The organism is Chitinophaga rupis (assembly GCF_900109685.1).
Classification (GTDB): domain Bacteria; phylum Bacteroidota; class Bacteroidia; order Chitinophagales; family Chitinophagaceae; genus Chitinophaga; species Chitinophaga rupis.
On the sequence record NZ_FOBB01000003.1, the window covers coordinates 692,060 to 922,745 of the forward strand.

General features: G+C 47.7%; 191 protein-coding genes and 2 riboswitches (2 of these 193 cut by a window edge). Of the genes, 60 read left to right on the plus strand and 131 right to left on the minus strand.

Annotated elements, in window-relative coordinates:
- A protein-coding gene (locus BMZ54_RS15885; protein WP_089914239.1) for a DUF4954 family protein crosses the window boundary here: on the plus strand, positions 1 to 885 show its final stretch. It extends 1,311 nt beyond the left edge of the window; the window shows 885 of its 2,196 coding nt (coding positions 1,312-2,196); the start codon falls outside the window, past its left edge; it ends in the stop codon at positions 883 to 885.
- A gap of 108 nt (positions 886 to 993) precedes the next feature.
- On the opposite strand, the gene BMZ54_RS15890 is transcribed toward BMZ54_RS15885, so the two are convergent.
- A complete protein-coding gene (locus BMZ54_RS15890) occupies positions 994 to 2,499 on the minus strand; it encodes a serine hydrolase domain-containing protein (protein WP_162277558.1) in 1,506 nt (501 codons plus the stop codon).
- Positions 2,500 to 2,721: 222 nt separating this feature from the next.
- Between BMZ54_RS15890 and BMZ54_RS15895 the strand changes: the two genes are divergently transcribed.
- On the plus strand, positions 2,722 to 3,291 hold the full coding sequence (locus tag BMZ54_RS15895) for a DNA-3-methyladenine glycosylase I (protein ID WP_089913547.1): 570 nt from the start codon (positions 2,722 to 2,724) through the stop codon (positions 3,289 to 3,291).
- Between the two features lie 52 nt (positions 3,292 to 3,343).
- On the opposite strand, the gene BMZ54_RS15900 is transcribed toward BMZ54_RS15895, so the two are convergent.
- From BMZ54_RS15900 to BMZ54_RS15945, 10 genes are all read right to left on the minus strand, one after another.
- Positions 3,344 to 3,745, minus strand: coding sequence for a septal ring lytic transglycosylase RlpA family protein (locus BMZ54_RS15900; protein WP_089913550.1), 402 nt, complete (start codon positions 3,743 to 3,745; stop codon positions 3,344 to 3,346).
- A gap of 91 nt (positions 3,746 to 3,836) precedes the next feature.
- Positions 3,837 to 4,895, minus strand: a complete 1,059-nt coding sequence (locus BMZ54_RS15905) for a cytochrome-c peroxidase (RefSeq protein ID WP_089913553.1) — start codon at positions 4,893 to 4,895, stop codon at positions 3,837 to 3,839.
- A complete protein-coding gene (locus BMZ54_RS15910; RefSeq protein WP_202909260.1) occupies positions 4,895 to 5,635 on the minus strand; it encodes an MbnP family protein in 741 nt (246 codons plus the stop codon). Before BMZ54_RS15910 ends, BMZ54_RS15905 begins: the two co-directional genes overlap by 1 nt.
- A 63-nt stretch (positions 5,636 to 5,698) precedes the next feature.
- Complete coding sequence (fucP, locus tag BMZ54_RS15915; protein ID WP_089913558.1) at positions 5,699 to 6,949, minus strand: L-fucose:H+ symporter permease; 1,251 nt, start codon at positions 6,947 to 6,949, stop codon at positions 5,699 to 5,701.
- 77 nt (positions 6,950 to 7,026) lie between these two features.
- A complete protein-coding gene (locus BMZ54_RS15920; RefSeq protein WP_089913560.1) occupies positions 7,027 to 7,806 on the minus strand; it encodes an L-fucose dehydrogenase in 780 nt (259 codons plus the stop codon).
- Positions 7,807 to 7,853: 47 nt separating this feature from the next.
- Positions 7,854 to 8,684: an amidohydrolase family protein gene (locus BMZ54_RS15925; protein WP_089913563.1), complete on the minus strand. Its 831-nt coding sequence runs from the start codon at positions 8,682 to 8,684 to the stop codon at positions 7,854 to 7,856.
- 79 nt (positions 8,685 to 8,763) lie between these two features.
- The gene (locus BMZ54_RS15930; protein ID WP_089914242.1) at positions 8,764 to 9,099 is read right to left on the minus strand and encodes an L-rhamnose mutarotase; all 336 of its coding nucleotides are present in this window, start codon (positions 9,097 to 9,099) and stop codon (positions 8,764 to 8,766) included.
- A 35-nt stretch (positions 9,100 to 9,134) separates the two neighbouring features.
- Positions 9,135 to 9,986: a fumarylacetoacetate hydrolase family protein gene (locus BMZ54_RS15935; protein WP_089913566.1), complete on the minus strand. Its 852-nt coding sequence runs from the start codon at positions 9,984 to 9,986 to the stop codon at positions 9,135 to 9,137.
- A 112-nt stretch (positions 9,987 to 10,098) separates the two neighbouring features.
- Positions 10,099 to 10,851, minus strand: coding sequence for a hypothetical protein (locus BMZ54_RS15940; RefSeq protein ID WP_089913569.1), 753 nt, complete (start codon positions 10,849 to 10,851; stop codon positions 10,099 to 10,101).
- 34 nt (positions 10,852 to 10,885) lie between these two features.
- Positions 10,886 to 11,668: an SDR family NAD(P)-dependent oxidoreductase gene (locus tag BMZ54_RS15945; protein WP_089913571.1), complete on the minus strand. Its 783-nt coding sequence runs from the start codon at positions 11,666 to 11,668 to the stop codon at positions 10,886 to 10,888.
- Between the two features lie 112 nt (positions 11,669 to 11,780).
- On the opposite strand from BMZ54_RS15945, the gene BMZ54_RS15950 reads away from it, so the two are divergent.
- Positions 11,781 to 12,485, plus strand: coding sequence for a M15 family metallopeptidase (locus tag BMZ54_RS15950; RefSeq protein WP_089913576.1), 705 nt, complete (start codon positions 11,781 to 11,783; stop codon positions 12,483 to 12,485).
- A 524-nt stretch (positions 12,486 to 13,009) separates the two neighbouring features.
- Positions 13,010 to 14,743 (plus strand): thiamine pyrophosphate-dependent enzyme, encoded by a 1,734-nt coding sequence (locus tag BMZ54_RS15955; protein WP_202909261.1) that lies wholly within the window; start codon positions 13,010 to 13,012, stop codon positions 14,741 to 14,743.
- A gap of 109 nt (positions 14,744 to 14,852) precedes the next feature.
- On the opposite strand, the gene BMZ54_RS15960 is transcribed toward BMZ54_RS15955, so the two are convergent.
- From BMZ54_RS15960 to leuC, 5 genes are all read right to left on the minus strand, one after another.
- Positions 14,853 to 16,361: a 2-isopropylmalate synthase gene (locus BMZ54_RS15960; RefSeq protein ID WP_089913581.1), complete on the minus strand. Its 1,509-nt coding sequence runs from the start codon at positions 16,359 to 16,361 to the stop codon at positions 14,853 to 14,855.
- A gap of 213 nt (positions 16,362 to 16,574) precedes the next feature.
- Positions 16,575 to 17,654 (minus strand): 3-isopropylmalate dehydrogenase, encoded by a 1,080-nt coding sequence (leuB, locus tag BMZ54_RS15965; RefSeq protein ID WP_089913584.1) that lies wholly within the window; start codon positions 17,652 to 17,654, stop codon positions 16,575 to 16,577.
- Between the two features lie 83 nt (positions 17,655 to 17,737).
- Positions 17,738 to 18,337, minus strand: a complete 600-nt coding sequence (gene leuD, locus BMZ54_RS15970) for a 3-isopropylmalate dehydratase small subunit (RefSeq protein WP_089913588.1) — start codon at positions 18,335 to 18,337, stop codon at positions 17,738 to 17,740.
- Between the two features lie 4 nt (positions 18,338 to 18,341).
- Positions 18,342 to 19,088, minus strand: coding sequence for a class I SAM-dependent methyltransferase (locus BMZ54_RS15975; protein ID WP_089913592.1), 747 nt, complete (start codon positions 19,086 to 19,088; stop codon positions 18,342 to 18,344).
- A gap of 19 nt (positions 19,089 to 19,107) precedes the next feature.
- Complete coding sequence (gene leuC / locus BMZ54_RS15980) at positions 19,108 to 20,505, minus strand: 3-isopropylmalate dehydratase large subunit (protein WP_089913594.1); 1,398 nt, start codon at positions 20,503 to 20,505, stop codon at positions 19,108 to 19,110.
- Between the two features lie 391 nt (positions 20,506 to 20,896).
- Between leuC and BMZ54_RS15985 the strand changes: the two genes are divergently transcribed.
- The gene (locus BMZ54_RS15985) at positions 20,897 to 22,306 is read left to right on the plus strand and encodes a hypothetical protein (protein WP_238386594.1); all 1,410 of its coding nucleotides are present in this window, start codon (positions 20,897 to 20,899) and stop codon (positions 22,304 to 22,306) included.
- Between the two features lie 53 nt (positions 22,307 to 22,359).
- Entirely contained in the window at positions 22,360 to 22,923 is a 564-nt protein-coding gene (locus BMZ54_RS15990; RefSeq protein WP_089913600.1) for an NADPH-dependent FMN reductase, read from the plus strand.
- A 176-nt stretch (positions 22,924 to 23,099) separates the two neighbouring features.
- On the opposite strand, the gene BMZ54_RS15995 is transcribed toward BMZ54_RS15990, so the two are convergent.
- Entirely contained in the window at positions 23,100 to 24,209 is a 1,110-nt protein-coding gene (locus tag BMZ54_RS15995) for a hypothetical protein (protein ID WP_089913602.1), read from the minus strand.
- A 162-nt stretch (positions 24,210 to 24,371) separates the two neighbouring features.
- On the minus strand, positions 24,372 to 25,013 hold the full coding sequence (locus BMZ54_RS16000; RefSeq protein ID WP_089913604.1) for an ABC transporter ATP-binding protein: 642 nt from the start codon (positions 25,011 to 25,013) through the stop codon (positions 24,372 to 24,374).
- A gap of 175 nt (positions 25,014 to 25,188) precedes the next feature.
- Positions 25,189 to 25,346, plus strand: a riboswitch (cobalamin riboswitch).
- 118 nt (positions 25,347 to 25,464) lie between these two features.
- Between BMZ54_RS16000 and BMZ54_RS16005 the strand changes: the two genes are divergently transcribed.
- The gene (locus BMZ54_RS16005) at positions 25,465 to 26,436 is read left to right on the plus strand and encodes a ribonucleoside-diphosphate reductase small subunit (RefSeq protein WP_089913607.1); all 972 of its coding nucleotides are present in this window, start codon (positions 25,465 to 25,467) and stop codon (positions 26,434 to 26,436) included.
- A 78-nt stretch (positions 26,437 to 26,514) separates the two neighbouring features.
- Positions 26,515 to 28,896: a ribonucleoside-diphosphate reductase subunit alpha gene (locus BMZ54_RS16010; RefSeq protein WP_089913610.1), complete on the plus strand. Its 2,382-nt coding sequence runs from the start codon at positions 26,515 to 26,517 to the stop codon at positions 28,894 to 28,896.
- Between the two features lie 73 nt (positions 28,897 to 28,969).
- On the opposite strand, the gene BMZ54_RS16015 is transcribed toward BMZ54_RS16010, so the two are convergent.
- The 7 genes from BMZ54_RS16015 to BMZ54_RS16050 all read right to left on the minus strand — a co-directional run bounded on the left by BMZ54_RS16015 (position 28,970) and on the right by BMZ54_RS16050 (position 34,403).
- Positions 28,970 to 29,359 carry a RidA family protein gene (locus tag BMZ54_RS16015; RefSeq protein ID WP_089913613.1) on the minus strand — a complete coding sequence of 130 codons (390 nt, stop codon included), beginning with the start codon at positions 29,357 to 29,359 and terminating at the stop codon, positions 28,970 to 28,972.
- A gap of 134 nt (positions 29,360 to 29,493) precedes the next feature.
- On the minus strand, positions 29,494 to 30,057 hold the full coding sequence (locus BMZ54_RS16020; RefSeq protein ID WP_089913616.1) for a Crp/Fnr family transcriptional regulator: 564 nt from the start codon (positions 30,055 to 30,057) through the stop codon (positions 29,494 to 29,496).
- A 61-nt stretch (positions 30,058 to 30,118) separates the two neighbouring features.
- A complete protein-coding gene (locus tag BMZ54_RS16025) occupies positions 30,119 to 30,694 on the minus strand; it encodes an isochorismatase family protein (protein ID WP_089913620.1) in 576 nt (191 codons plus the stop codon).
- Positions 30,695 to 30,726: 32 nt separating this feature from the next.
- Positions 30,727 to 31,980 carry an MFS transporter gene (locus BMZ54_RS16030; protein WP_089914245.1) on the minus strand — a complete coding sequence of 418 codons (1,254 nt, stop codon included), beginning with the start codon at positions 31,978 to 31,980 and terminating at the stop codon, positions 30,727 to 30,729.
- A gap of 329 nt (positions 31,981 to 32,309) precedes the next feature.
- Complete coding sequence (locus BMZ54_RS16035; protein ID WP_089913623.1) at positions 32,310 to 32,756, minus strand: MarR family winged helix-turn-helix transcriptional regulator; 447 nt, start codon at positions 32,754 to 32,756, stop codon at positions 32,310 to 32,312.
- 399 nt (positions 32,757 to 33,155) lie between these two features.
- A complete protein-coding gene (locus BMZ54_RS16045) occupies positions 33,156 to 33,770 on the minus strand; it encodes a TrmH family RNA methyltransferase (RefSeq protein ID WP_089913631.1) in 615 nt (204 codons plus the stop codon).
- Between the two features lie 54 nt (positions 33,771 to 33,824).
- Positions 33,825 to 34,403 carry a Crp/Fnr family transcriptional regulator gene (locus BMZ54_RS16050; protein ID WP_089913634.1) on the minus strand — a complete coding sequence of 193 codons (579 nt, stop codon included), beginning with the start codon at positions 34,401 to 34,403 and terminating at the stop codon, positions 33,825 to 33,827.
- A gap of 167 nt (positions 34,404 to 34,570) precedes the next feature.
- Between BMZ54_RS16050 and BMZ54_RS16055 the strand changes: the two genes are divergently transcribed.
- From BMZ54_RS16055 to BMZ54_RS16070, 4 genes are all read left to right on the plus strand, one after another.
- A complete protein-coding gene (locus BMZ54_RS16055) occupies positions 34,571 to 35,518 on the plus strand; it encodes a heme-binding domain-containing protein (protein WP_089913637.1) in 948 nt (315 codons plus the stop codon).
- Between the two features lie 13 nt (positions 35,519 to 35,531).
- Positions 35,532 to 36,017 carry a cytochrome P460 family protein gene (locus tag BMZ54_RS16060; protein ID WP_162277559.1) on the plus strand — a complete coding sequence of 162 codons (486 nt, stop codon included), beginning with the start codon at positions 35,532 to 35,534 and terminating at the stop codon, positions 36,015 to 36,017.
- A gap of 129 nt (positions 36,018 to 36,146) precedes the next feature.
- A complete protein-coding gene (locus tag BMZ54_RS16065) occupies positions 36,147 to 38,819 on the plus strand; it encodes an AsmA-like C-terminal region-containing protein (protein WP_143081031.1) in 2,673 nt (890 codons plus the stop codon).
- A 158-nt stretch (positions 38,820 to 38,977) separates the two neighbouring features.
- Entirely contained in the window at positions 38,978 to 39,385 is a 408-nt protein-coding gene (locus BMZ54_RS16070) for an SdpI family protein (protein ID WP_089913647.1), read from the plus strand.
- 68 nt (positions 39,386 to 39,453) lie between these two features.
- On the opposite strand, the gene BMZ54_RS16075 is transcribed toward BMZ54_RS16070, so the two are convergent.
- From BMZ54_RS16075 to BMZ54_RS16095, 5 genes are all read right to left on the minus strand, one after another.
- Positions 39,454 to 42,633 (minus strand): efflux RND transporter permease subunit, encoded by a 3,180-nt coding sequence (locus BMZ54_RS16075; RefSeq protein WP_089913650.1) that lies wholly within the window; start codon positions 42,631 to 42,633, stop codon positions 39,454 to 39,456.
- Positions 42,634 to 42,686: 53 nt separating this feature from the next.
- Positions 42,687 to 43,814 (minus strand): efflux RND transporter periplasmic adaptor subunit, encoded by a 1,128-nt coding sequence (locus tag BMZ54_RS16080; protein ID WP_089913651.1) that lies wholly within the window; start codon positions 43,812 to 43,814, stop codon positions 42,687 to 42,689.
- Between the two features lie 68 nt (positions 43,815 to 43,882).
- Entirely contained in the window at positions 43,883 to 45,211 is a 1,329-nt protein-coding gene (locus tag BMZ54_RS16085; protein ID WP_089913656.1) for a TolC family protein, read from the minus strand.
- 287 nt (positions 45,212 to 45,498) lie between these two features.
- Positions 45,499 to 46,395, minus strand: a complete 897-nt coding sequence (lipA, locus tag BMZ54_RS16090; protein WP_089913659.1) for a lipoyl synthase — start codon at positions 46,393 to 46,395, stop codon at positions 45,499 to 45,501.
- A 120-nt stretch (positions 46,396 to 46,515) separates the two neighbouring features.
- Positions 46,516 to 47,325, minus strand: a complete 810-nt coding sequence (locus tag BMZ54_RS16095) for a hypothetical protein (RefSeq protein WP_089913662.1) — start codon at positions 47,323 to 47,325, stop codon at positions 46,516 to 46,518.
- A 221-nt stretch (positions 47,326 to 47,546) separates the two neighbouring features.
- On the opposite strand from BMZ54_RS16095, the gene BMZ54_RS16100 reads away from it, so the two are divergent.
- Positions 47,547 to 47,954: an OsmC family protein gene (locus BMZ54_RS16100; protein ID WP_089913665.1), complete on the plus strand. Its 408-nt coding sequence runs from the start codon at positions 47,547 to 47,549 to the stop codon at positions 47,952 to 47,954.
- Between the two features lie 263 nt (positions 47,955 to 48,217).
- On the opposite strand, the gene BMZ54_RS16105 is transcribed toward BMZ54_RS16100, so the two are convergent.
- On the minus strand, positions 48,218 to 49,516 hold the full coding sequence (locus BMZ54_RS16105; protein WP_089913669.1) for a DUF2851 family protein: 1,299 nt from the start codon (positions 49,514 to 49,516) through the stop codon (positions 48,218 to 48,220).
- A 138-nt stretch (positions 49,517 to 49,654) separates the two neighbouring features.
- Positions 49,655 to 49,773, plus strand: a riboswitch (SAM riboswitch).
- A 117-nt stretch (positions 49,774 to 49,890) separates the two neighbouring features.
- Here BMZ54_RS16105 and BMZ54_RS16110 point away from each other — a divergent pair.
- Both BMZ54_RS16110 and BMZ54_RS16115 read left to right on the plus strand, forming a co-directional pair.
- Positions 49,891 to 51,069, plus strand: coding sequence for a trans-sulfuration enzyme family protein (locus BMZ54_RS16110; RefSeq protein ID WP_089913672.1), 1,179 nt, complete (start codon positions 49,891 to 49,893; stop codon positions 51,067 to 51,069).
- Between the two features lie 94 nt (positions 51,070 to 51,163).
- A complete protein-coding gene (locus BMZ54_RS16115; RefSeq protein WP_089913675.1) occupies positions 51,164 to 52,345 on the plus strand; it encodes a homoserine dehydrogenase in 1,182 nt (393 codons plus the stop codon).
- 60 nt (positions 52,346 to 52,405) lie between these two features.
- Here the strand turns inward: BMZ54_RS16115 and BMZ54_RS16120 are convergent, their stop codons facing one another.
- From BMZ54_RS16120 to BMZ54_RS16135, 4 genes are all read right to left on the minus strand, one after another.
- Positions 52,406 to 52,999 carry a Maf family protein gene (locus BMZ54_RS16120; RefSeq protein WP_089913677.1) on the minus strand — a complete coding sequence of 198 codons (594 nt, stop codon included), beginning with the start codon at positions 52,997 to 52,999 and terminating at the stop codon, positions 52,406 to 52,408.
- Entirely contained in the window at positions 52,999 to 53,940 is a 942-nt protein-coding gene (locus BMZ54_RS16125) for a geranylgeranylglycerol-phosphate geranylgeranyltransferase (protein WP_089913680.1), read from the minus strand. The genes BMZ54_RS16120 and BMZ54_RS16125 overlap by 1 nt, the downstream gene beginning before the upstream one ends.
- Before the next feature lie 92 nt (positions 53,941 to 54,032).
- Positions 54,033 to 54,554, minus strand: a complete 522-nt coding sequence (locus tag BMZ54_RS16130) for a KdsC family phosphatase (RefSeq protein ID WP_089913683.1) — start codon at positions 54,552 to 54,554, stop codon at positions 54,033 to 54,035.
- Between the two features lie 151 nt (positions 54,555 to 54,705).
- Positions 54,706 to 55,476: a Rossmann-like and DUF2520 domain-containing protein gene (locus tag BMZ54_RS16135; RefSeq protein ID WP_089913686.1), complete on the minus strand. Its 771-nt coding sequence runs from the start codon at positions 55,474 to 55,476 to the stop codon at positions 54,706 to 54,708.
- 227 nt (positions 55,477 to 55,703) lie between these two features.
- Between BMZ54_RS16135 and topA the strand changes: the two genes are divergently transcribed.
- Together topA and BMZ54_RS16145 are read left to right on the plus strand one after the other, a co-directional pair.
- Positions 55,704 to 58,055: a type I DNA topoisomerase gene (topA, locus tag BMZ54_RS16140; RefSeq protein WP_089913689.1), complete on the plus strand. Its 2,352-nt coding sequence runs from the start codon at positions 55,704 to 55,706 to the stop codon at positions 58,053 to 58,055.
- Between the two features lie 88 nt (positions 58,056 to 58,143).
- The gene (locus tag BMZ54_RS16145) at positions 58,144 to 59,016 is read left to right on the plus strand and encodes a transglutaminase-like domain-containing protein (protein ID WP_089913692.1); all 873 of its coding nucleotides are present in this window, start codon (positions 58,144 to 58,146) and stop codon (positions 59,014 to 59,016) included.
- A 71-nt stretch (positions 59,017 to 59,087) separates the two neighbouring features.
- Here BMZ54_RS16145 and BMZ54_RS16150 read toward each other — a convergent pair whose 3' ends face one another.
- The 3 genes from BMZ54_RS16150 to BMZ54_RS16160 all read right to left on the minus strand — a co-directional run bounded on the left by BMZ54_RS16150 (position 59,088) and on the right by BMZ54_RS16160 (position 63,134).
- Positions 59,088 to 59,606 (minus strand): GNAT family N-acetyltransferase, encoded by a 519-nt coding sequence (locus BMZ54_RS16150; RefSeq protein WP_089913695.1) that lies wholly within the window; start codon positions 59,604 to 59,606, stop codon positions 59,088 to 59,090.
- Between the two features lie 87 nt (positions 59,607 to 59,693).
- On the minus strand, positions 59,694 to 61,820 hold the full coding sequence (locus tag BMZ54_RS16155) for a carboxy terminal-processing peptidase (protein ID WP_089913698.1): 2,127 nt from the start codon (positions 61,818 to 61,820) through the stop codon (positions 59,694 to 59,696).
- Positions 61,821 to 61,904: 84 nt separating this feature from the next.
- A complete protein-coding gene (locus BMZ54_RS16160; protein ID WP_202909262.1) occupies positions 61,905 to 63,134 on the minus strand; it encodes a PQQ-dependent sugar dehydrogenase in 1,230 nt (409 codons plus the stop codon).
- 211 nt (positions 63,135 to 63,345) lie between these two features.
- On the opposite strand from BMZ54_RS16160, the gene BMZ54_RS16165 reads away from it, so the two are divergent.
- A complete protein-coding gene (locus BMZ54_RS16165) occupies positions 63,346 to 64,602 on the plus strand; it encodes an MFS transporter (protein WP_089913701.1) in 1,257 nt (418 codons plus the stop codon).
- A gap of 165 nt (positions 64,603 to 64,767) precedes the next feature.
- Here BMZ54_RS16165 and BMZ54_RS16170 read toward each other — a convergent pair whose 3' ends face one another.
- The gene (locus BMZ54_RS16170; protein ID WP_089913704.1) at positions 64,768 to 65,259 is read right to left on the minus strand and encodes a YkgJ family cysteine cluster protein; all 492 of its coding nucleotides are present in this window, start codon (positions 65,257 to 65,259) and stop codon (positions 64,768 to 64,770) included.
- 340 nt (positions 65,260 to 65,599) lie between these two features.
- On the opposite strand from BMZ54_RS16170, the gene gcvP reads away from it, so the two are divergent.
- Both gcvP and BMZ54_RS16180 read left to right on the plus strand, forming a co-directional pair.
- A complete protein-coding gene (gcvP, locus tag BMZ54_RS16175; protein ID WP_089913707.1) occupies positions 65,600 to 68,464 on the plus strand; it encodes an aminomethyl-transferring glycine dehydrogenase in 2,865 nt (954 codons plus the stop codon).
- Between the two features lie 216 nt (positions 68,465 to 68,680).
- Positions 68,681 to 69,196, plus strand: coding sequence for a hypothetical protein (locus BMZ54_RS16180; protein WP_089913711.1), 516 nt, complete (start codon positions 68,681 to 68,683; stop codon positions 69,194 to 69,196).
- A 179-nt stretch (positions 69,197 to 69,375) separates the two neighbouring features.
- On the opposite strand, the gene BMZ54_RS16185 is transcribed toward BMZ54_RS16180, so the two are convergent.
- The 5 genes from BMZ54_RS16185 to BMZ54_RS16205 all read right to left on the minus strand — a co-directional run bounded on the left by BMZ54_RS16185 (position 69,376) and on the right by BMZ54_RS16205 (position 76,855).
- Positions 69,376 to 70,941, minus strand: coding sequence for a RagB/SusD family nutrient uptake outer membrane protein (locus BMZ54_RS16185; protein ID WP_089913713.1), 1,566 nt, complete (start codon positions 70,939 to 70,941; stop codon positions 69,376 to 69,378).
- A gap of 27 nt (positions 70,942 to 70,968) precedes the next feature.
- Positions 70,969 to 74,340, minus strand: coding sequence for a TonB-dependent receptor (locus tag BMZ54_RS16190; protein WP_238386596.1), 3,372 nt, complete (start codon positions 74,338 to 74,340; stop codon positions 70,969 to 70,971).
- Positions 74,341 to 74,689: 349 nt separating this feature from the next.
- Entirely contained in the window at positions 74,690 to 75,793 is a 1,104-nt protein-coding gene (locus BMZ54_RS16195; RefSeq protein WP_089913719.1) for a FecR family protein, read from the minus strand.
- Between the two features lie 66 nt (positions 75,794 to 75,859).
- A complete protein-coding gene (locus tag BMZ54_RS16200) occupies positions 75,860 to 76,435 on the minus strand; it encodes an RNA polymerase sigma factor (RefSeq protein WP_089913721.1) in 576 nt (191 codons plus the stop codon).
- Between the two features lie 72 nt (positions 76,436 to 76,507).
- Positions 76,508 to 76,855 carry an MmcQ/YjbR family DNA-binding protein gene (locus BMZ54_RS16205; protein WP_089913723.1) on the minus strand — a complete coding sequence of 116 codons (348 nt, stop codon included), beginning with the start codon at positions 76,853 to 76,855 and terminating at the stop codon, positions 76,508 to 76,510.
- 121 nt (positions 76,856 to 76,976) lie between these two features.
- On the opposite strand from BMZ54_RS16205, the gene BMZ54_RS16210 reads away from it, so the two are divergent.
- On the plus strand, positions 76,977 to 78,869 hold the full coding sequence (locus BMZ54_RS16210) for a CocE/NonD family hydrolase (protein WP_089913726.1): 1,893 nt from the start codon (positions 76,977 to 76,979) through the stop codon (positions 78,867 to 78,869).
- A gap of 74 nt (positions 78,870 to 78,943) precedes the next feature.
- On the opposite strand, the gene BMZ54_RS16215 is transcribed toward BMZ54_RS16210, so the two are convergent.
- Positions 78,944 to 79,732: a bestrophin-like domain gene (locus tag BMZ54_RS16215; RefSeq protein ID WP_089913730.1), complete on the minus strand. Its 789-nt coding sequence runs from the start codon at positions 79,730 to 79,732 to the stop codon at positions 78,944 to 78,946.
- A 211-nt stretch (positions 79,733 to 79,943) separates the two neighbouring features.
- Here BMZ54_RS16215 and BMZ54_RS16220 point away from each other — a divergent pair, with 211 nt between their 5' ends.
- Complete coding sequence (locus BMZ54_RS16220) at positions 79,944 to 80,663, plus strand: BamJ family beta-barrel-assembly machinery protein (RefSeq protein ID WP_089913733.1); 720 nt, start codon at positions 79,944 to 79,946, stop codon at positions 80,661 to 80,663.
- Positions 80,664 to 80,747: 84 nt separating this feature from the next.
- On the opposite strand, the gene BMZ54_RS16225 is transcribed toward BMZ54_RS16220, so the two are convergent.
- From BMZ54_RS16225 to BMZ54_RS16260, 8 genes are all read right to left on the minus strand, one after another.
- Entirely contained in the window at positions 80,748 to 81,740 is a 993-nt protein-coding gene (locus tag BMZ54_RS16225) for a chorismate synthase (RefSeq protein WP_089913736.1), read from the minus strand.
- Positions 81,741 to 81,801: 61 nt separating this feature from the next.
- Positions 81,802 to 83,079, minus strand: a complete 1,278-nt coding sequence (gene aroA / locus BMZ54_RS16230; RefSeq protein WP_089913738.1) for a 3-phosphoshikimate 1-carboxyvinyltransferase — start codon at positions 83,077 to 83,079, stop codon at positions 81,802 to 81,804.
- Positions 83,080 to 83,123: 44 nt separating this feature from the next.
- A complete protein-coding gene (aroB, locus tag BMZ54_RS16235) occupies positions 83,124 to 84,149 on the minus strand; it encodes a 3-dehydroquinate synthase (RefSeq protein ID WP_089913741.1) in 1,026 nt (341 codons plus the stop codon).
- A 78-nt stretch (positions 84,150 to 84,227) separates the two neighbouring features.
- Positions 84,228 to 85,325 (minus strand): chorismate mutase, encoded by a 1,098-nt coding sequence (locus tag BMZ54_RS16240; protein ID WP_089913743.1) that lies wholly within the window; start codon positions 85,323 to 85,325, stop codon positions 84,228 to 84,230.
- A 147-nt stretch (positions 85,326 to 85,472) separates the two neighbouring features.
- Positions 85,473 to 86,315, minus strand: coding sequence for a prephenate dehydrogenase (locus BMZ54_RS16245; RefSeq protein ID WP_089913746.1), 843 nt, complete (start codon positions 86,313 to 86,315; stop codon positions 85,473 to 85,475).
- Between the two features lie 17 nt (positions 86,316 to 86,332).
- Positions 86,333 to 87,499 (minus strand): pyridoxal phosphate-dependent aminotransferase, encoded by a 1,167-nt coding sequence (locus BMZ54_RS16250; RefSeq protein ID WP_089913749.1) that lies wholly within the window; start codon positions 87,497 to 87,499, stop codon positions 86,333 to 86,335.
- 3 nt (positions 87,500 to 87,502) lie between these two features.
- On the minus strand, positions 87,503 to 88,327 hold the full coding sequence (locus tag BMZ54_RS16255) for a prephenate dehydratase (RefSeq protein WP_089913752.1): 825 nt from the start codon (positions 88,325 to 88,327) through the stop codon (positions 87,503 to 87,505).
- A gap of 1,082 nt (positions 88,328 to 89,409) precedes the next feature.
- Positions 89,410 to 89,634, minus strand: a complete 225-nt coding sequence (locus tag BMZ54_RS16260) for a hypothetical protein (protein WP_089913755.1) — start codon at positions 89,632 to 89,634, stop codon at positions 89,410 to 89,412.
- Positions 89,635 to 89,763: 129 nt separating this feature from the next.
- On the opposite strand from BMZ54_RS16260, the gene BMZ54_RS16265 reads away from it, so the two are divergent.
- Positions 89,764 to 90,336 (plus strand): RNA polymerase sigma factor, encoded by a 573-nt coding sequence (locus tag BMZ54_RS16265; RefSeq protein WP_089913758.1) that lies wholly within the window; start codon positions 89,764 to 89,766, stop codon positions 90,334 to 90,336.
- A 43-nt stretch (positions 90,337 to 90,379) separates the two neighbouring features.
- Positions 90,380 to 91,471 carry a S1 family peptidase gene (locus BMZ54_RS16270; RefSeq protein WP_089913761.1) on the plus strand — a complete coding sequence of 364 codons (1,092 nt, stop codon included), beginning with the start codon at positions 90,380 to 90,382 and terminating at the stop codon, positions 91,469 to 91,471.
- 111 nt (positions 91,472 to 91,582) lie between these two features.
- Here the strand turns inward: BMZ54_RS16270 and BMZ54_RS16275 are convergent, their stop codons facing one another.
- The 3 genes from BMZ54_RS16275 to BMZ54_RS16285 form a co-directional block, all read right to left on the minus strand.
- Complete coding sequence (locus BMZ54_RS16275; RefSeq protein ID WP_162277560.1) at positions 91,583 to 92,311, minus strand: carboxypeptidase-like regulatory domain-containing protein; 729 nt, start codon at positions 92,309 to 92,311, stop codon at positions 91,583 to 91,585.
- 146 nt (positions 92,312 to 92,457) lie between these two features.
- Positions 92,458 to 92,637, minus strand: coding sequence for a CsbD family protein (locus BMZ54_RS16280; protein ID WP_089913767.1), 180 nt, complete (start codon positions 92,635 to 92,637; stop codon positions 92,458 to 92,460).
- Between the two features lie 53 nt (positions 92,638 to 92,690).
- On the minus strand, positions 92,691 to 93,644 hold the full coding sequence (locus tag BMZ54_RS16285) for an aldose 1-epimerase (RefSeq protein WP_143081032.1): 954 nt from the start codon (positions 93,642 to 93,644) through the stop codon (positions 92,691 to 92,693).
- A 73-nt stretch (positions 93,645 to 93,717) separates the two neighbouring features.
- On the opposite strand from BMZ54_RS16285, the gene BMZ54_RS16290 reads away from it, so the two are divergent.
- Entirely contained in the window at positions 93,718 to 94,224 is a 507-nt protein-coding gene (locus BMZ54_RS16290; RefSeq protein ID WP_089913773.1) for a DinB family protein, read from the plus strand.
- Here the strand turns inward: BMZ54_RS16290 and BMZ54_RS16295 are convergent.
- From BMZ54_RS16295 to BMZ54_RS16355, 13 genes are all read right to left on the minus strand, one after another.
- Positions 94,219 to 95,211, minus strand: a complete 993-nt coding sequence (locus BMZ54_RS16295; protein WP_162277561.1) for an MBL fold metallo-hydrolase — start codon at positions 95,209 to 95,211, stop codon at positions 94,219 to 94,221. The two genes, BMZ54_RS16290 and BMZ54_RS16295, sit on opposite strands and share 6 nt — an antisense overlap.
- 10 nt (positions 95,212 to 95,221) lie before the next feature.
- Positions 95,222 to 96,685 (minus strand): xylulokinase, encoded by a 1,464-nt coding sequence (locus tag BMZ54_RS16300; RefSeq protein ID WP_089913779.1) that lies wholly within the window; start codon positions 96,683 to 96,685, stop codon positions 95,222 to 95,224.
- Between the two features lie 99 nt (positions 96,686 to 96,784).
- Complete coding sequence (locus BMZ54_RS16305; protein WP_089913783.1) at positions 96,785 to 98,395, minus strand: sodium/sugar symporter; 1,611 nt, start codon at positions 98,393 to 98,395, stop codon at positions 96,785 to 96,787.
- 192 nt (positions 98,396 to 98,587) lie between these two features.
- Positions 98,588 to 99,748 (minus strand): NAD(P)/FAD-dependent oxidoreductase, encoded by a 1,161-nt coding sequence (locus tag BMZ54_RS16310; protein WP_238386597.1) that lies wholly within the window; start codon positions 99,746 to 99,748, stop codon positions 98,588 to 98,590.
- 75 nt (positions 99,749 to 99,823) lie between these two features.
- Entirely contained in the window at positions 99,824 to 100,765 is a 942-nt protein-coding gene (locus tag BMZ54_RS16315) for an NADP-dependent oxidoreductase (protein ID WP_089913786.1), read from the minus strand.
- A gap of 224 nt (positions 100,766 to 100,989) precedes the next feature.
- On the minus strand, positions 100,990 to 102,240 hold the full coding sequence (gene ilvA, locus BMZ54_RS16320; RefSeq protein ID WP_089913789.1) for a threonine ammonia-lyase: 1,251 nt from the start codon (positions 102,238 to 102,240) through the stop codon (positions 100,990 to 100,992).
- A gap of 199 nt (positions 102,241 to 102,439) precedes the next feature.
- Complete coding sequence (gene ilvC / locus BMZ54_RS16325) at positions 102,440 to 103,486, minus strand: ketol-acid reductoisomerase (protein WP_089913792.1); 1,047 nt, start codon at positions 103,484 to 103,486, stop codon at positions 102,440 to 102,442.
- Positions 103,487 to 103,538: 52 nt separating this feature from the next.
- Positions 103,539 to 104,090: an acetolactate synthase small subunit gene (ilvN, locus tag BMZ54_RS16330; RefSeq protein ID WP_089913795.1), complete on the minus strand. Its 552-nt coding sequence runs from the start codon at positions 104,088 to 104,090 to the stop codon at positions 103,539 to 103,541.
- A 44-nt stretch (positions 104,091 to 104,134) separates the two neighbouring features.
- Positions 104,135 to 105,895 carry a biosynthetic-type acetolactate synthase large subunit gene (gene ilvB / locus BMZ54_RS16335; RefSeq protein ID WP_317043251.1) on the minus strand — a complete coding sequence of 587 codons (1,761 nt, stop codon included), beginning with the start codon at positions 105,893 to 105,895 and terminating at the stop codon, positions 104,135 to 104,137.
- A complete protein-coding gene (ilvD, locus tag BMZ54_RS16340) occupies positions 105,861 to 107,540 on the minus strand; it encodes a dihydroxy-acid dehydratase (RefSeq protein ID WP_089913800.1) in 1,680 nt (559 codons plus the stop codon). The genes ilvB and ilvD overlap by 35 nt, the downstream gene beginning before the upstream one ends.
- A 262-nt stretch (positions 107,541 to 107,802) precedes the next feature.
- Positions 107,803 to 108,705 (minus strand): branched-chain amino acid transaminase, encoded by a 903-nt coding sequence (locus BMZ54_RS16345; RefSeq protein WP_089913803.1) that lies wholly within the window; start codon positions 108,703 to 108,705, stop codon positions 107,803 to 107,805.
- Positions 108,706 to 109,109: 404 nt separating this feature from the next.
- On the minus strand, positions 109,110 to 110,201 hold the full coding sequence (locus BMZ54_RS16350) for a phosphotransferase enzyme family protein (RefSeq protein ID WP_089913806.1): 1,092 nt from the start codon (positions 110,199 to 110,201) through the stop codon (positions 109,110 to 109,112).
- Positions 110,192 to 111,094: a sugar phosphate nucleotidyltransferase gene (locus tag BMZ54_RS16355; protein ID WP_089913809.1), complete on the minus strand. Its 903-nt coding sequence runs from the start codon at positions 111,092 to 111,094 to the stop codon at positions 110,192 to 110,194. Before BMZ54_RS16355 ends, BMZ54_RS16350 begins: the two co-directional genes overlap by 10 nt.
- A 636-nt stretch (positions 111,095 to 111,730) precedes the next feature.
- On the opposite strand from BMZ54_RS16355, the gene BMZ54_RS16360 reads away from it, so the two are divergent.
- The 4 genes from BMZ54_RS16360 to BMZ54_RS16375 all read left to right on the plus strand — a co-directional run bounded on the left by BMZ54_RS16360 (position 111,731) and on the right by BMZ54_RS16375 (position 116,598).
- A complete protein-coding gene (locus BMZ54_RS16360; protein ID WP_089913810.1) occupies positions 111,731 to 113,992 on the plus strand; it encodes a family 20 glycosylhydrolase in 2,262 nt (753 codons plus the stop codon).
- A gap of 116 nt (positions 113,993 to 114,108) precedes the next feature.
- On the plus strand, positions 114,109 to 115,023 hold the full coding sequence (locus BMZ54_RS16365) for a 1-aminocyclopropane-1-carboxylate deaminase/D-cysteine desulfhydrase (protein WP_202909263.1): 915 nt from the start codon (positions 114,109 to 114,111) through the stop codon (positions 115,021 to 115,023).
- 177 nt (positions 115,024 to 115,200) lie between these two features.
- Positions 115,201 to 115,932: a hypothetical protein gene (locus BMZ54_RS16370; protein WP_089913816.1), complete on the plus strand. Its 732-nt coding sequence runs from the start codon at positions 115,201 to 115,203 to the stop codon at positions 115,930 to 115,932.
- A gap of 135 nt (positions 115,933 to 116,067) precedes the next feature.
- A complete protein-coding gene (locus tag BMZ54_RS16375) occupies positions 116,068 to 116,598 on the plus strand; it encodes a hypothetical protein (protein ID WP_089913819.1) in 531 nt (176 codons plus the stop codon).
- Positions 116,599 to 116,608: 10 nt separating this feature from the next.
- Here the strand turns inward: BMZ54_RS16375 and lipB are convergent, their stop codons facing one another.
- Positions 116,609 to 117,322: a lipoyl(octanoyl) transferase LipB gene (lipB, locus tag BMZ54_RS16380; protein WP_089913823.1), complete on the minus strand. Its 714-nt coding sequence runs from the start codon at positions 117,320 to 117,322 to the stop codon at positions 116,609 to 116,611.
- Between the two features lie 154 nt (positions 117,323 to 117,476).
- Between lipB and BMZ54_RS16385 the strand changes: the two genes are divergently transcribed.
- Positions 117,477 to 118,547 (plus strand): RluA family pseudouridine synthase, encoded by a 1,071-nt coding sequence (locus BMZ54_RS16385; protein WP_089913826.1) that lies wholly within the window; start codon positions 117,477 to 117,479, stop codon positions 118,545 to 118,547.
- Between the two features lie 442 nt (positions 118,548 to 118,989).
- On the opposite strand, the gene mutS is transcribed toward BMZ54_RS16385, so the two are convergent.
- Positions 118,990 to 121,593: a DNA mismatch repair protein MutS gene (mutS, locus tag BMZ54_RS16390; RefSeq protein ID WP_089913828.1), complete on the minus strand. Its 2,604-nt coding sequence runs from the start codon at positions 121,591 to 121,593 to the stop codon at positions 118,990 to 118,992.
- A gap of 246 nt (positions 121,594 to 121,839) precedes the next feature.
- Between mutS and BMZ54_RS16395 the strand changes: the two genes are divergently transcribed.
- The 9 genes from BMZ54_RS16395 (at position 121,840) to BMZ54_RS16435 (ending at position 128,315) form a co-directional block, all read left to right on the plus strand.
- Positions 121,840 to 122,370, plus strand: coding sequence for an RNA methyltransferase (locus tag BMZ54_RS16395; protein WP_238386598.1), 531 nt, complete (start codon positions 121,840 to 121,842; stop codon positions 122,368 to 122,370).
- Between the two features lie 61 nt (positions 122,371 to 122,431).
- A complete protein-coding gene (locus tag BMZ54_RS16400; protein WP_089913834.1) occupies positions 122,432 to 123,298 on the plus strand; it encodes a UbiA-like polyprenyltransferase in 867 nt (288 codons plus the stop codon).
- A 36-nt stretch (positions 123,299 to 123,334) separates the two neighbouring features.
- Positions 123,335 to 123,745, plus strand: coding sequence for a Holliday junction resolvase RuvX (ruvX, locus tag BMZ54_RS16405; RefSeq protein WP_089913837.1), 411 nt, complete (start codon positions 123,335 to 123,337; stop codon positions 123,743 to 123,745).
- Between the two features lie 299 nt (positions 123,746 to 124,044).
- The gene (gene def, locus BMZ54_RS16410; protein WP_089913840.1) at positions 124,045 to 124,623 is read left to right on the plus strand and encodes a peptide deformylase; all 579 of its coding nucleotides are present in this window, start codon (positions 124,045 to 124,047) and stop codon (positions 124,621 to 124,623) included.
- 68 nt (positions 124,624 to 124,691) lie between these two features.
- Positions 124,692 to 125,249: an RNA polymerase sigma factor gene (locus BMZ54_RS16415; protein ID WP_238386599.1), complete on the plus strand. Its 558-nt coding sequence runs from the start codon at positions 124,692 to 124,694 to the stop codon at positions 125,247 to 125,249.
- Between the two features lie 5 nt (positions 125,250 to 125,254).
- Complete coding sequence (locus tag BMZ54_RS16420) at positions 125,255 to 126,115, plus strand: anti-sigma factor (protein ID WP_089913845.1); 861 nt, start codon at positions 125,255 to 125,257, stop codon at positions 126,113 to 126,115.
- 264 nt (positions 126,116 to 126,379) lie between these two features.
- Positions 126,380 to 126,931, plus strand: coding sequence for an RNA polymerase sigma factor (locus tag BMZ54_RS16425; RefSeq protein WP_089913848.1), 552 nt, complete (start codon positions 126,380 to 126,382; stop codon positions 126,929 to 126,931).
- 4 nt (positions 126,932 to 126,935) lie between these two features.
- Positions 126,936 to 127,184, plus strand: a complete 249-nt coding sequence (locus BMZ54_RS16430) for a hypothetical protein (RefSeq protein WP_089913851.1) — start codon at positions 126,936 to 126,938, stop codon at positions 127,182 to 127,184.
- A gap of 195 nt (positions 127,185 to 127,379) precedes the next feature.
- Entirely contained in the window at positions 127,380 to 128,315 is a 936-nt protein-coding gene (locus BMZ54_RS16435; protein WP_089913855.1) for a hypothetical protein, read from the plus strand.
- A 73-nt stretch (positions 128,316 to 128,388) separates the two neighbouring features.
- On the opposite strand, the gene BMZ54_RS16440 is transcribed toward BMZ54_RS16435, so the two are convergent.
- Both BMZ54_RS16440 and BMZ54_RS16450 read right to left on the minus strand, forming a co-directional pair.
- A complete protein-coding gene (locus tag BMZ54_RS16440; RefSeq protein WP_089913858.1) occupies positions 128,389 to 130,104 on the minus strand; it encodes a T9SS type B sorting domain-containing protein in 1,716 nt (571 codons plus the stop codon).
- 1,703 nt (positions 130,105 to 131,807) lie between these two features.
- Positions 131,808 to 132,029, minus strand: coding sequence for a hypothetical protein (locus tag BMZ54_RS16450; protein WP_089913864.1), 222 nt, complete (start codon positions 132,027 to 132,029; stop codon positions 131,808 to 131,810).
- Between the two features lie 277 nt (positions 132,030 to 132,306).
- On the opposite strand from BMZ54_RS16450, the gene BMZ54_RS16455 reads away from it, so the two are divergent.
- Positions 132,307 to 132,699 (plus strand): hypothetical protein, encoded by a 393-nt coding sequence (locus BMZ54_RS16455; protein ID WP_089913866.1) that lies wholly within the window; start codon positions 132,307 to 132,309, stop codon positions 132,697 to 132,699.
- 106 nt (positions 132,700 to 132,805) lie between these two features.
- Here the strand turns inward: BMZ54_RS16455 and BMZ54_RS16460 are convergent, their stop codons facing one another.
- The 4 genes from BMZ54_RS16460 to BMZ54_RS16475 all read right to left on the minus strand — a co-directional run bounded on the left by BMZ54_RS16460 (position 132,806) and on the right by BMZ54_RS16475 (position 141,089).
- The gene (locus tag BMZ54_RS16460; RefSeq protein WP_089913868.1) at positions 132,806 to 134,209 is read right to left on the minus strand and encodes a sialate O-acetylesterase; all 1,404 of its coding nucleotides are present in this window, start codon (positions 134,207 to 134,209) and stop codon (positions 132,806 to 132,808) included.
- A gap of 134 nt (positions 134,210 to 134,343) precedes the next feature.
- Entirely contained in the window at positions 134,344 to 135,927 is a 1,584-nt protein-coding gene (locus tag BMZ54_RS16465; RefSeq protein ID WP_089913869.1) for a SusD/RagB family nutrient-binding outer membrane lipoprotein, read from the minus strand.
- A 25-nt stretch (positions 135,928 to 135,952) separates the two neighbouring features.
- On the minus strand, positions 135,953 to 139,273 hold the full coding sequence (locus BMZ54_RS16470; protein WP_089913872.1) for a SusC/RagA family TonB-linked outer membrane protein: 3,321 nt from the start codon (positions 139,271 to 139,273) through the stop codon (positions 135,953 to 135,955).
- Positions 139,274 to 140,057: 784 nt separating this feature from the next.
- Positions 140,058 to 141,089 carry a LacI family DNA-binding transcriptional regulator gene (locus BMZ54_RS16475; RefSeq protein WP_089913874.1) on the minus strand — a complete coding sequence of 344 codons (1,032 nt, stop codon included), beginning with the start codon at positions 141,087 to 141,089 and terminating at the stop codon, positions 140,058 to 140,060.
- 289 nt (positions 141,090 to 141,378) lie between these two features.
- Between BMZ54_RS16475 and BMZ54_RS16480 the strand changes: the two genes are divergently transcribed.
- The 8 genes from BMZ54_RS16480 (at position 141,379) to BMZ54_RS16515 (ending at position 156,194) form a co-directional block, all read left to right on the plus strand.
- Positions 141,379 to 142,254, plus strand: a complete 876-nt coding sequence (locus tag BMZ54_RS16480; RefSeq protein ID WP_089913877.1) for an AraC family transcriptional regulator — start codon at positions 141,379 to 141,381, stop codon at positions 142,252 to 142,254.
- A gap of 631 nt (positions 142,255 to 142,885) precedes the next feature.
- A complete protein-coding gene (locus BMZ54_RS16485; protein WP_162277562.1) occupies positions 142,886 to 143,398 on the plus strand; it encodes an RNA polymerase sigma factor in 513 nt (170 codons plus the stop codon).
- 318 nt (positions 143,399 to 143,716) lie between these two features.
- Positions 143,717 to 144,730, plus strand: a complete 1,014-nt coding sequence (locus tag BMZ54_RS16490) for a FecR family protein (RefSeq protein ID WP_089913883.1) — start codon at positions 143,717 to 143,719, stop codon at positions 144,728 to 144,730.
- A 57-nt stretch (positions 144,731 to 144,787) separates the two neighbouring features.
- Positions 144,788 to 148,219, plus strand: a complete 3,432-nt coding sequence (locus tag BMZ54_RS16495) for a SusC/RagA family TonB-linked outer membrane protein (protein ID WP_162277563.1) — start codon at positions 144,788 to 144,790, stop codon at positions 148,217 to 148,219.
- Positions 148,220 to 148,291: 72 nt separating this feature from the next.
- Positions 148,292 to 149,881: a RagB/SusD family nutrient uptake outer membrane protein gene (locus BMZ54_RS16500; RefSeq protein WP_089913888.1), complete on the plus strand. Its 1,590-nt coding sequence runs from the start codon at positions 148,292 to 148,294 to the stop codon at positions 149,879 to 149,881.
- A 45-nt stretch (positions 149,882 to 149,926) separates the two neighbouring features.
- Positions 149,927 to 151,234 (plus strand): cryptochrome/photolyase family protein, encoded by a 1,308-nt coding sequence (locus BMZ54_RS16505; RefSeq protein ID WP_089913891.1) that lies wholly within the window; start codon positions 149,927 to 149,929, stop codon positions 151,232 to 151,234.
- A gap of 216 nt (positions 151,235 to 151,450) precedes the next feature.
- A complete protein-coding gene (locus tag BMZ54_RS16510) occupies positions 151,451 to 154,552 on the plus strand; it encodes a SusC/RagA family TonB-linked outer membrane protein (protein ID WP_089913894.1) in 3,102 nt (1,033 codons plus the stop codon).
- 25 nt (positions 154,553 to 154,577) lie between these two features.
- Positions 154,578 to 156,194, plus strand: coding sequence for a RagB/SusD family nutrient uptake outer membrane protein (locus tag BMZ54_RS16515; RefSeq protein WP_089913897.1), 1,617 nt, complete (start codon positions 154,578 to 154,580; stop codon positions 156,192 to 156,194).
- A 330-nt stretch (positions 156,195 to 156,524) separates the two neighbouring features.
- Here the strand turns inward: BMZ54_RS16515 and BMZ54_RS16520 are convergent, their stop codons facing one another.
- Together BMZ54_RS16520 and BMZ54_RS16525 are read right to left on the minus strand one after the other, a co-directional pair.
- Positions 156,525 to 158,900, minus strand: a complete 2,376-nt coding sequence (locus BMZ54_RS16520) for a M1 family metallopeptidase (protein ID WP_238386600.1) — start codon at positions 158,898 to 158,900, stop codon at positions 156,525 to 156,527.
- 114 nt (positions 158,901 to 159,014) lie between these two features.
- On the minus strand, positions 159,015 to 159,608 hold the full coding sequence (locus tag BMZ54_RS16525; protein WP_089913900.1) for a HupE/UreJ family protein: 594 nt from the start codon (positions 159,606 to 159,608) through the stop codon (positions 159,015 to 159,017).
- A 68-nt stretch (positions 159,609 to 159,676) separates the two neighbouring features.
- On the opposite strand from BMZ54_RS16525, the gene BMZ54_RS16530 reads away from it, so the two are divergent.
- The gene (locus tag BMZ54_RS16530; RefSeq protein WP_089913903.1) at positions 159,677 to 160,165 is read left to right on the plus strand and encodes a DUF6702 family protein; all 489 of its coding nucleotides are present in this window, start codon (positions 159,677 to 159,679) and stop codon (positions 160,163 to 160,165) included.
- Here BMZ54_RS16530 and BMZ54_RS16535 read toward each other — a convergent pair.
- The 30 genes from BMZ54_RS16535 to BMZ54_RS16680 form a co-directional block, all read right to left on the minus strand.
- Positions 160,162 to 161,457 carry a flexirubin biosynthesis putative acyl-CoA ligase FlxY gene (locus BMZ54_RS16535; protein ID WP_089913906.1) on the minus strand — a complete coding sequence of 432 codons (1,296 nt, stop codon included), beginning with the start codon at positions 161,455 to 161,457 and terminating at the stop codon, positions 160,162 to 160,164. The genes BMZ54_RS16530 and BMZ54_RS16535 overlap by 4 nt on opposite strands.
- Positions 161,458 to 161,459: 2 nt before the next feature.
- Positions 161,460 to 161,843, minus strand: a complete 384-nt coding sequence (acpS, locus tag BMZ54_RS16540; RefSeq protein ID WP_089913909.1) for a holo-ACP synthase — start codon at positions 161,841 to 161,843, stop codon at positions 161,460 to 161,462.
- Entirely contained in the window at positions 161,840 to 163,504 is a 1,665-nt protein-coding gene (locus tag BMZ54_RS16545; protein ID WP_089913912.1) for a C45 family peptidase, read from the minus strand. The genes acpS and BMZ54_RS16545 overlap by 4 nt, the downstream gene beginning before the upstream one ends.
- 63 nt (positions 163,505 to 163,567) lie before the next feature.
- Positions 163,568 to 165,073, minus strand: a complete 1,506-nt coding sequence (locus tag BMZ54_RS16550) for a phytoene desaturase family protein (RefSeq protein ID WP_089913915.1) — start codon at positions 165,071 to 165,073, stop codon at positions 163,568 to 163,570.
- Positions 165,074 to 165,126: 53 nt separating this feature from the next.
- On the minus strand, positions 165,127 to 168,975 hold the full coding sequence (locus BMZ54_RS16555; RefSeq protein ID WP_089913919.1) for a trifunctional MMPL family transporter/lysophospholipid acyltransferase/class I SAM-dependent methyltransferase: 3,849 nt from the start codon (positions 168,973 to 168,975) through the stop codon (positions 165,127 to 165,129).
- Complete coding sequence (locus tag BMZ54_RS16560) at positions 168,968 to 170,134, minus strand: DUF2062 domain-containing protein (RefSeq protein WP_089913923.1); 1,167 nt, start codon at positions 170,132 to 170,134, stop codon at positions 168,968 to 168,970. Before BMZ54_RS16560 ends, BMZ54_RS16555 begins: the two co-directional genes overlap by 8 nt.
- Positions 170,131 to 170,505, minus strand: a complete 375-nt coding sequence (locus BMZ54_RS16565; protein WP_089913926.1) for an ApeI family dehydratase — start codon at positions 170,503 to 170,505, stop codon at positions 170,131 to 170,133. The genes BMZ54_RS16560 and BMZ54_RS16565 overlap by 4 nt, the downstream gene beginning before the upstream one ends.
- Positions 170,505 to 171,254 (minus strand): flexirubin biosynthesis protein LolB2, encoded by a 750-nt coding sequence (locus BMZ54_RS16570; protein ID WP_089913929.1) that lies wholly within the window; start codon positions 171,252 to 171,254, stop codon positions 170,505 to 170,507. The genes BMZ54_RS16565 and BMZ54_RS16570 overlap by 1 nt, the downstream gene beginning before the upstream one ends.
- Positions 171,232 to 171,864: a flexirubin biosynthesis/transport protein LolA2 gene (locus tag BMZ54_RS16575; protein WP_089913932.1), complete on the minus strand. Its 633-nt coding sequence runs from the start codon at positions 171,862 to 171,864 to the stop codon at positions 171,232 to 171,234. The genes BMZ54_RS16570 and BMZ54_RS16575 overlap by 23 nt, the downstream gene beginning before the upstream one ends.
- A complete protein-coding gene (locus BMZ54_RS16580; protein WP_089913935.1) occupies positions 171,857 to 172,630 on the minus strand; it encodes a polysaccharide deacetylase family protein in 774 nt (257 codons plus the stop codon). The genes BMZ54_RS16575 and BMZ54_RS16580 overlap by 8 nt, the downstream gene beginning before the upstream one ends.
- Positions 172,631 to 172,636: 6 nt before the next feature.
- Positions 172,637 to 173,695, minus strand: coding sequence for a beta-ketoacyl synthase N-terminal-like domain-containing protein (locus tag BMZ54_RS16585; RefSeq protein WP_238386601.1), 1,059 nt, complete (start codon positions 173,693 to 173,695; stop codon positions 172,637 to 172,639).
- A gap of 89 nt (positions 173,696 to 173,784) precedes the next feature.
- Positions 173,785 to 174,984 carry a beta-ketoacyl-[acyl-carrier-protein] synthase family protein gene (locus BMZ54_RS16590; RefSeq protein ID WP_089913937.1) on the minus strand — a complete coding sequence of 400 codons (1,200 nt, stop codon included), beginning with the start codon at positions 174,982 to 174,984 and terminating at the stop codon, positions 173,785 to 173,787.
- On the minus strand, positions 174,981 to 175,244 hold the full coding sequence (locus BMZ54_RS16595; RefSeq protein ID WP_089913940.1) for a phosphopantetheine-binding protein: 264 nt from the start codon (positions 175,242 to 175,244) through the stop codon (positions 174,981 to 174,983). The genes BMZ54_RS16590 and BMZ54_RS16595 overlap by 4 nt, the downstream gene beginning before the upstream one ends.
- A gap of 151 nt (positions 175,245 to 175,395) precedes the next feature.
- On the minus strand, positions 175,396 to 175,986 hold the full coding sequence (locus tag BMZ54_RS16600) for a hypothetical protein (protein WP_143081034.1): 591 nt from the start codon (positions 175,984 to 175,986) through the stop codon (positions 175,396 to 175,398).
- A gap of 32 nt (positions 175,987 to 176,018) precedes the next feature.
- The gene (locus BMZ54_RS16605; RefSeq protein WP_089913947.1) at positions 176,019 to 177,275 is read right to left on the minus strand and encodes an NAD(P)/FAD-dependent oxidoreductase; all 1,257 of its coding nucleotides are present in this window, start codon (positions 177,273 to 177,275) and stop codon (positions 176,019 to 176,021) included.
- A gap of 35 nt (positions 177,276 to 177,310) precedes the next feature.
- Entirely contained in the window at positions 177,311 to 178,378 is a 1,068-nt protein-coding gene (locus BMZ54_RS16610; RefSeq protein ID WP_089913951.1) for a class I SAM-dependent methyltransferase, read from the minus strand.
- Between the two features lie 76 nt (positions 178,379 to 178,454).
- Positions 178,455 to 179,603, minus strand: a complete 1,149-nt coding sequence (locus BMZ54_RS16615; RefSeq protein WP_089913954.1) for a beta-ketoacyl-[acyl-carrier-protein] synthase family protein — start codon at positions 179,601 to 179,603, stop codon at positions 178,455 to 178,457.
- The gene (locus BMZ54_RS16620) at positions 179,600 to 180,019 is read right to left on the minus strand and encodes an acyl-CoA thioesterase (RefSeq protein ID WP_089913957.1); all 420 of its coding nucleotides are present in this window, start codon (positions 180,017 to 180,019) and stop codon (positions 179,600 to 179,602) included. Before BMZ54_RS16620 ends, BMZ54_RS16615 begins: the two co-directional genes overlap by 4 nt.
- Before the next feature lie 57 nt (positions 180,020 to 180,076).
- Positions 180,077 to 180,700, minus strand: a complete 624-nt coding sequence (locus BMZ54_RS16625; protein ID WP_089913960.1) for a hypothetical protein — start codon at positions 180,698 to 180,700, stop codon at positions 180,077 to 180,079.
- Positions 180,701 to 180,714: 14 nt separating this feature from the next.
- Positions 180,715 to 181,134 carry a hotdog family protein gene (locus BMZ54_RS16630; RefSeq protein ID WP_202909264.1) on the minus strand — a complete coding sequence of 140 codons (420 nt, stop codon included), beginning with the start codon at positions 181,132 to 181,134 and terminating at the stop codon, positions 180,715 to 180,717.
- A 23-nt stretch (positions 181,135 to 181,157) separates the two neighbouring features.
- Entirely contained in the window at positions 181,158 to 181,907 is a 750-nt protein-coding gene (locus tag BMZ54_RS16635; protein WP_238386602.1) for an LpxL/LpxP family acyltransferase, read from the minus strand.
- 125 nt (positions 181,908 to 182,032) lie between these two features.
- Positions 182,033 to 182,290, minus strand: a complete 258-nt coding sequence (locus BMZ54_RS16640) for an acyl carrier protein (protein WP_089913967.1) — start codon at positions 182,288 to 182,290, stop codon at positions 182,033 to 182,035.
- Positions 182,291 to 182,484: 194 nt separating this feature from the next.
- Positions 182,485 to 183,711 (minus strand): beta-ketoacyl-[acyl-carrier-protein] synthase family protein, encoded by a 1,227-nt coding sequence (locus tag BMZ54_RS16645; protein WP_089913971.1) that lies wholly within the window; start codon positions 183,709 to 183,711, stop codon positions 182,485 to 182,487.
- A gap of 68 nt (positions 183,712 to 183,779) precedes the next feature.
- Positions 183,780 to 184,508: a flexirubin biosynthesis SDR family reductase FlxB gene (gene fabG / locus BMZ54_RS16650; RefSeq protein WP_089913974.1), complete on the minus strand. Its 729-nt coding sequence runs from the start codon at positions 184,506 to 184,508 to the stop codon at positions 183,780 to 183,782.
- 108 nt (positions 184,509 to 184,616) lie between these two features.
- On the minus strand, positions 184,617 to 186,152 hold the full coding sequence (locus BMZ54_RS16655; RefSeq protein WP_202909265.1) for a flexirubin biosynthesis tyrosine ammonia-lyase FlxA: 1,536 nt from the start codon (positions 186,150 to 186,152) through the stop codon (positions 184,617 to 184,619).
- A gap of 257 nt (positions 186,153 to 186,409) precedes the next feature.
- A complete protein-coding gene (locus BMZ54_RS16660; protein WP_089913977.1) occupies positions 186,410 to 187,708 on the minus strand; it encodes a hemolysin family protein in 1,299 nt (432 codons plus the stop codon).
- Positions 187,709 to 187,732: 24 nt separating this feature from the next.
- The gene (locus tag BMZ54_RS16665; protein WP_089913980.1) at positions 187,733 to 188,470 is read right to left on the minus strand and encodes a ZIP family metal transporter; all 738 of its coding nucleotides are present in this window, start codon (positions 188,468 to 188,470) and stop codon (positions 187,733 to 187,735) included.
- Complete coding sequence (locus BMZ54_RS16670) at positions 188,467 to 189,045, minus strand: phosphatase PAP2 family protein (protein ID WP_089913983.1); 579 nt, start codon at positions 189,043 to 189,045, stop codon at positions 188,467 to 188,469. The genes BMZ54_RS16665 and BMZ54_RS16670 overlap by 4 nt, the downstream gene beginning before the upstream one ends.
- 85 nt (positions 189,046 to 189,130) lie before the next feature.
- Positions 189,131 to 189,874: a class I SAM-dependent methyltransferase gene (locus BMZ54_RS16675; protein ID WP_089913986.1), complete on the minus strand. Its 744-nt coding sequence runs from the start codon at positions 189,872 to 189,874 to the stop codon at positions 189,131 to 189,133.
- 77 nt (positions 189,875 to 189,951) lie between these two features.
- On the minus strand, positions 189,952 to 191,964 hold the full coding sequence (locus tag BMZ54_RS16680; RefSeq protein ID WP_089913989.1) for an LTA synthase family protein: 2,013 nt from the start codon (positions 191,962 to 191,964) through the stop codon (positions 189,952 to 189,954).
- Between the two features lie 265 nt (positions 191,965 to 192,229).
- On the opposite strand from BMZ54_RS16680, the gene glmM reads away from it, so the two are divergent.
- Together glmM and BMZ54_RS16690 are read left to right on the plus strand one after the other, a co-directional pair.
- Entirely contained in the window at positions 192,230 to 193,615 is a 1,386-nt protein-coding gene (glmM, locus tag BMZ54_RS16685) for a phosphoglucosamine mutase (RefSeq protein ID WP_089914266.1), read from the plus strand.
- A gap of 173 nt (positions 193,616 to 193,788) precedes the next feature.
- Positions 193,789 to 194,916 carry a cysteine desulfurase family protein gene (locus BMZ54_RS16690; RefSeq protein ID WP_089913992.1) on the plus strand — a complete coding sequence of 376 codons (1,128 nt, stop codon included), beginning with the start codon at positions 193,789 to 193,791 and terminating at the stop codon, positions 194,914 to 194,916.
- Between the two features lie 126 nt (positions 194,917 to 195,042).
- On the opposite strand, the gene BMZ54_RS16695 is transcribed toward BMZ54_RS16690, so the two are convergent.
- A complete protein-coding gene (locus BMZ54_RS16695) occupies positions 195,043 to 195,876 on the minus strand; it encodes a DUF3800 domain-containing protein (protein ID WP_089913995.1) in 834 nt (277 codons plus the stop codon).
- A gap of 131 nt (positions 195,877 to 196,007) precedes the next feature.
- Here BMZ54_RS16695 and BMZ54_RS16700 point away from each other — a divergent pair, with 131 nt between their 5' ends.
- The gene (locus BMZ54_RS16700) at positions 196,008 to 197,234 is read left to right on the plus strand and encodes a parallel beta-helix domain-containing protein (RefSeq protein ID WP_089913998.1); all 1,227 of its coding nucleotides are present in this window, start codon (positions 196,008 to 196,010) and stop codon (positions 197,232 to 197,234) included.
- Positions 197,234 to 198,271 carry an SO2930 family diheme c-type cytochrome gene (locus BMZ54_RS16705; RefSeq protein ID WP_089914001.1) on the plus strand — a complete coding sequence of 346 codons (1,038 nt, stop codon included), beginning with the start codon at positions 197,234 to 197,236 and terminating at the stop codon, positions 198,269 to 198,271. Before BMZ54_RS16700 ends, BMZ54_RS16705 begins: the two co-directional genes overlap by 1 nt.
- 1 nt (position 198,272) lies before the next feature.
- Here the strand turns inward: BMZ54_RS16705 and BMZ54_RS16710 are convergent, their stop codons facing one another.
- The 4 genes from BMZ54_RS16710 to BMZ54_RS16725 form a co-directional block, all read right to left on the minus strand.
- Complete coding sequence (locus BMZ54_RS16710) at positions 198,273 to 198,977, minus strand: LytR/AlgR family response regulator transcription factor (protein WP_089914004.1); 705 nt, start codon at positions 198,975 to 198,977, stop codon at positions 198,273 to 198,275.
- Positions 198,970 to 200,259, minus strand: a complete 1,290-nt coding sequence (locus tag BMZ54_RS16715) for a sensor histidine kinase (protein WP_162277564.1) — start codon at positions 200,257 to 200,259, stop codon at positions 198,970 to 198,972. Before BMZ54_RS16715 ends, BMZ54_RS16710 begins: the two co-directional genes overlap by 8 nt.
- Before the next feature lie 221 nt (positions 200,260 to 200,480).
- Entirely contained in the window at positions 200,481 to 200,720 is a 240-nt protein-coding gene (locus tag BMZ54_RS16720) for a DUF4907 domain-containing protein (protein WP_162277565.1), read from the minus strand.
- Between the two features lie 109 nt (positions 200,721 to 200,829).
- Positions 200,830 to 201,753 (minus strand): Kelch repeat-containing protein, encoded by a 924-nt coding sequence (locus BMZ54_RS16725; RefSeq protein ID WP_202909266.1) that lies wholly within the window; start codon positions 201,751 to 201,753, stop codon positions 200,830 to 200,832.
- 332 nt (positions 201,754 to 202,085) lie between these two features.
- Here BMZ54_RS16725 and BMZ54_RS16730 point away from each other — a divergent pair, with 332 nt between their 5' ends.
- The 6 genes from BMZ54_RS16730 to BMZ54_RS16755 all read left to right on the plus strand — a co-directional run bounded on the left by BMZ54_RS16730 (position 202,086) and on the right by BMZ54_RS16755 (position 211,550).
- Positions 202,086 to 203,444, plus strand: coding sequence for a DUF4270 family protein (locus BMZ54_RS16730; protein ID WP_089914017.1), 1,359 nt, complete (start codon positions 202,086 to 202,088; stop codon positions 203,442 to 203,444).
- A gap of 42 nt (positions 203,445 to 203,486) precedes the next feature.
- Entirely contained in the window at positions 203,487 to 204,725 is a 1,239-nt protein-coding gene (locus BMZ54_RS16735; protein ID WP_089914020.1) for a BamG family beta-barrel-assembly machinery protein, read from the plus strand.
- Between the two features lie 173 nt (positions 204,726 to 204,898).
- Positions 204,899 to 205,450 carry an RNA polymerase sigma factor gene (locus BMZ54_RS16740; protein WP_089914023.1) on the plus strand — a complete coding sequence of 184 codons (552 nt, stop codon included), beginning with the start codon at positions 204,899 to 204,901 and terminating at the stop codon, positions 205,448 to 205,450.
- A gap of 80 nt (positions 205,451 to 205,530) precedes the next feature.
- Positions 205,531 to 206,517 (plus strand): FecR family protein, encoded by a 987-nt coding sequence (locus BMZ54_RS16745; RefSeq protein ID WP_162277567.1) that lies wholly within the window; start codon positions 205,531 to 205,533, stop codon positions 206,515 to 206,517.
- Between the two features lie 29 nt (positions 206,518 to 206,546).
- Positions 206,547 to 209,957, plus strand: coding sequence for a SusC/RagA family TonB-linked outer membrane protein (locus BMZ54_RS16750; protein ID WP_089914032.1), 3,411 nt, complete (start codon positions 206,547 to 206,549; stop codon positions 209,955 to 209,957).
- Between the two features lie 12 nt (positions 209,958 to 209,969).
- A complete protein-coding gene (locus BMZ54_RS16755) occupies positions 209,970 to 211,550 on the plus strand; it encodes a RagB/SusD family nutrient uptake outer membrane protein (RefSeq protein WP_089914035.1) in 1,581 nt (526 codons plus the stop codon).
- Positions 211,551 to 211,650: 100 nt separating this feature from the next.
- On the opposite strand, the gene BMZ54_RS16760 is transcribed toward BMZ54_RS16755, so the two are convergent.
- Complete coding sequence (locus BMZ54_RS16760) at positions 211,651 to 213,012, minus strand: GH1 family beta-glucosidase (protein ID WP_089914038.1); 1,362 nt, start codon at positions 213,010 to 213,012, stop codon at positions 211,651 to 211,653.
- Positions 213,013 to 213,088: 76 nt separating this feature from the next.
- On the opposite strand from BMZ54_RS16760, the gene BMZ54_RS16765 reads away from it, so the two are divergent.
- Positions 213,089 to 214,144: a formylglycine-generating enzyme family protein gene (locus tag BMZ54_RS16765; protein WP_089914042.1), complete on the plus strand. Its 1,056-nt coding sequence runs from the start codon at positions 213,089 to 213,091 to the stop codon at positions 214,142 to 214,144.
- A gap of 44 nt (positions 214,145 to 214,188) precedes the next feature.
- Here BMZ54_RS16765 and BMZ54_RS16770 read toward each other — a convergent pair whose 3' ends face one another.
- From BMZ54_RS16770 to hisB, 16 genes are all read right to left on the minus strand, one after another.
- Entirely contained in the window at positions 214,189 to 215,934 is a 1,746-nt protein-coding gene (locus BMZ54_RS16770; RefSeq protein ID WP_089914046.1) for a M56 family metallopeptidase, read from the minus strand.
- 6 nt (positions 215,935 to 215,940) lie between these two features.
- Positions 215,941 to 216,306: a BlaI/MecI/CopY family transcriptional regulator gene (locus BMZ54_RS16775; RefSeq protein ID WP_089914049.1), complete on the minus strand. Its 366-nt coding sequence runs from the start codon at positions 216,304 to 216,306 to the stop codon at positions 215,941 to 215,943.
- A gap of 361 nt (positions 216,307 to 216,667) precedes the next feature.
- Positions 216,668 to 217,795, minus strand: a complete 1,128-nt coding sequence (locus tag BMZ54_RS16780; RefSeq protein ID WP_162277568.1) for a TlpA disulfide reductase family protein — start codon at positions 217,793 to 217,795, stop codon at positions 216,668 to 216,670.
- A gap of 197 nt (positions 217,796 to 217,992) precedes the next feature.
- Positions 217,993 to 219,078 carry a TlpA disulfide reductase family protein gene (locus BMZ54_RS16785; RefSeq protein WP_089914071.1) on the minus strand — a complete coding sequence of 362 codons (1,086 nt, stop codon included), beginning with the start codon at positions 219,076 to 219,078 and terminating at the stop codon, positions 217,993 to 217,995.
- Between the two features lie 23 nt (positions 219,079 to 219,101).
- Positions 219,102 to 219,767, minus strand: coding sequence for a bifunctional phosphoribosyl-AMP cyclohydrolase/phosphoribosyl-ATP diphosphatase HisIE (hisIE, locus tag BMZ54_RS16790; protein ID WP_394332715.1), 666 nt, complete (start codon positions 219,765 to 219,767; stop codon positions 219,102 to 219,104).
- 30 nt (positions 219,768 to 219,797) lie between these two features.
- Entirely contained in the window at positions 219,798 to 220,553 is a 756-nt protein-coding gene (gene hisF, locus BMZ54_RS16795) for an imidazole glycerol phosphate synthase subunit HisF (protein WP_089914077.1), read from the minus strand.
- A gap of 163 nt (positions 220,554 to 220,716) precedes the next feature.
- Complete coding sequence (gene hisA, locus BMZ54_RS16800) at positions 220,717 to 221,868, minus strand: 1-(5-phosphoribosyl)-5-[(5-phosphoribosylamino)methylideneamino]imidazole-4-carboxamide isomerase (protein WP_089914080.1); 1,152 nt, start codon at positions 221,866 to 221,868, stop codon at positions 220,717 to 220,719.
- Between the two features lie 3 nt (positions 221,869 to 221,871).
- Positions 221,872 to 222,465: an imidazole glycerol phosphate synthase subunit HisH gene (gene hisH, locus BMZ54_RS16805; RefSeq protein WP_089914082.1), complete on the minus strand. Its 594-nt coding sequence runs from the start codon at positions 222,463 to 222,465 to the stop codon at positions 221,872 to 221,874.
- Between the two features lie 7 nt (positions 222,466 to 222,472).
- Positions 222,473 to 223,240 (minus strand): tryptophan synthase subunit alpha, encoded by a 768-nt coding sequence (gene trpA / locus BMZ54_RS16810; RefSeq protein ID WP_089914085.1) that lies wholly within the window; start codon positions 223,238 to 223,240, stop codon positions 222,473 to 222,475.
- Positions 223,241 to 223,333: 93 nt separating this feature from the next.
- Positions 223,334 to 224,542, minus strand: coding sequence for a tryptophan synthase subunit beta (gene trpB, locus BMZ54_RS16815; RefSeq protein WP_089914088.1), 1,209 nt, complete (start codon positions 224,540 to 224,542; stop codon positions 223,334 to 223,336).
- Positions 224,543 to 224,638: 96 nt separating this feature from the next.
- Positions 224,639 to 225,304 (minus strand): phosphoribosylanthranilate isomerase, encoded by a 666-nt coding sequence (locus tag BMZ54_RS16820; RefSeq protein WP_089914092.1) that lies wholly within the window; start codon positions 225,302 to 225,304, stop codon positions 224,639 to 224,641.
- 3 nt (positions 225,305 to 225,307) lie between these two features.
- On the minus strand, positions 225,308 to 226,114 hold the full coding sequence (gene trpC, locus BMZ54_RS16825; protein WP_089914096.1) for an indole-3-glycerol phosphate synthase TrpC: 807 nt from the start codon (positions 226,112 to 226,114) through the stop codon (positions 225,308 to 225,310).
- A 103-nt stretch (positions 226,115 to 226,217) separates the two neighbouring features.
- Positions 226,218 to 227,210, minus strand: a complete 993-nt coding sequence (gene trpD, locus BMZ54_RS16830) for an anthranilate phosphoribosyltransferase (RefSeq protein ID WP_089914099.1) — start codon at positions 227,208 to 227,210, stop codon at positions 226,218 to 226,220.
- 53 nt (positions 227,211 to 227,263) lie between these two features.
- Positions 227,264 to 227,833, minus strand: a complete 570-nt coding sequence (locus tag BMZ54_RS16835) for an anthranilate synthase component II (protein ID WP_089914269.1) — start codon at positions 227,831 to 227,833, stop codon at positions 227,264 to 227,266.
- Between the two features lie 5 nt (positions 227,834 to 227,838).
- Complete coding sequence (locus BMZ54_RS16840) at positions 227,839 to 229,248, minus strand: anthranilate synthase component I family protein (RefSeq protein WP_089914102.1); 1,410 nt, start codon at positions 229,246 to 229,248, stop codon at positions 227,839 to 227,841.
- Between the two features lie 395 nt (positions 229,249 to 229,643).
- Positions 229,644 to 230,686 carry the 3' portion of a bifunctional histidinol-phosphatase/imidazoleglycerol-phosphate dehydratase HisB gene (gene hisB, locus BMZ54_RS16850; protein ID WP_089914108.1) on the minus strand. 94 nt of this gene lie beyond the right edge of the window, so the window shows 1,043 of its 1,137 coding nt (coding positions 95-1,137); the start codon falls outside the window, past its right edge; it ends in the stop codon at positions 229,644 to 229,646.

Genomic DNA, 230,686 nt, shown 5'->3' on the forward strand with positions numbered 1-230,686 from the left:
CATAATATGTATGCGCTGGCCCGTAACTCCTGGAAATATGTGGACCGCGACAAACGTACCGACAAAACCCAGCTCATAGAATATGATTACCTGGCGCCGGATAGTGTAGAAGAAATACTGACCTCCCTGCCCATTATGGAAATGGCTACAGCACAGGCCTGGTATGCCGCGCAAGGACAAACAACAGAACAGCTCAGCGAAAATGAGCTGCTGCAAAAAGGTAAAGAGCTGCTGTTGCAACAGCCGGAAGAAGTAGCCAGGCTCACCATACTGGTACACGGAATGGAGAACAGCCAGCGCAAAGCACAGCTGCTGAAAGTACACAAGGCCTATCCCCTGTTCCGCGCACTGGTAGTGTTATACGGCATCAGGAATATACTGGCGCAGGGCATAGATTCTTTTGCCGCACTGCAATCACTTGCCAAAACTGCCAAACGCGGTCCCTGGATCAATGTTGGCGGACAGCTGATGAAAGCCTCCACGGTAGACGATCTGAAAACAAAGATCAAAAAAGGGAAGATCAGCAGCTGGGCACAGCTGCATGAAACCTATGAACAGCTGGGACAACAATATGCACAGGAAAAACTGGAGCATGCAGTAGCCAGCCTCTTATACGTACAGGGCCTCAACGCCAGAACATTTACCGCTGAACGTTTTCAGCAAAACCTGGAACAATCCGTTACCACCATGAGCTGGATCACAGAAGGTATTTACCGCTCCCGTGAAAAAGATTACCAGAACCCCTACCGCAGCATGACCTACGAAAACAAAGCCGACATGGAAGCCGTAGTAGGCAAGCTGGAAGACAATAGCTTTATACAACAAACCATCACGGAGTTAAAGCAGTACAAGAAACAAGTGAAAGCGCTGGCAACGAAGTTGTAATTACGAATTAATAGAACGTGTACATATGCATAGCGCAGGAAGGAGCTATTAACCTTTCATCAATAACACCTCCCTGCGCTCTCTTTTTAATTTTTACTTTTTGCTTTTTTACTTTTTACTTATCCTCCTCAGCGCCTCTCTCCCGCCCTGGTTATCAGGGTTCATGGCAATTGATTTTTTATACATGGTAATGGCCGACTGCTCTTTACCATTCAGCAACAAGGCTTCTGCAAAACTATCATACGCATTCCAGCTGTTGGGAAATAACACAGTGTTCAGCTGCAAGGCGTCCAGCCCCTCTTCCAGGTAGCCATCAAAAAGCAGCTGCAGTCCGCAGATATTCAGGGCCTGCTCATCCAGGAAATAATGTACAGTATCTGCCTGCAGCGTATTAAAAAGTGCGGAAGCAGCTGCCGGCCCCTGTTCATACAACTTGCGTGCATAGATATGCGCCAGCGATCTTTTGCCAACAAACACCGGCTGATCATTCAGCATACACAGCGCATTAATGCCAGCTGTATGTAAGCCGCGGTGAGTAACATTATCCAGCGCAATCACTGTTTGGTGGCGGGTAATGTTCCTGATAAAAGCAGTTACTATGCCCGGTGCGCCGCCGGAATGCCATACCACTTTACCCATGGTGCTGTCGCACAGGATCATCCATCCTAAGCCGTAATAAGAGCGGCCATTGGCCCAGCCGGTAGTAGCCAGTGTGCCATTGGTTAATTTTACCGGGGTAAACGCTTCTTCCAGGGTAGCCGGCTGCAGCAGCGTTCCGTTGTATAAAGCTTCATCAAACTGTAACAGATCGCCGGTGGTGCTTACTACATGGCCGGGGCCTACAATGTTGCCCAGTATAAGCGTGGGGATCTTATTTCTCTGAAAGCTGTATACCTGCTTCAGTTTGCCGGGGGCGTACTCCTGGAAATCATAGTTCCTGGTACGGTTCTTATTATTCAGGAACATGAGCGATGTTTCTATGTACGTATACTTCATATGCGCCGGCTTAAAAACATACTGTTTCAGATAGTCCTGGAATTTTTCACCGCTTATCTTCTCAACGATCAATGCCAGCAATCCATAGCCGGTATTGGAATAGCTCCAGCTTTCACCAGGTTGGGAACGTAGTGGCTGCTTAGCTGCTTTGAGCGCAGGAATAATATCTTCATTGTTAAAAATGCGGGTAGTATCTTCCCGGTTCGGCTGTTCAAAGATCTGGTAATCGGGCAGGCCGGAGGTATGCGACAGCAAATGCCGGATGGTAATATTTTCGTAGGGGAAAGCGGGCAAATACTTTACCACGGCATCATCCAGCTGTAGCTGCCCTTTTTCTTTCAGCTGCAGCACGGCTACTGATGTAAATATTTTTGATACAGAGGCCAGCTGAAAAGCAGATACAGAGCAGTTCAGGGTCTTGTGCTCCAGGTCTGCATACCCGAAAGATCTTTCATAAACCACTTTACCTTTTTCCGCTACCAGCACATTGCCGGAAAATTCGTGCTCCTTGTATTGAGCGCTAAAGCTGCTGTCTATATGTTTAACAAGATCCTGTGCATGGGCGGTGTACACGAAAAGCACAAGGGCTATGAATAATAAATGCTTAAACCTTTTCATGATTATTTGAACATTGAATGGTGAATAATGTGATGCCAACAGGATTACCAACGGCATGCCGCTGTCAATATTCATTGATTATTAATCATTTATAGTATTGCATCATGTCCGCTTCCGGTACAGGCTTGTCCGTTTTTGATCATTTTAAAAGCAGAGAATGGCGTAGTAAGCTATGCAAACCTTACATTCGTAATTAGTAATTGAATAATCGTAATTAATTCTATGGAGGATAATAAATCACGCTGCGGCTGGTCCCTGAAAGATCAGCTTTACAAAGACTACCACGACAACGAATGGGGCATTCCCCTGCACGATGATACCCGCCTGTTTGAGATGCTGAACCTGGAAGGGGCGCAGGCCGGCCTAAGCTGGTATACGGTGCTCACTAAACGGGAAAATTACCGTAAAGCATTTGACAACTGGGATGCGCAAAAGATTGCGCGTTATACCGACAAAAAAGTAGAAAAACTATTACAGGATCCCGGCATTATCCGCAACCGGTTAAAGGTAGCCGCCACCATCGGCAATGCCAAAGCCTTTCTAGCTGTACAAAAAGAGTTCGGCAGCTTTGATAAATACATCTGGCAATTCGTAGATCACAAACCGGTTATCAATCACTTTAAAACATTGAGTGAAATACCGCCTAAATCGCCTATATCAGATGCTATGAGCAAAGACCTGCTGAAGCGGGGATTTAAATTTGTGGGCTCTACTATCTGTTACGCCTATATGCAGGCAACAGGTATGGTAAACGATCATTTAACCACCTGCTTTACACGCAGCAAAAAATAAAAAATGCGCAGCATAAACTGCTGCGCATTTAACCATAAAAAAGAACTATTCCCTACACCCTTTCTACTCTCACACGTGCAAGACCTCTTGTTAAAAAGCCTAATTCACGCGCGGCAGTTTGTGTAAGGTCAATGATGCGGGAATTAGTGGCATGCAGGCGGTCTGTGATCTTAACGATCACGGAGCGGCCGTTACTCAGGTTGGTTACTTTAACCAACGTACCTAATGGCAAGGTGTTATGGGCGGCGGTCATGCTGTCATTATCGAAAACTTCTCCATTGGCCGTTTTGCGGCCCTCGAACTTATCCGCATAATAACTGGCCGTACCCATGTCTGACTTTGACTTTTTCGCCACTACCACAGGTCGCTTTTTTTCCCGGCCCAGCCATAAAGGCGGGGTCAGTATGGCAATTACCACTAAAATTTTGAACCCTGTTTTAATGTGTTTCATCATACCCCTGCAAAGGCAAAAACCATGCTTGGAAAACAGGTATAAATTACCGCCATTTACAGTTTATTGGTTTCAAGCAAGTTAAATATGTAGGCTATTGTATAAGAATTTCGCTGAATGACGAATTGGCAATAAAACCGGGATCGGTGAGCGTATTCAGGAACATATACAGCTCCCGCTGCTCTTTGTCGGACAGGGGGATGCCATTTTTCACCAGGGGGTCTATAGTTGGGCTGGCATTGGGTTTTATGCCATGGGCATATTGGTTAAATACCTGGTAAATGTCGAAAAAGCGCCCATCATGCATGTAGGGCGAGCTTTTCAGGATATTGCGCAATGTAGGCACCTTAAACTTCAGGTAATCACCGGTGCTGCTGGTAATACGCATACGGCCTACATCATTTAAATTAGGCAGGTAAGGCAGGCCATTGTTGCGATAGCTGTAATCCGTAAAAAAAGGCTCCTTATGGCAGGCTGCACACTTTTGCTTAAAGATCACATACCCCTCCTGTTCTTCGGGCGTAAAAGCCACGCCAGGGGCCTTACGCATTACACTGTCATATTTGGACTGAAAGGAGATCATAGTGGCCAGGAACTGCGTAATAGCCCTGAATAAGCGCTGGCTGTTCACCTCCTCTGTACCATAAGCGGCCTTGAACATTTTACGGTAACCGGCATCGGCCTGCAGGCGTTTTACCAATACACCCAGGTCCATACCCATTTCATTTTCATCAGTAAGGGGTGTAAGCGGCTGTATTTCCAGGTTGTTCACGCCCCCATCCCACATAAAATTCTTTTGCCAGATCAGGTTGAACAAAGTAGGTACAGAGCGGGTGCCAATGCGCCCTTCTACCCCATGCGCCAGGGCATGATCAAAATGCCCGAAGGCTGCAAACTGCTGATGGCAAAACCCGCAGGAGATGCTGCTGTCGCGGGAAAGCCTGGGATCGTAAAACAGATGCCGGCCCAGCGCAATACCCTGTTTGGTAAGCGGGTTCTGTGAAAGATCATACACAGGGGCGGGCAAGCCCGGTGGAAGCTCCAGGTGGTAAGGTTCAGGAACCGCAATGGCGGCAGCTTTCCGGTTGTTAGCTTCGGAAGCAGCCAGCAAAAGCAGCAGGCAAAAAAATGTTATGAAATAAACAGCCTTCACTAATCCCTCTTTATACTGAACATGTGCTGGTAATTATCTGCAATGCGCATAGCCTGCGCGCCCGGCGTAGTGCAGGATGATACGTGCTGAAAGCTAACCGTATTCGGCTGGCCGAACCAGGTATAGGCATCGGCTACTATGGGCATTACCACCGGTTCTGCCTGCGGTAATGCAAATGGTTTGGCAAAAGTAAGCGTTACCCTGCGCAGCGTATTACGCGTGCCCTGGAAACCGCCAATATGAAATTCTATCAGCTTATTGGGTTGTTTGGATACCGGCGACAGCCCTTCCAGCTTGGCCATAATGTAACCGCTGTTCCAGGTCCAGAACATACCGTTCACAGGGTCTAAAGCGCCGGTTTGCGCACCGCTCATATTACGGATGCTATCTACCCCTATCAAAAAAGAAATGCTGCTGTAAATGCCTTCCGGTATAGGTGGCAGCGTAATGGTCTTGGAAGCCGTATCGCTTTCATTTACCAGGAAATAGGCCGGTGGCAGGCTTACCTCCTGCCCGTTGCTGCTGGTGAGCGAAAAGTTACTCACGTAATATTTGAACATAGTAATGTTAAAAGAATCACCTACCGCATTCGTATAAATGCCCGTTTGCAGCGCCATGGGTTTCCCATTCACTACATGGGTGAACTGCAGTTGCATAGGACCGCTATGAAAGGTATTGGCTCCGCTGAAAAGAAGCAGGCAAAGGCAGGCAGCAGGCAGGTATAAATGAAAGTTCCGCAAATTCATCGTATGTTTTACTACAGTAAATTACAATGAATTTGCGGAACCGGGAAAAATGATGTGTTAAGCTCTCTTGTATCCTTTCCAGCCGTAATAGAACACTACGGCAAAACATACCAGCGGCACAGCATAGGATATGGCGATGGATTGGCTTTCCACTACCACCCCCATCACATATGGCATAAGCGCCCCGCCCACAATAGACATGATGACGAACGCGCCACCCTTTTTGGTATGTACGCCCAGGTCCTTTACGCCTAATGCAAAAATGGTTGGGAACATAATAGACATGAAGAAGAAAACGGCCATTAACGCATATACGGAAAGCGCCCCTTTACCCATCATCACTAATAAACACAATGCAATGTTGATAAGCGCATACAGGGATAACAGTTTGTTGGGCGCCATTTTTTTCATAATAGCAGTGCCTATAAAACGGCCTCCGGTAAATAATCCCAGGCTAATAGCCAGTAAAAGGGCCGCCTGGCCATTACTGGTACCGGCCCAATATTGGGTAACATAATTGATGAAAAGCGCACCCACACCTACCTGTGCGGCTACATAAAAGAACTGTGCAATTACCCCCCATACAAAATGGCGGTGTGCAAACAGCGGTTTTGCTGTTTGTATATTATCTGCACCTTCTTCCGTGCTGGCTTCTTTTATTTCAGGCAATGGCGTTCTGTAAAAGATAAAAGCAATAACCAGCACTACCACCCCTATTACCACGTAGGTGATCTGTACAGAATCCAGGTTATTGATCACACCCGCGCTGCCTTCCCCATCGCTGAAAAATAATGCCTTACCTATCATAGGCCCCACAAAAGACCCCAGCCCGTTGAAACATTGCGACAGGTTCAAACGGAACTCCGATGTTTCCGGGCTGCCCAGTACTGTTACATATGGGTTGGCCGCTGTTTCCAGGAAAGTAAGCCCACTGGCTAATATGAACAGTGATAACAGGAAGGAGTTAAAGTTTGCATAATGTGCAGAAGGATAAAATAAAAAGGCGCCGGCAGTATACAACAGCAATCCGAAGATGATGCCTTTCTTGTAACCATATTTACCCATAAACAAACCTGCCGGTAAAGCCATCAGGAAGTAGGCGCCAAAATAGGCAAACTGCAATAGGGTAGATCGCTTAACCGTAATATTCAATACCTCCTGGAAATGTTTGTTCAGCACATCCAGCAGGCCGTAAGCGAGTCCCCACAGGAAGAACAGGCTGGTAACCAGTATGAACGGGAATAAGTAGCTTTTCTTACTGTCTGTAACCGCAGTTACAGAGCTCGTGGAAACAGTGGCTCCAGCCATAGGGAAAATGATTTAGTAATAGTTAAATATAAGCTTTTAGCTCTTAGCCTTTAGCTTTTAGCCAGCTAACAGCTGCATTAGATCGATCTGTCCAGGTGTGTGTATCCGCCATCTACATAAATGATCTGGCCTGTGGTGTGTGATGATTGTGGTGACAACAGGAATACCGTCATACCGGCAATTTCTTCAGAGGTGGTCATACGCTGTTCCAAAGGAATTTTAGCAACAATAGAGGCCAGCTTTTCCTTAGGATTGGGTAAAGAGCTGATCCAGGTTTCATACAGCGGGGTCCATACTTCTGCGGGTATTACGGTATTTACACGAATGGAAAATGGCAGCAGCTCTACCGCCCACTCCCTTGTTAAGGCGTTAATAGCGCCTTTGGAAGCAGCGTAGCCGGAAGTATTACCCTGCCCGGTGGTAGCTACTTTAGAGCCAATATTCACTATGCTGCCCTTGTTCTGTTTCAGGTAAGGCAATGCATAATGCGCCAGGTTATAGTAGTGCGATACATTTTTTTGCAGTGATGCCATGAACTTTTCCGGGTTACCGCTTTCCAGTCCTACGCCGTCATTTACACCGGCATTGTTCACCAGGGCGTGCAGAGTACCAAATTCTTTAACAGTGGCATCAATCACTTTTTTGCAGGCAGCGGGGTCGCCCAGCTCTGCTTCAATGCCAAAAGCCTTACCACCGGCCGCTTTGATGGCAGCTATTGTTTTTTCATTATCTACCGCGCTGCGGCCGGCAATTACGGCAATAGCGCCTTCTGCTGCTACCAGCTTGGAAATAGCTTCTCCAATACCTTTGGCGCCGCCGGTTACAATGATCACTTTATCTTTTAATCCCAGATCCATAAGTTGTTATTTGAAAACGTTTTCAATAATAATAAATGAATGTATTGTTAAACCAGGTCGTAGAACGCAGCGGCATTACCACCCATAATGGCGGCCTGCTCTGTTTTGCTTAACCTGCTGATGTAGTCCGTTACCAGGCCTTTTACCTCTGCATACTGCCCTGCCACTAAACATACCGGCCAGTCGGATCCATACATCAGGCGCTGGGGGCCATAGGCTTCCAGCACTACATCCAGGTAAGGTTTAAACGTGTCGGCAGTCCAGTTTTGCCAGTCAGCTTCCGTTACCAGCCCGCTGATCTTACAATATACGTTGGAGGATGCTGCAATGGTGCGCATGCTTTCTTCCCATACAGCTATATCGCCCGTTTTGCAATAAGGCTTGGCCATATGATCTATGACCAGCTTTTGCTGCGGGAACAGCTGCACGAATTTTTCTACTGCAGGTAACTGTATGGGATATACGAGAATATCGTACGTAAAATTATAAGGCTGTAATGCGCGGATGCCTTTACAAAACCCCTCCTTTAACAAAAAGGCCGGATCAGGCTCTCCCTGTACAATATGGCGGAAACCTTTCAGCGTTTTGAATTGTGTATAGTGCTGCAGGCGTTCTTCCAGGTTCTCTGCACGCAGGTCTACCCAGCCTACCACGCCTTTCACAAAAGGGTGCGCAGCGGCCAGGTCCAGCAGGAATTGTGTTTCCTCTTCCGACTGATCGGCCTGTACGGCCACACAGGCATCCACACCGTTCTGTTGTAATACAGGCAGCAGGTTATGCGGCAAAAAATCATCCTGTATCACTTTCATATCGTCCGTGATCCAGGCATCTTTCACCGGGTGGTATTTCCAGAAATGTTGATGGGAATCGATGATCATAATTGGAATTTTAGCAGAGAGCGCAAAGCATAAAGCAAAAAGCGATCTGCATTAAGTTTTCTGCTTTCTGCTTTCAGCTTTACGCATTTAAAGAAAATATCTTATCCATCACTATCCACTTCTCTCCGGGTTTTGCAATGGGCAATGCCTGCTGGTATTTCCACATGAGCGCTTCCCATTCCTGTACCTTAGGATTGGCGGCATCTGCAGCCGCTTTCTTTTCAGCGGAGAAGGTATCATTCACTTCCATGATCATGAACAAACGGTTCATAACCCGGTAGATCTCCATGTTTTCAATACCGCTGCCGCTAATGCTTTGCCTGATCTCCGGCCATACTTCCTGGTGATATTTTTCATACTCCGCTATCAGCTGCGGATCATTCTTAAGGTCCAGTGCCAGGCAATATCTTTTCATAACTATCTGCATTAACACATTGAGTGGAATAATTATTATTTCCAGGCAAAGGCCGTTTGTTTGGAGGTACCCAAACCATCAATGCCCAGCTCTATTACATCGCCTTCTTTTATATATACCTGCGGGTTCATTCCCAGGCCTACGCCTGCGGGTGTACCGGTAGAGATCACATCACCCGGCAACAGGCTCATAAACTGGCTCAGGTAAGACACCAGGAAAGGCACGCTGAATATCAGGTTGGCAGTAGTGCCATTCTGCACCTTTTTACCGTTCAGGCTTAACCAGATGCCCAGGTTATTTACATCCTTAACTTCATCTTTGGTAACCAGCCAGGGGCCCAGCGGCGCAAAGGTATCGGCACTTTTGCCTTTTACCCACTGCCCGTTACGTTCCAGCTGGAACTCGCGCTCACTATAATCATTATGCAGCGCATAACCGGCTACATAATCCATTGCATCCTTTTCTTCCACATAAGTGGCTTTTTTGTCGATCACTACGGCCAGCTCCACTTCCCAATCTGTTTTTTTACTGTTCTTGGGAATGATCAGGTTATCGTTGGGGCCTACCAGTGAGGAGGTACTTTTGAAGAACACGATCGGTTCCGTGGGGATCTGCATATTGCTTTCCTTCGCATGATCCGCATAGTTCAGGCCAATGCAAATGATCTTGGAAGGACGCTGTATGGGCGCTCCCAGGCGTGTATTATCCGGTATGCGGGGCGCTGTACCAGCATTGGCAGCCCACCATTGTGCCAGGCGTTCCAGCCCGTTGGTCGCAAAAAATTTCTCGCCGTAATCTTCTCCGAAAGCGCTTACATCAAAGCTGCCATCTGCTGTAACTACACCTGGTTTCTCCTCACCCGGTTGTCCGAATCGTATCAGTTTCATTTGTAAATATTTTCCTGTTAAATATGCTGAATGCTTAGGGTTGAATGCTGAACGCTCAATGCAGCGTAGGGTAGCTATTTTGCGTTAAGCATTCAGCGTTTAGCATTAAGCGTCACTGCACTCTTCCCAGCTCCTTCAATATCAGCTTCGCGTTCTCCACCTTTATATCCAGCACCGGATCAAATCCATCATCACGCTGCAAACCAAATATGCAATGGTCGGGGTCTTCCGTGGGTTGTATCTTAGGTGCATAACCACCCGGCACCTGCAGCGTTTTCCTTTCATTTAAACCGCCAAACTCTGTGTACAGCTGTACAGAATCTTTACTGGCAGCCGGCTCCAGCCGCACAATAAAATCAGCAATGATCTTACCGGAGGTTACATTCTTTTTGTAATGATCTGTTAGTTTTGATTTATTGGTAGCCTTGCCTAAGCCCAGCTCACCTTCTGCATAATGCCATACAGCTTCCGGCGGCGTACCTACCTGGAAAATTTTCAGCCCGCCGTCTTCGCCCTGGCTGGCATGGTAGTAACGGGTGCCGCGGTTATTTTTTAATACACCGATGTAGCAGCTGGTAGGCTGGTCCCATACGGTGCGGTATAGGTCTTCTGAATCCATGTCCTGCGCCAGCGGCAGCTCAAAAGATTTGTCTATTGTTTTATCGGCAATGGCAAAATGGATCTTTACTTTCGGCGTATCTGTATCCTGTTCAAAAGATACCTGTACGGTGCCGGCAGGTTTTGCCGGTGTAAAAGCTGTAGCGGTGCTATCCTGGCTGTTGCCGGATTGTGTGCCGGCGCCACCGCAGGCCCACAGGCTGGTGGAAAGCGCCGTTATTAAAATTACTTTGCTGAAATGTTGCATACTGTGATTGATATATCCTGCAATATAAGGGCTATCAGTTATTCAATTTTATAAAACCGCCATCTATCGGGTAATCACAGCCGGTAATAAAACCAGCCTGCTCAGAGCACAGGTACAGCGCCAGCCAGCCTACTTCTTCCGGTTTAGCCATACGGCCAATAGGCTGTGTTTTGGATAATTTTTCAAACATCTCCTGTACATTATCCGGGTAGTTCTTTTGCAGGAACCCATCTACAAACGGAGTATGCACCCTGGCAGGTGATACGCAGTTGCAGCGGATATTATCATGTATATAATCTTTAGCTACGGAAAGGGTCATGGTTAATACGGCGCCTTTGCTCATGGAGTAGGCAAAACGGTCGGGGATACCTACGGTAGAGGCGATGGAAGCAATGTTAAGGATAACGCCCCCGCCCTGCTGCTTCATGTGTTTAATAGCAGCATACATACAGTTATAGGTGCCTTTAACATTTACGCTGAACACGCGGTCAAAATCTGCTTCAGCAGTGGTTTCCAGCTTACCTATGTGAGCAATGCCCGCACAGTTCACCAGTATATCTATACGGCCTGCATCGGCCTGTATGTTGTCAATGGTTTTGATCACATCGGCCTGCTGCGCTACGTTACAGCCATGTGCCTTTGCTTTGCCGCCGGCAGCTATAATATCGGCTACTGTGCCTTTACCGCCGTCTTCATTCAGCTCTATAATGTGCACAAAAGCACCCTGCTCCGCAAAACATTTGGCAATAGCCTGGCCTATACCGCTACCGGCGCCGGTTACTACCGCCACCTTGTTATCTAACCGAAATAAACTCATCTTCCCTTAGTTTTTTAAGGGTTCTAAAATACCTAATTTCAGCCGGGGTTTACAATTGTTTTTTACCTGTAATGTATACTTTCTTGACTAATTTTAAGAAAACCATATAACGATGAGGGTATTTTTCTACAACTGGATTAGCTTATTACTGTTAATGATACCAGGCTGGCACAGCTCATTTGCACAGCAGATACCCTTGAACCATTATGGTTTGCCGGTAGTGACCAGCGCTGCCCTGTACCAGCAGCAGGTGGCGGCAGACAGTAACCAGCAGCTGGTAGATGTGCCCCGTTATATTCCCGGCATCCGTACAGATGTACGTTATGCCACCACGCATAACTTTACACAACAGGTATTGTACCCGCATCCCAGGGTTTTATTGCGCCTGCCGGCGGCCAAAGCCTTAAAGGCCGTACAGCAGCAGCTAAGCGCCCAGGGACTCGCCTTAAAAATATTCGATGCTTACCGGCCCTATGCCATCACTGAAAAAATGTGGACCATTGTACCCGATGACCGCTATGCTGCCGACCCACGCAAAGGCAGCGGGCATAACCGGGGTGTGGCAGTGGATCTTACCCTTATACAGATATCCAGCGGGGATACCATTCCCATGCCTACCGGCTACGATGATTTTACAGAAAAAGCACATTATAGCTATCATCCCACTGATATCGCTGTGCTGGCCAACCGTGCCCTGCTACGCCGCATAATGGAGCAGCATGGCTTTACTGCCCTGGAAACGGAATGGTGGCACTTTTACCTCTCTGACTATCAAAAATACCCTTTACTGGATCTGGGCTTTGATACCTTCCGTTAACCCATAAACTTTCCAAGCTTATTGTTCCTGCCTGCTGGCGTGCTTAACATTGCGCCCCGGCAGTCTCATGTCCGTTATAACCGGCTGGCAGCTGGAGATATGAACTGTTCTGTAAACCGTAAGCAGGATCACTACCGCCTGCTGTAAACCTTAAACCGGATTATCTGGTTCAGGTGTAAACTATTCCAGGACAAGACAAGGACAAGACAATATCTTATAAGGGATGGCTTATAGATAGCTTAGATATAGCTTACATATGGCTTATATATAGCTTATCCATTCTATGCAACCGGATGCAAGACCTACCGGACACGGTACATGAACGGCATTTTTATAGCCTTCAGCTATACGAAAAACATCTGTTTTTAGGATTTTTTTCTAAGGACCGGACAAAGCAGGAACAAGATTTGTAACTGAGCTTATAAGAGTTACGGGTAGCGGACCGGGCTGTAAAACACTAACTTTACCATTCGAATACGCCCATTCAGGAAACCATATTCTTTTCATTTTAAAACCAAGGAATCATGAGAAAAGTAGCAGACCAGGTAGTGGACATGCTGATAGCAAACGGCGTAAAAAGGATCTACGCTGTGGCCGGAGACAGTTTAAATGAGCTGAATGATGCTGTAAGAAGGAATGGCCAGATCAAATGGATCCATGTACGGCACGAGGAAGCGGGCGCTTACGCAGCGGCCGCGGAAGCCGAGCTGGAAGGGCTGGCGTGTTGCGCAGGCAGCTGCGGGCCGGGTCATGTGCACCTGATAAATGGTTTATATGATGCGCACCGTACAGGCGTACCTGTTATAGCCATTGCCTCCACCATTAACACCCCGGAATTTGGTACAGATTATTTCCAGGGCACCAATACTATTAAATTATTTGACGATTGCAGCTGCTATAACCAGGTGGCCAGCACCCCTGCACAAGCCGCGCGTATGCTGCAAAGCGCCATACAGCATGCCATTCACCATAAAGGGGTAGCGGTATTCGGGTTGCCGGGCGATGTATCTGCCATGGCAGCGGAAGAAAGCATTACAGCTATGCAGAATTATAAAAGCGATACCGTGCTGCGGCCAGCAGACCATGAGCTGGAAAACCTGGCCGGCCTTTTAAATGAAAGCAGCAAAGTGACTATCTTTTGCGGGGTAGGCGCAGCTGCTGCACATAAAGAGGTGGTGGAGCTGGCCGGCAGGTTACAGGCGCCGGTAGGCTACTCTTTCCGCGGTAAAATGGGCATACAATATAACAACCCCTATGAGGTAGGTATGACCGGTTTGCTGGGGCTTCCCTCGGCCTACCACAGCATGCACGAAGCAGATGTGGTATTGCTGCTGGGGACCGATTTCCCCTACACGCCGTTTATGCCAGTGAAGAACAAGATCGTACAGATCGATGAAAAGCCGGAAAGGCTGGGCCGGCGCGCAAAGCTGGCAATGGGCCTGTGCGGCAATATTAAAGATACCCTGCGTGCGCTGATGCCCCTTCTTACGCCTAAAACGGATGATCACTTTTTAAAGGTGCAGCTGGAGCTGTATGATAAGGTAAAGGAGCACCTGCAGAAATTTGTACAGGAAACCGGCACCAATAATAATATACAACCTGAGTTTGTAGCAGCTACGCTGAACGAGCTGGCTGCCGGCGATGCCATTTTTACCATGGATACCGGTATGTGCTGCGTATGGGGTGCCCGTTATATAACAGCTACGGGTAAACGCAAAATGCTGGGATCTTTTAACCACGGCTCTATGGCCAATGCCATGCCTATGGCCATTGGCGCAGCGCTTACGTATCCCGGCCGGCAGGTATTTGCCATGTGCGGCGACGGTGGTTTATCCATGCTGCTGGGCGACCTGGCCACCATACGCCAGTATGACCTGCCCATTAAGCTGATCGTGTTCAACAACCGCGCATTGGGTATGGTAAAGCTGGAAATGGAAGTACAGGGCCTACCGGATAATGAAACGGATATGGTGAACCCGGATTTTGGCGTAATAGCCAGGGCCATGGGTTTCAAAGGTATTACCGTACACTCCCCGGAAGGCGTGAAAGGTGCGCTGCAAGCCGCTATTGGTGATGAGGGGCCAGTGCTGGTGAATATTATGACCAATCCCGCGGCGCTGGCCATGCCCCCTAAAGTGGAATGGGAGCAGGTGAAGGGTTATGCCCTATCCATGAGCAAACTGATATTGGGCGGGCGTATGGACGAAGTGCTGGACACCGTAAAATCCAATTACAAACATTTAACGGAACTGCTGTAAAGCACAAAGCGTAAAGCTGAAAGCATAAAGCCTGTTTATAAAAAAGCGGAGCCGGCGCACCTAATATGCACCGGCTCTGCTCTTTTGCTTTCTGCTTTATGCTTTCAGCTTAATAGATCTTATTCAGCGCATCCACATATGCATTCACGGAGGCGCTCACAATATCTGTAGAGTAGCCGAAACCGTAGTACGACTGCCCGTTGTGCTTAACGCGCATATTCACCTTGCTCACATCTTCACTACCGCCGTGCATAGCCTGTATGCTAAATTCATCCAGGTCAATATCATCTTTAATGATCTCATGAATGGCATTAATGGTAGCATTTACCGGACCGTTGCCCGCAGCGCTGGCCTCTTTTTCCGTACCATTGATCTTCAGCTTCACGGTAGCCATGGGGCGCAGCGGATCGCCGCATACTACCTGCAGCAGGGTTACTTTAATAGCCTGGTCATCATCATAATTCTTCGCGTCCCCATCTCCCATCAGCTGCTGCAGATCGGCATCGCTGATCTCTTTTTTCTGATCGGCCATAATGAGGAAGCGCTGGTATACTTCATCCAGGTTGATCTTATCCAGCTTATAATCCAGGCGTTGCAGGTGATGTTTTAATGCATGGCGGCCACTGCGCGCGGTAAGGATGATGGAGTTGGTAGCCAGCCCCACATCTTCCGGGTTCAGGATCTCGTAGTTCTCGCGGTGTTTCAGCACACCATCCTGGTGAATGCCGGAGCTATGCGCAAAAGCATTGCGGCCTACGACGGCTTTGTTCGGCTGTACCGGCATACGCATCATAGTAGATACCAGGTTGCTGATGCCGTAGATCTGTTTGGAATTAATACCGGTATGGTATCCCAGGGCATGATGCGTTTTCAGGATCATGGCCACTTCTTCCAGCGAAGTATTACCAGCACGTTCGCCAATACCGTTAATAGTACACTCTACCTGGCGGGCGCCGTTCATTACACCAGCAATGGTATTGGCAGTTGCCAGGCCAAGATCGTTGTGGCAGTGTACGGAAATAATGGCTTTATCTATGTTGGATACATGATCCATCAGGTACTTGATCTTAGCGCCATACTGGTCGGGCAGGCAATAGCCGTTAGTGTCCGGTATGTTCACAACCGTAGCGCCTGCAGCTATCACTGCTTCTATCATGCGGGCCAGGTATTCATTATCTGCACGGCCGGCATCTTCTGCATAAAATTCAATATCGTCCACAAATTTGCGGGCGTACTTCACCGCATCTACTGCACGTTTCAATATATCTTCGCGGGTGCTGTTGAATTTATATTTAATGTGCATGTCAGATGAACCGATACCCGTATGGATGCGTTTGCGTTTGGCAAAACGCAGGGCCTCTGCTGCAGCATCAATGTCCATGGTATTGGCACGGGTAAGCGCGCAGATCACAGGCTCTGATACGGCTTTGGAGATCTCTACCACGCTCTGGAAATCGCCGGGGCTTGAAATGGGAAAACCTGCTTCAATAACATCTACGCCCAATGCCTCCAGCTCTTTTGCCACTTCTATCTTTTCTACGGTGGTTAACTGGCAGCCTGGCACCTGTTCCCCATCCCGAAGGGTAGTATCGAAAACGTATACACGATTTTTATCCATTTTATATGTAGGTTTAATTTAATTACGAATTATTCAATTACGAATTACGAATTAGATACATCAATTTTTAGTGCTCATCAACGTATTAAATGTTTACTGATTTGATAACGAGTTACGAATTGTGTACATCAAATTTTTAGTGTTCATCATTGAAGGCGATATACCTGTCTTACGAACTCCTTAATTCGTAATTGAACAATTCGTAATTCGTAATTAATTCAGGTTCTCCAGCACCTTTCCTCCCATCGCATCCGTACCCATGATCAGGGCATTTTCCGTATGCTTATTGGCAATATCCATAGTGCGGTAACCCTGGCGCAGCGTAGCTTCTACAGCTTTGATCACACGCTGGGATTCCGTTTTTAATCCAAAAGAAATGTCCAGCATCAGCGCTGCAGATAATATGGAGGCCAGCGGGTTAGCAAGCCCTTTGCCGGCAATGTCATGTGCAGAACCATGTATAGGCTCATAGAACCCGGTGCTGTCGCCTATAGAGGCAGAGGCCAGCATACCCATGGAGCCGGCTATCTGTGAGGCTTCATCAGTCAGTATATCACCAAACAGGTTGCCGGTTACTACCACATCAAACCGTTTCGGGTCTTTGATCAGCTGCATGGCGGCATTGTCAATGAACATATGTTCTGTTTCCACATCCGGGTATTCTTTGGCTACTTCCTGTACTACCTCGCGCCACAGGCGGCTGGCTTCCAGTACGTTTGCCTTATCTACAGAACATACCTTGCTGCGGCGGGTGCGGGCAGCTTCATATGCTTTGCGGGCTATACGCTCTACTTCATAACGGTGATAGATCATCAGGTCAGAAGCGGTATTGCGGTCTGCCGTACGGTTCTTTTCTCCAAAGTATACGTCGCCCGTAAGCTCACGAAAGAACAGGATATCGGAGCCGCGCAGTATTTCCGGCTTAATGCTGGATGCTTCCAGCAGCTCGTCAAACAGCTTTATGGGGCGCAGGTTGGCATACAGGCCCAGCTCCTTGCGGATCTTTAGCAGGCCCTGTTCCGGACGCACCTTCAGCGTGGGGTCGTTATCGTATTTAGCATGACCGATAGCGCCAAACAGGATGGCATCGCTTTTCCTGGCTTTTTCCAGTGTTTCGTCGGGCAGCGGGTTGCCGGTGGCTTCTATAGCCACATGGCCCATAATGCCTTCTTCAAAAGTGAATTCGTGTTTGAAGTTTTCTGCAATAGCCGACAGTACTTTCTGTCCCCAGGCGGTTACTTCCTGTCCTATGCCATCTCCCGGAATTACCAGTATCTTTTTAGCGACACCCATGTGGTTTTGTTAGGTTATTGAATTTGGTTTGTAATTATATGCAAATGTCCTGCTCCATAACGGTGCAGGACATTTGATTAGTATCAAAAGTTAAATTCCCTGCTGACCTCATACGCCTCTATATTGCTGCGCAGGCTCAGGAGATAGTCAATATCATCGTACCCGTTGATCAGGCAGGCCTTTTTGTAGGGGTTAATGTCAAACCCCTCCTGCTCGCCCGTGGCAAGGATCTTAATGAACTGCGCTTCCAGGTCCACTTCCAGCCGGGCCTGCGCATCGGCCTCAATGGCTTTGAATATTTTTTGCAGGAACGCATCACTCACCTGGATGGGTAAAATGAAATTGTTCAGCGCATTGTTCTTAAAAATATCCGCAAAGAAGCTGCTCACAACTACTTTAAAACCATAATCGCCCAGCGACCAGGCAGCATGCTCGCGGGAGGAGCCGCAGCCAAAATTCTTACCGGCCACCAGGATCTCACCTTTATATAAAGGATTGTTCAGCACAAAATCCGGCTTGGGCTGGTTATTGGCATCAAAGCGCCAGTCCCGGAACAAATTCTCTCCAAAACCTTCCCGGGTGGTGGCTTTCAGGAAGCGTGCCGGAATGATCTGGTCTGTATCAATATTTTCGATCGGTAAGGGTACCGCTGTGGAAATAAGATGTTGAAAATTCTTCTTCATGCTATTAATGTTTTACCGCTGCTATTCTTAACCGCACATAATCCGCCACCCATTTGCCTCCCCGGAAGTGGGTGGGCCGCAGGCTTTCCTGCGCCTGCTGTAAAATGGCCGTACGCGTTGCAGCCGGTATATTTTCAAAAAAGTGATCGCCAAACATATCAAACCAATCAATAATACCATTCTCCGGGTCGGCCAATTCCGTGGCACGGTCAAAATAAAGCGCCTGCCGTACGCTGAAACCGTATTTCTCTAATATGGAGGTATACTCGCCTACAGAAGGGAAATACCAGAACGGTGTGTAACTATACCCATGCTGCTGCATGGCCTGTTCCAGCGCCTGTAGCAGGCTGGCTACATTGCCCTGCGCGCCCATTTCCAGTATCAGGCGGCCACCGGGTTTTAGGTGCTGGTACATGCGGGCAGCTACGGCTTCTTTGTCCAGCATCCAGTGCAGGGCTGCATTTGAAAAAATAGCGTCGTATTGTTTGGGCAGGGAAAAGGAAGCGGCATTGGCCACTACAAAATCCAGCTGCGGAAAGTTGCGTTGTGCGCTTTCTATCATGGAAGCGGAAGCATCCAGCCCGGTTACCTGTGCGCCGCTTTCCGCCAGCTTAGCGGTAAGCTCGCCGGTGCCGCAGCCCAGGTCCAGGATCTGTTCGCCGGCCTGCGGTTGCAGCCATTCAATGAGGCTGTTGCCGTATTGAAAAACAAAGGCGTAGTTGCTTTTATATAAGTTTGCGTTCCAGGACATTTCATTTTAGATTTTAGATTTACACCATCTCCCTTACATCCATCACCTTCCCGGTAATAGCTGCTGCTGCTGCCGTTAAGGGGCTGGCTAAAAAGGTGCGGGCATTAGGGCCCTGCCGGCCTTCAAAGTTGCGGTTAGAGGTGGAGATGCAGTACATGCCTGCCGGCACCTTATCCTCATTCATGCCCAAACAGGCGCTGCAACCCGGCTCCCGTAAGTGGAACCCCGCTTCTTCAAAGATCTTATCAATCCCTTCTTTCTTAGCCTGCGCCTCTACCTGCTTGGAGCCCGGCACTATCCATACCACTACCCCGCTGGCCTTGTGCTTGCCTTTCACAAAATCGGCCACCATACGCAGGTCCTCAATGCGGGAGTTGGTACAGCTGCCAATAAATACATAATCCACCTTTTTACCCAGCAGCGCGCTGCCCGGCTCCAGGGCCATATAATCCAGTGATTTTTTGAAGGAGGGTCTTTCCTGTGCTTCCAGCTGTTCCAGTGCGGGAATATGCTGGGTAACGCCCATACCCATACCGGGATTGGTGCCGTAGGTGATCATAGGCTCAATATCCGCTGCATCAAAGGTGAGGGTGGTATCAAACACCGCATCCGCATCGGATTGCAGGGTTTTCCAGTACGCCAGGGCTTTATCCCAGTCAGCCCCTTTGGGTGCAAACTCACGGCCTTTCAGGTAGCTGAATGTAGTATCGTCCGGGGCTATAAGGCCGCCACGGGCGCCCATTTCAATGCTCATGTTGCAGATGGTCATACGCGCTTCCATGCTCAGGCTGCGGATGGCCTCCCCGCAATACTCCACAAAATACCCGGTAGCGCCGGATGCGGAGATCTTAGAGATGATATACAGGATAATATCTTTGGATACCACGCCTTTTTTCAGCTGGCCGTTGATCTCGATCTTCATGCGTTTGGGGCGGTACTGCAAAATGCACTGGGTGGCCAGCACCTGCTCTACCTCCGAAGTGCCAATGCCAAAGGCAATAGCGCCAAAAGCGCCGTGGGTGCTGGTATGGCTATCCCCGCATACAATGGTCATACCCGGCAGGGTAATACCCAGCTCAGGTCCTATTACATGCACAATACCCTGGTAAGGGTGGCCCAGGCCGTACAGCTCTACGCCAAATTCAGTAGTATTTTTGGTCAGCATCTCCACCTGGTGGCGGCTCAGCGCTTCCTTAATAGGCAAATGCTGGTCAATGGTAGGTACATTATGATCTGCTGTAGCCCTCGTCTTTTGCGGGCGGAACACCGGGATACCTCTCTTACGCAGCCCGTCAAAAGCCTGGGGGCTGGTTACCTCGTGAATAAAGTGCGTGTTTATATACACGGCATCCGGAAATCCCGGCTTACTCACCACCACATGGGCATCCCATATCTTATCAACCAATGTTTTTCCCATCCGTAATTACTTTACAACCCATTCCCGTGTATAGCTGCCCGTTATTTTCCTGCCGGAAAGCCGGTTCTCTTAACGCGTAAATTGGTCTTTGTTGAGTATTTTTATGCTTCCTGATAGTTTATATCTCCAAATCTAATGGTCAATAGCTAATTGCCATATCGTTAAATTTGGTATAATTACGATCTTTAAGGTGAAATGAAAACCATTATTTGATTGAAAAACAATTACTTACAAGACTTTAATAACGATGCCCAACAGTCAGCATGACGCGCTATTCATACTCATAAAAACGCTTACAAAAGCAGAAAAAAGGAATTTCCAACTGGCTTTTAATAAAAACAACACTAAAGAGGATGTACTCTTCATCCAGCTATTTAACACCCTGGACAAAATGAAGGACTACGATGAAGAGCAGATCCTGAAGAAGATACCGGCCATCAAGAAACAACAGCTCAGTAATGTAAAAGCCCACCTGTACAAACAATTGCTTACCAGCCTGCGCCTGCTGTATAAACAAAAAGATCCGCTGATAGACCTGCGCGAGCAGCTGGATTATGCCCGGGTACTGTATAACAAAGGGCTGTATACCCAGAGCCTAAAGCTGCTTTCCCGCGCCAAAAGCATGGCGCTGGAGCAGGAAGAGGTAATGCTTACCTACGAAATTGTGGAGTTTGAGAAGCTGATAGAGTCCCGCCATATTACCCGCAGCCTGGAAAACCGGGCAGAGGAGCTGAGTGAGGAATCCCGGGTAATAGAGCAGCAGCTGTCCAGCATTAACCGCCTCAGTACCCTGTCGCTCCGCCTGTATGGCCTGTACCTGAAGCTGGGCCATGCCCGTAATGAGAAAGACGCGGAAATGGTAAAGCGCTTTTTTGAAGAAAATGCGCCCCAGCTCGCTAAAACGCACATGAGCTTTTATGAGAAGATCTACCTGTACCAGGCTTACTGCTGGTATTACTATATTCTGCAGGACTTTGTAATGTACTACCGTTATACGCAGAAGTGGGTGAACCTGTTCAAGGAATACCCCTCCCTGCTAAAAACGGATGTGGACATGTACATTAAAGCCATGCACAACCTGCTCACCGCGCACTTTTACACCATGAACGATGAGAAGTTCACCGCTGTGCTGCAGGAAATGGAAAATTTTATTGACGAGAACCAGGAGAATTTTAGCGAGAACACCCGTACCAATGCCTTTGTGTACCTGTACACCGCCAAAATAAACCGGCATTTCCTGGAAGGCACTTTCAGCGAAGGGCTTTGCCTGGTGCCGGAGCTGGAAGAACGTATTGCCGAGCACCAGCTGAAGGTAGACCAGCACCGCGTACTGGTATTTTACTACAAAATAGCCTGCCTGTACTTTGGCAGCGGGGATAATAACAAGGCCATTGTGTACCTGAATAAGATCATTCATTTACGCATAGGCGCCCTGCGGGCGGATATACAGTGCTTTGCCCGCATTCTGCATCTGATAGCGCATTATGAGCTGGAGAACTATGGGCTGGTGGAATACCTGATAAAATCCGTGTACCACTTTATTGCCAAGAATAAAGATCTGGGGCAAACGATGGAAGAGATCCTGAAGTTCCTGCGCAAGAATATTTATGCCCATCCCAAGGCCTTACGCAGCGCGTTTGCCGACCTGAAGGAAAGGCTGGTGCAGATATCCAGGAACCCATATGAACGCCGCTCTTTCCTGTACCTGGATATTATCAGCTGGCTGGAGAGTAAGATAGAAGGCGTACCGGTGCAGGAGATAATTAAGCGGAAATTCCTGAAAAAGGAGCCCAGGATCTAGAGAAGATTACCGGCTTTCATTATCTTTAGCGCATTGAAAAACCAAACCTGATCATGTCTGAAAAACAATTTCACATTATTGCCATTTCCGGCAGTTTACGTCACGGATCCTACAACACAATGGCCCTGAAAGCCGCACAAAAATTAGCCCCTGAAAATATTACCATTGAACAGGAAAGCATCAGCGATATTCCCTTTTACAATGCCGACCTGCATTCAGATGGATTTCCGGATAGTGTGGAACGCCTGGTAGCAAAGATCAAAGCGGCCGACGGTGTGCTGTTCGTATCCCCGGAGTACAATTATTCTATTCCCGGTGCATTGAAAAATGCCATAGACATACTCTCCCGCCATCCCAACAAGCCGTTTGATAACAAGGCAGTGGCCATTATGGGCGCCAGCATGGGGCCCCTGGGTACGGCGCGCATGCAATATCATTTAAGGCAGGTAATGGTGTATTTAAATGCTTATGCCGTAAACCGGCCGGAAGTAATGATCGCTGCTGCGCAAACCAAGTTTGATGAAGACGGTAACCTAACGGATGAAACAGCGAAGAAGTTGATACCTCAGTTGCTTACAGCGCTCACAGAACTAAGTAAGAAGTTGAGCACAGTGTGAATTTTTTAGTCCATGGTCGATGGTCCATGGTCCATAGCCTACTCCACGGTTGAAGGTATACGCGATATTGCTAACGAATGAATTTCACTTCCACTTACGCTATTTACTTTCACGCACCACTAGCTAAACGCAGCAGGCAATGGACCATGGACCATCGACCATGGACTGCGGCAGCGCTACTGCACCTGTTCATACACCGGCTCATACTTATAATACCTTCCTGCAAATAACACAAAGGCTGCTACCTGCATACCAACAATAGCCCAGCTATATAAATACCCCAGGGTCATAAACAACAGCACGCAAAATACCAGGAACACCCAGCGCAGGTATCTATCCTGGTCCAGCCGGGGAAAGTAAAGCAAACAGCGGAACAGCGGCAGTAAAGATGCGCCAAAAGCTACCAGCAGCAGCCAGTGCCAGCTATTATACGGTAACGTATGTACGATGAGCAGGCCAAACTCCGGCAGCAATAAACAGCTGTAGGTAATACACAACATGCCATACCGTTTCCAGAGCGGTATAGGCAAATGACGGGTAAATGCTAAATACTGATCATCAAAATGCCGGTGCTCAAATACCAGTATGCTATGCAGCAGCAGGGAAACCAATAAACCGGTTAATACTACCCGTATATCATACCCATCTTCCATAAAACTAAAAGTTGCGATCAGTATTACACACGACAATACTTTTACGATCAGCAGCGTGCGGGTACGGCTGGTAGCCAGCTCATAAATGTAGTACAGTGACAAAGGCTTATGCACCCTACGGTTGAACCATTGAATCCAGCGGTGATAAAAAAATACAGCGCCGGGTTGTTGTATCAAACGGTGATATACAAACACGGGCAATAAACACATCAGCACATTAAACCCTAACAACACCGCCACCACTCCGTAATATCCTTTAAAGCCAGCCACTACTGCGGCTATTGAGCTGTACACCAATACCGGCGCATAAATACCCAGGTGCACCATACACCAGTTACGCCGTTGCCGCGGGGCTGCTACAGTACCTATTGTCTGATATAAAAAACTATATTCCTTTGCGCTCATCGTACTCAGCACATGGCCTATACATTTTAAATTGTACAGCAGCCACAAACCCAGCGCCAGCAACAGGAAACCGGTAGTGCTCACAATGCCCGTTATTAACCCGTAATGATAGGATACCAGCTGCCCGCCCGGTACAATCCCGAACAATAAATAAAAAAGTAAAAAGAAAAAGCCCGTATTACGCGCGTAAAAACGTTGAATGAATATTTTACTGAGGATTGCAATCATAATTAATAATGAAGAATTAATAATTGATAATCATTGTGCAGTTTTAGCGTAGTACTGGATAATACTTCATATGGCAAATTTGTTTTTTTATTGTTATGCTATTCCGGTATTAATACTTCAATGATGCAGTTATTTTTCAGCGTTGTGCTATTCCCGTTATTATTAATTATTCATGCTTATTATTAATTGCCCATCGCTCAGCGCCAGTGTGGCGCGCACCGGCAGTGCGCCATCTAACAGTGGCTGATGGGAAGTGATCAGGAAAGAAACGTTATGCTGCGTATGAAAGCGGTGGATCCAGGTGTACAGCTCCTGTATAGCTGCAGTATCCAGCGTTATCAGCGGCTCATCCAGCAATATAAAAGAGGGCTTGCCGGTAAAGGCCAGCAGCAGGGATAATTTCTTTAACATACCACTGGAATAGCTGCTTACCGGGTTATTAATAAAATCAGGTATGCCCAACGATGTGGATAGCGCGTGGATATCTTCATGCCCTGCACCCTTGGTAGTAATGTGCAGCTGCACCAGGTCGCGCCCAGTAAGGAAAGCAGGATATAAAGGTTCTGCCTCCGCATAGTTCACCAGCTGCCGGTACCGCACGGGATGCTGCTTACTACTTATATCAGTATTGATCCTCACCTCTCCATCAAAAGGAATTAAGCCCGACATAATTTTCAGGCAGGTAGTTTTGCCCGCGCCATTGCCGCCCTGCATCCAGTAAATACCGGCCGGCAGCTCCAGCTGCGGGATGTTGATTATCAGCCTATCATAGTACCTTTTTTGTATATGTTGTAGTGTGAGCATATGTTAATATTAGAAAATAAATCTTGTATTAAAAACGCATCTAATGCTTAATGATTACTTTTTCACACCCTCTCTCAATAGGGCGCTGCGTTTCCAAAAATAGCAGCTTCTTTTTCCACACGTGTTAAAAACTTTAAAATTGGCGGCATGTGTTTCGTACTACATTTGTGTCAGTTCTTGACTTAGTTGCAATGGTTTCCGGAATAAACCCGGAATTAATAGGGAATCGTGTTAGAATCACGAGCAGACGCGCTACTGTGATTCCTGATCCCCCCAACATGTGATGTTCTTGATCAGGGAAGCCAGATACCTGCCAGGCGCAACAATTTGTCAGCAACCTTCGCGTATAAGGTATTGACGCAAGTGACACCTTCCTCACTCTATGGATAGGTATCTCCCGTCAACCCCCCTTATCCATTTTAGAGTACAGTTAATAAAAAATATTTGGCGTATGAACCATGAAAATGAGATCTTGTTAAAAGAGAACAAAGATCGCTTCGTATTGCTGCCCATTAATTATCCGAAAGTGTGGGAAGTGTATAAACGGCATGAGGCCAGCTTCTGGACAGCAGAAGAAATTGACCTTAGCGGAGACCTGAAAGACTGGGGCACCCTGAACGATGGTGAGCGCCATTTTATTACCCATGTGTTAGCCTTTTTTGCAGCCAGCGATGGTATTGTGAATGAGAACCTGGCCGTAAACTTCATGAGTGAAGTACAGATCCCGGAAGCCCGCTGTTTCTATGGCTTCCAGATCATGATGGAGAATATACATTCAGAAACCTATGCTTTATTGATCGATACCTACGTAAAAGATCCTGCTGAAAAAGATCGCTTATTCCATGCCATTGATACGGTGCCTGCTGTGAAGAAAAAAGCAGAATGGGCACTGCGCTGGATTGAGAATGGCAACTTTGCACAACGCCTGGTAGCCTTTGCGGCCGTGGAAGGCATTTTCTTCAGCGGGAGTTTCTGCTCTATTTTCTGGTTAAAGAAAAGAGGCTTAATGCCCGGCCTTACTTTCTCCAATGAGCTGATCAGCCGTGATGAAGGACTACACTGCGAATTTGCCTGCCTGTTATATAGCATGCTGCAGCAAAAGCTTACGCAGGAAGAAGTACACCAGATCATTGGCGACGCAGTAACCATCGAAAAAGAATTTATTACCAATGCGCTGCCGGTAGACCTGATAGGCATGAACAGCCGCCTGATGGCCCAGTACATTGAGTTTGTAGCAGACCGCTGGTTATCTGAGCTGGGATACGCCAAAATGTTCAATGCCGCTAACCCGTTTGATTTTATGGAAATGATCTCCCTGCAGGGTAAGACCAACTTCTTTGAAAAACGTGTGGGCGATTACCAGAAATCAGGCGTAATGTCCGGCAAAGACACACAAACATTCAGCTTAGACGAAGACTTTTAATAAAAAGCTGTTAGCTAGCTAAGAGCTAACGGCTAACAGCTAATAGCTACTTTACTAACCTCTTAAATTTCAATACACATGTTTGTAATAAAAAGAGATGGCCGCAAAGAAGCGGTAAAGTTTGATAAGATCACCGCACGTATTGAAAAGCTGTGTTATGGACTTGCATCAGAGTATGTGGATTCTATTGACGTAGCTAAAAAAGTGATCCAGGGTTTGTATGATGGCGTAACCACTACAGAGCTGGATAACCTGGCAGCAGAAACCGCTGCCTCTTTGACCACCAAACACCCGGACTACGCGCTGCTGGCATCCCGCATAGCGGTTAGCAATCTGCATAAAAATACCGTGAAATCGTTTTCCACAACGATGAAGAAGCTGTACGAATATGTGGACCCGAAAATAGGTAAACCTGCTCCGCTGTTATCTGACGACGTGTGGGAGATCATTAAGAAGAATGCGGAGATCCTGGATTCCAATATTATATATGACCGCGACTTTGCTTTTGACTATTTCGGTTTTAAAACACTGGAACGTTCTTACCTGCTGAAGGTAGACGGTAAGATTGCAGAGCGCCCGCAACATATGTTCATGCGTGTAGCAGTAGGCATCCACAAAGAGGATATTGATGCGGCCATTAAAACGTATAACCTTATGAGTGAGCGCTGGTTCACACACGCCACTCCTACCCTGTTCAACGCAGGTACGCCCAAACCGCAAATGTCATCCTGCTTCCTGCTCACTATGAAAGGCGATAGCATTGATGGTATTTACGATACGCTGAAACAAACCGCCAAGATCTCCCAGAGCGCCGGTGGTATTGGTTTAAGCATTCACAATATCCGCGCTACAGGTTCTTACATCAGCGGTACCAACGGTACTTCCAATGGTATCATACCCATGCTGCGCGTGTTTAACGATACTGCCCGTTATGTGGACCAGGGCGGTGGCAAGCGTAAAGGCGCCTTTGCCGTATACCTGGAGCCCTGGCATGCCGATGTATTTGAATTCCTGGACCTGCGTAAGAACCATGGTAAGGAAGAAATGCGCGCCCGCGACCTATTCTATGCCCTGTGGGTACCGGACCTGTTCATGAAACGTGTAGAATCCAATGGTGACTGGAGCCTGTTTTGCCCGCACGAAGCACCAGGACTGGCTGACAGCTGGGGTACTGAGTTTGAAGCGCTGTATGCAAAATACGAGCAGGAAGGCCGCGCACGTAAAACCGTGAAAGCGCAGGACCTTTGGTTTGCCATCCTGGATGCACAGATAGAAACCGGTACACCTTACCTGCTGTATAAAGATTCTGCCAACCGCAAATCCAACCAGCAGAACCTGGGTACTATTAAAAGCTCTAACCTTTGCACAGAGATCATTGAATATACAGATGCCAATGAAGTAGCCGTGTGTAACCTGGCTTCCCTGGCCCTGCCCCGCTTTGTAATAGATGGTAAGTTTGATCATGAGAAGCTGTACGAGGTAACCTACCAGGCTACCCTGAACCTGAACAAGATCATTGACAATAACTATTACCCGGTAGAAGAAGCCCGCCGCAGCAACCTGCGCCACCGCCCCATTGGCTTAGGCGTACAGGGCCTGGCAGATGCGTTTATACTGCTCCGTTATCCCTTTGAAAGCGAAGCCGCGCGCAAGCTGAACGCAGAGATCTTTGAAACTATTTATTTTGCAGCGTTAACCGCCTCTAACGATATGGCCAAAATACATGGCGCATATGAAACGTTCCCCGGCTCACCTGCATCCAAAGGCATCCTGCAGTTTGATATGTGGGATGTAAAACCCTCTGACCGCTGGGACTGGGCTTCACTGAAAGCAAGCGTGGTGGAGCACGGTATCCGTAACTCCCTGCTGCTGGCGCCCATGCCTACAGCATCTACCTCCCAGATACTGGGCAACAATGAGTGTTTTGAGCCTTACACTTCCAACATTTACACCCGCCGTGTACTGAGCGGTGAGTTTGTGGTAGTGAACAAACACCTGCTGAAAGACCTGGTAGAGCTGGGCCTGTGGGATAACGACATGAAGAACAAGATCATTGCTGCCAATGGCTCTATACAACAGATAAATGAGATCCCTTCTAACGTGAAGGAATTGTATAAAACCGTTTGGGAGATCAAACAACGCACCATCATTGATATGGCGGCAGAACGCGGCGCGTTCATCTGCCAGTCACAATCCCTGAACCTGTTTGTAGATACACCGTCTGCCGCCAAGCTCACCTCCATGCACTTCTATGCCTGGAAGAAAGGTTTAAAGACCGGAATGTACTACCTGCGTACACAGGCAGCCACACAAGCCGTACAGTTTACGGTAGAAAAACAGGGCGGCCAGCAAATGGAGCCTGTGGTAGCCGCAGCGCAAGCAGGACAAACCATGCTGGAAGATATTCCGGAAGGCGCGGTTTGCACCATGGAAGAAGGTTGCGTAACCTGTAGTGCGTAAAAGTGTAACTATATAGAAGCGAAAGGGGCCGACGATTGTCGGCCCTTTTTTTGTGAATGTAAGATCTCAAAGATTATTTCACCACAGTAGCTTCCAGCTCAACTTTTAATGTTTCAAAAAGGGTTTTCACTTCAAACAGAGTCGTGGCCTGCTTAATGCCATGCTTAGCTATCCAATCCTGCAAAACATCAAAACAGGTGAAAAACTCTTCTGATGAAGTGGTAAGTATATTTAACCGTACAATACCCTTGCATTCATACCCAGCCTCACTGATAACCTTTTCCAGGTTTTGTATGGCCAGGATTAATTGTGTTTTCATATCGGCCGTGCTTGATTGTCCATCTGCATGCACCGCAGCCTGCCCTGAACAATAAAGTGTGCCTGCTGCCTGCTTTACTTCAACGGCTTGCACATAGCTGCGCTCATCCTGCCATTGCCAGGGATTAATGATCCGTTTTTCCATGAGTTTACCTTTTTAGTTTGCACCCCTGCAGCAGGCACAAACAATTAATAAAAAATTGTACCCTGCAAAGATGGGCACAACGGGCCATTCCCCTGCGTGACAAACATCACAATTTAAAACGGATGGAAATAAAATCAGCGGGCAAGCCGGCTCAGGGTTTCTCGCGAAACACCTAAATAAGAAGCCAGCAGGGATTTAGGTACTCTTTGAAACAGGGAAGGATATCGTTTAAGCAGCTGCTCATAACGCTCCTTTGCATTGGAAGTAAGGAAAGACAATATACGCTGCTGCGATCCAATGTGGCCGGCATTTGCTTTTCTAAGAAAAAAATGTTCCATCTTTTGAAGGCCTGCACATAGCTTTTGGTAATCTTCCAGCGAAAGGCAGAACACATCCGTATCCTCAAGGCATTGTAATGACATAGTGGCCTTCGTTTGCGTATGATAAGCCAGGAAATCACTTTCCCACCAGTCTTCCATTGCAAAGGAAACAATATGCTGCTTTCCCGATTCGTTGTTATATACCAGCATTAAAAGCCCTGAGACTACGAAATAAGCATACTTTACACTTTTACCTTCCTGTATAAGGAACTCGCGCTTTTTATAACTTTTAATAGTGAAATGAGAGCGCACAAACGCAAACTCATCATCCGTGAGCGGTACTATTTTTTCTATATGTTCCCTGAGTTTTTGCTGCATGTATGATAAATATAAAACTTAAACGGCTCCTCCTTTTACATTTATCATTCAAAATTTTACATTACTTCAGCGCCTTCAGCTGCTCAATGATCTCCATGGTAGTTCCGGTTTCCCCTATTCTTGGAAAAATAACCTGTAAGCTGTGCTCATGCGCAGGCAGGGAACGGTCGCTCATGGCGTCTTTGGCAAACGTGATGTTATAAGCTCTTTCATGCGCACTGCGTGCAGTACCTTCCACGCCAATGCTGGTAGCAATGCCCGCCAGCACAATATTGGTAATACCGCGGCGCCGCAGCTGCAGATCCAGGTCAGTACCGTAAAAGGCATTCCAGTTGTGCTTAGTGATGTAAATATCGTCCGGCTGCAGCGGCAGCTCCGGCAACAGCTGATCCCAGTCACCGCTAAACGCGCGGCTGCCTTTTTCCTCTGTGCGGGTTTTCAGCCCGTCTCCGAAATCTTTTGCAAAGCTCACATTCACCGCTACAATGGGTAATCTGGCAGCCCGGAAAGCCGTTATTAAACTGATGGCATTTGTAATTACACTTGCTGCCGGTGGTACGGTAGTTTGGCCGGCAACACCTTTCTGCAGGTCAATTAATACCAGTGCGGTCCGTTGGTCTAATGTGGTAATAGCCATAGCATGTTTTTTAGTGCTCTGAAAAATATGTGTTACGCAATATCACTATACTCAAGAGTGGGCTTTTGCGCCTGTGCCTGCCGGCGCCGGCGTATACCCCAGATAAATAATCCCGCACAAATAATACCAGCAGTACCCTGCAAACATACCGTAAGCGGCGCACCCAGGTGGTGTGCTACCAAACCGGTCAGCAAACTGCCTATTGGCAGCGTACCCTGGAAAGCCATTGCGTAATAGCTGATCATACGGCCACGCATATACCCGGGTACATTGGTTTGTACATAGGTGTTGGTAGCTGCGATCTGCCCCATCATGCCGGCTCCAGAAAGCATAATAAAGAACAACGCCAGCGGCAGCGATGTAACGCGCGAAAAAAGGACCACGCTTATTCCAAATACTACCGCTGCAATGCCAATGAACTTTAACAGGTCTTTACCCGGTTTAAGCCCTGCCATATAAATGGCGCTTATGAGCGCGCCCAGGCCGGTAACACTAGCAAACCAGCTATACGTTTCCGCATCGCCGCCAAATACCTCTTTTGCAAAAACAGGCGTTAACGTACTGAACGACATCAGGAAAAGGCCCGAAGCCCCCAGCATCATAATAGCAGCTCCTATATTGGGTGATTGTTTTAAATAAACATATCCCTCCCTTAGCCCTTCCCAGATATTGGCATCTGTTTTAGGGGGCGCCAGTAGCTGTAAGCGCATCATCAGCAGCGAAATAATTACGGCGATGAATGTGAGGAAGTCTATCAGAAAACAAATACCTTCCCCAAACACGCTCAATATCACCCCCGCAATAGCAGGACCTAAAAGCCGCGCCAGGTTCACCATTGAGGAGTTGAGCGCAATAGCATTGGGCAGGTCTTCCTTGTTATCGATCAGGTCTATCATCAGGGATTGACGGGAAGTAGTATCAAATGCATTAATAATACCCTGCGCAATGGCTAATAATATAATGGCTGTGATATTATAGAACTTAAACAATACCAGCCCCGCCAGCACGCCGGACTGTATCATGGAAGCAATTTGCGAGATGAGCAGTATCTTATAACGGCTATGCCGGTCAGAGAGTGTACCGGCATAAGGCGAGAACAGCATGGAAGGGATAAGTCCTGCAAACCCTACAATACCCAGCATCAGCGAGGAATGTGTAAGCCGGTATACCAGCCAGCTTACTGCCATGCGCTGCATCCAGGTACCAATAAGGGAAATGGATTGCCCGGTGAAGTATAACCGGTAGTTACGAGATCTTAGTGAACGGAATAGTTGAGATGGTTTCAAATTAGTTTTTTTTAGCTGAAAGCAGAAAGCTGTTGAAAGCGGAAAGCATAAAGCTGCTTGTGTTATGCTGCTGAAGGCGAAAAGCGGAAAGCCGCTTATGTTATGCTGTTGAACGCGAAAAGTGGAAGGCAGGTTTATGCTAAACACGCCCTTTGTTATGTTGCAAATTGCCGGACACAGAACACATTTGCATTACAAGCTTTGAGCAATGCTGAAAGGCATCTGTACCTCTTAATTGGTTTAAGCATTAAATACTTTACACCAGGCTTCCAGCCTCACATTCTACTTTCTACGTAAAGCATTAAGCTTTATGCTTTATGCCTTCTGCTTTACGCTTTATGCTCCTCATAATCCGCCAGCCGCTGTATAATCCCAGCAGCTTGCTTCAACACTTTCTTTTCATCTGCATTTAAAAGCGCACTCATAGCCTTGGCCAGCCATTCGGCCCGGATATTCCTCATTTCAGTCAGCACCCTGGCGCCTTCTTTACTGAGCGATACCTGTACCTTACGCTTATCATCTTCCAGGGGTGTTCTTTTAATATAACCCTGCGCCTCCAGGTTATTTAGCATCTGCGACATAGCCTGGGCCGTTACTTTTTCCATAGCAGCCAGCTCAGAAGGCAATAGCTGCTTATGCAGGTCAAGTAAAGCCAGGGTAGTATGTTCTGTTACAGAAACCTGGTAAGGTACCGGCTGCTTGCGAAGCTGGCGCAGCAAACGTGACAAGGCAGCCCGCATATCCGAGGCCAGTGTTATATCCTGGGCATGATTCATAATAATAAAGTAAATTAATAAAGTAACTTTACAAATCTAGTGAATTATCTCGTTTTGGCCAAAGGGTAAATTGGCTGGTAACGGAAAGGTAATAATTGCATGAGGAAGCCATATGCACCGGCCGGTACACAGCTTTACCGGGGATATTAAGACAATATATTTGCCTTGTTTTTCTACAATGGCCGGGGCCCACATGGCGCGTTTGGCCAATTTAAAAATGCGCTGAATAAGCGCAATGGAAAAACAAAGTTTAGAATAAAGAGGGCTGCAAGCAGTGATAAGGTTTACACTAAATAAAAAGTACCAGGCAATGGGTAACAAAATTTAATTCATGCAAATGGAGTAAATGCGTCAAATAAAAATACTACACGCAGCCATAAGGTTTACTAATGCAGCTCCTCACTCCCCGCCTTCCAGTGGCTCAGCATCCGCATGCGGGCTGCTCCATTGTTTCCATAGCTCATTATACTGCTCATCCGGCAAGCGGCGCTTTTCATAATGTCCGGCCGCTGTTTTTTGCCGCAGCCCTTCATAAATGCTCACAGCGCAAGCCACAGAAATATTCAGGGAACGGATAATGCCCATTTGCGGAATAATGAAATTCCCATCTGCCTGTGCACGGATCTCCTCACTTACACCCATATGCTCATTACCAAACACAAGGGCTACAGAACCGGTAAAATCTATTTCATATAAGCTAATGGAATCAGCTGCCAGGTGGGTGGTGTAGATCTTATCATATTTTTTACGCAGGGCAGCCATACACTCCGCAGCATCTTCAAACTGGTGGATAGTAAGCCACTTAGCCGCGCTGGACGAGCTTTTGGCGCCCCATTTCTTATGCCGCGGTATTTTATTGGTAAGCACATATATTTCCTGTATGCCCACAGCATCACAGGTACGCATTACGGCAGAAATGTTATGCGGGTCCTGTACATTTTCCAGTACAACAGTAAGGTCGGGCTGGCGCTTGTTTAACACGCCTGTTAGTCGTTCCCTGCGTTCAGGTGTCATAATCCGGTTTTGCTGGCAGCAAAAGTAATAAATACCGCGGGGTTTACGTGTGTATTACTTCTTATACATATTACTCCTTACTTTACTCAAAAACTCCGGCGATACGCCTATATACCGTGCTATCTGGTGCTGCGGCACCCGCTGTACAATATGCGGGTACTTTTCCATAAAGGCCAGGTAGCGTTCCTCTGCCGTTTGTGAAACAGATGCATAAAAACGTTTCTGCAGCACACCCAAAGAGCGTTGCACCAGCAGGCGGTAGAATTTTTCAAACTTAGGCACCTGCTCAAACAGCTGCATTTTATTGGCGTAGTTGATCAGCAGCATCTCGCAATCTTCTACCGTTTCTATAAACATATTGGAAGGCGTTTGCTCTGAAAAGCTGGACAGGTCACTCACCCACCAGTCCTCCACCGCAAACAGCAAAATAGTTTCCGTACCTTCTTTATCCAGGTAATAGGAGCGGCAGCAGCCTTTTAACAGGTAAGCCTCAAAATCGCACACCTCTCCTTCCTGTAACAGGAACTGCTTTTTCTTTACTTTTTTAAATTGCAGCAGAGAATGGAACAGTTCCAGCTCTTCGGCTGTTAATTGAATAAAACGGGCTACAGATGCATCTAACTGGTTGAACATAAAGTACCTTTACTCCATAAAAATAAACAGAAGCTACCTCATTTACAATGCTACGGCGCTTTCACCTGTACTTATGCCCGGTTCATCCCCTATTCTGCCTTATTCACGGCCGGCATCTTTACAGGTAAGGCAGTATAGCTTTTCTTTGTACAATAAAAGTTAATTCCATGCAAACAACTACCCGGAAAAGAATATTACAGGTGATCGTATTGCTGGCCGCTGTGTTTATACTGCTGCAGTTCATAAGGCCGGAAGTACCGCACCCACCTGTTACCGGCGACCTGCAGGCCCCGCCGGAAGTAAAAAGCATACTGCAAAGAGCTTGTTACGACTGCCACTCCAATCAAACGCAGCTGCGCTGGTACGACCGGGTGGCGCCGGCCTACTGGCGGGTGGCCCAACATATAAAAGATGGCAGAAAGGGATTAAACTTTTCCGAATGGCAAAGCCTGTCCCCGGCTGATCAGAAGGGCAAGCTGTTTGAATCCTTTAACCAGGTGCAGGCAGGCGCCATGCCGCTAAAAGATTATGCATTTGTACACCGGGATGCCATGCTCTCTGAAAACGATATAGCTGTTTTAAAGAACTATGTAGCCGGCATGGTGTCCATTAAACCGGCGGATACTGCCCTGATAAACACGGCGGACAAGCAGTATAATAAATGGAAAACAGCCGCAGCTGCAAACAGCAAAGTACAGCCCACGCCCAATGGCATTGATTATTTGCCCGACTATAAGAACTGGCAGGTAGTAAGCACTACACACCGTTTTGATAACAGCACCATGCGCGTGATCTATGGTAACGATGTGGCCATTAAAGCTATACAGGAAAACCATATTAACCCCTGGCCCAACGGTACCATCTTTGCAAAAGTAGCCTGGGATCAGCTGCAGGATGCGGATGGCAATGTGCGCACCGGCGCGTTTAAGCAGGTGGAATACATGATCAAAGACGATAAAAAATATGCTGATACCAAAGGCTGGGGCTGGGCGCGCTGGAAAACACCGGAGCTGAAACCTTACGGGAAAGATAAAATGTTCACCATGGAATGTATCAATTGCCACCGCCCCGTAAAAGACAATGACTTTGTTTTTACTATGCCTGTTAAATTTTAAAACCCTGTCAACAATGAAGTATACATATATCTTACTGGCTGCACTCTTCATAGTTAGCTGCACCAACAAAATGGAAGATGCCGGAACGCTTAATAAAACCGCATCGTTACCGGCTGCCTTTGACTTTAATAAGCGGGGCTGGAAGGTGATCACCTCTTTTATTAACCGGCAGCAGGCTACGATGTCTACCCTTTACGGAAATGAGGCAGCTTTCAAATACGCCACCACCAGTACCTCCGGCAGCTACCCACCCGGTGCTGCTTTAGCGCTGGTAACCTGGAAACAGCAGGAAGATAAACGCTGGTACGGCGCCAGCATACCCGGCCAGCTGCAAACACTGGAGCTGGTAAGCACAATAGCAGCAAACGGCAGCGACACAACAGCCACCTACCATCAATATAAAGGGGCTGACCTTACGCCGGTTCCCCCAACAGATAGCCTGCAGGATAACACCAGGATTAAGTACATTTTAGGCCAAAAGGCGTCGGTACTTCCATGAGGTTTGTGAGCATTTAACGGTGACCTCCGCGATAAACGATTGGTTAGCAATGATAAAGTAACCGGTTTGGTAATTACAATTACCTCCTTATCTTCACCGTTCTATACACTATACAAACACAACATTCCTATGTTAAAAAAAGTACTAAAAGTCGTACTCGTATTATTACTGGTGCTGATCGTAGCCGCCTTTGCCATCCCTTATTTCTTTAAAGATAAGATCATGGCCCTGGTAAAAACAGAGCTTAACAAAAACCTGGTAGCCAAAGTAGATTTTAAGGATGTGGATATTAGCCTGTTCCGCCATTTTCCGCGCCTGGCCGTGGGGTTAGAGGAGCTGCAGGTGATTAACGTAGCTCCCTTTGAGGGCGATACGCTGGTATCCGTAAAACAGATTGATGCCGCCCTGAACCTCATGAGCGTAATAAAGGGCGATAAAATGGAGATCTATAATGTAACGCTGGACCAGCCCCGCATACATGCGATTGTACACAGTAACGGGGAAGTGAACTGGAACATTACAAAACCGGATACCACTCAGGCCAGCGCAGATACCACTGCCAGCAAGTTTTCCATGAGCCTGCAAAGCTATAAGATCGCAGATGCCTATGTAAATTATGATGATCAGCAGGGCAATATGCAGGCCATTATAGAACACCTGGACCACGAAGGTAAAGGTGATTTTACCCAGGACCTGTTTACCCTGGAAACCAGCACCACCGCGCAGGCAGTAACTTACCGCTACGGTCTGGTGCCTTACCTCTCCAACACAGCCGCTAAAATAGATGCAGATATTAGCGTAGATAATAAAACCAGCACCTATACTTTCAAGGATGGCAATGTATTGCTCAATAACCTGAAAGTAGCCGTACAAGGCTTTTTCAGGCTGGTGAATGATAGTACCTATGGCATGGACCTGAGCTTTAAAGCACCCTCTACCAACTTCAAAGACTTATTATCCCTGGTGCCTATTATGTACCAGCAGGATTTTAATAAGATCAAAACAGAGGGTACAGCTGCATTTGACGGTTTTGTAAAAGGTACCTACAGCAGCACACAAATGCCGGCCTTTGGCTTGCACCTGGCCGTGAAGAATGGTTTCTTCCAATACCCCGACCTGCCTAAACCGGTAAAAAATATTCAATTAGCCGTTAACGTAAGCAATCCGGATGGAGTGCCCGATCATACTGTGGTAGACATGCCTTCCGCGCATCTTGAAATGGACAATACCCCGCTGGACCTGCGCCTGCTGGTAAAAACACCGGTATCTGACATGTATGTGGATGGTGCTGCAAAAGGCCGCTTAGACCTTTCCAAAGTAACCCAGTTTGTAAAACTGGAATCCGGCACACAGCTTACCGGTTTGCTGGATGCAGACATCAGCGCCAAAGGCAACATGAGCGCTATTGAAAAACAGCAGTACGATCGTTTTTATGCAGCCGGCAGCCTGCTGGTAAATAACCTGCTGTACCGCAGTAAAGATTACCCGGATGGCGTAAAGGTGAATAACCTTTCCCTGAAATTTAACCCGCGTAATGTAACCGTGGAGAAGTTTGACGGGCAGTATATGGGCACCAACTTTCAGGCAAATGGCGAGGTTAATAACCTGCTGGCATATATGTTTAAAAATGCCCCGCTGGATGGTAAGCTGAATATGAAAGCAGACCAGGTAGATCTTGACAAATGGATGGGCACTACCACTGCCACTACTACCACCACCGCAGATACCGCCGCTACAGCGCCTTTTGCCGTACCAGGCAACCTGGATCTGAACTTACAGGCACAGGTAGGCAAAGTGCATTATGATAAGCTGGACATGACCAACTTAACCGGCAGCCTGCAGATAAAAGATGAAACAGTTACCCTGCAACAAATAAAAGGTAATGCCTTACAGGGCAGCATGGAAGTGAATGGCAGCTACAGCACTAAGAACAGTAAGCAAAACCCGGACATTAACCTGGCTTATAATGTGCAGGACCTGGATGTACAGCAAACCTTTAATGCATTTAATACCGTACAAAAACTAATGCCTATCGGGCAGTTCCTTTCCGGTAAGATCACCAGCCAGCTAAAGCTGGCAGGCAAGCTGGGTAAGGATATGATGCCGCAATTAAGCTCCCTGAACGGCGATGGTAACCTGCTGCTGATAGAAGGTTTCCTGAAAAAATTTGCACCGGTAGATCAGCTGGCCAATCAGTTAAATGTAAGCCAGCTGAAAGATATTTCCCTGCGTGATGTTAAAACCTATTTTGCATTTGAGAACGGCCGCGTAAAAGTAAATCCGTTCAAAATAAAAGTGAGCAACATTAATATGGCCGTAGCCGGCTCCCACGGCTTTGATCAGTCGCTGGACTATACGCTGCAGCTGGCCCTGCCCCGCAGTGTTATGGGCGCACAGGCTAACTCACTTATTAATAACCTGGTTACACAGGCCGCCAATAAGGGTGTACCCGTTAACGTGAGCGATAGTGTGCACCTGCAGGTATTGCTGGGTGGTAACATTACCAAACCCACTTATAAAACCGATCTGCAGGAAACAGCTTCCAGCATGGCTGCCGGCCTGAAAGACCAGGCCGCTACTTTGGTGAAGAATAAAGTAGACACCATAAAGAACACGGTAAAAGATTCACTGAACCAGATAAAGAACAATGCCACCAATGCCATCAAAGACCAGCTGGCAAAACAGCTGAGCGGGCAAAAAGATACCGCCAACAAGCAACCGGCGCAGAATGCTGGCAAACAGGCAGAACAAACTTTAAAGAATACGTTGAATGGCCTGTTTAAAAAGAAGAAAGAACAATAAGATTTACGATTTTAGATTTGGATCAAGCGGTTTCAAAAAACCGCACCATGAAATCTAAAATCGTAAATCTAAAATCATCAACGATATAATCACCCGTCCCGGCCAACCACCGGGACGGTTTTTTTTCGTATCTTATACTAACCTTAAATGCCACGTTCATGACAACATTGCTGCATAGCACCTATTGCAATGCCAGTCTGCTGGCAGGTTTGCTGTTCCTCTCCATGGGTTATTTCATTGGCCGGTACCCTCCTAAAAGTTTAAAAACCTGGTATGGCTACCGCAGCTTTTACTCCACCCAAAATATTGAAACCTGGCGTGCCGCCAATACCTATGCCTCGCATATCTCCCGCCGTATAGGCATATTGCTGTTTGTATTTGGTATTGCCAGCGCACTGTTCTTTGAAAAGCAAACGGAACTTTTCTTTTATGTAACTATTGGCCCGGTGGTAATTGGCGCCTTATACATGGTAGGCTATACGGAATGGATGCTTGGACAGGAGTTTGACGAAGAAGGCAACAAGCGTGATCCTGCAGATACGGAAGCAGATACAGAACCGGAATAACCCACAAAAAAAGGCGCCCCAAAAAGGAGCGCCCTTACTTAAAACACTGTACTTAAATCTATCGAGTTTTAACCACCCTGCACATCGTGATCAGGGATAGCTGTATAATTCTCTCTCATTTTTTCCAGCTTGGCTTTACCATATGCCAGCCGTGTAATTAACACAAACAGCACGGGCACAATAAAGATGGCCAGGAAGGTAGCAGTGAACATACCACCTAATACCGTCCATCCCATGGTTTTACGTGCTTCCGCACCAGCGCCGGAGGAAAGTACCAGCGGCAATATACCCAGCAGGAATGCCATGGAGGTCATGATAATGGGACGTAAGCGCAGCTTGGCTGCCTCTACGCTGGCTGTTACCAGCTCCATGCCCCTATCCACACGCTCTTTGGCATATTCCACGATCAGGATGGCGTTCTTGGCCGCCAAACCTATCAGCGTGATCATACCTATCTGTGCATATACGTTGTTACTTAAATTAGGCAGGAAAGTAAGCACCAGAATGGCGCCAAACATACCTATTGGTACCGCCAGCAGTACGGAGAATGGTACGGCCCAGCTTTCATACAAAGCTGCCAGGAACAGGAACACGAAAACAATAGATAACGCGAATATATATACGGTTTTGGAACCGGATAATAATTCCTCACGGCTTAGGCCGGAGAACTCGTACCCATACCCATCCGGCAGTACCTGCGCTGCTACTTCCTGCAGCGCTCTGATTGCATCGCCGCTACTGTAACCCGGCGCGGGGCTACCGTTTATTTCCGCAGAGCGGAACAGGTTGTAGTGGGAAATTACCGGTGCGCTTTCTATTACCTTATAGCTGGTTAAGGTGCTTAATGGCACCATACCACCGGCCTGGTTACGTACATAGTATTGTCCCAGGTTCTTAATATCGCCGCGGTATATGGAATCTGCCTGCGTTACCACGCGGAAGTTACGTCCGTATATCGTAAAGTCATTGATATAAGCGCTCCCCATATAGGTTTGCAGCGCAGTAGCTATGTCTGATACCTGTACGCCCAGCTTCTTGGCTTTTTCACGGTCTATCTCCAGCAGGTAGCCGGGTGTGCGCGCTGTGAAGAAAGAGAAGGCGCGGAGTATTTCCGGCCGCTGGTTAATAGCGGCAGTGAATTTCTGCAGCACCCCTTCAAACTGTTTAATATCTGTACCACTCCTTTGCTGTAAAATGAAGGAGAAACCGGCTGTTTGACCCAGACCCGGAATAGCCGGCGGCGGAATTACCACCACGTTGGCTTCCTTGAAACGGGAAAGCTTTTGTTGTATTTGCGCTACCAGGCCAAAGATCTGTTCAGATTTTTTCTTACGCTGATCCCAGGGTTTCAGCTGGCAGAAGATGGTAGCACTGTTTGATTTGGTAGCAAAGTTCACCACGTTCAAACCACCTAATGCAGCATAGTGGCCAATGGCAGGTACGCTATCCAGTATCTTCATCATCTGGCTCATTACCGATACGGTACGTTCTGTAGAAGAAGATTCCGGCAGATCGAAGGTAATATACATACGGCCGTCATCTTCCGTAGGAATAAAGCCGGAAGGCTTGTTCTTGAACAGTAATACCGCACCTATGCATATGCACAGCAGCAATATCATTACATACCGCGACCAGCGGATACTTTTCTTCACCCCTACAGAGTAGCGGGAGGTAGTATGTCCGAACCAGCGGTTAAACCGGAAGAAGAACTGGTTCAAACCTTTGGAATCCTTATCCAGGTGCATGGGGCGTAATATCAAAATACACAGCGCCGGTGTAAGTGATAAGGCCACAAAAGCGGAGATCAGCACGGAGATAGCGATGGTGATGGCAAACTGCTGGTACAAACGGCCTACAATACCGGGTATAAAACCTACCGGCACAAACACCGCTGCCAATATTAATGCAATGGCAATTACCGGCCCGGATATTTCCTTCATCGCCTGCGTTGTAGCTTCTTTAGGCGTCATATGCCCGTGGTCAATATTATGCTGCACCGCTTCCACCACCACAATGGCATCATCCACCACAATACCAATGGCCAGCACAAACCCGAACAGGGTAAGGGTGTTAATGGTAAAACCTAATGGTATAAAGAAGATGAATGTTGCAATAATAGATACAGGGATAGCCAGTACGGGGATCAGCGTAGCACGCCAGCTCTGTAAGAACAGGAATACCACCACTACCACCAGGGCCAGGGCTTCCAGCAGCGTTTCTACCACTTCGTGTATGGATACCTGGATTACGGTAACAGATTCAAACGGTACTACATAATCCACATCAGCCGGAAAACTTTTCTTCAGCTGCTCCATAGTGGCATATACATTCTCGGCAGTTGAGATAGCGTTACTACCCGGCGCCTGGTATACCAGCAGGTAGGATGCGCGTTTGCCATCCACATAAGAGTTACTGGCGTAGTTGAACTTACCCAGCTCTACGCGGGCTACATCTTTCAGGTACACCAGGTTACCATTATCCGGTTTGGTTTTAACAATGATATTGCCAAATTCCTCCGCGGTAACCAAACGGCCTTTTACCTGTATAGTATATTCAAATGTTTGGCCGGTTTGTGCAGGCGGTGCACCTACGGTACCTGCAGTGATCTGCGCATTTTGTTCTGTGATGGCAGCTCTTACCTCATTGGCTGTAACCCCCATTTCGGCCAGCTTATCAGGCTTTAACCACACGCGCATACTAAAATCATCTGCACGGGTAAAGATATCACCCACCCCTTTTGCACGCAGCAACGCATCTTTTGCAAATACGTTGGTATAGTTATCCAGGAAAGTAATGTCATGTGTGCCTTTTGGTGAGTACAAGGCCACCAGCATCAGAATGCTGGGATTACGCTTTCTCACTATCAGGCCTAAACGTTGTACTTCCTGTGGCAGCGTAGGTTGTGCAATACCTACACGGTTCTGCACGTCCAGCGCCGCAATATTAATGTCTGTTCCTACTTCAAAGTTGGCTGTTAAGCTTACCGCACCGTTACTAGTACTGTTACTTTGCAGGTAGGTCATGCCCGGTGTACCATTCACCTGTACTTCTACCGGTGTGGCCACGGTTTGTTCCACCGTTTGTGCATCAGCGCCGGTATAGGTACCGGTGATCTGCACCGTGGGTGGTGTAATATCCGGATACTGCCCTACCGGCAGGGTGGTCATCGCCAGTAAGCCCACCAGCACCAATACAATAGCAATTACTATAGCGGTAACTGGTCTGCGTATAAAAGTATCTGCAATCATGATCGTTGTCTTCTATTGATTCAATCTGTTTTACTTCACTTTCACCTTTCACATTATGGCTTGCCGCCCTGTTGCGGGGGTGCGCCTAACTGTATTTTACCGCTATCGCGTAAACGCTGGAACCCTTCTGTGATCACCTTGTCACCGGCCTGTACCCCATCCAGGATCACGATCTGGTCTTTTAGCTTGGGGCCCAGGTGCACTTTACGTTGCAGGGCAATAGAATCTTTAGCTACATACACAAAGAATTCGCCCATTTGCTCTGTTACGGCTTTGTAAGGGATGATCAGCCTTTGACCTGAAAGATCATTGAGTACGTTCAGTACACAGCTCATACCGTCTTTCAGCTCATCGTCCGGGTTTTCAAACTCTATCCTTACTTTAATGGTACCGGTTTGGTTATCTACCCCGCGATCAATAGTAGTGATACGGCCGGTATGTTTATAAATACCACCGCCGGGCAGCTGCAGGCGGAAAGTGCTGTCTGCCGGGTTAATGGTTTTACCACGCATATTTGCAAAACGGCCTATTTCTGTTTCATTCACCACAAAATCCACCATAATGGGGTTTTCGCTGGAAATAGTGTTCAGCAACGTAGTGCCGGGGCTTACCTGTGCGCCCAGCTTTACCTGTGATATACCAATGCGGCCGGTGAACGGGGCTTTGATAATGGAATAATCCAGGTCTGTACGGGCGGCGAGCAGGCTGGCTTCGCCGGCGGCTACCTGGCTACGGTTAGCTTCCAGCGTGGCCGTAGCATTGTCCAGCGTTTGGCGGGCAATGGCGTCCTGTTCTGCAAGGCGCTGGTAACGGTCCATATCTTTCTGGGCCCTGATAAAATTAGCTTTGGCGCTCAGGATATTGGCCTCTGCCTGGCGAACAGCAGCTTCATATTTGCGGCGGTCAATTTCATATAAGGCTTTACCTTTTTGTACTACATCCCCTTCTTTGAAGAAGATGCCGGTAATAAAACCGGATACCTGCGCACGCAACTCTACACTGTTCACAGCTACCACCGTGGCAGGATATTTATCATAATAAATGGCGGGGGCTTCCTGTGCCTCCACTGTACTCACAGGGGTAGGCGGCATAACAGGGGCTCCTTTTTGAGCCGGACCTTTACAGGCGGTCCAGGAAAGCATGCCGAAAGCGCAAATAATAACTACGAATTCATTTTTCATCTGATAATCGTTTGTCTTGCATTGGCCGGAAAAGCTGTGTGAAGGCCCATCCGGACAGGTTATCTTTTTTAATTATTAGCTGTTAACGTTCCTAATGATCTCTGCAGATCTATTTTGCTGGACAGTACATCGTACAGTGAATTGAAATAATTCAGCTGGGCGCTGCGCAGGTCTGTTTCAGAGGTGATCACTTCCAGGTAGGTTTTTACACCTTCCTTGTATTGCAGGGCAATCAGGTCATACACCTCTTTGGCTTCCTGCATATTCTGCCGCTGCAACGTATAGTTGTAGAAGTTACTTTTATAAGCGGCCATGGCCTGTGTATACTCTGTATTGATCTGGCTTCTCAGCGATGCAAAATCCCAGTCGGTACGTTTCAGCTGCAGCTCTGCCGCACGTATGTTCTGCGTACGTTTGGTGCCCTGGAAAATAGGTACAGACAATTTTAACCCAAAGAACGAGTTAGGGAAATTATTGTTGTACAGTTTGGAGAACTCATTATTCAGGTATGCGGCGTTATAGTTGGCAAAGGCCGATACAGTGGGCAAAAAGCTCCATTTATTATAGGTCAGCTCTGCCTGCAGCAAACGTTGCTGTGTTTGCAGCAGCTGGTATTCTATACGGTTCTCGTAAGTAACGGTAACGGATGTATCCAGCAATACTTCGCTTTCCATTTGCAGCGTATCATCTATCAGCTTCAGGTCGCCGGTAGTGGGGTAACCCATTAGCTGGCGCAGCTGTGCATAGGCGCTGTTCAGCTGTTCCTCCGCGGTTTTGCGCTGGCCTTTGGCATTGTTCAGGGAAATGTTGGCGCGCTTGTAATCTGTTTTATCTACAATGCCACCCTGGTATTGGTTATACGCATCTTTCTGGCTGCGCTCCAGGCGAATAATATCCTCTTCCAGCACGGAGATCTGCCGTTTGGTAAGCAGCACATTATAATAAGCCTTGCTTACATTAGTGATCACATCGATCTGGCTGCTGGCAGTGTTTTGCTTAGCCTGGTTACGTACATCCCTTGCCGTGCGGCTGGCCAGTAATACATCGCGGTTAAAGAGGTTTTGATTCAGGGAAAAGCCTACTGTGGAGGTATTCTCCACCCCTGCCCTAATAGGGCTGCCGTTAAAGTAGCTGGTAGGCACCTGCAGGTAATGCTGGATATTATAATCCAGGTTGATCTGCGGATACCAGTCTGCCAGCTTACTTTTGATCGTAGCTTCCGTAATCGCTTCATCTATCATTGACTGCCTTACTACCGGTTGGTGAGTTAATGCATACTTGATACAATCGCGTAAATTGGCATCGGGCAATAATGAATCAGGTAATTGCTGTGCGTATGTATAACTGGTATGGAAAGCCATACCTATTATCACCGCCAGGAAAAGTGTTTTTTTCATATTTAACGATCAATTCATCTTATACCAATCAGAATATAACAACGGGCACCCGCAAATAGTTATAAGTACGACGCTTGTAATAATCTATACAATTATTACAAAGAGTTTGTTATTAACGGAATATCAAATCCGCTAATAGCCCGCTATTAAGGTTGCTAAGCCGTTGGGCGATGTCCCAACCGCGTATCAGGTAGGTTTTAGGTGTTAAATGCTACGCAAAGATAGCAATGCAATCCAAATTTGTATGGATATCTGGTTAAGTGGTTAAATACCTATTTAACCATGCATTATTTATTACGTCCGCTATGAATATGTTTTTCCGCATGGTAAGAGGAGCGTACCAGCGGGCCTGATTCTACATAATCAATGCCCATGGCATAGCCAATTTCACGATATTCTGCAAACTCATCGGGATGTACAAAGCGTACTACCGGTAAATGTTTGGGGGTGGGCTGCAGGTACTGACCCAGGGTTATTACATCTACTCCATTATCATACAGGTCCTGCATAGCCTGTATCACTTCTTCCTTGGTTTCACCCAGGCCCAGCATAATACCGCTTTTGGTACGCATGCCGCCTTCTTTTAACCGGCGGATGACTTCCAGGCTGCGGTGGTATTTGGCCTGGATACGCACCTGCTTAGTAAGCCTTTCCACTGTTTCCAGGTTGTGGGATACTACTTCAGGCGCTACTTCTATAATGCGCTGCAGGTTTTCCCACTGGCCTCTGAAATCGGGGATCAGGGTTTCCAGGGTGGTATCAGGGTTCAGGGCACGAATGGCTTTGATGGTATTGGCCCAGATGATGGAGCCGCCATCTTTCAGCTCATCCCTGTCCACAGAGGTTAACACAGCATGTTTCACCTTCATTAAATAAATAGCTTCTGCCACACGTTGGGGTTCATCCCAGTCAACTGCTTCAGGGCGGCCGGTGGCTACAGCACAAAAACCGCAGCTACGGGTGCAAATGTTGCCCAGTATCATAAAGGTAGCAGTGCCTGCGCCCCAACATTCTCCCATGTTAGGACAGTTACCGCTTTCGCAAATAGTATGTAATTTATGGGTATCAACCAGGTTACGCACCTGTTTGTAGCTTTCTCCTATCGGTAATTTCACACGCAGCCAATCTGGTTTTTTGGTCCTGGGGGCTGCTGCCGGTGTTCCACATACGGTTTGTTCTTGCATCGCTAACTCCTTTCTTTAAGAGCAACAAAGTTACCTATTATTCACTAAAAATGGTTATACCGTTGCAGGGCTATTATCCATCAGATAATCAACCATTTAACAATATAACCATCCAATAATTTACTTCTTATCCCAGCGCTTGCCGAACTGCAGGCTCAGGTAAGCATTGAAAAAGAACTTCTTATCATCCTGGTATACCAGTATGGGTACACTTTTAGTATAGTATTCCGCATTTATACCTATTTCCAGGGCGCTTACCACTTCATTGAACTTGGCCCAGTCAAACCGCAGGCCGGCTTTGGCATGCAGCCCGGGTACCACGGTCAGCTCGCCCCAGCCTTTGCCAAAGCCGCCGCCGGCAATGATCTTGGAAGGGGTAATAAAGGCGGTGTCCAGGTCAGGGTCCGTACCATATTTAATATCCTTTACTTCTCCGCTGGGGGTTTCTACTTTCAGGTAATAGGGTTTCTGCAGACCGATAGAAATACCGCCATAATAAATGGCATTTACCTCTACCCCGTTCTTATTGCCTTTGCCGCCTATCAGGTAGCGCTGGCCTATACCCAGTTTGGCCTGGTAAAAATTATTTTGTTTGCCGTAGATGTAAGGCTTTTCTGAATAAGCGAAGTCGCCTACCGGTACAAAAGCGCCCGGTTTTTTATCTTCCTTGGGGTCTTTCTTTTCTGCAAATTCAAACTGGAAGTAGTTCACTATTTTCCGGTTCTTGCGGTAGCCCAGCTCAAAAAAGCCGCTCCAACCGTCTGTGTTTAACCGGCCCCCTATAGAAAACTCCCGGTCATAATTATTCTCCCCTTCTTCCAGTTCCCTGAACAGGGAAATACGTTTCAGCTTTCTTTGTTCCCGCTCCTGTTTTTTGGTTTCTTTATCAGACTGGGCCTGCAAGCTGCCGGCCACTAATAATAAGAACAAGAATAAGTGTAATTTTTTCACAGTAATTGGGCTATTTGTATCAAATGTAATGAAAATCCCAAACTCTCCTCTTCAAACGCCTCCTATAATAAACGCCGGTTTTCATTTATTGTTACAAACTTACCCGATTTTCTGTGCATATATAAATTGGCCTGGGCCATTATAAAAAATGCTTTTAATTTACATTTTAATTAAACCGCAGCTAATAAAACTCTTATCATATGCAAACCTCCAAGATCGTATATAACGGCGAATTACGGACTTCCGCCACACACCTGCAAAGCAGCACTACCATAGAAACAGATGCTCCTGTAGACAATAACGGCAAGGGGGAACGTTTTTCCCCAACTGACCTGGTAGCTACTGCCCTGGGATCCTGCATGCTTACTATTATGGGTATTAAAGCCCGCGAAAATGGCTGGTCTATAGAGGGTACCCAGGTAGGTATTCAAAAGATCATGGGCACAGAGCCCCGCCGTATTACCGGCGTAAAGGTGGTGTTTGACTTTCCGCCTAACCATACATTAGGCGATAAGGAAAAGACTATTCTGGAAAGAGCGGCCCTTACCTGCCCGGTAGCTAAAAGCGTACACCCGGATATATTACAGGATGTAACTTTTAACTGGTAATTACTAGTGTGCTGGCATGCTAATGTGCTGGTTTTTGTTGCCTGATCTTTCATCAGTAAATAAATATCCGCACATTAGCAGATAAGCATGTAGGTACACAAGCACATAACTACGTTCACACAATTGCCAGCCACAGATCACTATCCACGCATCAACAAATACCAATACCCAGGCATACCAACCGTTTCAATCATCAATCTACCACCTCACAAATACACCGCACCAACAAACATCAGCCTCCCCGCACATCTCCCATCTGCACATCAGATTATTCCCTGCCGCAGCAGCTTAGCTCCTATTGCGCATTCGAGGCAGCGCTTTTTATCACAGTAGTTTTGTTTTAGCTGTAACAGCGCCTGGGAATCCAGCGCACTTTTTTGGCAAACGCCAATATCATCCCAGCCCTGGGTAATGCGGTTTTCTTCTGCAGGCAGCTGCTCTATCAGGTCTAACGCACGATCCTGGTAATAGCTCAATCCTTTCTCACGCCCATACAGGAAGAACAGGGGCAGTATAGTATTGATCAATATGTTATGCACGGCCAGCTTGCCGGGGCAATAAGTTTGCGTAAGCGGCCCATCCAAATGATAATGCTCATGCCAATAGGCGGAGAGCTGTACGGAAAACAGCTGCTCAAACCCGGTAATAGTTTCCGTTTCCAGTATTTTAGAGAACAGGTGAGGCGTTTTATGCAGCAAAGCCGCCAGGGAAGCTATACGTAAGGTAGGGAATGAGGCCGGGCGCATGCGCAGCCACTTCCACAAATGTGTGGGTATAGGCTGCAGCTTATATTTATGCCGCAGGTAATTATATTCCTGTTGCAGTTCCAGCGGGTATTCATCTTCAAAGGCTTCCTGCAGCATACCGGCCTGGCCAAATAACAAAGCCTCCAGCTGTAAAAGGCTGGGCCGGTGCCTGGTCAGCAAATTATGGGGTAAGCTTTGCGCCAGCTGTAAGAACGCCGGTGCATTTACCGGCACGCCAAAACTTTGGGCAATGGCCCGGTAACAAACCTCTTCCCAGTTATATTTAGTTTGCAGCAGCCAGGTATGTAAGGTAGTGGTTTTACGCTCCCAGCGTTCTATCAGTAAGCGCTCTTTCCAGTTATTCCAGATCAGGTCCGGCACCTGACTGGCACTGTATTCACAGGGTACAAACGCGGATGCTTGCCGGAAATCCTCATAGCGGCTCAGCAACATTTTTGGTATTTGCTGTTCCAGGGCTATACAGGGAGGCATATGATCAGTATCATAAAAAGCTACATCATGCTCAAATACCACATGCAGGATCACATTGCTGTACTGCTGGTTATGCTGGTGCCCGTGGCGGTACCAGTCAGATGTGCGCACATGCAGCTCTACATTGCCAGCCCACAGGGTATTGCCGATCTTTATTTTGGCTGCCGTAAAATCAGGCCCCGCATCATGGTTATGTACGCCGGTATACTGCACCTCTACCGGAACCCCATCGATCGTTGTTAAACCGGTAGTATTAAATAAACGGCATTTCCAGATATGCTGAAAAAGATCTTCGGTCAATAAAGGGCTAACGCTTGCGATCATTGGTTTTGGTGTTTAAAGGTCAACAATAAAAGTACTCTCTTTGCTAAAATTATTAGCAATTTACATCCCTCCCTCCGGTTTTCCAAATTTGGAAAATTCATAAAAGTACTATTACCTTTGCACCCAGTTCTTAAACATCACTTATCCAGAAAGGCGGAGGGACTTGGCCCTGCGATGCCTTAGCAACCATTTCTGCTGATAACAGCAGAAAAAAGGTGCTAATTCCTGCCCCGGTACATACCGGGGAAAGATAAGTTGGCAGAGGTAATTCTTCCCGCATAATATTTAAAAGGGGCTCTTCCAACTACAGGAAGGGCCCTTTTTTATTTCCACCCCTTTCAGGATACACCATTAAAAAGAACTTTTTTATTTGCATGAAAACAGCCACCCAACTCATTCATAGCATCCCGGTAGATGAGCTTACAGGCGCTATCTCAGTGCCCATCTATCAAACCTCCACCTTTGTGCAGGAATCGCCCGGCATTAATAAAGGTTTTGAGTTTTCCCGTGCCAACAACCCTACCCGCAAAGTATTGGAAAACCTCATCTGCACCCTGGAAGAAGGGTATGCTGGTTTTGCCTTTGCCAGCGGCATGGCCGCTATAGATGCGGTATTAAAGCTGCTAAAAACCGGCGACGAAATACTGGCGGTAGAAGATACCTACGGCGGCATTTTCCAGATGTTCAACCACATGATTGAGCGCTTTGGCATTAAAGTGAACTTTACAGATACCAGCAATATTGATAACGTATCGGCGGCCATTACGCCTAAAACAAAGTTCATATGGCTGGAATCTCCCACCAACCCTACGCTCAAGATCTCCGACATTAAATCCATCAGTAAAATAGCCAAGCAGCATAATACCCTGCTGGTAGTAGATAATACCCTGTGTACGCCCTTGCTGCAGCAACCCATACCAATGGGGGCCGACATTGTAATACACAGCGCCACCAAATACCTGGCCGGCCATACAGACGTAATTGCAGGCCTGGTAGTGGTGAACAACAAATCACTGGCCGACCAGCTGCGTTTTAACCAGAACATTTCGGGCAGCATCCTGAGCCCGTTTGAAGCCTGGCTTACCATACGGGGTATTGAAACCCTGTACCTGCGCCTGGAAAAGCAGTGCAGCAATGCACAGGCCATAGCCAGCTGGCTGGCTACCCATCCCGCAATAGATAAAGTATTTTACCCTGGCCTGGCCACGCATAAAAACCATCACATAGCCCGCAAGCAGCAAAAGCTGTATGGCGGCCTGGTGAGCTTTTCCCTTAAAAGCGACAATATCAAAAACGCAATACGCATTGTAAATGCAACGCGCCTGTTTAAGCTGGCAGAAAGTTTTGGCGGCGTAAAAAGTATGCTGGATCACCCGGCTACCATGACGCACCGTAACATACCGGAAGACTTCCGTAAGCGTGCCGGCCTGCAGGATAGCTGTATACGCCTGTCTGTAGGTATTGAAGATGCAGATGACCTGATCAGCGACCTGAAACAGGCTTTAGATAAATTAAACCAACCATCTGGCAAACAAACCACCGTTTTACAATAGCAAGCTAAACGCCAAACGCTTAACGCAAAACGCCTTTAAGCATGGCAGGAAGCGTTCAGCATTAAGTGTTAAGCACTAAGCATTAAATTAAATTATGGAAAGTAAGATCATTAACCTTGGCATTTTCGGATTTGGATGCGTAGGACAGGGACTTTACGAAGTATTGAACAGAACAAAAGGCATTAATGCCCGCATCAAAAAAATATGCATTAAAGACCCTAACAAAGCTCGTCCGATAGACATGAGCTATTTTACCACCGACAAGAACGAGATACTGGAAGACCCTACCATTGATGTAGTGGTAGAGCTGATCAACGAAACTGAAGCAGCTTTTGAGATCGTAAGCACCGCCCTGCGTAATGGCAAAGCCGTAGTAAGCGCCAGCAAGCGTATGATTGCGGAAAACCTGCCAGCGCTATACCAGCTGCAGGTTGAGAACAGGGTACCCTTCCTGTACGAAGCTTCCAGCTGCGCCAGTATTCCCATTATCCGCAACCTGGAGGAGTATTATGACAACGACCTGCTGAATGCGGTAGAAGGCATCTGCAACGGATCCACCAACTATATACTCACCAAAATATTTGAAGAAGGCCTGAGCTTTCAAACCGCCCTGCAACAGGCGCAGGAGCTGGGTTTTGCAGAAACGGATCCTACGCTGGACATTGAAGGTTATGACCCCAAGTTTAAAATAGTGATCCTGCTGCTGCATGCTTTTGGCACTTTTGTAAAACCGGAAGAAGTGTTCAACTTCGGCATTCATCACCTCAATGATTTTGATATACAGTTTGCCCGCCAGCGCGACTCTACCATTAAGCTCATTGGTAACTGCCGGCGGCAGAACGGGCATGTAAATGCCTATGTGCTGCCACACCTTATTAAAGAGCATAACCTGCTGTATGATGTATATAACGAGTATAACGGCATTTTGCTGGAAAGCGCATTTACCGATAAGCAGTTCTTTGTAGGCAAGGGCGCAGGTGGTACGGCTACCGGCAGCGCAGTACTGTCTGATATTTCAGCGCTGCTGTATAACTACCGCTACGAGTATAAAAAGATCAAGCAGAACAACCAGCCCACCTTCACAAACGATGTGCAGCTGAAAGTATACCTGCGTTATAAAACACCTGACCAGGTAGACCTGACCGCGTTCTACAACATTTCAGAGAAATACGAATCTCCTACCTACCGCTATGTAGTGGGTATTATTAACCTGCAAAAGTTGAAAGAAAATAATTGGCTGAAGAATAAAGATGTGAACTTACTGGTGCTGGAATAAGTGTCCACAGCTCACAGTCCGCGGTCCACGGCCTTTTAGGTGGTGGACCGTTTTTTTTTATTATTGCACTGCTGCTTCTGCAGCCAACCGTGTTAGCTGCTCTACAACCTTGCTTACCGGCAGCCCCATTACATTGTAAAAGCAGCCGTTAATACGGTCAATACCAACAGCGCCGATCCAGTCCTGCACGCCATAGGCGCCTGCTTTATCATAGGGTTTGTAATGATCTATATAATAATTGATCTGTTCCTGTGTAAGGGCTTTAAAATGCACCTCTGTAATATCTACAAAACTAACTTCATGGGCAGGACCCTGTTTAATAACTACACCGGTCATTACCTGGTGAATGCGGCCGCTCAGGGTGCTGAGAATGTTAACAGCATCTTCCCGGTCCCTGGGTTTGCCGATGATAACATCATCCAGCACTACTACGGTGTCTGCCGCAATTATAATATCGTTACTATCGCACAGCACCGTTACGGCAGCTGCCTTTTGGCGGGCTATATGTACGGGCACATCCGGTATATGCATATCCGGCGGAAAGGTTTCCGCTGTTTCCACCACCTTCACTTCAAAAGGAATGCCTGCCTGCTCCAGCAATTGCTTACGCCGGGGCGATTGCGATGCCAACACCACACGTTGTCCCTTATACATTAATGATAGATTTTAAAGAATATCATGGATAAAATGCCGCTAAGCATTACCCATTTAATGAGCGAGCTTACTTTATGATAATGTTCCGGCAAATGCGCCTTCTTTAATAAGAACCATATATAAATAGCCGGCGCCTGCACCAGCAGCAGCAAATAGGCAATGGCCAGGTACCAGCCGGGTATAGCTACCCTGACCTCTACCAGCAGCAGCAATACCTGCAATACAAGCAGCAGGCCATAACATAAGCGCTTGGCCGGCAGCACACCCCATACAATAGGAATAGTACGGCAGCCGTCTTTACTGTCGCCGATCATATCCTCCAGGTCTTTCACCACTTCCCGCACCATTGATATTACAAAGGCAAAGGTTGCATATACCCCAATGATCTGTATCAGCTTACGCCCGGCCGTGGACATAATGGCTTCCAGGCTTTCGTAGATCTGTTTTTCATAAAAGCCCACCACCACTACAGACAGGGCCGTTAATAAAGAGATCACCACATTGCCTATCAGCACCTGCCGTTTAAAAGAGGTGGAGTAAAACCATAATAAAAGGGAGCACAGCACCTGGGTAAAACCCAGGTAGATCTGCCCTATTTTCCAGGCCACTATAAACCCGATGGATACACCGGCCATATTAAACAGGGTATGCCAGGCCATGGCCCAGCGGCGGCTGATGATCTTGTCCAGCACCATTTTGTCCGGCTTATTAACGATATCTATATTAATATCAAAATAATCGTTAATGATGTAACCGCCGGCAGCTACCAGCACCGTGGAAATACATAATAGCACAAAACACAGCACAGAAAGGGAAGGCCGTTCCCCGCTGTTTGCCAGTACCGGCGCTACTACGCAGAATTGCAGTAAAAACTGCGTTAACCCGATATAGATCAGGTTGGGGTAGCGTATCAGCTTTAAAAATGCAGCCAGTAGTTTCATAAAAGTTCTTCACAATTTAAAACAAGTTAGCAGTTGCCAGTTGGCAGTATGAAGTACTACAAGACTGCCCACTGCCAACTAAAGACTGCCAACTATTTCGACGCAATGGTTTCATCAATTTCCCAATGCCCGTTCAGCTTCAATACCTTTTCCAGTATATCCCGCACACAGCCATTGCCGCCGTTAAGAGGTGATATATAGCGGCAAATGCCTTTGATCTCCGGCACCGCATCAGCCGGGCACACTGCCAGCCCTACCATTTGCATACAGCGGTAGTCCGGTATATCATCGCCCATATATAACATTTCTTCCCAGCGCAGGTCATGCTCTATTACATAATCCTGCAGGCGTTCTTCTTTATGGGTAACGTTGAGGTATATATCTTTTATACCCAGCCCCTGCAGGCGGCTCACCGTACTTTCGGACCTGCCACCGGAAATGATCACGATCCGGTAGCCTTTTTTCACAGCCAGCTGCAGCGCATAACCATCCTTCACACTCATTTTCCGGGACATTTCCCCGCCGGGCAGCAATTGCACCGTACCGTCTGTAAGCACACCGTCCACATCCAATACAAACGTGGTGATAGGCTTGAAAAGTGATAAAACGTTCATTCTTTGATTTAATGATTGGAAGCGGGAAATCAGTGTGTCTTTTTAATGATACCTGAGTAACCTGTGGTACGCGCGTGACCATATTATATATATGGTGTGGCATTCGCGTAATACAGGTTACTCAGCAGATCGCAAAAATATGTTTTATTGGCTAAAGTTTATTTGCCTGGAATTGGTAAATACTGTCAGACAGTACTTTGTATAGCTGCTGGAACAGGGCATCACTACCCAATAGCTGCTGGTGCAGCTGCATGGTAGCCGTATCGCCCCGCATAGCCGGCCCTGTTTGTACCGCCTCCGGCGGATATTTATCCAGGCGCTCAAAAGTTTCCTTTATAATAGGCTGCAGCAGGCTAAAGTCAAGCCCCTCCTGCTCACAATATACCTTTGCCCTGGCAATCAGGTGGTTGGTAAAGTTATTACACAGCACCGCGGCCAGGTGTAATTGCAGGCGCTGGTGCGAGTCTATAATCTCAATGCGGGAAGCAATGCTTTGCGCAAGGGACTGTAAGCGGCGCAGGCTCTCATCATTACCGGCCTCCAGCATAATAGGAATGGGTGGCGGGGTCTTAATTTCCTTCCGCAAGGATTGCAGGGGATATAATACCCCTGTGTGGGTGGATATACGGCTGATGGCGCTCAGGGGTACAGCCCCTGCCGTGTGCGCTACTATGCGCCGGCCCAGGCGCAGCTCATCATTCAACGCCGGTATGGCCGCATCATTTACCGCCAGTATATACACATCCGCCTCCATATAAATATCCAGCAGGTCGTTGGTAGCAGGCGCATTTAATACCTCGCCCAGCTCTGTAGCGCTCTCTGCGCTGCGACTGATGACTTGCTTGATCTGGTGCCCGTTGATCTTTAATAATTGTCCGAAAGCATGTGCTACATTACCGGCACCTATAATTACAATCTCCATAGAATTGGTCCTTTTTATCCGTTTTTGATCTTCTGCGACGCCGAATATATGAATATACGGCCATATGTAACCTTCCCCCTGCCATTATTCACATTAAAACAACCTATAACGCAATAAAACAAAGCCTTATTTTTTATTTTCACCCTTAATTTCTATACTTGCAAAAATCGTATTGTTATTTTTTATATTAAATTTTGCATATTTAGCTCGCAATAAAGAAGGCATTCATGGCAAAAAATCTAGTTATAGTTGAGTCCCCGGCCAAGGCTAAGACCATAGAAAAGATATTAGGAAATGACTTTGAGGTAAAATCTTGTTTTGGGCACATACGCGACCTGGAAAAGGACGATATGGGTATCGACATTAATAATAACTTCAAACCTAAATATGCTGTTCCCGAAGATAAGGAAAAGATAGTGAAGGAGTTAAAGAAGTTAGCCAAGGATACCGACGAGGTATGGCTGGCAACGGATGAGGACCGTGAGGGGGAGGCCATATCCTGGCATTTATGTGAAGTATTGGGGCTGGATCCCCAAACCACCAAACGCATAGTTTTCCATGAAATTACCAAACCTGCCATAGAAAGAGCCGTACAACAGCCCCGTTTGCTGGATATGAACCTGGTGAATGCCCAGCAGGCCCGCCGTATACTGGACCGTATTGTTGGTTTTGAGCTGTCTCCGGTGCTGTGGCGCAAAATGAGCATGCGCAACTCCCTCTCTGCCGGCCGCGTGCAATCAGTAGCCGTAAGGCTCATCGTAGAGCGGGAGCGGGAGATCAATACCTTTAACTCAGTAAGCAGCTTTAAGGTAGAAGCCTTTTTTACCGCTAAGGATAGCCAGGGTAAAACCCTGAGCTTTAAGGCCGATGGCCCTTCCCGGTTCAAAACGGCGGAAGATGCTGAAAAGTTCCTGCAACAGTGCATAGGCGCTACCTATACTGTAAAGGATATACAGGTAAAACCGGCCAAAAAATCGCCGGCAGCGCCTTTTACCACTTCCACCCTGCAGCAGGAGGCCAGCCGTAAGCTGGGCTACAGCGTTTCCAAAACCATGCTGCTGGCCCAAAAATTGTACGAAAGCGGTAAGATCACGTATATGCGTACGGATTCCGTAAACCTGTCCGATACCGCACTTACTGATATTAAACAAGCCATTGAAAAGAGCTATGGCCAGCGTTATCACCAGCACCGTAAGTTCAAGAACAAGAACGAATCGGCCCAGGAAGCGCACGAAGCCATCCGTCCTACCTACATGGACAATGCTACTATTGATGATAGCGATACCCGCCGTTTATATGAGCTGATCTGGAAGCGTACCATTGCCAGCCAGATGGCCGATGCAGAACTGGAAAAAACCATCGCTAAAATTGATATCTCCACCAATCACGAGGAGCTGACCGCCAGCGGTGAAGTGCTGAAATTTGACGGCTTCCTGAAAATATATATGGAAGGCCGCGATGATGAAGATGCGGATGAAGAAGACCAGGAAGGCGTGCTGCCTCCCCTGGCCGTAAAACAGGTGGTGGACCTGAAAGAAATGAAGGCTACCGAACGCTTTACCCGCCCGGCCCCCCGTTATACGGAGGCCAGCCTGGTTAAAAAGCTGGAGGAGCTGGGCATAGGCCGTCCCTCTACCTACGCGCCTACGATTACCACCATCCAGAAACGGAGCTATGTGGAAAAGCGCGATAAAGAAGGCATAAAGCGTGAGTTCCGTATCATGACGCTGAAAGCGGATAAGATCACTAAAACCGCCGATACGGAAAATACCGGCGCCGAAAAAGCTAAGCTGTTCCCTACAGACCTGGGTATGATCGTTACCGACTTTCTGAACCAGTACTTTGATTCTGTAATGGACTACGGCTTTACCGCCAAAATTGAAGAGGAGTTTGACGAAATAGCCAATGGCAAAAAGGTTTGGAATAAAATGCTCAACGAGTTCTATGAACCCTTTCACCAGGATGTAGCCAACACCCTGGAAAAGGCAGAACGGGTGAAAGGTGAGCGTTTACTGGGTGAGGATCCTGAAACCGGCAAGCCAGTAGTAGCCCGCATGGGACGCTACGGCCCCATGATACAGATAGGCAAGGCTGAAGATGAGGAAAAGCCCCGTTTTGCCAAGCTGAAAGCCACCCAGAGCATTGAAACCATTAGCATGGCAGATGCTATGGAGCTGTTCCGCCTGCCCCGTAACCTGGGCATGTTCGAAGGCCAGGAAGTAACGGTGAACATAGGCCGCTTTGGCCCCTATGCACAACACGATAAGAAGTTCTACTCCCTTAAAAAGGAAATGGACCCTTACACCGTAGAGCTGGAAGAAATAGGGCCCCTGATCGTGGAAAAACGCACGGCCAAAGATGAACGTACCATTAAGGTATTTGAAAAAGAAAAGATCCAGATCTTAAAAGGCCCTTACGGCCCATATATAAAACAAGGGTTGAAGAACTATAAGATACCGAAGGAAAGGATTGATCACGCTGCGGATATTACTGTAGAAGAAGCCAAAGCCATTATTGAAGATGTAAAGGCCAACCCGCCCAAGAAAAAGGCACCGCCTAGAAAGAAGAAGACTGAATAATTTGCAGGTGTGCAAATATATGCTGTTGCAGTACTTTCCGCCACATCAGCACATTAGCATATCAGCACATTAGCACATTGTGACGCGTATGAATGAAACTAAAGAAATTAATGCTCTGTTCCATTTGCTGGACGACCCGGATCAGGAAGTATTTGATACCGTAGCCAGTAAAATATTGCTGTTTGGGAAAGAAATTATACCCAACCTGGAGAATTTGTGGGAGAATACAATTGATGAATCTATCCAGGAACGGATAGAACAGCTTATACACCGCGTACACTACCAGGACCTGCAGATAGCTATACAACACTGGACCCGCGCAGAAACCCCGGACCTGCTGCAGGGCGCCATGCTGGTAGCCCGCTACCAGTTCCCGGATATGCAGCCCAACCCGGTAATGACGGAGATTGAGCGTATTAAGCGCAACATCTGGTTAGAGCTGAACAACTATCTTACCCCGCTGGAGCAGATCAATGTGCTCAACAGCATGATCTATAACTACTTTGGGTTAAAGGGTGAGGAAGTGGCTTACATGCGTAAGAACCAGTTCTTCATTAACCAGGTAATGGAGGCCAAAAGGGGTAATCCCATCACCAACGGCATTATTTACCAAAGCCTGTGCGCCATGCTGGACCTGCCGGTATATGCCGTAAACATTCCCCGGCAGTTTATACTGGCTTACTTTGATTCATTTTACGATTTTGCGGAACCACCCAAGCCGGATGATTACCGCATCCTGTTCTTTATAGATCCCATGCAGGGGCAGATCTACTCCCACCAGGATGTAGAAACCTACCTGAAAAGGGTATCTGTACCGCCAGTACCGGCCTACTACCGCCCGCAGTCCAATAAACAGATCATCCGCTTTTTGCTGGAGGAGCTGGCCAAATGTTTCCAGGAAGATAAAGAACGGTACAGGTATGATGAGCTGGTGAACCTGATCAATATGCTGGCGGATTAACGCTGAATGCTAAAAGCTTAACGCCAAACGCTGATTGGTGCATATAACAATGCCGCAATCAGCGTTTGTGTTTATAAACGTTTCCAGTAAATAATAGTGCCGGTAAGCCCGCCGTGCGGCTTTAATGCGAAATCCGGGATAACCCCGGTACGCTGGTATCCCATTTTATCATACAGCCCTGCCGCACCTTCATCTTCCGCAGTATCCAGTGTAAGCAGGGTTTTACCCCGTTCAACAGCAATATGCTCTGCTGCCTGCAGCAACATACGGGCCGCACCCTGGCCACGGTATTCCACTCGGGTCATCATTTTGGCTATTTCCGCGCGGTGTGGCTGGTTGGGCGGGCAATCCAGCAACAAGGTTACAGTACTGATTAACAAGTTGCCATCATAGGCACCCAGTATTACCCGTTCTCCACGGCCGGCAGCTGCCAGTGAGGCCTCCCAGAAAGCGGTAGCTTTTTCAGGCGCTAAGGGGTGCATAAAGCTAACGGAGCCGCCATTGGCAACCGTGTCAATGATCAGGTTTGCCAGGGCGGCAATGGTTTCCGGCTGGCTGCTAAGGGTGGCAATAGTGAATTTGGTATTCATATACGCTGGTGGTTGATAATATAAAAAGCAAAACGCCGATCCCTACGTGGTGATCAGCGTTCTGCATTATGCGTTTTGCGTTAAGCGTTAATTGCTTTCCTGTTTTCCTTTCATTTTGGGATAAGACATTACGATCAGGTCATTCATCACATTCACAGCCTCATCCAGGTAAGGATCTTTTGCGCGGAACTTTAACCAATCCTTGTTACGGGCCACTTTGCCGGTATCGTTACCCAGCTTGTCGAGGTCTGTTTTCAGGCTGGCAATATTCAGCTCCTTCACCTTGTCGTTTACAGAATCGTATTTCTTCAACGCTGCGGTATTGTTCTTTTGCTCGGTCTTATACGTTTGTATATTCAGCGGGTAAGATTCCTGTTTGTCTATGTTCTTAATAGCGTTGATATTCTCCGTCATGGTCTTAAATGCTTCGCTGCTGCCTACCCTTAAGGCGCTTTTCTTTTTCAGCGCTTCTACATTCACGGGATCAATCCAGGTGTTGAAGTTAGCTTTGGGTATTTCGTCCCAGGCCAGCGCATCTTCATCTTTCTTCTCTCCTACTTCAGCATACGGATCGGGTAATACAATGTCAGAGCTTACGCCTCTTAACTGGGTTGATCCGCCGTTTGCACGGTAAAACTTCTGCACGGTAAGCTTCAAAGCGCCCAGCGCACCAATTTCAGGTTTGCTGGGGAAAAAGTCGTCCAGGTTATACATACGCTGCACGGTACCTTTACCAAAGGTAGATCCACTGCCTATGATCACTGCACGTTTATAATCCTGCATGGCAGCTGCCATAATTTCGGAGGCAGAGGCGCTGTATTCGTTCACCATAATAGCCAGCGGGCCATCATACTGTACATTCTTATCACGATCGGGCAGCACCACCTTATCACCACCGCGGGAGCGTACCTGTACTATCGGGCCATCCGGAATAAACAGGCCGGCCATCTGTACCACATCCTGCAGGGAACCGCCACCATTGTAGCGCAGATCCAGGATAATGCCTTCTACATTTTCCGCTTTCAGCTTCTGTACTTCCTTAGCTACATCTACTGCGGAGCGTGCGCCGTTCCTGTCCTGGAAGTCAGCGTAAAATTCCGGTAAGTAAATGTATCCTATTTTATGCTGACCATTGATAATGGCAGATTTTGCAAAGGTGTCATCCAGCACGATCTCATCCCGCACAATGGCTATTTCTTTTACTGTGCCATCGGTGCTTTTTACGGTTAGCTTAACGGTAGATCCTTTAGCTCCGCGGATGATCTTTACAGCATCTTCTACGGTATAACCGGTAATGTCTACCGGTTCCTTATCGCCCTGCGCTACTTTCAGGATCACATCATTTGCTTTCAGTTGACCTTGTTTCCAGCTGGGGCTACCGGTTACTACGCTTGCGATCTTGATCTTATCATCTTCTTCCCGCAGCTGCGCGCCTATGCCAAAGAACTTGCCGGCCATCTGCTCTTCAAAATACCTTTTCTCTGCAGGCGGCATAAAGTCCGTGTGCGGATCCATGGTAGTAGTAATGGCATTTACATACAGGCTAAAACGGTCGTTATCATCCTGCTTGTTCTTCAGGCGGTCAAAATAACGGTCGTACAGCTGCTTTACCTTGGCCCGGGCCTCTACTTCCAGTTCAGCGTCGGTTTTGGGTTTAGCATTGGTTTTATCTTTTGCCTGCATTTCCTGCAGATCGGTTAATTTTTCCAGGGTGCGGTATTTCAGCACTTTGCGCCATGCTTCTTTGCGGGCTGCTTCGTCGGCCGGGTAATCTATTTTGTCGGGGTCCAGCACTACCTTTTCATCTTTGGTAAAATCAAAAGGCTGGGCCAGAATGGCAGGGTATAACAAAGCGGCTTCGCTTACCCGTTGTTTAATGATGGCATTTACACTGTTAAAGCAATCCAGCGGGGCGCCCTGCAGCTCGTCATCAATGTGGGTTGATAAAGTGCTCAGCTTCTGTATATCGCTTTTCAGGAGGAATTTCTTTTCACTGTCCAGATCTTTCAAATACTTGGTAAATACCTCTTTAGAAAATGCATCGTCCAGTGCTTTGGGCTGGTAATGACCCTCTTTTAATATTTGCCCTACCAGGTTCATGATAATCTCATAGCGCCCGGGAGGATCGTCTGTTTTGCCTAACTTATTGAAAGCCAGTACGCCGCCGGAGATAACTATTAGCAACACCGGAATAATCACTTTCATTCTTCTCATATGGAACAATTGAACTTTATCAAATTTAAACTAAAATTGGCTCCCGTCAGAGCGGGTTAGCGTTGGTTTAACAAAACATTACCGCTAAAATCCTACCAATTTATATACGGATCCTTTAAAACCCTCACTTGTAGAAGAACTGCAAAGCATATATAGCTCACCTGCTTCATCTTCGCCCCAACTTAATATTTGTAAGCCTTCGGCGGGGCGCCCTTCCAGCTCCAGGTCGGCCCGTTCCCATTTACTGCCATTTTGTACCAGCACCCAGGATTTACCATTATAATCGCCAAATACATAGTTGCCTTTCAGGGCCGGCAGGGCCTTTCCCCGGTACACATACCCGCCTGTAACACTAATCCCCAGGTCGTGGCTATATTCATCAATGGGGTCTATGGGCTTGTGCTTAAGGGCAGCACCATAAGCTTCTTCAGGGAAATCATCCGGTGTATTGAAGCCATGCAAACCTTCCCTGATACGCCAACCGTAATTACCGCCTTTGGTGATAATATCCACCTCCTCGTACTTATTCTGTCCTACATCACCGGCAAACAGCCGTTTGGTAGCCCGGTCAAAGGATATACGCCAGGGGTTGCGCAGGCCAAAGGCCCATATTTCAGGCCGTGCCTTTGATTCGCCTACAAAGGGATTATCTTTTGGTACATTGTACGGATTACCGTTAACGTCTATACGTAAAATTTTACCCAGCAAAGTATTCAGGTTCTGGCCATTGCCAATGCTACCGTGTTTATCGCCACCGCCGCCGCCATCGCCCAGGCCTATGTATAAATAGCCATCGGGCCCAAATACCAGGTCGCCGCCATTGTGGTTGGATTCCGGCTGCTCTATTTCCATTACCACCCGCTTACTGGCCGGGTCAGCTACATTGGGATTACTGGCTGATACGGTAAATTCTGAAATACGGCTTTTATGGTTGCTGCCGGCCGTATTGGATGGCACGCTGTAATACACATAAAACTTCTTGTTTTGTTTAAAGCGCGGATGAAAAGCTATGCCCAGCAACCCACGTTCATCATAACCCGGGTTGATCTTCACCATTTCACTGCTTACATCCAGGAAAGGTTGTGCGGCAAGCTGCCCGTTCTGTATGAGCCATACTTTCCCTTCTTTCTGGCAAATGAATAAACGTCCGCTGCCATCACCCGGTACGCCTAATGCTACTGGAGAAATGAATTTATTGGTTATCAGTTGTAAACGGGCTTTACGGGCGGGAGGTTCTTTCAATAAAGGGGCAGCCTGGCTGGCAATGGAAAATGCCAGCACAGGCACGGCCATCAATAAACGAAATGCATTCATAAACAGAGCTTCTTTACTATAAAAATAATCATCTTAAAGTGATAGCTGCTACCGTTCAACATTTAATATATTCCGTTCAGGTTATTCCCATCCGGATATAATACGGCTACGCTGCAGCCCGCTGCTGTAGGGCATCTCCATAATTCGCTCTAAACTTTTCAGCAATTATTTTAAATTTGTATCACCTTATCACTCAATAAAACGCATCAGCTTGGACACGGCGACTCCTGTAAAGAATGATCCATATGCCTCCCTACGCATACAGGAATTTAACTTTTACCTCGTTATCCGTTTTGCAATTGTATTTGCCCTTAGCATGCAGTTCACCATTATTGAATGGAAGGTGTATGCCCTTTCACATGATCCGTTCACATTAGGCTTAATAGGTTTGGCAGAGGTGATACCCGCCGTGCTGCTGGCGCCTTTTGCCGGCCATATGGTGGATAAGCGGGAAAAAAGAGGTATGCTGCTGGCTTGTATTATTTCTTACATTGTTATAGGCACCGGTTTGTTCCTGCTTACCTGGGACCGTGCTGTGCAGGGCTTCTCTACCCAATTGGTGCTGAACCTTATTTACGCGCTGGTGTTCCTGGGTGGTATTGTACGGGCGTTTACCAGCCCTTCCAACTTTTCTATGCTGGCGTTACTGGTACCGCGTTCATTATACGCCAATGCCTCTACGTGGAGCAGCAGCGCCTGGCAAATAGGCGGCATGACGGGCCCTGCACTGGGCGGGCTTTTCATACACCTGTTTGGCGTACACTGGTCTATGCTGGTAGTAGTGGCTTTTTTTGTACTGTCTATGTTTTGCCTGTTGCAGATAAAGCCCAAACCCATTTACTATAAATCACAGGGCGAAAGTTTTATAGAGGGGCTTACCAAAGGCATGCGCTTTGTCTGGAATACCAAGGTAGTGCTGAACGCCATGGCGCTGGATATGTTTGCCGTATTATTTGGCGGCGCCACCGCTATGCTGCCGGCTTTTGCTACCGATGTGCTGCATGTGGGCTCACTGGAATTTGGCTTTTTACGGGCTGCAGTAGCTGTAGGGTCACTGGTTACCATGTTTATACTGGCTTACCGTCCCCTGGTGAATAAGCCCGGCATTAAGCTGCTGGCGGCAGTTTTCGGCTTTGGGTTGTGTATTATTATTTTCGGTTTGTCCACAAGCTTTTACCTGTCGTTTTTTGCGCTGCTGCTAAGTGGTATGCTGGATGGTATTAGTGTGATCATCCGTCAAACTATTCTGCAGCTGAAAACACCAGATGATATGCGGGGCCGCGTGGCTTCTGTAAGCTCTATGTTTGTAGGATCTTCCAATGAGCTGGGCGCTTTTGAAAGCGGGTTTATGGCGCGGGCGCTGGGATTGGTGCCCTCTGTAGTGTTTGGCGGATGTGTAACCCTGGGAGTGGTGATCACTACTTACATTATTTCACCGGCTATGCGCAAGCTGGATCTGAAGGCGTAAAATTCAAACAGGATATTTGTTTTAGGCCAGCATCATGTTTTTCCCATGTGTTTCTCATGTTCTTCTCATGTGCTTCCCTGCTAAATCCCATGTTTTTCCCTGGTCCTTCCCTGGTGAAGTCCATGTCAGGACCTCCAGTTTACCCCTTAGCTCCTGCTTCTCCGGTCATTTCATGATGGTCTTTAACCGCTCCAGCACATAATATACTGCCGGGCAAATAGTACTGTTCAGAAAAGTGGTATTAGGCCGTTTAAAGAAATCGTAGCTATCAGTATAAGGGTAATTCTCACAATCACCGGGACGCACATCGTAAATGCCGCAGTAATTATCTGCTCCCAGGAAAGGGCAGGGCGTTCTTTTCACTACATAATCGCCATCTTCATCCAGGCGCAGGTAAGTTTCAATGAATACGGATTCTTTCAGGCCCAGGTGTTTGGAAATGCGTTTAATATCCGGCGTTTTAAACCGGGGGCTAATAGTTTTACAGCAACCGGCACACTGCAGGCAGTCAATATGGCTAAAAGCTTCCTCATGCAGCTCCGGCAACAGCTTTTCTACGCCCTTGCCTCTTTTGGTTTGCAGCTTTTGCAGGAATTGCTTATTAGCCTTCTGCTTTTCTTTTGCCTTCAGCTCCCAGTTCTCTAGTAAGTGGTTCATTTGAGCGCAAAGGTAAGTTTAAAAAGTCGATGGTCCATAGTCCATGGTCCATTGCATAGAACGTGGGAACGGGCCCTTCGGGAATGGAGGTATTAATCCCTGCACACCTGCCCTGATTACCGCATTCACTCGCTGTACCTTCACATTGAAGTAGGCTATGGACTATGGACCATCGACCATGGACTTGCGTAGCGACAGCAAAGCAACAAATCCATGACAATAGCACAGCTTCCAATCACTCATTTATCACCACAGTTTCCACAACCCTGCCGCCCGTTTGGCAGTTGCTTAAAATCGTTATAGCTTTGCACATTCTATTCAAACTACCTGCTTTTATATCATGAATCTTTTTGATATTCAACAAAATGAGTTCGTGTCCCGTCACATCGGACCAAATGAATCTGAAACCAACCAGATGCTGGACACCATCGGCGTTCCCTCCCTGGAAGCTTTAGTGGATAAAACCGTACCCGGCAACATCCGCATGCAGCAGCCGCTGGCTATTCCGGCTTCCATGAGTGAAAGCGACTACCTGCGCCACCTGAAAGAGGTTTCACTTAAGAACAAAGTGTTCCGTAACTATATTGGCCAGGGTTATTACGATACCATTACCCCCAGCGTGATATTGCGTAACATTTTTGAAAACCCGGGATGGTATACCCAGTATACCCCTTACCAGGCAGAAATTTCACAGGGCCGTTTGGAAAGCCTGCTGAACTTCCAGACCATGGTAAGCGACCTTACCGGCCTGCCTATTGCTAATGCTTCCCTGCTGGATGAGGCAACCGCTGCAGCAGAAGCCATGACCATGTTCTTCAACGCGCTGAACCGCGATCATGATCACCTGACCCGGCCTAAATTTTTTGTAGATAACAACGTATTCCCGCAAACCAAAGATGTAGTGCTTACCCGCGCCACCCCATTGGATATTGAAGTGGTGTACGGCGATTATAAAACCGCCCAGCCGGATGATTCCTATTTTGGCGCCCTGCTGCAATATCCCAATGACCTGGGTGCAGTAGAGGATTACCGCTCCTTTATTGAAAAGGTACATGCTGCCGGCGCTTATGTAGCCATGGCTACCGACCTGCTGGCGCTTACCCTGCTTACCCCTCCCGGTGAGCTGGGTGCGGATGCAGCCCTGGGATCGGCCCAGCGTTTTGGCGTACCCTTAGGCTTTGGCGGCCCGCACGCTGCTTTTTTTGCCGTGAAGGATGATTTTAAACGCGCTATTCCCGGCCGTATCATTGGCGTAAGTATTGACGCCCAGGGCAACCGCGCGCTGCGCATGGCCCTGCAAACCCGCGAGCAGCACATTAAACGCGAAAAAGCTACTTCCAATATCTGTACCGCCCAGGCATTGCTGGCCAATATGGCCGCCATGTATGCAGTGTTCCATGGCCCGCAGGGCTTAGAGCGCATTGCTACCCGCACAGCGCTGCTGGCCAATACCATAGCAGAAAAGCTGCAGGCCAAAGGCATAATCGTACAGCACAAACACTTCTTTGATACCCTGGTAGTAAAAGCACCTGCTGAAAGCATTAAACCAAAAGCAGAACAGGCAGGCATTAACTTCCGCTACTTTGGCGCTGATACCGTTGGTATTGCGCTGGATGAAACAACTACCATCCAGGATGTGAACGACATTCTGCAGCTATTTGATGCCGGCCAGGTAACTGCTAAGAGCATTACAGCAAAAGCAGCGGCTATACCGGCTTCCCTGGCACGTACCTCTCCTTACCTGCTGCACCCGGTGTTTAACACGCACCACAGCGAAACAGAGATGATGCGTTACATCAAAATGCTGGAGAACAAAGATCTTTCTTTGAACACCTCCATGATCTCCCTGGGGTCCTGCACCATGAAGCTGAATGCTGCTACGGAAATGATGCCCCTTAGCTGGGCACACTGGAGTAAGATCCATCCTTTTGCACCGAAGGATCAAACCGGCGGTTATAAACAGATCACAGAGGAGCTGAGCGAATACCTTTGCCAGATCACTGGTTTTGACGCCTGCAGCCTGCAGCCCAACAGTGGCGCCCAGGGCGAGTATGCCGGCTTGCTGGTGATACGCGCTTACCACGAAAGCCGTAATGAAGGCCATCGCAACATTATGCTCATTCCCATTTCTGCGCACGGTACCAACCCCGCATCTGCAGTAATGGCGGGCTTTAAGGTAGTAGTAGTAAAAGCGCTGGAAAACGGATATATAGATGTAGATGATCTGAAAGCCAAAGCACAGGCGCATGCCAATGACCTCGCAGGTATCATGATCACCTATCCTTCAACCTACGGCGTGTATGAAGAAAGTGTAAAAGACATTTGCAGCACCATTCACGAATACGGCGGACAGGTATATATGGACGGCGCCAACATGAACGCACAGGTAGGCTTAACAGCACCGGGCTTAATTGGCGCAGATGTATGCCACCTGAACCTGCACAAAACCTTCGCCATTCCGCATGGCGGTGGTGGTCCCGGTATGGGCCCCATTTGCGTGGGTGAGCACCTGGCAGCTTTCCTGCCCGGCCACGTATCGCTGAATAAAGGCACCGCACAGGCAGTATCTGCAGCTCCTTATGGCTCTGCAAGTATTTTGCTTATCTCTTATGCCTACATCCGTTTGCTGGGCACAGCAGGCGTAAAACAGGCATCTGAATACGCCATCCTCAATGCCAACTACATGAAGGCAAGGCTGGAAAAAGCATATGACATCCTGTATAACGGTAAGAACGGCACCTGCGCGCATGAGTTTATTGTGGACCTGCGTCCCTTTAAAACCAGCGCCGGTATTGAAGCGGAAGATGTGGCCAAACGCCTGATGGACTATGGTTTCCACGCCCCTACCCTGAGCTTCCCTGTGGCTGGTACTATTATGATCGAGCCTACGGAAAGTGAAGATAAAGCTGAGCTGGACCGCTTCTGTGATGCCATGCTGGCCATCCGCGAAGAGATCCGCGCAGTGGAAGAAGGCAAGGCCGACAAACAACATAACATACTGAAAAATGCACCGCATACGCAGTTTGTAATTACTGCCGATGAATGGTCATTTGCCTATAGCCGCCAGCAGGCAGCTTATCCGCTGGAATATGTGAAGGCTAACAAATTCTGGCCTTCCATTAGCCGCGTAAATAACACCTATGGCGACCGTAACCTCATTTGCACCTGCGAGCCGGTGAGCGCTTATGCAGAAGCAGAAGCATAGCTTAATAACGAATTACGGAATTACGAATGATTGCCGCGGTCCTGGATCGCGGCAATCTTTTTTTAGGCATATAAGTAGCTCATAACTAATCAAAAGAGACACGATTAGCCCTAATCCTCACCAGATCAATATCCGGTAGTTATAGATTACATATATTAAATTCTAACAATTAATCGTTATTGATTATATTAGTAACAGAAAAACCTTATTTTATCTATGCAGGATTTCTCTTTTATGACCACAGAAGAGCATTTTCTACTACAGGATGCCCTCAAAAAGAACAAAAAACAGGTAACTAAATTCGTACTGATTGGCCTTGGATTAATGATTGTAGCCGCTGTAGTACCGCAAGTTTATCTTTACACGCACAGCACAGCAGAAGATGCGGATCAATCCCTGTTTTCCTACACCAATGGCTGGTTCTGGCTTTGGATGTTATCTTTTATTGTAGTATTAGTATTTGCATTGATCAAGGTAACAGAGGTGCGTTATTTCACTATTAAACGCGATCTGATGGCTTTACAGAAAGGTACCATGCAGGCGCCGCTGGAAGCCGTGTACCATGAGAACGACGACACGCAAACCAACTTCATGGTAATGCTGCCCAATTCAAAAAGAAAAAGGCTGTTCTACTGGACCCGCGGCGCTTTGAGCGATTACCGCGCAGGCAATGAGGTGGAGATCAGCTACGCCCGGTATTCAAGGGTGATACTGGCGATCAATAAAGTTTAGAAAGGAACGTATTTACAAGGGATGAGACCTGACAGTTTTCAAAAGCTGTCAGGTCTTTAATTATAAAGCCACTCTCCTTTTCCGGTTACATCTTTTAACTGCTATTGTCCCTTATTAAAATAATGCCGGCAACACATCTGGTTGCCGGCAAAAAAATATCCTTTAATCCATCCTGTTTATTAGTAGCCCTGGTTCTGCTTGGGAATACCACCTGCGCCGAGTTCCGGGTTGTTATCTATTTCTGCCTGCGGTATAGGCAGCAGCTCATCGCGGTTAGCACGGAAATATGGTAACGGATCTGTAGTATAATATCCCTTTTTACGCCAGCGTAAAATATCGCGGTTGCGCACTTCTTCATCACCCAGCTCCACTGTTCTTTCATGCATAATAGCTTTTATTACTTCGCTTTTATTGCTGCAGGGGTACTGCGTGGTTGGGTAATGCGGCATTTGTACGCCTGCCCGGTCCCGTACCTGGTTCAGGTAGCCCAGGGCTACTGCCGGTGCGCTGCCCAGCTCTGTTTCACATTCAGCCATCATCAGCAATACATCTGCATAGCGGATAATGCGCTGGTTAATACCTCCGGGCCTGTAGCTGCTGTTGTCTTTATAGATCAGCGTAAACTTGCGCCAGCTGATCTTTTTAGTAACACCGTTCACGACAGAGGAATTCCCGTTCTGCGCAGCGTCTGTTAAAGTGAGGGTGTTGTTAAAGTATTTATCGCCGGTTTGATACACTGTCATTCCAAAGCGCGGATCTGTTTTAGCAGCGCCGGTAGCGGTATTTTCAAATTCGTTTAAAAAACGATTGGAGGGGATCAGGTTACGCCAGGCGATAGGTGAATATTCCTGGTTACGCACAGTGCTTTGCGGTTGCGCATTGGGCTGGTCATCTCCCGTGCCGGCCCAGTTAAAGTTATTATCGCCCCGGTCAAAGAATACGGCTTCAAAAATAGATTCTTTGTTGAACTCATGTTCTTCATCAAAGTTGTAGCTATAGTTTTCTACCAGGCTATAAATGCCTGCGTTCACTACTGCCTGCAAGGCCGTTTTAGCGCTGGCATAATCGCCCTTTTGCATATATACCCTGCCTAACAGTGCATTGGCCGCACCTTTGGTAGCCCGGCCCTGATCCGCTATGGTAGCGGGTAAGGCAGCAGCTGCTTCTGTAAGGTCTTTAATGATCTGTATATATACACTATCTACCGGTTTCCTGGCCTGGAACTGGTCCGCCGCCGTTACCTGTGTGGTATACACCGGCACCGGGCCCCACATAGTCACCAGCTCAAAATAAGCCCAGCCGCGGAGGAACTTTGCTTCTCCTACACAACGGTCGCGCAGCGCTGTATTGTCGGTAATATTGGGGCCATTGTCAATGACCGTATTGGAGCGGTGTATCACGGTGTATAAACCATTCCATACGCTGTTCATCACCGCATTATCTGCCGTGGTGGCTCCATTCAGGATCTGTGCCCTTGGTACTTCCAGCTGCCCACCACCGGAGCTTACATCATCGCTACGCAGGTCATTCAGGAAAAACCATTCCCGGCCAACCAGTGAACCGGAGTGAAAAATAGCATAAATGGCATTGGTACCGCTTAACAGTTCTGCACTGTTCTTAAAATAGGTATCCAGCGTAGGGTGGCTGGGGTCTGTTTTTTCCAGCTGTTTGTTACAGGCCAGGATCGTCATACCTCCCACCAGCATCACACCCACTAATAATTTATGAAGATTTGAATATTGCATACTGATACTTTTAAAATTCAGGTAACATTAAAAACCTACTTGCACACCCACCTGGAATGATCTTGCTGCAGGATATTGCCCGTAGTCAATACCATTGGTAAGCGTATTATTCTTGGAACCTATTTCAGGATCCCAACCCTTATAACCCGTAAACGTTAACAGGTTTTGTGATGACACATACACTCTGAAGCTGCTGATAGCGCCCCTGGTTAAGGATTGCAGGCGGGTGCCGGGAAGAGTGTAGCCCAGTATTACATTCTTTAACCGTAAATAAGAGCCATTTTCCACCCAGCGGGTAGATGGGCGTACATTCTGGTTAGGATCACCACTAATGGCACGCGGCACATCCGTATTGGTATGTGCAGGCGTCCACGCATCCAGTACGGTAGTGCTGGAGTTAAACAGGCGCGCCATCCCTTCTGTGATCACTCTGGCGGCATTGAATATTTTGTTACCCTGCACTCCCTGGAAAAAGAATGACAGGTCAAAATTCTTATAGTTAGCGCCCAGGTTCAGCGCATAGGTAAAATCAGGAATGTAGCTGCCCAGGAAGGTGCGGTCTGCATCTGTGATCTTACCATCGCCGTTCAGGTCTTTGAATTTCAGGTCGCCGGCAGCTGTACCCGGGTTTTGTACGGGGCTGCGCCGAACCTCATCGGCACTCTGGAAAATACCTTCCACCACATAACCATAATAGGATTGAATAGGCTGCCCCGCCGCGGTGCGGGTAATGGCCGCACCACCGCCAAAATCGCCATCACCGCCATTATCAATGGTAGCATTGGGAGTATTTAGCTTTAACACTTTATTGGTAATAAAAGTAATATTACCGGTAGCGTTCCAGTTAAAGTCGCCTTTGGTTTTGTTGTAGCTGGCCTGCAGCTCCACTCCTTTATTTTCCATGGAGGCGGCATTAAGGTATACGCCCGTACCATTAAAACCAAAGGAGGCCGGCGTGGGAATATTTAATATCAGGTTATCAGTTTTACGCCTGAAATATTCTGCAGATAATGTAATACGGTTATCCAGCAAACCCAGGTCCAGTCCTATGTTGGTTTGTTTAGTTTTTTCCCAGTTCAGGTTTATATTGCTTAACGTGTTGTAATAAGTGGCATTACCTGTAGTGTTGTTATTATTGAAAGGGTAAGTAGCGCCATTGGCAAACACCACTACCTGCCAGGGATAATATTTGCTGGCAGAATAGAATGCATTGCTGGCATCCAGCCCGGTTTCCCCATAACCGGCCCTTAATTTTAATTCAGAAATAGCGGGTATACCTTTCATAAAAGACTCCTGATCTATACGCCAGCCTACGGATACTGCAGGGAAGGTGGCATACTTTTTACCAGGCGCCCAAATGGACAATCCGTCCCGGCGGATGGCCGCGCTTAACAGGTATTTTTCCGCATACTCGTAGCTCACACGGCCAATGTAAGATACCAGCAGGTTCTCTGCCCGTATGGATTTAAAGCTAACGTTACTGGCCCCGTCAAAGGTTTCTACATCGTTAGAGGACTGGTTGCCGGAGCTGTTCTCCTGGTAGTATTTAGTGCCCTGTGTTTCAAACACGCCTACGGCATTCAGGTGATGTTTATTGAATGTTTTATCAAAGGTTAGCTGCTGTGTGTACAATGTAGTGGCGGTACTGCTGCGCAGGTCCGTGATAGTAGCTACTGCAGTACTTCTTCCCTTATCATTAAAGAGCGGTGCAAACTGATGCTGCGCCAGGTTGGCATAATCCACTCCAAAAGTGGAACGGAATTTTAACCACTTGGCCAGGTTAATTTCCAGGTAGGCAGTACCTAATAGCTTAAAGGTTTTGTTATGCGCATTACCCAGCAGCAGCGCATCTTCTACCGGATTGGTAGGGTCTGCGCCGTCCACACTGTTCTCTGCCCCGCGGAAACCGCCCAGCGTGGTGGGGTCATATACAGGCAGGTAAGGCGGGCTGCGTACCACATTTACCAGGCGGGTACGGTTACCGGAGGTATTGTCATAACGTTGATCGGAGTACGAAAAATACAGGTTCTCACCAAATGTGAATAGCTTGCTGATGTTGTGATCAGAATTAATGCGGAAGTTACCGCGCTCATAATTCACACCCTGTGCAATACCATCCTGCTTAAAGTAACCGGCAGAAGAATAAAAGCGCGATCTTTCATTACCACCGCCTACGGATATATTGTGCTGGGTAATAATACCGCTCTTAAAATAGGCATCCTGCCAATCTGTATTGGTTTGCGCAAAGGTTTGACTGGCGCCGTCGTAAATAGGCTGACTAAAGTTGGCATCCTCCAGACGGGGTGGTTTGGCAATGCCCGCAGCACCGTTCAGCGCTCTTTCATATTGCAGGTATTGCTGCGTGTTCAGCAGGTCTATTTTTTTCCAGGGGCTTTGTGTGCCTACGTAAGAATCCAGCGCTACCCGCAGGCGGTTGTCGCGTTTCCCTTTTTTGGTAGAGATCATAATCACACCATTGGTAGCGCGGGAGCCATAAATAGCGGCGGCACTGGCATCTTTCAACACTTCTATAGACTCAATATCACGGCTGTCAAAATTGGAAAGGTTACCGGTAGGAAAACCATCTATTACATATAAAGGATCAGAGTTAAAGCTGATAGAGCTGATACCACGTATGCGCACAATAGGCGAAGTACCCGGTGTGCCGTTATTGGTTACCGCCAGGCCTGATACCCTTCCCTGCAAGGCCTGTTCCACACTGGCTACCGGCAGCTCTGCAATAGTTTTGGAATTTACAGAAGCAATAGCGCCTGTGAGCGTGCTTCTTTTTTGTGTGCCGTAGCCAACTACCACTACTTGTTCTAACAGAGCAACATCGGGCTGTAGCTGTATATTAAGTGTACGTTCAACACCTATTTTTATAGCGTGCACTTTATAGCCTATCATGGTGAACTCTAAAGTTTCACCGACATCCACGCTAATAGAAAAGCTGCCATTAGGCCCGGTGGTAGTGCCGCGGGAAGTGCCTTTTACCTGTATGGAAACGCCTCCCAATGGTACGCCCGTTTCATCCGTTACCTTACCCGTTATCACTTTAGCCATGTACAAATCAGGCAATACTTTATTGGCATCCAGGTTCAGAGCCAGCATTTGCCCGGCCCCCTCTCCTTTCTGCGAAAGCACTATCTGCTCACCGGATACATGGTAACTAATGTTAAGGGGATCCAGTAACTGGTCCAGCACCTCTCCCAGCCGCTGGTTGTGGGCCGTGAGCGATACTCTTTTATTTGCGGGTACCTTTTGTGCGCTGTACACAAATTTTATTTCCGCCAGCTTGCTGATCTGGCTTAATATGGTTTTAACCGGCTGCTGTTCTGCAACCAGGTTAATCTTCCTGTCCAGCACCTCCTGGCCACTGGTAGTTTTTGCATATAACACTCCTGTAAGACAGTTTACAAGTAGTAATGGAAGTAGCCCTATCTTCATCAAATAGCGGGTTGTCAAGGAAACGGGAGCCCTTTTTTTCATAACTTTGGAATGTTTAATTAAAGCAATCAGTTTTAATGAACACCTGCCCTGGATGTTAGCGCAGCAGGGCAATTCGGGGAGCCGGCATTGTTTACAGCAATACCGGTTCCTTATTTTAAAACAGGTCAGATCTTATAGGGCTTGTTGGATCCCGGACAATGTTTATTTCAGACCGGAATGGCATGAGCGGTTTAAAACGTACTGAAGAACGTTGTTGGATAACAAGCCTGTAATATCTTATGGTTTAGTTGACTTTATTTTAATTACACCCACTGGCCTGTACCACTACCTGCCCATCAATTACCTCATATGTAGCGCCTATGGCCCGGCATACAAGCTCCAGTTTGCGGTAGAATGTTTCATTCCGCAGGTCGGCCGTTACGGTGCAGTGTTTCAGCAGCTCATTGTCGTACACAATGCTAATGTCATACGCTTTGGCAATGGTGCTGAAAACCTTTTCCAGCGGCGCATCTTCATACACCATATTTCTATCCGCAGCAGCAGGCACTATCATTACAGGATTATCCAGCAGCACCTTTTGGAATTTCTGTGCTGCTTTTGCATATACCAGCCGCTGGTTAGAGGCCAGTATCACCTCACCGGGCTGGTTTGCCGCCGTCCTGGTAGCGGGCGATCCATCGGCCATGGTGTACACGCTTACCTTACCGGTCCTCACTATTACCTGTATCGTCGTATCGCTTTCAAAAGAGCGGATGTTAAAGCTGGTACCCAGTACCTTGGTCACAATATCATTGGAGAATACACGGAAGGGCCGGTTGGGCATACGTGTTACACTAAAAAATGCTTCTCCGCTTAGGTAAATATCGCGCGTACCTGCGCTGTCAAAGTTCCGGGCATAGCCAATACGGCTGTCCGGCGCCAGTTCAATGCTGCTGCCATCCGGCAGTGTAAGGTGCATAGGCATGTCAGAATTATTCTTTTTCTCTACCAGCTTCCTGTCGGCCGTAAGGGCGGCATAGGAATAAGGTGAGATAGATGCCCCGGGTAAGAACATCTTATAAGAAAAGCCTGCTACAGCCAGTAATACTAATATAACCGCCGCTGCATACCACCCTATCTTATAGGTACGGGTGATCGATGCGGGTTGTTCATGTTGCTCCCGTATGGTTTGCATCAGCCGTTCAACCTCATGGGTTACCACAGGCGCCGGTACCGCTGTTTGTGTGGTTTTTAAAGATTCCAGTATACGCCGGGCTTCTGCTATTACCAGGTGCTTGCCGGGGTGCTGCTGCAGCCACTGGTCCCAGAAAGCCTCGTCCTCCTCACGCTTTTCGTATACCCAGCGTATGAAATCTTCGTCCAGCACAAAATCAGTAATATCATACAACCGGAAGTCTTTCATATCTATAAAGTTCCCGGAACCTGGCCGTTCTACTGTAAAAAAGGAAAATATTTTTTTGAAGAGGGATTAACGGGCTACAAACTCAGTATGCCACAGGTTACGCAGCTTCTGAATGGTTTCGTGCAGCAGGTTATATACTGACTGGCGGCTGATGCCCATTAGCTCTGCAATCTGCTCATGGTCCAGGTGCTGATAAAACTTCAGGTAGATCACCTCCTGCTGGCGTTTGGATAGCTGGGAAAGGGTACGTTTCAGCTTAGCAGCTTTTTCTTCAGATACCTGCTGATCTATGATCAGCTTTTCAATAGAAAACTCGTAAGAGAAATTATAAGCGGCCTGCAGATGTACCGGGCTGGCTTTTCGGTTATTATAATAAAGCGCCTTCAGCACCTTGTTCTTTACCGCCCGCAACAGGTAATACCTGATTGACAGGATAGCTGTAGCGCTATCACGCCTTTGCCACAGGCTGATAAACACTTCCTGGATACAATCCTTGATCATGGATTCATCGGGCGACAAACGGGCTGCATAATTATAAAGGTCCGTATAATACTGCTTCATGAGCAAGGCAAGCACCTGTTCATTGTTGCATTGCAGTTGTTGCAGCCAATAACTCTCTACCTGCGAAAGATCTTCTTTCATTGGCTAATTGTTCATAACGTAATAACCAAATTTAAGCATATTATGCAAATTATGACTGGATGCTACATTTTTCTATAGGCTTTCCCTTACCTTCTTAGGCAGGCTGGCCACTACCAGGTTATAAGAATCTTTAATCCACTCATACAGCAGCTTGTCTGAAATACCACCGCCATGGGTAACCACCGTGTTCCAGTGCTTTTTATTCATATGGTAGCCGGGTGTTACGCCATCATAGCGCTCCCGCAGCTCTACGGCATTTTCAGGATCGCACTTCAGGTTCACACTTTCAAATGCATTAATATCCGTTAAGGCAAACAGCTTTCCCATTACCTTATACACCAGGGTATCCGGGCCAAATGGAAATTCTTCTGTTACACCTTTCAGGCTAAGACAATATTCGCGGAACTGTTCAATATGCATATTACTAATTTACGATTTTAGAGCTGATGGAAAAATAGATCCACCCATCAATTAACAGGAAAACCAAAGGTCAAAAATTGTAAATTCAGCGCTTTAATCAAAATCTAAACCTTTTACACTTATGAGCAGACAGCTGTGGCTGGCCCTTGCCATCCTCCTTTTATTTCCGGCTTTTGCAAAAGCTATCAATGAAGACTCCCTGTGGGTGTATGAACATTATACCAAAAAAGAGGTGTACATCCCCATGCGGGACGGTAAGCGACTGTTCGCTTCCGTTTATCTTCCGAAAGATAACAGTGAAAAACACCCGGTGCTTATGACCCGCACGCCTTACAGCTGCGCACCTTATGGTGAGGATAAGTTCCGGCCCTTCTGGAAAAGCTATGTGCTGCAATACATGAAAGAGGGTTATATTTTTGTGATAGAGGACGTGAGAGGCCGGTGGATGAGTGAAGGCACTTTTATGGATGTACGCCCCTTTAACCCAAACAAAAAAGGTAAAAATGATATTGATGAAGCCAGCGATACCTATGACACCATAGACTGGCTTGTAAAGAACCTGGCCAATAATAACGGCAAGGTGGGCGTGTTCGGCATCTCTTACCCCGGGTTTTATAGTACCATGGCAGCTTTGAGCGGCCACCCTGCCTTAAAGGCGGTAAGCCCCCAAGCCCCGGTAACAGACTGGTTCCAGGGCGATGACTTTCATCATAACGGCGCTTTTTTTGTAATGGATGGATTCTCTTTTTACACTTCCTTTGGCAAACCACGCCCCCAGCCTACTACCGTGGAGCCAACCGATTTTGATTATTACACGCATGACAACTATAAATTCTATTTAGAGACAGGCTCCCTTAAGAACCTGGCCCGCTTGATGGGCGATAGCATTGCTTTCTGGAAAGACCTGTACGCACATCCAAACCTGGATGAATGGTGGAAAGCCCGTAATATACGCACGCACCTCAAAAACGTACAGCCGGCCATGTTAGAAGTAGGCGGTGTATTTGATGCAGAAGATTGTTTCGGCGCATGGAACACTTATAAAGCCATTGAAAAACAAAGCACCGGCACTAACAACCGTATTGTAATGGGACCCTGGTACCACGGGCAATGGGCGTCTAAAGACGGTACACATTTAGGCAATGTGCAGTTTGACAGCAATACCGCCGAATGGTACCAGCAGAACGTGGAGATACCCTTTTTTAATTATTACCTGAAAAACAAAGGCGCTGAGCCAAAGATTGCAGAAGCCACCATTTTTTTCACCGGCGAAAATCAATGGAAGCAATTACCGCAATGGCCGCCGGCCGGTATGCAGGCCCAACCCATTTTCCTGCAGGCCAATGGCAGGCTGGCTTTCACCAAACCCGCCAGCGCTAATAGCTTCAGTGAATACGTGAGCGATCCTGCTAAACCGGTACCTTATACAGAGGATGTACATTTTTCCCGCACCATTAATTACATGACGGACGATCAGCGTTTTGCCGCACGCCGCCCGGATGTGCTGGTGTTTGAAACGGATTCTTTAACGGAAGATGTTACCCTTGCCGGCCCGCTGCAGGCAGACCTGGTAGTAAGCACCACCGGTACAGATGCGGATTTTGTAGTAAAGCTGATCGATGTATTCCCGGATGATTTTAAATACGAAGAATCAGCAGCCAGCGAACATCGCCGGGTGCCCTCTTCCACCTATCCCATGGGTGGTTACCAGATGCTGGTACGTGGAGAAATTATGCGGGGCAAGTTCCGCAACAGCTTTGAAAAACCGGAACCTTTTGAACCCGGTAAACCTACTCCGGTAAAATTCAGCATGCCGGATGTAGCGCATACTTTTAAGAAAGGCCACAAGATCATGGTGCAGGTGCAAAGCAGCTGGTTCCCGCTGGTAGACCGTAACCCGCAAAAGTTTACAAATATTTACACCTGTGACGATAAAGATTTTCAGAAGGCTACCATTCGTATTTACCATGACGCGGAACATGCTTCCAGTGTGCAGCTGCCCGTAGTAAAATGAATAATTAAGAATGAATAATTAATAGAAAAGCGCTGGTGTAGCCAATAGCACCAGCGCTTTTCTAATTATCTGCCTTATTTTTCCCAGTGCAGCATTTCTACATACCCGGTAGGCTGCACGCTCATGTAGCCTGAAAAAGGATAGTCCAGGATAACGATCAGGTACATCACAATACCAATAAAAGACCCCAGCAGGGCGCCCAGCAGCACATGCAGCCTGATGTTCTCTATGTCCAGCATCATAGTGAATATCATTACAATTAAACCGCCTAACAATAAAGGGATCCACATTTCAATTGGTATGCCGGAACCGGCATCCAGCTGGCGTAAGCTGCGGTTGGTAGCCAGCTCATTTAAATGACGGAAGATCTCTGCAGAACGGGTATTTAAAGCCGGTGTTTGCGGGTTCATTTGCTCAATTACCTGGAACAGGTCGTCAAAGGCTTTTCTACTGCTGGCCGGCATCGGCTCCAGGCGGGCCATAGCAGGATATTCATCCTGTATTACAGTTTCAATAAAGTGCCGGTATACCTTTTTTACTTTGCGGGCGTCCAGCGTATCAGGATAATATTGAATATCACGGTACAGGCCTTTAGCTACACTAAACTCCATGTTGGCATGCTGGCCGGCATCATTAAAGCCATCCCACACCAAAAAAACCACAAAGGCCAGTAAAAGGCTGTATAAACCGCCGGCACAGGAAAATACATTACCGGTAACTTCATTGTGCGATTGCAATATGCGCATACGTACATATTTGCGGAAAAGATAAGTGCTGCCGGCCCCGGTAGCGGCAAAGAAAACGATCATGAGTACCAGCAATAAAAGCGGTGGAACGCCCAGCAGGGTATAGGACAATTGCATACGATAGTTAGATTAAGAGGGATAAAATAATTAATGATCAATTTGGCTATTTCGAGACCGGTAAATTACGAAAAAAGGGGGTAGGAGCACTTTTTTTAACAACCACACGTTATAGGTACTGAGCGGTACCGTAAGTAGCTATACGGCCGCTACCGCAGCTTATTCATTATTAATTCATTATTCCTTATCTTACTGCCTATATTTTAAAATTATGATCAGAAAATTCCTATTCCTGGGGGCGCTGGGCCTGGTAAGCTTCCAGGGCTTTGCACAAACAACCGCAAAGGCGAAACCTAAACCTAAAATGGCAACAGCCGCACCTGCTGCCTTAAAAACCAAACTGGATTCTGTGAGTTATGCCATTGGACAGGATATTGGCAACAGCCTGAAAGCACAGGGCCTGGATAACCTGAACACCACTTTGCTGATGAAGGCTATACAGGATGCCACCAAGAATCAAAAGCCATTATTAACAAAAGAACAATGTGATATGAGTATCAGTGATTATTTACAGAAACTGAAAGGCGAGAAATCTGCCAAGAATAAAGAAGCCGGCGAGCAATTCCTGGCTGCTAATAAAACCAAACCCGGCGTGGTAACCCTGCCCGATGGTTTGCAATACCAGATCTTAAAAGAAGGTACCGGCCCTAAGCCTACGGCTGCAGATAAGGTAAAAACGCATTACCACGGCACCCTGATAGACGGTACTGTATTTGACAGCTCTGTGGAAAGAGGACAGCCGGTGAGCTTCCCCGTAGGTGGGGTAATTAAAGGCTGGACAGAGGCACTGCAGCTGATGCCTGTAGGCTCTAAATGGCGCTTATTCATCCCCGCCGATCTGGCCTATGGCGACCGCCAGGCAGGCCCTAAAATTGGCCCCGGCAGCACGTTGATATTTGATGTGGAGCTGCTGGAGATAGAACAGAATTAATGTGCAGATATGCTAAAATGCAAATGTGCAGATGAGTTGAATAACTTATCTGCACATTTTATTTAAGGGCAATACAATTGCATATTAAAAGATCCGCTTCACCCGCTGTTCCAGCAGCATCAGATCTGCCAGTACCATAGCGGTTACGGATTCCAGCACTACGGGTACGCGCAAGGCAATACACAGGTCATGACGGCCTTTTACGCTAAAGCTCTCTACTTCCCCGCTTTTAATATTTAAGGTGTGCTGCTCTTTAGGTGTGCTGCTGGTAGGTTTTACCGCTACGCGGAATACCAGGGGATTACCATTGGTAATACCGCCTACTACGCCCCCAGCATGGTTGGTGGCTGTTTTGCCGGTAGCATCTAAAATGGGATCGTTATGTTCCAGGCCTTTCATGCGGGCAGCGGCAAAGCCGGCGCCAAACTCAATACCTTTAATAGCCGGTATAGAAAAAGCTGCATGTGCAATGCAGGATTCTACAGAGTCAAAAAAGGGTTCGCCCAGGCCAATAGGCAGGCCATCCACCACACACTCCACAATGCCGCCTACAGAATCTTTGGCGGCAATGGCAGCTTCCAGACCTTCTTCCGGATCAGCATACCCGCCTACTTCTTTTAAAGCAGCTGTTACCGTAATGTTGCTGCCTAAGATCTTTTTAGCAATAACACCGGCCGCTACCAGATTCAGGGTTAAACGGCCGCTGAAATGCCCACCACCGCGGTAATCTTCAAAGCCACCGAATTTCTGCGTAGCCACAAAATCGGCATGGCCCGGGCGGGGAAACTCGCGCAGCTTTTCATAATCTGCGCTGCGGGTATTATTGTTCTCAAATAAAATGGTAATGGGTGCGCCGGTAGTACGGTCGTTGAACACACCGGATTTAATGAATGGCAGGTCTTCCTCTTTCCGTGGAGTAGTGCCCCGGGCGCCGCCTTTACGCCGCTCCAGGTCCGGCAAAAAATCTTCCTGCTGTAAGGGAATACCTGCCGGCACTCCATCAATATTTACGCCCACACTGGCGCCATGTGATTCGCCAAAAACATTTACCCGGAATATTCGTCCAAAACCATTCATTACAATCTGATTTATAAGCGTAAGGAAAACATGCCTTCCCTGTTCAACCGCCCCTTAATTATTAATTCTTAATTTTTAATTCTTCGCTACGAACTGCTGCGCCGATCTTCTGCAAATGTTCGAAAAATTCAGGATAGGATTTGTTAATCGCTTCTGCATTTTCAATGCTTACCGGCTTATCGGCTGTTAAAGCAGCTACTGCACAGGCCATAGCAATACGGTGATCGTTATGGGAATGTACGTGTGCACCTTTAATGCCGGTACCGCCATAGACCAGCATATCATCGCCCTGCAGGTCAATACGGATGCCCATTTTGCCAAACTCCTGCTGCAGAGTAATACCACGGTCGCTTTCTTTATGCGCCAAGCGGCTTACGCCTTTTATTTTCGTAGTGCCTTTACAGTTAGCAGCCAAAGCTACCAGCGGCGGAAACAGATCCGGGCAATCTGTGGCATCAAATTCAAATGCTTCCAGCTTACCTTTTTCTACTATGATGGTAAAAACGCCCGGCAGCATGTGTGCGCCTGCTTTTTCCAGCGCTTCCAGGATGGCTTTATCGGATTGTGCAGACTGTGTGTTCAGGTGGTGTACTTCTGCCTTACCGGCTACTGCTGCTGCTACCAGTAAAAAGGCGGCGCCGCTCCAATCCCCCTCTACGGTATATTCACCGGCGCGGTAAGTTTGTTTCTTTCCAAAATGAAAAGTTTCAAAGTTGTGCTGCTCCACCTTTACGCCAAACTGCTCCATCAGCTGCAGCGTAAGCGCAATGTAAGGTTTGCTTTTCAGGTCTGTTACGGTAATCGTGGCATCTTCTGCTACTGCACCAAAGGCCATTAACAGGCCGGTGAGGAACTGTGAGCTGAGTGAGCCATCAATCGTAATATTCTTTGGCTGTAAAGGGCCTTTGATGTGTAAAGGCAGCTTACCCTGGCGGGTGCTGCATTCCACGCCCAGCTGCGGCAGCACGGCTTCAAAGAAATCCATAGGCCGCGTGGTGAGGCTGCCATGCCCTTCAATGGTAATGGCAATATCTGCCAGCGCTGCAATGGGTGTAAACATGCGGATGCCTAAACCGGATTCCCCGCAGTTAATGCTGTCATAAAAAGGTTTTACGCCATTGCTGGTGATCTCTATATCTTCTGCTTCGCGCTTTATTTTGGCGCCCAGGTTTTCGGCTACTTCCAGTGCTGCCAGGCAATCATTGCTTAAGCCGGGGTTATGGATAACCGTTTTCCCCTTGCTTAGCAAAGCCGCTGCCACAGCACGCTGCATAGCGCTTTTTGATGGGTTGGCAGTAACGGTGCCTTTTATTTCACCTGGTGATACGATGACTTGCATATTTTTCCTTTTTGATGGCGGAAGCAACAGCGGCTGCTTCCTGTTTACAGTTCTTGCAACAATTGTTTCAGCTGCTCAATAGGTACCGGTTTTGTTACGGCTTTGCCAAGGGATTCCAGCAGCACAAAGTGGATCACATCTTTCTCGCGTTTTTTATCCAGCTTAAAAATGTCAAATACTTTATCCTTGTTGGAGGTAAGCGTTACCGGCAGCTGGTAGTCGTTCACTAAGCGCATCAGGCGGTTGGTTTCCTCTGCCGGCAGGCCGCTTAGCTTTTCCGATATTTTGGCAGCAGCTATCATTCCAATGGCTACTGCTTTGCCATGCGCTATGTTCTCAATCTTTTCCACGGCATGTCCCAGCGTATGGCCAAAGTTAAGGAAGCGGCGTATCCCTGTTTCAAACTCATCTTCCTGCACCACTTTGGTTTTCAGCTCGACAGAACGTTCTACCAGGTGTTCAAGAATATCTACGTTGCGCTCCAAGGCTTTATCACGGTTCTCTTCCAGGAAGTTGAACAGGTCTGCATCCAGTATGCAGGCATACTTAATGATCTCTGCAAAACCATTATGCCACTCCTCATCCGGCATGGTGGCCGGCAAGGTGTAATCAAACAAAATGAATTGCGGCTGGTTAATGGTGCCCAGCAGGTTCTTGTGGTGGCCATGGCTAATGCCGTTCTTACCACCCAAAGAAGCATCTACCTGCGCTAACAGCGTAGAAGGCACAAAACCAAACGGAATGCCCCGCATGTAAATGCTGGCAGCAAACCCCGTAAGGTCTGTGAGCATCCCCCCGCCAATACCTACCAGCATAGTTTTGCGATCGGCTTCCAGCTCTATGAGCCCGTTCACGATCTGCTGCACTACCTCCATGCTCTTGTTCTCTTCCCCATCGGGTATCACCAGCTTTTTCCAGCCGGGTAACCGTTGTCCATGAAATTGATCTACGTTTTCGTCCATCACCAAAATGGTCCTGGACATATCCACATAATTACCCAGTTGTGTAAGTTGCTCACCCAGGTAATAGGTGGTAGTGCTTTGCTGGAATTGGTATTTGAGTGTTTTCATATGTTTGATTGAGCGGAAAGCAGAAAGCCAAAAGCAGAAAGCCGATCGCTTTATGCTTTATGCTTTGCGCTTTTAGCTTTACGCCTTGTGATCGTCATTCATTACACGGTTCTGGCGGTTAATGGATTCCAGGTGCACGGCATCAAAGTATTTCAGGATGAAATCTTTGGTAAGGCCCAGCTTATCACCCTTTTTGATGCTGCGGTCCAGGATCTCGTTCCAGCGGTTGGTTTGCAGAATGGTGATGTTGTTCTCTTTCTTGTACATCCCTATTTTCTCTGCTACCTTCATACGGTTGCCTAACAGCAGCATGATCTCATCATCTATCTGGTTGATCTGCGCACGCAGTTTTTCCAGGGCAGTATTGAAATCCTTCTGGTCGGTACGCTCATGACGCCATACAATACCATCCAGTATTTCAGCCAGTCTTTCCGGTGTTACCTGCTGTTTGGCATCGCTCCATGCATTATCAGGATCCACGTGTGTTTCCAGCATCAGACCATCGTAATCCAGGTCCACTGCTTCCTGCGCAATTTCCTGCAGAATATCGCGGCGGCCGCCAATGTGGCTGGGATCACAGATCATGGGCAAACCGGGCATACGGCGTTTCAGCTCAATAGGCAGATGCCACATGGGTGCGTTACGGTATTCAGTATTGCCATAGCTGGAGAAACCACGGTGTATTAAACCTACTTTGGTAATACCTGCTTTCTGGATACGTTCTACTGCACCAATCCACAGCTCCAGGTCAGGGTTAATGGGATTTTTGATCAGCACTGTAGTATCCACACCTTTCAACGCATCAGCTACTTCCTGCACAGAGAAAGGATTTACAGTGGTACGGGCGCCTACCCACAGAATGTCTACCCCGAAATGCAGCGCATCTTCCACCTGTTTACCGGTAGCTACTTCTATAGCAACCGGCATGCCGGTTAGCTCCTTGGCTTTTTGTAACCAGGGCAACCCCTTGGTGCCAATACCTTCAAAAGAACCGGGACGTGTACGCGGTTTCCAGATACCGGCGCGTAATACATCTACCTTACCGGTTTTAGCCAGCGCCAGCGCAGTGGCCAGCGTTTGTTCTTCTGTTTCTGCGCTGCAGGGCCCTGAAATGATCAGCGGCTTTTTGTCAGATGACGGGTCAGCGAATTTCGTTTTTGCTAAGATCTGTTCCATGTGTGTGTTTTTGGCTAAACGCTGAAGGCTTAATGCTGAACGCTGTTTGTGTTATTTGCCAAGCCTTTGCGCTTACGGATTTTTTAATTTTTGTTTATGTTAGTGCCACTTGCTTTTGCGTGAAGCGTTCAGCATGCAGCGTTTTGCTTATTTTAAAATCTTTCTGATCTTATTTGATTTCTGGATCAGCTTATAAAAGGCATCGTAATCTTCTTCTTCCAGCAGCTGTTTCATTTGCTGCAGCTGATGAATATGTTCATCCAGCACATCCAGCACATTATTACGGTTATGTTTGAAGATAGGCACCCACATATCCGGTGAGCTTTTTGCCAAACGTACGGTTGATTCAAAACCACCGCTGGCCAGCTCAAAGATCCGCCCCTGCTCTTTTTCCTTCTTTAACACTGTAAGCGCCAAAGCAAAGGAGGTGATGTGGGAGATATGGGATACATAGGCCGTGTGCAGGTCGTGCTCCTCAGCATTCATATACACCAGGCGCATTTGTAAAGCATCTACCAGCGTTTCTATTATTTCCAGCGCATCTTCATCACTGTTCTTTACATCACACAACACCATAGTGCGGTTAGTAAACAAATTGGGTATAGCTGCTTCCGGCCCGGAATACTCCGTGCCGGCCATGGGATGGGCCGCTACAAAACGACCTCTGTTGGGATGACCGGCAACGAGTTCTAAGATTTTTTTCTTGGTAGATCCCACATCCATGATCACATGTTGTGGCTGTACTTTATCCAGCATGGCGGGCAGCAGCTGCATTAATGCATCTACCGGTATGGCCAGTATAATTAACTGCGCCTGCTGCATAGCTTCATCCAGGGTGGCCGCTGCATCAATAAGCTTTAAGTCCAGCGCTTTTTTTATGTTCTGCTCCTGCTGGTCCACGCCGATCACCCGGCTGGCCATACCCTTCTCTTTCAGGCTAATTGCCAGTGATCCTCCGATTAATCCTACACCTATTATAGCTACGACCATGTTTTACCTTTTGCTTTTTACTTTTTTACTTTTTCCTTGATCCGGTCAATGGCTTCCTGGAACACGGCTTCGTCTTTGCACAGGCTTACGCGGATGTAGTTGTTACCGTTACTGCCAAAGATGCCGCCGGGAGTGATGAATACATGTGCCTTTTGCAGTATTTCATCTGTAATGGTATAACCGTCTTTTGCACCAGCTGGTATCTTAGCCCATACAAACAGGCCTACCTGTTTGGTATCGAAAGTGCAGCCCAGCAGCTCCAGCAGCTCAAATACTTTTTTGCGGCGGCCGCGGTAAATGGTGTTCAGCTCATTATACCAGTCCTGCCCCAGCTCCAGCGCTTTTACAGCAGCCATTTGCACAGGCTGGAACATACCGGAATCCATATTGCTTTTAAAACGCAGCACTTCATTGATCCAGGCAGCCTTACCAACCAGCATGCCTACACGCCAGCCGGCCATATTGGATGATTTGCTGAGTGAATTCAGCTCCAGCACCACATCTCTGGCCCCTTCTACCTGCAACAGGCTTTCGGGTTTATCGTTCAGGATAAAGCTGTACGGGTTATCATGGCAAATGAGGATGTTATGCTTTTTTGCAAACGCTATTAATGCTTTTGCAAAGTTAGTATTAGTAACTGCGCCGGTAGGCATATGCGGGTAGTTCACCCACATCAGCTTTACCTTGCTCAGGTCTTTTTTGGATAAAGCATCCAGGTCAGGCAGCCAGCTATTTTTTTCTTCCAGGTCGTAATCCACTACGGTAGCGCCACTCAGCTGCACGGCAGAGCGGTAGGTGGGATAACCGGGATTAGGCACCAGGGCTTCATCCCCTTCCTGCAGATAGGTCATGCAAATATGCATGATACCTTCTTTGGAACCTATCAGCGGCAGCACTTCCGTATCTGCATCCAGGCTTACGCCGTAAAAACGGTTATACCAGTTAGCCATGGCTGTGCGCAGGGCCGGTATGCCTTTGTAACCCTGGTAGGCATGGGTATTAGGCTTTTGCGCATACTCATTTAAAGCGGCAATTACAGAAGCATGCGGCGGCAGGTCCGGGCTGCCAATGCCCAGGTTAATAACGCTGGCGCCGGCCTTGTTCATCTCGTCTATTTCGCGCAGCTTTTTTGAAAAGTAATACTCTTCTGTATGCTGTAATCTTTTGGCTACCTGTATGTTCATAAATTAATGCGTTATTCCTTTTTTATAAACACCTAACACCTTCAGGTGTTCGGTTAATGGCGTAATGTGTTCCAGGCCTTTGTTAAACAGGTCCAGGCTTTCAAATTCCATATCCGCGTGAAAGTAGTAGGTCCACTCTTTGGCTGGTATGGGAAAAGACTGCAGCTTGGACAGGTTAATGCCGGCATCTGCAATTTTAGTAAGCACCTTTGCCAGGCTTCCCCTGTCATGGGAGGTTTGGAAGTATACTGATGCTTTGTTGGCATCCGGCTCCGGGGCAGTACCATTGCGGGAAATAGCCAGGAAACGGGTATAATTATTTTTAGCAGTATGAATGTTGGGAGCAATAATATCCAGCCCAAACAGGTCGGCAGCCAGCTTACCTGCAATGGCAGCGGTGCTTTTCAGCTTTTTCTGTGCTACGTGTTTGGCGCTGAGGGCTGTATCTTCTGTTTCCACCAGCTTAATATGCGGGTACTTTTCCAGGAAATCCATGCATTGCAGCAATGCCATAGGATGGGAATGTACTTCGCGTATATCCTCCAGCGTTTGGCCGGGCAATACCATCAGCTGTTGTTTGATCTGCAGGTATACTTCCCCGTTAATGTGCAGGCCTGAGTTCTTCAGCAGGCTGTAATTCGGTAAAATGCTGCCTGCAATAGAGTTCTCGATGGCCATTACACCTGCATCTACACCGGGTTGTTGTTTTACTTTTCTTACCAGCTCCGCAAAGGAAGCGCAGCACTCCACCGTTGTTTGCTTACCGTAATAACTCTGTGCCGCTATCTGGTGAAAAGATCCTTCAAAACCCTGTATTGCTATATTCATCGTTGTATAATTGCTGTTGTTATGTTGTTTTGTATATGGCCATAAAAAAAGGGCCCCGGAGGAGCCGGGACCCTTTTTTTGTAACTGGTTTATATTTTTTTAGTTATTACAAAAGAGTCCCGGCCTTCTCCACGTAAAAGAAGAAAAAGAAAAAGTAGTAAAAGTAAAAACCGGAACGACGCTGTAACATTGCTATTATTTTAAATAAGAAAGGCCTCCATTTTCAGGAGGCCCTTTTGCTAGTTTCTTTTATATTTTGATACTTACAAACGACCTCCTATTTCCGGAACCAGAAATAATAAAAACCATAAAAGTATCCAAAGGTCGCAGTGCGTATCATATTGTATGATTGTTTGCCCGACAAAAATACACCGTGCTTTTTATTATCCAAGCACCGGCACTAAAAATTACATTTTATTCAATAAAAGAGAGCAAAAGGCAGTTTTCATTCAAAAAAACAAGCAGAAAAGGGCATGGTTTAGGAGGAAATGGCTTTTATAAGTGCGTAGAAAACAGATAGTTGTATTAGCAATTATTTTTGAATGGGGGTTGTTGGTCCATGGTCCATAGTCGATGGTCCATTGCCTGCTGCAAGAAGATGGGTCGTAAATGGAAGGTAAGTTTCCAGCTGTCTTGCCCTGTAAATACTTAAAGGCTATGGACTATGAACCATCGACCACGGACTACTGCGTGGAGGTGGGTCTTAAATGGAAAGGCAGGCTTCTCAGCTGCCTTATCCCGTAATACTTTAATGTGTTAAAGAAATGGACTATGAACCATCGACCATTGCCTACTACATGGAGGCTGTTAATAAAGGGAAGGCATGCTTTCCAGCGGCCGGCCCAATTACGCAGCACTTATAATGCGCCAATGCTATGGGTATGGGCCCTGGACCAGGGCGCGGTACTAAATAGAAAAGCAGGCTTCCCATCCACCTGCCTTATCCCGTAATACCTATAAATGCGCTAAAGGCCACGGACTATGGACCATCGACTATGGACTATCAACCAACAATCCACAAAAAAAACCGTCCCGCGGTTAGCGGAACGGCCTTTTTATAGAAACCTTTTTTGCTTACTTAATTATTTCATTTTGCTAGTGTCAGCAGCAACTGAATCAACAGCTTGTTTAGCTGAATCAGCAACAGCGTTAACAGCAGAATCAGCAGAAGCAGCAGTAGAATCGATAGATTCAGTTGCAGCGTTTGCAGTAGAATCAGTAGTTTCAGAACCGGTACCGGAACCGCAAGCTGTTACAAATAAACCGAAAGCCAGTGCTAAGAAGCTAATTTTCAGAATGTTTTTCATCGTACAATGATTTTAAGGTTTTGGAAATATTTCTTCTTTATACCCGGTTCGGAAAAAGGTAACCCATCTTTTAAAAAAAATTTTTTTTGCTACTTTGGGTTACCAAAAGCACATAATAGTATTAAATAAGTGAGTGACCATCTAAACATAGCAAGGGACAGAGAATTACTGCAAGGATTGGCCCGTAATGACGACAAATCGCTGGAAATCATTTATTTGGAGAATTTTCCGGTGATCCTGAGAATGGTGCAGCAGAATAACGGGTCAGATGATGACGCCAAAGATCTTTTCCAGGAGGCAATGATCATATTATATGAAAAGGTGCAGCAGGGCGATTTTGACCTGTACAGCAAGCTAAAAACCTTTTTATATGCCGTATGCCGGCGCCTGTGGCTGAAAAAATTACAGGGTAATACCTGGATCGGGCTTTCCGACCACATCGAGGAAACCCTGCCGCTGGAAGATACCATGGAGGAACATGAAAAAAGGGACGAGCAGTTCCGCATCATGCAAAAATCCATGGGCAGCCTTGGAGAGCCCTGTAAAACCCTGTTAGCTGATTACTACCTGCATAAACGATCCATGCAGGACATTGCAGAAAAGTTTGGCTACACCAACGCGGAAAACGCCAAGAACCAGAAGTATAAATGCCTCATGCGGCTTAAAAAGCTGTTCTTTGACCAATATAACGATACCAAGTAACCAATTAATACATCCACATCATTAAAACTATAAAGGAGCGGTGATGAAAGATCAGATACAATTATTACAGGAAATAGAAAGCTACCTGGAAGGGCAGCTCAGCGATGCTGAAAGGGCATCTTTTGAGGCGCGCCGCCAGGCCGACCCTGTGCTGAACGCACAGGTAGAGGAGCAGCAGCTATTCCTGCAAACTTTACAACAATACGGCCGCCGCACAGAGCTGCAGCAGCAAATGGACCGTATCCACGAACATATAGCCACCCCAAAGCCTGCTAACGTAGTGCCTATACGTAAAAGCACCTCGTACCCCCGCAGGCGTACCATCACCAATCTGGCTGCAGCAGCCTGTATAGCGCTGGTAACCTCCCTGAGCACCATTGCCATTATGCAAAGGGCTGCCAAACAAAAAACTACCGCACAATATGAGGATGTAAGAAGGGTGCTGAATAATATTCAACGCTCCCAGAATGCGCTGATCAATAATATGAACAGCACCAGCAAAAAAGCACCGGCTAACCCCGGCACTTACGGCGGTACCGGTTTTGCCATCTCAACCAACGGTTATATTATTACCAACTATCACGTAGTACAGGGCGCCGATTCATTATACGTACAGAATAACAAAGGCGAGGCTTACAAAGCCACCAGCATTTTTGAAGATATATCCAGCGACCTGGCCATTCTTAAAATAGCTGACAGCACTTTTAAGAGCCAGCCCCTGCCCTACCAGCTGAAACCGCAGCCGGTGAACCTGGGTGAAGAAGTATTTACCATGGGCTACCCGCGGGATGAAATTGTGTATGGTAAAGGTTACATCAGCGCACAAACAGGCTTTAACGGGGATACGGTAGCCTACCAGGTATCCATTCCGGTGAACCCCGGTAACAGCGGCGCTCCGCTGATGGATAGCGAAGGCAACATAGTAGGTATTATTACCGGCAAACAAACTACCTCAGACGGAATTGCCTTTGCAGTGAAATCAGCCCATCTGAAACGCCTGCTGGATGAAATGCCAAAGGAAAAGCTACCCCGCCGGGAATGGACCCGCAAAAGCGCTCACCTGGAAAGCATGAGCCGTATAGACCAGATCAAGAAGCTGGAAGATTTTGTGTATATGGTGAAGGTGTATAATTAATGTGCCGCTGAGCTTAAAATGACAATTGGCCTTAGATTAAATACAAAGGCTACACTCTTAAAATAGTGTAGCCTTTTTTTATTGTTTATGTGTGCCACATGTGGCACACTTTTATTTCTTCCATCCCCGGTACTTATCCGTGATCCAGTAGATCAGGTCTTCCTGGCGCATCATACGCATGGCGTCATAGCTGGGGTAATTATCGTGCATAAAGTGCTGCAGGGAATCGCCTTTAAGGCCGGTAACCTGGCTTACCAGCAGCGGTGTATAACGGGAATCTATATACTTTTCTTCCTCTGCCTTTGCATATATTTCCTTGAACTTTCTTTTTTGTTTTTCCTTACGGGAATAGCGGGTAAAAGGACTAAAGGTGAGTCCAAAACCTTGCGGGGTATTACCGCCGGCCAGAGGTTTATTTGCTTTATCCAGTATGAACCCGTATTGCTCGCGGCGGGCTATGGAATCCGCCTGGTAAGGCGTGTACTTGGCGGTTACTTCTACGCTGTGCAACATCTTGTTCTCTACCTCCAGCTGTATATTCTGTGTAACCGTAGCGTTAGTAGATGCTTCTACCACCAAACTATCTGTTCTGTAACCAATAAAAGTAAAAAGGATCAGGTCATGGGGTTTAACGTTTATGCGGTAAAAGCCGCCCTGGTCTGTAGTAGCTCTTTTGCCCGTAGTTTTGTTGATAATGGAGGCATAGGGTAATACCAGGTTGTTATCCTTGTCCGTTAACTGACCGGTAAGGGTGATCTGGGACTGGGCCCTCACCTGCTGCACCGCCAGCAGCATAACACTACAAAGTAATAATGCGCTGAGGTATTTGATTGTATACATATTAATTGGTTTCAGAAAGGTCATATTAAGAGGCAAGTATATGCTAAACAAAGTAAGTAACAAGTTGTTAAAAAAAATAAAAAATCCTCCCGGGTACAGGAGGATTTTTTATTACCGGGAAAATAATCCCTTAAATAAGGCCGGTATTATCTTAACAGGTCTATTACTTCTTCACGGGTTTTACCCAGCTTCTTCTGCAGGTTACCTATTAACCGGTCTTCCTGGCCTTCTTCATATAACAGGTCATCATCTGTAAGATCTGCATATTGCTGTTTTAAACGGCCTTTAATATCATTCCATGTTCCTTTGATCTGTAACGTATCCATAACATTCTGATTTATGTGAACAATTAGGTTATACAGGAATGAAAATCCAAAGACTATGCCAGCCGTACCTGTATGCGGGTAGTAAAGGTTTGCTCCCCGCCCGGCGGCAGCTGCTGCAAATGCATGCCGTTATTAAAGGTATTGGGTGGAGCACTGAGGTTTTCTATGGCAATACTGTGGCGGTGCGGCGGTATGTACACCTGCAGAACGGGATAATTGTGATCCGGGTAAAAGTCAATGGCTATGCGCTGCTGCGGATCAAATAAGGTACATAATGGGCCGGGTTGTGTGAAATGCAGCAGAAAGGAATTATCCAGCTGCACACCTTTCAGCAGTTGAGGCCGCAAATAATCTTTACAGGGTAATAATTGACCAGTGGGTACCAGCTGCTCATTAAATTCCACTATTTGTTGCGATGCAAACTGTAGCTCCAATGCATCCACCGGGGTGCCGGTAGTAAAATAGGGATGCCAGCCGTCCATTACAGGTATGGCCGTGCCCGCATGATTAATGAGCGTAGTACTAATAGATAAGGTATAGTTAGACTGCAGGCTGTACCGCACCCGGCAGTCATATGCAAAGGGATAACCGGGATCTGTGCCTTTATAGCTATACTGCAGTACCAGGGCGGCTTCCCGCTCATTGGTAATGGTTTCCAATACGGTAAATGCTGCATCATATAACAAACCATGAATGGCATGGCCGGAAGGCGCTAAGCGGCTAAGCTGGTAAGCCTCATCCTGCCATTTATATTGCCCGTATGGAATGCGGCAGGCATAAGGGCTGAGCTTTACGCCTTTGAAACTTTTGGTAAGCTGTTGCTGCTGCTCTTCCAGGTTTTTATAATTATCTATTATGTTCAGGGGTTGCCCGTTATGCGGAATGGTAAAGGCATGCAGGGCGGCGCCCAGGGAAGGGATTATTTCTACCTGTGTATTATTTGCGGTATCCTGCAGGGCAACAATGTCAAAACCATTTTGCTGAAAAGTGTGAATATGAAATGCCATGTAATTCAAAATGTAGCCGAATTTACCCAAACTGGTACATATCTTTATATATTGTTAAAAATTTGCTGAATCTATGTCCGAAACAAAACCTGAAGTTTGGTTACGCGGCCCGATAGATGGGGTACCGGCATTATTACAACCGGTAGCGCATGCCTTGTTACAGGCACAGGAAGAGATACATGTACTGCTGCAGGACTTCCCTGCTGATAAGCTGTGGGAGCGGCCTGCAGGTGTAGCTTCTGTAGGTTTTCACCTGCAGCACCTTACCGGTATGCTGGACCGCCTGTTTACCTACGCCAACGGGCAAACGCTTTCCAAACAACAGCTGCAATACTTAATAGCAGAAGGCGCTGCCAATGAAAATATAACAGCCGCACATTTACTGCATGCATTTGATATGCAGGTAACCCATGTGCTCACCATCTTAAAAAATACAGACGAAAAAACTTTAACAGAAGCAAGAACGGTTGGGCGCAGCCAGCTGCCCTCTACCCTGCTGGGCTTAATGTTCCATGCGGCAGAGCATACCATGCGGCATACCGGCCAGCTGCTGGTAACGGTAAGGGTTATACTATCATAAATAAACGGGTTCGCCCAGCGCGGGTATTAACATGGCTGCTGCAAGCCCATTGGCCCCGGCGGCCTGCTGCAGCTGCTGCACCGGGTAGTACAACGGTTCATCAGACAGGTCAAAGGTGCCATAGTGCATGGGAATAAGCCGTGCAGCCTGCAGGTCTTTAAAAGCCAGTAAGGCATCTGTGGGAGATTGATGATTTACATGCATGAACCATTCCGGCTCATAAGCGCCAATGCCTAATAACGCATAACTGAATGGGCCAAAAACCTGCGAAGCCAGCTTGTAGTGCCCGTTATAACCACTATCCCCGCCAAAGTAAATACTGGTTTGCCCACTCTTAATCACAAAGCCACCCCATAAATGTTTGTTGGTATCAAATGCGCCCCGCTTAGCCCAATGCCGGGCAGGTACAAAATATACAGCCAGGCCGCTTTCATTGGTTTGGTATTGCTGGTACCAGCCGGCGGTTTGCATACGTACATTTTGGCCCCATCCTTTTAGCAAGGCATCCATATGTAAACCGGTAAGCACCTGTATCTGCGGGTTATTGGCGAATACTGTTCCCAAACTTTGTTTATCACAATGGTCCCTGTGATCGTGGGACAAGAGCAGATAATGAATACCTTTTAACAGCTGCGGATCAAGCGGGAAAGGAGACACCCGTTTGTTGAACAAAATGTTGCCAAAAACAGGATCTGTAAGAAAAACAGTTTTATGTAAACGGATGTAAAACGTGCAGTGCCCCAGCCATACAATGCAATCCTGCTCATTATTGAGCCAGGAAAGATCCGTACTGATGTTGGGCTGATAGCGGGTACGTTTCTCCTGCTTAAAAGGATTTTTTTGCAGCTGCCATTTAAGCACTTCCCACAGCGTTGTTATGTAAGGGTGCTCTATGTTCCGGAACCTGCCGCGATCATCTACCGGCGTGCCCTGCCAGTCCGGCGAGGGCGGTATTGTATTTAAAAGCGGGTTACTCAGGTAAGGCATGTTATTAAAATTACTGCATTCCCTGCAGCCATTCCGCATAAATTTCCTGGTACTGTGCCTGCCCTGCGTCCGGCTCTACGGTTGCAATACATTCCATTCCCTTAAACGCATCTTCCAGGGAATAACAACCGGCGCCTACACCGGCTGCACGGGCAGCACCCTGCGCACCATCAGTATTATACAACTCTATTACTACGTTTAATGTGTTGGCAAATACCTGGCGGAACAAGGGGCTCAGGAACATATTGGCATGGCCTGCCCTTACGCGCTGAATGTTCATTTGCATCTGCGTCATAATATCCACTCCGTAACGCAGCGCAAACACAATACCTTCCTGTGCGGCACGCAGCAGGTGCTCTTTATGGTGAATATTAAACTGCAGGTTCTTAACAGATGCACCGCTATCAACATTAGCCAGGATACGTTCTGCACCATTACCAAAAGGATAAATGCGCAGTCCGTCTGCACCTACAGGGGCTTTGCCGGCCAGGATATTCATTTCGTTATACGGCAGGTTGCCGGTCATGCTTCTGAGCCAGCTGTTTAAAATGCCGGTACCGTTCAGGCACATGAGCACACCATTACGTATATCTGTTTCCGTATTATTCACATGTACAAAAGTATTCACGCGGCTTTGCTCATCATACGCGATCTGGTCATGCACGGCGTACACTACACCGGATGTACCGGCTGTGGTGGCGGCTTCCCCGGGTTGTAACACATTCAGGGAAAATGCATTGTTGGGCTGATCGCCGGCGCGGTAAGTAACCGGTATACCAGGCGCCAGGCCCAGTAGTTTGGCAGCAGCTTCCGTAAGCTTGCCCTGCAAACCAAATGTGGGTACAATGTTGGACAACAGGGAGCGGTCTATTTTATAATAGTCCAGCAGTGACTGTGCTATACCATTCCCCGCAAAATCCCAGAAAATACCTTCTGAAAGGCCGGATACGGTGGTGCAGGCTTCGCCGGTGAGACGCATGGCTATGAAATCGCCGGGCAGCATGATCTTGTGAATGCGCTCATACAGCTTAGGCTCGTTTTCCTGCACCCAGTGCAGCTTGGAAGCCGTGAAGTTACCGGGTGAGTTCAGCAAATGTTCCAGGCAATACTCGTGCCCCAGCTGTGCAAATGCTTTGTTACCGATATTCACCGCACGGCTGTCGCACCAGATAATAGAAGGGCGCAGTACCTGCTGGTCTTTATCCACACATACCAAACCATGCATCTGGTAAGCAATACCAATACCGGCTACGGTATGGCCGTCAAACGGCTGCTGCTTTTGCAGCAAATGGGTAGCGTGCTGCACCTCCTGCCACCAGCGTTCGGGATCCTGCTCTGCCCAACCGGCCTGCGGCGCCTGCATGGGCATTTCCTGTGCCGGGCTGGTGGCTGTAGCTACACAAATACCGCTGTCAGCATCCAGCAAAGCGGCTTTTACAGAAGAGGAACCTATATCGTAACCAAGTAAATACATGCGTGAGAATTAAGAAGTAGGAAGAAAGAAGTAGGATGTATGAAACAGCGCGGCGCCAGATCTTACATCCTACTTGCTATTATCAGTTTATAATAACTATTACCAGAATACTGTGTATAAGGCGGCCAGGATACCACATACCAAAATAGCGCCTACGGCAAATGTACCGGATGTTTTGAACATGGAACCATCTACTTCCAGGCCTTTCGGGTTGTTCTTGCTCTTAGGATCCAGTAAGGTCATTACCACCATAATGGCCACGATCACTACAAAGATCCAGCCCATACGATCCAGGAAAGGCATTGACGGCATAGTGAATTTAATAACGATGGATAAGGGAATGGACAACAGCGCACCGGTTAATGCTGCGGCTGAAGTAGTCCGCTTCCAGAAGAAGCCCAGTATGAAGATGGCAAATACACCCGGTGAAATGAACCCGGTATATTCCTGGATGTACTGGAAGCCCTGATCCAGGTTGCTGAGCTGCGGCGCTACCACCACGCCGATAATGCAGGCTACGATGATGGCTATACGCCCTACATTCACCAGCTGCTGCTCTGTTGCATCTTTCTTGAAATAATGACGGTAAATATCCAGCGTAAAAATAGTGCTGATACTATTGGCCTTACCAGCTAGGGAAGCCACGATAGCCGCGGTTAAGGCTGCAAATGACAACCCTTTTAAACCTACAGGCAGCAAATTCAATAATACGGGATAGGCATGATCCGGTTTAATAACGCCGGCAGCATCGGTCATTTCTGACTGGAACACACCGTTCTTATATAATACGTAAGCTGCAATACCGGGCAGCACTACGATCACAGGCATTAACAGTTTCAGGAAAGCGGCAAACAGGATGCCTCCGCGGGCGGTTTTCAGATCCGCACCTAATGCACGCTGTGTAATGTACTGGTTACAGCCCCAGTAGTTCAGGTTCACGATCCACATACCACCGATCAATACGGCAATACCAGGCAATTCATTATAGTGCGGGTTAGATTTGTCGAAGATCATGTGAAAATGTTCAGGCGCCAGCTTACGCAGCATGCCTACACCAGCCATCACCCCATCACCGCCAAAATGGTTGGCTACCAGGTTCAGCGCCAGGTAAGTAGTGGCCAGGCCTCCCAGGATCAGGAAAAATACCTGGATCACATCCGTATACCCGATCACCTTCATACCACCCAGTGTAATGAACACTGCAAAAATGGCGAGCCCCCAAACGCAGGTGGTGAAGCTGAAACCTGAAATGGTTTGCACTGCCAGCGCGCCCAGGTACAGGATGGATGTAAGGTTCACGAAGATGTACAGCAAGAGCCAGAACACCGCCATTACAGTAGCCACCCGGTTATCATACCGCTGGGAAAGGAATTGCGGCATGGTGTAGATCTTATTTTTTAGATATACCGGTATAAAAAAGATGGCAACGATCACCAGCGTGGCGGCAGCCATCCATTCATAGGTAGATATTGCCAGGCCCATGGCAAAACCGGAGCCGGACATACCAATAAATTGTTCTGCGGAAATATTAGAGGCGATCAATGATGCACCAATGGCCCACCAGGTCAGTGATCCCTCTGCCAGGAAGAAATCTTTTGTATCAGCGGTGCTCTTCTTTTTCTTTCTATAGATGTAAAATCCATAACCGGCTACGATAAAAAAATACACCAGGAACACGGCGTAATCGAGGAACTGTAGACTCTTTTGCATAAATGGTTTAACGTGGTAATTGAATAATTCTTATCCATATACCGGGTTGGTGATCGATAAAAAAGCGGATGAATATAGTAAAGAAAGCTGAAAGCGCAAAGTTGAAAGCGCAAAGCTCCGAAATTGATACGTATTGCCTGAATGCTGAGATGATTTGAGTACCCTTTGTGTTCATGCATTAAGCTTTGCGCTTTATGCTTCCCCCAGCATCATTTGCGCCAGCTGCTGCGCTACCTCGCTGCCGATAGCTACTCCCATACCGCCCATGCGCACACCCAGGAAAACGCGGCTGCTAAAGGGTTTAAGCAGGGGTTGCTTGCTGGCGCCAAAGGCCATAATACCCGCCCAGCGGCCGGCAATAGTAAAGGAGCGGCCCGGGAGGATAATGGTACGCAGCTTTTCTTCCAGCACCTGTTGTATACGATCATTCAGCTCAAAAGCCGTGGTAGTTTCCCCGGTAAAGTCCAGGTTGCGGCCACCGCCAAATAATACCCGGCCTTCCAGCTCGCGGAAATAAAAATAGCCCTCATCCATATGAAAAATACCTTTAAAGGGCAGGCCGGGAACCGGGTCTGTAATAAGTACCTGCCCACGGCCCGGCTGCAGGTCCAGCTGGGGCAGCAGAGCCTGGGTAAAGGCATTGGTGCAAATGGCGAGCTTGCCGGTATGGAACACAATTTCTTCCTGTGGGTTGGTTTGCTGCGTTATAACGTGAACGCCTGTGGGTGTTTCTTCCATACGCACCGCGGTGCAGCCGGTTTTTATCTCCACCCCTTTGGCAATAGCCAGGTCTATAAGGGCGCGCATCATATGGCCGGTATGCAGCTCCCCTTCATAATTGTTTTGTACCAATGCTTGTGTAAAGCTGTCATCAAATCCGAAAGATGCTATTTTTTCATTCACCAGGGTAAAAGCATTACCGCCTAGTACGGGCTGCAGCAGGGCATTCACTGCATCCAGCTGTTCCAGCGCCGGTAATTCCCGGGTGCTGATCAATTCATAGCTGCCTTGCTCCCGGTAATGAATATGCTCATCGCCCAGGCGCTGGCGCAGCATGTGCAGGCCTTTGCGGCGCATGGCTACCAAAGCAGTAACCTCCGCAGGGGAAAGGGTTTGCAGATCAGCTAATATTTCCGTGAGGCTGCCAATACAGGCAAAACCGGCATTTTTAGTACTGGCACCGGTGGGCAACAATGCCCGTTCCAGCACCAGCACACGGGCCTGCGGCTGCTGTTCCTTAATGCTGATAGCAGCAGACAGGCCCACTATACCGCTGCCTAATACAATGTAGTGATAGTGGAGAAGGCTTTGTTTTTCCCAGTAGCTTAGCATAAAAAAAGGTCCATGGTCCATAGTCGATGGTCCATTGCCTGCTGCGTAATGCTGTTACTTACGCAAAATGCTATGGACCATGGACTATGGACAAATTTAAGGTATCAGCACCACCTTACCATTAATATGATGGGTTTCCAGTGCCTGGTGGGCTTTGGCTACTTCGCGCAGGGGAAAGCTGGCATCCACCTTTATCTGTAGCTTACCGCTGGCCATGAGGGATGCTACCTGCTCCATACGCCCGCCGCTGGGCCGTACGCTCATCCACACTACCCGCACACCCTTTTCTTTGGCTTTGGCCAGCACTGCCGGATCATTTTTAAACATAGAAGGTAATGATACCATTATACCGCCGGGCTTAAGCACATCCAGGGAGCGCAGGGCGGTTTCCCCGCCCATAGCATCCAGCACCACATCTACAGGCGCTATGTTCTTTTCAAAGTGCTGATCGTGGTAATCAATGCTCTCATTTACACCCAGCTCTTTCAGATAAGCATGATTTTGTGCAGAGGCGGTGCCAATGATATATGTTTCCGTATTACGCGCCAGCTGCACGGCGATATGCCCTACCCCGCCTGCTGCTGCATGTATAAGGATCCGCTGGCCAGGCTGCAGCTGCGCATGATCATACAGGGCTTCCCAGGCGGTGAGGGTTACCAGGGGTGCAGCACCGGCTACATCATCTGTAATATTATCGGGCACACGGGCAAACTCCTCCTCTTCTACTATGGCAAATTGTGCATAGGCATTTGCAGGATTGGGGAAGTGGCTGAGGCCAAATACCCGGTCGCCGGGGCTGAACTTGTGGGCACCCTGGCCGGTATCTACGATCTGGCCGGCTATGTCCCAGCCCAGTATGGCGGGTAGTGTAAAGTATTGTGCCTGTCCTTTGCCGGCGCGTGTTTTATAATCTACCGGGTTAATACCGGCGGCTTTTACTTTTACCAGCAGCTGGCCTGCAGCCGGCCGTGGTATGGGGATCTCTGTTATCTCGAAAGTGTTGGCGTCGCCAAACTGTGGTAATGTAGCTGCTTGCATGATTCCGTTTTTTTTATGCTGAATGCGGAACGCTTAACGCAGAACGCTGCGGGCGGTATGTGTTAAGCGTGCGCTTTAATTATCGCTCAATTATTCTGCCATTTTGCTAATAACGCACATTAGCGCCGGTTACGTATACCGTTGAGCATAAAGCTAAAAGCAGAAAGCACAAAGCAGTGTATGATCCCAGCGCTTTGTGCTTTCTGCCTTATGCTTTCAGCTTGTTACACCAGGTAACCGAACAGGTTATCGTCTTCGTTCAGTGCGGTATAATGCAGGTTATACTTGCGGAAGTTGGCTATCAGCGTATCATAATCCTCACGGTTCTTCAGCTCTATGCCTACCAGCGCGGGGCCGGTTTCCTTATTATGTTTCTGTATAAATTCAAAGCGGGTAATATCGTCGTTGGGGCCCAGTATATTGTTCAGAAAATCCCTGAGCGCGCCGGGCCTTTGGGCAAAACGTACAATAAAGTAATGTTTCAGCCCTTCGTATAAGAGGGAACGTTCTTTTATTTCCTGCATGCGGTCTATATCATTATTGCCGCCGCTTACAATACAGACTACGCGTTTGCCTTTTATTTCATTGGCAAAATCGTCCAGCGCGGCTATAGATAAGGCGCCGGCCGGTTCTACCACAATAGCGTCCTCATTATACAGCTGCAGGATGGCGGAGCATACTTTACCTTCTGCCACCAGGTGCATTTTGTCCAATACCTCTTTGCAGATCTCAAAAGGAAGGTTGCCTACCCTTTTTACGGCAGCGCCGTCTACAAAGCGGTCAATTTCGGTTAGGGTAACAGGGGCGCCGTTTTCCAGCGCGCGTAACATTGATGGCGCGCCTTTGGGCTCTACCCCTACAATGGTTGTTTTAGGACTGTATGTTTTAAAATAAGTGCCTACCCCCGCTGCCAGCCCGCCGCCGCCAATGGGTATAAACAGGTAATCTACCTGCGGCTGATCTTCCAGGATCTCTACGGCTACGGTGCCCTGCCCTTCAATGATCAGGGGATCATCAAAAGGAGGTATGAACGTCATGCCTTGTTGTTTGGTAAAGGCCTGCGCTTCAAATGCGCAATCATCAAACGTATCGCCTACCAGCTGAATGCGGATGTGATCACCGCCAAACATTTTCACCTGGTTCACCTTTTGTTTGGGTGTGATGATGGGCATAAACACAACGCCCTGGATACCTAATAATTTACAGGAGTAAGCAAAGCCCTGTGCGTGGTTACCGGCACTGGCGCAGGTTACACCATTAGCCAGCTGCTCAGGTTTTAAACTGCTGATGAGGTTATAGGCGCCCCGCAGCTTATAGGAGCGTACGATCTGCATATCCTCCCGCTTCAGGTATACCTCACAGCCATAACGCCGGGATAAAGTGGCGCTATAGGTAAGCGGCGTACGGTTCACCACCGACTTTAGCCGCTCAGCAGCACGGAGGATGTTTAATGGTTGGGCAGATACTTCAGACATGTTGTAACTCACTTTTAGCATTACGAATTATCAATTACGAATTACGATCCCGCCGAAGCGGGGCATAAATGCCTTTGAAAAGACATTATGAATATGCATAATTAAAATGCAGCGATTGAACAAAGCGATTCAAAAAACCAGCTCAATCATCCGCCTTAATCAATTCGTAATTCGTAATTAAATAATTCGTAATTGAATATTAGGCGTTGTTCGGACGCAGCTTACGTACGGCTGCACCGGCCTGCCACATTTCACTTTCACGCAGTTCTTTCAGCTCTTCGTTCAGCTTTTCGCGGTAGTCCGGAGTGCTGTTGGAGGCGATAGAACGGGCGGCTTCTTTACCGGCTGCTACGCTGGCATACAGCTCTTCAAACACCGGCTGGGTGGCTGCCTTAAACTTCTTCCACCAATCCAGCGCACCGCGTTGGGCAGTAGTAGAACAGTTAGCATACATCCAGTCCATACCATTCTCTGCTACCAGCGGCATCAGGGATTGGGTGAGCTCTTCTACAGTTTCGTTGAAAGCTTCTGAAGGAGAGTGGCCGTTTTTGCGCAACACTTCATACTGAGCGGCAAAAATACCCTGTATACAACCCATCAGCGTACCGCGTTCGCCGGTAAGATCGCTATATACTTCTTTCTTAAAATCTGTCTGGAACAGGTAGCCGGAGCCTACGCCAATACCCAGTGCAATCACACGATCGCGAGCTTTGCCGGTGGCATCCTGGAAAATGGCGAAGCTGGAGTTCAGCCCCTGGCCTGCCAGGAACAGCCTGCGCAGGGAGGTACCTGAACCTTTAGGCGCTACCAGTATTACATCTACATCTGCCGGGGGAATGATGTTTGTTTGCTCTTTGTAGGTGATGCCAAAACCATGGGAAAAATACAATGCCTTACCGGGGGTGAGGTATTGCTTTAATGTAGGCCACAGGGTGATCTGGCCGGCATCAGACAGCAGGAACTGAATAATGGTGCCTTTCTGTGCAGCTTCTTCGATCTCGAACAGCGTTTTACCGGGTACCCAGCCATCTGCAATGGCTTTATCCCAGGTTTTAGAATCTTTACGCTGACCAATGATCACATTAAAACCATTGTCTTTAAGGTTCAATGCCTGGCCGGGGCCCTGCACGCCGTAACCGATAATAGCGATCGTTTCATTTTTCAGAACTTCTCTCGCTTTTTCCATGGGGAATTCTTCTCTGGTTACTACGTCTTCCAGTACCCCGCCAAAATTGATGGTTGCCATTGTTATTTCCGATTTTAGATTTTAGATTTATTAACGATGCGTTGTGAACAGCTTAGCTGTTTGTGGTTTTAAAGTTATCGGCTTCCTTACCGGCCAGCTCTTTCAGGTGATCGTGGAAACGGCGGCTCCATTTTACAATGGCTACCCGGCCGCTTTTGGAATACTCGATCAGCCCATAAGGTTCCAGCTTCTTAAGCATATCTATCAGCTCCTGTTGATGCCCGGTTTTTTCTATCACAAAATATTCTTCGGTGATAGTGAGGATACGGGCGTGGTTATCGCGGATCAGCTGCTCAATATTACCATTTTGCAGTGATTTGGTAGATATTTTATACAAGGCCAGCTCCTGGTACACCACTTCATCCTCTTCATGTACAAAGGCACGATGTATCTCTATGAGCTTTTCTATCTGGCCCACTACCTTGTCCAGCTTTTCGCGTTCAGACAGTACGGTGATGATGAACTTATATACACCGGGTATTTCCGTTTCAGCCGTGGTAAGGCTGGTGATGTTGATGCCGCGGCGGGTGAAGATAACGGTGATACGGTTAGTGATACCGATACGATCCTCCGTATATACCGTTACTGTATATTCTTTTTGCATGATTGTCTTAATGTGTTGGTGAAAAAGTGATGGATGAACCGGTACTACTCCAGGCGGATATCTGCAATAGATGCGCCAGAAGGTACCATCGGAAATACGTTGTCTTCCTGTTCCACCACTACTTCCAGCAGGTAAGCGCCTTTATGGTTCAGCATTTCATCAATGGCTGCACTAATATCAGCACGGTCTGTTACCTTTCTGCCGGGAATGTAAAACCCTTTGGCTATCTGCACAAAATCAGGGTTGATCATCTCCGTGGAAGAGTAGCGCTTATCAAAGAACAGCTGCTGCCACTGGCGCACCATGCCCAGGAAGTTGTTGTTCAGGATCACGATCTTCACCCCTATTTCCGACTGGTAAATGGTGCCCAGCTCCTGTAAGGTCATCTGGAAACAACCATCACCAATAATAGCTACCACCTCTTTTTCCGGTGCGCCCATTTTGGCGCCCATAGAGGCTGGCAGGGCAAAACCCATGGTACCCATACCACCGGAGGTGATGTTGGTATTAGGATCTTTAAAGCCATAGTAACGGGAAGCCACCATCTGGTGCTGGCCTACATCTGTTACCAGTACGGCATGGCCGCCGGTTTTTTCAGAGATGAGGCGAATTACTTCTGCCATTTTCAGCTGCCCTTCTGTGGGATATAATTCTTTCCTGGTTACTTTTTCTTCTTCCTTTTTATCTGCTTCGCGGAAGCTTTGCAACCACTCATCGTGCTTTTGTGCTTTTACTTTCGGCAGCAGGGCGGTTAATGCGGCCTTTGCATCGGCATGCACGGCAACATCTGCTTTAATGATCTTGTTGATCTCTGCAGCATCAATTTCTATGTGCAGCACCTTGGCCTGCGTGGCATAGCTACTAACGTCGCCGGTTATACGGTCATCAAAGCGCATACCTACGGCTATCAATACATCACACTCATTGGTGTTGATGTTAGGGCCATAGTTACCGTGCATACCCAGGTAACCTACATACAGCGGATGATCTACCGGTACGGCAGAGAGGCCCAGTAAAGTAGATGCAATGGGGATCTGCGCTTTTTCTGCCAGGGCTATCAGCTCTTTTTCCGCATTGGCAATTAACACGCCATGCCCGCACAGAATGTAAGGACGTTTAGCGCTGTTAATAAGTGCGGCTGCTTCCTCTACCTGCTCCGGCTGTAATTCAGGCACGGGGCGGTAGCTGCGGATGTAATCGCATTTCTTATACTGGAAATCGAATTTGGCAAATTGTGCATTCTTGGTAATATCTACCAGCACCGGGCCGGGACGGCCGTTAGCGGCTATATAAAATGCTTTTGCAATAGCGCCGGGAATATCTTCCGCGCGTGTTACCTGGATGTTCCATTTTGTGATAGGCATGGTAATACCTATTACATCGGTTTCCTGGAAAGCGTCGGTGCCCAGTAAGGAGGCTCCTACCTGGCCGGTAATACATACCATGGGGGTAGAATCCATATGTGCATCTGCAAGGCCGGTGACCAGATTGGTTGCGCCTGGTCCTGAAGTGGCAAACACCACACCTACTTTACCTGATGTACGCGCAAACCCCTGCGCAGCATGGGTAGCGCCCTGTTCGTGCCGGACCAGTATATGATGTACCTGGTCCTGGAAATCGTACAGCGCATCATAGATAGGCATGATAGCACCTCCAGGATAACCGAAAATGGTTTCCACTCCTTCTGCAATAAGGGAGCGGATCACCGCTTCTGCACCGGTAATGTTCAGTGCAGGCGCTGGTGAGGCTGTAACCCGTTTATCAGACGGTTCAGTCTTCATCGGTAACACATCCTTCTGTTGCATTTTTTACAAGTTTTGCGTATTTAAATAATATCCCGTTAGTGGCTTTTAAAGCGGGTTGTTTCCACTGGGCCCTGCGGGCTGCCAGTTCTTCATCGCTTACCTCAACATGTATCTTGTTGCTAACGGCGTCTATTTCTATTATATCATCGTCTTTTACCAGGGCTATGGTGCCGCCTTCAAAGGCTTCGGGCGTAATGTGCCCTACCACAAAGCCGTGGGTGCCGCCGGAGAAGCGGCCATCGGTGATCAGCGCCACGCTTTTACCCAAACCGGTGCCCATGATGGCGGAGGTGGGTTTCAGCATTTCAGGCATACCGGGTGCGCCTTTGGGCCCTACCTGGCGTATCACTACCACATCGCCTGACTTTACACGCCCGCTCTGAATGCCGGCTATCAGCTCAAACTCTCCATCAAACACACGGGCCGGGCCACGGAAACGTTCGCCTTCCTTACCGGTGATCTTTGCTACGGAGCCCAGCTCAGCCAGGTTACCATACAGGATCTGTATGTGGCCGGTGGCTTTCAGTGGCTTGTCCAGCGGGAAAATGATCTGCTGTTTTTCAAAGTCAATATCTGGTACGCTTTCCAGGTTCTCTGCTATTGTTTTACCGGTTACAGTAAGGCAATGTCCGTGCAGGCGTCCCTGTTTTAACAGGTATTTCATTACCAATGGTACACCGCCAATGTTGTGCAGGTCTTCCATCAGGTACTTACCGCTGGGCTTCAGATCGGCTATCAGTGGCGTTTTATCGCTGATGGCCTGGAAATCCTGCAGGGTAAGGTTAATACCTACGGAGCGTGCTATGGCAATGAGGTGCAGTACAGCATTGGTGCTGCCGCCCAGTACCATTACCACGGTAATAGCGTTTTCAAAAGCTTCGCGCGTCATAATATCGCGGGGCTTAATATCTTTTTCCAGCAGCAGGCGTATATACTTGCCCGCAGCCAGGCATTCTTCCTGTTTTTCCTTGCTGAGCGCAGGGTTTGAGGAGCTGTAAGGCAAGCTCATACCCAGGGCTTCTGCTGCACTGGATATGGTATTAGCAGTGTACATACCGCCGCAGGCGCCGGCGCCGGGGCAGGAGTTCTGTACAATGCCTTTAAAATCGGCTTCATCCAGCTGGCCCGCCATTTTCTGGCCCAGGGCTTCAAATGCAGAAATAATGTTCAGGTCCTGGCCTTTGTATTTACCGGGAGCAATAGTACCGCCGTATACCATAATGGCCGGGCGGTTCATACGGCCCATGGCCATCAGTGAGCCGGGCATGTTCTTATCGCATCCGGGAACGGCTATAAGGCCGTCATAATACTGTGCCCCGCAAACGGTTTCAATGGAATCTGCGATCAGATCGCGGCTTACCAGCGAATAGCGCATACCGGGTGTGCCATTGCTGATACCATCGCTTACGCCTATAGTATTAAAGATAAGCCCTACCAGGTCCTGCGCCCATACACCCTTTTTTACTTCCTTGGCCAGGTCGTTCAGGTGCATGTTACAGTTGTTACCATCATAACCCATGCTTACAATACCCACCTGCGCTTTTTTCAGGTCCTCTTCTGTTAAGCCTATTGCATACAACTGGGCTTGTGCGGCCGGTTGCGTAGGGTCTTGCGTGATCGTTTTACTATATTTATTCAGTTCCATTGCCGTTGAATTACCTAGTTTCCAGTTTTACAAGAAAAAATAAGCCCGTATCCCGCCCCAGAGCGGAACTTAAGAGGCTACAAAATAGTTAGTATTCGTGGGAGGCGCCAAACCAACAATTACAGGTTAGCCGGTCTTCAAATCTGTGGTTTTATGGCTCAAACCCTTTACTGTAGTGAAAATCGTATAGGCGAAATTCCGGATTCCAAAGAAATACCGGGATGTGTATTACGCGAATCCACATCCCGGATCCGGTGTATTATTACGCTACTTTAGCTTCGCGTTTGAATTCTTTTTCCAGCACACGGGCTTTGTAAGCCTGCTGTAACACTTTACCCAGTGATTCGGAGAAGGGTTTGGAGAAGGTTTGTCCGTCCAGGGAATCCCAGCCGATAATTTCTGCTGCGGTACCGCAATAGAACACGCTTTCTGCCTGTTTCAGCTCATCCAGGGTGAATAATTTTTCTTCCAGGGGAATGCCCAGCTCATGGCACAGCTCAATTACTGTGGCGCGGGTAATACCTGGCAGAATGTGACCTCTGGGAGGTGTATAGAGCTTTCCGTTCTTTTCAAAGAAGATGTTAGCGCCGGGGCCTTCTGCTACATTACCGTTCATATCCAGCAGTAATGCTTCGTCATAGCCTTTTTCCTTGGCTTCCTGGGAGGCCAGGATGGAGTTGATATATAAACCGGCTGATTTGGATTCGATCTGAAATGCCTTGGGATTGGGACGTTGATAAGAAGAGGTCATTACGCGCAGCAGCTTTTCGCCCAGGTACGCTCCCCACTCCCATGCACATATGAGAATATGTGATTCGCTGGCAGCTTTCAGGGTCATGTTCGGCGGACAAAACACCAGCGGGCGGATATAGGCTTCCTCCATGTTGTTTAATTCCAGCACTTTGTAACAGGCCTTGATCAGCTCTTCGTTATTGTACTTGTAAGGAATGTGTATCAGCTCACAGGAACGCTTGAACCGGTCAAAGTGTTCTTCGGCTTTGAATATTTTCACTTCCCCCTTTTCTGTTTTGTAGGCACGGATGCCTTCAAAAACTGCATAACCGTAGTGCAGGGACTGACCATACAGGTCTATTTTAGCCTCAGCGGCTTTTGCGTACTCACCGTCAAAGTAAAGAATGGTGTTCTCGTTGTAGTAGCTGTACATATGATTTTGAATTATACTTCCTGATTGATTGTTGTTTGACTGTTCTATTTGTTTAGGCAAAAAAAAAGCCTTCCTCTTTGCGGAGGAAGGCGATCTATATCTTAGCAGTGATTATACACGTCAACCTATCCTCCATACTGGTGGCTTATAATGACAACGACAATCACGACCAGCGTAATAGCCCAGTTGAGCTGCGGTACTATGTGATTGAGTTTATTATTGTCTTTATTTACCCACATGGAGGGACACATTTATTTTACTGTGACTACAAATGTATTAGAGTACGCACGAAAAAACAATATCAATTAAAAATTTTGATGTTTCGCAACTAAGGGGCCTGTTTTTGAAGATATTGAAATTTTTACGTCTCACTTTAGATGATTTCTATCAAAATAGTAGAAATATTATATATCCTTTCTTGCTTTTCCAAGGCAGGTGCTGATAATTTCCTGTAAAACGGCCTCTTTTTCCAGTAACCGTTCCAGTAAGGTAAGCTGGTTAATGGCCCGGTTATAGTTATGCTGCGGGTATTTAACGGGATAATACACATCCCCGTTCAGATAATCCGTTAAAAAGCGGAGGCCCTGCATATAGATCATAAAGGGGCCTGCATAGAACAGGTGTTCCTTCTCTACTTCTGTGAGCACGTCACCTATTTCTGATAAATAACCATCCATTAAGGCGTGATAATACTCCTGGCGGATGCGGATACGGCTAATATCCGGCTCCTCTTCAGATACGGGACATACGTAAGTGCGCACCATATCGCCCAGATCAGAAATGATCTTGCCCGGCATCAGGGTATCCAGGTCGCATACGCACAACCCTTTGTAGGTACCCTTTTGCAGCAATACATTATTGATCTTGGTATCGTGATGCATGAGGCGGTCCGGGAACTGCGGGTTGTTGGTTAAACGCTCGTAGGTAGCGGCAATATCTTTATGCTGCAGAAAAGCCCTGATCAGCTCCTCAGCTGTTGCTTTACGCTCTGCGCCTGCATTTTGCACGGCTTCTTCAAAAGCGTTGTAGCGTAAGGTTAAGTTATGGAAGTTGGGGATAGTAGGCTTAAACTCCTGCAGATCAATACCATCCAGATAGCGGGCCAGGCGGCCAAATTGCTGTGCGGCCTGGAAGGCCTGTGACGGATCATCGGCCTGGTCTACTGTCAGGGAGCCGGCAATAAAGGGTATTACCCGCCAGTATTCGTCATTGAACACAAACAGGTCCTGCCCGTCTACCGTGGGCACCGGCGTTATAAACAGGTACTCCGGGTGGTACAGGGACAGGTAATTGGCGGCCATGCGCTGGTTAAGCGCTATGGCCGCCGGTTCCTTAAATACGGCTGTATTAATACGTTGCAGTATCAGCTGGCTCTCATTCCGGGTTTCTACCAGGAACGTATTGTTAATATGACCGCTGCCGAATTTTTTGATCTCTGTTCCGGCGCCATCTATATTAAAGGCCCGCAGGATACTGTCATGCGGTCTTATTTCCATAAATTGTTGGGATATTCTCCTTTAGCCACCAGTGCATTCAGGCTTTCCTGTACGCCGGGAGCATCTTCTTTATAAGTTACGCCAAACCATTTAGAGCTGGTAGGAATAACATTTACCACGCCCAGCTTGTTCTGGATAAAGTGATCCACTACAATGGGAATGAAAAACTCTGACTTAGGATTGCTGATATTTTTATCCAGGAAGGCTTTGAACTGTTTTTCGCTCAGGTCAAATACGGAGGGATGGAAACCCCAGAAGTTCATGGATACCGGGGTATCAGGTGACAGCGGGTGTTTGGAGCCATCTGCTTCTTCATACACGATCTGGCCGCCTTCGGGATAGATCTTGGTGCGTTCGTTGATGGCAGACAGGTTGCCCTTTTCATCTGCCGCGCATACGCCACGGGATACAGATCCATGCTCACTCACGGTTTTACCCAGCTCATACCCTATTACTGCATAGGTATCTGCTGCGCATTTGTTATTTAAAAAGTCGGCTGCTTTCTGAAAAGCATCGCGGCCGTAGAAGTCATCTGCATTAATTACGGCAAAAGGCTCGTTAATGGCGTTCTTAGCGCATAATACGGCATGTGCGGTACCCCAGGGTTTAGCACGGTCTGCCGGCACTTCGTGGCCTTGTGTAAAGGCATTCATTTCCTGGAACACGTAATCAGTAGCTACCTTGCCTTTCAGCTTGGGCTCAAAAATGTCTTTGAAATCTTTTTCAAAGTCTTTACGAATGATAAATACGATCTTACCAAAACCAGCGCGGATGGCGTCAAAAATAGAATAGTCAACGATGGTTTCACCGCTGGGACCAAACTGCTGGATCTGTTTTAAGCTACCGTACCGGCTTGCCATGCCTGCTGCCAGGATCAATAAAGTAGGTTTCATTTTCTACTGATTAGTTTTTAATTTTCAAATCTTGAACCATAAATATCAGCGTTAAATTTAGTCATTAAAAGTATTTTACGCGTTCTTTTTTAGCAGAAAGGGGAAAGCAGAAAGCACAAAGCGTGAGGCGGATAGCTGAAAGCATAAAGCAAAAAGCTTCCTGCTTTGGGGATTGGGCTTTATACTTTATGCTTATATGAATAAATAGTGAATTTTAGCTGAAAGCGCAAAGCATAAAGCAGAAAGCTGACTGCGTTCGGCAGGGGCCTGGGAGGTGTATATATAAACAGATAGTGGATCTTAGCGGAAAGCTTACTGATTGAAGGATCGGGGCTTTTGGCTTTATCCTTTCTGCTTTTTGCTTCTATAAAACAGATAATTGATCTTAGAGGAAAGCTTACTGCGTGGAGGACTGGGCTTTTGGCTTTATCCTTTCTGCTTTTTGCTTCTATAAAACAGATAATTGATCTTAGTGAAAAGCTTACTGCGTGGAGGACTGGGCTTTATGCTTTATCCTTTCTGCTTTATGCTTCAAATAGTAAATTTTAACGGAAGCGAAAAGTTCGCTGCATTAGGCTTTTAGCTTTATGCCTTCAGCTTTGAGCTTATGCTTTATGCCTTTATAAACAAACAAACATGAAGAAACTTTTAGTGTTTTCCTGGGCTTTGCTGTGGTGCGTAATAGCCAGCGCACAGCAAACGCCGGCCGTGCACCTGGTGCCACAACCGAAATCCGTTCAAACTACGGCGGGTACTTTTAGCCTTTCCAAAGTAACCCGCATCCTTTACGGGGATAATGAAGCTAAAAAAGTAGCCGACCTGCTGAACGTTTTTTTAAAGGCCAACAACGGCATTACCCTGCCTATGAATAAGGCCATGGCCAAAACGGCTACCGGCATGATCTCCATTGTGCCGGATAATACCCTTCCGGACGAAGGTTATGTACTGTGGGTAACCCCTAAAATGGTGCAGCTGCGCGGCAATGGCGCCGGCCTGTTCTATGGCCTGCAAACCTTACAGCAGCTGATGCAGGGCGAGGGCGAAGCAATGACCATACCGAACGTAAAGATCACGGATGCACCACGCTTTGCCTACCGCGGGCTGATGCTGGATGCAGGCCGCTGGTTTTTCCCGGCAGACTACGTAAAACACTTTATTGATGTAATGGCGCAGTACAAGTTTAACCGCTTTCACTGGCACCTCACGGAAGACCAGGGCTGGCATATAGAAATAAAACGCTACCCGCGCCTGCAGGAAATATCCTCCAAACGTGCAGAAACCATTGTAGGCCATGCTGCCCGCAGCAATACCTATGATGGTAAGCCCCACGGCGGTTATTACACGCAGGACGAAGTAAGGGATATTGTAAAATATGCAGCTGAGCGGCATATTACCATCATCCCTGAAATAGAAATGCCCGGCCATTCGGAAGCTGCGCTGGCAGCCTACCCTAACCTGGGCTGCACCGGTGGGCCATATAAAGTATCGGGTAAATGGGGTGTGAATAAAGAGGTGTATTGCGCGGGTAACGACTCCGTATATACGTTCCTGGAAAATGTGTTAACTGAGGTAATGGACCTGTTCCCCGGCCAGTACATTCATATTGGCGGCGATGAGTGCCCCAAGGACCGCTGGAAAGAATGCCCCAAGTGTCAGAAACGCATGAAGGAATTAGGCTTAAAGGACGAACATGCCCTGCAAAGCTATTTTATACAGCGCATGGAAAAGTTCATTAACAGCAAAGGACGCCGTATTATTGGCTGGGACGAGATCCTGGAAGGCGGCCTGGCGCCCAACGCCACTGTAATGAGCTGGCGGGGCGAAGCAGGCGGTATTGCTGCGGCCAAAGAAAAACATGATGTGATCATGACGCCCAATACTTACCTGTACCTGGATTATTACCAGGGTAACCCGGCTACTGAACCGCTGAATATTGGCGGCTTTTTGCCCCTGCAAACCGTGTATAACTATGAGCCCCTGCCTCCTACCCTTACGGATAACGAGCAGGGATATATTAAAGGTGTGCAGGCCAACTTATGGACAGAGTACCTGCCTACCGGGGAACTGGTGGATTATATGTTATGGCCTCGCGCCTTGGCAGTTGCAGAGATCACCTGGTCACCGGCAGCTGAAAAGAACTATGATAAATTCTTAGAACGCCTGCCTGCACAGCTAGCCCATATGGACAAAGCCGGCGTTTCCTTCCGCATACCGGAACCTGCAGGTTTGGAAAATAACGTAACAGCATCTTCCAAAACCAGCATTACCCTGCAGCCTTTAGTAGCAGGCGCTAAGATCTATTATACTACTGACGGCAGCGAGCCTACAGAAAGCAGCACGCTTTATACAGCAACCATCAACCTCCCTGTGCACAAAACGCCTACTGTGCTGAAATGCATAGTGGTAACGCCTTCCGGCCGTAAGAGCAGCGTGTACAGCGCTACCTACCTGCGTAAAGATTATGTAGCAGCAGCCAATGTGAACCCTGCCGGCAAAGGCATTCGCTTTAATGCCTACAACCGTACTTTTAAAAGTGCCAGGCAGGTAAGCGGACAGGCCGACAGCAGCGGTGTGCAGCCATCATTTGACCTACGTCCCTTCCTGAAAAAGGATGCTTTCAGCTTAGCCTACGAAGGTTATATAAAAGTGGATGCGGATGGCGTGTATGAGTTTAACCTGAAGTGCGATGATGGCGGTGTATTGTACATAGATGATGACCTGACCATAGACAACGACGGCGAACATGCGCCACAGGATAAAACCGGTATTGTGCCGCTGAAGGCCGGTTTCCACAAAATAAAGGTATTGTACTTTAACGCAGGCGGCGGCGCTGAATTAGGCGTAACCGTGCGTACCAAAGCAGGGAATGTGAATTTGAGGAATGCGTTGTTTAATTGATGCGTTGCAGTCCATGGTCCATAGTCCATGGTCCATGGCCTGGTACGTGGTTGATATTTAACGTATAATTGCAGTTTATAGCATGTCACGCGTATATTACAAACACGAACTATGCTATGGACCATCGACCATGGACCATGGACCAACTCAACTACTCAAATATCACCCTTCAGCCCATACAACCGGCATGGCTGCCTCCGCAACTGGAGGCAGCCATGCTGCGTTTAGACCTGCTGCACCCCGAGGTATCCGGTAACAAATGGTTTAAGCTGAAACAGAACCTGGAGCAAGCAAAAGCGGCCGGTCAAACACGCATTGTAACATTTGGCGGGGCATGGTCTAACCACATAGCTGCTACAGCGGCGGCCTGCCGGTTAGCGGGCCTGCAAAGTACAGGCATTATACGCGGGGAAGCAGCGCCTGTGCTGAGCCTTACCTTACAACAGGCGCAACGCTATGGTATGCAGCTACACTTTATAAGCCGGGAGGCTTATAAACAAAAAGATAATACGGATTGGGAGGTACAATACCCGGATGGGTTTATAATCCCCGAAGGCGGCCATAATGCAGCTGGTGCGGCGGGGTGTAAGGAAATATTATCCTTAGCCCCCACGCAACACTTTACACATATCCTATGCCCGGCAGGCACAGGTACTACGCTGGCGGGATTGATTAACAGCGCACAACCGCAGCAACAGGTATTGGGTATTGCCGTATTAAAAGGCGGCACCTATTTGCAGCAGGAAGTGGAAACCCTGCTGGAAAGCTCCGCCACTGCCAACTGGGAGCTACTACAAGGATTTCATGGGGGCGGGTATGCGAAAGTAAGCCTGGAACTGATAGATTTTATAAATGACTTTTATACACAAACCGGGGTACCGCTGGATATGATCTATACCGGCAAAATGGCGTGGGGCCTGCAACAGCTGGTACAGCAGGGCTATTTTCCCCCGGGCAGCCGCCTGCTGCTGATACATACCGGTGGTTTACAGGGCAATCTTTCCCTGCCCTCCGGCGTTCTATGCTTTTAATAAAAAGCCCTTCGCTATATTTGGAGCTAATTGTATTTTTGCCAACTTAACAGCCAATCCCTTTTACAGGTCTTAGCATATACCCGGTGAGTTACCTACCCATCCGGAATTGGCTATGCCCGGCGCCTGTAAAAGCATTAGCAACAGTAAAGTGGAACTGAACTTGTTTTTTGTTGTATGAAGCAGATCGCGCGTTTATCATTTATAGCATTATTACTCAACATATTTACGCTGTGTGCCTTTGCCCAGCAAGAGCCTTCCCAGCAGTACACGCCACCGGTGCTGCCGGATTTTATGGCCCTGATCAAAACCGGTAAGATACAGCTGGAATGGCTGTCTGGTTTTACCAATGTAAAACAGATCGGTATACAGCGTTCGCTGGACAGTGTGCTGAACTTCAACACTATTGCATATGCCTCTTACCCGGCCCAAACCCGGAATGTATACCTGGATACCAAACCTTTACCCGGCAGCAACTATTACCGCCTGTTCATACTGCTGAATACCGGACGGTATATGTACAGCAATACCGTACTGGCCGTGCCGGACAGCACCATCAAGGCCACCCAGAAGCTGGATATGGAAGATGTAAAGGAATTACAGAAAAACGCTGCCAACGGAGAAAAGACACCCGAAAAAGTAGCATGGCACCCCTCCAATACGGTATATACCACAGTAGACGGTAATGTGAACATTAACCTGCCGGATGCGGAGAAAAAGAAATACTCTGTTAAATTCTTTGAAACGGATGGCGGCTTCCTGTTCCAGATAGACCAGGTGAAAGAACCTTTCCTGATATTGGAAAAGGCCATATTTCTGCACTCCGGCTGGTTTAATTTTGAGCTGTATGAGGATGGTAAGCTGAAAGAGAAGTGGAGCTTTTTTATACCGTTGAATTACAGATCGTAGGAGCGCAAATAAGAGCCTGACATGAACTTCACCAGGGATTCACTAGGGAAAAACATGGGATCTAGCAGGGAAAGACATGAGAAACACATGGGAAACACATGAGAAATGCTACTTCGTTTTCCCTAATAATATACTATGACAACTATTACTATCCTCCCCTTACAAGGGATTGACATTCCCGGCGTTGGCGCCATCAATTTAGGCCAATCCAGATCTGCTATTGAAAAAATACTGGGAAAACCTGGCGATCATTCGGACGGCAGCCGGTCGTTTTATGATGACTATGAGTGCAGGATTGATTTTGATAAGTTGGGCATGGTTGAATTTATAGAGTTTATTTACGGCCCCGTTCCCGAAAAAACACAGTTATCGCTCTATGGGATCGATCCTTTCCGGGTTGGCGCTGACAATCTTTTGGCCCTGCTTTCGGAAAAAAATCAGGGTCCGGTGGATGACTCTGAAGCTGAGTACTGCTACGGATTTGTCAATATCTCAGTGGGTGTTTGGCGGGAGTTCACGGAAAAAGACGTGCAGGAAAGCATTGCTGCAATGAAAGAGAGCGGCGAATATGAAGACAACCGGGAATTACTTGATGAAGACCTTGAAAAAGCCAGGAACTTCTGGACCATTGGAATTGGCACACCGGGCTATTATACAATAAGTTAGGCCCCGGGCATTACACTTTAACCATCAGCTCTGCCCCAAACACTTCTCCAAAGTGCTTTTGCAGCTTAGCCTTTACCTCCTCTACCGGCACCGGGCGGCCCAGCTCCTCATGCATGGAGGCTACCTTTTTATCAGTAATACCACAGGGTATAATATGGTTAAAATAACTAAGGTCTGTATTTACATTCAGCGCAAAACCGTGCATGGTTACCCACCGGCTGCAACGTACTCCCATAGCGCATATCTTACGGGCATTGGCCGGGTCTTCCGGCGATAGCCATACCCCGGTCTCGCCTTTGGAACGGCCGGCATTGATCCCATAATCGGCCAGAGTTAAAATGATCACTTCTTCCAGGGAGCGCAGGTAGCGGCCCAGGTCAGTAAAAAAGTATTCCAGGTCCAGGATGGGGTAACCTACTATCTGGCCCGGGCCATGAAAGGTAATATCTCCGCCCCGGTTGGTGGGTACAAAGGCAATAGCCTTCTCCTTCATCTGCTGCTCGTTAATGAGCAGGTTTTCCATATGGCCGCTTTTACCCAGGGTATACACGGGCGGGTGTTCGCAAAAAAGCAGGTGATGTATGGTAGCGGGCGGGGTGGCAACCGCAGCGCGGCTGGCATCTAGTTTAATACGTACATTCTGTTGTAACAGGTTCTCCTGGTAGTCCCAGGCTTGCTGGTAATCGATCAGGCCTAAATCATCTACATTGATCTGTTGTTTCATGCTGCAAATTTACGCTGGATTTACCGGATTTGGAGAAAGGGACAAGGCGGTGGATCAGAAAGGATTGCAAAGCAGCAGCAGGATGGCGGATAAACATCCAACACAGCCAGGTGCGCGAAAATAGCCGTACTTTTGCAAAAATTTTAAAGCACACATGGCGGAAGTATTACCGGAACTGGAAGATGAGCTGGATAACGGGGAAGGCAGTGAGGAACTGTACGAACGGGTGAATATACAGGTTGATAAAGGCCAGGAGCCCCTGCGCATTGATAAATTCCTGATGAACCGGGTGGAAGGCGCTACGCGTAATAAGATCCAACAAGCCTGTGAAAACAGCATGGTGCTGGTGAATGAAAAACCTATAAAATCCAATTATAAGGTAAAACCCGGCGACCGCATTATCGTGTATTCCAGCAAAAACCCGGAAAGCCTGGAAGTATTGCCGGAAGATATGCCGCTGGATATTGTTTATGAGGATGATGACCTGATGATCATCAACAAACACGCAGGCCTGGTGGTACACCCCGGTTGCGGCAACTATACCGGCACCCTGGTGAACGGGCTGGCCTGGTACCTGGGGGATGAAAATTCCCGCACAGCCGTAATACCTGAGATACCCCGCTTTGGGCTGGTGCACCGCATTGATAAAAATACCAGCGGCCTGCTGGTAATAGCCAAATCAGATAAGGCTATGACCGACCTGGCCAAACAGTTCTTTGACCATACCGTACAGCGCCGTTACCTGGCCCTGGTATGGGGCGATTTTGAGGAGGACGAAGGTACTATAGTAGCCCATGTGGGCCGGCACCAGCGCTTCCGCAAGATCATGGATGCCTACCCGGATGGCGAGTATGGCAAGGAAGCTATTACCCATTATAAAGTGCTGGAACGGTTTAACTATGTAACCCTTATTGCCTGCCGGCTGGAAACCGGCCGTACGCACCAGATACGGGTGCATATGCAGCACATTGGACATCCTTTATTTAACGATGATACCTACGGAGGGAACCGGATCGTTAAAGGAACCATTTTTGCCAAGTACAAACAGTTTATAGAAAACTGCTTTGAGATCATTCCCCGCCATGCCCTGCATGCGCAAACCCTCGGTTTTATTCATCCCCGCACCCGGCAACCTATACAATTTGAAAGCCCATTACCCGATGATTTTAAAAATGTGCTGGAAAAATGGCGGCGGTATGTAGCTGCGCGGCCGCTGGAGGAATAGTAGTAAACCTATCAAACAAAGCTTTCCACAAATTATTTTAATAAAAAAAACGACAGCCCTGACGGGCTGCCGTTTTGCGTGCAAGCACGCTATTGCTTCTCTCTTTCGTGTCCGCGAATGTTAGAAATAAACAGCCCTTTCGGGCTGTTTATTGGCATGCAACGCATACCATTGCATTCTCTCTGTAACAAAAATAATGCAGTTAGTATAATTATAGCGCTAATCAGATGTTAACGAAAATGAATTTAATCATCACGCCATCAATCATTAAAATTTCAAATAAAATAATAATTTAATTATAAATTAAACGTATAAATTGCCCGGTCTTGCACCTGCAAGGAATCACACAAATTCTATACAAGAGGTAAAATCCACTGCACCTTTAAGGGGACAGCAGGAGTGCCAACAGCTCGCCCTCTCTTTATTCATTCTTCATTATTAATTATAACAGTCCCTTGATCTCGCTCAGCTTCAGCAGCGCTTCTACCGGCGTTAAGCGGTTAATGTCCACATGCTCCAGCATATCCCGGATCTGTTTAAAGGTATCGCTATGCGCATCAAAAATGCTAAGCTGCACTTTGGTGGAGTTGGCTATTTGTTTAATGTTATGCTGCAGGGGCGCTTCAATATGTTTTTCTTCCAGCTGCGCCAGCACTTCATTAGCACGGTTAACCAGCGCAGGCGGCATACCGGCCATACGGGCTACATGAATACCAAAGCTATGCCGGCTGCCGCCCGGCGCCAGCTTACGGAGGAAGATCACTTTGTTGCCGGATTCCATATTAGTGATATGGTAGTTCTTTACCCGGCTATGTTTATTTTCCAGCTCATTCAGCTCATGATAGTGCGTAGCAAATAATGTTTTGGGTTTATGCGGCGTCATGTCATGCAGGTATTCCACAATGCTCCAGGCAATGGAAATGCCGTCATAGGTGCTGGTGCCGCGGCCTATTTCATCCAGTATCACCAGGCTGCGGGGCGTAATATTGTTGATGATGCTGGCAGTTTCATTCATCTCCACCATAAAGGTTGATTCTCCGCCGCTCAGGTTATCGGAAGCGCCTACACGTGTAAAGATCTTATCCGTTAAACCAATGGTGGCGCTGGTTGCGGGCACAAAGCTACCCATATGCGCCATCAGTGTAATAAGTGCCGTTTGCCGCAGCAGGGCCGATTTACCGCTCATGTTAGGACCGGTAAGGATAATGATCTGCTGTTGCTGCTGGTCCAGTAAAATATCGTTGGCCACATAGCTTTCGCCGGCCGGCAGGCCGCGTTCAATTACCGGGTGGCGGCCTTCTTTAATATCCAGCTCAAAACTATCTGTAAGCACGGGGCGCCGGTATTTATATTGCAGCGCGTTGCCTGCAAAACACAACAGGCAATCTATGCGTGCCATGGCTTGTGCATTTTGCTGCACGGGCACTATGTATTCCTGTAAAGCCAGCAGCAAGTCATCAAACAGCTGTATTTCCAGGGCCAGTATCTTTTCTTCTGCACCGGTGATCTGCTCCTCGTATTCCTTCAGCTCAGGCGTAATGTACCGCTCCGCATTTGCCAGCGTTTGCTTCCGGATCCAGTTGTTAGGTACCTTATTTTTATGGGCATTGGTTACTTCCAGGTAATAACCGAATACATTGTTGAAGGCCACTTTCAGGGAGGGAATACCGGTAGCTTCTGATTCTTTTTGCTGGATCTGCAGCAGGTATTCCTTGCCGGAGCTGGCTATCATCCGCAGCTTGTCCAGCTCTGGATGCACACCTTCCCGGATGGTGCCGCCTTTATTTACCAGTACCGGCGGCGTATCTGTTACCTGTTGTAGTATACGGTCAAGTATAGCCGGGCAGGGATCCATTTGTGCGTGCAGGCGTTGCAGGTAGGTATTGCTGGTAGCAGCCAGCAGCTCCTGTATGGCCTGTACCTGCTGCAGGGATTTGGCCAGCTGCATTACCTCCCGGGGGTTGATCTTTTTCAGCGGTATCTTAGATACCAGCCTTTCCAGGTCGCCGGCTTGTTTCAGGTGTTGCTGCAGGTTTTTGGCCAGATCGGTTTCTTTAATAAAGTACTCCACCACATCCAGCCGTTCGTTGATCTGTTGTGGATCGCGGAGTGGAAATACCAGCCAGCGTTTCAGCAGGCGGGCGCCCATGGGGCATACGGTGTTATCCAGTACATTCAGCAGCGTATGCCCGTTCTCCACGCTGCTGTTCATGAGCTCCAGGTTACGCACGGTAAAGCGGTCCATCCACAAAAAGTCATCCTGGTCTATACGCTGTAGGCCGGTAATATGCTGCAGGTGCGGGTGCTCCGTATCGCGCAGGTAATGCAGGGTAGCGCCGGCAGCAATATGCGCCTCTTCCAGGTCGGCTACACCAAAACCTTTCAGGGAGTGCGTTCCAAAGTGTTTGAGTAATATTTCCTGGCTGTACTGCGTGGTAAAGATCCACTCATCCAGCGTATAGGTATAAAAGCGGCTGCCAAAATGCTGGCGGAAATGTTTTTGCTGGGGTTTGGCAAACACTACTTCTGCAGGTTTAAAACTTTGCAGCAGCTTATCAATATATTCCAGGTTGCCCTGTGCTATAAAGAACTCGCCGGTAGAGATATCCAGGAAAGCCACGCCCGTATTATTATTCCCAAAGTGCACGGCTGCCAGAAAGTTGTTGCTGGCATTTTCCAGCAGCTTATCATTTACAGCCACGCCGGGTGTTACCATTTCCGTAACGCCCCGTTTTACAATACCTTTTACAGATTTGGGATCTTCCAGCTGATCGCATACCGCTACCCGGTACCCGGCCTTTACCAGCTTATGCAGGTAAGTATCCAGCGCATGATGCGGAAAGCCGGCCAGGTCCACATAAGAAGCGGCGCCATTAGCTCTTTTTGTTAATACAATACCCAGTACCCGTGCAGCGATCACGGCATCCTCATTAAACGTTTCATAAAAATCGCCCACCCGGAAAAGCAGCACGGCATCCGGATATTTTGCCTTAATGGCATTGTGCTGCTGCATCAATGGGGTTTCTTCTGATTTGCTTTTAGCCATAGGGGGCAAATATATTAAATGCAGTCCATAGTCGATGGTCCATGGTCCATAGCATTTCTAATTGATAATAGTATTTCGGCGCCCGGCTATACGCCACCACATATTTCACGGTTTGCAAATGATAACTTTGGGCGGGCTTCAAACCGGGCTGCCGCCTTACCTTATGGTAACCAATTCCTTGCTACATGCTATGGACCATGGACCATCGACTATGGACCGCCGACTATTTTCCTATCTTTGCGCTCTATGCGTAAACTAACCATGGATGAGTTGGGGCGTAAAACCATCCACCAGTTCAAAGCAGCCGATAAAACGCCGCTGGTGCTGGTGCTTGATAATGTGCGGAGCATGCATAACGTAGGATCGGTTTTCCGTACCGCCGATGCCTTTCTTTTACAGGGCATGGTGCTTTGCGGCTACACGCCTACCCCGCCACACCGGGATATTCACAAAACCGCCCTGGGCGCCACTGAAACAGTGGATTGGCAATACCTTCCCACCACACTGGATGCCGTACAGCAATTACAGGCTGCCGGCTATGCGGTAATGGCTGTTGAGCAGGCCGCGCAAAGCGTAATGCTGGATGCATTTACACCACCTGCCAACCAGCCGCTGGCGCTTGTTTTCGGCAACGAGGTGTCGGGCGTGGATGCTGCGGTGATGCAGCTGGTGAATGGTTGTATCGAGATACCGCAGAGCGGTATGAAACATTCCCTCAACATTTCCGTAAGCGCCGGTATTGTGGTTTGGGATATCTTTGTAAAATTGAAAAAATAGCCATAGCTGTTAGCCTTTATCAGCTAATAGCTAACCGCCAATAGCCAAAAGCTCAAAAAACATGATCAGCACCGTTAATAAATACCTTTCGCTGGTAAAGTTCAGTCACACTATTTTTGCCATGCCCTTTGCCATGACCGGCTTTTTTATGGCTACCATAAAGGCGCAGCAACCTTTTCACTGGCAGCAGTTTGTGCTGGTGGTGCTGTGCATGGTATTTGCCCGTAGCGCTGCCATGGCCTTTAACCGCTGGCTGGATGCGGATATTGACAAACGGAACCCGCGCACCGCGCAAAGGGAAATTCCTGCCGGTATCATAGCGCCGGGTAACGCCCTGTTCTTCGTAATTGCCAATGCCGCACTGTTCATGTTGTGCAGTTGGTTCATTAACCGTCTTTGCTTTTTCCTGTCGCCCGTAGCGCTGCTGGTAGTGCTGGGGTATAGCTATACCAAACGTTTTACGGCGCTGTGCCACCTGGTGTTGGGCCTGGGCCTGTCCCTGGCGCCCATTGGAGCTTTCCTGTCCGTAACCGGTTATTTTGACCTGCTGCCGGTACTGGTATCGGTGCTGGTGCTTTGCTGGGTATCGGGCTTTGATATTATTTATGCTCTGCAGGATGAGGAGTTTGACCGTTCCCAATCCCTTAACTCTATACCGGCCTGGCTGGGCAAACCAGGCGCGCTGCGCTTTTCTGAAGTGCTGCACATCATAGCCGGCATTATTGTGCTGGGCATTGGTGTAATAGGACATTTTCACTGGCTGTACTGGATAGGCGCCGGCGTGTTCATTATTATGCTCATATCCCAGCATTTGCTGGTAAAACCGCATGATCTGAGCCGGGTAAACCTGGCCTTTATGACCACCAATGGTATTGCCAGCGTGGTATATGCCGTATTTGTGATCAGCGATATGCTGATCATCGGGTAATACCGCTTTCTTTTTTAACGCATCTTACAAATAATTATGGGGCGCATCCTGGCCATTGATTACGGAAAAAAAAGGACCGGCCTGGCCGTTACTGATCCACTGCAGCTGATTGCCAGCGGGTTAACTACCGTGCTTACGCACGACCTGATCCCTTACCTCAAAAAATACTTTGCACAGGAAACGGTGTCTGAAATTATTATTGGCGAGCCCAAGGGCCTGGATGGTAATGCTACAGACGCCACTGCCCTGGTCACCGAATGTATCCGCATCCTGCACAAAAATTTCCCGGATATGCCGGTGAAAAAAATAGACGAGCGTTTTACATCCAAAATAGCCTTCCGTTCCATGATAGACAGTGGCCTCAAAAAGAAAGACCGGCAGAACAAGGCCCTGGTGGACGAGATCAGCGCCACTGTGCTGCTGCAGGAATACCTGCAGTACAAGTAGTTGGCAGTTGGCAGTCGGCAGTGGGCAGTCGATGGCCGCTTCCCCACGGTTATATTATTACTGCGCGCTATTGCTTACGCCTGCTGCTCCATATATATGCCAAACAATTGCCCATTAGGTGTATGTTCCTAACATATACCATCCGCTGCTACTTCCCTGCGTTCTACTCCCCGACTGCTAACTGCCAACTGCCCACTGCCAACTAAACCACCTCCCTACGTCTATTCCTGACTGCCAACTGCCAACTAAAGACTGCCAACTATTTATTACCTTTGCCCTCTTTAAAAATATTATTAGCAATGATATTACCCATTGTAGCGTACGGCCACCCGGTGCTTAGAAAAGTTAGTGAAGATATTACCCCCGACTATCCGCATTTGCAGCAGTTTATTGCCAATATGTGGGAAACCATGTATGGTTCCAGCGGGGTAGGACTGGCCGCACCACAGGTGAATAAAGCTATCCGCTTATTTGTGGTAGATAGTGAGCAGATCATCAATAACCTGGAAGAAGACGAAAAAGCTGAGTATCCGGGCGACCAGGGCGTTAAACAGGTATTCATTAATGCCCATATAGTAGATGCGGAAGGCAAGGAATGGCCCTATAATGAAGGCTGCCTGAGCATACCCAAGATCCGGGAGGATGTGTACCGCCCCGAAACCATCCGCCTGCGTTATGTAGATGAAAATTTTCAACCGCACGAACGAACCTTTCACGGTATTACTGCACGTGTGATCTTCCATGAATATGACCATCTGGATGGTAAGCTGTTCATCGACTACCTGAAGCCCCTGAAGCGCAGAATGCTAAAAGGGAAACTGGAAGATATCTCCAAAGGAAAAATAAGCACCGATTACAAAATGATTTTCCATAAATAAAATAGATAAAAATTTTGTAATGTAAAATAATCCTGTTATTTTGGACACTGCTTTACTTAACTATCCCTGTGTCCAATTTGAGACCCTCTCTTACATATACAGAAGCTGAACTTGTTCAGGGACTAAAAGCCCGGGACGAGAAGGTTTTCAGTTACTTATATGACCATTACTCTCCGGCTTTGTACGGTGTGGCCCTTAAAGTAGTGAACGATGAGAACATCGCGGTAGATGCATTACAGGAGATCTTCCTCAAGATCTGGCGTAGCGCAGAGCGTTACGATCCAGACAAGGGACGCCTGTTCACCTGGATGCTGAACATTGCCCGCAACACGGCTATTGATACGCTGCGCTCACGTGCGCATAAGCTGGATCAGAAAATGCAGGAGCTGGGTAATGCTAGTTTGCAATGGGAAAAACTGAGCGTACAGCAGTCGGTGGACCACCTGGGCCTGTCCAAAGTGCTGGACCAGCTGAACAAGGAGCAGCGGGTGATCATTGACCTGGCCTATTACCGCGGCTGCACACAAGATGAAATTGCCAAACTACTGGACATACCGCTGGGCACTGTTAAGACAAGAATGCGCAATGCCATTATTCAATTAAGGAATCTCTTAAAACAGGTGTAATCAAGGTGGATGTACAACGCTACATATCGTCCGGTATCATTGAAAGCTATGTGGTAGGCCTGCTGCCCACGCAGGAAGCGCGGGAAGTGGAGCAGGCCATAGGTCTGTACCCCGAAGTAAAGGCAGCGGTAGAAGCCTGCCGCCAGGATATGGAAAGATATGTGCAGCTGCATGCCATTACTCCGCCAAAAGGCATCCGCAAACGCCTGATGGAAGTAATAGAGAACGAAGACTCCCCAGAAGGGGAAACCCTGCTGCCGGAAGAACTGCGGGACCCGGTGTTAGAAGAAGACGCGCCCTCAGCCGGATTCAAACTATCCATTCCGCGGGAGCGTATCTGGCAATATGCGCTGGTGCTGGCAGTTGTGCTGCTGATCATCAGCTTAGTCATGAATGTCCGGTACGCCAATCGCCATAAAGCATTAAAACAGCAACACGAAGAGCTGATCTCCACCCACAATAAAGCCACTGCTGATCATCAATCCTTACAATCAAAACTGCAGCATACGGAGCAGGAGCTATTGTTGCTGAAAGATCCGGCCTTTAAATGGATCCGGCTTTCCGGTAACAGTAAACATGCCGGTCAGTTTGCAACTATATGCTGGAACCCGCAATCCAAAGAAGTGTACCTGCTGGCGCAGTCCCTGCCGGAACCTGCTGCAGATCAGCAATACCAGCTATGGGCCATGGTGAATGGTAAACCGGTGGATGCCGGCGTGTTTGAAATGGGACCGCAGCGTACCGCCCTGCAAAAAATGAAGGACCTGGCGGCCGCCCAGGTATTTTTTATTACACTGGAAAAAAAAGGCGGTAATGCCTCCCCTACCCCTGACCAGCTGTTTGTAAGCGGTAAAGTAAATGGCTGAGCAATGCCTTATTAATAATGAGCCATTAATAATTAATTGATTTTATTATATTAAAATTTTGCCTGTATACTCACTTGTTAATTATCCCGTATTCACTTTTAATTATTAATTAATTCCTTATCTTTCAATCTCATTTTACCCCATTCATAATCTTGCCTCCTTTAGAATCAGTGAATTTTATTGCAGACCAGTCCATGCTGAAAGCGATTGCTTAGCAGGCACTGTTGCCTTAGGAAACCTTTTAAAATAACCAGACGACTAATAGTGGAATCCGATTATACATATACGGAAGCAGAATTAATTCAGGGACTGAAAGCCAGGAACCAGCGCGTATTCGGCTATTTATATGATCATTATTCGCCTGCCCTGTACGGGGTTGCATTGAAAATACTGAATGATGAAAATGCAGCCGGCGATACGCTGCAGGAAGTGTTCCTGAAAATATGGCGCAACATAGACCGCTATAACGAGGAAAAAGGAAGATTGTTCACCTGGATGCTGAATATTACGCGCAATACAGCCATTGATATGCTCCGGTCTAAAGCCCACCGGTTTGAGCAAAAAATCCAAGATGTCGGGGACGACGTACATTTATATACAGGTCACCTAGCCGTTTACCAATCTACTGATCATCTGGGACTTTCAAAAGTTTTGGAAAAACTGAATAAAGAACAGCGTATTATCATTGACCTGTCGTATTATAAAGGTTGCACGCAAGAAGAAATATCTACCATATTGAACATACCTTTGGGTACGGTTAAGACCAGAACACGCCTGGCGATGATCAAATTAAGGAATCTTTTAAAAACTTTATAAAACAGTGAGCTTAGAGCGTTTTATATCCTCCGGCATCATTGAATTGTATGTAACCGGTATGGCCTCGGAAGCCGAAGCTAAAGAGTTAGAAGCCGCTATGGTAGCATATCCCGAGCTGGAAAAGGAGATAGAATCCTGCCGCCGGGACCTGGAGCAGTATGTGAGCCTGCAGGCCATTACACCACCACCTGCAATTAAGGATCATTTGCTGCGCATGGTAGCAGATGAAACGGCCAAATGCGAGAAGCGGTAGATCTTTAACTCTTCATTAACAAAATAATTTCATGTGCATGCGCCCGCATACACATGCGGCCGTAGTAGTTCCAATCTCTAAATTTGCTTAACCCTTTATTAACAAAACCCCTTCTACACAGGTATCATATCAATATATTAGTTAGCGCAATACCCAGCATTCCGCCATTAATTACATTTTTCCTATTTTGCAGAAATGCAGAAGTTTTTCGTGGTTGTTACCGGTTTTCTGATAACCGGGCTGTTACACTTTCATAATACCTATGCCCAGGATACTGCCCGTTATAAAGGAATGACTGTGAACCTGGATGAAGTGGTCGTGAATGCCAAACGTATAGGCTTTGACGTTAATAGCTTTATTAAACGGGTGGAAGAAGATACCACCTTTTACCGGGCCTTTAAGAACCTGCGCCTGCTGGGCTTTACCGCCGACAACGATATTCGTATATACGATAAGGATAAACAGGTGAAAGCTTCCCTGAAAAGCGAAACGCACCAGACCATGAATGGCCTTTGCCGCACCATGCAGGTAATAAATGAAAAAGTTACCGGTGATTTTTACACCTCCAAAGGCGATTATAACTACTACACCGCGGAGCTGTATGCCGGCCTGTTTTTTACAAAAGGTACTGCCTGTGTAGATGCTAATGGCAATGGCCCGGAGCAGGGTGGCGGCAGTATGCAACGGCATAAGGCCCAGTTAAAACAGCTGATCTTCAATCCCGGCAAACCCGTACGCGGCGTACCTATTGTGGGTCCTAAAGTAGCTATCTTTAACCCGGAAGTAATGCGCTTTTATGATTTTTCCATTACCGCGGAAAATTACCTGGGCGTATCCTGTTATGTATTTGCCGCCCAGGTTAAAAAAGACCTGGGCCGCATAGACCGGGGCGATGTGGTGATCAATGAGCTGGTAACTTATTTTAATAAAGATAACTTTGAGATTGTAGGCCGTAAATATTCGCTTTCTTATAAAACGTTGTTATTTGATTTTAACGTGCGCATGAATGTGGAGATGACTAAGAAAAATGATCTTTTAATACCCGCTTTAGTTACGTACGATGGTACCTGGGATGTACCTTTCAAAAAGCGGGAGACGGCTGCGTTTATAGCCAGGTTTCATGTAAACTAATAATGTGTTTTAAATAAAAAAAGGTGCAAATGAAGCTGTTCATTTGCACCTTTTTATGTTAGATCTTAATACGTTAATACACTATTGTAACGGCGCCCGTTTTCCTGAATGATTGCTGTGTGCTGGCGCTCGTATATTCCATTACCCACACATAGGTGCCTACGTTCATTTGCACCCCGTTCTGCCGCCCGGTCCAGCTAACCTGCGGATCTGTACTGAAAAAGATCCGCTGTCCCCAGCGGTCGTACACACTGAGCTTAAAGTCCGATAACAGGCAGCGGTAAATGGGCCGGAAATAATCATTCTTCCCATCACCGTTAGGGGTAAACGCATTCGGCAGCCATACCTGGCACTCGCAATCCTTTGCCAGCACCAGTACAGAATCGGTAGCGCGGCCGCAGGTGTTGTTAGCTACTACGGCGTAGTAACCAGGCTCGGTTACCATAAAAACAGGAATGTTGGTACTATCCTGCCATTTATAATTAGTGCCTGCGCCGTTGGGGTAAAGCCGTATCCGCTCTCCCTTACATATGGTGCTATCAGGTCCCAGGTTGATGTGCAAAGTATCATCATAAGTTACGTGGATGGTGTCAGAAGAAATACAGCGGCCTATTTGCGCCCGTACATAAAAGTAGCCTGGTTCGCGTACATAATAGGTGGCCTGGTCAGAGCCGTCCTGCCACAGGTACTGGCCCTGTCCGAAATCGGCGGTAAGCACCAGGAACTCACCTTTACAAATGGTGGTATCCCCGCCAAGGTTCACGCCGCGCAGGCGGTTATAGTCTACCCGCACCGTATCCAGCACCTCGCATTCATTATCTACTTCCACAAACACCCAGGCATCTACCGGGCTGCTTACCCGTACCGTAGGATTCTTTGAACCGTTAAACCAGCTGTACCCGGAGGCGCCGGCTACCTGGGGCGCCAGCACAATACTTTCGCCGGGGCATAACAAGGTATCGGGACCCATGGTAAAGGGATGTTCATGCCCGCCAAAGTTAATGGTCACCGTATCGCGGAAAATGCCGCAGCCGCCTGCATTTACCTGCACCATGTAGGTGCCGCTGGTGGTTACCACATAAGTGGAGGCGTTTTCTCCTGCTATGGGTGTAAAATCCCGGTACCATTGGTAGTTACCATCCTGCGAGGTAGCATCCAGGCGAATGGCCTCGTTAATGCACAGCAGGTGGTCATCGCCCAGCTCAATTTCCGGGATAGGCGTAAAGAACACGTTCACTGAATCTGGTACCTCGCAGCCATTGATCTTTACCCTATAGGTGCCGGTAGTATCTGCCACAATGGTGGCGCCTACGGAATCTTTCCGCGTCCACTCATAAGTTGCGCCGGCTACCACAGGTGCGCTGAGAACAATGGTTTGTCCTTCGCAAAGCGTGGTATCAACCGGTTCAGGAAAATTGTAGGGTACAGGCTGTACTACCGTGATGGAAAGTGTAGTGGTATCTGCTACGCCGGCCCGGTAAGCAATGAGGGTAACGGTATAGGTACCAATAGTGGCGTACTGGTGGCTGCCGATCATTTTACCGGAAGTGTTCTGTACACCGGATGGCGGATCGCCAAAGTCCCACAATACGGAATCAATGGTCTCATCCTCAGTAGTAATGGCGAACTTGATATCTGTGTTCACACAGGTACTAGAGTAGGTAAAAGGCGTTAGCCATGCGCTCCTGGCAGGGGCGGCATACGAATATTGTGGCGTGGCCATACTGATACAAACGGCTACCAGGAGTATCAGCAGGCATAGGATACGGCAGTGAATGAGGCTTCTCATGTATAGGACATGGGTATTGGCACTAAGTTAATAGAAATATAAATATATAATACTTTTTTTTCATAGAAAAAGAGATGATAATGTAGTAACTTATTCATTATCATTAACATCAGATTAGCAAAAAAACATATTCAGAACCTTAACTTTGATCATGAGGGAACATTGCATCATGTATGCACATCAAGGTAGTCCTAAGGGGCTACCTTATTTTTTTGGGATCGGCACCGGACAGGTATATGAAACCAGCCGCCTCCCTTATTTTCAGTCAGGTGTCGGTATATTTTTAAGCGAACTCAGTACTATGTTAAAAACGATGGAAGAAAGATTTTATTGAAAACCCGTGCAGTATTTCTCACAGGACAATTATCACAGGATTATATTATAAACAGGATCACTTCTCTGGCAAAGATCGTTCGTTTTGCAATACGATTAGTTTCAATATTATTAAAAGTCTTATTAGGCATTTCCTGTAGCTGGACCGGCCAGCATCAGTGAGAAGGATCCATGACGCTGCAGTGTTTAGTGGAACCGGTCCAGCCGAAAGAGGCAACACTATACAGCAGCTTATGCTGCTTTATGCGGGTAAATGTTCCAGGTTATTGAGCGGTGGTATGGTAGCAGGGAGGGTAATTACTGTACTGCTGTTTCTGTAAATGTAAGCTAATCGACTTATACATACTTTTACAAATAAATCAATTATTCATTTAAGTTGAAAATATTTGATAATGTGATAATTAAATTGATTTTCGTTAACAACTGATTAGCGCTTTATTTATATTTAGCACCTTATTTTTGTTTTACTATTGAGAGATGAGGAGAGCGGTTTGCGCCGCTCTCCAAAAGTCCGCCCTTCGGGGCGGATTTTTTTATGTATAATATCTGCTTGAATGAAAATGATATATAGCTGTCCTGGATCAGGGACGGATTTTTTTTTGTATAGTGTATGCTTAAATGAAAATGATATATGGCTGTCCTGGATCAGGGCAGATTTTTTTTTATATACAGTGTATGCTTAAATGAAAATGGATGAATATCTGTCCGAACCGGGGACAGATTTTTTTATGCATAGTATAACCCAGGTAATGAGCTGTTCGGCTATTTATTATAGCCGCAGCATTTTCTCTACTGCTTTTGAAGCCTGGTATTTTTACGGCATCCCGCTGCTACTTGATACCGTCATTTTTTCGCACGCTGTTAAATCAACCGGCAAGAGATCTCAGCGGTATGAGGTAAGTAATTCAAGTTTGACGCATAGCAGATAAGTAGTACTTAAAAGATGGATATCCGAGAAGCGGTTTAACTCATAGCAGAAGAGTAATACTTATACATTTTATTTACTTATAAATTACTTCTTAAATTAAAAAGGAACAATTGATAATGTAATAATTAAATTGATTCTCATTAACATCTGATTAGCGCTTTATTTATATTTAGCACCTTATTTTTGTTTCACTTTGAGAGATGAGGAGAGCGGTTTGCGCCGCTCTCCAAAAGTCCGCCCTTCGGGGCGGATTTTTTTATTGATGCAATACAAAGCCTTGCTTAAGGCTAACCACGGTACTACCACGAAGGCTTATCGTTGCATGGAATAAATATCCAATTAATATGATGCAGTTACAGGCAGGCGATGTGCTGATTATCGATGACCGCTCCCTTACCCTTTAGCGTTCACTGTTTGCTTCCTCAACACACTACTGCCCCTATCAACACCGGGAAAAACAACCGGAATGAACGCTGTAATAAGGTAAACACCGGCAAGCCTGCTGTACGATCTTCCCAAACAATACAGAAATACTTACTCCTGCAAAACCGCTGCCACCGGGGCTGGGCGCAAAATAGATCATGAGCTGGATGAGCACCTGGATGGAGATCGCCTGTATTAAACTGGCATGTACCCCCAACCCTAACAGTATAACATATTGCATGCAATACTTATTCAGGTACAGCAGTGCTATAATGATTAAGCTTAGCGGAAAAAGAAAAGGATGCTCATATTAAAAAAATACTTAAATTCGGTATGAGATAATTTTTAACCCAACTCACAATAACCATTAGACATGAAAAATCTTTTCCACTAAAATCATTTTGATTTTTATGCATGCTATCAGGCCCATGCAATGTAGCTATTGAGCCCTGCACATATTCCCATTTGGAGTTTTTTTGTAATCCTATTTTATAATCACAAATCCTCAATTATTAACTATGAAAAAGTTAGTTGCTATTGCACTATTACTGTGCACTGTATTTTCTATGTTCAGTTTTATACCCGCCACTAAACCCGCTACGGTATTAAAAAAGGAAAAGCGTTTTTTCTCTTTCCCGATCACCGGTACCGTTGATGGCGCTTACATGGGAAGCCCCGGTACTTACCAATATACTATAAACGGTAGCGGCACCACTCCAACCTCTGTTACCATCACTGTTATATCTCCTGTTTCGGCTACAGTGGGCACCTATCCTTTTACAGGGAGCAACCCCCAGTATTTTGCTACCGGCATGGGTACAGCAACCAACAACACTATAAAAACTATAATATTTACAGTGACCAGCAGCACCTCAACGGGATATAATATTGATATAATCGGGCTGAATTAACAGGCTGATATTTGCTGGTTAACACCCGCAATACGGCGTATATAGTAAAAGGCCGCTTTTCAATTGTTTACATTATTGAAAAGCGGCCTTCATTTAAAAAAACAAATTACCATTCATCTGTTCTGAATGATGATACCGGCAGCCCTTCATTGCTGAACAGAGTGCCTACCAGCCAGTCCTTATACGCGTAACGTACAGCTACCGGTGTTTTCACTTCTTCACTTTTTACAGCAATGCCATAACCGGTTATCCAGGCAGTGGCCGGGTGAAATACCTTATCAGCGCCGGCTACTTCAAAATCAGACAGTGGTTTGTTAAAGGAGAAAGTAGTTAAACCATTCGGCGCATTGTTAAAGAACAGCTGCACCGTATCTGTAGCTACCTTCATGTTCTTATACACCGGTGTGGCATAAGGAATGTTCTTATAGCCATAGGTTTTGGCCAGCGCATTATATAGCAGGCGTTTGGCAATAATAGTCTTATCTGCCGGGTGTATGTTGGTTTGATCTCCTACATCCATACTCACAGCCATACCGGAGTTGGGAATATCATCCAGCGCTTTTAACTGTGCTTCACGGAGCAGGAAGGTTTCTCCTTTATCCCCTTTATATACAAAAGGCGCTATCTGCACATAATAAAAGCCCCATTCCCCGCAATCCCAGGCCGTTCTCCAGGATTTTACCATGGCGCCCATCAGCTGCCGGTACTGGGCCGCGCGGCCGCGGTTACTTTCACCCTGGTACCACAAAGCCCCGTTAATGGTATACCCCATTACGGGCGACACCATACCGTTGTATAAATTGGTAGGATCATTCGGACTTAATTTCAGTGTATCCGTTACTGCTGGAATTTTAATTTCATTGGTAAAGGGCTGCAGGGCCTGGGCATGCATCCACGCTTCTATCACAGTGCCACCCCAGGTGGCTTCAATAATACCTACCGGCACTTTCAGCTTTTGCTGCAGCATTTGGGCAAACTGGTATCCCACTGCGCTGAAATCAGCAGCGCTGGCGGCATCTGATACCTGCCAGGTGGTATTACAATCTGACAGCGGTACCCGTGATATTTTTTTAGGCACATTGAACAGGCGTATCTGCGGGTTATCAGCTTCCATGAGGATGTCGGCAGCATGTAAAATAGTCTGGTTCTTAAATCCTTTTACAGGCATTTCCATATTGGACTGGCCGGAGCAAAACCACACTTCGCCAATCAGGATATTGTGCAGGGTAAGCGGCTTACCGTCTGAGATAGTAATGTCATAAGGTCCGCCGGCAGCCGGTGTTTGCACTTTTACCTTCCAGGCGCCATCTGCGCCAGCCTTAACCGTATACAATTTCTTGTTCCAGGAGGTGGTAACAGTAACCCTGGCATTGGCGGCGGCAGTACCCCATAAGGCAGCCTGTGACCGTTGCTGCAACACCATATTGCTGCCAATGATAGCGGGTAACTTAACGGTGGCGGATACATGTAAAGAAAGCAGGAGGAAAAAAGAGATGATGAGTTTCTGCATAGTGGAATATTATAATTATGGGCAAAAACACAAAATACATAATCAGGCAGGTAAAAAAAAGCGTCCCGGGGTTTTAAGCCCGGGACGCAACATCTCTGTTTCTAATGTAGGTATAGGATTAGTAAGTAGTAAGCCTATTTCATCCAGAAGATCTTAGCATAAGGAAGATCCTTATCTGCTACTTTAGCGTAGTTCTCACCGTTCAGTGAACGCTCGCTGCCAGGATATGTTAACCTGTAAGCAGGCGTAGGCACAGTAGAAACACCTGGATCCGTTGGGAAGGTGATCTTGGGATAACCGCTTCTTCTCATTTCAGCCCATGCCTGTGCATTCTGCATGATACCGAAGTTCACCCATTTCTGCAGGCCGATCTTGTTCAGGTTATCTTCCTGTACAGAACCATAAGCTACTTTAGGATTAGCCAGCAGCAGTGTGATCTCAGCCGGTGTGGCTGCGGTTTGTTTGGTGCCGTAGTCGCTCAGGTTATGGATCTTGTAATAGTTTGCAATAGACTGCATAATACCTTGCTCGTAGGCAGATTTTGCGCTTCCGCCGCCCATGCCGCTACCCCATCTTTCATAGGCTTCAGCTTTCAGCAACCAGGTTTCAGCAGAAGTGAAGATGATGCCGGGGAACTTGGTATTTTTCACAAAGGTTGTACTATCTATCAGCGAAAGCAGTCTATTACCAATTTCAGTCTGTTGCTGATCAGCAGTCATTGTAGGGATCATACCATGATACTGGCCGGCAGAATTTTTGGTGTACAATATACGTAAACGCGGGTCGCCGGTAGGTTTCAGCAGGGAATCCACCATATAACCGGGAGCATACTGATGACCACTGTTAAAGGAAGAGGTCAGGTCTACCGTAAGGTTAGTACCACCTGTTACAATTTCAGCATTATCTGTATATGCATCGATCATCGGATACAGCGTGGGGTTACCCATAATTTCCTGTACCAGCGCTTTGGAGGCAGCTTCATCTACAGCAGATTTACGCATAGCCAGGCGCAGTAAAAGAGAATTACAGTAACGGCGCCATTTCAGCAGATCGCCTTTAAACAGGATGTCCTGCTTGGCCAGCTTGTTCAGGTAGAACTGCTCCGGCTGAGCATTTGCCAGCCAGTTGCTGATAGCTTTTAAATTCGTGATTGCGCTGTCATATACTGCCCTGCCATCATCAAACGCAGCCAGCTTTAAAGTACCGGTTGCATTCAGACCACCTGCTTCAGTGAACGGGATATCTCCCCAAAGGTCAACCTGCTGGCAAGCCTGGTCATACAGGAAGATCTGGGCTGTTTTAGTGAACAGTAAATAACCTGCCTTATCTGCATCTGTAGAAAGCGCGTCATAGGCTTTTTCTATTTCGCGGTAGCTGGAGATGGGAGCAGTCCAGTTATTATCACTACCTGGTGCGCTATAAAAATCATCCCAGCGGTCCTGCGCATAGGATTCCGGCTGCTCATACATTTTATTGGCAGTTACCACACCCAGGGTTTGGGTATACACGCCCATCTGAACGCCGTTAAATGTCCACAGGCCCCAGTAATCCGGTATAACCCTGCGGTTTTTGAACATGCCTGTATAAAAGGCATCGATGCTGCCGTTGGTGGTTTTTTCAGGGTCCAGGTATTTGCTGTCTATCGTAGACTTTTTACAGGCCCCGATGAAGCCCAGCACTGGCGCCAGCATTATTATTGCAAGAATATTCTTCTTCATGTTTTTAATTTTTTGCTTAGATCAATTAAAAGCTCAGTCTCACGGTTCCACCAATTGTGCGGGAAGCTACTGAAGAGCCGGCGTCCAGACCCTGGCTTATAAAGTTGCTACCGATACCTACTTCAGGATCTACGTTAGGCAGTGTTTTATAGAAGTAGAACAGGTTGCGGCCAAACAGCCCTACCGTTAACGTCTGCATTTTTGCTTTGTTAGCCAGTGCTACCGGGAATGAATAGTTCAGAGACGCTTCACGCAGCTTAACAAAGTTGTTGTCGAACACAGCACTCTGGTAAGAGTTTTTGGTTCTGGCGCCATAGTTACCCCAGCCATAAGTGTACTCATAGTACTGTGCTGCCTGCAGGATCTTGTCATTTTTCTTTCCGGTTTCGTCCACACCGTCTAATATCACACCATCGTGATATACTGTAGTACCTGCAGGAGCAGAACCGCCGTTCAGCAGTGTTCTGTTACCAGCAGCATCTTCGTAATAAGTTAAACCGCCACTGGCTTCATCACGATACTTTAAGGTGCTTTTATACAATCCATCGCCTGTAGCATAATAATTGGTTACAGAAAGGATCTGTCCACCCCAGCGTGAATCCACCAGGAAGTCCAGGGTCCAGTTCTTGTAACGGATCGTGTTACCAATACCGCCGTTCAGCTTAGCCTGTATGTTACCGGCTTTCTTAGGGGCAGAGTTATCTGTTACATAGTAACCATTTGCATCTATGATGTTCTGTCCATCTGCACTTTTCTTGTTCATGTTCACCATGATATCACCTGCAGCTTCGCCTACTTTTGCAACGATGTATGCAGAACCGTTATCCACGTTCATTAACTGAAGCTGGGTAAGGCCGGGCTGTAAGCTTTTCAGCTTATTCCTGTTAAAGCCGACGTTAGCGCGTACATCCCATGTCAGGTTTTTGCTGGATATGGGTGTAGCATATATTGCTGCTTCCAAACCGTAGTTGTTCAGGTCACCTACGTTCTGCCAGATATTTTTTGCGCCGGTCGAAGAAGCCACGTTCAGGTTAATGATCTGGCCCTTAACAATGTTATTATAGTAAGAGATGTCAAAACCTAAGCGGTTTTCAAACATTTTACTTTCCCATCCAATTTCATATTCATGTTTGAACTCCGGTTTCAGACCATTGTTACCATAGTTGCTACCCGGGTACAATGTTGCAGCGCCGTTAGCAGAGCTTCCGGTATAAACGATATTGGCCTGGTAAATGCCCGGAGGGTTGGCAGCCACCCCGTAAGACAGGCGCAGCTTGCTGTAATCCACAAAGTTGGGCATATGCAATGCCTTAGACATTTCAAAGGAAAGGCTTACGCTGGGATAGAAGTAAGAGTTATTACCCGGTGCAAGCACAGAAACCCTTTCATAGCGGCCGGTACCTTCCAGGAACAGGAAGTTGCGGTAGCTTAAGCCAACGATACCGAAGATACCATCCTGTAAATAAGAAGTCCTCTTAGTATCATTCTGTCCGGTAACGGGGTTTTTGGAAGCCTGGATAGTGAACCAGTTCTCCTGCAGCAGGCCACCAGCTGTGCTCATTCCGCTATAACGGCGTTCTTCGCGGCGGGCCTGGTAACCTAAGCTGGCATTTAAGCCAAATTTCGGTGAGAAGTCTTTATTATAGGTCAGCAATAAGTCGCCATAAGCGATGTTATACTGGTTATTGGCAACTGAATATGCGCCGGATTCGGAAACATACAGCGGATATTCTGCATAGTTTTTAGTTTCTGAAGTATAACCGGTGATATCTGTACCCATACGGCCGCGGAATTTCAACCCGGTGGCGATGTCATAGTTCAGTGTAAAGCTGGAAATAAAACGATTGGATTTTTCGTCATAGCTATTACGCTTCTGTTTCCACAGGAAGTCCAGGAAGTCGGTAGCATAGAAAGGATATTTGAATGCTTCCTCAGGGTCACGGCTTGAGTTATCGAGCGTTACGTACTTATAACCTTTGGTGGTCTGATATTTCTTAAGGAAGAAATCCATATCATCAAAGGCGCTGAAGAAACCTGCATAGCTTGCTAATACACGGTTCATCTGCTCCGGACGGTTATGCACGTATTCATTCACATAAGTTACTGTAACGTCGGTGCTTAAGCGGGGAGTTATTTTATAAGAGGTATTCAGGTTAAAGTTATTCTTTTGCTGTTTACCGCCGATCTGTATGCCTTTGTAGTCAATACGGTTATAAGAGAACCGGTAGCTGCCCCTGTCATTTGCATTGGATAATGCGATGTTAGCCTGGGAGCTGTAACCATTTTTGAACAGCTTTTTCCAGTTATCGCTGGTACCAACATATTTGCGGGTAGAGCCATCCACATACACTACATCCCTTCCGTCGAACTTAGGACCAAACTGGGCATCCACATCATAGGGCACTCTTACATCCTCTTTACCATCGCCATTTATATCACCCAGGGGAATCCAGCCATCAGCCGGATAACCGGAGCCAACCTGATTTTTCCTGTCGTAGCCGGGACCATAAGTAGATTGTATATCTGGCAGCACAGCAGCTTGCTCCATACCATAAGAGTAGTTGAAGTCAACGCCCATGCCGGCGCGTCTGTTACCCTGCTTGGTAGTGATCATTACCACACCATTACTACCACTGGAACCATACAGCGCGGTGGCGGCAGAACCTTTCAGAATGTTCACTTCCTTAATGTTATCCGGGTTAATGTCCAGCAAGCTGTTACCACGGATACGGGTATCTCCCCAGTATTTATTGGCGTCGCCGGTATTCACGATATCGTTACGGATAGGTACACCATCCACAACGATCAGTGGCTGACCGTCGCCATTAATAGAGTTTACACCGCGGATCTTAATAATAGCAGCACTGGTGCTACCACCGGGGGCGGTTTGAATGCTTACGCCGGCAGCCTTACCATACATTGCGGATGCAAAGTTGGTAGGGGAAGATTTTACCAGTTCTTCACCGGAAATGTTAGAAACGGCATAGCCCAGCTTACGGCGCTCTTTTTTGATACCCATAGCTGTTACAACCACCTCATTCAGACCCTTGCTATCCGGCGCCAGTCTAATGGCTAAGGAAACACGGCCATTTAAAGGTATTTCCTGTTTTACGTAACCGATGTACGTAAAAACGAGCGTAGCTTCTGTGCTAATGCTCAATTTAAAGGCACCGTTAGCGTCCGTAAGCGTACCAGCCGAACCGGCTTTTTCCTGTACACTCACACCCACGAGCGGGCCACCTTTTTCATCCTGCACGATACCGGCTACAGTTTTCTTTTCCTGTGCATAAACAAAGTTGGCACATAGCAGGAAAAGTACCGCGCATACGAGGAGCGATCTTTTCATTTTACTCTTTTTTAGATTAATTACTATAGTGTTAAAGCGTTAATGTGTGAATTGGCATAGTTATAACCATCCCACCGCAGGGGATAACGAGACTGGCAATAGTTATTCATTATTGTATCATTTGCAGAGTGGCCTGCTATTTACAATCGGTAGTTTAGGTATAAGGAATAAGTATTGCGCACCATTATTAGCGCTGGTTTTCATGGTGTTGTGTCGAATTGTTTCATAGGTTCAATAAGATTTTCATTAGGTTTCAAATAGTAACTCCGCTGTTATGCTGTTTTTACAACCCAAAGCGGCAATTGTTGGTATAGTTGTTCTAGTAAAATGTATTGTAATATAATGTAATATAGATATTTATTTCAAAACAGTAAAAATTATTATAATATTTTTCACGCTGTACATCTCAGGGCTTTTTGTTTTGTCCCCACCCAAAGCATAAATACGTTATCTGTTCCGAAAAAGTTTGTATTACTCTCTTAAAAAAATGAAAACACCCGATATGTTATAAGTATATAGTTTTATACTTATAACATAAATATTTTAATCATTAATCACTGGTTATGTTCCAATCACTTATCAACATCAAACATAGATAATTTTTTTATAATCTGCAAGCTTATCTGATCATTTTCAATAAAATAGTTAAAACAATCGCAGTTTCTGCTAAAATAAAACCAGGGGTTTAGCAAAAAAAAGGCAGGATCATTACAATCCTGCCTTAAGCTTTCTTTAACAAAAATTATGGTTTACGGGTAGAATAACTCACATGCATGTACGCTTTTTACGCAACCGGTTCCACTTCTTTCATAGTGGATTGTCTTACTTCCAGCGTAGGTTGCAATACCAGCTGCTGAGATGTGCTGGAGGCATGATTTAGCTCCTTCATCAATACATTTACTATCTGCCTCCCTATTTCTTCTATAGGTTGTGATACACAGGTTATAGAAGGGCTGTGCAGGCGGAATAGATCATGATCATCAAAACATACCATACCTACGTCTGCGCCTATACGAAGCCCTAATGAACGGATGCTTTCTATACCATAAATGCCCAGGTAGTTGGTGGCAAAAAATACTGCATCTACCTTGCTAGCTTTCAGGTACTTGGTAATTTCCTGGGTATGCCCTACCCGGTCCATTTCAAAAGGCAGGCGTTTTACTACATTCTTGTTATAGGGTAACCCGTGCTTTTTGAAGGCTGCCATAAAACCATCCATACGCTGTTTCATCTGCACCTGGTCAGAGGTGGTGGTGATGATGGCTATTTTCTGGTACCCCTGCTCTATGAGGTGGGTAGTGGCGGCATACGCACCCTGGTAGTTATCCACCACCACGTAATGAGAGTCTACATTTGGTAAGTAACGGTCCATCAGCACTACTGGCTTGCGCACCATTTTCAACAGCTCTATCTCCTTTTCCATGTTCTTGGTGGGCGTAATAATGTAACCATCCACCTGGCGGTATTTTAATACCTCCAGCAGACCGTGGGCCTTTTCAGTGTTATCTTCTGTACTGCCGAATAATACCTTATAACCATGCTTGTCTGCCTCATCCTCCACTACTTTGGCCACATTGGCAAAGAAGTTGTTGGCAATGTCTTCCACAATCAGCCCCAGGGTTTTGGTCTTACCCGTGCGTAACCCTCTGGCTAGCTGGTTAGGCTTGTATTTGAGCTTATTGGCAATCTTCAGGATTTTCTTGCTAACCTGGTCGCTGATCCGTTTTTCCTTGGCTTTTCCGTTCAGTACAAAAGAAACTGTGGTAGGAGACACCCCCGCCTGTTTGGCGATGTCCTTTATAGAAATTCCTTTCATTCGTGATAATAGTTTGTGCTTATGCTTGTAATTCAGGTGTGCCGGAACTTCCTATTGAGCGCAGGTATAAAACGCTCAATCGATTTAGCCCTGTGTAAAATACAAAAATACTTGTCAAAAAAACAATACTCTCTCCAACAGCTAATTTACGGGAAATGATAGTTTTTTAACCAAAAATTAATAAATTGGCATCATTCACAGGAAAACGCCCGCGGGGGGCGGGCAACGCTGACCATTGCCATTAAAAAGACAACACACTACGACCAAACACATTTAAACACAGAACCGGATGAAACCCATCCTTATTAAAGTTGGGGCTTTTGCAGACAACCAGATCACCATTATAGAGCGTAGTGATCCGCATTTTAACACACCTTTCCATTTCCACCCGGAGTGCGAGCTGGTATATGTGACGGAGAGCCATGGAAAAAGAATTGTTGGCGACAGTATTGAAAGTTTTGATGTAGGCGACATGGTTTTCCTGGGGCCTAACATTCCGCACGTATGGTATAATGAGGAGGATTATTACCAGGGCCTTGAATCGCTCAGAGCCCGCTCTGTAGTGATCTATTTTCCAAAAGATATTTTTGGCGATAAGTTCTATGGCCTGCCGGAAACCAAAGCGCTCTCAGAACTGTTCCACCGCGCGCAACGCGGCATGAAGATCACTGGCAATACCCAGGAAACGCTGAAAGAGGAAATACTGGCCCTGCCCAAAAAGGAAGGGCTGGACCGCATTATTTCCCTGCTGCACATCCTGAAAACGCTGTCTGAAACGCGGGACTATTACTTCCTGGCCAGCACCGGCTACTCCCATGCCTTTAATGTAAAGGACAACCACAAGATCGACGAAGTGTTCAAGTACGTAATGAACAATTTCTCCAAGGAAATATCCCTGCAGGATGTAGCGGGTATCACCAACCTTTCCCCGCAGTCGTTCTGCCGCTTTTTTAAGAACCGTACCAAAAAGTCATTTGTACAGTTCCTGAATGAGGTGCGTATCGGTCATGCCTGCAAGCGGCTAACAGAGGAAGACTGGTCTATTGCAGAAATTGCGTACTCCTGCGGATTTAAGAACCTCTCTAACTTTAACCGCTTTTTTAAGGAGATCGTTGGGAAAACGCCAAAGGAGTATAAGCATGAGCTGAGGCTGAAGGAAGCTTAAAGTGGAAAGCGTAAAGCTTAAAGCTTAATGCAGCGAAGGCTTAATGCGGAGAGCATATGCGGAATGTGGAAGGATCTGGAGGCAAAGCGGATGCTGAACGTTGCCTGCAGCTGATGAGGTTTATGCTGGATGCCATTGATGAAGGCTGTGTGCGTAGAACCGAAGCATGCGCGGGCAGGTAAAAGGGGAAGACGTATGCTGGATGCCATTGCTAAAAGCAGTATGCATAGAGCCGAAGCGCAGGTTGTGAAAAGCAGTGTGTGTAGAACCGAAGCATGCACGGGCAGGTGAAAGCGGGAAGCTTACTGCTAAAAGGCTGCCCCTGAAGCAATATGCTAAACACCGAAAACAACTACCGAAGGCATAAAAAAGCTAAAACAGACTAATAAAGCATCGCATACCCCGGCTAAATACTGTACATAACTGCTACTCATTCAGCATTAATCATTTAGCTTTTTGCTTTATGCTTTATGCTTTCCCCTCACGGCAGATTTATTTCTACAATTCAAAACATTGTTCTATTTTCAAGCCCAACGGTAGGTAGAAGACACGCTGTTCACTTTTTCAACCAAATATCTTTGTACCTGTAATCCTGATGTACAGCAACTATTCAGATCAACAGCTACTTAACTTGCTTCGGGCCGATAACGTCGCGGCCTTTAACGCCATCTACGAGCGTTACAGCAAGCCATTGTACCTGTACATCCTTAGCAAGCTGGAAACCGGGGAAATCAGCAAGGATGTGCTGCAGGACCTTTTTGTATCCCTGTGGGAAAAACGTAAACAGCTGCAGATCAGCGAATCACTGAAATCTTACCTGTACCAGAGCGCCCGGCATAAAGTAATTGACATTTACCGCAAGAATACCTCTTACCGGAAATACCTGCAGCAGCTCATAGAACATTTTGATGCACAGCCGGAAAATATTACGGAAGCCGTTGATTATAAAGCCAAAAACCAGGAAATACTGGAAGCCATCAACCACCTGCCCGACCGCATGAAGGAAATATTCATGCTCAGCAGGCTGGAACATCAATCCATAGAACAAATTGCGCAGCGGCTGGGACTATCACAGCAAACCGTGAAGAACCAGATCACTAAAGCATTGAAGATCCTGCGATCACACCAGGATCTGCGATCGTGAAACGATTTTAGATTTTAGATTTACGATCTTAGATTGGAGGGGAGCGATGGATAGGGGGCTGAGAACCAGACGGAAACTTAAAATTGAATGAAAGCAAAGGATACAGGGACTTGAATGCTGATACCGGTACCTGGAAACAAGCAGGGCCGGTTACAGGGCGAAACAGCCCTGACATCAAACAAAACAGGGACAAAACTAACGATTGTAAATACGGAAGTCATTAATTTTAGCTAAATCTAAAATCTGCAATCGTAAATCTAAAATAGTAGTACCTAAGTCTCACTTATACGACTACTGGTAAATCATAAATCCGAAACGGTGGATACAGAACACATAAAACAGATACTGGAGCGCTATACACAGGGACAATGCACGGCCGAAGAATCAGCGATCATTGAAAAATGGTTTGAGGGCGTAAACCGGCATCATACTACCCCCGTGGCTGATGATGACCTGCCCCTGCAGCTGGAGGCCGTGAAGCAAAGCATCCAGGAAAGGATCCAGGCGCCCCGCCGGCAACTGCGTCCGATGTATTATGTGGCTGCCGCTGCCAGCGTATTGCTGCTGGCCGGCGCCTGGCTGTTCACCTACCTGAAACAATCCCGCACCGCTGTACCGGCCGGGTCTTCCATAGCACAAACCACCCCTCCCAAGAGCAGCCGTACTGAAAAAGACGGGTTTATGGAACTGCGCACCGCCAAAGGCGCCACAGAACGTGTAGTGCTGGCAGATGGCAGCACCATCGTGGTAAATGCATCCAGCTATATCCGCTACCCTATACAGTTCACAGGTAACCGCCGCGATGTGTACCTGGAAGAAGGAGAAGCCTTTTTTACTGTAGCATCCAATGAAAAAAGCGCTTTTACCGTACATACCGGCAACCTGCAAACCACTGCGCTGGGCACCTCTTTCAACATCCGCGACTATGCGCATGAGAACCGCATTACGGTGGCGCTGCTCACCGGTAAAGTGAAAATAGATCGCGTGCTTGATAAGAATAAAGAGGGAAATAGTGTTATATTGTTGCCCAATGAGCAGGTGCACTACAATGTGCAGTCCCTGCAACTTGTAAAATCGTCCTTTGAAAAACCGGAAGAGATCACCGGCTGGAAACAGGGCTACCTGGTGTTTAAAGACGCCTCATATACCGAAGTGATCACAGAGATAGAGAACCGCTATGGAGTTACCGTCATCAATCAAAGCGATAAGAAAGAGTGGAAGTATACCGGCTTCTTTAAGGAAGAAAGCCTGCAGGATGTAGTAGAGACCATATGCCTGGCCAAGTCCCTTTCCTATACGATCAGCAATGATACGATAGTACTGAAGAACTAAGGCCCTCCATTAACCATTTGCTTTTATCCCATGACAACGTTTAGATCATACTGCTATATGGTAAGTATGACTGCCGGCCTGTTGTTAACATGGTTGCCGGCAGCGTGCATGGATATACCTATATTAGTCAGCATTCAGGCCCGTAATAAACCGCTGGAAGCCGTGATGGCAGAGATCTCCGCACAAACAGGGCTTAATTTCCACTACGATAAAACAGACCTGAGCCAAAGTCTCAAAAAAAAGATCACCCTGCGCTGTAATAAAATGCCGGTAGAGGAAGTGCTGCAGCTACTGGCCGGCCAAACCGGGTTAAAATTCGTATTGAAAGAAGATAAGATCATCGTAGGCCCGGATCCCGGGCCAGAGGCCCTGAACAGCGTAACCTTAGTGAACGGCCACCTGCCGGAAAAGGAAATACGCGGACGGGTATACGACGCACATGGTGCTCCTCTTTCCGGCGCTACCATCCTGGTAAAGAACAGCACTAAAGGCACACAGGCGGGGGCAGACGGCACATTTACGCTCAGCGCCGCTCCTTCAGAGGTGCTGGTGTTCCGCTCTATTGGTCATTTACAAAAAGAGGTGATCCTGGATAACAGTGATGATGAGATAAATGTAACCCTGCAGGAATCCATTAAAGGGCTGAATGAGTTTGTAGTAGCGGCTTTGGGCATTCCCAAAAGAACCAAAGAGCTTACCTATGCCACGCAGCAGCTCAGTAATGAAGATCTTACCCGTGTAAAAGATGCGAATGTGATCAACAGCCTGTCCGGCAAAATAGCCGGGGTAAATATTTTCCGTAGCGCCTCCGGCATTGGCGGCTCTGCAAGAGTGATCTTAAGAGGTAATAAATCTACCCGGGAAAACCAGCCCCTGTATATTATTGACGGCGTGCCCATGGCCAACTACACCCCTTCGCAGCCCGCCAACATCTGGGGAGAATCCAGCAGCATTGTAGGCAATACCGGCCGTGATGGCGGTGATGGCATTTCTAACCTGAACCCGGATGATATTGAAAGCATCAGCATACTCAAAGGCCCCTCTGCAGCCGCTTTGTATGGCAGCCAGGCCGCCAATGGCGTAATTGTGATCACCACAAAAAAAGGCCGGCCGGGTAAAGGGCATATCAATGTATCATCCGACCTTACCATTGAAACACCCATGCTGCTGCCCAAGCTGCAATACCGCTACGGGCAAACTACACCGCCTTATATTGATGATAAAGGCCAGCCGCAGCCCGGATCTGCAGATAGCTGGGGCGCGCCGGTTACAGCACCCGACCCTGTTAAACCATTCTTTAATAACGGCGTAACTTTTACCAACTCCATTTCTTTCAGCGGTGGCCTGGATAAAGCGCCTTCGTATTTTTCTTATTCCAACACCAGTAACAAAGGCATACTGCCCAACTCCAAACTGGACCGGCATACCTTTAACTACCGCGGCTCCCTGCGCCTGCTGGATAACAAGCTGCTGATAGATGGTAACGTAACCTTTATGCTGCAAAAAGCGCTGAACCGCGCTGCCAGCGGCTTATACTTTAATCCTCTCACAGGTTTATACAACTTTCCACGCGGGCTTGATTTCAGCTCCTATAAGAATTACGAGTATTTTGATGCAGCCCGCGGCCTGCCCTTACAGAACTGGTGGAATATCCGTAATGATAAGGACTGGACCGGCCAGGATGATCAGCAGAACCCTTACTGGCTGCTGTACAGGAGCCTGCGGGAAGAGAACCGCATGCGCAGCCTGGGCTTTTTATCCATGAAATATGTAGTGAATAGCTGGCTTTCCATACAGGCCCGTGGCAGCTTTGACCGCTCCTCAGACCAATACGAGCTGAAAGCCTATGCAGGCACACAAACCGTGCTTTCACCACCCAACGGGCGTTATACGCTGGAAAAAGAGAACAACACCCAGCTGTATGGCGATCTTTTAGTGAGCGCTGTAAAAAAATGGAACAACCGGCTGCAGCTTGCAGCCACCATGGGTTCCAGCATTATGGATGTACGCGCGCACGACCGTACGCTCATCAGCACCAATCCCAATGCCAATCCGGGCTTAAGCGTTGCCAACCATTTTTCCGTAGCAGATATTTCCAGCAATGCGCTGGATGCACAGCAATACATAGAAAAACGGCAGCTGCAGGCCGTGTTTGCCAGCGCCCAGTTAGGTTTTAAGGATTATCTGTTCCTGGACCTTACAGGGCGTAACGATTGGTCCAGCACCTTTGCCTATACACCCATTAGCAGTAAAGGGTACTTTTATTATTCCAGCGGCATTACCGCGCTGCTGAGCGATATGGTAAAGCTGCCTGCGGCTATCAGCTTTGCGAAGCTGCGTATTTCCTATGCAAAAGTGGGTAATGATATTGCGCCCTATGTATCGCGCCCGGCGCGGTTTACCTTACAAACAGTAGCCGGTGTAACGCGCATTGCATTCAACACCCGCTCCCCCTACCCTGGCGTGTACCTGAAACCGGAGGACAACCGTTCCCTGGAAACCGGTGCAGAAGTTCGCCTGCTGGATAACCGCGTAAACCTGGATGTAACCTGGTACAAGAACAATAACTACCAGCAATACATGGAAGTGCCTGCGCCCAGCGGCAGCGGTTACCTGTTCTATTACCTGAACCTGGGCAATATACAGAACACCGGGCTGGAAGCTACCCTAACGCTGGTGCCTGTACGCAGTAAAGAATTCCGCTGGCAATCCGGCTTAAACTACAGCTTTAACCGGAACCGCGTAATAAAGCTAAGCAACAACAGTATACCCGGCGCCGGGCCAGACAACTACTTTATACTAACGGACTTCCTTACCAATATGTACGGCTCTTTTATTAAGGAAGGCGGCGCCTGGGGCGATATTTACAGCAATAAAGAGTTGTATAAAAATGAAAAGGGCCAGTATGTAATTGACGGCGACGGGCACCTGAAAACCAATAAGGATGTGCTGAAGAACATTGGCAATCCCAATCCGCGCTTTACGCTGGGCTGGAACAATACCCTGGATTATAAAGGGCTTACCTTTAGCTTCCTGGTAGATGGTAAGTTTGGCGGCAGGGTAATGAGCATTACCCAGGCCATACAGGATGAATATGGCGTAAGTGAAGCCAGCGCAAAGGCACGGGATAATGGCGGGGTAGCGTTAAATGCCGTGAATGAGGACGGTACGCCCTTTTCCGGTAAGTACGATGCGCAGAAATATTATACCACTATTGGCGGGCGTGCCGGCATTGGCGACCTGTATATGTATAGCGCCACCAACGTACGCCTGCGCGAGGTATCGCTTACCTGGCAGCTACCCATCCGCTCCAAATGGATACGGCAGCTGCAGGCCGGCCTGGTAGGCAGGAACCTTTGTTTTTTTAAGCTGGATGCGCCATTTGACCCGGAAGTATCTATGAGCTCCGGTAATGGCTTACAGGGCATAGATGTATACGGGCAGCCGGCTGTACGCAGCATGGGCCTGAATTTGAGAGTAGGATTTTGAGGAACTGAAAAACTGGAACAGGTGATCTGATGTAAAAAGCGCCAGATCAAACCTGCGTAATTTCACATAGAAATGGGGTGTGTTTACAATAAGATAAAACGTGTGATAGCTGCTTCCTGCCTGGGCGGGTTGTTGCTAAGCGCATGCACCAAGAATTTTGAAAGCATCAACGAAAACCCCTATGATTTTAATGAGGATGAGCTAACGCCGGACCTGAAGCTGCTAGGTGAGCCGCTGATCCAGACTATGCTGAATATTGTGGTAAGCAACGACCCTGCCACCGCGCAGGTACAGCAAAACCTGATAGGCGATGTGTACTCCGGTTACATGATGACGCCCACTCCTTTTGAATCCAACCGCAACAACACTACCTACGATCTTTTAGATAACTGGAACAACCATGTATGGACCATTGCCTATGGCAACGTAATGCCTAACTGCAAGTTTGTACAGGAAAAATCAAAAGGCCGGTACTCCGATTTTTATGCCTGGGCGCAGCTGCTGCGGGTAGCTGCCATGCACCGGGTAAGCGATGTGTACGGGCCCATCATCTATACCCGGTATGGCATTATTAATACGGACCGCAGCGTGGACTATGATACGCAGCAGGATGCTTACAACGCCTTTTTCCAGGAACTTTCAGCCGCCATTGATACGCTAACGCTATACACCACCCGCAATCAAAAGAACTTTACGCCTTTTGACCTGGCTTACGGTGGCGACTATACCAAATGGGTAAAATTTGCCAACAGCCTGCGGCTGCGGCTGGCAATACGCATTTCCAAAGCTGATCCGGATAAAGCACGCCTGGAAGGGGAGGCTGCGCTGCAACATCCCCTGGGGCTGCTAACCACCCCGGCAGATAATTTCAGCATCAACATCAGCCCGGTTACACACCCGCTGTATGTGATCTGTTATAAGTGGAACGATATCCGCATGGGCGCGCCCATGGAATCTATTATGACCGGCTACCATGATCCCCGCCTGCCATCTTACTTCGTGTATTCCGACGCGCGCGATTCTTCGTATAATGGTATCCGTAATGGCATTAACATCAGCAGCCGGGATACCTACAACAGCTTTTCCAAACTGGCGCCCCTGCCCTCCCGCATACAACTAATGACCGCTGCAGAAGCCTGGTTCCTGAAAGCAGAAGCAGCCCTGTATGGCTGGAAAGGCGCGGGTAATGCCGGCAGTAATTATGAGCAGGGCATTCATACCTCGTTTACACAATACCAGCTGGACAGTGAATTTCCGGAATACATCACCAATCATACCTACACGGCTAAGCCTTATACAGATCCCAAAAACGCTGCTAATAATGTACCGGCCGGCAGCCCCTGCCTCAGCAACATTACCATTCAGTGGGATAATAACGCTACTGCCGCTCAAAAGCTGGAACGCATTATTACCCAGAAATGGATTGCTATGTTCCCCGAAGGTGAAGAGGCCTGGGCCGAGTTCCGCCGTACCGGTTACCCCAAACTGTTCCCGGTAGTATTGAATTACAGCAACGGTAAAATACCCACGGAAACGTTTATACGCCGCATTGCATTCCCGCAATTAGAATATGCCACCAATCCGCAGGGCGTAGCCAGGGCTTTGCAGGCGCTGGGCGGGCCGGACAATGGCGGTACAAGGTTATGGTGGGACAAACCATAAGTAAAGAATAAATACGACCTTTAAGCATCATCATACATTGATATTATGAAGGTTAACATCTTTTGGTTCCGGCGTGACCTTCGCCTGGATGACAACGCAGGATTATACCATGCTTTAAAACAGGACAAACCCGTAATACCCGTTTTCATTTTTGATAAGCTTATACTGGACGGCCTGGAAGAAAAAACAGACCGCCGGGTAGAATTTATCCGTTTGGCGCTGGAAGATCTGCAGGAAGCATTGGTACAAAAAGGCGCTTCCCTGGAAGTGTATTACGGCACCCCAACGGAAGTGTTTAAAAAGCTGCTCACCAAACATAACATTGAAAAGGTTTTTACCAACCATGACTATGAGCCCTATGCCATTAAAAGAGATAAGGAGATCCAGCAATTGCTAAAAGAGCATGGAGTAAGCTTACACACCTATAAAGACCAGGTGATCTTTGAAAAGAACGAAGTAATGAAAGATAACGGGGACCCATATACGGTATATACGCCTTACAGCAAAAGATGGAAAGCCACACTGAATGATTTTTACGCAAAGAGTTATCCCACTGAAAAATACTTCCATAATTTTTACAAGCAACCAGCGCACCGCATCCCTTCTTTAAAGTCCATGGGATTTAAAGCAGCAGGCATTCCATTCCCCTCCGCCACACTGGATGAAGATATTGTACGTAAGTATGATAAGCAGCGGGATATACCCGCTATAAACGGTACTACACACATGGGTGTACATCTGCGCTTTGGTACCGTTAGCATCCGGCAGGTACTGCAAACCGCGCAGGAGCTGAATGCGGTGTTTATGTCGGAATTGATATGGCGCGATTTTTTTCAAAGCATTCTCTGGCATTTCCCTAAAGTGGGCGAAGGCAAAGCATTTAAAGCCGACTATGATTTTATCAAGTGGCGGTATCCTGAACAGGAATTTGAACGCTGGTGTAAGGGCACTACGGGTTATCCGCTGGTAGACGCCGGTATGCGCCAGCTGAATGAAACCGGCTTTATGCATAACCGTGTTAGAATGGTAACCGCTTCTTTTTTATCCAAACACTTATTAATAGACTGGCGCTGGGGCGAGGCTTACTTTGCGGAAAAGCTGCTGGACTTTGACCTGGCGGCTAATAATGGCAACTGGCAATGGGCTGCCGGCTGCGGGTGTGATGCGGCCCCTTACTTCAGGATCTTTAATCCTACCCTGCAAACAAAAAGATTTGATCCGCAGCTGCACTACATAAAAAAATGGGTGCCTGAGCTGAACACATTAGACTACCCAACTCCTATCATAGCGCACGAAGCTGCCCGCAAACGCTGCCTGGATGTGTATTCCAAAGCCCTTAAGCAGCCACGTTAATTTTATTTTGAAAATTTATCAAGTGCGATGGTACCTCGGTACTTTTCGCACGACCTCTTATCTGCATCCTTTAAAGGTCAACAAAATCGTGCACCAACTTTAACGTGTAAAATTTAACGTGTAAACAGCATTTATGATTATGAAAAAACTACAGCGCTTAGCTGAGGGGGATTCTATTGCCTAACGTAAACCATGACATTTCAACCAAACTAGCATATGAACAGAAAATTCCGTCTTTCATGGACATGCAGACCGGCAAGCGTGATACTTTGCCTGGTACTGGCCGGAGATGCGCGCATGCAGGCCATTGCAGCTACTCCCACATTTGCTCATACCCCGGTTGAGCAGGACGTAACAGGCACCGTACGCGATGCCCAGGGCACACCGTTACCCGGTGTAACCGTACAGGTAAAAGGAAGTAACAAGGGTACACAAACAGATGCTAACGGCGTATTTAAGATCACCGCCAACCCCGGTGATGTGCTGGTATTTAGCTCCATTGGTTTTGTTGGCACCGAAGTACCTGTGGGTAACAGCACCACGGTAAACATTACCCTGCAAGGCAATGTAAAAGGTTTAAATGAATTGGTAGTAACTGCGCTGGGTGTAAAGAAAACGCCCAAATCACTTACGTATTCTACACAACGCATCGGCAGTGAAGAGCTCACCACTGCAAAAGATCCCAACCTGATGAACTCTTTGAACGGTAAGGTGGCCGGCGTAAACATTAACCGCAGCAGCTCCGGTGCAGGCGGCTCTGTTAAAGTAGTGCTGCGTGGTAACAAATCAGCGCAGGGTAGCAACCAGCCGTTGTATGTAATTGATGGTATACCCATGACCAACTATACCGTACAGCAGCCTAACAGCACCTGGGGTGGCGATGGTACTATCAGCTACGCACCCGGCCGCGATGGTGGTGATGGTATCTCTAACCTGAACCCGGATGATATTGAAAGCATTTCTGTACTGAAAGGCGCATCAGCATCTGCATTGTATGGCAGCCAGGCCGCTAACGGCGTAATCCTGATCACCACTAAAAAAGGAAAGAACGGCGCTACAAAAATTGATCTCTCCAGTGGTTTTCAGCTGGACCGCGTAGCTATTAAGCCTGAGTTCCAGAACAAGTATGGCCAGGATCCCAATGCAGCCACACAAAGCTGGGGCCCTGCCATTAATGGTGCACAGGATAATGTAAAGGACTTTTACCGCACCGGTTATACCTGGATCAACTCCGTTGGCCTTTCCGGCGGCAATGAAAAAATGCAAACCTATTTTTCGTATGCCAATACCCGTGCGAACGGTGTAATACCTGAAAATGATCTTTCCAGGCACAACATCACTTTCCGCGAAACCGGCAAGTTCCTGGATAACAAGCTAACCCTGGATGGAAGCGCTAATGTGATCATTCAAAAAATAAACAATGCCCCTGTAACAGGTTTATACTTTAACCCGCTCACAGGCCTGTACCTGTTTCCCCGCGGTTTAAACATGCAGCCTTACAAGGATAATTATACAAAGCTGGATGATGTAAGACAGATCTACTTACAGAACTGGCCCTTTAATGAAGATGTGCAGCAGAACCCTTACTGGATCGTAAACAGGAACGGCAGTGTTACAGAACGTAACCGCACCCTGTTCAGCGCATCTGCCAAATATGATTTTACCGACTGGTTAAGTCTGCAGGCACGCGGTAATATGGACCGCACCAATGATACCTATGATGCCAGCATTTATGCAGGTACCAACGGCGTGCTTTCCGGTCCCAATGGCCGTTACATTACCAGCAACCTTACCACCACCCAGTTCTATGGCGATGTGATCCTGAACCTGAACAGATCTTTCGGCGATATTAAGCTGAATGCATTGTTAGGTTCCAGCATTACAGATACCAAAACAAAAGGTTTAAGGGCCGACTCCTATAACGGCAGTCTGTATGTAGCCAACTTCTTTACGCTGCAGAACATGACACCCGGTAGCCAGATCAGTACAGAACCCAGCCGCCATCAGCAGCTGCAGGCAGTTTTTGGTAATGCCAGCATCTCCTTTAAAGACCTGGTATTCCTGGATCTTACCGGCCGTAACGACTGGTCTTCTAACCTCAGCTTTACACCAAATGGCTCTTATTTCTATCCTTCCGCAGGTTTATCTTTCATACTGCATGATATGATACCTATGCCGCAGGCTGTTACTTACGCCAAGCTGAGAGGTTCTTATTCTGTAGTAGGTAACTCTGTACCTATTTACGTAACACACCCGGTAAATAAGCTGGGCGTTTCAGGCGGTACATTTGATTTCAATACTATTCAGCCTTTTACAGACCTGAAACCTGAAAAAACAAAATCGCTGGAAGTAGGTACTGAATGGCGTTTCCTGAAAGATGCACTGAGCTTTGATTTCACTTACTATAAAACCAATACCACTAACCAGTACTTCCAGATAGCCGTACCACCGGGCACCGGTTACAGCTTCCGCTATGTGAATGCCGGTAATGTACAGAACACAGGTGTGGAGGTATTATTAGGTTACAACCTGGTGAACAGCAAGTTCTTTAAATGGAATACCACCATCAACTACTCCAAGAACAAGAACACCGTGAAAGAGCTGGCGCCCAGCATTGATCAGTTCATCTTAACAGATCCGGGTTCCAATGCTTACACTTCCCTGATCAAAGTAGGCGGTTCTTATGGTGATATTTACGGCCGCGTATTACAACGCGATGAGCAGGGCCGCATTATGATAGGCGCTGACGGTTTACCCATGGTAGCTGCGGATCAAAAGTTCATTGGCAACCCCAATCCTAAATGGCAGGCCGGCTGGAACAACAGCTTTAACATTAAAGACTTTAGCGTAAGCTTTTTGGTGGATGGCAAATTTGGCGGCCAGGTATTGTCTATGACACAGGCCATGCTGGATCAGTACGGCGTATCCAAAGCAAGCGGCGATGCCCGTGATGCCGGTGGTGTAGTTATTAATGGTGTGGATGCTGATAAAAAACCGGTAAGCACTATAGATGCTAAAACCTGGTATACCACTGTTGGCGGCCGTGCAGGCGTAAGTGAGCAGTATGTGTACAGCGCTACTGTGGTAAGACTGCGTGAAGCGTCTATCGGTTATTCCTTACCTGCATCCATGCTGAAGAGCAGCTTTGTCAAGAACTTGAAGCTATCGCTGATAGGCCGCAACCTGGCTTATTTCCACAAGAAAGCGCCTTATGATCCGGAAGTTACTATGTCAACCGGTAACGGCCTCTCTGGTGTGGATGTGTTTAGCTTACCGGCTGTACGCAGCTTTGGTTTGAACCTGAATGTGACCTTTTAAGTAACTCACCAAAAAATCAAGGAAGATGAAAAAGATCAGCAATAAATATAGAGCACTGGCCCTTGTTGCATTAACGGCATTGCTGGGCGCCGGGGCTTGTACCAAGAATTTTGAGGACTACAACACAGATCCAACGGGGCTTACCGAAGACCAGCTGAAGCCGGACTTCAACTTCATTGGCGGTTTTTATCCCCAGATACAATCATCCATTTACTATAACTATAATAATACCACCTGGGAATACCAGCTGCAGCAAAACCTGATAGCAGATGTATACTCCGGTTATATGATGTCTGCCAACCCGTTCCGCGGCAACATCAGCAACCTTACCTATTCCCTGGTAAATGACTGGAACGGCTTCCCATTCAGCCTGGCTTACAACCGTGTAATGGCGCCTATTTTAGAGGTAAAGAGAAGGGGCGCACAATCTGTAGCGCCGGATTTCTGGGGTGTAGCGCTGATCCTGAAAGTGGAGGCTATGCACCGTGTTACTGATATTTACGGGCCTATCCCCTACAGCCAGTATGGCCAGGGTGGCACCACCTCTGCATACGACAGCCAGGAAAGCATTTACAAACGTTTTTTCCTGGAGCTGGATACGGCTGTAACTAACCTGAAAGCTTACATAGCCAGCAAACCAGGCGCTACCCCGTTTGCAAAATTTGATATGATCTATGGTGGCGATTATAAGCAATGGATAAAATTTGCCAACTCGCTGCGCCTGCGCCTTGCGCTGCGTATTGTGAAAGCTGATCCTGCCACTGCTAAAGCGCAGGCTGAAAAAGCCCTGGCTGATAACGGCGGCCTGCTGGAAACCAATAACGATAACGTAATGGTAAGTGGTTTTGGCATACGCCATCCTTTATATACCATCACCAATAAAGACGGCTGGAGCGATATTAGCATGAACGCTTCTATGGAGTCTTACCTGGGTGGTTTTCATGATCCGCGCATCGGCAAATATTTTGATCCGGCATCTGATTATCCCGGCCAGTACAAAGGCATCCGTTTAGGCGGCAGCATCACTGCCAAACCGGGTTACAGCGGTTTTTCCACCCTGGCTTATAAGGAAACAAAAAGCATTAAGGATAACTCACCCTTACAGTTAATGACCGCCGCAGAAGTATATTTCCTGCGGGCAGAAGCTGCGCTGCGCAGCTGGGCTAATCCCGGTGGTACGGCACAGGAGCTGTATGAAAGAGGTATCACTACTTCCCTTTCACAATGGGGTGTAGCAGACCAGGCCAGCGAGTATATGAATGATGCTGTCAGCAAACCCGCTGCTTACGTGGATCCGAAGAATGCGGCCAACAACGCGCCTTCTCCTTCTTCCATTACTATTAAATGGGATGATGGCGCCACTTTTGACACCAAGCTGGAACGCATCATTACCCAGAAATGGATAGCCATATTCCCTGAAGGGCAGGAAGCATGGTCTGAGTTCCGCCGCACCGGTTATCCTAAACTGTTCCCGGTAGTGAATAACCTGAGCAACGGTACCATCAGCACCACTATACAAATCAGACGTATCAATTTCCCACAGGCGGAATATGTGGCCAACCAGGCAGAAGTACAGAAAGCTATACAGCTGCTGGGCGGACCTGACAATGGCGGCACAAGACTGTGGTGGGATAAGCTATAAAGATCTTTTACTCTCTATCTACATTTCACACGTTTGAAAAAAGCCGCTGGTGTTCCCACCGGCGGCATTTTCTAAAAATCTTGAACCATTTATCCATCAATCATAGATCGCTACAAAAGCAGTTACAAAAAAAGTCCCGCCATTTTGCGGGACTTTTTCATTTATGTCTTTAGTGCTATCCTTTAAACGGCTAACAGTAACAGGCCTGCGCAGTATTGGAAAATTTGCTTCATCCGTTTTTCATAATTTAATGTGAACCATTTTCCCCCTAACAAGCAAGCCATCCCGGAAGGTGGGATGGCTTGCTTAAAGTATAAGAAATTCAGTGAATTACTGTTGTCCGCCCCTGGCTTGCTGCATGGGGTTAGGCCCTGCAGTGGAGCCTCTGGGACGTTCCTGCTGGCGGAACAGCTCAAATTTGGAAGGCAGCGCTACACGCGGCCAGTTGTTATTGGTTTCGTCAATATCCGCTGTTTCCCGCTGTGGGTCCAGCTTTATGGCTACTACCTCTTTATCTTTTGCAAATACCTTGGTTACATGGTATTCATCCTTACGCCAGATGTAAGCAGAGATGCGGTCTGTTTCCTTGGTGCCATCTGCGAAGGTCCATTCAATGATCAGGGGCGATACCAGGCCGCCTATGTTAGAGAAGGATACTTCGTAGAAATTCTTTTTGCTGTCGTACAAACGTTTTTCTTCAGGTGTTAAGCTGCTTACGAACTGGCTGTACTTCGTTTTATCACTATCTGTTACTGCAAAACGGTCCCATTTGCTGTAAAAGTCCTGCAGGCTGGTATCCTGCTCCACGGCAAATTTCACGCCTTCTGCACGGTTACGGGTGCGGGCAATATGATCTGCCTTCAGGTCATAAGCGGCTTTATCATCGCTGCTTACAACAGCGGGATCCTGTGTATTGAGGCGGTACCATTTAACGCTGTCAATAGCCACATCAACCGGTTCAATGCCAAAGAACCATCCTCTCCAGAACCAATCCAGGTCTACTGCGCTGGCATCTTCCATGGTGCGGAAAAGATCAGCAGGCGTAGGATGTTTAAATGCCCAGCGGCGTGCATATTCACGGAAAGCAAAATCAAACAGCTCACGGCCCATAATGGTTTCCCGTAAAATATTCAGGGCAGTAGCGGGTTTAGCGTATGCATTAGGACCAAACTGGATAATATTCTCAGAGTTGGTCATAATAGGTTCCAGCTTGTCTTTCGGCATTTTCATGTAATCCACGATCTTATGCGCAGGACCACGGCCGGAAGGGAAGTTGTTATCCCATTCCTGCTCTGCCATAAACTGGCAAAAAGTGTTCAGACCTTCATCCATCCAGCTCCATTGGCGCTCATCAGAATTCACGATCATGGGGAAGAAGTTGTGCCCTACCTCATGCGTGATCACGCCTATCATACCATTCTTGGTAGCTTCTGAATAGGTGCCATCTTTTTCCGCACGGCCGTAATTAAAACAGATCATGGGATATTCCATACCGTTAGCCGCTTCCACGGAAATAGCCACGGGGTAAGGATAAGGGATGGTATGTGCCGAATAGCTTTTTAATGTATGCGCTACTACCTTAGTGGAATAACGGCGGTATAAAGGATAGGCTTCCGGTCCGTAATAAGACATGGCCATTACCTTTTTGCCCTCTACATTGGTAGCCATGGCATCCCACACTAAACGGCGGGAGCTCACCCAGGCAAAGTCGCGTACGTTCTGCGCTTCGTACACCCAGGTTTTAGTAGTGGTGGCTTTGCTTTGCAGGCCTTTCTTAGCTTCATCCAGCGTTACTACTTCCAGCGGCTCTTTGGAGCTTTGTGCCTGCTGCCAGCGCTGAAATTGTACGCCGCTCAGCATTTCCTTATAGTTCTGGCATTCGCCGGTAGCGCCTACCACATGATCCGCAGGTACGGTCATCTTTACATGAAAGTTGCCGAAGGTAAGGGCAAACTCGCCACGGCCGGTGAACTGTTTGTTCTGCCAGCCCTGGAAGTCGGAATATACTGCCATGCGGGGATACCACTGCGACATGGTGTACAGGTAGTTACCATCTTCCTTAAAATATTCATAACCACCGCGGCCGCCTTCTGTCATACGGTCGGAGATGTTGTACCACCAGTCGATCTTCAGCTTTACCTGCTCGCCCGGCATCAGGGTTTTAGGCAGGTCTATGCGCATCATGGTCTGGTTAACCGTATAATGCAGGGCATTGCCGCTACCATCCGTGAGCTTCACGATCTTTACGCCCAGGTCCTTGGTAGTGCCCAGTAAGCCATTCACATCGCGCATAGACATTTTATCGGACATATGGCTGCCATCAAAATGCTGATTATCGCTTTTGGCATTATGCTCATTCTCATCCAGCTGCAGCCACAGGTAGGTGAGCGGGTCGGGAGAGTTATTGTAATAGGTGATAGTTTCTGCACCGGTGAGCTTTTGTGCCGCATCATCCAGGGTAGCGGAAATATCGTAGTCTGCGCGCTGCTGCCAGTATTTAGGACCGGGTACGCCGGAGGCAGAACGGTACATATTAGGATCCTGGATCATAGTGCCCAGCTGCTCAAAGCGGGTACCGTGGTTAGATCCATTAGGATTAGCATCTTGCGCCATCAAAGGATAAGCGCTGCTGCAACATAAGAGTGGCAGCCATAAGTACTTCATTTTCATCCGTAATATTTCATTTTTGCGCGGTATGTTCCGCATGCTCGTGTATTAATGGCCGGTGAACCTGGCTTTTAGCCCGGTAACATTAGCGGTTTAGATTTTGATTTAAAGTCCATGGTCGATGGTCCATGGTGTAGGTGCTTGCTTCCTTTGCTATGTAAATAATGCTTTAAAACGTTCAATTGCCATTACAAAAGCAACCCCAAAGATAGCAGAAGAAAGGAACATGATCCAGTCCCTGCGTTTTACCCCCGTGATATTTACTATGATCCCTGCCAGCAGCAGTACGCATATTACGATCAGTATTTGCCCGAATTCTAGTCCTACATTAAATCCCAGTAAGGGTACTACTACATTCTCTCCCGTGCCCAGCAAGCTTTTCAGGCGGTTGGAAAAACCCATGCCGTGTATAAGCCCGAAAAACAATGCAAACAGGTAGTTAAGCTGTATGGCCCGCTGCTGCTCTTCTGCCGGTGGGCGAATGATGTTGAATAAAGCGGTGATGAAGATCGTTACTGGTATAAGGAACTCGATCAGGGGCGTGGATATATGCACGATATCCAGCACGCTCAACGCCAGGGTGACAGAGTGCCCGATGGTAAATGCGGTCACCAGTATCAGCACCTTTTTCCAGTCCTTCAACAGGTATACTGCGCACAATGCAGTTATAAACAAAATATGATCAACCCCGTCCCACGCTACTATATGCTGCCAACCTAACTGGAAATACAAGCCGAATTCACTCATTGCCTATATTTTGTCTAATTTTGGTAATTATATAAACTCTCCGTTTAAAATTAAAATTTTTTAGTCAAGTGGGCTTAATATTATGTAAATGGTTGATTGGTGCATGGGCTATGCTGCTGCACCCTTTTTATGTGAGCGTGACAGAAATAAGACATAATGCCGCCCAGCAGGAGCTGCAGGTAAGCAGCCGCATTTTTTATGATGACCTGGAACGTACCCTGAAAACGGAATATAAAACCCCGGTAGACATTCTGCACCCTGCCAACCGTAAGACTGTAGATGGCCTGATAGCCGATTACCTGGGCAAACATTTACGGATTACAATTGATGGTAAACCCCTGGCGCTGCACTATTTAGGCTACCAGATAGAGGAAGATGCCGCCTGGTGTTTTCTGGAGGTAAAGGGCATTGCAGGGGTGAAAAAGGTGCACATCATCAATGATATTCTTTATACGGAGCACCCTGAGCAGATCAATATGATGCATGTGGTGGTGAAGGATGTGCGAAAGAGCACCAAGCTGGATAACCCCGAACGGGTAGCGGATTTTGTGTTTTAACCCTGCCTGTTATCCACAAACTTCATAGGCTTACGCATGCCTTCCGGGAACTGCATTTTCATGATCTCTGCCTGCGAAATATACCGGACCTGCGGTATTACGCGCAGCTTGGCCTGCAGGTAAGAGCGGATCTTACGGTCCGTATCTTCAGATTCTGAAACCGGCCACAGGTGCAGCAGGATCTCATCTGTGCCAATTTCATTGGAAAATACTTCTACTACAAACTCTTTTACTTCTTCCATTTCATTCAGCAGGTCAAATAAAGCAGGTGGGTATAAGGTGGTGCCCTTGTATTTGATCATTTGCTTTTTACGGCCAATTACCGGGGAAAGGCGGATGGTATTACGCCCGCAGCTGCAGCGCGAGGTTTCATAACGGCAAATGTCGCCGGTTTTGTAACGCAGCAGGGGCATGCCTTCCACGCCTAAGGTGGTAATAGTTACTTCTCCTTCTGCGCCGGGGCCTACGGGTTGGTTCTTATCATCCAGCAGCTCTACATACAACAGCTCGGGGTGGTGATGCCCGCCCTGGCCGGCTTTACACTCCGTGAAAGCAGTTTGCATTTCCGTGGAGGCATAGGTGGAATACAGCTGAATGTTCCACTGCTCTGTGATCTTTTTGCCCAGCACATTCAGGGAAAAGTCCACCTGGCGGATGTTCTCGCCTATACACACTGCTTTTTTTACAGATGATGCATTGATATCAATGTTGTGCTCTTTGGCAAAAGCGATCAGCTTTAATATGAACGAAGGTACTGCCACAATGGTAGTAGGCTGTATACGTTGTATATTTTCCCATTGCAGGGAAGGTACGCCCGGCCCTACGCGCAGCACACCAGCGCCCAGCTTGCGGATGCCCGTGTAATAAGCCATACCGGCCATAAACTGCCGGTCCAGCGTGAGCATAAGCTGGTAAATATCATCGTCTGCACCATCGGCGCAGCAAAAGGAAATGTATTCGTTATAGCTTAAACGGTTCAGATCATTCGCAGTAAGTGGAATGATCACCGGTTTACCCAGGGTGCCGGAAGTAGTAGTGTATTCAGCGATCTTGCTGCGGTCCACACATAAAAAATCCCAGTTGCGCTGCTGCAGCTCCTCTTTGGTTACCGGCGGTATTTTGGAGAGATCGCTAAGACTATTTACAGCAGCGGATGTAATGCCATGTGTTGCAAACCATTCCTTATAAAAGGGCGAGAACTGCCGCAAATAACCGATCAGGTGCAGCACCTCTTTTTCCTGGAACTGCCGGATAGCAGCAGTGGATTGCAATTCTATGTCTGGTATGTACATAACTATACTTCTATAATAACCATGGCCACTGCAGCAGTTTTAATGTGCGACAGCGACAGGTGGATCTTTTGAATATTTAATTGCGTGTAATGCGCTGCGGCCTCCCCTACCAGGAACAATTCCGGTTTACCCAATACAGTATTGCGCACTTCTATCTGGTTAAAATTAATGACGCCATGGCCCCAGCCGGTGCCCATAGCTTTGAGTAATGCTTCTTTAGCGGCAAAACGGGCGGCATAGCTTTCAGCCGCAGCAGAACCAGGCTGTTGCTCACAATAGGCTATTTCATGCGGCGTAAATACCAGGTCCAGAAAACCCTTTCCCTTGGCCACTTTAGCCGCTATACGATCTACTTCAACGATATCTGTACCAATGCCATAGATCATGGATGATCACATTTTTCCAGCTGTTTTCGTATATGCGTTTCCTCTCCTTTAGTGGCGATCACTTTTGTTAAGGCTGTCTGGTAATATTGTTTGGCGGCGGCGTATTGCTTGTGTTTGAATGCATAATCACCCGCCAGCACGTAGGTATGGTAAAACTCCGGGTTGGAGGCTACCAGCTGCTGCAGATCCACTTCTTTACCATCCATGATCTCCGACTTCAGGTGACGGAAAGTAAGAAAATTCTGGTAATCCCTGGTTTGCAGAAAAGGATCGGCAGGAATGGTTAACGCGCTGTCATACACTTCATGATTAGCCTGTAACCCATGCATGCCAAAGATCTTGTTCAGGTCATAAGCAACAAACTTACCTAATTGCCAGGGTGCTGTGGATACCCATACCAGCCGTTTTTGCGGTTCAAATACAATGGCATGGTGGGCTATGAACTGGTTCACTGCTTTTTCATTACCCATGCCTATGTTCTGGTTATGCAGGCCGTAACGGTCGCGCAGGATGTTCACAGTTTTCTGTACGGTATTAGGCCCGCTTTCCTGCAGCAGCTCCGATAAACGTTCATACCGGTATTCGCTGGCGCTTTCCTTCATCCACTGCACGTTAGAGGTGAGCTTGCGCATGGTATCGCCCTGAAAGTGGTTGGTGCAGGTAATAAAATTGCTATGCGGGTCATACATGTCCATACCGTCCGGTGTTTTTTCGATGATGGCAGCGCGGTTATCGGCCGCAGAGCCTATCAGGAAAGATTCCGATACAAACATTTTATGCTTTTTTGCAATGGCCCATGCTTCCTGTATGTTGCTGGCATATTGTAATATTTCTCTTGCTACCAGCGACACCGGGGTGGCGGAGCCGGTAGGGATCTCACTTTTATCCGCATTAATGGTTACCGTTAATCCCTGCGCATTCATGCCGGAAGCCGCACCGGTAAAACCGCCCCAGGTTACTATCATAAAGGGGAATCCTTTATCCGGATGGTAAAAGGCCACTATTTTATCTTCTGCAAATTTATCGCCTACAAAAAAATCAAAGTTGCGGCCTATGATCAGGCTACTGTCGGCAGAGCGGCCATCCCAGGTAGCAAAAGAGGTACAGCCTACCAGCATCATGTTCTGCAGGGCATGTCCAATATCATGCGCGGCATGGTAGTTCAGGATCCGCTCATAGTTGCTGCCAATGAAATCATATTTATCTGATGCGGAAAAAGAAATGCCGTAGATCTCTTCCTTATTTTCTTCTGCAATATTCTTTGCCAGGTTGCGGTTAAACCAGCCTACAAAGTATTTCAGGAAATGCAGGTAAGATTGTGAGGGGATCATTTTCTTGATCTGGTCCACGAAATTATCCTCCTGCCTTTTCACTAATTCTGCTGATAATTTACCGTAGATAACACCGCGTTCAAAGGGTTTGCCCTCAATATACATTTCGTACAAACCGCTGTTGCTTTTGCGGAACCAGTTATTGCCGATGGTGTAACAGGAGGTATCAATTTGTTTGCGTTGCAACTGTAATGCGCTCTTATCAGCTATTTGCGGCGGATCAATATGTGATACACTTACCACATAGATCACCAGAATAAGTATCAATAACAGGAAGGCGCCTGTTATGTACAATAATATTCGTCCCAGTTTTCTCCAACCCTTTTTCAAAAGAAAAAATTAAAAGTTAAAAATTTAAAAAAAGCAATACAAAGGATCTTACTTTTTGCCTTTTTACTTTTTATTTATTTGTTCCAGCAGCCAGTCCAGCCCCAGTATCTCCCCGCAGGTCATTACCGCGCTGATGGTAACTCCCAGGATGCCATGCAGGTTTAAATTCTGGCCGGTAAGATACAAATTGGTTAGCTTGGTACGCTGGGTGATCATGGTTTTTAACGCATCTTTATAATCTTTCTGCACCCCGTACAGGCTGCCATCCGCCGTGCCCAGGTAGTCCCGGAACGATAATGGCGTAGCTGCATAACAGGTAGCAATGCTGTTGCGCAGCCCGGGGAATTTCTGTTCCACCACATCCAGCAACCGCTCCGACTTCTCCCGTTTAAATGCTTCATAATCATCCCCCCGTCCCTGTTCCTGCGAGGTAGTATTAAAAGTATGCTGCCAGCGCGCCACCTCATCATAACGCATATACGTTAATACGGAAAGGCTGTCTGTATAAGGCATATGGCGGGAGCTGGCGGCAGCAAACAGGCTATAGGTCAACGGCCAGGTATCTGCTGTATATTCAATGCCTTCCCAGGCATCATCGGTCTGGTGATAGTAATAATTGTAATTCAGGTAGGGAAATGTGTTAGGCTTTAGCACAATGTTCAATACAAAAGGTGCAATGGCATTTTCCAGCGTATTGATACGGGAACGGTATGCGCCCCGTATCAGGTCGCTTTCCGTCATAGCCATAGTTTGTGAAGGATGCAGGTTGGAGATGAAATAATTCGCTTTTACCTGCTGCCCGTTCGCCAACGCAATATGATCTACTTTATTCCCCTCCCCTACGATCTGCTGTACCATGGTATCCCGGTAAATTTTCCCACCATTTTCCAGGATGGCTCGGGCCAGCCACTTACCTATTTGGGAGCCGCCATCCACACATTTCCAGGAATCTTCAATATAGCTGTTCACTACCAGCGCGTGTACGTAAAAAGGCGTTTTATCGCGCACACCGGCGTATAACATATTATTTCCGGCCAGCACATTCTGCAGGCGTTCATTGCTGGTTAGCTGTTTCAAAAAAGTGCTGCAATCAATATTCATTACCTCCTGCTTTTCGGCAAAGCTGCCCATACGCAGGTTGTAGAGGGGAAAACGGCGGCATACATCCTGCATAGCATGGCAGTAATCCTGCAAGGCCTTTCTTTCACCGGGAAACTCCTTTAACAGCTGCGCTATAAAATTATCATACCCCTGGGCCATGCGATACTCGGTTGGATCGCCATTAAAAGCAATACGGTCAAAGCCATCCATATCCAGGCGTTGCAGCTTCAGCTTGTCCATAATGCCCAGGTAGCGGAAGATCTTTTCCAGGTTACGCCCTTCTCCCAAAGCGCCAATATAATGTACCCCGGAATCAAAGATCACCTTATTACGAACATAGGTTTGCAGGCAACCACCTATTTGTTTATTCTTTTCAAATACCGCCACGCGATACCCGTTGCGGCTTAATAAAGCGCCGCAAACCAGGCCTCCCAGGCCGCTACCGATTATGGCTACATCATAACTCATAGTATAAAGGATGCTAAACGCTGCATTGAGCTTTTTGCTTTTTGCTTTCTGCTTTAAGCTTTCTGCCTAATAACAAAAATCACATTTGACGTGTACTTCGTATTGTCTATCTGCTCCAGCCTGGCTCCCATTTTCTCTATCAATTGTTTCAAATGCTGCCCCGAAAAAAAGGACAGCTGTTGTTTTGTTTTATTAAATCCCAACAAACGCGTACTAAAAAATTCTGTAAGGCGGGTACCCTCATGTCTTTTGCTCATATCGGCATCGCCATCCCGCACAATGATCACCCCACCGGGTGCCAGCTGCTGTAAGCAGCGCTGCAGCAGCTGCTCCTGCTCCTGTGGCTGCAGGTAATGCAATACATCGCTGATAATAAAAGCATCATGCTGCTCAAAAGTATAGTTCACCACATCTGCATATTCAAAATTCACCTTATCATTTTTCAGGTAGCAGTGATTAGCAGTGGTTATCTTGTCCTCATCATAATCCACGCCGGTAACCGTACGTTCTGCCGACAGAAAGTGCAGCATGTAGCTCATAAACCCATATCCACAGCCAATATCCAGTATGCGGCCTTTTTCAGGCACCAGGCTATGAAACAGGGTATAGTTATTTTCCATGCGGGTTTTAATGCGCATGTACCATTCCAGCACCGGGCCTTTATAAATATAGTTGTAAATAAGCTGCTCACGGAAATAGGCAGGCGTTTCCACACTGCGGCGCAGCGCTTCATACTGTTGCTTAAAGTAGCGGCTAATGCTTTTGGTACGTGCGGCATAGCCTTCGCCCCAGCTCTTATCCTCCGGTGTAATGCGGGGCAGGTACTGTGCGGTAAGCACCCCGTTCTTTAACAGGAAATCACTCTTACTCATCGTATAGGCTGTACCGTGTATCAGCACCGGCAATACATCTAATCCTAATTGTTCTGCCAAATAAAATGCTCCTTTATGAAAACGCCTGATCACCGGGTCAGGTGAGCGGGTACCTTCCGGGTACACCACAATGGAATAACCCTGTTCTACCATCCCGCGCAGCTTGTCTACACTGGCTTCCGCACCTTCTGCCACAGGATAATATTCTGCCAGCCGCACTACGGCGCCAAATACCGGCGAGCGCCATACCCATTCATTGGTAAGCAGGATCACCTTGGGATTAAGCGCAATGGAAATTAATATATCCAGGAATGACTGATGATTGCTGATAATAACAGCCGGCTTTTCCAGCTGCTCATTCAGGGGATTGATAACACGTTTTTTCACATTGCCCATAATGTGCAGCTGCGACCAGGTAAACCATGAGAGGAATACATGATACAGGTACTTACCCTTTTGCTTGTTAAAAGGGTTCAGGCGGATTAGGATATAACCTACAGTGGTCAGCAACAAGCTGCCCAGCGTAAAATAGGTGAATGCAAATACTGAAATGCACCAGCCGCTCAGGGTCCACGGCGCCCAGCCACGGCGGGTGCGCTTGGCAATAAGCCAGTTGAATAACAACGGTATCATTACCTGCGATATCAGCACTACGCAGCCAATACCGATCATAGAGATCAATGCAATGGAACGCAGGGATGGATGTTTTGCAAAGATCAGCACCCCCAGCCCTAAGATGGTGGTAATGGCAGATAAAAAGATGGAAGAACGGAAAGAAGATAGCTGCTCCTTACCGGTACGGTATTGCTGCAACAATCCATCCATTGTAAATATGCTGTAATCATCCCCCAAACCAAAAATAAAGGTGCTGAGAATAATGTTCACAATATTGAAACGGATGCCGAACATGCCCATGATGCCCAGTATCCAGATCCAGCTAATGAGCATGGGGATAAAGGTGATGAGCGCCAGCTCTATGCGGCCGTAAGAGATGAGCAGGGCAAAAAATACCAGCAGGGAGGTCATCCAGGCAATGCTGTTAAACTCATTGCGGATCACCTCTACCAGGCGGTTTGCGGCATATTGCTTATCCAGCACCGTAGTATTTTGCTGTGCGGCTAATGCTTTATACACAGCCTTCTTTTGACCCGGGTTTACTTTAAGCAGGGTAACCAGCGATACACGATCCGGCTTTACTGTAATATAATCGCCCAGGGAGCTGTTGCGAAGCGCTTCCTGGTCTGCGGCTGTCATCGTTGTAAAGTTCTGCTGCAGCCATTGCGCAAAGGGATCAAACGCAGTGGCTTTAAAACCTGCCGCAGGCCCCTGCTGCTGCAGGTAAGTGATCAGCTGCTGTTTTTTCTGCGGCGTCCAGTATTGTTGCCAGCGTTGTAAACGCGCCTGCTGTTCCTGTTGCGATAGCAATAAGCTGCCTACACCGGCGTATCTTTTCACAATGCCCTGCTGCTGCAGCTGCTGCACCACCGGCAGCATACGTTCGTTGGCCTGCAGAGCTTCTTCCAGCGTACGGCCTTCTGTAACCACGTATACAGATTGTGCTGCATAGGCACTCAGGCTGTTCAGCTTTGCTTCAGCAGCTTTCAGCTCCGGCGTCATGAAGTTCATGCGCATCATATCACTCTCAAAACCTACTTTGCCGGCCGTGAAGCAGAATATAACGGTGAGCAGCAGGATGCCGAACACCAGGTATTTATTTTTTTCGGGGCGGTAGCTGGCCAGCTTATCTAACCAGGTGTGTGAATGCGCCGCTACCGGCTGTTTGGTTAAGATCCAATGCGGTAAAAAGATAAGGGAGAACAAGGCGGCACCTACTAAGCTCAATGCCGCAAACAAACCTACATCCTTCAACATAGGCGATTCTACAAACTGCAAACACAGGAACCCGCCAATGGTGGTAAAGCTGCCAATGGTCATGGGTGTGGCCAGGTCGCGGATAGTTTCGCGGATATTGCCCAGGTGGCGGTAATGGTTAAATACGTGCAGCGAGTAATTCACTGCAATGCCCAATACTACAGCGCCTGCGCCCAGGGCTATAACAGATAGCTTTCCTTTGATCAGGTAAATGCAAGCCAGCGAGAACAATGCGCCAAAAACTACCGGCAGCATCACTAATACCGGCGCTCTTTTTTTGCGGAAGAACAAGGCAATGAGCACTATGAGCAGCACCACGCCAATGCCTTGCGTAAGCATGGTATCCATGCGCAGCTGGTGGGCATTGCCTTCAGATACGGCGGTGGCACCAAAATAAGAGGCGGCTGTAAAAGTATGCCCTGTCTGCATTTCAGCCAGCTTAGCCTGCAATAATTTTAAGAAAACGGCATTCTTACCGGTGGCGCTGGGCGGGTACGCGGGCGTAAGGAACAACAGCAGGTGCCGGTGATCTCTTGTTACAATAAAACCATCATACAGCTCATACTGATCATCTATTTGCAGCTGCTGCAGTTTTTTAACCCCCTGCCATGACATGCCTACCGGATCGGCCTGGATCATTTTCTTCAGCACTAATCCCGCAGGTGATATTAAGGTCTGGTAATTATGTTCCAGTGTTTGATGTAGCCGTTCCGGTTGTATGAGCGAGTCAATAGTACGGTAATCTTTTTCATCCAGGAACACCGGCAGGTGCTGCTGGATGGTAGCCATCAAACCCAGTATGGCAGTATCTTCTATCTTAGCCTGTACCTGTTTAACGTATGAGCTTAGTGCAGTATCTTCCTTTATGGCTACCTCAAGATCAGCGGCAAATGTTGTAAGGCTATCCGGCTCCGCAGCCCCTGCGGTATCCTTCTGCGATACCATTACTACCAGCTTATCTGCAAACCGGGAATCATTAAATACCTGCTGCAGCTTGTTCAGCGTTTTATCCTGGGGCAATATTTTGGTAATATCCTCTTCCAGCTGAATGCGGGATGCAAAATAACCGGTGAGCGCAAAAGCCGCCACCACGCTGATCCACAGCCACATTTTGCGGGTTGCATAAAAATTATAGATATGTACAAAAAAACTACCCATGCTTCTGCTTTCTGAATATAGCCAGCAACACGTAGGTTACCAACCCGAATGTTACCCCGGCTGCCACGGCCAGCGTTACGCTGCCATAGATATACTGTAGTATGTTCTGCTTTACTGCCTCCTGGCTCAGGTGCTTACTGAATATTACGAACGTAGCATCGTGCCCTACCCATATACGGCCCACCATCAGGCTCAGAAACACAATGACCGGTATCAGGGGTGGTATGCTGATGTTGGCTGCAATGAGCACCAATGCTTTATTGAGCTTAAAAAAAGTAGCCAGCAATAATGCTACTAACATCTGGAAACCCCAGATGGGCACAATACCCATGAAGATGCCCAACCCAATAGACCATGCTTTTTTACCGTTTGATTCACCTGGATTCAACAACACCTCTTTCCACAACCAGCGCCAGCTTTCTTTTTTGAAGAGGAAGCGTATAAAGTCGCGCGGTTTAATGTACAGGAACGTAATGAGCACCAGCACGGTGTTTAACACGCTGATGCGGGAAAAATCCTGGAAAGGGCGGAAATGTGATACCCGCTCCTCTGCCGGTGGATAATATACCTGCACCGGCACCCAGTCAATTTTTACACCCCTCCATGCGCTACGCACCAGCACCTCTACTTCAAACTCATAACGGGTGCACCAGAACGGGATAGGCGCTATTAAGTTTAAAGGATACAGGCGGTAGCCAGACTGTGTATCCGCAGCCTTCATGCCTGTTTCCACATAAAACCAGAAGTTGGAAAATTTATTGGCAAAGGAGTTTTTGCCGGGCATATTCTCCTGGTGCAGGTTTCGTGCACCAATGAGGATGGCGTTCTTTTCTGTTTGCAGCTTATCCAGGAATACCTGCAGGTCGGAGGCAAAGTGCTGCCCATCCGCATCGATTGTGATCACATATTCATATCCCTGCTGCAAGGCGTATTTAAATCCCCGGCGCAGGGCAATACCTTTACCACGGTTAGGCGTATACGATACACGCTGTACAGTGGGGAACTGGTCCAGTATTTCAGTAGTAGTATCTGTACTGCCATCATTCACCACAATTACATGTTGTGTATAGGATAGCACATCCTTCAATACCTGCCCCAGAGAGGAGGCGTTATTGTAGGTGGGAATAAGGACAGCGATATGAGGTGCAATACTTGTCAATGCGTAATTAAACTAAACGTTCCCTGAAATTTCATAAAAATGCTGCTGTCACTTTTAATAACAGCATTCACTTTTACTATATTATTTTCCTGCAAAGTGTATTGCAGGGTAACTGTTACCTGTGGTTGCACTACCGGGTTAATCATCACCAGGAACTTCATACTGCTGGCCTTTTGCAGCAGCACTTTGTTTTGCAGACCCTTTTCCAGCAGCTCCTGGATAGTTTGCATCATGCACACGCCCGGCACTACCGGCTGACCGGGAAAGTGTCCTTCAAATACAGGATGCGCGGCATTCAGCGCCAGTAAAGCCATAAATGACGACGCTGTTTGCTCCGATTGTACAATGTTATAAAAACTTCCTTCCAGCATTATTTTTGTACGCGTTGTAATGAAATATTGAACTTAAAATTCTGGTGTTGTATTAAAATAGTGTCCGGTACGCCCTGCTCATAATGCCGCATCCATACTTTAACCACCGGTTTCCGTTTGGATGATTTCTCTATCCGCTCCAGCCGGGTGCAGGCCGTATCCGTTATGTAATAGTTGTTGCCCTTAGCTGTGGGAACAGCGATGTAATGATACCCGCTATCCTGCAGCACCGTGGCCTTTTCTAAACCTGTCCGCAGCAGCACCAGCTCAAAATCGTTCTGCAGGGTTTTTACGATCACCTTTTTATCCATTTTCGGCAGCATGTAATGTTTTACAAAACCACTGTCTTTCGTGAACTCAAAGTCAAAGAATTTAAAACCCATTTCATTGGCAAACACCACGCGCAGGCTGCTATCCGGCATTTTTTTGAAGAACAGCAAACCACTCAGGTGGTGCTTCAGCACATCTACCTGCGTGCTGTACAGCGTATTGGTGAACTGCGGCTGAAACTGCCGTATGCAATTCACATCACCACCATTGCTGCGCTGCAGGCCGCGGTAAACGGAGGTGCAGGAGCTGAATAACAATACGCAAACCAGCAAAAAACCTATACTCCAGCTAAAAGACAGCCCTTCTTTCAGCATGCCTTTCTGCGGTAAAAGCAGGCTAAAACCCAACACGCGCCTGCCTTTCGCAGCACTGATCCTTCTCCCGGAGCCGCTTTCCCTATTTAACTGTAAATACTGCATCCGGGATATTTACATTCATTTGTTTATGCAAAAAGCTAATGATGGTATTATCTCCGCCGGCTTCCTGCATTTCAATGGACGACACAGAATAATCCTTTTTATCCACCAGCAGCTCAATAGTTTTGAAATACTGCTGCAGCGCTTTGGATACCGGCGTCATCTCCAACCGGTAGTACTGCGCATTTTCCAGCACTTTAGTAGTAAAGTCCGGGTTGTTGAACACATTACCCTGCACACAATCCACCGTAATGCGGTTGATCTGCTCAAACAGCTTATTCCCTTTGGTGCTTACCTTGTTCTGCTTTTGACCATCCCTGGTAAAAATATCCTTACCGTTCATTACCATCAGGTAATAGGATGGCTGCTGGTATTCCATACGCACCTTATTCTCTTTCCGGAACCAGAACTTTCCTTTGGAAACAATCTTATCAGACAGCATGCTCAGGTTTTTTTCCTGCACAAAATCGGCCTGTATGGATTGCGTGTTCTGCGATGCCTTTGCAAACTGTTGTTTAAAGGCAGCCGCATCTGCTACGGGTTTAAAACCGCCTGTTTGTGCATATATATGCAGCACGCTCATACAACAAACCAATAACATCCATCTACGCATAAGCAGGTTTATTTAATAGTTTATCAATCCTTTCTATAGTATAACCATTGCTGTGCAAATAGGCGATCAGCGCCGGTAACACCTGCACCGTTACTGCAGCACTGTCATGCAGCAAAATAATGCTGCCAGGCTGCAATTTGCCGGTAATACGTTCCAGCAAGGGCCCTTCTTCTTTTATCACCGTGTCTAAAGAGCGGATGTTCCAGCCTAATGGAAAGTAACCGCCTTTGCGCACTGCTTTGCTCAAATTAGGATTGGTAACCCCGTACGGCGGACGAAAAAAAAGCGGCCGCTGACCGGTTACCTGCTGCACATTGGTATCCGTTTGTTGCAGCTCTTCCAGCATACGGCCCGCCCCGAACAGGTCGAACCAGAAATGATGAGAGTAGCTGTGGTTGCCCAGCAGGTGCCCTTCTTCATGCGCCCGTTTCAGCAAGCCTTCATTACCGGGTATATTTTTACCAATGCAAAAAAAAGCAGCGGGTACTTTATGCGCCTGTAATATATCCAGCACCTGCGGGGTAAACTGCAGCAGCGGGCCATCATCAAAAGTTAAGGCCACTACCTTCTGCTTTGTAGGTACCTGGCAGGTAACCGGCATGTAAAAGCCAGCTCTTATATCCATAGATCCCCATACCAACAGCGACACATATACGAATAACAGCGTTACAAAAACCCACCAGGCTACCGGCTGCCACAGGTTGTGCAGGCACAAAAGCCCTGCGAGCAGCAGAAAGGTGGTGATATTTGTAATGCGGTATAACAAGTTTGTTTATGCTTTTTCTAGCAATATCAGTGCATGATGAGTGCCCTGGTACTGGTTATAAATTAAGATCCTGTTTAGCTGTTGCGGCGCCGTACCACTATACAGTACACCAGCCGGCGCCTGCTGCTGTTGTATGATCTGCGCGCCCATCCACATGGCAAATGCGCTGGCAGTAGGATACTCGCCACACAAATGCTTAAACGCTGCGGTGGCCGTTTGTGGGAACAGGGTTTGCGTAAGCTGTGTGTAAGCATCATCTTCCCCTGCATTTCCATTGCGGCCGGTGATCAGCAGGTCAATATCAGCTGTACTTAACCGGTGCGTCGCTAAAAAGCCCTGTATGGCACTGCTTACCTCCTGTTGGGAAGCCGGTTTATACAAGGTATCCAGCCCGGTTAATTTTACCGCTCCTTTTGCTGTACCCAGTACAAAAAAGGCAGCGCCTTCACCGGCAATAGTACCTTTTGTACCGCTTTGCAGCAGCGTGGTATTGCGTACCGGCTCCTGCTTGTATAATCCGAAACGTGATAAAATGGTGTGGCTGTGATCCGTGATCTCATCTACCCCGCCTATTAAGATCTGCTGAGCGGGTTTTTCCCGCAGCATCATGATGCTATCCAGCAGCGCGCTTTCAAAAGAAAAACCTTTATGTACAAAAGTGCTGTTATAGGCGTGGCAGCCCAGCAGCAGCGCTATTTGCCCGCTTACGGTATTGTGGGTGGATTGTATGAATGGGGTGGGCGATAATGCGCTCTCCTGTCCCTGGATCATCCTGGTCAGGAAAACGCCGGTATCAGCCAGGCAGCCATAGGCGGTGCCGGTAATAATAGCATCCGGCATTTCAATACCTGCATGCTGCAAACTTAATTTGGCCGCTCCTATTCCCATTTTAACCACGCGGCCCATACGGCGCATGGTGTTTGCATCCGGTATCCACTGTTTATAATCCGGGTCCAGCACCTTCAGGCGGTTGCCTTCATATTCCCGGATCTCTGCCAGGAACGGGCCTTCCGCCGCAGTTTGCTGCGGTGATACACAACCCATACCCTGGATGTAAATATTCATGCTTGCTTCCTTGTAATTAATAATTAAGAATGAAGAATTAATAATCGTAGTGAAGCATTTCAACTACCATCACGTTTTTCTTCATGCTGCTATTCCTTTGAAAATACCAGGCTGGAACAGTTACCGGCAAAGCCAAAGGAATTAGACATTACATGCGACAATTTATTACCGCTGGAAAAAACTGTAGCCGGCGCCACCGGCCACTCCTTCATGGGTGTGGCAAAACGTGCATTCGGGTAAATAATGCCCTGCTGCACTGCCAGTGCGGAAAACACCGCCTCTATACCGCCGCTGGCGCCCAGCGTATGCCCGGTAAATGATTTGGTAGAGCTAACAGCCGGATAGTCTGGTGCAAATAAACGTTCAATGGCTTTGCCTTCAGAAGAATCGTTATTCTGCGTACCGGTACCATGCAGGTTAATGTAGGCAATATCCTTTGGCTGCAGCCCGCTCATATCCAGCGCACCTTTCATAGCCAGGTAATTGCCTATACCATCCGGCGAGGAAGCAGTCTGGTGATACGCATCACTGGTATTGGCATAACCACTTAAGCGGCACCAGGGTGCATTAGGCAGGTGCTTACGTATAACATCACTTACCAGCACCACATAACCCGCGCCTTCACCCAGATTCAGGCCGGTACGGGTATCATCGAACGGCCGGCAGGGCTGCTGGTCCAATATCATGAGGGTGTTAAAACCATTCAGGGTAAAACGGGTAAGCGCATCCGTACCACCGGCTATTACAATATCTACAATATTGTTGCGGATAAGGCGTGCGCCATACATTAATGCATTGGCGCCGGATGAACAGGCGGTGCTGATGGTTGCTACCTGGTGGCGGATGCCCATGGCATCTGCTACCAGCTCCGTAACGCTGCCGCATTCATGATGCACTACCTGCTGCAGATGCCCTTTGTTTGGATGCTGCAGGTAATCAGCAAAAAAATCTTCTGTTTTATCCATGCCGCCAACGGTATTGGCGGATATAAAACCTACGCGGTATTGTAACAGATCGCCCAGGCCGGTGCTGTCCCAGGCTTCCTGTGCAGCTATTTTGCTTAGCAGGGCTGTTCTGCTGATGTGTGCAGGCATACCTGCCTGCGCGGCCAGCGTAGCATTATCTGCCTTTACTTCGGCTACCGGGAATACGCCACGATGTACGGTATGCAGGTACTGCACCTCCTCCATACCCGGCTGCATACGGCTGAAAGCCTCCACACAGGCGGGCAAAGTAGCGCCTATACCGCAAATAACGCCGCCACCGGCTATCCATACCGGCTCACTCATCCCGGCTGTTTTTGCTGCGCAGTAATGTAGGTTGCCATGGTGCGCACAGACTGGAATATTTCAGGACCCTGTTCAGGGTTAGCAATGCGGATACCATAGTGCTGCTGTAATAATACGATCAGCTCCAGCGCATCAATAGAATCCAGGCCCAGGCCTTCTTTAAACAAAGGCTGATCGTTCCCGATATCCTCCGGTTTTACTTCCTGCAGGTTCAGCTGCTCAATGATCTGCGCTTTCAGATCCGCCATCAATTTTTCCATATAAAAAACACAAGTAATTTTAGATTTTAGATCTACGATTTCAGATTTGATAGAAGCGATCTTATTAAAGCACTTTAAAATTATCTACCAAAATCCAATACAATTTTAGATCTGAAGAAACCACTCCGCGGAGTACTTTCAAATCTAAAATCTAAAATCGCAGATCGTAAATATTTCTCATTTCCTCTGCAGCGAACGGCTTCCCGCCCTCCCGTTGCTGCCTTTCTACCAGGTACAACACTGCCTCGTACTGCTGTTCCATCACCTCTACCCAGCCGCAAAGGCAGGCAGTGGCAACGCCGGTATCCAGCAGTATCTGCGTATAGGCCTTCACCTGCTGCGCATCAAAACCACCGGTAGTAAAAAAAATATGTTCTCCCTTAAAGCCATGCCGGATGCATATTTCCCCTATTACAATATTAGCCAGGGTATATACAAACAGCGCAGGGCTGGGAATATCTTTTACCGTATTGTAGTAACGCAGATCTGTATCCAGGCTGGCGCTGCGGTTGCTAAGCACAATAGCCACCTGCTCCGGCAAATGATCCTCTACCGGTGCAGTGCGCAATAATATTTCCGCAGCCAGCCATCCCAGCTTGCTGAGCGCATCCATTTTATGGAACTTGGGGTACTGCCCCGAAAAACGGTCGTATCCCTTACGCAGAAAATCAGTAAGCTCCGCACCCGGCGCATCCTGCCACAGCAGACTGCCGTTGCTGAACACCTGCTGATCTCTGATCACACAGCTTGCTGTAATATATGCGTTTCCGTTACTCAATGTTCATTTTTCAGTTTATCCAGCTTCCCCATTACTTCAATAGTGCGGGCCAGGCGTTTCAGCACCGTATCATGATTGCTCACAAAAGGGTTGCTCATATCCCATACATAACCGGCCAGCACAGAACAAATCTGCTGTTTTACCAGCGGGTCCGGATTCTTTTTAAAGAAAATAGTATCCAGCGTACCTTCATACCAGGCCATTACATAAGAGCGGAATGTGTTTACGCCCTGCATAGTGGGGGCCATGTATTCAGCTTCCCAATCTACCGCTTCTCCTTTCAGCTTACGGATCACCAGCTTGGAAGCCGTTTGGCTGGACACACAGGCCAAAGTTACGCCAGATGAAAAGATCGGGTCCAGGAATTCTGTTACATTGCCTGTAAGCACAAAACCCTCTCCATAAAACTTATCGGTAGTGGCCGACCAGGATTCCAGGATCCGCGGCTCAAATACCAGCGGCACATCTCTGAAACGCTCCCTGGTATAGGGTTCTGCTTCCAGCAGAGCGCGGTATTGCTGCTCCGGCGTACCGGGATACTGAGCAAAAAATTCCGGATCGCCCACAAAGCCCAGGGAGGTAACGCCGGTGGAAAAGGGGATGATCCAGATCCACACACCTGGCTTGTGCACCACCGCGGTAATACGGTTCGGCTCGTCGGCCATGGAGCGGCGAATATCATTGGTATGTGCAAACAACGCTTTACGCGGCTGCATCACAGAATTTTTTTCCAGGTTAAACAGGCGGGGTATTACCCGGCCATAACCACTGCCATCTACAATAAAGCGGGCCTGTATCTCCTGCTTGTTGCCCTGCACATCTTCTACCGTGGTTACACTGTCTGATCCATTAAAACGTATACCTGTTACCGTAGTTTCATAGGCTACGGGTATACCCATGCTTTCACAGGTATCGGCCAGGGTTTTATCAAAATCGGCCCGGGTTACCTGCCAGGTCCAGTCCCAGCCGGGCGTATATTGTTCCTTAAAAGTAAAATCACACACGCCATCGCCTTTTACGAACTTGGCGCCATATTTCTGCTGAAAACCTTTTTCTTTGATGGCATCAATGAAACCGGCTTCCTGCAAGGCTTCCATGCTACGGGGTAACAGGCTTTCACCGATCACGAACCGCGGAAACTTTTGCTTCTCCACGATCTTTACCTTGTAACCCGCCTGGTGAATAATAGATGCTGCCACGGTGCCTGCAGGCCCCGCGCCAATTACCAACACATCTACTTGCTCTGTTTTCATCTGTAACAATTTATAGGTAGGAGTTAATTAAAAGCTTATGCTTTCACACATTTTAATAAAGTATAGCTTAATCCCATCTGGTTATTCTCATCCACTACCTGCAGGCCTGCGTTTTGAATACACTGGAAAAATTCATCGGTATGGTACATCTGGCTGTTGCCATTGGCCATAGCGGTAAAGTACAGGGAGGTTTGCTGTAAGCAGAAAGCCGCAGATTTAAATACCTGCCGGTTCCAGAATGGTTCCAGGATATAAATAGCGCCGTTAGGTGTAAGCGCTTCCCGGCAGCGTTTTAAAATAGATTCGATCTCCGGTTCGGAAAAACAGTCCAGGAACTGGCTCATCCAGATCACGTCAAAGCCCTGCGGAAAAGGCAGGCTTTCATCCAGTATATTGGCTTCGTAGAAAAACACACGATCAGCCACGCCGGCATCCTTCACCCTTTGCTGCGCAATGGCTATTTCACCCGGCAGGTCAAACATGGTTACCTGCACTTCTTTATCATAAGCAGTGCTGGCCAGCGTCCATTTACCGGTATTGCCGCCAATGTCCAGCAGCCTGCGGGGCTTATCTTTAAACACAATGGGGAGTGCCTGCGGAAAAGCAAGGTCAGAGTAATAGTGATCAAAATCGAACCAGCTTTTACCTATTTCCGGTGGCAGCAAAGGCAAACCGGGGTAAATAGTATCCCAGGGTCCCAGCTCCTTTAACCCGGCAGGGCGGCCTTCTTCCAGGCTGTCCTTCAGGTGGTACATGCCTTTGTAGCAGATGTCCTGCACAAAGTCCATGTTAATGCGGGTGAGCTGATCATGCTCAATGAAATATCCTGTTTTGGTAAGGGAGTATCTTTTATTGTTAACGATCAGCAGCTCCATGCCCAGGCCAGCTTCCAGCAATACGCGAATGGCGTAGCGTGACAGCTTTACTTCCTGCATGATCTCTTCAATGGTTAATCCGTTGGCGCCGCTTTTGCTCACCACCTTTAAGATGCCAAAATCCCGCAGGGCGCGGGAAGCCTGGAAAGCCACAGGAGCAAAGGCAAGCTGCAGGGCGGCTTCTTTAGCCTGCAATGCTGTTTTCGTTTCTTTGGTGAAAAATTCCATTATTATGATTTACGATTTTAGATCTTAGATTTACGATTTGCGGAAATCTAAAACCGTTCGTTTATTATCTGAATTGTTATTGTTCCATAGAAAAAACCATTGCGGCATTACACCCTCCAAAACCGGATACTGTTTTCAGGTAATGCTGCATAGGCTGCCGGGTTAAAGCACTGCTTACATTCACCGGCATACTTACGCCCAGCTGCTCAAAGCCCAGGGTAGGTATAACCGTTTGCTGCTGCAATGCATGTACACCTATAATGGCTTCTATTAAACCGGCGGCGCCCAGCGTATGCCCGTAATAACCTTTAAAGCTATTTACCGGCCTGTCCTGCAAGCCGGCCAGGTGTATGGCCTTGGCCTCCATTTCATCATTATAGAGCGTGGCAGTGCCGTGGGCCGATACAAATCCTATATCAGCCGGGGTAAGCCCGCTGTTTAACATAGCATGGCGCATAGCCATTCCCAGTTCCGCACCGGTACGTGAGGGGCCGGAAATATGGTTGGCGTCATTGCTCACGGAGCCCGCATTTACCACCACTGCATTTGCAGGCGCTAACGACGGCTGGTTCGTGAGTATTACGGTAGCTGCGCCCTCCCCTAACGTAACGCCTTTACGCGCTGCATCAAAAGGGCGGCAGGGCTCATTACTTACTGCCTGGAATGATTGAAAACCCGACAGCACAAATTGCGTAACCACATCGGCGCCGGTAACCACCGCATGATCATATAAACCTGCTGCTATTAAACGCCTGGCTGTTAAAATAGCCAGCAGCCCGGATATGCAGGCATTGCTCACCACCAGCGGCGCTGCGGTGAAATTGAAATATGCGGCTACCTTTTTAGCCGTAGCAAACAATTCCATTTCCCCTAAAGGCGGTTGTGCAGGCTGTTGTTCCAGCAGCTCAATATTCCCTTTGGTGGTAGATACAATGAAGGCGGTACGCCCCCTGGTAATATCTAAATTAGTTTGGCTCAATGCTTCCTGAACAGATAGTATCAGCAGCTGCTCAAACTTCGTATACCCCTCCAGGTTACTACCGTTACTATAGGCTTCCAGCTGCCCGGGAGCCATGACTGCTGCATAAAAATCAGCGGGGGATAATAAGCGGTTATGCTGCAGCTGAATACCGCTTTTGCCCTGGCATACGGCAGCAAAATTCTCTGCTGTTGTACGGCCCAGGGGTGCCACAATATTATCTGCTATTACATATACCTTACTCATAATAATCCACACTGTTTCTTCCACGCTTCAAAAAACGGAGGTATTGTTAGTTGCAGCGAGGAAGTGGCTGTATCCAAAAAAACCTGTACAGAGGACCCATCTGCTACCAGCTCACTGGTAGCGGGATTGTACAGGCGGTACGTAAATTTAATTTTAGCGGCGGGCGTATCCACATACTTCACTTCCACTATTACCCGGTCGCCATAACGGAGCGAGCGTTTATAATTGCATTCCACCTTCACTACCGGCACTGTGTAGCCGTAATTAAAAATATCCAGGTAGCGCAGGCCGTATTTTTCGCCAAATGCTTCCCGTCCATCTTCAAAATACCGTATATAATGCCCGTGCCATACAATACCCAATGGATCTGCTTCATTAAACTTTACCAGTATGTTGGCCCGCTCTGTTAACTCCATGCTTTATGCTTTACAGTTAACGGCCCCGGTTTGTAAACCGGAGCCGCTAAACCAGGATCAATTCTTTGCTTTCCAGTCTTTATACTTATGCTTCTCCACCTCTTCCAGCACTTTATGTATGGTATAGGCCCAGTAGTTACGGAACCCAAAACCCTGTGCCTTCCCTTCTATTTTTTCCGCCAGCAGCACTTTTTTAGTGTCCATATCTATCAGCGTTACATATACATTCGCCGCTTTTTCGGCCTTGCTCATACCGTCCATTACAAACAGCAGGCCCACTCCTTTTTTACCGTTGAAGTTGTAGCTCTTTACCAGCTTCTCTACATCTTCCTGTTTCAGGCGGTTGTAATCGGAAGCGTTATCAGACTTCAGCGTGGCGGTGTTGGTGGTTTCATTGTGTTTGTTCACCAGGGCCAGGTCTGTGTTCACCGTTTTGTGGAAAGCGCCTGCAATATCATATTTCTTGGGCTCATTCACCACTACGGCATTAATAGCGGGAAAATTACGGTCGCGCATGTCATTGGCATCCATAACCGGTTCTCCGATCACCCTGGCCTGGGTAAAGTCAATACCCAGGTAGGTCAGGGGCTCGCTGGAGGAGAAAAAATCTTTCAAGGTTTGCGCCTGTAAGCTTACAACGGACAGCGTGGCGGCCAACAATAAGGAAAAGTGTTTGTGCATAACTTTTACTGTATTTAGGGGGTTATGAAAATCTTCATTTCGCATTGGGCCATCAGCTTCCCGTTCCAGGTTACTTTGCCGGTAACCATGGTGGCGTTAAATACGGCGTGGCCTACCTGTGTGGTGGTTTCTATAAACGCGCCGGCCGGGGGCAGCTCAAATATTTCCAGATCTTTTACGGCGCCAATATAGCCCATGGGCACCGGCTCATTATCCTGTATGGCCTGGTAACCGGCACTGGCTGCTGCAGTTTGCGCTATATTTTCCATCAGCCCCGGCGGGGTAAGCACCCCATCCTGTACAAAAATATTATCTGCACTTATATGCAGGCCGCTGCGGGTATAGGGGCCTGCTGCTTCCAGTATGCCACTGATCATTACAATAGGCGCACGTTGTGGAATATAATGTATGATATGATCTGAATGAATGAACATCAACTTTGTAGTTATTGTTATGGTTACTCCCAGAAATCGTAATAGTTAAACCATTGCTCCGGATACTGCCGTACCTTTTCTTCCATCACATGAACAAAATCCTGTACGGCTTCCTGCACACCCTGTTTCCTGCGGCCATGGTACTCCCGGGGCGGGGTGGCAAACAGGTGATAGTGGGTAGCAGATTCCTTAAATGCAAATACCAATGATACGGGTACCCGGAAAGTGGCCGCCAATAAAAAAGGCCCGGCCGGGAACCGCGCGTTACTACCTAAAAACAATGCGGTTTCCGTTTTGTTGCCTTCCAGGAACCGGTCTGCATGCATACACACCAGCTCGTTATTACTCAACGCATCATTAATAGCGTAAATGTGCGATAAATCATCCTTAATTACAATAACATTTACATTCCGCTCACCGGTAACCGAGGAAAGGTATTGCTTGATACGTTCATGCTCCCCGTCGAACATCACAATATTAATGCGGGTTTCCAGCCGTTTAAACAGGTGGCCGGCCACTTCCCAGTTACCCAGGTGTGCGCTTAATAATATACCACCCTTCCCGGCTGCTATCAGCTGCCGTAAATGATGCTCCCCCTCAAACTGGAATGTAAATCTATTGGGGATGCCGGCCATTACCACCACCTTATCAATCAGCGTTTGCCCGAACACGTAATAATTACGGTATACACTGCGCAAAGAACGCCACCAGCCATACCCTATCCTGGTACGAAAATATCTGAAGATGGGTCTTGAAGAACTGTGGGAAAACAAAAAATAATATCCAGCCACACACCTTAAGAGCGCATAAGCCGGCCAGATCCCCCCATAACGCAAGATGTCAATGAATATCCGGTACCCTAGCTTATTGCCTTTAGACTTCCCCTGCCACGACGGCATTATACCAGCTCTTTTTGTTTTAAACAACGGGCTACATAATCATAAAAATCCTGGAAGGTAATAATGCTCTGAAAATCTTCCGGATTCACTTTAAAGCCGAAATTATTTTCAATTACCACAACCAGGTCTATGTAGTCCAGGCTGTCCAGCTCCAGGGTTGATTTGAGGTTAGCTTCAGGCGCAATTTTCGCGGGGTCCGCTTCAAACTCCTCAATAAGGAACGCATTTGTGGTTTGTATGATCTCTTTAATGTCCATAATAGTGTAACTCTATCAGTATAGGTTGATTAAAAAATAAAAAGTGTGAACGGTTATGCTTAAACCCAATTACAATGGTAAATTGTACTCAAAGTTAATAATATATTATAAGTTATCACAAAGGCCGTTCGCCGGGCCGGGGGTTATACTATTGTTGGGCTACACGACTTTAGGACCAAACGATTGAAATACAGCTATTTCCCCTCCCATTTCCGAACGATGAGGGAGGAATTCGTCCCCCCAAAACCAAAGGAATTAGACAAAAATATATTAAAATCTTTATTAATAGTGCGATCCGCAATATTTAATCTGGCGGCATCCTCATCGGGGTTTTCCAGGTTAATATTAGGTGCTATGAACCCATGCTGCATCATCAGCATGGAGTATACGATCTCACTGGCGCCTGCCATCCAGCACTCATGCCCCGTCATTGACTTGGTGGAGCTGATGTAGGGATTGGATGCCCCGAACACCTCGTACAGCGCTTTGGCCTCGCTGGCATCACCTGCCGGCGTGGAAGTGGCGTGGGCGTTGATGTACGGAATATCGCCGGGCTGCATGCCGGCATCTTTCAAAGCTATTTGTAACGACCTTACCGGCCCTTCTACCGTTGGGTTGGAGATATGCGCCCCGTTGGAGGAAAAACCATATCCCAGCACCTCACCCAGGATAGTGGCGCCCCTGCGCTGTGCAGATCCCAGGCTTTCCAGTATAACGGTGGCTGCACCGCCGCTGGGTACCAGCCCATCCCGGTCCCGGTCAAAGGGGCGGGAGGCTTTTTCCGGCTCATTTTCCCGCATGGAAAAGGTGGCAATACCGTCAAAATTACCCATGGCATACTTATTCACTTCCTGTGCGCCGCCACAGATCACACAATCCTGCATACCATTCTTAATGAACATATAACCCAATCCAATAGCATGTGAGCCGCTGGCGCAAGCCGCGCTTACGCTGAAGTTAACGCCCCGCAGCTTGAAAATGGTGGCCAGGTTCATATTCACGGTAGAGTTCATGGTCTGGAACACAGAACCGGAACCTACCAGCATGGTATCTTTCTTTTCACGGATCACGTCCATGCTTTCTATCACAGCACGGGCAGTACTGTCGTTGCCGAACAGCAATCCGATATCGGTACGTTCTATATAATCGGGATCAATGCGCGCCTGGGCCAAAGCCTCTACGGTGCTCACATATGCAAACTCGGCCTGCTCCGGCATGGTAAGCCGCGCACGCCGGTCCAGCAATCCTTTTAAATTGGGCCGTTCAATAGCACCGGTGAGTGCAGAACGGTAACCAAAGGCTTTTCTTTCCGGGTCCATAACAATGCCTGACTTACCCTTATACAGCGAGTCCCGGACTTCCGCCTGGTCCTTCCCTATACAGGAATAAATTCCCATGCCCGTAATCACTACTCTGTTCATATAAATAGCTGTTAGCTGCCAGCTATTAGCCGTTAGCTACAGCTAACAGCCAATGGCTAACGGCTTATTTACGTATATAGTCCTCCGTTAACAGACAGCACCTCGCCGGTAATATACCCGGATGCTTTGGAGGCAAAGAAGCCCACGGCATCCGCCACTTCTTCTGCCGTACCAAAACGGTTCATGGGTATTTGCGCAGCCAGCTCCTTTTCATTCAGCTCCGCTGTCATATCTGTTCTAATAAAGCCGGGCGCAACGGCATTCACCGTTACTCCCCGTTTAGCCACTTCCTGCGCCAGGGCCTTGGTAGCGCCAATTACACCTGCCTTGGCAGCGGAGTAATTGGTTTGTCCCGGCAGCCCTTTAATGCCTGACAGGGAAACAATGTTAATGATACGCCCGTAGCGCTTCAGCAACATGTTATTCAGCACCTGCTTGGTTACATAAAAGAACCCATTCAGGCTGCTGTTCAGCACATTATGCCATTGGGTGCTGTTCATCCAGAACAGCAGGTTATCTTCCCGGATGCCGGCATTGTTCACCAATACCTGCACCTGTTTATCTTTATTGTTTTCCAGCCAGGCGCCTAATGCGGCCTGTACTTCCTCCTCATTTCCTACATCAAACTGCAGCAGCTCACCATTGCTGCCTTTAGCCCGCACTGCATCCAGGGTTTCCTGTGCAGCAGCGGTATTGCCTTTGAAATTAATGATCACATGATAACCCAGTTCGGCCATCTTTATACATATTGCCCTGCCTATTCCTCTTGACCCGCCGGTTACTAAAGCACAGTTCATGGTTAATTACGAATTATTCAATTACGATTACGAATGTGGGCACATCATTTCTTCCCAATAAACCAGCACGTTAGCACATTCCATCTGCACATTTGCCTATCCGCACATTTACACACTTACCGGTACCTGCTGCACCAGGTATTCCTTGATCTTTTGCAGATCTTTATACCGGGGGCTGTCCTCAATAAATTTAGGAAAAATAGCCCTTACTTCCCGGTAAATACGTTGGGAGAAGGAGGACAATCTATCCTGGCAGTTCAGGTAATCTACCGCCTGCAGCATGGTCATAACCTGTATGGCTAGCACCTCAAACGTGTTTTCTATTACCTTATTGGCCATCAGCGCAGCATTGCAGCCCATGCTCACAATATCCTGGTTATCATTATTATTGGGAATGCTGTGCACGTACATGGGGAAGGAAAGTGTTTGGTTCTCCGCCACCGTGGAGGTAGCCGTGAACTGTACACCCTGCATACCAAAGTTAAAGCCCAGCTTACCCAGGTTCATAAAAGGCGGAAACTTGTGGTTCAGCTTTTCATTCAGCAGGTAGTTCAGCTGCCGTTCAGATAACATACTCAGCTTGGTAATAGCAATCTTCAGCTTATCCATTTCCAGGGATATATAATCCCCGTGGAAGTTACCGCCATGGAATACATTCTGGTGATGGTGGTCCACCACCGGGTTATCACTCACGGAGTTCAGCTCATGCACCACTACCTTTTCCGCATGCACCAGCGTATCATACACCGGGCCCAGGATCTGGGGCACACAGCGCAGGGAGTAGTATTCCTGTACCTTATCTTTAAAGATCTCTTCTTCCAGCTCTTTGTACAAATGATCCGGGCGATGGCGCACCATTTTGCTATCCTTCAGCACATCGCGCATTACCGCGGCTACCCGGTTCTGGCCTTCATGTTTTTTCACCACATTCAGCTCGTACGACAAATGATCATCAAACGCTTCCACAATTTCATTGATCATGGCAGAGAGAATGCAGCTCCAGCCCAGCAACTTCTTGGCTTCTATCAGGTTTACCAGGCCCACACCTGTCATGGCAGAGGTACCGTTAATAACGGCCAGCCCTTCGCGGATGTGTACTTTCATAGGCCGTAAGCCCAGGCGGGCAAATACTTCGGCCGTTGGCTGCATCTTATCTTCATACCACACCTCTCCTTCACCTATCAGCACCAGCGCCAGGTGCGCCAGCTGTACCAGGTCGCCGCTGGCGCCTACCCCGCCATGCTCAAACACACACGGATATACGTTCTTATTGATCAGATCCCTTAATAATTTCACCACATCCGGGTGTACGCCGGAATGCGCCTGCATAAAGCTGCTCAGGCGCGCTATCATCAATCCTTTGGTTAACAGCGGGGGCATGCACTTACCGGCGCCGGAACTATGGCTGCGTATAAGGTTATACTGCAGCTGCAGGGTATCTGCCTCCGGTATGCGGTATTGCGCCATGGGGCCAAAACCCGTGTTAATGCCATAGATCAGCTTTTTGGCTGAGAATTTTTGCAGGAACGAAAAGTTTTCCTGTACCTGCTGTAAAGCAGCTTCTTCCAGCTCCAATGTTTCTTGCCCGAATAAAATCCGGTACACTTCATCTAAGGAAAGCGCCTTACTTCCTACTGGGATCATTTATTTTAAATTAAATTATTTATTATATGTAAAAACGCACAAAAATAATACAAAGCTGGAAAAAACCTAAAAAAAGTCCATGGTGCATTGTCCGTGGTCCATTGCCGTGCCCTTATAATACATGTAATTACGCAAAAGGTCGTGGTTTGTAGACCGTGAACTGTAGTCCATAGTCATGCTTCCATAGCTATTCCCTTATTTGTACATGTAACTCCGTAAAACGCCGTGGACCGTGGATTGTGGCCCGTGACTAAAAATTACTCCTCCTCCCTTTCCCTTGGTACGGGTGTATATACCAAAACTTTATCTATACGATGAACATCCATATCCACAATCTCAAAGGTAAAGCCTCTCCAGTCAAATTTCTCACCTGTTTGGGGGATGTGTTCCAGGTGGTGCAGTATAAAACCAGCCAGGGTATCAAACTCCTGCTCAAATTCTGCCATCCAGTCCTCTTTATCGAACTCGCTCAAAAAGTCGTAGAAAGGGATCTGGGCATCTACCAGGTAAGAGCCATCGTCCCGCTTGGTCATTTCATAGTCATCATGCTGCCCGGTTTCCGGCATATCGCCTACAATGGCTTCCAGGATATCGTTCAGGGTGATCATCCCCAGGAAAGTACCGTATTCATCCACTATAAAAGCCGCATGGATCTGTGTTTCCTTGAACTTTTCCAGCACCTGATAGGCGCTGTTATTTTCCGGAACAAACAGGGGTTTGCGGATAATGGGTTTCAGCGCGTAGCTGTTGCTGGACGCGGCTGCATACAGGTCTTTAATAGAGATGATACCTTTTATGCTGTCTATCTGCCCTTCGCATACGGGGTATACGGAGTGCAGGCTGTGATTGATCTTACGTTTAATAACCTCTACCGGCTCGTTGATATCCAGCCATACAATATCCGTACGGTGGGTCATCAGGGAGGTAATATTCCGGTCGCCCAGGTGAAATACCCGTTCAATGATCTCCTGCTCCGTTTCTTCAATAGCGCCGGAGTTGGTGCCTTCATTGATAATGGCTTTAATTTCCTCTTCCGTTACGTGCTGATCTGAGCCTTTGAGCTTAAAGATCTTTACGATTACGTTAGTGGATACCGTTAACAGGGCAATAAACGGAAAAGTGATCTTGGATACCCAGCTCATGGGCCTGGCTACTGCTTTGGCAATAGCTTCCGGCCGGGCCATACCCAGGCGTTTGGGCACCAGCTCACCCAGTACCAGTGAAAAGTAGGTGATCACTATTACGATAATACCGGTGGCAATACCGCTGGCATAGGGGCGCAGCAGCTCCATTTGCCCAACGAACGCTACCAGGTCCGATTTCAGCTTTTCCCCGGAGTAAATACCGGTTAAAATGCCTATAAGGGTAATGCCTATTTGTACGGTGGAGAGGAATTTATCCGGATTATTAGCCAGTTTCAGGGCAGCCTTCGCCTGCTCATCGCCTTTACCGGCCTGGTGTTCCAGCCGGACTTTACGTGCAGAAACCAGGGCGATCTCTGACATTGAGAACAGACCATTAAGTAAGATCAGGATGAGGATAATGACGACTTCCATGATATAAAGGCTAAAAATAAAAAATTATTCAAATATTAAGGTAAGAAATGCCAAAACAATACCAGTGGCAAACGCAAGAATCTTCCGTTTGCTTAATTCATGATGCCGGGTACCGCTTTCGTAGAAAATAGTGGTGGATATATGTACAAATGCGCCAATAACCAGCGCAGTCAGATATACCAGTGATGCATTCACCGTTTGGGAATGCAAGCCCAGCTGCCCAGCCAGTACGGCTGCCAGCGGGGTTACCAGGGAAAACAGCACCAAAATGCGCCACAAACGGCCCTTAGGCTGGTGCGTGTGCATCATAACCGTCATCAGGGTCAGGGCCTCCGGCACTTTATGCGCGGCAATGCCCAGCGCCAGGGAGGGTAGGGCCGACTGATCCTGGAACCGCAGCCCCAGCGGAATACCTTCCATAAACGCATGGATGGATAAACCCAGCAGTAAAGGTGTGATGGAAATATGGTGATGCTGCCCTTCTGCCGGCGGCAAATGGGTATGCCCGTGCTCCATACCGTGGGAAAGCTGCTGCAGGAACACCTGCAGAAAAAACCCCAGCAGCACATATACCCCGGCGGCATGCCCCAGCTCCTGGTACACTTCCGGCAGCAGGTGCATAATGGTGATGCCGAACAGGAAAGCGCCGGTAAAAGCCAGCAGGTAAATGGGTAAGTTGGGATGCAGCCGCTTAACGGTTATGGGAATGACCCCGCCGCCAATGGTAGCTGCAAATATTAATATCAAATAGCTCCAATTCATGTTGTTAGTTCTGCCTCCAGTCTAATGCGGCGTTGAAAAAAGCTGCCACTCAATAATCCGATCAAAGTACCCAGCACGGCCCCACCGGCTACATCCAGCGGGTAGTGCACGCCTACGTATACCTGTGCGTAAGCTATCGCAAATGCCCATACGTAGAACAGCCAGGCATACTGTTGAAAAGCCGTTTTTAAAGTTAAGAAACAAAATGTTCCCAGCGCAAAGTGATTAGCGGCGTGGTTAGAGGTAAAGCTGCCGCTCATGGGACAGTAATTAACCAGCACACGTACAAACTGCTGCAGCAGCGGATCGCGGCAGGGCCGCACCCGGTTAAAGGTATCTTTCAGAAAACTGCTGCTCTGATCAGCGATCCCAAAGGAAACAATGAACAGCACGATCCAGAAAAAACCCCGCCACCCATAATTGATGGTCACAAACAACCCCAGGAACAGGTATAACGGCGCCCAAAGGTAGGGCTCCCGGATCCAGGGCATTACCGCATCCAGCCAGGGCTGCTGCCATTGGTTATTGATATGAAAAAATAATCTTAGGTCCTGACGTAACAACCATTCTAACATAAAAACTTCGTTTAAGCCGAAAGCATAAAGCGGAAAGCTAAAAGCTTATTGTGTTTTGCTTTGTGCTTTACGCTTTTTGCTTTAATTATCTCTTCTCCGCAATCAATATCATCCTTGGTGAGCGCTGTTCATCGTACGCATTAAAATGATAATCGCCGAAAACATCCATGATCCGCAGGCCCTGTTTGGCAAACATCCGCTCAAAATCAGCCCGGGTAAAGGCGTGCACGCTTTCCGTAAAAGAGGTACGCACCATTTTCTCCTTATCCAGTATGTTGATCTGCTTCAGAAAACAGTTATGGTGGAGGGCCCTTTTAATGTCAAACACCACCCCTTCCAGCTCTTTTACCTCACTGGGTACCAGGTGCGCCGCCACATAAGGGCTGTTCAGGTAGTCCAGCACCAGGCGGCCGCCATGTTTCAGCGCATTTTTGAAGGTGCGCAGCGCATTGTCATTATCCCGCTGCGTATCAAAATAGCCGAAACTGGTAAAGAAGTTGAACACCACATCAAAATAATTAATGCGGAAAGGCAGGCGCATATCGTGCTGAAAAAAGCTGAGATGATCGTTTTCCAGCTTTTTGGCGGCATTAATACTGTCAATAGAAAGATCGATGCCCGTAACGGTAAAGCCTTTATCTGCCAGGTACTTGGCGTGCCGCCCGCGCCCACAGGCCACATCCAGCATCAGTGCATCTGCCGGAGGCTGCAGGTAGGCCAGCAGCTTATCAATGAACATAGCGGCCTCCTTTTCATCCCGGTTGCTGTACAACACGTGATAGTAGGGAGAGTTAAACCAATCTTTGAACCACTGCTTTGCTGCTTCCATATCTTTGAGCTATTAGCTGTTGGCTCTTAGCTTTTAGCGATTGCCCGTTGCTAATGGCTAAGAGCTAAGGCTAACTGCTATTTTTTATTGTTAAACATCAAATATCGGGTGCTTTCATAAAACCCGTGCGTTAAATTATTGAGCGCGCGGGCGGTGTCTGCATGCTGTGCGCCCACATCTTTCAGGGCATCCCCCTTCAGGTCATACAGCGCGGTTTTACCGGTGCCGTTGTTCACCTCAAAAAGGTATTGCTCCCCTATTACCGCGGTGCAGAACTGCAGGTTCTTAATATAGGAAATAAAAGCGTAACGGCTGTTGTAAGTTGTATCCAGCAGGTCTACGCCCAGCGTATAATTCTTAAACGGAATGCCTGCCAGCTTAGCCACTGTAGGGTACACATCCAGCAGGCTGCCGGCGCGGGTGTTCTGCTGTGGTGTAAGATGGCCGGGACCGTACATGATACAGGGCACATGCTCTCCGCCGCTGCCCAGCTCATACTCCGGGAAAGGCATAAAATGGTAAGGGTTGAGCGTGCAGTTATGATCACCAAAGAACACAAAAATGGTATTATCCAGGTACCCCCCTTCTTTGGCCAGCTGTATCAGGTGGCCCAGGTTATAGTCCAGGTAGCGTAAGGCATTAAACTGGTCAATGGATATGAAACCGGCCTGTTTAAACTTGTTCATATCAATATCCTTTTCCGTTACCTTCTTAAAGTCACCGGCGCCTTTGGTGGTGGTGTAAGGCGGATGGTTGTCTGCCGTTTGCAGGAAAGCAACAAAAGGCTGCTTACGCTGGTGCGCATCCTTAAAAATGGCGCTGGCTTCTGTAATAAGATCGTAGTCGGAAACGCCCCATACATCGGCCTTGGCAGCTTTAAAGTATCCCTCTTCGTATATCTTGATGCCGTCCACATTATTGCTGAACACTGCGCGTATGTTGGCCCAGTTGGTATTGCCGCCCAGCAGGTAATATTTTTCATATCCTGCAAACTGGTCCATAATAATGCGCTGGTCTACCATCTGCGGGTGGCGGCTGGCGGTTTTAACCCGGGTAATATCCGGCAGGCCGGTGGTTACGCCGTACACGGTTTTGGCGGTGCTGATAGCCGGCACATAAAAGTTCCGGAACAGGATGCCGCTGTCTGACAGCTTTTGCATGTTGGGCGTGGCCTGCATGGGATTGTTGAACATGCTGGTAACCGCTGCCCCTGTAGATTCAAGCATTACCAGCACAATGTTGGGCCGCGGTTTGTTAACGCCGGGCACTGTACGCACATAGTTTAGCTTTTGCGCGTCCAGGCTGTCTACCCGCAGGTATTGAGCTATGTAAGGGTAATATTCGCGGGTCTTTTGAAGATCGTAGGTATCGCCTTTTACGGTAAAGTTGGCTACAAAGTATATTACCGGGTTCAGGGCCAGGCTGGTAATGCCATTGTCGCGGGTGAACATGGCCTGGCTCCAGCGCAGGGGAAAATAGGCAAAGTTGCCATAGATACCGGCGGCAAACAGCAGCACCAGGGCGCTGATCCAGGCGGCATAACGGCCTTTGCGGATGGTAACTGCCTGCTGCCGGGCATACCGGCGGTAGGTATATACCAGCAGGCGGCTTATCAGGAACAGGAATAGCGCTATACCAATGAGGCCGCGTACTACCGGGTAGCTTTGCCAAACCATCCTGGCATTATCCGCCCGCTCACCGGAAGCAAAAAAGCGGGTAATGGACGGATCCAAACGCAGGCCCAGGTAGGCATAGTGGCCCAGGTCCAGCACATACAACAGCGTTAATACCAGGTACACCAGGAACAGGTATATGAAGTTCGTGCGCCGTACGGCAGCTGAAGTAAAGAATTTATTGCGGGTAATAACGGCCAGCAATGCCAGCGGGATCATTACGATGAGCGTAAGGCGCAGGTCAAACTTCAGGCCCAGGTACCATGCTTTGGCAATAATACCGCTATCTGTGATGGAGGATTTAAAAAAGAAACAGTAAAATATCAGGCGAAAAAGGGCCGTGAATATGAAAAGACAGAGTGTTTGAACAAGCACATATCGAATATACCGGGGTACATTCTTCCAAAAGTACTGCATGTAAAACGTAAGCGTTTATGTATTATTAAGTCTATTTATTATTAAAAATTTCAAAGCGTAGCTGCAAATATAGTTTATTTGGTCCATTGTCGATGGTCGATGGTCCATGGTAGTCCTTCACGAAAAGTTGTATACCGTCTCCCGCGAAATACTTTATGCTACGTGCATAGGCTATGGACTATGGACCATCGACCATGGACTACTAACTAAATTAATTTTCTTGCTGGTGGATTTTTTTATCTTTGCCTTCCCTAAAATTGAATTTGTGGCACTGATCAAATCGATATCCGGCATTCGTGGCACCATTGGCGGCCGCCCCGGCGAAGGACTTTCTCCCCTGGATGTAGTAAAATTTACCGCAGCATACGGCACCTGGCTAACCAATCAATACCCTGATAACAAAAAAGTAGTGATTGGCCGTGATGGCCGTATCTCCGGTGAAATGGTGAAGAATCTGGTAGTATCCACCCTGAATGGTTTAGGCCTGGATGTGATAGACCTGGGTTTATCCACTACACCCACTGTTGAAATTGCTGTTAAGATGGAAAAGGCCGCCGGCGGTATCATTATTACTGCCAGCCATAATCCAAAGGAATGGAATGCACTGAAGCTGCTGAACAGCGACGGCGAATTTATTTCCGGCGCAGATGGTAATGCGCTGCTGGATATTGCTGAACGGGAAGATTTCACCTTTGCAGATGTGAACAAGCTGGGTACCTATCACCAGGATGACAGCTACCTGCAAAAACATATTGACCTGGTGGTGAACTATCCCCTGGTGGATGTAGCTGCCATCCGCGAACGTGATTTTAAAGTAGTGGTGGATGCCGTAAACTCAACCGGCGCCATATTTATACCCGCCCTGCTGAAAGCACTGGGCGTAAACCAGGTAGAAGTACTTTTTGGTGAAGTGAACGGCCGTTTCAGCCACAACCCGGAACCGCTTCCCGAAAACCTGTCTGCCCTTTCCAATGAAGTAAACCGCTCCAACGCTGACCTGGGCATTGCCGTAGATCCGGATGTAGACCGCCTTTGCTTTGTATGTGAAGATGGCAGCATGTTTGGCGAAGAATATACCCTGGTGGCAGTAGCAGATTATATACTGGGTAAAAGAAAAGGGAACACTGTTTCCAACCTTTCCTCTACCCAGGCATTAAAAGATATTACGCTGAAGAATGGCGGGGAGTATTACCCTTCTGCCGTAGGTGAGGTGAATGTAGTAAAGAAAATGAAGGAAGTGAATGCAGTAATAGGCGGTGAAGGCAACGGCGGTATTATTGTACCGGACCTGCACTATGGCCGCGATGCGCTGATTGGTATAGGCCTGTTCCTGAGCCATATGGCACATAGCAAAAAGAATATCAAGAACCTGCGCAACAGCTATCCTGATTACTTTATTTCCAAGAATAAGATCGAGCTGGATAAAGGTGTGAACGTAAAAGACATCTTTGAAAAAATACAGGGCAAGTACAAGAACCAGCCTACCAATACTGAAGATGGCCTGAAGATAGAATTTGAAAAGGATTGGGTGCACCTGCGCACTTCCAATACCGAGCCTATCATCCGCATTTATGCCGAAAGCCAGTTTGAAACCACGGCCGACAATATTGCCCGCCGTATTATGCAGGATATTAAGGAGTTTATGCATTAATAGTCCACAGGCCATGGTCCATAGTCCATGGCCTGTAACGCAGGGAACTGTGATACGATAAAGGCTGTGGATGGTGGTAAGTTGACCGTGGACCGTTTTATAAAATTTTTTCGGACATTTGTGGGCGCTTTAGGGCGCCCATTTTTATTATATCAAAAACCACCATCCACACCTTGAAAAGAATTTACTTTGACAATGCAGCTACCACACCGCTGGATAAGGCCGTGCTGGATGCAATGTTGCCGTATATGACAGATCATTTCGGCAATCCGTCCTCTATTTATTCCTACGGGCGGGAATCCCGGCTGGGTATAGAAAATGCCCGTAAAACCGTAGCTAAGATCCTGAACGCGCACCCGGGAGAGATCTTCTTTACCTCCGGCGGCACAGAAAGCAGCAATACCGCTATTAATGCCGCCATCCGCGACCTGGGCTGCCGCCACATTATTACTTCTGAGATAGAGCACCATGCCACCCTGCACAGCGTAGAACAGCTGCACAGCGGGCAAAATATTGCGCTCTCTTATGTAAATGTGCTGCCCAACGGGCATATAGACATGGAGCACCTGCGCGCACTGCTGGCCGGTTCCTCCAAAAGAAGCCTGGTTACCCTGATGCATGCCAACAACGAAATTGGCAACCTGCTGGATATACACGCGGTAGGTAAACTTTGTCAGGAGTTTGATGCCATTTTTCATTCTGATACCGTGCAAACCGTAGGGCACTACCCGTTTGACCTGCGCAATACGCCGGTACACTTCATTAACGGCGCCGGGCACAAGTTCCACGGCCCCAAAGGGGTAGGCATCCTGTACATTAATGAGAATGTAAAGATCACGCCTTTTATACAGGGCGGCGCACAGGAGCGTAATATGCGGGCCGGCACAGAGAACCTGTATGGCATTATCGGGTTTGCCAAAGCCCTGGAGCTGGCTACTGCCCATTATGAAGAGCATAGCAAGTACATTAATGACCTGCGTATGTACATGGCTGAACAACTGCAGCAGCACATACCCGGCATCGGCTTTAATGGCGATCTGTATGGACGTAGCCTGTACACCGTGTTAAATGTATCTTTCCCTAAATCAGAAAAGAGTGAAATGATCCTCTTTAACCTGGATATAAACGGCATTTGCGCTTCCGGCGGCAGCGCCTGTACATCCGGTGCAGATGCGGGCTCCCACGTGATCCGCGCGCTGAACAGCAATCCGAACCAGATCAGCGTACGTTTTTCCTTCTCTAAAGACAATACAAAAGAGGAGATAGACCAGGTGGTAGATAAGCTGAAAGAGCTGGTATAAGTAACTTTATATATGCAAAAATCCCGGCTCAGCGGCCGGGATTTTTTTTGTTTACCGGAATTATATATCTTTGTATTGGTCTGTTACAATTGAAAGTCGCTCTCCGAGCGTGGCAGGGTATCCTGCTTAGGTTGCTGATGGGCCTTTTTTATTTGTGATAATTATAGCACTGGTTTTACTGTAATACATATTTTCCCCTTCTTCTATCTCCTCATCTTCATACATATCTACAACCAGTTTAATCTTATCCTTCATATAATTATAAAACCTCGTTTCGCCTTTTTCAAATACTCGTTGAATGCTCCAGCACAGGTAATCTGCAACGTTTAACAACGGCTCTGTTAATTGATTCTGTACATTAAAAACTACATTGGGATTAATCACGGAATCGGGGTTTTGCTTTGTAAACCTGGCAATGGCCTTCTGCAGTCCCAATTCAAGATTATCCTGCCGGGTACTGGTATTCCGCTCTGCAATATTCAACACCAGCCTTTTATCAATCGTTAACTTCTCATGCAATAAATGCGACAACAGATCCGCATAAAACTCCTTCTGGTTTGCATTATGCTTATGCACATACAGGCTGGGAATTTTGGCAGCTACCACTGCCTCAAAAGAGCAGTTCAGCGATTTAATAAAATCAAAGAACAGCTTTCGTACTTCCGGCATATCATCTGTAGCATGAAAGTAAAATCCCTGCTTTTGTTTCTTCTTTTCTATGCTGCCAATACCGGTAAAGTAAGGATTGGTAATGATCTCCTGCTGTAGCTTTACTACTTCATTGCGAACAGGCTGCAGGTCGCCTTCAAATTGTACCATTCCCAAAATGTAGTACAGGGAAACGCCCTGCTGCCCTATAATAATAGTTTTCCCTTTACCATAAAAACAGGGGTCACCTGCTTCGTCAAGGAAATAGTGCTGCTTATGCAGTTGCGTAACAACGGAGGTAACAAGCGTCATATGTATTCGGTTGGTTTTGGTGGGTAAACAAATGACAATCAGTAATTAGTACAATATAAAGGATATTTCCACGCAAACCGTTTCCTACCCTTTTTTTCCGTAAATTTAGATAGCCTGTAAACCCACGTATTATGCGCATCATCCCCATTTTAACCCTAGGCATGCTGGCCATTTGCCATCAGCCCATTTATGCCCAGCAGGACATACAAAAACAATTACAACGCCAGCTGATCATGGCCGAAGACGGCAGCGTAATTGAGCTGCCGGCCGGAAGTTTCCAACTCTCCTCCACCCTCTCACTGGAAGGTAAAAAGAATATCCTGATCAAAGGCGCCGGTATGGATAAGACCATCCTTAACTTCAAAGGACAAAGTGAAGGCGCTGAAGGCCTGCGGATATCCAATGCGCAGAACATTACCATCCGCGACCTCACCGTACAGAATACCAAAGGCGATGGTATTAAAACCATGAACGTTACCAATATTGCCTTTAAACAGGTGAAAGTGGAATGGACCGGCCCACCAGCCAAAGAGAACGGCTCGTATGGCTTATATCCCGTGCAATGCCAGCAGGTGCTGATAGACAGCTGTACTGCCATCGGTGCATCTGACGCCGGTTTGTACGTAGGGCAATCCAAAGACATTATAGTGCGCAATTGCGTAGCCAAAAACAATGTAGCCGGTATAGAAATAGAAAACTCCCTGCATGCAGAAGTGTACCAGAACGAAGCGCTTGAAAATACCGGCGGCATCCTGGTATTTGACCTGCCGGACCTGGTGCAGAAAAAAGGCGGTTATGTAAAAGTGTACAACAACAACATTCACCATAACAACTTTCCCAACTTTGCGCCCAAAGGCAATACCGTGGCCAAAGTGCCTGCAGGCACCGGAGTAATGATACTGGCCACCAGCCATGTAGAATTGTATAATAACAAGATCCATTACAACAACAGCGCAGGCACGGCTATTATCAGCTACTTTATGACGGAAAATCCCATCAAGGATTCATTGTACAATCCATACCCGGCCACCGTGTACATACATGATAATGATTATGTGCGCGATCCTGTGAAGTTCCAGGGTAAAGGACGCATAGGCCTCATGTTTAAGTTCAAGCTGCGTTTTGGGAAGAATGTGCCGCATATTTTTTATGACGGCATCCTTAACAAAGAATGGACGGACAGCAGCGGCCAGTACAAACCGGAGTACCGCATTTGTATTGGCGACAATAAGAACGCCAGCTTTGCCAACCTGGATGCAGGAAATAATTTCAAAAATGTATCGCGCAATGCGGCACAGTATAACTGTAGTAACCCCGTTACCACTAATATAACGGTACCGGCTAAAAGTGGAGATTGATGAAACGTGTTATCGGTATAACCCTTACACTGGGTTTATTAGCAGCATTGCTGGCGTCGGGCATACAAAGGGAAGCGCCTAAGGAAACATTATCTGCCTACGGATTTTTCAGTGGTAATATAGCAGACCAGGTACCGGTAGCAGGTATTATGCCGTACCAGTTAAATACGCCGCTATTCTCTGACTATGCGGAGAAGCTGCGCTTCATTCAGCTCCCCGAAGACAGTGTGATCACGTATGACAGCGCCAATGTAATGCACTTACCTGTTGGCGCTACCATCATCAAAACCTTTTATTATCCCAAAGACTTTCGCCATCCCGAAAAGGGGCGGCGGCTGATGGAAACGCGTTTGCTGCAACACAAACCTACCGGCTGGAAAGCGCTGGTGTACATCTGGAACGATGAACAAACCGATGCGTTCCTGGAAGTAGCGGGCGACCGGAAACCTACGCAGTTCATTGATCACAACGGGCATACTGTTTCCTTTGAATATATTGTGCCCAACCTGAACCAGTGCAAGGGCTGCCATAATACCAATGAAGTAATGACACCCATTGGCCCTACCGCCCGGCAGCTGAACGGCGATTTCAACTATACCACCGGCCGCGAAAACCAACTGCAGCACTGGCAAAAAGCAGGCATCTTAAAAGGATTGGAAGATGTAAAACAAGCGCCTAAAGTGCCGGTGTGGAATGATCCGAAAAGCGGTACCCTGGCCGCCCGCGCCCGCACCTGGCTGGAAATTAACTGCGCCCATTGCCACAAACCGGAAGGCCCGGCCAAAACATCGGGTTTATTCCTGACCGTCAGCGAGCAGGACCCTGTAAAAATAGGTATCAACAAAACACCGGTGGCAGCGGGCCGTGGCGCAGCTGATCTGCAATTTGATATTGTACCCGGCCATCCGGAAAGATCCATTTTAGTTTACAGGATGGAATCCACAGATCCCGGTATTATGATGCCGGAGCTCAGCCGCAAGCTTACGCACAAAGAGGGGGTGGAGCTGGTGAAGGAATGGATAAAGCAAATGAAGTGAATTACGAGTTCCTCGTTATCACCTCATAAAACCTTTCCCTGTACCCATCACTGATCGGAATGGATTGATTGGCGATCATTACCGTATTTTTTTCTACAGAGTTGATCTTATTAAGGGATACCAGGTAAGAGCGGTGCACGCGTATAAATTTATCTGCCGGCAGGCGGCTCTCAAAAGATTTCAGGCTGCGCAGTGTTAGCACAGGCTGGTAAGGTGTATAGATCTTCGTATAATCTTTCAAAGCTTCAATGAACAAAATATCTTCCAGGTTGATCTTGATGATCTTGTATTCCGTTTTTATGAAAATATAATCATTTACATGGCCGTTGTCGCCATTCTTTTGCTGGCTCACTGTCATGTATTCCTGCGCTTTGGTAGCGGCCCGCAGGAAACGGTCAAACGGAATTGGTTTCAGCAGATAATCCACTACATCCAGGTCAAAGCCATCCAGCGCATACTCACCGTAAGCCGTTGTAAAAATAACCAGGGGCGGATATTTGAGGGATTTCAGGAATTGAATACCATTAATGTCCGGCATTTTAATATCCAGGAATACCAGGTCTACCTTTTCATCCTGCAGGAACCGCATAGCCTCAGCGGCATTTTCAAAAGTTTGCACAAGTGAGAGAAAAGGCACTTTGCGGGCAAAGTCGGTGATGATCTCCAGTGCCAATGGTTCATCGTCCACTGCAATACACTTAATCATTTTTCAACACTATTTTAAGATCAGCAATAAATTGGTGCTCAGTTTCCGTAATGGTTACCTCGTGTTTGTTGATATATAACAATTCCAGTCGTTTTAATACATTCTGCAGCCCAATGCCGCCCTGCTCCCCTACCCGCTGCGGGAATAAGCTGTTCTTTACCAGCATCCGCACTACCTGCTGCTCTACCGTAACCACAATACTGATAAAAGAATGATCTGTATAGCTGATACCGTGTTTAAAAGCATTCTCCACAAAAGGTATCAGCAGCATAGGCTCTATCCACAACCCGTCCGGCGATCCGCATTCCTGGTAATCCACCTGTATACCGGAGGGCAATCTCAGCTTCTGTATGTCAATATAATCCTGCAAATACTGCAGCTCATGCTGCAGCTGCACCATATCTTCATTGGACTCATAGATCATATACCGCATAATGGTAGACAGCTTGATGATAGCGTTCTCCGTTTGTGCGGAATGTTTATGCGCCAGCGAATAGATAGTGTTTAGACAGTTAAAAAGGAAGTGAGGATTAATCTGCGACTTCAAAAATTTTAATTCCGCATGTAATTTCTCCACCTTCAGGGCTTCCCGCTGTTGCTCACTCTTAAACCATTCCTGCGCAATCTTGATAAAACCACTCATCAGCAGCATCAATAATGCCGCCAGCACTGACTTTCGCAGCACTTCCGGGAAAAACATGTGCTGCCAGAAGGTAGGCGGTCCTACGGGCATCAGGGTCATAGTACCATTAGGGCCGGGAGCCATTACGGAATCCCTTGCAAATTCCGACGGGCGCGATCCGGTTACAAACCGGCCGTTCCCAAAAAACCGTGCCCGGGGTGCGGCATATACCCCATTTTCCCCTGCTGCAAAAGCGCGATAACGCATAAACGCACGAGCCGGTACTAAAGTTACTTTCCCGGTGCTATCTATAGAGGCGCCCGGCAGACTCAGGTCTACCTTATGGGTGGCCAGGTAGCGCATGAAGTAATGATCCATCACTGCCTGCTGTAACGTAATGAAAACCAATACCAACAGTACGCAGCCAAAGTAATAAACAATCTTTTTAAGGGTAAAGAAGCGCGGTATGAGTACGTAAATATTCAGGTAAAATACACCTATGAGGAACAGGTTATCAATAATTTCCCTGGTAAAGAACCAGGGATGCAGGATCCGCAGGCGATAAATAAAAAAGGGAAGTAACAGGAAACAGGTCCACGCAATAATGTGCAATCCAATAATGAAGAGCCGGTTCCTGTAAATATTTTTAAAATTGATCATACACCGCCTGAAAAGCGGGGTAAACATACATCACTATCGGGTTAACCATCTGTTAAAATTTGTTAACCAATTATAAGCATATGTTAAAATAGTCCACGGTCCATAGTCCATGGTCCATTGCCTACTTCATAAAATATTGCTTTTCAACAAAATGTATGTAACGGTATACTGAAGAATGTAGTATGTCATGGACCATCGACTATGGACCATGGACCACTTAACTACTTCACAATCCCCATCTCCACCAGCTCCTCTTTACTGATAGTAGGCAGCTGTTTATCGCGTAGTTTTTTGGCTACCAGGTTGCCTACGCGCAGGGCATCGGCCTTGGTCTTAAACACATTCCTGCCGGGCAGGGCTGGTATAATATCCTGGTAAATATAGGGGCGGGCGCCAATGTTCACGGAATAGCCCCAGCCACCACCGGTCTCAAAAGGTACAACCGCAATGCTATCCTGCATTGCGGTTGTATTAGTAGTTTCCTTTGGGGATGGCTGACTGGTGCACCCAAATGCTATGATCACCAGCAACAGCCACCCTCCTGTAAGGAGGATGATATGTTGCCTGCCTTTAGTCATTTTTGTTATAATCCTGTGTGGGATTAAATTCCCAGGTATCGCTCAGCTGTACGCTGCCACTGGAGCCGGTGGTTACAAAACCACGGTTCTTAATAGCAAAACCTACGGCGCCGGTACGCGCAGTACCTTCAAAAGGTTGTTTCAGGTCCCACAGATCTGTTACCGGGTCATATTCCCAAACTACATTGGAAATGCTGGGTTTAGCACCGGTAGCCAGGTATGCTTTGTTGTTCATTACAAAAACAGAGCAATTGCTGCCGGCTATGGAAGTATAGTCATTATCATAATCGTCGTCACTTACATTGGTGATAGCCCTTTTCAGGATCCAGGAATCGTGTTTGGGATCGTAGCGGCTCAGCTCATTAATGGTAGTAAGGTTAGAAGTACCGGTTACTATATAGGCAGAGTCACCGATCACGAAAGCGGAAGCATCCTGTCTTTTAGAGTTGGGTACATCTGCTTTTCCAGACCAGCTGTTGCTTGCCGGGTTATACTGATAATTGTCGTTTAACCAGGTACCATCGTAGCCGGTGGCTATATAGCCATTGCCGTCAACGGCAAAACCTACGGCGCCATAACGGGGCGTACCAGGGAAAGGTGCTTTTGCGGTCCAGGCGTTTGAAGCCGGGTCATATTCGTAAAAGTCATTGAATTTGTTTACACCATCTGTACCGGTACCCATATAACCTTTACCGCCTACGGCAAAAGCTACGGCGCTGTTACGGCCGGGGGCAGCATCCGGTAAGGAAGCTCTTTGCGTCCAGGTATTTCTTTCTGCATCATAGGAGTAAAAATCCTTCAGGCGGTTGGTTCCATCGTAACCCGTACCTACAAAAGCAGTATCATTAATGGTAAAGCTAACTGCTTCGCTGCGGGCAGCACCTTTAAAATCTACCTTATGAACCCAGTTCCCCACCGTTGTAGTACTATCACTACTTTTAGAGCAGGCCATCCACGTCAAGGACATCAGCAAACAAAAACCTGTTGAATAACGCATTAGCATTTTATAATTTTTATAGCTGCCAAAATTATCCGCCGTTATATTAGCATAAATATAAAATAGATATACCACCCCTTTCACCGGACAAAAGGGTGTATTTCATCTGCCAATTGCTTGGTTTAACCTATTACCCCCTTTTGGGGGGCAGGCGGCTATATAAAGAAGATTCCCGCGGATTCATCGATGAAAAACCGCTGTTGGCATATTAAATCAACGGAAAGTAGGCTTCCTGTCTAAAATTGCGCTCCATGAACAATATTATTTGCCGTGTCAGGTGCGCCCATGCCTACTTAAAAATTGGGGTGGCCATGCTATTGCTGGCCACCAGCAGCGCTTGTGAAAAGAACGGATTTACCTATGACCTGACGGGCAGTAATCAGCCGTCCAGCTATATAGTTGCCGATACCTTAACCATTGACATGAACACCGTGGCCCTGGATTCGGTTCCAACCAACGGCACCGGTGTTATGTTATGCGGCCGCCACCAGGATCCTTACTTTGGCAAAATAACCGCTTCTGCTTTCTTCCAGCTGCAGCTGCCTTCCTCTACCGTTACCAGCGCCATGCAGGCAGACCTTAGCTCGCGGTATGATTCTGTAGAGCTGATCCTGAAACCTAACCGGCAGATATACGGGGATACGCTGGCCATGCAGGAGATTGGCGTATACGAAGTATTACAGACCATTCAGAGAGCAGAGAACAGTGCCTATTTATATAATAACAGCAATTTCCAGACAGCCGCGCAGCCTTTAGCCAGCGTACAGCAGGTAGTAAGGCCCAGCAGCGATAGCAGCATTCACATTAAGCTGCCTAACAGCTACGGGAATACGTTATTTAACCTGTTCAAGAATAAGAATAACGAGGTATCCACCCAGGATATCTTTCTGCAATATTACCGGGGCCTGGCCATTAAGCCCGGCGCCAGCAGCGCCAATATTATGGGCTTCCTGACCAGCGATACCTCTGTGATCCTGCGCATGCACTACCATGTAAATGAAGTGATCATAACAGACCGTCACCTGGACCTGAACCTGTACAACCCGGATGTACAGTTTAACCAGATCTCCGCCGACCGTACCGGCACCCTGCTGGCCGGCCTTACCGGCACTACCAAAAGACTGCCCAGCACCGCTACCAATAATATGAGCTTTGTACAACCGCTCAGCGGCATCCTTACCCGTATAGACCTGCCTTCGCTGAAAACCCTGGCCTCTGTGGGTAAGTTCTTTAAGGTTATGCGGGCTACGCTCACCTTATTACCGGTTGCAGGCACCTACCAGAACTATTACACCCTGCCTCCGGCTGTAACCCTGTGCGAGACGGATGATAAAAATAATGTGATAGATACCCTTGTCGCCAGCACCGGTGGTGTACAGCATGGTAACCTGGTAATTGATAACCTGTATCAGTTAAATACCACCTACACCTACGATATTACGCACTACGCCATTAATAATATTAACAGCAACGGCTATAACAACTACGGGTTGCTGGTAATGCCGTCCAGGGGGGCTGCTACCACCAACTTTAACCGGCTGGTACTGGGAGATAGTAAGAATAAACAGAACAAGATCCGTATCCAGGTGTATTACCTGCTGTACAATTAATGCGCCGCTAAAAACGTGAAGGCAAATTTTAAATAAGTGTAAATGTTCAATATAAAAAAATATACCGGTATCTGTGGTTTGTTGTTGTTAGGCTGTGTACAGGCAAATGCGCAAACCGGCAAAGGCATTAACTCCCTGTACTCTGCTTTTGGTGTAGGCGATCTTGAAGACCGTGATTACAGCCGTAACTTCGGCCTGGGCAGCGCCGGTATGGCACGCCCTTCCCTTTATTATCTGAATGAGCTTAATCCTGCTTCCTATACCGCCATTCCGGCGCAAAACTTTATGTTTGATGTAGCCCTGCGCGGCACCAGTGTAAGCTATAAAGGCGAAAGCCTGAGCCAAAGCGCCGGTGATGTGAACATCAAACGGCTGGCCATTGGTTTTAAAGCCAATAAACGCTGGGGCATCAGCGCCGGCCTTACCCCTTACAGCACCGTCGATTATAAGCTGCTGAACCAGCGCTTTATTGAAGGTACCGGCCAGTCGGTAGATGCGGTTACAGAAGGCACCGGCGGTATTAACCGGGTATATATATCCAATGCTGTAAAACTTACCAAGAACTTTTCCGTAGGGGTTTCCTCTGCGTTCCTGTTCGGCCCTATTAATACTACTGAAACACTGGGTAACGATACGGTATCTACCATAGATAAACGCTATGCCTATAATGTGAACTTCAATACCGGCATACAATATGCCGGTAAGATAAAAGACTGGGAAATAGGCCTGGGCGCCACTTACCGCTTTAAAACCAATATGCGTTTCCAGCATACGGTGAATGTGGTGAACTCTAATGAAACCGTGCTGTATAAAGACGACCAGGGGACACAGAAATTTGCGCTGCCGGAACAATACGGCGCAGGCCTGTCTTTAGGTAAAGGCAATGTTACCATAGTAGCGGATTACCGCAAACAGCTGTGGAGCGGTATTAACCCCAGCCAAACCAATTACAGGCTCACGGATGCAGAGCGGTATGCCGGCGGTATAGAATACGCTTTTAAAAGACATTACTTTAATGGCATAGTTGAAGGCATGGTACTGCAAGCGGGCTTTTCCCATAATAAATCCTACCTGGTGATAGGTGGCCAGCAGATCAAGGATGTTGCCGGTTCAGTAGGCGTATCACTGCCCAGCCGCAACGGCGCTTTACGGTACTACCTGGGTATAGAGGTAGGGCAGCGCGGTGTTACCACTAATAACCTGATCAAGGAGAATTATGTGAATGCAGTGTTACATTTCTCTTTACGCGACATCTGGTTTATCCGCAGAATATACGAATAGTCCCCTTCTTTTGGGTAAAAAAGCAATAGGAATTGTTAAGTTTTCATTAACACAGTATTTCCCCGTTTCCTAATTTTAGTAACTGTGCCAACGTTGGCCCAGCATCGCTAACTCGTAAACAGAAGGGGGAAATAGTGCCTGTACACTATGCAGATAGAGAATTGCTATTGACAATGCGTTTGCAATCCGGCGACCACGTTGCTTTCAAGGAATTATACAGCTTATACCACCAGTTATTATATGGAGTAGCCTGTAAATACTTGAAGAACGCGGTAATGGCGGAGGATGCAGTGCATGAGGTATTTGTAAAGCTCTGGGTTAACCGCCAGCAGCTGGACCCTGCGCAGGGTGTGCGCAACTTCTTGTTCAAATGTTTAAAGTTCCATGTGCTGAATGTGATCCGCGATCATAAACGTGCCCTCATCAAACAATACAATCTTTCTTACCAGGCCCCTGCCTCCCATGAGGAGCCGGAAGCCGTGGTACTGTTCAATGATTATAAAAAGGTCATGGACCAGGCCATAGAACAGCTCTCCCCCCGCAAAAAACACATCTTTAAATTAAGAACAGTAGAAGGGCTTACCAACGAAGAAGTAGCCCGGAAGCTTGGCATCTCCATCAACACCGTTAAGCTCCAGTTCTCCCAGGCTAGCCAGCTGTTAAGGCATTACCTCAAATTATTCAGCAGCACGCTCCTCATTTTGCTCGTTCGTCTTTTTCTCTGAAATTTTTTTTCTGCGCGTATAATACTTTGCCTTGTGCTAGGTGTAGTACTTAATAAGGAGGCAATTTATACATGCACGAAATGGACCCTGCACTATTAGCAAAATTCTTTAACAACCAATGCACCCCGGAAGAATATCAGCAAGTACTGGAATGGCTGGATACAGATGAAGGCCGCCAATACCTGTCTGCTGCCATCCAGGAGGATCTTGAAAACGGCTCCCTGCAGCCGGAGCTGGCACGCACCCACCGGTCGGAGGAGCTGTTCCAGCGCATACAGCACACCACACAGCAATTGGATGCAATCCCACCCCGGCAAAGGTGGCGGGGCTGGGCGTCCTTAAAAGCCGCCGCTGTTATTACCGGCGTGGCAGTGCTTTCTTTTGCCGCGTGGAAAATGTACCTGCAAAACAGCCTGATAAAATACCAAACCGCTTATGGCGAAGTGCGCACCTTTACCCTGCCCGATCAATCTGTAGTTACGCTGAATGGCAATAGCAGCTTACAATACCGCCGGCACTGGAACAGGGCAAAAGCCCGTGAAATATGGATAAAGGGTGAAGCATTTTTTGATGTAAAGCCGGCTGCACAAAAACGTTTCCTGGTGCATACCGCACACCAGATCAATGTAGAGGTATTAGGCACCACCTTTAATGTGCTGGACCGTGAAGGCCGCACACAGGTAGTGCTGAATACGGGTAAGGTACGTTTAAGCGGCAGCAGCAAGGCCCTGCCGGCACCTATAGAAATGCAGCCCGGTGAGCTGGTAGAGGTAAATACCAATGCCCGCTCCCTGGTAAAAAAGCATATTAATGCCGCAGCTTATGCTTCCTGGAAAAACCATAAGCTGCAGTTCAGCAACGCAGACCTGGCGCAGGTAGCGCAGGTATTGCAGGAAACATACGGCATCACCGTGATCATTAAAGATTCCACACTGCTGCACCAGCAGTTTTCAGGTACGGTCCCCAGCCAGAATGCCAACATGCTGCTGGAAGGCCTTTCACAGCTGTTTGACCTGAAAATTACCCGGCAAAACGCTACAGTGAACATTGAAAAGAACCGTCAATAACCAATTAGATAACACTCAACCAAAGTATTATGAACAGATACTTTATATCCTTTATAACAGCCATTAGCGTGAGCTGTTACTGTGGGCTCGCTGCTCACGCCCAGGATATGGCCGCCATTCCACGCCAGTCCCAACCCGCATCCAATACAAAAAAGAAGCTCCTCAAAAATGTATTAAGCCAGCTGGAATTAAAGTACGGCGTATCGTTCCTGTACAAAAGCCAGCTTGAAAAAAAGCCGCTCAGCACTTCCACGCTGGATAATCAACCTTCCCTGGAAGCAGCCCTGGAAGCGCTCACCAATACGAATGACCTGAAGTATAAAAAAGTAAGGGATAACTTTTATATTATTTACAGCAAAGATGAAACGCCCCCGGAGCAGCCCGCACCGGCAAACGATAATGCTACCAGCCAGGCGCTGAACCCGGGCAGCAGCATTTATAGCCCCGGTGCAGTTCAGCAGATCATAGTAAAAGGCCAGGTAACAGATGAAAAGGGGCAGCCGGTACCCGGCGTTACGGTGCTGCTGAAAGGCACTACCACCGGCACTACTACAGATGCTACCGGCACTTATACCTTGCCGGTACCGGATGGTAACGGCACACTGGAATTTTCTTACATGGGTTACCTGAAACAGGAAATAGCCATTGCTAACCGCAGCAGCATTAATGTGCAGCTGGCGCAGGATATTAAAGCCATGTCTGAAGTAGTGGTGGTAGGTTATGGCACGCAAAAGAAGGTGAATGTTACCGGTGCAGTATCTGCCCTTTCCGGTGCAGATGTGAACTGGAAACCGGTAGGCCAGGTATCTGCAGCCCTGCAGGGCGTGGCCCCCGGTGTAACGGTTACGCAAAACAACGGGCAGCCCGGCAGCGACCAGGGTACTATCCGCATCCGCGGTATGGGTACGCTGAACAATAATGATCCGCTGGTATTGGTAGATGGGGTGCAGTACAATATGAATGATGTAGATGCAAACGATATTGCCTCTATGTCTATCCTGAAAGATGCGGCAGCCGCCTCTATTTACGGTGTTCGTGCAGCCAATGGCGTTATACTCATCACCACTAAAAGAGGTAGCACCGGCAAAGCAAAGGTTACTTACTCCAACTACTTTGGCTGGCAAAACCCGGCCCGCCTGGCTAAATTCGTAGGTGCGCAACAGTTCATGAAGCTGGTGAACCAGCTGCGCATCAACTCCGGTTCCAGCGCACAGTATACGGATACGCAGATCGCTGCCTATGATGATCCCAACCGTAATAAAGACCTGTACCCGGATAACTATTGGTTAAAGGATATCCTTACCGGCAGCGGCTTTCAGCAATCACATAGCCTGAACGTAGGCGGTGGTACAGAAAATATCAAGTACCAGTTCTCCACCAACTATTTTGATCAGAAAGGTTTGATAAAGAACATGGATTACAACCGCATTACCGTTCGTTTAAATACAGATATACAGGTCACTAAAAAACTAAGCTTCAGCGCAGACATCTCTACCCGCCTGGGCGATCAGCAGGAGCCACAGGGCCAGGAAGGCTCTGCATGGTACCAGTTTGGCCAGGCATTTATTACCAACCCGCTGAACGTAAATAAATATTCTGATGGTACCTGGGGTTTGGTAAGAGGCGGTCAAAATCCCATCCGCCTGCAGGATGAAGGCGGTTTGTATGTGTACAAGAACAACCTGTTCACCGGCAACTTCAAAGGCAGCTACCAGCTGATCGACGGGTTAAAGGTAACCGGCCTGGCAGCAGTGAACTACCGCTCCGTTTACAACAGCTTACACAACCGCTCACTGGACTACTTTACCAATTTCCCGGAAAACACCAACACTTTAACCGTTGGCCAGAACAACATTACCAAGGAATACCAGGGTTACTGGTTCCGGAACTTCCAGGGTTTAATAGAGTATGAGAAGAACCTGGGCAGCCATTATTTTAAGCTGATGGGCGGCGCATCGCGCTTAACAGAAACCAATGATGACCTGAGCGGTTACCGTACCAACCTGCCGAACGGCGAGATTGAACAGATCAATGCCGGCGCTGCCGATGGGCAGCAGGCAAAAGGTACTGCCAATGCTTACAGCCTGCTCTCTTTCTTTGGCCGGTTGAATTATGCTTATAAAGACAAATACCTTTTTGAAGCCAATATCAGAAGAGATGGTTCCTCCCGTTTTGCGGACAATCAGAAATGGGGCTGGTTCCCCTCCTTCTCCGCAGGCTGGCGTGTTTCCGGCGAAGAGTTTATGCAGGATATTACCTTCATCAACAACCTGAAGCTGCGCGGCAGCTGGGGTAAGCTGGGGAACGATGTTTTTGTGAACAACACAGATCCTGCCAGGCTCAATTATCCTTATCAAACCACTTACCAGTACAACAGCTATCCCTTTGGCGGCTCCCTGAACCCCACTGCAGGCATTACGGTATATCCCAACTCCGGCCTTACCTGGGAAACCACGCAGATGACGGATGTAGGACTGGACCTGACCGTGCTGAAGAACCTGGATGTTACATTTGACTACTACCAGAAAAATACGTCCGACATTCTGATGGACCTGCGCCTGCCCATGTATGTAGGGCTGAATGCAGCCGTGCAAAACGCCGGTAAAGTGCGTAATACCGGCTGGGAAGTAGCAGTGAGCTATCATAATAAACTAGGCGATTTCAGCTACAACGTAGGCGCTAACCTGTCTGATGTGCGTAATAAGATCGTTGACCTGAAAGGGGCCGATGTAGTAAGCAAAGACAATAACAACATTTACACCGGCAGAATAAAAGGCATACCCATTGATGGTTTTTACGGGTACCAGGTAGAAGGTATTTTCCAGACACAGGACCAGGTGAACAGCCACGCACCGCAGCCCGGTGCTAACATTGCCCCCGGTGACCTGATGTATAAAGATCAGAATAATGATAAGGTAGTGAAAGAAGGCGATGCCTCTGTAGGCGGTGATATGGTGTACCTGGGCAGCGCTATTCCCCGTTACACCTATGGTGTGAACCTGGGCGGCGGCTACAAAGGTTTTGACCTTGCTGCATTTTTCCAGGGTGTAGGCAAAGTGTCTATTAACACCGTGGTAATGGAAAGAGCGCCTATTAACAGCGATGCTAACTTTAAGCCGGAGCACCTGAACAGCTGGACACCAGAAAACACCAGCGCCACTTTCCCGCGGCTGGTAAGCACTTCACAGAACTATGCCTCCTCTTCCTACTGGGTAAGAAGCGGCGCTTACCTGCGTTTAAAAAGCCTGCAGCTGGGCTATACCCTGCCTAAAGCATGGTTACAGGCAGCAGGCCTGTCACGCTGCCGGTTATACGTAAGCGGGCAAAACCTGCTCACCTTCAGCGGCCTGCCTCATGATATAGATCCGGAAGCGCCTAACGACAGCCGGTATTATCCCCAGGTACGCACTTATACTTTCGGATTAAATGTGGATTTCTAAACGCTCGCAATCATGAAAAAACTAAGCATATTTTTAATAGCCATAGCAGCCTGTATGTCTTTTACAGCCTGTAAAAAAGGTTTCCTGGATGAGCAGCCGCAGGATGCCGTATCCCGCGAAAGCTACTGGAAAACAGAAGCCGACGCCATTGCCGCAGTGAACAACTGTTACCGCGGGCTGGGTGATGTAGACAACCGCATGTTTCTTTCCGCTGCTACAGACGATAGCTATGCATGGAGCAACTGGCCCAGTGAAATGATCTATGTAGGTAATGGCAGCGCCACTCCCGGCAACAATGCCTTCTCCAATTTCTGGAGCAACTTTTACCGGATGATCACCTCCTGTAATGATGTGCTGGAAAATATAGACCGCGTAAGCAGCATGGATGCAAGCCTGCGCAACCGCATGAAAGGCGAAGCCCGCTTCCTGCGCGCTTTCGCTTACCAGCAGCTCATTGGCCTGTACGGTGATGTGGTGCTGTTAACGCACATACCCACCACAGATGAGCTGAATGAAAGCCGTACTCCCCGGGCACAGGTGGCAGACTTTATTGTAAAGGAGCTGGATACCATCAGCAATGTGCTGCCGGCTACCTACGATGCCTCCAACACCGGCAGGGCCACCAAAGGCGCTGCGCTGGCGCTAAAAGCACGTACCCTGTTATATGAAGGCAGGTGGCAGGATGCTGCTACCGCTGCAAAAGCAGTAATAGACCAGAACACTTACATTATTGATAACAACTACCTGAGCCTTTTTAACGGTACCAATAAAACCAGCAAGGAGATCATACTATCTGCACAGTACGTAAAAAATACGCTGCCCAATGCCACGGCTACCTGGGTGGGCGGCCCTTCCCTGGGCGGCTGGTCAGAGATCACACCTTTGCAATCTTTGGTAGATGCATTTGAGTGTACGGATGGTAAAACCATCGACCAGTCAGCACTGTATGATCCGGCGCACCCCTTTGCTAACCGTGATCCGCGTTTAAGGCTGAACGTTATACTGCCCGGCGATACCGTGAACGGGATTGTTATTGATGTAAGCAAGCCCAATTCCATTGATGGTTTGGGCAAGAACAACGGCTCCTTTACCGGTTTCTATTACAAAAAATATGTACCGGCTGATATTGACGGCAGCTGGGACCGCAACTCTTACAATGATATTGTATTACTGCGCTTCCCGGAAGTATTGCTCACCTATGCCGAAGCAAAGATCCAGCTTAACCAGATAGACGCTTCTGTATATGATGCTATTAACCGCGTACGGCAGCGCGCCGGTGTGAACATGCCTGCAGTAACTACTGCCAATACCCCTACACAGGCGGCCCTGCTGGCGGTGGTGAAAAGGGAAAGAAGGGTGGAGTTTCCGCTGGAGGATAACCGCCTGTTTGACATCCGCCGCTGGAAAATTGCAGCAACTGTAATGAATGGTCCTGTGTATGGTATTCTCAACTACTTTGATAATACCCGCAGTGATTATGGTAAAAATATACTGGTGGAACAACGGAAATTCACCGAAAGGGATTACCTGTGGGCTATTCCGCAGAGTGAAACCTCCATCAGCCCGAATGTAGGACAAAACCCCTCATGGTAATATCTCCTATGAAACAGTGACCAATGGATCATACAACAAACCCTTCGCGTAAGTAAAAGCAGCAGTTAACAATGAAAGAGGAGGATGAGGCTACCTGGCTTCATCCTTCCTCATTTAAGAAGGTTTTAAACCAGTAACCGGAATCTTTAATGGTGCGGCGCTGCGTTTCAAAATCCACGTACACTAATCCAAAGCGGGCGCGGTAACCTTCTGCCCATTCAAAATTATCGGTCAGCGTCCAGGCAAAGTAACCATCTACCGGCACCCCTTCCCTTTTTGCCTGCAATACAGCGCCGAGGTAATCCTGAAAGTATTGTATACGTGCCGTATCCTTTATACGCCCGTCTTCCGGCTGGTCTGTAAACGCGGCGCCTCCTTCTGTTACAATGATCCTTTTTACACCCCGGTAAGCGGCAAACTGTTTTAATACAGCATACATGCCACCGGCGCTTATTTCCCAGCCCAGCGCTGTTACCGGCACCTTGCGGTAGCGGGGTTTTACTTCCGATACGCCTACCACCGGCATAAAGGCATTGTAACGTACTACCAGCGGAAAGTAATGTTGTATACCAATGAAGTCAAAATCAAAAGCCATCCGGTCCCAGTCGCGCCAAAGGGCGTAGCGCCGTTCTATACGTTTCAGCATAGGCATGTCATGCACCGGGTATCCCATGCCCAGCGCAGGTTCCAGGAACATGCGGTTAAAAAGGGCATCGGCCTTGCGCGCCGCCAGCAGGTCGCGCTCGTTTTGTGTATAGGGTATAATGTGCGAGCAGGAGAAAGTAGTGCCTATTACCGCATCCTTAACCTCTTCCCGTATTACCCGGGCCCCGGCTGCCTGTGCCAGCACTACGTGGTGCACGGCCGGTAAGAAATACGATAACCCGAATTTGCCCGGCGCATGCACACCCAGCATATATCCCAGCGAGGTAAAACCAAAAGGTTCATTCAGCACTATCCAGTGTTTTACCTTATCGCCATACTCGCGTACGCATATACGCACATATTCCTCAAATGCATACACTACGCCGCGGTGGCACCAGCCGCCCCTTGTTTCCATAGCATGCGGCAGATCCCAGTGGTATAAAGTAATGTAGGGAGTTAGTCCTATTTCAAGGCAGGCATCTATGAGGCGGTGATAAAAAGCAAGGCCGGCAGAATTTACCTGGCCGCTGCCTTTTGGCAGTATGCGGGGCCAGGAAATAGAAAAGCGGAAAACAGAAAAGCCCATTATTTTAGCCAGCAGCAGGTCCTGGAAATAACGGTTATAAAAATCAGTGGCCACGCGGGCATGGCTGCCATCTTTAATCTTGCCTTTACGCTGGGTAAAAACATCCCAGATGGATTTGCCCCTGCCGTCTTTATCATGCGCGCCTTCATTCTGAAAAGCGGCAATAGTAACACCCCATAAAAAATCATCACCAAAATCACGACGGCTGAATGGTGCATTAAGTGATTCCATACAACCGCAGTTTACAATAGTTTATTTAAAAAAATCATTATTTAATTGTTAACATTAAGCGCTTTATTTTTAAAGTATGAATGCACGTACACTCATATACCTGCTATCAGGCGCCGGCTGCCTGGCTGCCTGCGGTAATGGCGCCCGGCCTGCAACTGCTGCAGACAGCACAGTACAGGCTGCAAAGCTGATAGATACTATGAACCGCATGGTGCTGATACCCGGCGGCGCCTTTGAAATGGGAACAGATGAAATGCCCGCCCAGCCCGATGAACAGCCGGTACACACCGTGCAGGTGGATAGTTTTATGATGGATGAGCATGAGGTGACCAACGGGGAGTTTGCAGCATTTGTTGCAGCTACGGGCTATGTTACCATTGCAGAAAAACCCATCAGCAAAGAAGAGATCCTGAAAGAATTACCGCCCGGATCACCAGACCCTGACAGCAGCCTGCTGCAGGCCGGCTCACTGGTATTCTCTCCCCCGGACCATGAAGTACCACTGGATGATGTATCCCAATGGTGGGCTTTTAAACCCGGCGCCAGCTGGCAGCATCCGGAAGGGGCGGAAAGTAGCATCACCGGAAAAGAGCATTACCCCGCCGTGCATATATCCTGGGAAGATGCGCAGGCCTATGCCCAATGGGCCGGTAAGCGACTGCCTACAGAAGCAGAATGGGAATATGCAGCCCGCGGCGGACTGGCCCGCCAAAACTATCCGTGGGGCAATGAAGCGCTGACCACAGGCCAGCCTAAAGCCAATACCTGGAACGGGCATTTCCCTTACCAGAATACCAAAACAGATGGTTTTTATGGTACCGCACCGGTAAAAACATATGCCCCTAACCGTTATGGGCTGTATGATATGTCGGGGAATGTATGGGAGTGGTGTGCAGACTGGTATGATGCTAATTATTACCAGCATACACCGGCAGGGGCGCATAACCCGCAGGGGCCTGATAAAGGCTTTGACCCGGCTGATCCGGCTGCGCCCAAGCGGGTGATACGAGGCGGCTCCTTTATGTGTACAGATGAATATTGCAGCGGGTACCGGGTTACAGCGAGAATGAAAACCACGCCCACTTCCGGGCTATCCAACTTAGGCTTCCGTTGTGTGAAGGATCTGAAGTAGGGAAAAGTGAAAGGTGAAACTTCCGCTTCACCTTCCATGCTGAGTTATTTTATAGTAACTGTATCTTTTGTATTTACCATGATCACACCATTTACACCGGCGCTTCCGTAAATGGATACCGCACTTTCGCCTTTAAGAACGTTAACAGACGTGATCTTGTCCTTAGGCATTGTGTTCAATGCTGTCAGGGTTTTTACCTTCCCGTTTACGATCACCAGCGGCTGGGCTTTTAAGCTATCCAGCCCACGGATGCTAATGGTCGTCTTTGCATTAGTGTTAGTGTTATAGTTATAGTTGTAGCTTTTGTTAATGGTTTGAGCAGTATCCATCGTTAATGTTACCGAACGTACCTTTACAGAATCCCGTTTAAACCTAACAACCCTTACGGTGGATGTGGAATCCCTTTTAAAATTAATAACCCCTGCACCGGATCTTCCCTTGCCCTTGTTGGTAGTGATCTCAATCACTCCATTTTTTCCTTTGTCGCCATAACGTGGACGTGCCTCCTCTGGTTTCCATACATTTATGGCAATAATATCTTTAGGAGTTATGTCTGGCTTATCCACTTCTACTCCATCTACTATCCAAAGTCCTTTAAAATCCGGGGGGCACATCGTTATCTTAGGCCTTACGGTATCAGGATCACGTGGCGGTGGTGGTGGTGGCGGCGCTTGCGGAGGAGGCGGAGGAGGTACCCGTCCAGGTACCGGCGCAGGAGGCGGAGGCGGCGGCGGGAAGGTATCCGGGCCTGTTGGCGCGAGTGTTCCCCGTGGTTCAGGCACTATTGCGGCCAGGGGTCCTGCGCCCGGTGTGGCCGGCACCCGTGCGTCGGGAGCTACCGGTGCCAGTTTGGGAGCATCGGGAGCTACCGGGGCTACCGGGGCTGCAGGTATTGTGTCTGTTACATCTCCTGTTTGCGCATGCTTAAAGGCGGCCCGGCTGTAGTTTAATGATAGCAGGGCTACTGCTACCACGCATCCCAGCACCAGGTAACGCAGCATATTATATTTAGCGGAACGTTTGCTGTTCATCATTTTAATTCTGTTTTTCAGATGTGAGAGATTGAAGTTGTTTGCGATGGCCGTCGCATATGGAATTCCACTAACTTTTATCAGGTTGTATTGATAGATCTTCCGGTCTATTCCCTGCTGCAGCATCCGCCGGTCTGTAATAAACTCCAGGTTCTCCCGCACGGCAGTACGCATCAGCCAGGCCCCGGGGTTAAACCAGTAGAAAATATTATTCAGCTCTGCCATCATCACATCAATGGTATGCCACTGTTCTACGTGCACCTGCTCGTGCTGCAAAATGGCATCCAGCTCCATAGGAGCATGCTGCGAGGGATTAATGTAAATATTCTTAAAGAAGGAAAAAGGATTCACCGGCTGCTGTAAAGCTTTTACCGGCAGCTGCTGTATAACGGCTGCCTGCGACTGCCGGTGTAAACGCCACAGGGATAACAGCTGCATAAAAAAGCGTATAGCCATTACTGCTACCCCTACCCAGAAAATATATACCAGTAAATGCCATACGGTAAATTCGCTTACCGGCTGCAGCTGTAACGCGCCCAGGTCCGGCACATAGGCTACCACCTCACTGATCTGCTGATGCCGCTGCAGGAGCGCATTCACATCTATTAACGGGAATACGGATGAACAAACAATGCCGGTAAGTAAAAAGAACCGGTTCAGCACATAAAAGGTAAGCCTGCGCAGTCCAAAGCGGTAAGCCAGGTAAAATAAGGTAAGCGCTATGTTGGCTTTTAACAGGTATATTAATAAGGCCGGCATATCTTATTATTTTGGATCGTTATTTTCAATCATTTTGATGATCTCTTTCAGCTCGTCGGGGCTGATCTGCTTTTCCTTTGCAAAAAAGGTCACCAGCTCTTTATAGGAGTTCTCAAAATAGTTCTGTACAAAACCATTCATGAACTTCTTCTTGTATTCTTCTTCTGCTATCAAGGGCGTGTACTCATATACGTTACCTGTTTTACGGCTTTGCAGGTAACCCTTTTTTTCCAGGTTCTTGATGGTGGATGCCAGGGTGGTGTAAGGCGGCGCCGGCGCACTATGCGCTTCCAGGAAATCTTTTACAATACCCTTGCCTTTTTGCCATACAGCCTGCATGGCAGCTTCCTCCTGCTGCGTGAGCTTTTCCATATATTTCTGTTTACAGGACTAAATTACGATATTTTCGTAACACTACGATTTTTTCGTAATTCTTTTTTAAATAATTTTCGGGGAGGGGATTTGGGGAAAGGCCGGGAGGGGAAGGTAAACTTAGAGGGTATGAGAAATTGAGGGAAAAGATTTGAAGGAAGGCTTGAAGGAAAAGATTTCAAGGCAAGGATTTGGAAGGGAAAAAATTTGAAGGGTATAGAGCAATTGAAGGAAAAGATCTGAGGCAGGAGAAAACGAAGGATCATAGATCTGTACAATCATCTACAAAAAAACAAAACGCCGAACACATTTTACTGCATCCGGCGCCTGTTGTTATTTGATATTTCCTATTTAAACTAAACTACTGCATTATTTCACCCAGCTTGGTTTCCAACGCTTCGCCGCGCAGGTTCTTCGCGATGATCCTGCCCTGCGGATCTATCAGCAGGTTCTGGGGAATGGCGCGGATGCTGTACAGCTCTGCGGCGGCATTCTTCCAGCCTTTCAGGTCTGAAACGTGTGTCCAGGACAGGTTATCGGCCTGTATAGCAGCCAGCCATTTATCTTTTCTATCATCCAGGGAAACGGCCAGTATCTCAAAACCTTTTTCCTTGAACTTACTGTAAGCTCTAACTACGTTCGGGTTCTCTGCCCGGCAGGGGCCGCACCAGCTGGCCCAGAAATCCACCAGCACATATTTACCGCGGAAAGAGGCCAGGCTAACAGTTTTACCGCTGGCATCCGCCTGGGCAAAATCCAGCGCAGGCTGGCCAATGGCGGTTTTCTTAGCTGCTTCCAGGCGTTGCACAAAGGCCTTACCGGACTCTGAATTCTTTATTTTTTTATCCAGCTTTTTAAACACCGGCTCTACATCTGCAGGGTTAATTTCATAACCGGCATACTGGTTCAGCGCAAACATAGCTATGGGCGAACCGGGATTTTTATCCAGGTAAGCGCGCATAATGGTTTTTTCCTGTGCCTCCAGTGAGTCAAACCGCGGCTCCAGCTTTTTCATGCCCTCTTCATCCTTAGCCATATATAACTGGCGGTATTCTTTTTGCAGGGTCCGCATCTGGGTATCTATATCTTTCAGCATACCATTCAGCTCCAGGTACGCATCATTGGCTTTGGATCCTTTTACGGAGGCGGTGCTAATGGAGTCCTGGGCGGTAATGGTAATATTCCCATTATCCAGGAACAGCGGCAATACATCGCGCCTGCTGCCTTTGGGCATATCAGCAGGCGGATCGCTGATCACCATCATCAGGCTGGCCATAGAAGGCTCCTTAACAGTTCCTTTGAAAGCAAACTTACCGTCTTTTACCTCTGCACTATCCAGTGTATTATCATCCCCTTTCCGCACGTTCAGATATACCTTGGCCTGTTTTTGTAACTGCGCTACCGTTCCACTGATCGTAAACGGCTTTTCATCCTGCGCAAACAAAACTACCGGCGCTAACAGCACGGCAGTCAGTATAGCTCTCTTCATAATTATTAATGCTCCTTTTAACATTTATACGTAGCAACAAATATGAGGAAACAGCGGGGCATAATCAAACTGATTGTGATAAACGGAGAAGAAACGGGCGTTGATGTGCGATTATGCGGATGTGCTGCCACCCTGCAATAACAGCGCAGCGGCGCTCTTTAGGGAACGCCGCTGCAGCTTATAAATTGTAAAATTAATTATTTCAGTATCTCTCCCAGCTTGTCTTCCAGGGCGGAGCCGCGCAGGTTGCGGGCTATAATGCGCCCCTGGGGATCCACCAGGAAATTAGAGGGTATGGAACGGATACCGTACTGTACAGCTACTTCATTGCTCCAGCCATGCAGGTCGGAAACATGTGTCCAGTTAAGACCATCCTGCTTAATAGCGTGCAGCCAGCGGTTCTTATCATCATCCAGGGAAATGCTGAGGATTGTAAAGTTCTTGCCTTTGTATTTGTTAAATGCTTTTACCACATTCGGGTTCTCCGCACGGCAGGGACCGCACCAGCTGGCCCAGAAATCTACCAGCACATATTTACCACGGAAAGAGGACAGCTTGATAGTCTTACCGTCTACATCACCCTGCGAAAAATCATCTGCCATTACGCCAATACCACTTAGCTTCTGGCTTTTAATATACTGGCTTACGCTTTGTCCGTACTTACCGGTTTGCAGTGATTTATCCAGGCCGGCAAACAGCCCTGCAAATTCATCGGGCTGCAAGCGCGGGCGTAACTCGTTGATCAGCATCCACATACTGGCTAATGCCTTGGGATGCTGCTGTACAAAGGCTTTGCCGATCTTTATCACATCATCGCTGAAAGCAGTGGCTTTTTTGCGGAAAGCTTCCTTGGCTGCTTCATCATCTCCTGAAATGCCGGATGCTTCCTGGTTCAATGCGTGCGCTCTTTGTATCAGCGGCTGAAACTGCACCTGGTATTCCTGCAGGGCTTTTGTATTATCATTGCCTTTTACAGCGGTTGCTATCGGAAATTTATCTGCGCTCAACGTTAACTGCTGCGGGGTTGGGCCCGGCACAAACAGCAGCGGCTGGTCCGTACCTTCTAATATCAGCGCAAATACAGAGGGTTCAGAGGGTTGCTTAATGGTAAAGCTGAACTGGCCTTTTTGCAGCACAGTGGAGTCGTCCGGGTTGTTGTCGGCATCATCGAACAAATAGATCTTTCTCCCATCGGCCCCGCTTACCGTGCCGGATATTACATTTTGTGCGTTGGCAACTAAGGCACTGGCAGCACAGCACATCACCAGGAATAAATGCTTCATGTTATAAATATATAAAAAATATTCTACTTGTGTCTTTCCTTCAGCACGTTCAGCACATCGGACAGCTGGTGGCCTTTGACATTCAATAAGATCAGGTAGTGGAACAGCAGGTCGGCGGCTTCGTTCAGGAACAGCGTTTCATTATTATCCTTGGCTTCTATTACTACTTCCACCGCTTCCTCCCCTACTTTCTGGGCTATTTTGTTAATGCCTTTGGCAAACAGGCTGGCTGTGTAAGATTTTTCCGTAGGATTATTCTTACGGTCCGTGATCACACTTTCCAGCTTTGACAGGAAATCGTTGCTCACATTCACCTCATCCCAGCAGGTATCTGCACCTGTATGGCATACCGGTCCTACCGGGTTGGCCTTTATCAGCAATGTATCGTTGTCACAATCCACTTTAACGTCCTGCAGCAGCAAAAAATTGCCACTTTCCTCTCCCTTGGTCCACAGGCGCTGTTTAGAGCGGCTATAAAAGGTCACCTTTTTTTCCTGCAGGGTTTTGTTCACTGCTTCCTGGTTCATATAGCCCAGCATCAGCACTTTTAAAGTAGCTGCATCCTGTATAATGGCCGGTACCAGGCCGTCGGGAGACTTTTCAAAATCAATTTTCATACTAATCGTATTTGTTTGAGCCGAAAGCGCAAAGCATAAAGCTAATGCAGCGGAGTATTTTCTGCTTTTTATTGAATACCGAAGTATTCCTTTCACCCCAATTTAAAACCTGATATTTATTCCTTTACTGTATAAGTACTTCTTCAGGTCAGGTATTTCTATTTCCTTGTAATGGAAAATGCTGGCGGCCAGCGCAGCATCTGCCTGGGCATTTTCAAATACTTCCGTAAAATGATCCATGGTACCTGCACCACCGGAGGCGATCACCGGTACGTTCAGATTTTGAGACAACTGCCCTGTAATGTCCAGCGCAAAACCCTGCTTGGTGCCATCGTTGTTCATGGAAGTAAGCAGTATTTCACCGGCGCCACGGTCTACCGCTTCTTTGGCCCAGTCATAGGCTTTGGTAGTGGTTTTTACACGGCCGCCATTCAGGTACACATACCAGTCGCCATCTTCAAAGCGGGTATCAATGGCCAGCACAATACACTGGCTGCCAAATTCGCGTGACAGCTCATCCACCAGCTCCGGACGTTTGAAGGCGGAAGTGTTTACGGATATTTTATCTGCACCGGATTGCAACAGCACATATACATCCTCTACAGACGATATGCCGCCGCCTACTGTAAACGGAATATTCACATGGCGGGCAATACCGGTTACCAGCTCCGCCAGTGTTTTTCTACGTTCATTCGTAGCCGTTATATCAAGGAATACCAGCTCGTCCGCGCCCTGCTGTGCGTATAAAGCGCCCAGCTCTATGGGATCGCCGGCATCGCGTATATTTTCAAAATTCACCCCTTTTACGGTACGCCCGTCTTTGATGTCCAGGCAGGGAATAATTCTTTTTGTGAGCATAGTTAGTACGCTTTTTTAATTAATAATGAAGAATGAATAATTAATAATCGCAGGGATTGTACTCCGTGTTATGCTTCCTCTTCTTCATTCTTGTTAATTCTTAATTATTCACTAATCGTGGGAATTGTATTTCCCGTCATGCTTCTTCCATTATTATTAATTCTTAATTATTCATTATTAATTCCTTCAGCTCTTGCATGGTAATGCGTCCTTCGTAAATGGCCTTACCTACAATGGCGCCGCTGCAGCCTATTTCGCGCAGGGTTTCAACATCCTGCAGGTTGCTTACGCCGCCGCTGGCTATAAAGTTAATATCCGGAAAACGTTCCAGTATTTGCTGGTATAGTGCGGTGGACGGGCCCTGTAACAGGCCATCCTTTGCAATATCTGTACAAAAAATATTATGCACGCCATGGCGTACATTCTCTTCCAGGAAATCATAGATGGAGAGCTGGGTAGTTTCCAGCCAGCCGCCAACCGCTATTTTTTCTTCCTTCACATCAGCGCCCAGGAATATTTTTTCAGGGCCATATTTTTTTACCCAGCCAAAGAACAGCTCCGGGTCCTTTACTGCTATGCTGCCAATAGTAGCCAGCGCAGCCCCGCTTTCAAATACAATATCCAGGTCCTTTACCGTTTTAATACCTCCGCCAAAATCCACTACCAAACCGGTTTTGCCGGCAATAGCTTCCAGCACTTTCCAGTTCACTACCGCTCCTTTTTTAGCACCGTCAAGGTCTACCAGGTGCAGGCGTTGCACGCCAATATCTTCAAATGCCTTTGCTACTTCCAGCGGATGTTCGTTGTACACTTTTTGCTGCGCGTAATCGCCCTGTGTAAGGCGCACACATTTGCCGTCAATAATGTCTATGGCGGGTATTACGGTAAATTGTTTGGCTGTTTGCACGAGTAATTCCATCCTGCAATAAATAATGTTATTCTTTTCAAAATAATTGCCTGCTTTTGTAAAACCCAGGCGGGTATAAAAGCCTTCGGCAGTACGGCGGGCATGGCACCATAATAAGGGTATGCCTGCTTCCCGGCACTGCTGCTGCATTTGTTTAATGAGTAAGGTGCCGTATCCTTTACCCTGTAAAGCCGGTGCGGTAGCCAGCTTGCGGAACTGGGCCTGCTTACCGTTCATAAACAGGGAGCCTACGCTTACCAGCTGCCCGTCTTTAAACAGGCCAAAGTGTACGGCTTCCTCATCATGGTCCACACGTACACTATCTAATGACTGGCCGGGATATAATACATCCCTGCGCAGCGGTAAAGTATCGTTGGTTTGTATCTTCTTTATCTCGATGCCTGCCATTGCTTATAACTTCAGAAAGCTTTCCAGCAATTTTTGTCCTGCCTCTGCTGATTTCTCCGGGTGGAACTGTACTGCGTAAAAGTTATCCTTTTGTAAAGCAGCGCTGTAGTTCACCACGTAATTGGCGATGGCCACAGTTTCCGGCGCCAGCGCAGCATAGTAGCTGTGCACAAAATACATGTAGCTGTTTTCCGGCACCTTTTCAAAAATGGTGCTGTGCAAGCCTGCTATGTTGTTCCAGCCTATCTGCGGGATCTTCAACAGGTTAGCTACCGGCGATTGAAAACGTTTTACCTCCACATCAAAGATGCCCAGGCAGGGCGTATTATTTTCTTCTGAGTGTTTGCACATGAGCTGTAAGCCCAGGCAAATGCCCAGCACCGGCTGCTGCAGGCTGGTGATCACTTTATCCAGTCCGCGCTGCTGCAGGTACTGCATGGCAGTGCTGGCCTCTCCCACACCGGGAAAGATCACTTTGTCAGCTGCCCGGATCTCTTCAGGATCGTCGGTCACCGTGCCTTGTACTCCTAAGCGGTCCAGCGCAAAAAGCACAGAGCGGATGTTGCCGGCATTGTATTTTATGATAGCTGTTTTCATGTTGTGTTTATTTCACTGACTGAATGAACTGTTTAATGGTTCCATCCAGGTCTTTTGCATTTTCTACTGCTTTAATAAACGCCGTTCCAATAATTGCGCCGTTGCTGTATGCACAAGCGGCATCAAAGGTGGGTTTATCTTTTATGCCAAAACCGATCAGTACCGGGTTTTTCAGCTGCAGAGACTTTAAGCGTTCAAAGTAAGCCTGCTGGCCTTTCATATCCTTATCTTTCCCCGTGGTGGAAGAGGAGGATACGGCGTACACAAATCCTTTGCTCAGGGCGTCTATCTGCCGTATACGGGCTTCGCTGGTTTCCGGTGTTACCAGAAAGATAAGGTGTAATCCATATTTTTCAAACAGCGGGCGGTATTCCTGCTCATACTCCTGCATGGGAAGGTCCGGCAAAATAAGACCATCTACCCCGGTGGCTGCACACTGCTGTAAGAACTGCTCTATACCAAATTGCATTACCGGGTTCAGGTAGCCCATGAGTATAACGGGAACGTGTATATTTTTTCTGAAGTCTTTCAGCTGGGTAAACAGCTTTTTCAGGCTCATGCCATTCTGCAGGGCACGGGTGCTGCTGTCCTGTATCACGGGGCCATCTGCCAACGGATCGGAGAAAGGCATGCCCAGCTCTATCATATCTGCGCCATGCGCCTGCAGGGCCGTCATTACCGGCAGGGTATCTTCCAGGGCAGGAAAACCCGCTGTACAGTATATATTGAGGATGCCTGTTTGTTTGCTTGCAAAAAGTTGATCTATGCGATTCATTTCGATTTTAGATTTACGATTTACGATCTTAGATTTGATTGCGTTCTACTTTAAACATCGAAGCGCTTCCCCTAAATCTAAAATCGTAAATAGTTATTTCTGCATATGTTTAATGTAAGTACCCATATCCTTATCGCCACGGCCGGAAAGGCATACCACTACTACATCGCTGGGTTTCAGGTTCAGATCTTTTAAACGGGCCAGTGCGTGAGATGATTCCAGCGCTGGGATAATGCCTTCCAAACGGGTAAGCTCAAAAGCGGCTTCCAGGGCTTCATCATCTGTAGCGTTCAGGAAACGTGCACGGCCGGTTTCATACAGGTGGGCATGTAAAGGTCCTACGCCCGGGTAATCCAAACCAGCGGAAATAGAGTGTGGTTCTACGATCTGCCCATCTTCTGTTTGCATCAGCAGGGTTTTGCTGGCATGTATCACACCAGGTTTACCCAGCTGGGAAGTAGCGGCGGAAAAACCGCTGTTCACCCCTTTGCCGGCTGCTTCTACGGGTACCAGCTGCACCTGCTCATCATCCAGGAAATGGAAGAAAGCGCCGGCTGCGTTACTGCCACCACCTACACAGGCCAGTACATAATCGGGATAAGGGCTGCCGGTTTTTTCCTGCAGCTGCTGTTTTATTTCTTCGCTGATCACGGATTGAAAACGCGCTACCATATCCGGGTACGGATGCGGCCCTACTACGGAGCCTATAATGTAATGCGTATCCACCGGGTTATTGATCCAGTCGCGGATAGCTTCATTGGTAGCGTCTTTCAAGGTACGGCTGCCGCTGGTGGCAGGGATCACGGTAGCGCCCAGCATTTGCATACGGGCCACGTTGGGGGCCTGCCGTTCAATATCCACACTGCCCATATACACAATACATTCCAGGCCCATTAAAGCACATACCGTAGCCGTAGCAACTCCATGCTGCCCTGCGCCGGTTTCCGCAATAATGCGTTTTTTGCCCAGGCGCTGCGCCAGCAGGATCTGCCCAATGGTGTTGTTCACCTTGTGCGCGCCGGTATGGTTCAGGTCTTCCCGCTTCAGGTAAATGTTAGCCTTATATTTTTCAGACAAACGTTTGGCCAGGTACAGCGGCGACGGACGGCCCACGTAATCTTTCAGCAGCTGGGCGAACTCCTGCTGAAAACCCGGATCCCCCAGTATCTGCATGTAGTTTTGCCGTAGCTCCTCTACATTGGGATACAGCATTTCGGGAATGTATGCCCCGCCAAAGCTGCCGTAATACCCCTTTTCGTTCACATGATATTTGGAGCCCTTTGTATTTACCGCAATCTCCATTCTAATTAGTTTTACAATTTAAAAAGTTGATCGTTCTTTGTCCACGGACCACAGTCCACCGTCCGCGGATATATTACTATACATCTCAAAACAACATCACGCAGAAGGCTGTGGGCCGTGGTCCGTGGACTGTGGTCTGCGCAGCAGCGCACTCACAAATCCCTGCACTTTCTCCATATCTTTTACACCGGGTGCTGTTTCAAAACGGCTGTTCACATCCACTGCAAATAAAGCCGGCAATTCCAGCTCAGCTAATGCAGCTGCGTGTTCCGGGCCAATGCCACCGCTCAGGAAAAAAGGATGGCTGAAAGGATAGCTTTTCAGCAGGTCCCAGTTGAACTGCTGGCCGGTACCACCGTAGGACTTTCCTACCGCGGTATCAAACAAAAAGTAGTCGCTTACCGGTATAAAAGGCGCCAGCTCCTGCCAGCTCACCTGCTCCCCTATACGAAAGGCTTTTACTACCGGTACTATTTTCCTGATGGCAGCGCAATATTCCGGTGTTTCATTACCGTGCAGCTGCACCAGATCCAGCCCGTTGTCTGCTACCAGTTGTTGTACGGTTTGCAGATCTTCATCTACAAACACACCTACCTTTTTTATACCAGCAGTGCTGCGTACTATAGCTGCATCCAGCTTACCCCTTACCAAACGGGGCGATCTTTCATAAAAGATAAAACCGGCATAGTTCACACCATACTGCACCAGGGCTTGTAGGTCCTGCTCCCGGGTAATGCCGCATACTTTTATGTTGAGTTCCATTATTTATTGTTTTACATTTTCCCCGCTCTTTATAGCTGCGGCAAATTGCTCAAAGGCCCTGGCCGGGTCTTCCTGCCGCATAAAATGCTCGCCGATCAGGAAACCTTCAAAACCGGCCTGCTTCAGCGTTATAATAGCTGCGGGATCATTGATACCGCTTTCTGCTACCTTTAGCTTACCGGCTGGTATCTTAGGCGCCAGCTCGCAGGAGCGGTTAAAGTCTACTTTAAAAGTGGTAAGATCGCGGTTATTCACGCCTACCAGGTGCACATGCTCACTTACTTTTTCCAGCTGCAATTCGCTATGCACTTCCAGCAATACTTCCAGTCCCAGGTTGTTTGCAAAGGTGGCCAGCTGCGCTACTTCTGCGGCCGTTAAGCATTCTGCGATCAGTAATATCACATCTGCGCCTATTGCCTTTGCTTCTATGATCTGGTATTCATCGATCATAAAATCCTTACGCAGAATGGGTATGTTATTGGCTGCCCGTGCCTGCTGCAGATCATCGGCTGTGCCGCCAAAGAATTTCTCATCTGTTAATACGGAAAGGCCGGAGGCGCCGTAGCGGGTATATGCCGTGGTAATATCCTGTACTGTTACATTCCCGTTGATCAATCCCTTGGAAGGTGAGCGGCGTTTGAACTCCGCAATGATACCGGTTTTGGCAGGGTCCTGTAAGAACCGGCGCAGGGATAACGGCGTACGTTTAAATGCCGGCGCCTGCTCCAGCTCTGCTGCACTGCGCTGCTGTTTTCGGGCAGCTACCTCTATCTTTTTATGCGCTACTATTTCAGCTAAAATATCACTCATCGGGTTTCTATTTACGATTTTAGATTTACGATTTCAGATTTGAACGCTTTGTTGAAGACCCTTCCTAAATCTAAAATCGTAAATCCGTATATCTAAAATCAGATCATTGCATGTCGATCAATTTCTTAAACGCATTATGCGCTGCGCCGGATTCCAGGGAAGTAACTGCTGCCTGGAAACAATCCGTATAATTTGCATACTTACCCATACAATACAGTCCCATAGCGGAATTGGCCAATACTACGGAATTTTGCGCCCAGCTGCCTTCTCCTTTTAAGATCTTCATAAAGATCTTGGCAGCTTCTTCTACGGAGTTGCCACCGTAAATATCTTCCGGATGTACCCTGCGGCGGCCCAGCTGTTCCGGCGTCCAGTCCTGCTCACCTTTATTGGTAATAATGCGGGCATCGCTGGTAAGCGATATCTCATCATAACCATCCATGCTGTGTACAATGGCGTATTGCTTATCTGTTTGCTGGAACAGGTAGTTATATACCCGTGCCATTTCCAGGCTGTACACGCCTATGAGCTGGTGTTTGGCAAAAGCCGGGTTCACCAGTGGCCCCAGCATGTTAAAGAATGTACGGATACCCAGCTGGCGGCGGATACCGGCTACATTTTTCAGTGCCGGGTGAAACAGCGGCGCATGCAGGAAACAAACGCCTGCTTCCTCTATTTCTGCCCGCAATTTAGCTTCATCATTCTTAAATTTATAACCCGCTGTTTCCATGAGGTTAGAGGCCCCGCTGATAGAGGATACGCCATAGTTACCATGCTTGGCTACTTTAGCGCCTGCGCCGGCCACAATAAAACACGACAGTGTTGAGATATTGAATGTGTTCTTGGCATCGCCGCCGGTACCTACAATATCCAGCACATCGTAATCATCCAGCTTCACGGGTATGCACAGCTCCAGCAAGGCATCGCGGAAACCCAGCAGCTCATTGATGGTAATGCTGCGCATCAGGAACACCGTCATAAAGGCCGCCAGCTCACTTTCGTTATACATGCCTTTGGAAATGCTGATCAGGATATCCTTTGCAGCCTCCCGGGTAAATGTTTTATGTTCAAAAAGGTAGTTGAGTATTTTTTTCATGATGTATCAGGTAAAAGCAGTTAGCATTTGATATTCTATGTGCGGTACACGGATCACATTTGCAGCCAGTTCCGTAAGATCTTTTCGCCATGCGGCGTTAGCACACTTTCCGGGTGGAACTGCACCCCGCTTACATCATACTGATTATGCTGCAGCCCCATAATATACCCATGCTCATCACGTGCGGTAACAGTTAGTTCAGCAGGTAAGGTGCTTTCATCTACTACCCAGGAGTGATAACGGCCTACTTCCAGCTCATTGGGCAGTTCGTTAAACAAACGTCCCTCGCGGGATACAATGTTCACCGGGGTGGCTACGCCATGGTATACTTCTTTCAGGTTAATAAGGTTTGCGCCAAAAGCCTGTCCTATGGCCTGCTGGCCCAGGCATACACCAAAAATAGATTTCGTAGGGGCGTACTCTTTAATAAGCGGTAATAACAATCCTGCTTCTTCCGGTATGCCAGGTCCGGGCGACAGGATGATCTTATCAAATTCGTTGATCTGCTCCAGGGGTATTTCATCATTGCGAAATACCTTCACCTTGCCATTAATGATCTTCTCAACCAGGTGTACCAGGTTATAGGTAAAAGAATCGTAGTTATCGAATACCAGTATGTTCATCACACTTATATTTTTTGGGCCAGCAATATGGCCTGTTTTAATGCATTCAGTTTATTGCTCACTTCTTCCAGCTCTGAAGAAGCTACAGATTTGGCTACCACACCGGCGCCGGCCTGGTAATACAGCGTATTGGACTTGCTAAGCATGGAGCGGATCATGATGGCGTGGTTAAAATCGCCGTTAAAGCTTACCGCGCCAATGCAACCGCCGTAAAAGCCGCGGGCAGTAGGCTCATACTGGTCAATGATCTCCATAGCCCTGTATTTGGGCGCCCCGCTTAAGGTACCGGCCGGGAAGGTGGCCGCCAGCAGGGAAAAAGGATTTACATGCGGCTGGATCTTGCCTACCACTTCACTTACCAGGTGTATCACGTGCGAGTAGAACTGGATCTTACGGTACGATTCCACCTCAACATTGCTGGCATGGCGGCTCAGGTCATTACGGGCCAGGTCTACCAGCATTACATGTTCTGCATTTTCCTTAGGGTCCAGCAATAATTTATCGGCCAGCTGCTGGTCCTGCTCATCATCGCCGGTTCTGCGGAAAGTGCCTGCTATGGGGTGAATGGTGGCTTTATTGTCTTTGATGACCAGCTGCGCTTCGGGTGAGGAACCCATCAGCTTATAATCACCGTAATCGAAGTAAAAGAGATAAGGAGAAGGATTGATGGAGCGGAGGGCGCGGTATACATTGAATTCATCGCCATTATAACGTTGCTGGAAGGCCCGCGACAGCACTACCTGGAACACATCGCCCCGGAAACAGTGCTGTTTGCCCTGCTCTACCATCTGCATGTACTCCGCATCCGTCATGTTGCTTTCTTCATTGCCTACCGCAGTAAAGCCATAGGTGGGCACATCCTTATGCTTAATGAGGGATTCTATCAGCTCAAACTCACTGTCCAGGCCATCTACCTGGTGCTCACAGAGGTACAGCTCATCTTTGAAATGGTTAATGGCTATTACGTACTGGTAAAAACGGTAACGCATCAACGGAATGGTGTTGCCATTGGGTTTCTGCTTATTAAATTCAATGGTTTCAAAGAACTGTACCGCATCAAAAGTGGTGTATCCGAACAGGCTGCGTACCACAGGTAAAGGGACCTGGCCGGAGAAGCTAAACTGGTTTAAGAACTGCTGCAGCTCATCCAGCACGCTTTCTTTATTCTTCAGCTGTTTGCGCTCTACCGGCAGGTTGGGATACTTGAACTCAAAATTGGAGGTAGAGGTAACTTCAATACCGGCTATAGGCTTTACACAGATAAAGGAAAAGCTGTTCTCACTGGCGCGGTAGTCCGTACTTTCCAGCAGCACTGTGCCGGGGAATTTATCGCGCAGGCGCAGATAGATGCCCACCGGGGTGTACACATCTGCCAGCATTTGTTTGGATCTCGTTCTTACTTGAATGGTACGCATGTATTATTGAGATTTTGAAGTCGGAAGTTGCCTAAAAGGAAGAAGGCCCGCTGTGTAACAGCGAGCCTTCTGAATATATTTGTTCATACAAATTTATGGCACTGTAACACAGATCAGGATATGATTCCGTGCCACCACCAATGCTTGTATGTTACGTTCTGTTTCATTACGGGAGCAAATATGGGTTGTTTTTTTAGAAAATGCAAATTTTTTTTAGCGAAAAGCTCAAAGCTGAAAGCATAAAGCCGCTTACCTTCTTTTGAGCGGAAAGCACAAGGCATAAAGCACAAAGCCATTGTGCTGTACCGGATACTGCCGGCAATTAGCCTAAACCTTAAGCAACCAGCCCAGGCGCCGGACATCAAGCTTTATGCTTTCTGCTTTATGCTTTCTGCTTATAACACTCCCTTGGTACTGGGCAGCTGCAAATTAGAAGGATCGCGGCGCACGGCCATTTTAACGGCTTTAGCAAAGGCCTTAAAGATGGCTTCTATCTTATGATGCTCATTCTCCCCCTCTGCCTTAATGTTCAGATTGCACTTAGCGGCATCTGAAAAGGATTTAAAGAAGTGGAAGAACATTTCCGTAGGCATCTCCCCTATCTTCTCCCGGTTAAATTTAGCATCCCAAACCAGCCAGTTACGGCCGCCGAAGTCAATGGCTACCTGGGCCAGGCAATCGTCCATGGGCAGGCAAAAACCATAACGCTCCATGCCCCGTTTGTCGGCCAGGGCTTTAGCCATGGCTTCTCCCAGCGCCAGGCCGGTATCTTCTATGGTATGATGCTCATCAATATGCAGGTCGCCTTTGGCCTTAATAGTAAGGTCAATGTTGCCATGGCGGGCAATCTGCTCCAGCATATGATCAAAGAAACCCAGGCCGGTTTCAATATGCGCCTGCCCTTTGCCATCCAGGTTCAGGGCAATGCTGATATCGGTTTCTTTTGTAGTACGGGTATGTGTAACGGTCCTTAAACCCAGCTTCAGGAACTCATAGATCTTTGCCCAGTCGGTTGATTCCAGGGCTATTACCGGTTGCAAAGCAGCAGCGGCATCTTTTATTTCCGCGCTTCCCAGGCCCGTGCCTTCATTCATCCAGATGGCTTTGGCGCCCAGGTTCTTGGCTAATTGTACGTCGGTGATACGGTCGCCTATCACAAAAGAGTTGGCCAGGTCATAGTCGGCAGAGAAGTATTGCGTAAGCATACCAATGCCGGGTTTGCGGGTAGGTGCATTCTCATGCGGAAAAGTACGGTCCACGTGTATAGCTTTAAATACTACCCCTTCGTTCTCAAAGGCCTGTATGATCTTGTTCTGCACTAACCAGAAATGCGCTTCCGGGAAGGACTCCGTTCCCATGCCATCCTGGTTGGTTACCATTACCAGCTCATAATCCAGCTCAGTGGCTATTTTCACCATGTAGGTGAATACTTTGGGAT

Excerpts from the sequence above, each read along its gene's own strand:
- BMZ54_RS16200 (WP_089913721.1), bottom strand. The coding sequence starts at position 76,435 with ATGAAAGAAGATCTTTCGCAGGTAGAGAGTTATTGGCTGCAACAACTG.
- BMZ54_RS16365 (WP_202909263.1), top strand. The coding sequence starts at position 114,109 with ATGGACCATCGACCATGGACCATGGACCAACTCAACTACTCAAATATC.
- BMZ54_RS16835 (WP_089914269.1), bottom strand. The coding sequence starts at position 227,833 with ATGAACATACTGGTATTCGATAACTACGATTCTTTTACCTATAACCTG.
- BMZ54_RS16670 (WP_089913983.1), bottom strand. The coding sequence starts at position 189,045 with ATGTTAGAATGGTTGTTACGTCAGGACCTAAGATTATTTTTTCATATC.
- BMZ54_RS16745 (WP_162277567.1), top strand. The coding sequence starts at position 205,531 with ATGGACCCTGCACTATTAGCAAAATTCTTTAACAACCAATGCACCCCG.
- BMZ54_RS15985 (WP_238386594.1), top strand. The coding sequence starts at position 20,897 with ATGAAGGACTACGATGAAGAGCAGATCCTGAAGAAGATACCGGCCATC.
- BMZ54_RS16435 (WP_089913855.1), top strand. The coding sequence starts at position 127,380 with ATGCAGAAGTTTTTCGTGGTTGTTACCGGTTTTCTGATAACCGGGCTG.
- BMZ54_RS16115 (WP_089913675.1), top strand. The coding sequence starts at position 51,164 with ATGGAAAGTAAGATCATTAACCTTGGCATTTTCGGATTTGGATGCGTA.
- BMZ54_RS16610 (WP_089913951.1), bottom strand. The coding sequence starts at position 178,378 with ATGGAATTTTTCACCAAAGAAACGAAAACAGCATTGCAGGCTAAAGAA.
- gcvP (WP_089913707.1), top strand. The coding sequence starts at position 65,600 with ATGAATCTTTTTGATATTCAACAAAATGAGTTCGTGTCCCGTCACATC.
- mutS (WP_089913828.1), bottom strand. The coding sequence starts at position 121,593 with ATGGCTAAAAGCAAATCAGAAGAAACCCCATTGATGCAGCAGCACAAT.
- ilvC (WP_089913792.1), bottom strand. The coding sequence starts at position 103,486 with ATGGCAACCATCAATTTTGGCGGGGTACTGGAAGACGTAGTAACCAGA.
- trpA (WP_089914085.1), bottom strand. The coding sequence starts at position 223,240 with ATGAATCGCATAGATCAACTTTTTGCAAGCAAACAAACAGGCATCCTC.
- BMZ54_RS15925 (WP_089913563.1), bottom strand. The coding sequence starts at position 8,684 with ATGATCATCGATTCCCATCAACATTTCTGGAAATACCACCCGGTGAAA.
- BMZ54_RS15935 (WP_089913566.1), bottom strand. The coding sequence starts at position 9,986 with ATGAAACTGATACGATTCGGACAACCGGGTGAGGAGAAACCAGGTGTA.
- BMZ54_RS16700 (WP_089913998.1), top strand. The coding sequence starts at position 196,008 with ATGCGCATCATCCCCATTTTAACCCTAGGCATGCTGGCCATTTGCCAT.
- topA (WP_089913689.1), top strand. The coding sequence starts at position 55,704 with ATGGCAAAAAATCTAGTTATAGTTGAGTCCCCGGCCAAGGCTAAGACC.
- BMZ54_RS16160 (WP_202909262.1), bottom strand. The coding sequence starts at position 63,134 with ATGAATGCATTTCGTTTATTGATGGCCGTGCCTGTGCTGGCATTTTCC.
- BMZ54_RS16275 (WP_162277560.1), bottom strand. The coding sequence starts at position 92,311 with ATGTATACAATCAAATACCTCAGCGCATTATTACTTTGTAGTGTTATG.
- BMZ54_RS16205 (WP_089913723.1), bottom strand. The coding sequence starts at position 76,855 with ATGCATATTGAACAGTTCCGCGAATATTGTCTTAGCCTGAAAGGTGTA.
- BMZ54_RS16270 (WP_089913761.1), top strand. The coding sequence starts at position 90,380 with ATGAAAGATCAGATACAATTATTACAGGAAATAGAAAGCTACCTGGAA.
- BMZ54_RS16570 (WP_089913929.1), bottom strand. The coding sequence starts at position 171,254 with ATGCAGTATTTACAGTTAAATAGGGAAAGCGGCTCCGGGAGAAGGATC.
- BMZ54_RS16645 (WP_089913971.1), bottom strand. The coding sequence starts at position 183,711 with ATGAACAGAGTAGTGATTACGGGCATGGGAATTTATTCCTGTATAGGG.
- BMZ54_RS16520 (WP_238386600.1), bottom strand. The coding sequence starts at position 158,900 with ATGCGGAACATACCGCGCAAAAATGAAATATTACGGATGAAAATGAAG.
- BMZ54_RS16150 (WP_089913695.1), bottom strand. The coding sequence starts at position 59,606 with ATGAATACCAAATTCACTATTGCCACCCTTAGCAGCCAGCCGGAAACC.
- BMZ54_RS16515 (WP_089913897.1), top strand. The coding sequence starts at position 154,578 with ATGAAAAAGATCAGCAATAAATATAGAGCACTGGCCCTTGTTGCATTA.
- BMZ54_RS16155 (WP_089913698.1), bottom strand. The coding sequence starts at position 61,820 with ATGAGAAGAATGAAAGTGATTATTCCGGTGTTGCTAATAGTTATCTCC.
- BMZ54_RS16005 (WP_089913607.1), top strand. The coding sequence starts at position 25,465 with ATGAACCATGAAAATGAGATCTTGTTAAAAGAGAACAAAGATCGCTTC.
- BMZ54_RS16240 (WP_089913743.1), bottom strand. The coding sequence starts at position 85,325 with ATGGAACAGATCTTAGCAAAAACGAAATTCGCTGACCCGTCATCTGAC.
- BMZ54_RS16375 (WP_089913819.1), top strand. The coding sequence starts at position 116,068 with ATGACAACTATTACTATCCTCCCCTTACAAGGGATTGACATTCCCGGC.
- BMZ54_RS16770 (WP_089914046.1), bottom strand. The coding sequence starts at position 215,934 with ATGCCGGCCTTATTAATATACCTGTTAAAAGCCAACATAGCGCTTACC.
- BMZ54_RS16785 (WP_089914071.1), bottom strand. The coding sequence starts at position 219,078 with ATGAAGCATTTATTCCTGGTGATGTGCTGTGCTGCCAGTGCCTTAGTT.
- BMZ54_RS16360 (WP_089913810.1), top strand. The coding sequence starts at position 111,731 with ATGAAGAAACTTTTAGTGTTTTCCTGGGCTTTGCTGTGGTGCGTAATA.
- BMZ54_RS16055 (WP_089913637.1), top strand. The coding sequence starts at position 34,571 with ATGCAAACAACTACCCGGAAAAGAATATTACAGGTGATCGTATTGCTG.
- ruvX (WP_089913837.1), top strand. The coding sequence starts at position 123,335 with ATGGGGCGCATCCTGGCCATTGATTACGGAAAAAAAAGGACCGGCCTG.
- BMZ54_RS16105 (WP_089913669.1), bottom strand. The coding sequence starts at position 49,516 with ATGATCGCAAGCGTTAGCCCTTTATTGACCGAAGATCTTTTTCAGCAT.
- BMZ54_RS16715 (WP_162277564.1), bottom strand. The coding sequence starts at position 200,259 with ATGATCAATTTTAAAAATATTTACAGGAACCGGCTCTTCATTATTGGA.
- BMZ54_RS16665 (WP_089913980.1), bottom strand. The coding sequence starts at position 188,470 with ATGAATTGGAGCTATTTGATATTAATATTTGCAGCTACCATTGGCGGC.
- leuB (WP_089913584.1), bottom strand. The coding sequence starts at position 17,654 with ATGGGTGTCGCTAAAAAGATACTGGTAATTCCGGGAGATGGCATAGGA.
- BMZ54_RS16130 (WP_089913683.1), bottom strand. The coding sequence starts at position 54,554 with ATGAACGTTTTATCACTTTTCAAGCCTATCACCACGTTTGTATTGGAT.
- BMZ54_RS16780 (WP_162277568.1), bottom strand. The coding sequence starts at position 217,795 with ATGAAGAGAGCTATACTGACTGCCGTGCTGTTAGCGCCGGTAGTTTTG.
- BMZ54_RS16220 (WP_089913733.1), top strand. The coding sequence starts at position 79,944 with ATGATCAGAAAATTCCTATTCCTGGGGGCGCTGGGCCTGGTAAGCTTC.
- BMZ54_RS16350 (WP_089913806.1), bottom strand. The coding sequence starts at position 110,201 with ATGGAAATAAGACCGCATGACAGTATCCTGCGGGCCTTTAATATAGAT.
- BMZ54_RS16070 (WP_089913647.1), top strand. The coding sequence starts at position 38,978 with ATGACAACATTGCTGCATAGCACCTATTGCAATGCCAGTCTGCTGGCA.
- BMZ54_RS15975 (WP_089913592.1), bottom strand. The coding sequence starts at position 19,088 with ATGTCCTGGAACGCAAACTTATATAAAAGCAACTACGCCTTTGTTTTT.
- BMZ54_RS16125 (WP_089913680.1), bottom strand. The coding sequence starts at position 53,940 with ATGAAACTACTGGCTGCATTTTTAAAGCTGATACGCTACCCCAACCTG.
- BMZ54_RS16585 (WP_238386601.1), bottom strand. The coding sequence starts at position 173,695 with ATGAATATTTACATCCAGGGTATGGGTTGTGTATCACCGCAGCAAACT.
- BMZ54_RS15930 (WP_089914242.1), bottom strand. The coding sequence starts at position 9,099 with ATGAAAAGATATTGCCTGGCACTGGACCTTAAGAATGATCCGCAGCTG.
- BMZ54_RS16295 (WP_162277561.1), bottom strand. The coding sequence starts at position 95,211 with ATGCCTTACCTGAGTAACCCGCTTTTAAATACAATACCGCCCTCGCCG.
- hisF (WP_089914077.1), bottom strand. The coding sequence starts at position 220,553 with ATGCTCACAAAAAGAATTATTCCCTGCCTGGACATCAAAGACGGGCGT.
- BMZ54_RS16075 (WP_089913650.1), bottom strand. The coding sequence starts at position 42,633 with ATGATTGCAGATACTTTTATACGCAGACCAGTTACCGCTATAGTAATT.
- trpB (WP_089914088.1), bottom strand. The coding sequence starts at position 224,542 with ATGGAGATTGCGGTAAATACAAAGGGCTCCAAATATCATGTGAACGAA.
- BMZ54_RS16620 (WP_089913957.1), bottom strand. The coding sequence starts at position 180,019 with ATGGAGTTAACAGAGCGGGCCAACATACTGGTAAAGTTTAATGAAGCA.
- BMZ54_RS16045 (WP_089913631.1), bottom strand. The coding sequence starts at position 33,770 with ATGACACCTGAACGCAGGGAACGACTAACAGGCGTGTTAAACAAGCGC.
- BMZ54_RS16355 (WP_089913809.1), bottom strand. The coding sequence starts at position 111,094 with ATGAAACCTACTTTATTGATCCTGGCAGCAGGCATGGCAAGCCGGTAC.
- BMZ54_RS16705 (WP_089914001.1), top strand. The coding sequence starts at position 197,234 with ATGAAACGTGTTATCGGTATAACCCTTACACTGGGTTTATTAGCAGCA.
- BMZ54_RS16535 (WP_089913906.1), bottom strand. The coding sequence starts at position 161,457 with ATGTACATACCAGACATAGAATTGCAATCCACTGCTGCTATCCGGCAG.
- BMZ54_RS16640 (WP_089913967.1), bottom strand. The coding sequence starts at position 182,290 with ATGGACATTAAAGAGATCATACAAACCACAAATGCGTTCCTTATTGAG.
- BMZ54_RS16480 (WP_089913877.1), top strand. The coding sequence starts at position 141,379 with ATGAAACCCATCCTTATTAAAGTTGGGGCTTTTGCAGACAACCAGATC.
- BMZ54_RS16225 (WP_089913736.1), bottom strand. The coding sequence starts at position 81,740 with ATGAATGGTTTTGGACGAATATTCCGGGTAAATGTTTTTGGCGAATCA.
- BMZ54_RS16710 (WP_089914004.1), bottom strand. The coding sequence starts at position 198,977 with ATGATTAAGTGTATTGCAGTGGACGATGAACCATTGGCACTGGAGATC.
- BMZ54_RS16525 (WP_089913900.1), bottom strand. The coding sequence starts at position 159,608 with ATGAGTGAATTCGGCTTGTATTTCCAGTTAGGTTGGCAGCATATAGTA.
- BMZ54_RS16750 (WP_089914032.1), top strand. The coding sequence starts at position 206,547 with ATGAACAGATACTTTATATCCTTTATAACAGCCATTAGCGTGAGCTGT.
- BMZ54_RS16755 (WP_089914035.1), top strand. The coding sequence starts at position 209,970 with ATGAAAAAACTAAGCATATTTTTAATAGCCATAGCAGCCTGTATGTCT.
- aroB (WP_089913741.1), bottom strand. The coding sequence starts at position 84,149 with ATGAAAACACTCAAATACCAATTCCAGCAAAGCACTACCACCTATTAC.
- BMZ54_RS16255 (WP_089913752.1), bottom strand. The coding sequence starts at position 88,327 with ATGAATATAGCAATACAGGGTTTTGAAGGATCTTTTCACCAGATAGCG.
- BMZ54_RS16370 (WP_089913816.1), top strand. The coding sequence starts at position 115,201 with ATGAAGCAGATCGCGCGTTTATCATTTATAGCATTATTACTCAACATA.
- BMZ54_RS16460 (WP_089913868.1), bottom strand. The coding sequence starts at position 134,209 with ATGCAGAAACTCATCATCTCTTTTTTCCTCCTGCTTTCTTTACATGTA.
- BMZ54_RS16315 (WP_089913786.1), bottom strand. The coding sequence starts at position 100,765 with ATGCAAGCAGCTACATTACCACAGTTTGGCGACGCCAACACTTTCGAG.
- hisA (WP_089914080.1), bottom strand. The coding sequence starts at position 221,868 with ATGGCAGGCATCGAGATAAAGAAGATACAAACCAACGATACTTTACCG.
- lipA (WP_089913659.1), bottom strand. The coding sequence starts at position 46,395 with ATGCAAGAACAAACCGTATGTGGAACACCGGCAGCAGCCCCCAGGACC.
- BMZ54_RS16015 (WP_089913613.1), bottom strand. The coding sequence starts at position 29,359 with ATGGAAAAACGGATCATTAATCCCTGGCAATGGCAGGATGAGCGCAGC.
- BMZ54_RS15995 (WP_089913602.1), bottom strand. The coding sequence starts at position 24,209 with ATGATTGCAATCCTCAGTAAAATATTCATTCAACGTTTTTACGCGCGT.
- BMZ54_RS16400 (WP_089913834.1), top strand. The coding sequence starts at position 122,432 with ATGATCAGCACCGTTAATAAATACCTTTCGCTGGTAAAGTTCAGTCAC.
- BMZ54_RS16450 (WP_089913864.1), bottom strand. The coding sequence starts at position 132,029 with ATGCAATATGTTATACTGTTAGGGTTGGGGGTACATGCCAGTTTAATA.
- BMZ54_RS16145 (WP_089913692.1), top strand. The coding sequence starts at position 58,144 with ATGAATGAAACTAAAGAAATTAATGCTCTGTTCCATTTGCTGGACGAC.
- BMZ54_RS16475 (WP_089913874.1), bottom strand. The coding sequence starts at position 141,089 with ATGAAAGGAATTTCTATAAAGGACATCGCCAAACAGGCGGGGGTGTCT.
- BMZ54_RS16760 (WP_089914038.1), bottom strand. The coding sequence starts at position 213,012 with ATGGAATCACTTAATGCACCATTCAGCCGTCGTGATTTTGGTGATGAT.
- BMZ54_RS16455 (WP_089913866.1), top strand. The coding sequence starts at position 132,307 with ATGAAAAAGTTAGTTGCTATTGCACTATTACTGTGCACTGTATTTTCT.
- ilvD (WP_089913800.1), bottom strand. The coding sequence starts at position 107,540 with ATGGAACTGAATAAATATAGTAAAACGATCACGCAAGACCCTACGCAA.
- fabG (WP_089913974.1), bottom strand. The coding sequence starts at position 184,508 with ATGAACTGTGCTTTAGTAACCGGCGGGTCAAGAGGAATAGGCAGGGCA.
- BMZ54_RS16735 (WP_089914020.1), top strand. The coding sequence starts at position 203,487 with ATGTTCAATATAAAAAAATATACCGGTATCTGTGGTTTGTTGTTGTTA.
- BMZ54_RS16260 (WP_089913755.1), bottom strand. The coding sequence starts at position 89,634 with ATGAAAAACATTCTGAAAATTAGCTTCTTAGCACTGGCTTTCGGTTTA.
- BMZ54_RS15950 (WP_089913576.1), top strand. The coding sequence starts at position 11,781 with ATGAGGGTATTTTTCTACAACTGGATTAGCTTATTACTGTTAATGATA.
- BMZ54_RS16025 (WP_089913620.1), bottom strand. The coding sequence starts at position 30,694 with ATGGCTATTACCACATTAGACCAACGGACCGCACTGGTATTAATTGAC.
- BMZ54_RS16630 (WP_202909264.1), bottom strand. The coding sequence starts at position 181,134 with ATGTTCATTCATTCAGATCATATCATACATTATATTCCACAACGTGCG.
- BMZ54_RS16085 (WP_089913656.1), bottom strand. The coding sequence starts at position 45,211 with ATGAAAAAAACACTTTTCCTGGCGGTGATAATAGGTATGGCTTTCCAT.
- BMZ54_RS16680 (WP_089913989.1), bottom strand. The coding sequence starts at position 191,964 with ATGCAGTACTTTTGGAAGAATGTACCCCGGTATATTCGATATGTGCTT.
- BMZ54_RS16215 (WP_089913730.1), bottom strand. The coding sequence starts at position 79,732 with ATGCAATTGTCCTATACCCTGCTGGGCGTTCCACCGCTTTTATTGCTG.
- BMZ54_RS16345 (WP_089913803.1), bottom strand. The coding sequence starts at position 108,705 with ATGTACAGCTACTACAACGAGAACACCATTCTTTACTTTGACGGTGAG.
- BMZ54_RS16575 (WP_089913932.1), bottom strand. The coding sequence starts at position 171,864 with ATGCGTAGATGGATGTTATTGGTTTGTTGTATGAGCGTGCTGCATATA.
- BMZ54_RS16625 (WP_089913960.1), bottom strand. The coding sequence starts at position 180,700 with ATGCACAAACACTTTTCCTTATTGTTGGCCGCCACGCTGTCCGTTGTA.
- trpC (WP_089914096.1), bottom strand. The coding sequence starts at position 226,114 with ATGAGTGATATTTTAGCTGAAATAGTAGCGCATAAAAAGATAGAGGTA.
- BMZ54_RS16840 (WP_089914102.1), bottom strand. The coding sequence starts at position 229,248 with ATGCGTACCATTCAAGTAAGAACGAGATCCAAACAAATGCTGGCAGAT.
- BMZ54_RS16050 (WP_089913634.1), bottom strand. The coding sequence starts at position 34,403 with ATGTTCAACCAGTTAGATGCATCTGTAGCCCGTTTTATTCAATTAACA.
- BMZ54_RS16035 (WP_089913623.1), bottom strand. The coding sequence starts at position 32,756 with ATGAATCATGCCCAGGATATAACACTGGCCTCGGATATGCGGGCTGCC.
- BMZ54_RS16170 (WP_089913704.1), bottom strand. The coding sequence starts at position 65,259 with ATGAACCACTTACTAGAGAACTGGGAGCTGAAGGCAAAAGAAAAGCAG.
- BMZ54_RS16605 (WP_089913947.1), bottom strand. The coding sequence starts at position 177,275 with ATGAAAACAGAGCAAGTAGATGTGTTGGTAATTGGCGCGGGGCCTGCA.
- BMZ54_RS16080 (WP_089913651.1), bottom strand. The coding sequence starts at position 43,814 with ATGAAAAATGAATTCGTAGTTATTATTTGCGCTTTCGGCATGCTTTCC.
- BMZ54_RS16110 (WP_089913672.1), top strand. The coding sequence starts at position 49,891 with ATGAAAACAGCCACCCAACTCATTCATAGCATCCCGGTAGATGAGCTT.
- aroA (WP_089913738.1), bottom strand. The coding sequence starts at position 83,079 with ATGCAAGTCATCGTATCACCAGGTGAAATAAAAGGCACCGTTACTGCC.
- BMZ54_RS16550 (WP_089913915.1), bottom strand. The coding sequence starts at position 165,073 with ATGAGTTATGATGTAGCCATAATCGGTAGCGGCCTGGGAGGCCTGGTT.
- BMZ54_RS16765 (WP_089914042.1), top strand. The coding sequence starts at position 213,089 with ATGAATGCACGTACACTCATATACCTGCTATCAGGCGCCGGCTGCCTG.
- BMZ54_RS16775 (WP_089914049.1), bottom strand. The coding sequence starts at position 216,306 with ATGGAAAAGCTCACGCAGCAGGAGGAAGCTGCCATGCAGGCTGTATGG.
- BMZ54_RS16820 (WP_089914092.1), bottom strand. The coding sequence starts at position 225,304 with ATGGAACTCAACATAAAAGTATGCGGCATTACCCGGGAGCAGGACCTA.
- BMZ54_RS16510 (WP_089913894.1), top strand. The coding sequence starts at position 151,451 with ATGAACAGAAAATTCCGTCTTTCATGGACATGCAGACCGGCAAGCGTG.
- lipB (WP_089913823.1), bottom strand. The coding sequence starts at position 117,322 with ATGAAACAACAGATCAATGTAGATGATTTAGGCCTGATCGATTACCAG.
- BMZ54_RS16385 (WP_089913826.1), top strand. The coding sequence starts at position 117,477 with ATGGCGGAAGTATTACCGGAACTGGAAGATGAGCTGGATAACGGGGAA.
- BMZ54_RS16290 (WP_089913773.1), top strand. The coding sequence starts at position 93,718 with ATGTCCGAAACAAAACCTGAAGTTTGGTTACGCGGCCCGATAGATGGG.
- leuC (WP_089913594.1), bottom strand. The coding sequence starts at position 20,505 with ATGGGAAAAACATTGGTTGATAAGATATGGGATGCCCATGTGGTGGTG.
- BMZ54_RS16555 (WP_089913919.1), bottom strand. The coding sequence starts at position 168,975 with ATGGGTAGTTTTTTTGTACATATCTATAATTTTTATGCAACCCGCAAA.
- BMZ54_RS16280 (WP_089913767.1), bottom strand. The coding sequence starts at position 92,637 with ATGGATACGTTACAGATCAAAGGAACATGGAATGATATTAAAGGCCGT.
- BMZ54_RS16675 (WP_089913986.1), bottom strand. The coding sequence starts at position 189,874 with ATGGAAGCAGCAAAGCAGTGGTTCAAAGATTGGTTTAACTCTCCCTAC.
- BMZ54_RS16395 (WP_238386598.1), top strand. The coding sequence starts at position 121,840 with ATGCGTAAACTAACCATGGATGAGTTGGGGCGTAAAACCATCCACCAG.
- BMZ54_RS16245 (WP_089913746.1), bottom strand. The coding sequence starts at position 86,315 with ATGGTCGTAGCTATAATAGGTGTAGGATTAATCGGAGGATCACTGGCA.
- BMZ54_RS16020 (WP_089913616.1), bottom strand. The coding sequence starts at position 30,057 with ATGCAGCAAAAACTCAGGGAACATATAGAAAAAATAGTACCGCTCACG.
- BMZ54_RS16000 (WP_089913604.1), bottom strand. The coding sequence starts at position 25,013 with ATGCTCACACTACAACATATACAAAAAAGGTACTATGATAGGCTGATA.
- BMZ54_RS16590 (WP_089913937.1), bottom strand. The coding sequence starts at position 174,984 with ATGAGTGAGCCGGTATGGATAGCCGGTGGCGGCGTTATTTGCGGTATA.
- BMZ54_RS15920 (WP_089913560.1), bottom strand. The coding sequence starts at position 7,806 with ATGGATCTGGGATTAAAAGATAAAGTGATCATTGTAACCGGCGGCGCC.
- BMZ54_RS15900 (WP_089913550.1), bottom strand. The coding sequence starts at position 3,745 with ATGATGAAACACATTAAAACAGGGTTCAAAATTTTAGTGGTAATTGCC.
- BMZ54_RS15955 (WP_202909261.1), top strand. The coding sequence starts at position 13,010 with ATGAGAAAAGTAGCAGACCAGGTAGTGGACATGCTGATAGCAAACGGC.
- BMZ54_RS15990 (WP_089913600.1), top strand. The coding sequence starts at position 22,360 with ATGTCTGAAAAACAATTTCACATTATTGCCATTTCCGGCAGTTTACGT.
- BMZ54_RS16595 (WP_089913940.1), bottom strand. The coding sequence starts at position 175,244 with ATGGAAAAATTGATGGCGGATCTGAAAGCGCAGATCATTGAGCAGCTG.
- BMZ54_RS16300 (WP_089913779.1), bottom strand. The coding sequence starts at position 96,685 with ATGTATTTACTTGGTTACGATATAGGTTCCTCTTCTGTAAAAGCCGCT.
- BMZ54_RS16010 (WP_089913610.1), top strand. The coding sequence starts at position 26,515 with ATGTTTGTAATAAAAAGAGATGGCCGCAAAGAAGCGGTAAAGTTTGAT.
- BMZ54_RS16655 (WP_202909265.1), bottom strand. The coding sequence starts at position 186,152 with ATGATCCCAGTAGGAAGTAAGGCGCTTTCCTTAGATGAAGTGTACCGG.
- ilvA (WP_089913789.1), bottom strand. The coding sequence starts at position 102,240 with ATGTCTGAAGTATCTGCCCAACCATTAAACATCCTCCGTGCTGCTGAG.
- BMZ54_RS15960 (WP_089913581.1), bottom strand. The coding sequence starts at position 16,361 with ATGGATAAAAATCGTGTATACGTTTTCGATACTACCCTTCGGGATGGG.
- BMZ54_RS16695 (WP_089913995.1), bottom strand. The coding sequence starts at position 195,876 with ATGACGCTTGTTACCTCCGTTGTTACGCAACTGCATAAGCAGCACTAT.
- BMZ54_RS16210 (WP_089913726.1), top strand. The coding sequence starts at position 76,977 with ATGAGCAGACAGCTGTGGCTGGCCCTTGCCATCCTCCTTTTATTTCCG.
- ilvN (WP_089913795.1), bottom strand. The coding sequence starts at position 104,090 with ATGCAAAAAGAATATACAGTAACGGTATATACGGAGGATCGTATCGGT.
- BMZ54_RS16660 (WP_089913977.1), bottom strand. The coding sequence starts at position 187,708 with ATGGAAGTCGTCATTATCCTCATCCTGATCTTACTTAATGGTCTGTTC.
- BMZ54_RS15940 (WP_089913569.1), bottom strand. The coding sequence starts at position 10,851 with ATGCAACATTTCAGCAAAGTAATTTTAATAACGGCGCTTTCCACCAGC.
- BMZ54_RS15945 (WP_089913571.1), bottom strand. The coding sequence starts at position 11,668 with ATGAGTTTATTTCGGTTAGATAACAAGGTGGCGGTAGTAACCGGCGCC.
- def (WP_089913840.1), top strand. The coding sequence starts at position 124,045 with ATGATATTACCCATTGTAGCGTACGGCCACCCGGTGCTTAGAAAAGTT.
- BMZ54_RS16500 (WP_089913888.1), top strand. The coding sequence starts at position 148,292 with ATGGGGTGTGTTTACAATAAGATAAAACGTGTGATAGCTGCTTCCTGC.
- BMZ54_RS16740 (WP_089914023.1), top strand. The coding sequence starts at position 204,899 with ATGCGTTTGCAATCCGGCGACCACGTTGCTTTCAAGGAATTATACAGC.
- BMZ54_RS16100 (WP_089913665.1), top strand. The coding sequence starts at position 47,547 with ATGCAAACCTCCAAGATCGTATATAACGGCGAATTACGGACTTCCGCC.
- BMZ54_RS16730 (WP_089914017.1), top strand. The coding sequence starts at position 202,086 with ATGAACAATATTATTTGCCGTGTCAGGTGCGCCCATGCCTACTTAAAA.
- BMZ54_RS15895 (WP_089913547.1), top strand. The coding sequence starts at position 2,722 with ATGGAGGATAATAAATCACGCTGCGGCTGGTCCCTGAAAGATCAGCTT.
- hisH (WP_089914082.1), bottom strand. The coding sequence starts at position 222,465 with ATGAAAACAGCTATCATAAAATACAATGCCGGCAACATCCGCTCTGTG.
- BMZ54_RS16495 (WP_162277563.1), top strand. The coding sequence starts at position 144,788 with ATGGTAAGTATGACTGCCGGCCTGTTGTTAACATGGTTGCCGGCAGCG.
- acpS (WP_089913909.1), bottom strand. The coding sequence starts at position 161,843 with ATGATCTATGGCATTGGTACAGATATCGTTGAAGTAGATCGTATAGCG.
- trpD (WP_089914099.1), bottom strand. The coding sequence starts at position 227,210 with ATGAAAAAAATACTCAACTACCTTTTTGAACATAAAACATTTACCCGG.
- BMZ54_RS16305 (WP_089913783.1), bottom strand. The coding sequence starts at position 98,395 with ATGCAAAAGAGTCTACAGTTCCTCGATTACGCCGTGTTCCTGGTGTAT.
- BMZ54_RS16180 (WP_089913711.1), top strand. The coding sequence starts at position 68,681 with ATGCAGGATTTCTCTTTTATGACCACAGAAGAGCATTTTCTACTACAG.
- BMZ54_RS16185 (WP_089913713.1), bottom strand. The coding sequence starts at position 70,941 with ATGCAATATTCAAATCTTCATAAATTATTAGTGGGTGTGATGCTGGTG.
- BMZ54_RS16310 (WP_238386597.1), bottom strand. The coding sequence starts at position 99,748 with ATGGACCATGGACCTTTTTTTATGCTAAGCTACTGGGAAAAACAAAGC.
- BMZ54_RS16060 (WP_162277559.1), top strand. The coding sequence starts at position 35,532 with ATGAAGTATACATATATCTTACTGGCTGCACTCTTCATAGTTAGCTGC.
- BMZ54_RS16565 (WP_089913926.1), bottom strand. The coding sequence starts at position 170,505 with ATGCTGGAAGGAAGTTTTTATAACATTGTACAATCGGAGCAAACAGCG.
- BMZ54_RS15890 (WP_162277558.1), bottom strand. The coding sequence starts at position 2,499 with ATGAAAAGGTTTAAGCATTTATTATTCATAGCCCTTGTGCTTTTCGTG.
- BMZ54_RS16505 (WP_089913891.1), top strand. The coding sequence starts at position 149,927 with ATGAAGGTTAACATCTTTTGGTTCCGGCGTGACCTTCGCCTGGATGAC.
- BMZ54_RS16250 (WP_089913749.1), bottom strand. The coding sequence starts at position 87,499 with ATGAACATACAGGTAGCCAAAAGATTACAGCATACAGAAGAGTATTAC.
- BMZ54_RS16135 (WP_089913686.1), bottom strand. The coding sequence starts at position 55,476 with ATGGAGATTGTAATTATAGGTGCCGGTAATGTAGCACATGCTTTCGGA.
- ilvB (WP_317043251.1), bottom strand. The coding sequence starts at position 105,895 with ATGCAACAGAAGGATGTGTTACCGATGAAGACTGAACCGTCTGATAAA.
- BMZ54_RS16465 (WP_089913869.1), bottom strand. The coding sequence starts at position 135,927 with ATGAAGAAGAATATTCTTGCAATAATAATGCTGGCGCCAGTGCTGGGC.
- leuD (WP_089913588.1), bottom strand. The coding sequence starts at position 18,337 with ATGAAGAAGAATTTTCAACATCTTATTTCCACAGCGGTACCCTTACCG.
- BMZ54_RS16195 (WP_089913719.1), bottom strand. The coding sequence starts at position 75,793 with ATGAAAGACTTCCGGTTGTATGATATTACTGATTTTGTGCTGGACGAA.
- BMZ54_RS16615 (WP_089913954.1), bottom strand. The coding sequence starts at position 179,603 with ATGAGTAAGGTATATGTAATAGCAGATAATATTGTGGCACCCCTGGGC.
- BMZ54_RS16470 (WP_089913872.1), bottom strand. The coding sequence starts at position 139,273 with ATGAAAAGATCGCTCCTCGTATGCGCGGTACTTTTCCTGCTATGTGCC.
- BMZ54_RS16120 (WP_089913677.1), bottom strand. The coding sequence starts at position 52,999 with ATGTATAAGGGACAACGTGTGGTGTTGGCATCGCAATCGCCCCGGCGT.
- BMZ54_RS16065 (WP_143081031.1), top strand. The coding sequence starts at position 36,147 with ATGTTAAAAAAAGTACTAAAAGTCGTACTCGTATTATTACTGGTGCTG.
- BMZ54_RS16285 (WP_143081032.1), bottom strand. The coding sequence starts at position 93,644 with ATGGCATTTCATATTCACACTTTTCAGCAAAATGGTTTTGACATTGTT.
- BMZ54_RS16440 (WP_089913858.1), bottom strand. The coding sequence starts at position 130,104 with ATGAGAAGCCTCATTCACTGCCGTATCCTATGCCTGCTGATACTCCTG.
- fucP (WP_089913558.1), bottom strand. The coding sequence starts at position 6,949 with ATGGCTGGAGCCACTGTTTCCACGAGCTCTGTAACTGCGGTTACAGAC.
- BMZ54_RS16720 (WP_162277565.1), bottom strand. The coding sequence starts at position 200,720 with ATGCAGGATAGCATTGCGGTTGTACCTTTTGAGACCGGTGGTGGCTGG.